Genomic DNA, 225,059 nt, shown 5'->3' on the forward strand with positions numbered 1-225,059 from the left:
ACCTTCGCCCTGCAGCGGCAGATCAACGAATACGACGGCGAGCCGCTGCTGGCCATCCTCCCCGGCGTGGCCCTGCAGGAGCTGTGGGGGCTGATGGGCACGGCGGAGAAGGCGCTGTTCGTGGTCTCGCTGTTCGTAGTGCTGACCGGCCTGATCGGCATGCTCACCGCCATCCTCACCAGCCTCAACGAACGCCGCCGCGAGATGGCCATCCTGCGCTCGGTGGGCGCGCGGCCCTGGCACGTGTTCAGCCTGCTGCTGGCCGAGGCCTTCGCCCTGGCGCTGGCCGGCGTCACCCTCGGCCTGGGCCTGCTGTACGCCGGCATCGCCGCCGCCCAGGGCTACGTGCAGGCCAACTACGGCATCTTCCTGCCGCTGGCGGCGCCGAGCGCCTATGAGTGGTCGCTGCTCGGCGGCATACTGCTGGCCGCCCTACTGATCGGCTGCGTGCCGGCCTGGCGCGCCTATCGTCAGTCGCTGGCCGACGGCCTGTCGATCCGCATCTGAGTAGCCCCATGAAAACAACCGCCTCCGCCTTCCTCGCCCTGTGCCTGCTCGCTACCAGCGCGGCCTGGGCCGCCACGCCGCAGACGCTGACCTGGCCGCAGCTGATCCCCGAGGGCGCGCCGCCGCCCCCGCCGCCGGTGCCGCTGCACGACATTTCCCAGCTCAGCGACGCGCTCAACGCCGAGAGCGGCCCGGCGGCCAAGCAGCAGTCGCCGGCCGCCCCGGTGGTGCAGGCGCTGGACGGCCAGCAGGTGAAGCTGCCCGGCTACATAGTGCCGCTGGACGTCGGCCAGGACGGCGAGGTCAACGAGTTCCTCCTGGTGCCCTACTACGGCGCCTGCATCCACGTGCCGCCGCCGCCGTCCAACCAGATCGTCTACGTGCACCAGGCCCACGGGGTGAAGATGGACGAGCTGTACCAGCCCTACTGGGTGGTCGGGCGCATGCAGGTGAAGCACATCGACAGCGACCTGGCCCAGGCCGGCTACCAGCTCAAGGCCGACGAGGTCACGCCCTACGAATACGAGGGCGAATGACCTGCGACCATCTGCCACAGGCATTACCCCTACGAGGTAGGGGGGCTTTATTGAGCTGAATCAAGAAGAATCGCTTAGCGCTGTCTACCATGATGCTTACCAACGCTTATTCCAAAATCATGGAGCATCACCATCATGCGCAAGTCCTGGCTCACCGCCTCCCTGCTCGCCGCCGCCGTATCCACGCCGTTCGCCGCCCAGGCTGCGGACATCCAGGGCCACAAGGCCGGTGACTTCATCGTCCGTGGCGGCTTCGCCACCGTCGACCCCAACGACGACAGCGGCAACCTCAAGCTCGACGGCGGCAAGGTCGGCGGCACCAAGGCCACCGTGGACAGCGATACCCAGCTGGGCCTGACCTTCAGCTACCTGATCACCGACAAGATCGGTGTCGAGCTGGTCGCCGCCACCCCGTTCAACCACCAGGTCGACGTCAAGGGCCTCGGCCCAGGCCTGGACGGCAAGCTGGCCGACATCAAGCAGCTGCCGCCGACCGTGCTGCTGCAGTACTACCCCATGGGCGGCACCAACTCCGCCTTCCAGCCCTACGGCGGCCTGGGCGTGAACTACACCACCTTCTTCGACGAAGACCTGGCCGGCTTCCGCAAGGACCAGGGCTTCAGCAACCTGAAGCTGCAGGACTCCTGGGGCCTGGCCGGCGAACTGGGCTTCGACTACATGCTCAACGAGCACGCCCTGTTCAACGTTGCCGTGTGGTACATGGACATCGACACCAAGGCCAGCGTCAACGGCCCGGGCGCCCTGGGCATCCAGAAGACCAAGGTCGACGTGGACGTCGATCCGTGGGTGTACATGATCGGCTTCGGTTACAAGTTCTAAGCGCCTGACCACGATCTGTTGCGAGTCGGCATAACCGCGGTAGCTAAAAAGCCCTCGGCAAATGCCGGTAGTGCTGTCCACTCAAGAAAGAATGCCGTTTCTCTGTCTGGGAGAAACGGCATTTTTTCATTTGGGATGGGGCTTGGCTCTTGGCCCTGCGCTCCGATCTCGAACCCGTCATTCCCGCGAACGCGGGCCCAGAGACTTCTTGTTTGGGTGTGACGCGCCGCTTCGGCGTGCTCGGATATTTTTTGTTTCGCCCCCTCGGGCGAGTCACTTTTGTCAGTCGCCACAAAAGTAACCAAAAAGGCTTGCCCCAACATACGGGCCCGATAAAGCCGGGCTACCCTCACGAATTCCCCCGCCACGGAGGCCCGCCCCGAGGGTACGTCCCTGTAGCCCATCGGGGCTCTCGCGACATCCATGTCGCATGACCTCCTGAGCGCCGGTTTCGCTCGGCCTGCTGAAGGGGCGTTCCGGTGCGCGCGGATGTTTCTCTGGAAATCCAAAAGCCAGAGCAAGAGCGGACGCGCTTTTGCTTTTCGTAGGAGCAAGTTTGCTCGCGAACCCGCCAGTCACTGGGTTATTCCCCTTCGGGCCAGCGCAAGCGCTGTTCGCGATGGAGCCGCGTCCCGCGTTCGCGGGAATGACGTGGGGGGAGATAGGCATTTCAGGATGACTCAGGATTCGCCCCCCGCTCAGGACAGCCCCCTCTCCCGCTTGCGGGAGAGGGCTGGGGAGAGGGCGCTCTTAAACCCACCTGCATAGGACCCCGGTGTCCCCGCCAACGGTTATACGCCCTACATTCCAGGCAACTTGTTTTACTTCCTGCTTTTCAATAAGTAACCCACTTATATCCGTTGCCTACCTCATTCATAGGAATACACCTACGACTCATCAGAAGTTTCCTAATATTCGAAATTTCAGGAAGCAGGGAGAATTCACCTACCGAAAAACCTGCAAGGAAAAACTCCATGAAAAGTCTCACTCTCCCCGCAGCCGTACTCCTCGCCCTGGCGGCCGGTGGCGCCCAGGCAGCGACCGGTGGCCAGATCAGCTTCACCGGCCACGTTATGGAAGACACCTGCGAAGTCAGCGTGAACGGTGGCGGCGCCGATGCCTCCATCAACCTGCCGTCGATCTCCACCAGCGACTTCGACACCGTGGGCTCCACCGCCGGCGAGCAGCGCTTCACCATCGCCCTGAACGGCTGCACCGTCGGCCAGACCTACAAGGTCGACTTCGCCTCGGCCAACGTCAACCCGACCACCGGCAACCTCGCCTTCAACGGCGAAGCCATGAGCATGTCCGGCATCGAGCTGCAGATCGCCAACGAAGAACTGGAAGCCATCGACCTGCGCACCAACGCCAACAACGTCAGTAAGCCCATGGACGAAGCCGGCCCGCTGGAATTCGCCTACTACGCCCGTTACGTACAGACCTCGGAACTGGTATCGCCCGGTACCGCCGACACCGCCCTGCTGTATTCCATCCGTTACGACTGACAGCGGCCCCGGATGCATCCCCCTCCCCATCGGGGGATGCACTCGGAATATTCATCACGCGCATGAACACATCGACGAAAGTTCATACACAGGCTGAATGAGTAAACGCACTTACAAGTTCTCCGGAAAACTTCACCGCCCGGGAACTTGCCAGTATGCCGGCCCCGCCTAGACTCCACCCAAAGTCCTTCTTTACAGAGAAGGAGGTTGCCCGATGCGTCCCGCTACCCACTTGTTCTTCCTGCTCGGTCTTTGCCTGCTGGCGTTCCAGGCCAACGCCAGCATCGTCATCACCGGCACCCGCGTGGTCTACCCGGCCGCCGAGCGGGACATCACCGTCAACATCCGCAACACCGGCAAGACGCCGTCGCTGATCAAGGCCTGGGTGGACAACGGCAAGGGCACGCCCGGCGCCGACAAGCAGGGGCGCTCGCCCTTCATCGTCACGCCGCCGGTCTCGCGGGTCGACCCGGACAAGGGCCTGCTGCTGCGTATCGCCAACATCGACCGCTCGCTGCCCCAGGACCGCGAATCGGTGTTCTGGCTGAACGTCCTGGAGGTGCCCTCGAGCAGCCCGGACAAGGCCGACGCGGCCGCCAGCAACAACAGCGCGGGCAAGCTGCAGGTGGCCTTCCGTTCGCAGCTCAAGCTGTTCTACCGCCCGGCCAAGCTCAAGGGCGTGGCCGCCGACGCGGCGCAGCAGCTGAAGTGGCGCATCGTTTCCGAGGGCGGCAAGAGCACGCTGCGCGCGGTCAACGACCTGCCCTACTCGGTGTCCCTGGCCCGCCTGCAACTGCGCTCGGGCGCCAGGCAATACGACAACGACGACCTGGACATGGTCCCGGCCAAGGGCAGCTACGGCATCGCCCTGCCCCGCGACGCGGCGGCCTGGGCCAGGCCCGGCGCACGGGTCCGCTACACCTGGATCAACGATTTCGGCGGCCTGATCGAAACCGAAGCCACCGTCGAGTAACCCTCCCTCGCGAGGTCCATCGTGTCCCCTTCGATACTGTCCCGCCTCCTGCGTCTGGGGTGCCTGGGAGGGCTCTTCTGCGCCCTGCTCCCGGCCCCGGCAGTGGCCGCCGAAGGCACCGGCGAGGTGCACTTCGACCGCGGCCTGCTGGAGACGCTGGGCATGAGCACGGACGTTTCCGGGTTCGAGAAGAATCCCTCGGCGCTGCCGCCGGGCACCTACTCCCTCGACCTGACCCTGAACAAGGTGTATTTCGGCCAGCAGGAAGTACGCGTGGTGCATACCGCCGAGCAACGCCAGGTCTACTGCTTCACCCAGGAACAACTGGAACAGTGGGGCGTGCTGCTGCCCGAGCCCGCCGCCGACGCCAAGCCCGCCAGCGGCGACTGCGTCGACCTGCCCGAACGCGTGCCGCAGAGCCGCGTGGAACTGGACGGCGCCAGCGGGGCCATCCTCCTCACCCTGCCCCAGGCCTACGTCAAACAGCGCCCGCGCAACTATGCGCCGCCGCAGAGCTGGGATTCGGGGATCAACGCCGGCTTCGTCAGCTACACCAGCAACTTCGACCGCTCCAGCAACAGCCAGGACACCCGCAACGACCTGTTCCTCGGCCTCAACGGCGGCCTCAACCTGATGGACTGGCGCCTGCGCCACAACGCCACCTTCAGCCACGGCGACACCACCCGCCAGGGCAGCCACTATCGCACCCTGAACAACTACGCCCAGCGCGACATCACCGCGCTGTCCTCGCAACTGACCCTCGGCCAGCACTTCACCGCCGGCGACCTGTTCGACAGCATCCCCTTCAGCGGTGTGCAGCTGGAGAGCGACGAGCGCATGCTGCCCGAGAGCGAGCGCGGCTTCGCGCCGGTGGTGCGCGGCATCGCCGACAGCAATGCGACCGTGAAGATCCACCAGGGCCAGCAACTGATCCACCAGGTCAGCGTGCCGCCCGGCCCCTTCGTCATCGACGACCTGTACAACACCGGCTACACCGAGGACCTGCTGGTCACGGTGATCGAGGCCGACGGCCGCGAGAAGAGCTTCAGCGTGCCCTATTCCTATGCCGCCGAACTGCTCAGGCCCGGCGCCTCGCGCTACCAGGTGGCCTCCGGCAGCTACCGCGGCGAGGACGTCGACAACCCGCTGAAGTTCGTCCAGGGCGGCTACCGCCGGGGCCTGAGCAACAACCTCAGCGCCTATTCCGGCGCGGTGATCGCCGACAGCTACATGGCCTCGCTGATCGGCGCCGCGCTGAACACGCCCTATGGCGCCTTCTCCCTGGACGCCACCCTGTCGCGCTTCGACGCCCTGCCCGCCGACGCAGCGGGCCAGGACATGCCCGACAACGGCGAAAGCTACCGCCTGGCCTACAACAAGTCGTTCGGCGGCACCAACCTGCAGCTGTCCTACCGCCGCTCGGACAAGGGCTACCTGGGGCTGGCCGCCGCGGCCGACGCCCTGGACACCGACAACGCCAGCCTGTTCCGCGAGCGCGACCGCGTCCAGCTCAGCCTCAGCCAGGCGCTGGCCGGCGGCAGCCTGTACATTTCCGGCGTGGGGCAGAGCTACTGGACCGGCGAGCGGCGCAGCCTGACCTTCAGCAGCGGCTTCAGCCGCACCTTCAACTGGGGCAGCCTGGGCCTGTCGGCGACGCGCTTCCAGAGCGTCGACGGCTACGACAACCAGTACCTGCTGAGCATCAGCATCCCGCTGGGCCGCGATGCCGGCGCGCCGCGCCTGAGCAGCACCCTGTCGCTGCAGGACGCGCACAACCGCTCGCTGCAGACCAGCCTCAGCGGCATCGCCGGCGAGCGCGGCCAGTGGAACTACAACCTGTACGGCAACCACAGCCAGGCCGACAGCGCCAGCACCCAGTCCTACGGCGGCAACCTCAACCTGCGCACCTCCGCCAGCGCCCTGGGCGCCAGCCTGGCGCGCGGCGACGGCTTCAGCCGCGAGTCGCTGTCGGCGCGCGGCAGCCTGGTGGCCTATTCCGGCGGCATCGCGCTGTCGCCGAGCCAGGGCGAGACCATGGCGATAGTCGAGGCCGAAGGCGCGGCGGGCGCCCTGCTGCCCCGCGGCCGCGTGCGCCTCGACGACGACGGCAAGGCCCTGCTCACGGGGCTGACGCCCTACCGCCACAACGAGATAGTGCTGGACGCCAAGAGCGCCAGCGCCGACGTCGAGATCAAGGAGAACATCCAGAAGACCGCGCCGCGCTATGGCGCCATCGTGCGGGTGCCCTACCGCACCCGCAGCGGCATCTCGGTGCTGCTCGAACTGCGCCGCCCCGGTGGCCAGGAGGTGCCCTTCGGCGCCGAGGTCGGCGGCGCCGGCGAAGTCCTCGCCTACGTCGGCCAGGACAACCTGGTCTACCTGTACCTGGAAAAGGGCCGCGACAGCTACCGGGTATCCTGGGGCGAGGCGGACGAGCAGCAATGCAGCTTCACTTACGCCATGCCGGCGAAGAAGGACAAGCAGGACAGCTACCGGGCCATCCCGGTCGACTGCCAGGCCGCCGCCGGCGGCCCGCCAAGCGAGGAAAGATTATGATCCACCCGCGCCGCCGCCCCCTGTTCCACTGCCTGGCCCTGGCCGCCTGCCTGCTGCAGGCGCTGCCGGCCGCCGCCGACGAGTGCCCGGTCGAGCCGAACCAGTGCTACTTCACCAACCAGCAGTTCACCTACGACGGCGAGACCTACATCAGCGCCGGCCTGCCGGTGGGCAGCGTGCTGGGCACCCTGAACCTGTCCCTGGACTACGCCTGCCGCCTGCAGGAATACCTGGCCGGGGACGCCGGGCGCTACATCGTGCTGGGCGTGGCCAGCGAGGCCAGCCACATGCAGGGCAACGACTTCGCCACCAACCTCAACGGCCTGGTCTACCGGGTGATTCCCTCGGGCAAGGACGGCGTCGGCGTCAAGCAGGTGGGCGGGGTGGCCGAGCGCATCCAGCTGGGCATCGTCGGCGACCGCAGCCTGGGCCCCAGCGAATGCGTCAGCGGCTCGCTGTCCAACAGCTTCATCGAGGTGCTGAAGAACGGCCCGATCGACACCCCGGGGGTGTACTCGATCAACTTCCGCGAGCCGGCGCTGTTCGTCGGCTCGCGCTGGAACAACACGCCGCCGGCCTACCCCATCGACCCCTTCCCGGGCGTCGCCCTGACCTTCCTGCCCACCACCTGCGAGATGACCGATGCGCCGACGCGGGTCGATTTCGGCAGTTTCAGCAAGAACCAGTTGCCCCTGCAGCGGCGTTTCGACTTTCATTGGCAGTGCGACGGCGGCGCGGTCATCCACACCACGCTGTCACCGGCCAACGGCCAGCTCCTCGACGGCAACACCGCGCTGCTCCACGAATCCGCCGGTTTGCTGCTGAAGATCAAGGACCTGCAGAACGAGCGGTACGTAGTCTTCAACCAGCCCGTCGAGCACGTGGTCCGCACGCCGCGCTCGCTGAGCTTCGACACCGCCTTCGAGGCCGAGCTGCTGGCGGGCGCCGAGGTCCGGCCGGGGCCCTTCGAGTTCGTCGTGCTCTACACCACCGAATACAAGTGAGCGCCCCATGTACCTCTGGTTGAAGCACCTGCACATCACCCTGGCAGTCCTCAGCAGCCTGCTCTTCCTCTGGCGCCTGGGGCTGAGCTGGCGAGGCCGGCGCCTGGCCGGCTGGCAGCGCTGGGCGCCGCACCTGGTGGACAGCCTGCTGCTGCTCAGCGCCCTGGGCCTGGTGCACCTGGCCATGCCCTGGCCGCTGCCGCTGTGGCTGCAGGCCAAGCTGGGGCTGCTGGTGGGCTACATCGTGCTCGCCGCCTTCGCCATGCGCAGCGCGGCGCGCGGGCCCAAGGCGCTGCTCAGCGCCCTGGCCCTGGCCTGCCTGGGCGGCATCTTCTACCTGGCGCTGAACAAGCCCTGGTGGTGATCAGCGCCCGAGCAGGCGCGCCAGGCCCTCGCCGATCGGCGTCGGCCGTTCCAGGCGGTAGTGCGCCAGCAGGCGGCCGTTGTCGGCGCGGGAATGGCGGATGTCGCCAGGGCGTGCCTCGGCGTGGGCTACCTGCGGCAGGCCGCCGACCAGCGCGCCGATCTCGCCCAGCAGCTGGTTCAGGCTGGTCACCTGGTTCAGCCCGACGTTGACCGCCCCTTCCGGCACCTGTGGTGCCTCCAGCGCCTGCACCAGCAACTGCACCAGGTCGGCGACGTAGATGAAGTCGCGGGTCTGCTCGCCGTCGCCGAACACCGTGATCGGCTGCCCGGAGAGGGCGCGCTGGGTGAAGATGCTGATCACCCCGGAATAGGGCGAGGACGGGTCCTGGCGCGGGCCGTAGACGTTGAAGAAGCGGAACACCGCCGGCTCCAGGCCATGCTGGCGACGGTAGAAGTCGAAGTAGTACTCGCCGGCCAGCTTGTCCGCCGCGTAGGGCGTCAGCGGCGCCTTGGGCAGGTCCTCGGCTATCGCCGTGCCCTGACCGTTGTGGCCGTAGACGGCGGCGCTGGAGGCATACAGCACACGCTTCACCCCGGCTTCGCGCAGGGCTTCGCAGAGGTTCAGGGTGCCGATGAAGTTGCTCTGGTGGGTGGCCACCGGGTCGTCCACCGAGGCCTGCACCGAGGCCACCGCGGCCAGGTGCGCCACCGCCTGGCAGCCCTGCAGGGCGCGGCGGACCACGGCCGCGTCGGCGACGTCGCCGACCAGCAGTTCCACCTCCGCGGCGAGGTTCTCGCGCTTGCCGGTGGACAGGTTGTCCAGCACGCGGACCTTGAAGCCGCGCGCCAGCAGCGCGTCGGCCAGGTGCGAGCCGATGAAACCGGCGCCGCCGGTGATGAGGATGGGGGCGGCGGATGCCGGGGAGATGTCAGCCATGACGGTAGTAACGGTCCAGCAGGGTCGGCAGCGCTGCACGCCAGGCGCGCGGCTTGATGCCGAAGGTGTGGAGGATTTTCTTACAGGCGAGCACCGCGTGCTGCGGTTCCTCGCTGGCATCCGGGCGCGCCGCGTGGGCCTGGGCGACGGGGTCGCGCAGGGCCTGGCCGGTGAGGGTGCGGGCCTCGGCGATGATCACCTGGCCCAGGGCCAGGGTGGTGGTGGCCTCCAGGCCGCCATAGTGGTAGGTGCCCCACAGCGGCGCCTGGCAGTCCAGCTGCTTGAGCACCGAGAGGATCACCCGCGCGGCGTCGTCCACCGGGGTGGGGTTGCCGCGGCGGTCGTCCGCCAGGTACAGCTCGTCCTCGCCCAGGGCGCGGCTGAGGAAGCGGTCCAGGCTGCCGCCCGGGCTGTCGTCCAGCAGCCAGCCGAAGCGCAGCAGCACGTGGCGCGGGCAGGTGGCGCGCACCCACTGTTCCATGCGCCACAGCGCCTGGCCGCGGCGGCCCAGGGGCAGCGGCTCGTCCTTCTCGCTGTAGGCGGTGGCGCGGGCGCCGTCGAACACGCGGTAGCTGGAAGGCTGCAGCAGGAGGATCTCGTAATGCTGGCAGAGTTCGGCCAGGCGCTCCACGGCGCGTTCCTGGCCGGCCAGGCGGGCGTCGTCGACCTGCTCGGCCTGGAACCAGTCGTGGTAGTAGGCGAGGTTGATCACCGCGTCGGGGCGGGTCTCGTCCAGCAGCAGGGTCAGGCTGGAGGCATCCCAGCCCTGCTCGGGCGGGCGCGGGGCGAGGAAGCCGATGTCTTCCTCGGCTCCCAGGCGGATCAGCGCCTGTCCCAGGGCATTACCGCCACCCAACAGCATCAGGCGCATACGCATCTTCAGGGGGTCACTCGAATCGTGGGCCACGGCCGGCGGCGTTTCGCCGACGCTTTGCCGGCATTTTTCCTGCGCACCGGAACAGCGTCAAGCGCGGCGCCACGCGCGGCGCGGCGCGGGTCCCTGAAAGCGGGCGGTTTTCAGCGCCGGCGGAACAGCGGCCGCGGCTCGATCGCCGAGCGCCCGTAGAGCACGCTGAGCCCGGCCAGGCCCTTGAGCGCGTCCTCCACGGACTTGTCCGCGCGCACCGCGAAGGCGTCGAAACCGCACTGGCGCAGGTACGCCAGCTGATCGCGCAGCACCTCGCCCACCGCGCGCAGCTCGCCGCGCCAGCCCAGGCGCCGGCGCAGCAGGTAGGCCAGGCTGTAGCCGCGGCCGTCGCGGAAGCTGGGAAAGTCGATGGCGATGAGCGGCAGCTTGTCCAGCCGGCCAACCAGCCTCTGCGGATCGTCATCCGGCCCCAGCCACACGCCATGCCGTTTGAGCAGCGAGCTGGCGCGCAGGCCGCTCAGCTGAGGCGCGCCCGGCGAGTCCGCTTCGCGGGCGAACTCGTTTCGGCAGCCGAGCCAGAGCTCCAGCGGCAGGATGAGGTCGCCTTCGGGCAGCGTCCCGGGCACCTCACGCAGCAGCGTCCAGGCGTCGTCGCGGTCGTGCCAGGCGCCCTCGCCGCCCAGGCGGATCAGGTTGTTCATACCGGCACCTCCGGTTGCGCGTAGACCCGCGCCTTGAACGGCTCCAGGCCGATGCGCCCGACGGTCTCGACGAAGCTCTCGCCAGCCCCGCGCCGCTCCACGTAGGTGTGGACGATGCGCTCGATCACCGCCGGCACCTCGGCGGCGCTGAACGACGGGCCTATCACCCGGCCCAGCGCGGCGCGCTTGCCCTGGGCGCCGCCGAGGGTGACCTGGTACCACTCGCTGCCGTTCTTGTCGACGCCGAGGATGCCGATGTTGCCGATGTGGTGGTGGCCGCAGGCGTTCATGCAGCCGGAGATGTTCAGGCTCAGCTCGCCCAGGTCGTGCAGGTAGTCCAGGTCCTCGAAGCGCTGCTGGATGCCCTGGGCGATGGGGATCGACTTGGCGTTGGCCAGCGCACAGTAGTCGCCGCCGGGGCAGGCGATGACGTCGCTCAGCAGGCCCTGGTTGGGCGTGCCCAGCCCGGCTGCGCAGGCCTCGCGCCAGAGCGCGTGCAGTTCGGCCTTGCGCACGTCCGGCAGCACCAGGTTCTGCTCGTGGGCCACGCGGATTTCGCCGAACCCGTAGCGTTCGGCCCAGTCGGCGACGCGCTCCATCTGCTCGGCGCTGACGTCCCCGGGCGGCGCGGCGGCGCCCGGCTTGGTCGAGAGCACCACGCTGGCGTAGCCCGGCACCTTGTGCGGGCGCACGTTGCGCGAGGCCCAGCGGGCGAAGGCGGCATCGGCGGCCAGGGCGCTGCCGTAGGCCAGCTCGTCGGCGGCGGCCTGCGCGTAGCGCGGCGGCTCGAAGGCGGCGGCGACGCGCTGGTATTCCTCCGCGGTCAGCTGCGCCTCGCCGTCGCGGATGTGCAGCCACTCCTCCTCCACCTCGAGGGCGAAGGCCTCGATGCCCAGCGCCTTGACCAGGATCTTGATGCGCGCCTTGTACTTGTTGTCGCGGCGGCCGTAGCGGTTGTACACCCGCAGGATGGCCTCGACGTAGGACAGCAGGTGCTGCCAGGGCAGCTCCTCGCGGATCGGCTGGGAGAGGATCGGCGTGCGCCCCAGGCCGCCGCCCACCATCACCCGCAGGCGCAGCTCGCCGGCGGCGTCACGGTAAAGGTAGAGGCCGATGTCGTGCATCATCACCGCCGCGCGGTCTTCCTCGGCGGCGCACAGGGCGATCTTGAACTTGCGCGGCAGGAACAGGAATTCCGGGTTCACCGTCGACCACTGGCGGAGGATCTCGGCCAGCGGCCGCGGGTCCAGCAGCTCGTCGGCGGCGACGCCGGCGAAGGCCTCGGTGGTGATGTTACGCACGCAGTTGCCGGAAGTCTGGATGGCGTGCATCTCGACTTCGGCGAGCTGTTCGAGGATGTCCGGCACCTGCTCCAGTTCGATCCAGTTGAACTGGATGTTCTGCCGCGTGGTGAAGTGGCCGTAGCCGCGGTCGTGGTCGCGGGCGATGCGCGCCAGGGTGCGCAGCTGGCCGCTGGCCAGGGTGCCGTAGGGAATGGCCACGCGCAGCATGTAGGCGTGCTTCTGCAGGTACAGGCCATTCTGCAGGCGCAGCGGCAGGAACTCCTCCTCGCTCAACTGGCCGCCAAGCCGCCGCGCCACCTGGTCGCGGAACTGCGCCACGCGCTCGCGCACCAGGGCATGGTCGTAATCGTCGTATCGGTACATCGCCGGGGGCACCTCACAAGGCTGCTGCGGCGGCCTGCGTCGGGCCGCCGCTGGTGATGGCGCCACTATGGCCGGCGGCCGCGCCGCGAAACAGCGGCAGATCCGCCGCAAAAAAGCGGATCAGACGCCTTGCCCGAGCGGGCTGGACCGCCCTGCGACCGCGTGCCGCGCGCCGCCTCCACAGCGCAGGCCATGCCTGGCGCGGCGCATCTGATCCGGTTTTTTGCGGGAGACCTGAATCTGTTTCGTGCCCAGGGCGCTTCCTATAGTCGCGGCGCATCCCAAGCCTGATGGGCCACGACAATGAGCCAGAGAATCCCCGCGAAGATCGTCGAGATCGCCGCCCCGCAACGTTTCACCCCGCCGCCCAAGCCGCTCTCGGCGGTCACCCCGGCGGTCTACACCAAGCGCTTCAGCGGCCGCTTCCGCGACCTGCGGCGGCTCGGCGGGGCGCTGCTGTTCCTGCTGTTCTTCGGCACCCTGTGGCTGCAGTGGGACGGCCGCCAGGCGGTGCTCTGGGACCTGCCCGAGCGCAAGTTCTACATCTTCGGCGCGACCTTCTGGCCGCAGGACCTGATCCTGCTCTCGGCGCTATTGATCATCGCCGCCTTCGGCCTGTTCTTCATCACCGTGCTGGCCGGCCGCGTGTGGTGCGGCTACACCTGCCCGCAGAGCGTGTGGACCTGGATCTTCATGTGGGCCGAGCAGGTCACCGAGGGCGACCGCAACCAGCGCATGAAGCTGGACAAGGCCCCGCCCAGCGCCGCCAAGTACCTGCGCAAGGGCGCCAAGCACGGGCTCTGGCTGCTGGTCAGCCTGGCCACGGCGCTGACCTTCGTCGGCTACTTCACCCCGGTGCGCCCGCTGGTGGCGGACCTCTTCACCCTGAAGCTGGACCTGGAAAGCGCCTTCTGGGTGGCCTTCTTCGCCGCCGCCACCTACGCCAACGCCGGCTGGCTGCGCGAGCAGGTGTGCATCCACATGTGCCCCTACTCGCGCTTCCAGAGCGTGATGTTCGACAAGGACACGCTGATCATTTCCTATGATGCCGCCCGCGGCGAATCCCGTGGCGCGCGCCGGAAAGACGCCGAGCCCAGGGCCCTCGGCCTGGGCGACTGCATCGACTGCCAGCAGTGCGTGCAGGTCTGCCCCACCGGCATCGACATCCGCGACGGCCTGCAGATCGCCTGCATCGGCTGCGCCGCCTGCGTCGACGCCTGCGACTCGGTGATGGACCGCATGGGCTACGCCCGCGGCCTGGTGCGCTACACCTCCGAACGCGCCCTGGAAGGCGGCCGCACCCACCTGCTGCGGCCGCGCCTGGTCGGCTACGCGGCGGTGCTGCTGGCCATGTTCGGCGCCTTCGCCTGGGCCCTGCAGGCGCGCCCGCTGATCGCCCTGGATGTGGCCCGCGACCGCGGCCTGTTCCGCGAGAACGCGGCCGGCGAGATCGAGAACGTCTACAACCTCAAGCTGATCAACAAGACCCAGCAGGCGCAGCGCTACCGCCTGGGCCTGGCCGAGGACAGCGGCTACCGCCTGCAGGGCGCCCTCGACCAGCGCCTGGAGCCGGGCGAGATCCGCGACTTCGCCGTCTCGGTGGCGCGCCTGGAACTGAGCGGCAGCGGCGGGCCTGTGCCCCTGCACTTCCGCGTGAGCGCGCAGGACGGCGAACAGGTCGAGGCGGCCAGCACCTTCGTCGCGCCGAGGCGCTGAGCGATGGCCCCGCGGCATGGCGGCGGCGCCGCGCAACGCCTAGAGTGGGAGCTCCCCAACGGCCCCCGGGACAAGATGAAGCGCTACGAGAAATTCGCCGACGAGATCGCCGAGCTGATCCGCAACGGGGTGCTCGCCCCCGGGCAGAAGGTGCCCTCGGTGCGGCACGCCAGCCGCACCTACGGGGTCAGCGCTTCCACCGTGTTCCAGGCCTACTACCTGCTGGAGGACCGCGGCCTGATCGTGGCCCGCGCGCGCTCCGGCTACTTCGTCCGCGAGCACGTGCGCCGCGCCCTGGCCGAACCGGAGATCGCCCGCCACGAGGCGCAGACCACCGAGGTGGACGTCAGCGAGCTGGTGTTCTCGGTGCTCAGCTCGATCAAGGACCCGGACACCGTGCCCTTCGGCTCGGCCTTCCCCGCTCCGGAGCTGTTCCCCCTGCCGCGCCTGGCGCGCTCCATGGCCCATGCCGTGCGCGACATGGAGCCACGCGCCGCGGTGGCCGACATGACCCCGGGCAGCCACGCCCTGCGCCGGCAGATCGCCCTGCGCTACATGGTCAACGGCACGCCGCTGCCGGTGGAGGAACTGGTCGTGACCAACGGCGCGCTGGAGGCGCTGAACCTGTGCCTGCAGGTGGTCACCCAGCCCGGCGACCTGGTGGCCATCGAGGCGCCGGCCTTCTACGCCACCCTGCAGGTGCTGGAGCGGCTCAAGCTCAAGGCCGTGGAAATCCCCGTGCACCCGCGCGAGGGCATCGACCTGCAGGTGCTGGCCGACAGCCTGGAGCGCCTGCCGATCAAGGCCTGCTGGTTCATGAGCAACTTCCAGAACCCGCTGGGCGCGAGCATGGGCGAGGACCGTAAGCGCGCCCTCGCCGGCCTGCTGGGCAAGCACCAGGTGCCGCTGATCGAGGACGACGTCTACGCCGAGCTGTACTTCGCCCAGCAGGCGCCCAAGCCGGTGAAGGCCTACGACGCTGAGGGCCTGGTGATGCACTGCGGCAGTTTCTCCAAGAGCCTGGCGCCGGGCTACCGCGTCGGCTGGGTGGCTGGCGGGCGCTTCCACGAGCAGATCGAGCGCCTGAAGCTGATGACCAGCCTGTCGGCCTCGGTGCCGGCCCAGGCGGCCATCGCCGACTACCTGCAGCACGGCGGCTACGACCGCCACCTGCGCAAGCTGCGCCACGCCCTGGAAAGCCAGCAGCACGCCATGCTCGCCGCGGTGGCCCGGCACTTCCCCGAAGCGACGCGGGTGACCCGCCCCAGCGGCGGCTACTTCCTCTGGCTGGAGCTGCCCGAACGGGTCGATGCGCTGAAACTGTTCCAGCTGGCCCACGCCCAGGGCATCAGCATCGCCCCCGGGCCGATCTTCTCCGCCACCCGCGCCTTCCGCCACTGCCTGCGGCTGAACTACGGCCACCCCTGGACGCCGCGCAGCGAAAAGGCCATGGAGACCCTCGGGCGGATCATCCAGTCGCTGTAGCGCTGCTCCGTACATTCGGACAGGATCTGTATCTGTGCGACAGATTGCCGCAGGCATAGGCTGTCAGACCAGACCCCGGACGAAGGACAGCGACCATGGACGCGGAAACCCTGACGATCCTGCTGACAGTGGGCACCGCCCTGGGCCTGCACCTGGGCGTGCGCTGGTACATCCGCCACGGCCTGCCCGGGCGTGGGCCGGATGATTGGATGGCGTAGGGCAAGCCCCGGCGGCGCCAAGGTTAGCCCGGGCGTCGTCCGCCCTGCCGGCGGAGTCGCGGATGAATCCGCTCCTACCATATCGGTGGGCACGGCTTCTCGTAGGATGGGTTGAGCGAAGCGATACCCATCGCCACGGCGGGGAGCTGTGAGGGCTGGGTTTGAGAACGCCCTCTCCCTAACCCTCTCCCTGAAGGGAGAGGGGACCGTTGGGCAGAGTTGGATGTGCTGCAGTTAGCCGGCTGTCTCGGCGGTTTCCGGCTGAAACCACTCCTCCTCTCGGCACGGACAAGCCCCCTCTCCCTTCAGGGCGGGGCGCGCAGCCGAGGGCTGGGGAGAGGGAAAGGCGCCACACCCAGCACCAGAGCATCCGGTTGGCACCATTCGCGAGCAAGCTCGCTCCTACAAACAAGCCCCAGCCATCTGCCATCAATCCGGCCGATACAGATGTGCATGCCCCGCGCTATACAACGACGACTCGCCGCCCCCCTCCGCCGCCAGCACCCGCCCGACCAGAATCAGCGCAGTCCGCTTGAAGCCCTTGGCCCGGGCCTTGGGCAGTATGTCGCCAAGAGTGCCGCTGACCTGGTCCTGATCCGGCCAACTGGCGCGGTGGATCACTGCGATCGGGCAGTCCGCGCCGTAGTGCGGCAACAGCTCCGCGACGATCTTCTCCAACTGGCCCACGCCCAGGTGGATGGCCATGCTCGCCCGATGCCGCGCCAGGTCGCCCAGGGATTCCCCCTCGGGCATCTTCGTGCGGCTGGCGTAGCGGGTGAGGATCAGCGTCTGCGACACCTCCGGCAGCGTCAGCTCGCAGCCCAGCAGCGCGGCGCAGGCGGCGGTGGCGGTGACGCCGGGGACGATCTCGTAGGGAATGCCTAGCCGGCGCAGGTGCTGGATCTGCTCGCCGATAGCGCCGTACAGCGAAGGGTCGCCGGAATGCACGCGGGCCACGTCCTGGCCTTTCGCGTGGGCCTCGGCGAGCAGCGCGACTATCTGCTCCAGATGCAGCTCGGCGGTGTTCACCACCACCTCGGCGCCGTGCCCTTCGAGCACCGCCTCGGGCACCAGCGAGCCGGCGTAGAGGATCACCGGGCAGCTGCGCAGCAGGCGCTGGCCCTTGACCGTGATGAGCTCGGGATCGCCGGGGCCGGCGCCGATGAAATAGACCGTCATGGGCGTTTCGCTTCGGATCGGGAAAGGCGCAGTCTACCCCAGCCCGCTATCCCATCAGAGCCGGCGCCATGGCCAGCGCGCAGGTGGCATTGGCGCTACGCCGCTTGGGCACCACCAGCCGCGCCGGGCCCTCGGCCAGCGCTTCGGCCAATGCCAGGGCAGCAGCCTCAGCCACGCCAGCGCTGCCGGTGACCTGGCGGGCCCGCTCGGAAGTGGAAGTCAGGCGTTGCTCGTAAGGCGCCAGGCGCTGCGCATCCAGCAGTTCCAGGGGCAGGCGCAGTTGCCGCGACAGGTCGCGCAGACCGCCCTCCAGGGCCTTGGCCTCGCTGCTGGCCAGGGCATTCAGCGCCGCCTCGTCGAGGCCGGCCTCGCGCAGGCAGGCGCGCAGCAGGGCGAGCAGTTCGTCGGCGCCGCAGCCACGGCGGCACCCCAGTCCGGCAACCAGTATCACGCGAGCGATCCTTCCACGGGCAGTCGCCGGGCAGCACAGCACGGCCCCGCTGGGGCGTCAACCGGCCCGGCGGCGATTGACCGTCCGCCGGGCACTGCGTAGCCTTTGTCGCTTCGAGGTTCTCCGGCCCGGCGCCGGAGCTAAGAGGGAACGTGGTCAAGGCCACGGCTGCCCCCGCAACTGTGAACGATCCCAACCCCTTCGAATGCCACTGCCCACGGGCGGGAAGGCGAAGGCCAGGCGCAAGCCGGATCGTGAGCCAGGAGACCTGCCTCGAACCAGCATTACCACAACCGGGCGGGGTGATCCGGTGGCGGCTTCCGACGCGCGGAACCTCCGTGCGCGCGCCTCTGCCTCCCGCCATCGCAGCGCAGAGGCGACCATGCAAACCCTGGCCAAGCTCCCCGTCACCATCGTCACCGGCTTCCTCGGCGCCGGGAAGACCACCCTGCTCCGGCACATGCTCGACAACGCCGAAGGTCGCCGCATCGCGGTGATCGTCAACGAGTTCGGCGAACTGGGCATCGACGGCGAAATCCTCAAGCAATGCTCCATCGGCTGCAGCGAAGAAGAAGCCGTGGGCCGCGTCTTCGAACTGGCCAACGGCTGCCTGTGCTGCACCGTGCAGGAAGAATTCTTCCCGGTGATGCGCGAACTGGTGGCGCGCCGCGGCGAACTGGACCAGATCCTCATCGAGACCAGCGGCCTGGCCCTGCCCAAGCCCCTGGTGCAGGCCTTCCAGTGGCCGGAAATCCGCAACGCCTGCACGGTGGATGCGGTGATCACCGTGGTCGACAGCCCGGCAGTGGCCGCCGGCACCTTCGCCGCGCATCCCGAGCAGGTGGACGAGCAGCGCAGGCAGGACCCGAACCTGGACCACGAATCGCCACTGCACGAGCTGTTCGAAGACCAGCTGGCCAGCGCCGACCTGGTGGTGCTGAACAAGGCCGACCTGCTCGACGCCGACACCCTCGCACAAGTGCGCGCGCACGTATCCGAAGAACTGCCGCCGGCGGTGAAGATCGTCGAAGCCAGCGCCGGCCAGCTGCCGCTGTCGGTGCTGCTGGGGCTCAACGCCGAGGCCGAGCTGCACATCGACAGCCGCCCCACCCACCACGACCACGAAGGCCATGAGGACCACGACCACGACGAGTTCGATTCCTTCCACGTCGACCTCCCGGAAGTGCATGAGCAAGCCCTGCTCGCCGCCCTCGGCCAACTGGTGGAGCGCCACGCGGTGCTGCGCGTCAAGGGCTTCGCGGCCATCCCCGGCAAGCCCATGCGCCTGCTGGTGCAAGGCGTGGGCAAGCGCTTCGACAAGCACTTCGACCGCAAGTGGCTGAGCGACGAAACCCGCGCCACCCGCCTGGTGGTGATCGGCCAGGAGCTGGACCAGACCGTCATCGCCAACGAGTTGCGCACCGCGCTGGCGTGAATACCCTCACCCCCAACCCCTCTCCCGGAGGGAGAGGGGGGCTGATCCGGCGCTTCGCCGATATGCCAGCGCACGAGCACGGGCCATGCCCATCGGTAAGCACAATGTCCGCGCGCACACCGAACCGGCCCCCTCTCCCTTCAGGGAGAGGGCTGGGGAGAGGGCGCTCCTGACCGAGCGAAAGAGGTCCCCCGCATGCACCTGCTGCGCACCCAACCCGGCGGCTTCGTCCCCGACGACGGCATCGCCCACCTGGCCCAGACGCCCGCCGAGCTGGTCATCCTCTGCAGCGGCGACTCGCACCTGGCGCTGCTCGCCGAGGCCGCCCGCGCACTGCCCGACGACTACCCGAGCCTGCGCCTGGCCAACCCCATGCAGTTGCAGAACCACGCCTCGGTGGACCTCTACGTCGACGAGGTGCTGCGGCACGCCAAGGTCATCCTGATCTCGGTGCACGGCGGCGTCGGCTACTGGCGCTACGGCATCGAGCAACTGGTGGCCCTGGCCGGGCGCGGCGCCACGCTGATCCTGGTGCCCGGCGACGACAAGCCCGACCCCGAACTCAGCGCGCTGTGCAACGTCGCCCCCGAGGAAGCCGAGCGCCTCTGGCAGTACCTGCGCCAGGGCGGCCTGGACAACGCCCGGCAGTTCTTCGCCAACCTGGCCAGCCAGTACCTGGACCGCGCCTATCCCTGGAACGAACCCCGCACCCTGCCCCGCGTCGCCCTGCACCATCCCGGCCACGCTAAAGCCACCCTCACCCACTGGCAGGCCGAGTGGAACCCCGGCTGGCCGGTGGCGGCGCTGCTGTTCTACCGCACCCACCTGCAAGCGGCGAACACCGGCTTCATCGACACCTTCTGCGCCAGCCTGCGCGCGCAGCAGCTCAACCCGCTGCCGATCGCCGTGGCCAGCCTCAAGGAAGCGGCCTGCCTGGAGCAGGTCGAGGCGCTGCTGGACGAGGCCTGCGCCGAGCTGATCATCAACACCACCGGCTTCGCCCAGTCCAACCCGGACGCGCCCCAGGCCCGCCCGTTCCGCCGCGACGTGCCGGTGCTGCAGGCCATCTGCTCGCTGGACAACCTCGACCTCTGGCGCGCCAACGCCCAGGGCCTGGGCCCGCGCGACCTGGCCATGCACGTGGCGCTGCCGGAGCTGGACGGCCGCCTGATCACCCGCCCCATCAGCTTCAAGGGCCTGGCCTGGCGCAGCGAGCGCAGCCAGAGCGATGTGGTCTGCTACCTGGCGCACCGCCCGGGCATGGACTTCGTCGCCGAGCTGGCGCGGCGCTGGGTGCTGCTGGCGCGCAAGGCCAACGCCGACAAGCGCGTGGCGCTGATCCTGGCCAACTACCCGACCCGCGACGGGCGCATCGGCAACGGCGTCGGCCTGGACACGCCCGCGGCGGCGCTGAACATCCTGCGGGCGATGGAGGCCTCGGGCTACCCGGTGGCTGGCCTGCCGGAGACTGGCGATGCGCTTATCCACAGCCTGCTCGGCGGCGTGAGCAACGACCTCGACAACCTCGACCTGCGCCCCTGCGCCCAGAGCCTGGCGCTGGCCGACTACCTGGCCTGTTTCGCGCGCCTGCCCGAGGCCAACCAGCGCGCCGTGCGCGAACGCTGGGGCGAGCCCGAGCAGGACCCGATGTGCCGCAACGGGCGCATGATGGTCGCCGGCCTGCGCCTGGGCCTGGCCTTCGTCGGCATCCAGCCGGCGCGCGGCTACCAGCTCGACCCGGCAGCCATCTACCACGATCCGGCGCTGGTCCCGCCGCACGGCTACCTGGCCTTCTACTTCTGGCTGCGCGAAGCCTTCGGCGCCGATGCGGTGATCCACGTCGGCAAGCACGGCAACCTCGAATGGCTGCCGGGCAAGGGCGTGGGCCTGTCCGAGGAATGCTGGCCGGACGCGATCCTCGGCCCGCTGCCGAACCTCTACCCGTTCATCGTCAACGACCCCGGCGAGGGCGCCCAGGCCAAGCGCCGCAGCCAGGCGCTGATCATCGACCACCTGATGCCGCCGCTGACCCGCGCCGAGAACTACGGCCCGCTGCGCGACCTGGAGCGTCTGGCCGACGAGTACTACGACGCCTCGCTGCTGGACCCGCGCCGCGCCGTGCAGCTGCGCGGGGAAATCCTCGACGCGGTGCGCGCCGCCGCCCTGGACCGCGAGCTGGGCCTGCAACTCAACGACGACGAAGACAGCTGGCTGCCACAGCTGGACGCCTACCTCTGCGACCTCAAGGAATCGCAGATCCGCGACGGCCTGCACGTGTTCGGCGAATCGCCGATGGGCCAGCTGCGCCGCGACACCCTGCTGTCGCTGGTGCGCATCCCGCGGGGCGACGGCAAGGGCGGCAACGCCAGCCTGCTGCGCGCCCTGGCGGCGGACCTGCAACTGGGCCGCGACCCGCTGGACAGCAACTTCGCCGAACCCTGGGACGGCCCGCGCCCCGAGGTGCTGCAGCAAGTCAGCGACGAACCCTGGCGCAGCAACGGCGACACCCGCGAGCGCCTGGAACTGCTGGCCCTGCAGTTGATCGAGCAGGACCTCGACGGCCCCGGCGAAGCCAGCACGTTGGTCCTCCGGCAACTGCGGGAAAACGTGGCGCCCTTGCTGGATGCCTGCGGCGCCAACGAGATCGGCCAGCTGCTCGCCGGGCTGAACGGCCGCTTCGTCCCCGCCGGCCCCAGCGGCGCGCCCAGCCGCGGGCGCCTGGACGTGCTGCCGACCGGGCGCAATTTCTTCACCGTGGACGTGCGCAACCTGCCCACGCCCACCGCCTACCGACTCGGCTTCCAGTCCGCCAGCCGCCTGCTGGAGCGCCACCTGCAGGACCACGGCGACCACCTGCGCCAGCTCGGCCTTTCGGTGTGGGGCACGGCGACCATGCGCAGCGGCGGCGACGACATCGCCCAGGCCCTGGCGCTGATCGGCGTGCGCCCGGTGTGGCAGGCCGGCAGCCAGCGCGTGGAAGACTTCGAGATCCTGCCGCTGAGCCTGCTCGACCGCCCGCGGGTGGACGTGACCCTGCGCGTCTCCGGCTTCTTCCGCGACGCCTTCGCCAACCTCATCCGCCTGTTCGACGCCGCGGTGCAGGCGGTGGCCGCGCTGGACGAGCCGGAAGACATGAACCCCCTGGCCGCCCGCGTGCGCGCCGAAAGCACGCAACTGCAAGCCAGCGGCGTGACCGAGGAAGAAGCCCGGCGCCAGGCCGGCTGGCGCATCTTCGGCGCCCAGCCCGGCGCCTACGGTGCCGGCGTGCAAGGAGTGATCGAAGAGCGCAGCTGGGAAAACCGCGCCGACCTCGCCGCGGCCTACCTCAACTGGGGCGGCTACGCCTACGGCGCCGGCGACGACGGCACCCCCGCGCGCGAGCGCTTCGCCCAGCGCCTGGATGGCCTGCAGGCGGTGCTGCACAACCAGGACAACCGCGAGCACGACATCCTCGATTCCAACGACTACTACCAGTTCCAGGGCGGCATGCTCGCCGCCGCCGAAGTCATCCAGGACTGCCGTGTCGCCAGCTACCACGGCGACCACAGCCAGCCGGACAACCCGCGCATCCGCACGCTGAAGGAAGAACTCGGCCGCGTGCTGCGCGCCCGCGCGGTGAACCCAAAATGGATCGCCGGGATGAAGCGCCACGGCTACAAGGGCGCCTTCGAAATGGCCGCCACGGTGGACTACCTGTTCGCCTTCGACGCCACCAGCGAACTGGTGGAAGACCACCAGTACCAGCTACTGGCCGACGCCTACCTGCTGGACGAAGACACCCGCGAGTTCATCCAGCGCCACAACCCCGAGGCCCTGCGCGACATGGTCGAGCGCCTGCTGGAGGCGCAGCAGCGCGGGCTTTGGCAGGAGCCTGGGGAGTATCGCGAGGCGCTGGAGAACATCCTGGTGGATAGCGAGGAGTCCTGAGGAGGCGCGTGCTGGCTCTTCGTAGGAGCGAGCTTGCTCGCGAACAGGGGCTCGCCGGCGACTCCAGTGTTTTCGGCTGAGTCCGCCCCCTCTCCCCAGCCCTCTCCCTGAAGGGAGAGGGGGCTAGTCCGTGCCGAGAGAAGGAGTGGTTTCAGCCGGAAACCTTCGGCGCTGCCGGCTAACTCCGAAATACCCGAGCACACCGAACGGTCCCCTCTCCCTTCAGGGCGGGGCGCGCAGCCGAGGGTTAGGGAGAGGGCGCTCTCATACCTGGCACCGACACGACCGGGAGACTCCCTTCGCGAGCAAGCTCGCTCCTACAGGCATCCAGTAACGTAGGGCGTATAACCGTTCGCGGTTATACGCCCTACGCCGAGCCCATTACCCCCGCCGCAACCGCCCCGCCGCATCCAGCAACAATGCCTCGGTCCCGCTCCAGCCCAGGCACCCATCGGTAATGGAAACCCCATAACGCAGCTCGCCCTTCAGCGGCTGGCAGCCGTCGAACAGGTGGCTCTCCAGCATCACCCCGCGCAGCGAGGCGTCGCCGCCCAGGCGCTGGTCGAGCACGCTGGCCAGCACCGCCGGCTGGCGCAGTGGGTCCTTGGCGCTGTTGGCGTGGCTGCAATCGACCATGATCCGCGCCGGGATGCCCTGCTTCTCCAGCCCCTCGCGGGCCGCGCGCACGCTGGCCACGTCGTAGTTCGGCCCGCCGTGGCCGCCGCGCAGCACCAGGTGGGTGTCCGGGTTGCCGAGGGTCTGCACCAGCACCGGGCGGCCCAGGCCGTCGATGCCGAAGTGCTGGTGCGGGTGCGCCGCCGAGCGCATGGCGTCGCAGGCGATGCCGAGGCTGCCGTCGGTGCCGTTCTTGAAGCCCACCGGCAGGTCCAGGCCGCTGACCAACTCGCGGTGCACCTGGGATTCGCTGGTGCGCGCGCCGATGGCCGCCCAGCCCAGCAGGTCGTCGAGATAGCCGGCCACCAGCGGCTGCAGCAGCTCGGTGGCCACCGGCAGGCCGCGTTCGAGCATGTCCAGCATCAGCCGGCGCGACAGCGCCAGGCCCTCGGCCATGTCGCCGCTGCCGTCCAGGCGCGGGTCGTACACCAGGCCCTTCCAGCCGACGGTGGTGCGCGGCTTCTCGACGTAGGCGCGCATCACCAGCAGCAACTGGTCGCTCACTTCGGGGGCCAGGGCGGCGAGGCGTTCGGCGTAGTCGAGGGCGGAATCGGCGTCGTGCAGGGAACAGGGGCCGACCACCACCAGCAGGCGCGGGTCGCGGCCGTCGAGGATGGCGCGGATGGCCTGGCGGTCATGCTGTACGCGTTCGGCCAGGGCGGCGGAAAGCGGCAGGCGCTGGCGCAGTTCGGCGGGGCCCGGCAGCGGCTGTTCGCGGCGGCGGGCAGAGGGGCGCGGCAGTTCGAGGACTTCGGCGGACTGCGGCAGGTCGTTGCGGATCAGGGCGGAAACGGAGGAATTCATGGACTGGCATCCTTGGCCGGCGCGGTCATGGCCGCGCGCGGCGCTATCTGAGTGTTCGACTGAGTAGTTCGGGTGTGGCAGCGGTACGGCTGCTAAATCGCCAGTCGGAGGTGCGGTAATAGCGGTAGGTGGTGTAGGCGGTCATGTTTCGATCCTCTGTTGGAATTGCGTTGGCCTTGTGGGCCGGAAAAACAAAAACCCCGGTCGGGTTGCCGACCGGGGTTTGCTGAAACTGTCTGGTTGGCGACCCTGCTTGCTAGGGCGCCTGTGGGGTATCAGGCGCGCCTGTGGCTAAACCAATACCCATAGAAGAAATAACCGGCGGCAGCGGCCAGCACCTGTGCGCGAACGACCGCGGAGCCGAGGGCACCGGGGCGGGCGAGGGACTGGATGGACAGGCTGGACGGCATGGTTATCTCCACAAGATGCCGGCCAAGCTACCGCATCGGCGCGGGGCTTTCAATCATCCTTTCCTATCGCCTTCATCGACGGCGCCTCGCCCGGCCGCGCCGGCTTCGCTACCATTCGCCTTCCATGCACGCCCAAGCTCGCCGCAGGTAACGCCCATGCAACCGCACTTCCCCCTCGCCGCCGTGGTCGCCGCCGACGACCTGAAACTGGCGCTGTGCCTGGCCGCCATCGACCCGGCCATCGGCGGGGTGCTGATCGAGGGCCCGCGCGGCATGGCCAAGTCGACCCTGGCCCGCGGCGTGGCCGACCTGCTCGACGGCGGGCGCTTCGTCACCCTGCCGCTGGGCGCCAGCGAGGAACGCATCGTCGGCACCCTGGACCTCGACGCCGCCCTGGGCGAGGGTCGCGTGCGCTTCTCCCCGGGCATCCTGGCCAACGCCGACGGCGGCGTGCTCTACGTCGACGAAGTGAACCTGCTGCCCGACCATCTGGTGGACCTGCTGCTGGACGTGGCCGCCAGCGGCGTCAACCACGTCGAGCGCGACGGCCTGTCCCACAGCCACCCGGCGCGCTTCGTGCTGATCGGCACCATGAACCCCGAGGAAGGCGAACTGCGCCCGCAGCTGCTGGACCGCTTCGGCCTCAAGGTCGAGCTGGGCGGCACGCCGCCGCCGGCCGAGCGCGCCGAGATCGTCCGCCGCCGCCTGGCCTTCGACGCCGACCCACAGGCCTTCCTCGGCCACTGGCAGGCCGAGCAGGACGCCCTGCGCCAACGCTGCGCCCAGGCCCGCCAGCGTCTTCCCGGCATCCCCCTGGACGATGCCGCGCTGCAGGCCATCGCCGAGCGCTGCTACGCCGCCGGGGTGGACGGCCTGCGCGCCGACCTGGTCTGGCTGCGCGGCGCCCGCGCCCATGCCGCCTGGCGCGGCGCCGAGCGCATCGAGAAGGAAGATATCGACGCCCTGGAGCCCTTCGCCCTCGCCCACCGCCGCCGTCATGCGCCGCCAGCACCGGCGCAGCCGCAGGCACCCCAGGCCCCGGCCGCCAACCAGCCCGAACAAGGCGCGCAAAACGAAGGCCAGTGGGGCGAACTGCCGCCCCGCGCCGTGCCCGCCGGCGCCGCCCGCGAACTGCCGCGCTGGCCAAAAAAGCCCTGAGCATCCGCCCGCGCCCGGCCCCAGGCGCGGATGCCAGCCCCACACCCGGCCAACTCGCCGGCGGCCGCAGCGGCGCCCGCCGGCACGGCGCGCAGTCGCGCGTCGATTGGCCAGCCAGCTTCCTGCGCGGGCGCCCGAAGAGACGTGACGACCTGGTGCTGCGCGCCCGCAGCGCCAAGCCCCGCGAACTCTGGCTGGTGATCGTCGACGCCTCGGCCAGCACCCGCCGGCACGGCGCCCTGGGCCAGGCCAAGGGCCTGCTGGCGGAAGTCTTCGAGCAGGCCTACCGGCAACGCGCGCGCCTGGCCGTGCTGCACGCCGCGGGGCGGCAGCCGCGCTGGTTGTGGCAGGGGCAGAAGGCTTCGGCGCAGCTGCGCGACTGGCTGCATGAACTGGGCGCCGGCGGCGGCACGCCGCTGCCCGAGGCGCTGGCCCAGGCCGCCGACTGGCTGCAGCAGCGCCAGCGCCACAAGCCCGGCGAACGCCAACGCCTGCTGATCGTCACCGACGGCCGCCTGAGCGACTGCCCGCCCCTGGCGCCGCTGCCCTGCGCCAGCCTGCTGGTGGATATCGAGAGCGGCCCCGTGCGCCTCGGCCGCGCCCGCCAACTGGCCGCGAACCTCGGCGCCGAGTACCGCGCCATCGGCGACCTGCCCCTGCGCTGAAGCAGGCTCAGGGCAGGCCGTTGCAACCGTGCTCGCAGAACCCCGGACGCTGGCCCAGCCGCTGGTAATAGGCGGCCACGGCAGGCAGTTCGGGGCGCTGCATCGGCGTCATGAACCAGCGCTGCACCGACAGGCCGATGGCGACGTCGGCCAGACTGAAACGCTCGCCGGCGACATGGGCGCCGGTGCGCTCCAGCTGGCGGTCGAGCAGCGCCATCAGCCGGCCCCATTCCCGCTCGCTCGCCGCGATGGCAGCGGCATCGGCATGGGCCGGGCTGTTGCGCACCCGCGCCATGAACACGTAGCGCCAGGCGTTGTTCAGCTCGGTGGCCTGCCAGCCCATCCACTGCTCCACCAACGCCCGTTCGCGAGGCGCGGACGGCAGCAGCTCGTCGCGCGGGTACTGGCTGGCGAGGTAACTGCAAATGGCATTGCTCTCCCAGAGCACGAAATCGCCGTCCACCAGCACCGGCACCAGCGCATTGGGATTGAGCGCGAGGAATTCCTCCGAGTCGGTGGCGCGGAAACCGCTGCCCCAGTCTTCCCTACCGTAGGGAAGCTGCAGCTCGGCGCAGGTCCACAGCACCTTGCGCACATTGATCGATGAGGCCTTGCCGAGGATTCGCAACATTCCGCCACTCCCTGTTCGCGTCGTGCGTATGACCGTTCGCGGTTATACGCCGGCGCCCCCCGCCGCGTCGATCGCGCCGGCTGACGCCGGACAACCCGCCCACGCCGAACGGCCCCCTCTCCCGCTTGCGGGAGAGGGTTGGGGAGAGGGGCTCTCATGCGAGTGGGCACAGCGCTGTCGATCCACCTCGGGCAGCTCCAACTTCGGCAGTGTGTCGGCGAACCCAGCCCTACAGAAGCGGCTCCAGCGCTGCCCATAGCACCTCGACGCTATCGAACTGCCGATCCACCTCAGGCAATTCCGGCCGCGCCAGGATCAGCACCGGCACGCCCCGCTCGCGCGCCACCTGCAGCTTCGGCTCGGTGGCCTGGCTGCCGCTGTTCTTGCTCACCAGCACGTCGGTGCCCAGGCGCGCGAACAGCTCGCGCTCGCCCTCCAGGCTGAAGGGCCCGCGCGCGCCCAGCACTTCGGCGCGCGCATTGCCCGGCAGGCTCTGCAAACAGCGCACGGTCCAGAACTGATGTTCGGGAATCTCGCCGAGGTGCTCCAGCGGCTCGCGCCCCAGGGTGAACAGCGGCCGGCGGAACGGCGCCAGGGCGGCGATCAACTGCGCCCAGCCTGCCACCTCGCGCCAGTCGTCACCGGGCCCGGGCTGCCAGCCGGGGCGACGCAGGGCCCAGCAGGGCACGCCGGCCAGCTGCGCGGCGCGGGCGGCGTTGCGGCTGATCTGCGCGGCGTAGGGATGGGTGGCGTCGAGCAGCAGGTCGTAGCCCTGCCCGGCGATGAAATCCGCCAGGCCCTCTGCCCCACCATAGCCGCCGACACGCACCTGGCATGCCAGGTCGTCCGGCACCTTGCCCAGGCCGGCCAGGCTGTACAGGTGACCGGGACCGAGGCGGCGGGCGATGGCCAGGGCCTCGCCGATGCCGCCCAGCAGCAGGATGCGTTTGCCGCTCACGGCTTGCGCACCGCCAGCAGGGTGATCGGCAGGGCCGCGCGCCAAGTGTCGAAGCCGCCCAGGGGCTGCGCCTGGGCCACCTGCAGGCGCACCAGCTCGCCGCCGTGGCGTTCGCGCCAGCCGACCAGGGCCGCCTCGCTCTGCAGGGTCACCGCGTTGGCCAGCAGCCGGCCGCCGGGCTTGAGGCAATCCCAGCAATACTCCAGCACGCCCGGCACGGTGACGCCGCCGCCGATGAAGATGGCGTCCGGCGCCTCCAGGCCCTCCAGGGCTTCCGGCGCGCGCCCGGCCACCAGTTGCAGGCCGGGCACGCCGAGGGCGTCGCGGTTGTGGGCGATGTGCCCGAGGCGGCTTTCCTCGGCCTCGATGGCGAAGGCCCGGCAACTGGGGTGGGCGCGCATCCACTCGATGCCGATGGAGCCGCAGCCGGCGCCGACGTCCCAGAGCAGTTCGCCCGGCTCCGGGGCCAGGCGCGCGAGGGTCACCGCGCGCACGTCGCGCTTGGTCAGCTGGCCGTCGTGGCGGTAGGCGTCGTCGGGCAGGCCGGGGGTCAGCGCCAGGCGCCGGGCATCGGCGCCGGCCACGCAGTCGATGGCCAGTACGTTGAGCGCGGCGGCCTCGTCCAGCGACCAGTCGGCGGCCAGGCCGTCGATGCGCCGCTCGCGCTCGCCGCCCAGGTGTTCCAGCACGCTCAGCCGGCTCGGCGCGAAGCCGCGTTCGCGCAACAGCACGGCCACCGCTGCCGGGCTGCGGCCATCGGCGCACAGCACCAGCAGGCGGCGCCCCGGATGCAGGCGCGCGTTCAGCGCCGCCAACGGGCGGCCCACCAGCGACAGCAGCTCCACGTCCTGCAGCGCCCAACCCAGCCGCGCCGCCGCCAGGCTCACCGAGGACGGCGCCGGCAGCACGCGCATTTCCGCCGCCGGCAGTTGCCGCGCCAGGCTCGCGCCCACGCCGAAGAACAGCGGGTCGCCGCTGGCCAGCACGCAGGTGGGGGTACCGCGCCGCGCCAGCAGCGGCGCCATGTCGAAGGGGCTCGGCCAGCGCCTGCGCTGCGCGCCGATGCACGGCGGCAGCAGGGCCAGCTGGCGCTCGCCGCCGAACACGTCGCTGGCCGCCAGCAGGGCGCGGCGGGCGGTCTTGCCGAGGCCGGCATAGCCGTCCTCGCCGATGCCGACGATGGTCAGCCAGGGCGTCATGGGGGTTCCTCTGCGTTGCGACACTGCGCCGCCGGCGTTCCGACGGGCAGGGTTTTCAAGGGGTCGGGCAAAGCGGGCATAATACAACCTTCGTCGGTGCCCATCAGGGCCGAAGAGGGAACGCGCAGGAGCCATCCAAGCGCGGCTGCCCCCGCAACTGTAAGCAGCGAGTCCACGCGTCATTGGCCACTGGGAAACCGGGAAGGCCGCGTCGGGCAAAGACCTGCCAGCCAGGAGACCTGCCGACGGGACCAGTCGCGTGTGCAAGCATCGAGCGGGGTGTATCGATGTTGTAGATCCTCCCAATCAGGGGCGATCCGCAAGGTCACCGCGACCCAGCCATGGTGACCCTGTGCCGAATCTGCCGCCCGTTCCCCCCGTCGAAATCCGCCCGTCGCCCTGCCCGGGGCTGCTGCGCGTGGTCGCTTCCGGCGATGGCGGCATCTGCCGCATCAAGCTGCCCGGCGGGCGCCTCGACGCCGCCGGCGCCAGGGCCATCGCCCGCGCCGCCGAACGCCATGCCGACGGAGTGCTGGAGGCGACCAACCGCGCCAACCTACAAATCCGCGGCGTACACGAAGGCGCCGGCGCGGCGCTGTCCGCCGAGCTGCTGCAGGCCGGGCTGGGCCCGCGCATCGCCGCCGCCGACGACGTGCGCAACCTGCTGCTCAGCCCCGCCGCCGGCCTCGACCCGGCCCAGGCCCTGGACGTCGCGCCGCTGGCCACCACACTGCTCGACCTGCTGCAGGACGAGCCGCGCTTCCACGGCCTGTCGCCCAAGTTCGCCCTGCAACTGGATGGCGGCGAATCCCTGGCGATGCTCGAACACCCCCACGACATCTGGCTGTCGGCCATGGACGCCGGGCGCTTCGCCTTCGGCCTGGCCGGCTGCCCGCCGCTGCGCGCGCAGGACAGCCCCGCGCTCGCCGCCGTCGCCAGCGAACAGCTGCCGGCCCTGGTCGAGGCGCTGTTGAACCTGTTCCTCGACCTGGCCGGCGAAGGCGTCTCGCGCATGCGCCAGTTGCTGGCGAAGGTGCCCGCGCAAGACCTGCTGGCGCGCCTCGACCTGCCGCTGCAACAGGACGTGGCCGACTGGCGCCACGCCGCCGTCGAGCCCTTCGCCCACCTGGGCATCCGCCCGCAGCGCCAGGGCGGCCTGTGCAGCGTCGGCGCCGGCTTCGTCCTCGGCCGCCTGCACAGCGGGCTGCTGCGCGAACTGGCCGATCTCGCCGAACGCGAAGGCGACGGCAGCCTGCGCCTGACGCCCTGGCAGGGCCTGCTGCTGCCCAACGTGCCGGCCGCGCGCGCCAGCGCCGTGCTCGCCGCGCTCGACAGCCTGGGCCTGATCATCTCGGCCGCACAGCCGCTGTCCCGGCTCGTGGCCTGCAGCGGCTCGGCCGGCTGCGCCCGCGGCCTGGCCGACACCAAGGCCGACGCCCTGCGCCTGGCCGAACGCCTGCGCGCGCCACTGCCCGCCGGCGTGCACCTGTGCGGCTGCCCGCGCTCCTGCGCCGCCGCCCACGTGGCGCCGCTGACCCTGCTGGCCGTCGCCGACGGCCGCTACGACCTCTACCGCCGCGCCCCCGGCCACGCCGGCTTCGGCCAGCCGCTGGCGCGCGACCTGACCCTCGACGCCGCGGCCGACCGGCTGCGCGATCCCGGAGCCCTACCCGATGCTTGACTACATCCGCGACGGCCAGGCGATCTACCGCCAATCCTTCGCCACCATCCGCGCCGAGGCCGACCTCTCGGCCATTCCCGCCGACCTGGAAAAGCTCGCCGTGCGGGTGATCCACGCCTGCGGCATGGTCGACGTGGTGCAGGACCTGCGCTTCTCTCCCGGCGCCGGCGCCATCGGCCGCGCGGCCCTGGCGGCGGGCGCGCCGATCCTCTGCGACGCGCGCATGGTCGCCGAGGGCATCACCCGCGCGCGCCTGCCGGCGGCCAACGAGGTGATCTGCACGCTCAACGAAGCGGACGTCCCGGCCCTGGCCCGCGAGCTGGGCAACACCCGCTCGGCGGTGGCCCTGGAGCACTGGCGCGAACACCTGGAAGGCAGCGTGGTGGTGATCGGCAACGCCCCCACCGCGCTGTTCTACCTGCTGGAAATGCTCGACGCCGGCGCGCCGAAACCGGCGCTGATCCTCGGCTTCCCGGTGGGCTTCGTCGGCGCCGCCGAATCCAAGGACCTGCTCGCCGCCGACAGCCGCGGCGTGCCCTACGTCATCGTCCGCGGCCGCCGAGGCGGCAGCGCCATGGCCGCCGCCGCGGTGAACGCCCTGGCCACGGAGGTGGAATGATGACTGGCCGCCTGCTCGGCCTGGGCGTCGGCCCCGGCGACCCCGAGCTGATCACCCTCAAGGCCCTGCGCCTGCTGCAAGCCGCGCCCGTGGTCGCCTACTTCGTGGCCAAGGCCAAGCACCACGCCGGCCACGGCGGCAACGCCTTCGGCATCATCGAGCAGCACCTGGGAGCGAGCCAGCAACGCCTGCCCCTGGTGTACCCGGTGACCACCGAGAAACTGGAGCCGCCGCTGACCTACGAGGGCGTCATCAGCGACTTCTACGACACCGCCGCCGAACAGGTCGCCAGCCACCTGGAAGCCGGCCGCGACGTCGCGGTGATCTGCGAGGGCGATCCGTTCTTCTACGGCTCCTACATGTACCTGCACGACCGCCTGGCCGAGCGCTACCCGGCCGAAGTGGTGCCCGGCGTGTGCTCCATGCTGGGCAGCGCGGCGGTGCTCGGCGTGCCGCTGGTGTACCGCAACCAGAGCCTCTCGGTGCTCTCCGGCGTGCTGCCGGAGGACGAGCTGAAGCAGCGCCTGGCGGCCGCCGACGCGGCGGTGGTGATGAAGCTCGGGCGCAACTTCGACAAGGTCCGCCGCGTGCTGCGCGAACTGGGCCGCGACGGCGGCGCGCACTACGTGGAGCGGGCGACCATGCGCGAGCAGCGCATCGTGCCGCTGGACGAGGTGGACCCGATGGCCTCGCCCTACTTCTCCATGGTGGTGATCCCCGGGCAGAGGTGGCGCGGCTGATGAACGCCTCCCCCGCCATCGTCATCCTCGGCGCCAGCGCCCTGGCCACCGCGCGACGCGTGCAGGCGCTTTATCCACAGGCGCGCATCCACGGCCTGCTGGGCCGCGTCGAGGGCGCCGAGGAAAGCTACCAGGACTTCGGCGACAGCCTGCGCGCGCTCTACCGCAGCGGTACGCCGATCATCGCCCTGTGCGCCGCCGGCATCGTCATCCGCAGCCTGGCCCCGGCGCTGCAGGAAAAGGGCGCGGAACCGCCGGTGCTGGCCGTGGCCGAGGACGGCAGCGCGGTGGTGCCGCTGCTCGGCGGCCTGGCCGGGGTCAACCGCCTGGCCCGGGAGATCGCCGCCGCGCTGGAAGTGGCGCCGGCCATCACCACCAGCGGCGAGCTACGCTTTGGCACCTGCCTGCTGGAACCGCCGCCAGGCTATGCCCTGGCCGACATCGAGCAGGGCAAGCGCTTCGTCGCCGACCTGCTGGGCGGCGAAAGCCTGCGCATCGACGGCGACGCGCCCTGGCTGGCCGCAGCGCGCCTGCCGCTGGCCGAGGACGCCCGGCACAGCGTGCGGGTGACCTGCGAGGCCCGCCCGGCGCAACGCGACGAACTGCTGATCCACCCGCGCCAGGTGCTGGCGGAAGTCGCCGCGCCTGTGGACAACCTCGCCGAGCGGGTCCGCCAGGCCTTGCACGCGTCCGGGCTGGCGGAGGCAGCCCTGGCCGCCCTGCTCGCCCCGCGCCGGCACATGGCCGATGCGGGCCTGGCCGAGGCCGCAAAAGCGCTCGACGTGCCGCTGCGCTTCATCGATGAGCAAGCCTTGCCGGCGACGCGGGATGGCATCCACCTGAGCCTCGCCGACTCCCTCGAACAGGCCGCCGGCATCGGTCGCCCACGCGGGCGCCTGAGCGTGATCGGCCTCGGCCCCGGCGCCGCCGAGCACATGACGCCAGCGGTGCGCCGCGCCCTGGACGAAGCCCAGGACCTGCTCGGCTACGAGACCTACGTGAAGATGGCCGAGCCGCTGCGCGCGGACCAGGTGCGCCACTGCAGCGACAACCGCGAAGAGATGCAGCGCGCCCGCCACGCCTTCGAACTGGCCGCCAGCGGCCGGCGGGTGGTAGTGGTGTCGTCCGGCGACCCGGGCGTGTTCGCCATGGCCGCGGCGGTGGTCGAGGCGCTGCATGAAAGCAGCGACGCCGACTGGCACAACGTCGAACTGGAAGTACTGCCCGGCGTCTCCGCCGCTCTGGCTGCCGCGGCCAAGGCCGGCGCGCCGCTGGGCCACGACTTCTGCCTGATCTCGCTGTCGGACAACCTCAAGCCCTGGGACCTGATCGAAAAGCGCCTGGACCACGCCGGCGCCGCCGACCTGGCCATGGCCTTCTACAACCCCATCTCCAAGGCCCGCCCCTGGCAACTGGGCCGCGCGCTGGAGATCGTCCGCCAACACCGCGCGCCGCAGACGCTGGTGGTGCTCGGCCGCGACATCGGCCGCCCGGCCGAAGCGCTGCGCACGCTCACCCTCGGCGAGCTGCAGCCGGAGATGGTGGACATGCGCACCCTGGTGATCATCGGCTCGTCGCTGACCCGCCGCTTCCCCCGCGCCGGCGGTGGTGACTGGGTGTATACGCCGCGGTGGTATCGCTGAGGCAGGCCAGGCGGCGGATAACCGCGAACGGTTATTCGCCCTACGTCCCTGGAAGTTCGGCGCCCGCTTGCAAATGGCCAGTGCGTTGATGAAAATGCGACGAATTATCATTCTTCATCTTTCCCGGCGCCCATGGCCTCCTCCACCCTCGACATCGACCAGCTGTACAGCGACCACCACGGCTGGCTGCACGGTTGGCTGCGCAGCCGCCTGGGCAACGCCGCGGATGCCGCCGACCTGGCCCAGGACACCTTCCTGCGCGTGCTGCTCAAGCAGGAGCTGCTGGAGCTGCGCACCCCGCGCGCCTTCCTACGCACCATCGCCCGCGGCCTGGTGATCGACCACTGGCGCCGCGAGGAACTGGAGCGCGCCTACCTGGAGTCCATCGCCCACCTGCCGGAGGCGGAAACGCCCTCGGCGGAAACCCGCGAAATGCTCCTGGAGCTGCTGGAAGGCATCGCCCGCCTGCTCGACGGCCTGAAGCCCAAGGTGCGCAGCGCCTTCCTCCTGGCCCAGTGCGAGGGCCTGCCCCACGCGCAGGTGGCCGAACGGCTCGGGGTTTCCGTGCGCTCGGTGGAACGCTACGTGGCCGAGGCGCTGTTCCACTGCTACCAGGCGCGCTACGCCGAATGAACGCCAGCGCCGAACTGCAACCCGACGCCCGGGTGGTCAAGCAGGCCATCCAGTGGATGCTGCGCCTGTCCGGCGGCGCCGACCCGGCCGCGCAGGAAGCCTGCGCCCGCTGGCGCGCCCAGCGCGCCGAGCACGAACTGGCCTGGCAACGCGTACAGTCGCTGAACCAGGAGTTGCGCAGCGGCCTGCAGAGCGTGCCGGGCAGCCGCGTGGCCCTGGAAACCCTGGAGAAAGGCAGCCAGCGCCTGCAACGGCGCCAGGCCCTGAAGCTGCTCTCGGTGGTCGCCCTGGGCGGCTCCGCGCTGTGGCTGAGCCGCGACCTCGGCCCCTGGCAGCGCTGGAGCGCCGACTACGCCAGCGGCATCGGCGAACGCAAGCGCTTCGTCCTGGCCGACGGCAGCAAACTGCAACTGAACACCGACACCGCCGTCGACGTCTTCTTCGCTCCGCAGCAGCGCCTGCTGGTCCTGCAGCGCGGCGAAATCCTCGTCAGCACCGCCAGGGACCCCGCCCGGCCGCTGCGCGTGCGCAACCGCGACGGCCTGTTCGAAGCCCTGGGCACCCGCTTCGTGCTGCGCCAGAACGCGAGCGACACCCTGCTCAGCGTGCAGCAGGGCGCCGTGGCCATCGCCCCGCGCCGCCTCGGCCAGACCAGCACGGTGGCCGAGGCCGGCCAGCGCTATCTGGTCGACGCCAACGGCACCACTCCGCTGGCCGCCAGCGGCATGGACAGCAGCGCCTGGGCCGAAGGCCTGATCGTCAGCCGCGACATGCGCCTGGCCGACTTCCTCGCCGAGGTCGCCCGCTACCGCCACGGCCACCTCGGCTGCGACCCGATGGTGGCCGACCTGCGCCTGTCCGGCGTGTTCCGCCTGGACGACACCGACAAACTGCTCGACCTGCTGCCGCGCACCCTGCCGGTACGCGTCATGCGTCGCAGCGATTGGTGGGTGACCGTCGAGGCCCGCGCCTGAACCGGACTCCCCTGTACCTGTAGGAGCGAGCTTGCTCGCGAATGGAGTTTCCCGGTCATGCCGGTGCCAGGCATGAGAGCGCCCTCTCCCTAACCCTCTCCCTGAAGGGAGAGGGGACCGTTGGGCAGGGCTGGGTGTTCTGGCGTTAGCCGGCAGCACCGAAGGTTTCCGGCTGAAACCATTCCTCCTCTCGGCACGGACTAGCCCCCTCTCCCTTCAGGGAGAGGGCTGGGGAGAGGGGACGGAGTCAAACCAAAACATCTAAGCCACCTGGAAACTCCATTCGCGAGCAAGCTCGCGCCTACGAAGAGCCGCCTGGGTACCATTTTTTCGCGGATGAGAATTATTTTTGTCGGGTTTTCCCCACTGGCCCGGCATGGAGATAAACCCTCCCATTTCCCGCCCTGACGGATACCTCTCCATGCGTGCAGTCCCGGCCCGATCACCCGCCCCGAACTCCCCCGCCAGCCGCCTCTCCATCGCCGTGCGCGGCGCCCTGCTGTGCGCCGCCCTGGGCAGCGCCCTGCCCCTGACGGCCTGGGCCGCCGACGCCGCCAACATCACCCGCAGCCGCGCCTACGCCATCCCCGCCGGGCCCCTGGGAGAGGTGCTCAACAGCTTCGCCCGCGAGGCCGGCATCACCCTCTCGGCCACCCCGCAGCAGACCGCCGGGCTGCAGTCCGAAGGGCTCAACGGCACCTACTCGGTAGACCAGGGCCTGGCCCGCCTGCTCGCCGACACCCCGCTGCAGGCCGAAGACCAGGGCGACGGCAGCTACGTGCTGCGCAGCGTCGCGCCCCAGGACGCCCTGGCCATGCCGGCCACCAGCGTGTTTGCCCTGGGCAACGCGCTGGGCAGCGAGGACGGCTACCTGGCCACCCACAGCCAGATCGCCACCAAGACCTCCAAGGCCCTGCTGGAAACCAGCCAGAGCGTCTCGGTGGTGACCCGCGAGCAGATCCAGGACCAGGGCTCGAAGACCGTGCAGCAGGCGATCCGCTACACCCCCGGCATCTTCACCGGCCAGGTCGGCGCCTCCAACCGCTACGACTACATCGTCATGCGCGGCTTCGCCGACAACAGCGTGGACAACATCTACCTGGACGGCCTCAAGGCCATGGGCGACAGCGGCACCTTCAGCTCGATGCAGGTCGACCCGTACTTCCTCGAACGCATCGACGTGCTCAAGGGCCCGTCCTCGGTGCTCTACGGCCGCAGCCTGCCCGGCGGCCTGGTGGCGCTGACCAGCAAGAAGCCGCTGTACGAGGACTACCACCAGGTCACCGCCAGCGTCGGCAACATGCAGCAGCGCGAGCTGGGCTTCGACTTCAGCGGCCCGCTGGACGAGGAGAAACGCATCGCCTACCGCGTGGTCGGCCTGGGCAAGGGCGCCGACACCCAGTTCGACCACACCAAGGAAGAGCGCTACGCCATCGCCCCGAGCCTGGCCATCGACTTCAGCGACGACACCACCCTGACCCTCCAGGGCTACCTGCAGCACGACCCCAACGGCGGCTACCACAGCGGCGTGCCGGCCGACGGCGCGCTGTACCACCACAACGGCCGCAAGATCGACCGCGACTTCTTCGACGGCGAACCGAGCATCGACGACTTCGACCGCACCCAGCGCATGTTCGGCTACCAGCTGGAGCACCGCATCGACGACGTCTGGTCGGCGCGGCAGAACTTCCGCTACCTGGAGTCCGACGTGAGCCTGGCGCAGGTCTACGGCTACGGCTGGACCGCCCCGGACAGCAACGAGCTGACGCGCTACTTCTCCGGCGCCCGCGAGCGCCTGGAGGCCTACATCATCGACAACATGGCCCAGGCCGAATTCGCCACCGGCGCGGCGCAGCACACCCTGCTGATGGGCCTGGACTACCAGCGCCGGCACACCTCGGTGGACTGGTCCTCCGGCTCGGTGGCGCCCATCGACGCCTTCGACCCGGTCTACGGCAACGCCGCCATCAGCTACTACCCCGATGACAACCACACCCGCCGCCTGGAACAGACCGGCGTCTACGCCCAGGACCTGATCGACCTGGACAACTGGCGCTTCTCCCTGGGCATGCGCCAGGACTGGGTGACGGTGGAAGACAAGAACCGCAGCAGCGGCAGCAAGGCCGACGACGACTGGAAGAAATTCACCGGCCGCGCCGGCGTGCTCTACCTGTTCGACAACGGCATAGCGCCCTACGTCAGCTACTCCGAGTCGTTCAACCCCAACGCCTACTCCGACCAGAACGGCACCCCGCTGGAACCCACCGAAGGCAAGCAGTGGGAGCTTGGCCTGAAGTACCAGCCGCCGGGCAGCGCCAGCCTGTACACCGCCTCGCTGTTCCACATCACCCAGGAAAACGTGGCCACCAAGGAGCCGCAGGACAACTTCTACACCTCAGTCGGCGAGATCCGCTCCCAGGGCCTGGAACTGGAAGCGCACATCCAGGCGACCAAGAACCTCAAGCTGCTGGGCAGCTACACCTACACCGATATCACCTACAGCAAGGCGCTGGACGGCAACCAGGGCCACACCCCGAACCAGGCGCCCAAGCACATGGCCTCGGTGTGGGCCGACTACGCCTTCGACGCAGGCCCCCTGGACGGCCTGAGCATCGGCGGCGGCGCCCGCTACGTCGGCGAAACCTGGGCGGACAAGGAAAACACCCTGCGCGTGCCCGACTACACCCTGGTCGACGCGCGCATCGGCTACGACCTTGGCAAGCTCGGCATGAAGGGCCTGGACGTCAGCCTCAACGCCAACAACCTGCTGGACAAGGACTACGTGGCCTCCTGCTACAACCTCGACTACTGCTACTTCGGCGAGAAACGCAACATCACCGCCACGCTCAACTACCAGTTCTGAACCCACGCCGCCCGCACAGCGGGCGGCCCTTCACCCCAGCTCTCTTCCGCACCCACCGCATTCCCTCCCCTGGACCGGACGCGCGGGAAAGGGCTGGGGTGAGGGCGCCATTCCCTCGTAGGAGCGAGCTTGCTCGCGAACCGCCTCCGCAGCGGGGCCCGTTCGCGAGCAAGCTCGCTCCTACAAAGTCCCCCTCTCCTTCCCGCCGCGCGCCCTTGGTGGCGCACTGATAGGCAGCAGCATCAACCGCCCGGCGCGCTGGCTGTTCGACACCTTCCGCCTGGACGTGCAGGGCCGCTACCGGCAGTTCAACCTCGACGCCGGCTACTGGTTCCAGGACCGCAACAAGCGCGCGGTGGACCGGGCCTACCTCGGCTACCGCTTCGACGAGCGTTCCGACCTGCAGGTGGGCGCGCCAGCCAGGCCCTTCGGCCTGCTGCCCTATCCGCAGTTCGGCTGGAGCTACCACATCCCGTTCTTCCTCGGCTTCGGCGTGAATACCGGCACCGGCCTGAAGTACGGCTACAAGGACAGCGACTGGGACTTCCAGGCCGCCTCGCGGCTGTACAACGCCACCACCGACGACAACGGCAGCTTCTGGGCGGCCGGCGCCCACGGGGTGTTCAAGAACGGCCCCTGGACGATCTCGAGCCAGGCGATCCGCTACGAATACGACCCGAAGAACCCCGGCGGCGTCAGCGACGATTCCGTGCTCATGGGCGGCAACGGCCTGACTCCGGTCTTCCTGGTGGCGGCCAAGGGCAGCATCGGCGGGCTCAACGTCGGCTACGACGTCGCCACGCCCTGGCTGGGGCCGGTGAAGAAGGTGAAGCTGTACAACGACTACAGCCGGCTGTGGAAGGAAAAGAGCGGCTGGGACGACTCGCAGATGTACACCGCCGGCATCCAGTTCTTCGCCCTGCCGGTGATGGCCTGGCTGGACTTCACCTGGGCGCGCAACGCCAACCCCTGGGGCGGCGCGGAGAACGGCACGGGCTGGACCTCGACCACCTCCTCGGGCAGCAACGACTGGTACTTCCGCACCAACCTGAACATCGGCTACTACTTCTGAGCCGGGCGGCGGGGCCAGGCCCGCGCCTGGCCCCGCGGGCCGCTCAGAACCGCTCCGCGTCCTGCGCGTGGCGCTGCACCTCTTCCCGCTCCAGGCTCTCGCGGTAGGCGTGGGCCTCCTGCTCGCTGTAGAACACGCCGACCAGCAGGCCCTGCTGGTGCACGTCCCAGCAGCGCCGGCCGAGGGCACGGAATTCGCGGGATTTATGGTCTTCGTCGCGCTCAGTGACAACTACGCTCATGGGTTCTTCTCCGTTGTTTGACTTGCATCAAGGCGGAGTCAGAATCACTTAATTAGCCAGCTAACGAAATAGCCGAGTCAGCAAAGGTTTTTTGCGAAAAACGTGGGGAACGCGAGGCAATTGCCGTGCCCACCGCGCCGGGGCGCTTTTCGTAGGATGGGTTGAGCCTGCGAAACCCATGCGGCGATGGCGATGGGTATCGCTTCGCTCAACGCCATCCTACGAGGTGTCGATAGCCGGACGATCCGGCGCGGATCGCGGATGAGATCCGCTACGCCGCCCCACCCGTGCCATTCCCATGTAGGAGCGCGCCCTGCGCGCGAAATCGCGGGCAGGGCCCGCTCCTACAATTTGCTGTGAGGTATGGAGTTTCCTCGTAGGAGCGGACCTTGTCCGCGATAGCCGGACGTCCCGGCGCGATTCGCGGATAAGATCCGCTCCTACGCTGCCCCACCCATGCCATTCCATGTAGGAGCGCGCCCTGCGCGCGAAATCGCGGGCAGGGCCCGCTCCTACAGGTTGCCGGCAGGCACGGTATGCCTCCCCGTAGGAGCGGACCTTGTCCGCGATAGCCGGACGCCCCGGCGCGGATCGCGGGCCGGGCCGGGCCGGCAAGACAGCCGAGGCTCTGCAGGCATGAAAAAACCCGGCATCCCCAAAGGGAATGCCGGGCTTTTTCGGACCTGTCCGACGCTTAGAACGGAATGTCGTCGTCGAAGCTGTCGTAGTCGGCGGCCGGTTGCGGGGCCGGGGCGGCCTGTTGTTGCGGCGCCGGGCGCGGGGCCTGTTGCGGGCGCTGCTGGGGTTCGCGCGGCGCGCGCGGGGCGTCGTCGCCACCGGCGCCCGGACGGCCGCCGAGCAGTTGCATGTTGCCGTTGATGTCTACCACGATCTCGGTGGTGTAGCGGTCCTGACCGTCCTGGCCCTGCCACTTGCGGGTGCGCAGGCTGCCTTCGACGTAGATCTGCGAGCCCTTGCGCACGTACTCGGCGACGATTTCCGCCAGGCGGCCGAAGAACACCACGCGGTGCCATTCGGTACGTTCCTGCTGCTGGCCGGTCTGCTTGTCCTTCCAGCTCTCGCTGGTGGCCAGGGTGACGTTGGTCACCGCGTTGCCGTTGGGCAGGTAGCGGGTTTCCGGATCGCCACCGACGTTACCAACCAGAATGACTTTGTTAACCCCACGGGCCATGACGCTCTCCTAAAGGCTTCAGCACGTCGCCGGCTCGACGCCTGCCAGGCGTTCGAGGGACGTGCGATCCACTTGTTGGGAATCTACTTTGACATAAGCGGCGGCCTCTTCGGCGACCACCATCACATCGCTCACACCGGGCAATGCCTTGAAACGCTCGGCCAACGAGGCATCGCCCAGCACCTCGTCGGACAGGGGCAGGCGGATGCTCGTTACATACGGCGGTTCGCGCATGGTAACAGCAATCGCCAGCCATATGGCAGCCAGCACGGCGCAGCCGATGAACACCCCGTCCAACCCGCCGTGCTGGAACATCCAGCCGCCGAGGATGCCGCCCACGGCGGCGCCGAGGAACTGGCTGGTGGAGTACACGCCCATCGCCGTGCCCTTGCCGCCGGCCGGCGAGACCTTGCTCACCAGCGACGGCAGCGAGGCTTCCAGCAGGTTGAACGCGGTGAAGTAGACGACGATGCCGAACAGCAGTTCCTTCAGGCTGTATCCGAATTCCCAGAAGAACAGCTCGCAGAGCATCAGGGTGGCCACCGCGCCGGCCAGCACGCGCTTCATCTGGCGCTTCTTCTCGGCGTAGATGATGAACGGCACCATGCCGAAGAAGCCCACCAGCAGCGCGGTCAGGTAGACCCACCAGTGTTCTTCCTTGGGCAGCCCGGCGCGCTCCACCAGGGCCAGCGGCAAGGCCACGAAGCTGGCCATGAGGATCGCGTGCAGCACCAGGATGCCGGCGTCCAGGCGCAGCAGCTCGGCGTTCTTCAGGGTCGGCAGCAGCGCCTGGCCGGCGACGCTGGACTCGCGGTGCTGCAGGCGGTGGTCCGGGGTCGGCACGAAGAACAGGATCATCAGCAGGCCGACCAGGGCCATGCCGGCGGTGAACCAGAACAGCCCGTGCAGGCCGAACAGGTGCGTCAGCACGGGGCCGGCGACCATGGCCACGGCGAAGGACACGCCGATGCTCATGCCGATGGTGGCCATGGCCTTGGTGCGGTGCTGCTCGCGGGTCAGGTCCGAGAGCATCGCCATCACCGCCGCGGAGATCGCCCCGGCGCCCTGGATCACCCGCCCGGCGATCACGCCCCAGATGCTGTCGGCGTTGGCCGCCACGGCCGCGCCGAGGGCGAACACCAGCAGGCCGACGACGATGATCGGCCGGCGGCCGATGCGGTCGGACAGGGTGCCCAGGGGAATCTGCAGGATGGCCTGGGTCAGGCCGTAGGCGCCGATGGCCAGGCCGATCAGCGCCGGGGTTGCGCCGGCCAGGTCCTGGCCATAGGTGGCCAGCACCGGCAGGACCATGAACATGCCGAGCATGCGGAACGCGAAGACCAGGGAAAGGCCGACGGCCGCGCGGGTTTCGGTGCCACTCATGCGCTCAGTGTGGGTGTCGTGCATAAGTCCCTCAGGGGAATGACTGGAGCGGGCTGTGCTTCTTGCCCCCGCAATGGCGTGCCCATCCGTTCCCGGATGGCCGGCTGCCGCCGACGCCGAAAAATAGCCGGGCATTCTAGCAGCCCAGCCGCCCGGAGGCACAGACGCGCCACTTTGCCGCGTACTGCCAGGGAAACGTATACTCAGCGGTTTTCGCCCGCCATGCGAGGCCGCTGTGGACAAGATCCTCATCCGTGGGGCACGTACCCACAACCTGAAGAACATCGACCTGACCCTGCCACGCGACAAGCTGATCGTGATCACCGGCCTGTCCGGCTCCGGCAAGTCGTCCCTGGCCTTCGACACGCTCTACGCCGAAGGCCAGCGCCGCTACGTGGAATCCCTGTCGGCCTATGCCCGGCAGTTCCTCTCGATGATGGAAAAACCCGACGTCGACACCATCGAGGGCCTGTCGCCGGCGATTTCCATCGAGCAGAAGTCCACCTCGCACAACCCGCGCTCCACCGTGGGCACCATCACCGAGATCTACGACTACCTGCGCCTGCTCTACGCCCGCGTCGGCATCCCGCGCTGCCCGGACCACGACATCCCGCTGGAGGCGCAGACCGTCAGCCAGATGGTCGACCAGGTGCTGGCGCTGCCCGAGGGCCGCCGGCTGATGCTGCTGGCCCCGGTGATCCGCGAGCGCAAGGGCGAGCACCTGGCGGTGTTCGACGAGATGCGTGCCCAGGGCTTCGTCCGCGCGCGGGTCGACGGCAAGCTCTACGAGCTGGACGAACTGCCCAAGCTGGACAAGAAGCAGAAGCACTCCATCGACGTGGTGGTGGACCGCTTCAAGGTCCGCGGCGACCTGCAGCAGCGCCTGGCGGAATCCTTCGAGACGGCCATCAACCTGGCCGACGGCATCGCCCTGGTAGCACCCCTTCCCGACGAAGACGACAAAAAGCAGGGCGAAGAAGGCGAGGAGATGATCTTCTCCGCGCGCTTCGCCTGCCCGGTGTGCGGCCACTCCATCAGCGAGCTGGAACCCAAGCTGTTCTCCTTCAACAACCCCGCCGGCGCCTGCCCCACCTGCGACGGCCTGGGCGTGAAGCAGTTCTTCGACGCGCGCCGGGTGGTCAACGGCGAGCTGACCCTGGCCGAGGGCGCCATCCGCGGCTGGGACAGGCGCAACGTCTATTACTTCCAGATGCTCGGCTCGCTGGCCGCGCATTTCGGCTTCAGCCTGGAGGTGCCCTTCCAGGAACTCTCGCCCGAGCACCAGAAGTTCATCCTCGGCGGCTCGGGGCGCGAGAACGTCGAGTTCCGCTACCTCAACGACCGCGGCGACATCGTCAAGCGCGCGCACCCCTTCGAGGGCATCCTGCCGAACCTGGAGCGCCGCTACCGCGAGACCGAGTCCATGACCGTGCGCGAGGAGCTGGCCAAGTTCCTCAGCACCCAGCCCTGCCCGGACTGCCACGGCACCCGCCTGCGCCGCGAGGCGCGCCACGTGTGGGTGGGCGACAAGACGCTGCCGGCGGTCACCGCGATGCCGGTGGGCGAGGCCAGCGAATACGCCGCCGGCCTGACCCTGACCGGCCGCCGCGGCGAGATCGCGGCGAAGATCCTCAAGGAAATCCGCGAGCGCCTGCAGTTCCTGGTCAACGTCGGCCTCGACTACCTGACCCTCGACCGCAGCGCCGACACCCTGTCCGGCGGCGAGGCCCAGCGCATCCGCCTGGCCAGCCAGATCGGCGCGGGCCTGGTGGGGGTGATGTACATCCTCGACGAGCCCTCCATCGGCCTGCACCAGCGCGACAACGAACGCCTGCTGGCCACCCTCACCCACCTGCGCAACCTGGGCAACACGGTGATAGTGGTGGAGCACGACGAGGACGCCATCCGCCTCGCCGACTACGTGGTCGACATCGGCCCCGGCGCCGGCGTGCATGGCGGGCAGATCGTCGCCGAAGGCACGCCCGAGCAGGTCATGAGCCATCCGGACTCGGTGACCGGCAAGTACCTCTCCGGCCGCCAGAAGATCGTGGTGCCGGCGCAGCGCACGCCGCGCAACAAGAAGCAGTTGCTCAAGCTCAAGGGCGCGCGCGGCAACAACCTGCGCAACGTCAACCTGGAACTCCCGGTCGGCCTGTTCACCTGCGTCACCGGCGTGTCCGGCTCGGGCAAGTCGACGCTGATCAACAACACCCTGTTCCCGATCACCGCCACCGCGCTGAACGGCGCCACCAGCCTGGAGGTCGCGCCCTACGACTCCTTCGACGGCCTGCAGCACCTGGACAAGGTGGTGGACATCGACCAGAGCCCGATCGGCCGCACGCCGCGCTCCAACCCGGCGACCTACACCGGCCTGTTCACCCCGATCCGCGAACTGTTCGCCGGCGTGCCGGAAGCCCGCTCGCGCGGCTACGGCCCGGGGCGCTTCTCGTTCAACGTCAAGGGCGGCCGCTGCGAGGCCTGCCAGGGCGACGGCGTGATCAAGGTAGAGATGCACTTCCTGCCGGATATCTACGTGCCCTGCGACGTCTGCAAGGGCAAGCGCTACAACCGCGAGACGCTGGAGATCCGCTACAAGGGCAAGAGCATCACCGAGGTGCTGGACATGACCATCGAGGACGCCCGCGCGTTCTTCGACGCCGTGCCGGCCATCGCCCGCAAGCTGCAGACGCTGATCGACGTGGGCCTGTCGTACATCAAGCTGGGGCAGAGCGCGACCACCCTGTCCGGCGGCGAGGCGCAGCGGGTGAAGCTGTCCCGCGAGCTATCCAAGCGCGACACCGGCAAGACCCTGTACATCCTCGACGAACCGACCACCGGCCTGCACTTCGCGGACATCCAGCAACTGCTCGACGTGCTGCACCGCCTGCGCGACCACGGCAACACGGTGGTGGTGATCGAGCACAACCTGGACGTGATCAAGACCGCCGACTGGCTGGTCGACCTCGGCCCCGAGGGCGGCTCCAAGGGCGGCCAGATCATCGCCAGCGGCACGCCGGAGCAGGTGGCGGAGATGGAAGCGTCGCACACCGGGCGCTTCCTCAAGCCACTGCTGGAGCGCGATCGGGCCTGACTGCTGAAAGGGGCTGTCCGTGCCCCCGGGCGTCCGGGGGGCCAGTGAGTCCACATGGCAATGTCATAGCCTGGGCGGCGTAGGAGCGAGCGTAGCTTTTCGTAGGATGGCGTTGAGCGAAGCGATACCCATCACCGATGGCCGCATGGGTTTCGCAAGCTCAACCCATCCTACGAAAAGCACCTCGAAGCAGCCGGCAACCCACATGAAAATGCCGCTTCCCCGTAAAAGGGAAACGGCATTTTCTTTCAAGTGGCCACTGCTACCGCCAAAGCGGCGCCTTTTCTTCCCAGCCCAAGAACATCAGGCCAGATCGAAGCGGTCCAGGTTCATCACCTTGGTCCAGGCGGCGACGAAGTCCTTCACGAACTTCTCCTTGGCATCGCTGCTGGCGTAGACCTCGGCCAGCGCACGCAGCACCGAGTGCGAACCAAAGATCAGGTCGGCACGGGTAGCGGTCCACTTCAGCTCGCCGCCCTTGCGGGCCCGGCCCTCGAAGACCTCCGCGGAGCCGTCCACCGGCGCCCAGACGGTCCCCATGTCCAGCAGGTTGACGAAGAAGTCGTTGCTGAGCACGCCGGGCCGGTCGGTGAACACGCCATGGGCGCTACCGTCGTAGTTGGCCCCCAGCATGCGCAGGCCGCCGACGAGCACGGTCATTTCCGGAGCGGTCAGGGTCAGCAACTGGGCCTTGTCGACCAGCAGTGCCTCGGTGGACGCGCCGGGATTGGCGCTCTTGTAGTTGCGGAAGCCATCGGCGATGGGTTCGAGCACCTCGAAGGACTCGACGTCGGTCTGGTCCTGGCGGGCATCCGCGCGGCCCGGAGCGAAGGGCACCTCGATGTTCACGCCGGCAGCCTTGGCGGCCTGCTCGACACCCACGTTACCGGCCAGCACGATCACGTCGGCCAGCGAGGCCTTGCCGGAGAACCGCTGGATCTCGTCGAGCTTGGCCAATACCTTGGCGAGCTGCTGCGGATTGTTGACCTCCCAATCCTTCTGCGGCGCCAGGCGAATGCGCGCGCCATTGGCACCGCCGCGCTTGTCGCCACCGCGGAAGGTGGAGGCCGAGGCCCAGGCGGTGGACACCAGCTCGGCGATCGACAGGCCGGACTCGGCGATCTTCGCCTTCAGGTCGGCGATGTCCGCGGCGCTCGGGTTGTGCGTGGCCGGCGGCAGCGGGTCCTGCCAGATCAGGTCTTCCTTCGGCACTTCCGGGCCGAGGTAGCGGGCCTTCGGCCCCATGTCGCGGTGGGTCAGCTTGAACCAGGCGCGGGCGAACGCATCGGCGAAGGCCTGCGGGTCATCGAGGAAGCGCTTGGAGATTTTCCCGAATTCCGGATCGAAGCGCAGCGTCAGGTCGGTGGTGAGCATGGTGGGCTTGCGCTTCTTCGACGGATCGAAGGGATCAGGAATGATCTCCGGCGCATCCTTGGCGACCCACTGGATGGCCCCGGCGGGCGAGCGGGTCTGTTCCCATTCGTACTTGAACAGGTTCTCGAAGAAGAAGTTGCTCCACTGGGTGGGCGTTTGCGTCCATACCACCTCGATGCCGGAGGTGATGGCGTCGGCGCCGACGCCGGAGCCATAGCTGCTGGCCCAGCCCAGGCCCTGCTGCTCGAGGGGAGCGTCTTCCGGGGGAGCGCCGACGTGGTCCGCCGAGCCGGCACCGTGGGTCTTGCCGAGGGTGTGGCCACCGGCGATCAGGGCGACGATCTCTTCGTCGTTCATCGCCATATTGCCGAAGGTCGCACGGATGGCGGGCGCGGCCGACAACGGGTCGCCGCTGGCATTGGGGCCTTCGGGGTTCACATAGATCAGGCCCATCTCGGTGGCCGCCAGGGGGTTCTTGGCCAGGGCCTCGGGGTCGCGGTGGACGAGCCAGGTCTTCTCGTCGCCCCAGTTGACGTCGTTGTCCGGCTCCCATACGTCTTCGCGGCCGGCGCCGAAGCCGAAGGTACGGAACCCCATGCTTTCCAGGGCCACGTTGCCGGCGAGCACCATCAGGTCGCCCCAGGAGATCTTCTGGCCGTATTTCTGCTTGATCGGCCACAGCAGGCGCCGCGCCTTGTCCAGGCTGACGTTGTCCGGCCAGGAGTTCAGCGGGGCGAAGCGCTGTTGGGCGCGGCCCACGCCGCCGCGGCCATCGGCGATACGGTAGGTACCGGCGGCGTGCCAGGCCATGCGGATCATCAGGCCGCCATAGTGGCCCCAGTCGGCCGGCCACCATTCCTGGGAGTCGGTCATCATGTGCTTCAGGTCGGCCTTCAGGGCCGAGTAGTCGAGTTTCTTGAACTCGTCGCGGTAGTTGAACTTCTCACCCAACGGGTTGGATCTTTCCGAATGCTGGTTCAGTAGGTCCAACTTCAGTTGATTCGGCCACCAGTCCTCGTTGGTAGTACCGCCACCAGCAACATAATGGAACGGGCATTTCGATTCATTCGACATTGCTTTCTCCTTTGTCCTCATCGGGTCGGTCTGGTCGACAGCTGCCGACGGTGGATTAAGACTAGTACCGCTCCGCTGGGGGGACCAATTTATGAAAAGCAACGGCACGATAGTTTTTGTCTCTTAGCAGAACCGTGCGCGATAGCCTCCCGAACAACGGAAATACAGCACCGGAATCCTCCCCCTGGCGCGCCTGGTGGAAACAAAAAAGCCCCTGCGACCGATAGGCGCGAGGGGCTTCTTTCATTGCAGACGAAACCTCATATCTGCGACTGCAGGTAGTTCTCCAGGCCCATCTTGGCGATCAGCCCGAGTTGCTGCTCCAGCCAGTAGGCGTGGTCTTCCTCGGTGTCGGCCAACTGGACCTTGAGCATGTCGCGGCTGACGAAGTCCTTGTGCTGTTCGCACAGCGCGATGCCCTTGGCCAGGGCAGCACGCACCTGGCGCTCCAGCTTGAGGTCGGCTTCGAGCATTTCCGGCACGGTACGGCCCGGGTGGATATCGTCGGGACGCATGCGCGGCGTGCCCTCCAGCAACAGGATGCGGCGGATCAGGGCGTCGGCGTGCTGGGTTTCCTCTTCCATCTCGTGGTTGAGGCGCTCGTAGAGCTTGGCGAAGCCCCAGTCCTCGTACATGCGCGAGTGGATGAAGTACTGGTCGCGCGCGGCCAGCTCGCCGGTCAGCAGGGTATTGAGGTAGTCGATTACTTCAGCATGGCCTTGCATCAGTCAGCTCCATGAGTCCGGTGAATAATTGAAGAGAATTTGGTCCTCGACGACCATGACCCGCATCAATTCGAGGATAGTCCCGCCGGCGCGAGAGTGCCTTGCAAGACGCGCGGATCCTGGGCCGAAGGGAACGAGATACATTTCCAGCGGGCAATAAAAAACCGGGCCTGAGCCCGGTTTTTCATGAGTGGCGTTCGCCTTACTCAGCAGCTTCGACCGCTTCGCCGCCGACAGCACGATCAACCAGCTCGACGTACGCCATGGGGGCGTTGTCGCCAGCGCGGAAACCGCACTTGAGGATGCGCAGGTAGCCGCCCGGACGGTTGGCGTAGCGCTTGCCCAGCTCGTTGAACAGCTTGCCTACGGCAGCCTTCGAACGGGTACGGTCGAAAGCCAGACGACGGTTGGCGACGCTGTCTTCCTTGGCCAGGGTGATCAGCGGCTCGGCAACGCGACGCAGTTCCTTGGCCTTGGGCAGGGTGGTTTTGATCAGTTCGTGTTCGAACAGCGACACAGCCATGTTCTGGAACATAGCCTTGCGGTGCGCGCTGGTGCGGCTCAGGTGACGACCACTTTTACGATGGCGCATGGTTCAATTCCTTTCCAAACTTTACGTTCGGTAGCTACGACGATCAGGCAGTAGCCTTGTCGTCTTTCTTAAGACTTGCCGGCGGCCAGTTGTCGAGGCGCATACCGAGGGACAGACCGCGAGAGGCCAGAACGTCCTTGATTTCGGTCAGGGACTTCTTGCCCAGGTTCGGAGTTTTCAGCAGCTCTACTTCGGTGCGCTGGATCAGGTCACCGATGTAGTAGATGTTCTCCGCCTTCAGGCAGTTGGCCGAACGAACGGTCAGCTCCAGGTCATCGACCGGACGCAGCAGGATCGGATCGATCTCGTCTTCCTGCTCTTCAACGACGGGTTCGCTGTCGCCCTTGAGGTCCACGAACGCTGCCAGCTGCTGTTGCAGGATGGTAGCGGCGCGACGGATAGCCTCTTCAGGGTCCAGGGTGCCGTTGGTTTCCAGATCGAGGACCAGCTTGTCCAGGTTGGTACGCTGTTCGACACGGGCGTTCTCGACCACGTAGGCAACACGACGTACGGGGCTGAACGAGGCGTCGAGCTGCAGACGGCCGATGCTGCGGCTTTCGTCTTCATCGCTCGAGCGGGCATCAGCCGGCTCGTAGCCACGACCACGAGCGACTTTCAGCTTCATGTTCAGCGCGCCGTTATCGGCCAGGTGGGCGATAACATGGTCACCGTTGACGATCTCGACATCATGATCCAGCTGAATATCGGCAGCGGTCACCACACCCGAGCCCTTTTTCGCCAGGGTCAGCGTCACTTCGTCACGGCCGTGCAGCTTGATGGCCAGACCTTTCAGGTTGAGCAGGATTTCGATGACGTCTTCCTGAACACCTTCGATCGCCGAGTACTCGTGGAGTACGCCGTCGATCTCGGCCTCGACCACTGCACAGCCAGGCATGGAGGACAACAGGATGCGACGCAGCGCGTTGCCCAGGGTATGGCCGAAGCCACGCTCGAGAGGCTCGAGCGTGATCTTGGCGCGGGTTTGGCTGACCACCTGCACATCGATGTGGCGGGGGGTCAGGAACTCATTTACCGAACTCTGCATGGATGCACCTATTTTCTAGCCCTTACTTGGAGTAGAGCTCGACAATCAGGTTTTCGTTGATGTCGGCGGACAGGTCGGCACGAGCCGGAACGCTCTTGAAGGTACCGGCCTTCTTGTCGGTGTCCACTTCGACCCACTCAACGCGACCGCGCTGGGCGCACAGTTCGAGGGCTTGAGCGATACGCAGCTGGTTCTTCGATTTCTCGCGAACAGCAACGACGTCGCCGGCCTTCACCTGATAGGACGGGATGTTGACGGTCTGACCGTTCACGCTGATGGTCTTGTGGGACACCAGCTGACGGGATTCCGAACGGGTGGAACCGAAGCCCATACGATAGACGACGTTGTCCAGACGGCATTCCAGCAGTTGCAGCAGGTTCTCACCAGTGGAGCCCTTGCGGCGGGAAGCCTCTTGGTAGTAGCCACGGAACTGACGCTCCAGCACGCCGTAGATGCGGCGGACTTTCTGCTTCTCACGCAGCTGCAGACCGTAGTCGGACAGACGGCCACGGCGAGCGCCGTGCTGGCCAGGAACCTGTTCGGCCTTGCACTTGGAGTCGAGCGCGCGAGCGCCGCTCTTCAGGAACAGGTCGGTGCCTTCACGGCGAGACAGTTTGCATTTGGGACCAATGTAACGAGCCATTTCTCACTGTCTCCTATTACACGCGACGCTTTTTCGGCGGGCGGCAGCCGTTGTGCGGGATCGGGGTTACGTCGGTGATGCTGGCGATCTTGTAACCGCAGGCATTCAGCGCACGAACAGCCGATTCGCGACCCGGGCCCGGGCCTTTGACGTTGACGTCAAGGTTCTTCAGACCGTATTCCAGAGCAGCCTGGCCGGCACGCTCGGCCGCTACCTGGGCAGCGAACGGGGTGCTCTTACGCGAGCCGCGGAAGCCCGAACCACCGGAAGTGGCCCAGGACAGGGCGTTGCCCTGACGGTCGGTGATGGTAACGATGGTGTTGTTGAAGGACGCGTGGATATGCGCGATCCCGTCGACCACCGTCTTTTTGACTTTCTTGCGAGGACGAGCAGCAGGTTTTGCCATGACTATATTCCTAAGCGATTACTTGCGGATCGGCTTACGCGGGCCCTTGCGGGTGCGCGCGTTGGTCTTGGTACGCTGACCGCGAACCGGCAGACCGCGACGATGACGCAGACCGCGGTAGCAACCGAGGTCCATCAGACGCTTGATGTTCATGTTGATTTCGCGGCGCAGGTCACCTTCGGTGGTCAGCTTGGCCACCTCGTTGCGCAGCGAATCGATCTGCTCTTCGCTCAGGTCCTTGATCTTCACTACCGGGCTGATGCCCGTGGCAGCGCAGATGCTCTGTGCGGTGGTGCGACCTACACCATAGATGTAGGTCAGCGAGATAACAGTGTGCTTGTTATCCGGAATGTTTACGCCTGCAATACGGGCCATTCAGAAAAACTCCAATTGACAGCTACCCGGCGCCCAGGAAGCCAAGAAAGGGCGCGGATATTAGCGCTGTAATAACAAATAATCAACCCGGCAGCGCACTAGCTGCCGGGCTATAACGCGTGGATCACACTCAGCCTTGGCGCTGCTTGTGACGCGGCTCCGCGCTGCAGATCACGCGAACGACGCCTTCGCGACGGATGATCTTGCAGTTGCGGCACAGCTTCTTAACCGATGCACGAACTTTCATCAGTGACTCCTACTAACCTTACGGGCCGGTCAGCGCAGCATGCTGCTGCCGCCATAACCCTTCAGGTTGGCTTTCTTCATGAGGGATTCGTACTGGTGAGAAACGAGGTGCGATTGTACTTGGGCCATAAAGTCCATCACAACCACGACCACGATCAGCAACGAGGTCCCGCCGAGGTAGAACGGAACGTGGGCAGCCACCACCAGGAACTGGGGCAACAGGCACACCGCCGTCATGTACAGGGCACCGAACATGGTCAAACGGGTCAGCACGCCATCGATGTAGCGAGCGGACTGTTCGCCCGGACGAATACCCGGAATAAATGCACCGGACTTCTTGAGGTTTTCCGCCACGTCCTTGGGATTGAACATCAGCGCTGTATAGAAGAAGCAGAAGAAGATGATCCCTGCACTAAACAGCAGAATGTTCAGCGGCTGCCCCGGAGCGATCGCTTGCGCGACGTCCTGCAGCCAACCCAGGCCCTCCGACTGACCGAACCAGGCGCCCAGGGACGCCGGGAACAGCAGGATGCTGCTGGCGAAGATGGCCGGGATCACGCCCGCCATGTTCACTTTCAGCGGCAGATGGCTGGTCTGCGCGGCAAACACCTTGCGACCTTGCTGGCGCTTGGCGTAATGCACGGCGATGCGGCGCTGACCGCGCTCGATGAACACCACGAACGCGATGATCGCGACGGCCAGCAGGCCTACGGCGATCAGGGCGAAGATGTTGATGTCACCTTGACGGGCGGACTCGAAGGACTGCCCGATGGCGCGCGGCAGGCCGGCGACGATCCCGGAGAAGATCAGCATGGAGATACCATTGCCGACGCCCCGCTCGGTGATCTGCTCGCCCAGCCACATCATGAACAGCGCACCCGCCACGAAGGTGGTGACTGCCACGAAGTAGAAGCCGAAGTCATTGGAGAAGGCCACGCCCTGACTGCCCAGACCAACGGCCATGCCGATGGCCTGGACGAGCGCCAGGACGAGCGTTGCGTAGCGGGTGTACTGGCTGATCTTGCGACGCCCAGACTCACCCTCTTTCTTCAACTGCTCCAGCTGCGGGCTGATAGCGGTCATGAGCTGCATGATGATCGACGCCGAGATGTACGGCATGATCCCCAGTGCAAAGATACTCATGCGCTCCAGCGCGCCGCCGGAAAACATGTTGAAGAGGCTAAGAATGGTCCCCTCGTTCTGCCGGAACAGTGCCGCCAAGCGATCGGGGTTGATGCCCGGAACCGGGATGTGCGCACCTATCCGATAGACGATGATCGCCAGGAACAGGAAACGCAGACGTGCCCAGAGCTCGGACAGACCGCCACCGTTGCTCAGCGCAGAGAGAGCACCTTGCTTAGCCATTTAGTCCTCGATTTTGCCGCCAGCTGCTTCGATAGCCGCACGAGCGCCCTTGGTGGCGCCGATGCCTTTCAGGGTGACCGCGCGGGCAACTTCACCGGACAGCACGACTTTGACGCGCTGTACGTTGCGGTTGATCACGTTGGCATCCTTCAGGGCCTGCACGGTGACGACTTCGCCTTCGACCTTGGCCAGCTCGGAGGTACGAACCTCGGCGCGATCCAGGGCTTTCAGGGACTTGAAGCCGAACTTCGGCAGACGACGGTGCAGCGGCTGCTGGCCACCCTCGAAGCCCGGAGCGATGGTGCCGCCGGAGCGAGAGGTCTGACCTTTGTGACCACGGCCACCGGTCTTGCCCAGACCGCTACCGATGCCACGGCCCGGACGCAGCTTCTCGCGACGGGCACCCGGCGCGGAACGCAGATCGTTCAGTTGCATGGATTAACCCTCCACACGCAGCAGGTAGTAGGCCTTGTTGATCATGCCGCGGTTCTCAGGAGTGTCCTGAACTTCGACGGTATGATTGATGCGACGCAGGCCCAGGCCTTTGACGCAGGCCTTGTGATTGGCCAGACGGCCGTTCAGGCTTTTGATCAGGGTAACTTTGACAGTTGCCATGGTTAGAGAATCTCCTCGACGCTCTTGCCACGCTTGGCCGCTACCGACTCAGGGGACTGCATGTTCTTCAGGCCCTTGAAGGTGGCGTATACCACGTTGACCGGGTTGGTCGAACCGTAGCACTTGGCCAGAACGTTCTGCACACCGGCCACTTCCAGGACGGCACGCATGGCGCCGCCGGCGATGATGCCGGTACCTTCGGAAGCCGGCTGCATGTACACCTTGGAGGCGCCATGGGCGGACTTGGTCGGGTACTGCAGGGTGGTGCCGTTCAGATCCACCTGGATCATGTTGCGGCGAGCAGCTTCCATGGCCTTCTGGATGGCGGCCGGCACTTCACGCGCCTTGCCACGACCGAAGCCAACACGGCCCTTGCCATCGCCAACCACGGTCAGCGCGGTGAAGGCGAAGATACGGCCACCTTTTACGGTTTTGGCGACGCGGTTAACTTGAACCAGCTTCTCGATGTAGCCTTCGTCGCGCTTTTGATCGTTGTTTGCCATAACTTAGAACTCCAGACCGCCTTCGCGAGCGGCATCAGCCAGGGCCTTGATGCGGCCGTGGTACTTGAAGCCAGAACGGTCGAACGCCACCTGAGTGACGCCGGCAGCCTTGGCGCGTTCGGCGACCAGTTGACCAACTTTCTTGGCTGCGTCGACGTTGCCGGTGGCACCTTCGCGCAGTTCCTTGTCCAGGGTCGAGGCGCTGGCCAGGACCTTGCCGCCGTCGGCCGCGATGACCTGGGCGTAAATGTGCTGGGAGGAGCGGTACACGCAAAGGCGTACGGCTTCCAGCTCGCGCATCTTCAGGCGTGCCTTGCGAGCGCGACGCAGACGGGTTTCTTTCTTGACGCTCATTTGCTATGCCCTACTTCTTCTTGGCTTCTTTACGAAGTACGACTTCGTCCGAATACCGCACGCCCTTGCCTTTGTACGGCTCCGGCGGACGGAAATCGCGGATCTCCGCGGCAACCTGGCCGACCAGCTGCTTGTCGATGCCCTTGATCAGGATATCGGTCTGGCTGGGGGTTTCGGCGACGATGCCGGCGGGCAGTTCGTAATCGACCGGGTGGGAGAAGCCGAGGGCCAGGGACAGCACTTGGCCTTTGGCCTGCGCCTTGTAACCAACGCCGACCAGCTGGAGCTTGCGCTCGAAGCCCTGGCTGACGCCGATCACCATGTTGTTGACCAGGGCGCGGGTGGTACCGGCCATGGCACGGGTCTGCTGGTCGCCGTTACGGGCGGCGAAACGCAGCTCACCGTTGTCCTGGATGACTTCTACGGACGGGTGGACTTTCAGCTCGAGGGAGCCTTTGGAGCCCTTGACCGAGAGTTCCTGACCAGCCAGCTTGATTTCGACGCCGGCGGGCAGCTTGACGGGGTTCTTAGCAACGCGAGACATGCTGATTCCCCTTAGAACACAGTGCAGAGCACTTCGCCACCAACGCCAGCGGCACGGGCTGCGCGGTCGGTCATCACACCTTTGTTGGTGGAGACGATCGACACACCCAGACCACCGCGAACTTTCGGCAGCTGATCTACGGACTTGTACTGGCGCAGGCCAGGACGGCTGATTCGCTTCACTTCTTCGATGACGGGTTTGCCTTCGAAGTACTTCAGCTCGATGGACAGCTGAGGCTTGGCCTCGGCGCTGACCTGATAGTCCGCAATGTAACCTTCGTCCTTGAGGACTTTGGCTACTGCCGCCTTCAGCTTGGAAGACGGCATGCTCACGACGGTCTTCTCAGCCATCTGGGCATTACGGATGCGAGTTAGCATGTCTGCTAACGGGTCCTGCATACTCATGGGCTTAATGCTCCTGATACAAAAGATAAGCCTTCAACGATACTCACCCTCAAAACGCAGGGTGAGAAAAACCCAGGCTCAGGGGAGCCGGGTATTCTAGAGACCGCTCAAAAACGAATCAAGCCCCACGAGGGGGCTTGCTTCGCAAAGCGATCAACGGAGCCATTGCCGGCCCCGTCTCGACCGACTTACCAGCTGGCTTTCACCAGGCCCGGTACGTCGCCGCGCATGGCGGCTTCACGCAGCTTGTTACGGCTCAGGCCGAACTTGCGGTAGAAGCCGTGCGGACGACCGGTCAGGCGGCAACGGTTACGCAGGCGGCTGGCGCTCGCGTCACGCGGTTGCTTCTGCAGGGCGACCTGCGCATTCCAACGCTCTTCCTGGGAGGAGTTCGGATTAGCGATGATCGCTTTCAGCTCGGCACGCTTCTGGGCGTACTTGGCGACCGTGCGCTGACGCTTCAGCTCACGGTTTTTCATGCTCTCTTTGGCCATGTTCCTACTCCAATCAGTTGCGGAACGGGAAGTTGAAGGCGCGCAGCAGAGCGCGACCTTCATCGTCCGTACGGGCGGTGGTGGTCAGAGTGATGTCCATGCCGCGCAGAGCATCGATCTTGTCGTAATCGATTTCCGGGAAGATGATCTGCTCTTTCACGCCCATGCTGTAGTTGCCGCGGCCATCGAAGGACTTGGCATTCAGGCCGCGGAAGTCACGCACGCGCGGCAGGGAGATGGAGAGCAGGCGGTCCAGGAATTCGTACATGCGGTCGCCACGCAGGGTGACCTTCACGCCGATCGGCCAGCCTTCACGGATCTTGAAGCCGGCGATGGACTTACGAGCGTAAGTCACGACCGGCTTCTGGCCTGCGATCTTTTCCAGATCGGCCACGGCGCTCTCGATGACTTTCTTGTCACCGACAGCTTCGCCAAGACCCATGTTCAGGGTGATTTTGGTAACGCGCGGAACTTCCATCACGTTCGCCAGCTGAAGCTCTTGCTTCAGCTTGGGCGCGATTTCCTTCCGGTACAGTTCTTTCAATCGTGCCATGGTATCTACCTACTCCCTCAAGCCTGGACCGGTTTCTGGGTCGACTTGAAGACACGAACCTTCTTACCGTCTTCTACCTTGAAGCCAACGCGGTCAGCCTTGCTGGTTTCCGGGTTGAAGATGGCGACGTTGGAGACGTGCAGAGGCGCCTCCTTCTCGACGATCCCGCCTTGCTGGTTGAGCATGGGGTTGGGCTTGGTGTGGCGCTTGATCAGGTTCACACCGCCGACGACCAGACGGTCGTCAGCGAGAACTTTCAGCACCTTGCCACGCTTGCCCTTGTCCTTGCCGGCAATGACGATGACTTCGTCGTCACGACGAATTTTTTGCATGACGGCTACTCCTTACAGCACTTCAGGGGCGAGCGAGACGATCTTCATGAACTTCTCGGTACGAAGTTCACGAGTCACGGGCCCGAAGATACGGGTGCCGATCGGCTCCTGCTTGTTGTTCAGCAGGACGGCGGCGTTACCGTCGAAGCGGATGATGGAGCCGTCGGTGCGACGAACGCCGTGCTTGGTGCGAACGACCACGGCAGTCATGACCTGGCCTTTCTTCACCTTGCCGCGCGGAATCGCTTCCTTGACGGTGACTTTGATGATGTCGCCAATGCCGGCGTAGCGACGGTGGGAACCGCCGAGCACCTTGATGCACATTACGCGACGCGCGCCGCTGTTATCAGCGACATCGAGCATGGATTGAGTCTGAATCATTATCTATCTCCGACCCTTAGACTTCCACTGCGCGCTCGACGATATCAACCAGGGTCCAGGCCTTGGTCTTGGCCAGCGGACGGGTTTCGCGAATGGTGACCAGGTCACCAATGCGGCACTGATTGGTTTCGTCGTGGGCGTGCAGCTTGGTCGAACGCTTCACGTATTTGCCGTAGATCGGGTGCTTGACGCGACGCTCGATCAGAACGGTGACGGTCTTGTCCATCTTGTCGCTGACGACGCGGCCGGTCAGCGTACGGACGGTTTTCTGAGCTTCAGCCATGTTCACTTACCTGCTTGCTGATTGAGCACAGTTTTGACGCGAGCGATGTCGCGCTTCACCTGCGAGAGCAGGTGGGACTGCGCCAACTGGCCAGTTGCTTTCTGCATACGCAGATTGAACTGGTCGCGCAGCAGGCCGAGCAGTTGCTCGTTCAGCTGCTCCACGGATTTCTCACGAAGTTCATTCGCTTTCATCACATCACCGTCCGCTTAACAAAGGAGGTGGCGAGCGGCAGCTTTGCAGCAGCCAGGGCGAATGCCTCACGCGCCAGCTCTTCGGATACACCCTCGATCTCGTACAGGACCTTGCCCGGTTGAATCTGGGCTACCCAGTACTCGACGCCGCCCTTACCTTTACCCATACGAACTTCGAGGGGCTTCTTGGTAACCGGCTTGTCGGGGAATACGCGGATCCAGATCTTGCCGCCACGTTTTACGTGACGGGTCAGCGCACGACGTGCGGACTCGATCTGACGCGCGGTGAGACGGCCACGGCTGGTCGCCTTGAGGGCGAACTCGCCGAAGCTGACTTTGCTACCGCGATGAGCCAGGCCACGGTTGTGACCGGTCATTTGCTTGCGGAACTTCGTACGCTTAGGTTGCAGCATTTGCGTACTCCTTACTTAGCAGCTTTTTTACGAGGAGCGGGCGCTACCGGCTTGAGCTCTTCCTGGCGGCCACCGATGACCTCGCCTTTGAAGATCCAAACCTTGACACCGATCACACCGTAGGTGGTGTGCGCTTCGTAGGTGGCATAGTCGATATCGGCGCGCAGGGTGTGCAGGGGCACACGACCTTCGCGATACCATTCGGTACGAGCAATTTCAGCGCCGCCCAAACGACCACTCACCTGGATCTTGATGCCCTTGGCACCAATACGCATGGCGTTCTGCACGGCGCGCTTCATGGCGCGACGGAACATGACGCGGCGTTCCAGCTGCTGAGCTACGCTCTGCGCAACCAGCATGCTATCGAGTTCCGGCTTGCGGATTTCCTCGATGTTGATGTGCACGGGCACACCCATTTGCTTGGTCAGGTCCTGACGCAGCTTCTCAACATCTTCACCTTTCTTGCCGATCACGATACCGGGACGGGCGGTGTGGATGGTGATGCGTGCGGTTTGAGCCGGGCGATGGATATCGATACGGCTTACGGACGCGCTTTTTAGTTTGTCTTGGAGGTACTCACGGACCTTCAGGTCGGCGAACAGATAATCGGCGTAAGTGCGCTTATCTGCGTACCAAACGGAGGTGTGCTCCTTGACGATACCCAGGCGGATGCCATTGGGATGTACTTTCTGACCCATCTGATCGACTCCGTTACTTGTCCGCAACCTTGACAGTGATATGGCAAGACCGCTTGACGATGCGATCAGCACGGCCTTTGGCGCGCGGCATGATGCGCTTGAGCGAACGACCTTCGTTGACGAAGACGGTGGAGACCTTCAGGTCGTCCACATCGGCGCCTTCGTTGTGCTCAGCGTTGGCAACAGCCGACTCCAGCACTTTCTTCATGATCTCGGCGGCTTTCTTACTGCTGAAAGCCAGGAGGTTGAGCGCTTCGCCCACCTTCTTCCCGCGGATCTGGTCGGCGACCAAGCGGGCTTTCTGGGCGGAGATACGAGCGCCCGACAGCTTAGCGGCTACTTCCATCTTCCTTACCCCTTAACGCTTGGCTTTCTTGTCCGCAGCATGCCCACGATAAGTGCGGGTAGCAGCGAACTCGCCGAGTTTGTGACCGACCATGTCTTCGTTGACCAGGACCGGCACGTGTTGACGGCCGTTGTGGACAGCGATGGTCAGACCAACCATATGCGGCAGAATCATCGAACGACGCGACCAGGTCTTGATCGGCTTGCGGTCGTTCTTTTCCACCGCCACTTCGACCTTCTTCAGCAGGTGAAGATCGATAAAAGGACCTTTTTTCAGAGAACGCGGCACTGTCGTATCCCTCTATTTACTTGCGGCGACGGACGATCATGTTATCGGTACGCTTGTTCGCGCGAGTCTTCTTACCCTTGGTCTGAAGACCCCACGGCGATACCGGATGACGACCAGCAGAGGTACGACCTTCACCACCACCATGCGGGTGGTCGACCGGGTTCATGGCGACGCCACGAACGGTCGGGCGAATGCCGCGCCAGCGTTTGGCACCAGCTTTACCCAGCGAACGCAGGCTGTGCTCGGAGTTCGAGACTTCGCCCAGGGTCGCACGGCAGTCAGCCAGGACTTTACGCATTTCACCGGAACGCAGACGCACGGTTACGTAAGCGCCTTCACGGGCTACCAGCTGGGCCGAGGCGCCAGCGGAGCGAACCAGCTGGGCGCCTTTGCCCGGCTTCAGCTCGATACCGTGGATGGTGCTACCCACCGGGATGTTGCGCAGCGGCATGTTGTTGCCGGGCTTGATCGGAGCGCCGATACCGGAGATCAGTTGATCGCCAGCCACCACGCCTTTGGGGGCGATGATGTAACGACGCTCACCGTCCGCGTACTTCAGCAGAGCGATGTGCGCAGTGCGGTTCGGGTCATATTCCACGCGCTCGACGATGGCAGGGATGCCATCCTTGTTGCGGCGGAAGTCGACCAGACGGTAGTGCTGCTTGTGACCACCGCCGATGTGACGGGTGGTGATACGACCGTTGTTGTTACGGCCGCCCGACTTGGACTTCTTCTCGACCAGGCCAGCGAACGGAGCACCCTTGTGCAGGTTCTGGTTCACGACCTTGACGACGAAGCGACGACCAGCGGAAGTCGGTTTGCATTTAACGATTGCCATGATGCACCCCTTTACTCAGCGCCAGCTGCGAAATCGAGATCTTGGCCGGGCTGAAGGGCGATGTACGCCTTCTTCCAGTCGTTACGCTTGCCCAGGCCGCGAACGGTACGCTTGGTCTTGCCCTGAACGTTCAGGGTGGTGACGCGACGTACTTTCACGCCGAACAGGCTTTCGACGGCCTTCTTGATTTCCAGCTTGGTTGCATCAGTGGCAACCTTGAAAACGAATTGGCTCTTGCCGTCCGCCAGCCCCGTGGCTTTCTCGGAGACATGCGGGCCCAGCAGCACTTTGAATACGCGTTCCTGGTTCATGCCAGCAGCTCCTCGAACTTCTTCACGGCGGACACGGTGACGAGCACCTTGTCGTAGGCGATCAGGCTGACCGGGTCGGAACCCTGGACGTCGCGTACATCGACGTGCGCCAGGTTGCGCGCAGCCAGGTACAGGTTTTCATCAACGCCATCAGTGACGATCAGCACGTCTTTCAGGCCCAGGCCGTCCAGCTTGCTGACCAGACCTTTGGTTTTCGGTGCATCGACGGCGAAGTCGGCAACGACAACCAGGCGGTCCAGACGGACCAGCTCGGAGAGGATGGAGCGCAGGGCTGCGCGGTACATCTTCTTGTTGAGCTTCTGGGAGTGATCCTGCGGTTTGGCGGCGAAAGTGGTGCCGCCCCCACGCCAGATGGGGCTGCGGATGGTGCCAGCGCGAGCACGACCGGTGCCCTTCTGACGCCACGGCTTCTTGCCGCCACCGGAGACTTCGGAACGAGTCTTCTGAGCACGGGTGCCCTGACGGCCGCCAGCCATGTAGGCGACGACTGCCTGGTGAACCAGAGTCTCGTTGAATTCGCTGCCAAAGGTACGCTCGGAGACTTCGATAGCCTGAGCGCCGTTCACATTAAGTTGCATCTCAGCTTCCCCTCTTAACCGCGAGCCTTGGCTGCCGGACGCACGAGCACGTCACCGCCGGTAGCGCCAGGAACGGCACCCTTGACCAGCAGCAGATTACGCTCGGCATCGACACGCACGACCTCAAGGGATTGAACGGTTACACGCTCAGCACCCATGTGACCGGACATTTTCTTGCCCTTGAACACTCGACCAGGAGTCTGGCACTGGCCGATCGAACCCGGGACGCGGTGGGAAACGGAGTTACCGTGGGTATTGTCCTGACCACGGAAGTTCCAGCGCTTGATGGTACCGGCGTAGCCTTTACCCTTGGACTCGCCGGTAACGTCTACCAGCTGGCCTGCCTGGAACAGATCGACGGAGATGGAATCGCCTGCCTTGAACTCCTCTTCGCCCAGACGGAATTCCCACACGCCGCGACCGGCGGCGACATTCGCCTTGGCAAAGTGACCGGCCTGAGCCTTGGTCACGCGAGAAGCACGACGCTCGCCGGCAGTTACCTGCACAGCGCGATAGCCATCGGTCTCTTCGTTCTTGAACTGGGTGACGCGATTCGGCTCGACCTCAATGACCGTGACCGGAATGGAGACACCATCTTCGGTGAAAATGCGGGTCATGCCGCACTTACGACCGACAACACCAATTGTCATCTTAAGAACCTCTTTAGTGTACGGGGCTTTCACCCGCTATGGCCGCCCATTTCAGAGCGTTACACGACCAATGCCGAAGGCATTAGCCGAGGCTGATCTGTACTTCGACGCCAGCAGCAAGGTCGAGCTTCATCAGCGCGTCGACGGTCTTGTCGGTCGGCTGAACGATGTCGAGCACACGCTTGTGGGTACGAATTTCGTACTGGTCACGAGCGTCCTTGTTGACGTGCGGGGAAATCAGCACGGTGTAACGTTCCTTGCGGGTCGGCAGAGGAATCGGACCACGCACCTGAGCCCCAGTACGTTTCGCGGTTTCCACGATTTCCTGGGTAGACTGGTCGATCAGGCGATGGTCAAAAGCCTTCAACCGAATACGGATTTGTTGATTTTGCATTTGACCTCAGACTCCAAGTTGCCATTCCCAACGGGCGGACTCCGCCCGTTAAAAGGAGGCGCAATTGTACGGATGCCCCTGGAGGGTGTCAATATTTAACCAATCCAACGAAAAAGGGGCCCCGAAGGGCCCCTTTTCCTCATGCGCTAGATCGGTCGATTACTCGATGATCTTGGCAACCACGCCGGCGCCAACGGTACGGCCGCCTTCGCGGATAGCGAAGCGCAGGCCGTCTTCCATGGCGATCGGAGCGATCAGGGTGACGGTCATCTTGACGTTGTCACCCGGCATTACCATCTCGACGCCTTCCGGCAGCTCGCAGTTGCCGGTCACGTCGGTGGTACGGAAGTAGAACTGCGGACGGTAGCCCTTGAAGAACGGGGTGTGACGACCACCTTCTTCCTTGGACAGCACGTACACTTCGCACTCGAACTTGGTGTGCGGCTTGATGGTGCCCGGCTTGGCCAGAACCTGGCCACGCTCTACGTCTTCACGCTTGGTGCCGCGCAGCAGGACGCCGACGTTCTCGCCAGCACGACCTTCGTCGAGCAGCTTGCGGAACATTTCAACGCCGGTGCAGGTGGTCTTGGTGGTCGGACGGATGCCGACGATTTCCACTTCTTCCTGGACCTTGACGATACCGCGCTCGACACGACCGGTTACCACGGTGCCGCGGCCGGAGATCGAGAACACGTCTTCGATCGGCATCAGGAACGGCTGGTCGATGGCACGAACCGGCTCGGGGATGTAGGAGTCCAGGGTTTCCACCAGCTTGCGCACGGCGGAAACGCCCATCTCGTTGTCATCCTGGCCGTTCAGGGCCATCAGCGCGGAACCGATCACGATCGGAGTGTCGTCGCCCGGGAAGTCGTAGGTGTTCAGCAGGTCGCGAACTTCCATCTCGACCAGTTCCAGCAGCTCGGCGTCGTCAACCATGTCGGCCTTGTTCAGGAACACGACGATGTAGGGAACGCCTACCTGACGGGACAGCAGGATGTGCTCGCGAGTCTGCGGCATGGGGCCGTCGGCAGCCGAGCAAACCAGGATCGCGCCGTCCATCTGGGCAGCACCGGTGATCATGTTCTTCACGTAGTCGGCGTGGCCCGGGCAGTCTACGTGAGCGTAGTGGCGTACCGGCGAGTCGTATTCGACGTGCGAAGTGTTGATGGTGATACCACGGGCCTTCTCTTCCGGCGCGTTGTCGATCTGGTCGAAGGCGCGAGCGGAACCACCCCAGGTCTCGGAGCAGACCTTGGTCAGAGCAGCGGTCAGAGTGGTCTTACCGTGGTCGACGTGGCCGATGGTGCCAACGTTGACGTGCGGTTTGTTACGTTCAAATTTTTCCTTAGCCACGACAGTAACCTCTTAACTTAAAGGGCTGAATCAAGCTTGTTTTTTAACCAGCGCTTCGACGATGTTCGACGGAGCTTCGGCGTATTTGGAGAATTCCATGGAGTAGCTCGCGCGACCCTGGGACATGGAACGTACGTCGGTCGCATAACCGAACATCTCGCCCAGCGGAACCTCGGCACGGATAACCTTACCGGAAACCGAGTCTTCCATCCCCTGAATCAGACCGCGACGACGGTTCAGGTCGCCCATCACGTCGCCCATGTAGTCCTCAGGAGTCACCACTTCCACTTTCATGATCGGCTCGAGCACCTTGCCGCCGCCCTTCTGGGCCAGCTGCTTGGTCGCCATGGAAGCAGCGATCTTGAACGCCATCTCGTTGGAGTCGACGTCGTGGTAGGAACCATCGAACACGGTGGCCTTCAGGCCGATGAGCGGATAGCCGGCGACGACGCCGTTCTTCATCTGCTCTTCGATGCCCTTCTGGATCGCCGGGATGTATTCCTTCGGAACCACACCACCTACGACTTCGCTGGTGAACACCAGGCCTTCGGTGATGTTGCCCTTCTCGTCCACATCCGGAGTCGAGAAGCGGATCCAGCAGTGACCGAACTGACCGCGACCACCGGACTGACGAACGAACTTGCCTTCGATCTCGACGTTGTCCTTGGAGATGGTTTCGCGGTAGGAAACCTGCGGCTTGCCGATGTTGGCCTCGACGCCGAACTCGCGCTTCATGCGGTCGACGAGGATGTCCAGGTGCAGCTCACCCATACCGGAGATGATGGTCTGGCCGGTTTCTTCGTCGGTCTTGACGCGGAACGACGGGTCTTCCTGGGCCAGCTTGCCGAGGGCGATGCCCATCTTCTCCTGGTCAGCCTTGGTCTTCGGCTCGACAGCGACCGAGATGACCGGCTCCGGGAAGTCCATGCGCTCGAGGATGATCGGCTTCTCGATGTCGCACAGGGTGTCACCGGTGGTGACGTCCTTCATGCCGATCAGAGCCGCGATGTCGCCAGCGCGCACTTCCTTGATCTCGTCACGCTGGTTGGCGTGCATCTGCACCATACGACCAACGCGCTCTTTCTTGCCCTTCACGGAGTTGATGACCGACTGGCCGGACTCCAGAACGCCCGAGTAGACGCGGACGAAGGTCAGGGTACCGACGAACGGGTCGGTAGCGATCTTGAACGCCAGAGCGGAGAACGGAGCGTTGTCGTCAGCCGGACGCTCGTCGTGGATCTCGTTGTCATCGGTGCTGTCCGGGTGGACGCCCTGGATGGCCGGGATCTCGGTCGGAGCAGGCAGGAAGTCGATGACGGCGTCCAGAACCAGGGGCACGCCCTTGTTCTTGAAGGACGAACCGCAGACCGCCGGAACGATTTCGCAGGCGATGGTACGCTGGCGCAGGCCGGCCTTGATCTCTTCGATCGACAGCTCGCCGCCTTCCAGGTACTTGTTCATCAGCTCTTCGTTGGCCTCGGCAGCAGCCTCGACCATGTTGTTGCGCCATTCGTTGGCCAGGTCCAGCAGCTCGGCGGGAATCTCTTCCTCGCGATAGCTGGTGCCCTTGTCGTCTTCGTTCCAGTAGATGGCCTTCATCTTCATCAGGTCGATCTGACCCTGGAAGTCATCTTCTGCACCGATGGCCAGCTGAACCGGGACCGGGGTGTGGCCCAGGCGGTTCTTGATCTGACCGACGACGCGCAGGAAGTTGGCGCCGGCGCGGTCCATCTTGTTCACGTAGACGATACGCGGAACGCCGTACTTGTTGGCCTGACGCCATACGGTTTCGGACTGCGGCTCAACGCCGGAGGTGCCGCAGAACACCACGACAGCGCCGTCCAGTACGCGCAGGGAGCGCTCGACTTCAATGGTGAAGTCTACGTGACCGGGGGTGTCGATGACGTTTACGCGGTACTTGTCGTACTGGCCGCGCGAACCTTCCCAGAAGGTCGTGATCGCAGCGGAGGTGATGGTGATACCACGCTCCTGCTCCTGCACCATCCAGTCGGTGGTAGCAGCGCCGTCGTGTACCTCACCCATCTTGTGGCTGAGACCTGTGTAGAACAGGATCCGCTCGGTAGTGGTGGTCTTGCCCGCGTCGACGTGGGCGCAGATACCAATGTTCCGGTAGCGGTTAATTGCTGTAGTACGAGCCATAAAGCCCTCGCAAAAGAATGGAAGCCGCGATTAGAAGCGGTAGTGGGAGAAGGCCTTGTTGGCTTCAGCCATACGGTGCACGTCTTCACGCTTCTTGACGGCGGCGCCTTTGCCTTCGGCGGCATCCAGCAGTTCGCCGGCGAGGCGCAGGGCCATGGACTTCTCGCCACGCTTGCGGGCGTAGTCCACCAGCCAGCGCATGGCCAGGGCATTACGACGGGACGGACGTACTTCGACCGGAACCTGGTAGGTAGCACCGCCGACACGGCGGGACTTCACTTCGACCAGCGGAGCGATGGCGTCGAGAGCTTTCTCGAAGAGTTCCAGGGGGTCACCTTTACTGCGCTCTTTGACCTTGTCCAGAGCACCGTAAACGATACGCTCGGCAACGGCTTTCTTGCCGCTTTCCATCACGTGGTTCATGAACTTGGCCAGAATCTGGCTTCCGTATTTCGGATCGGCCAGGATCTCACGTTTGGCCGCTACACGACGTCTTGGCATTGATAAGCCCTCAAACGGTCTTCAGGTTAGCCCGGGACTGCAACACTTTAGTTACGCGCCCGACCTTACTCTTATCGACTCAGCAAATAGGAAAAAACGATTACTTCGGACGCTTGGCGCCGTACTTGGAACGACCCTGCTTACGGTCTTTGACACCCGAGGTGTCCAGCGAACCGCGCACGGTGTGGTAACGCACACCCGGAAGGTCCTTTACACGACCGCCACGGATCAGCACTACGCTGTGCTCTTGCAGGTTGTGACCTTCACCACCGATGTACGAAGTGACTTCGTAGCCGTTGGTCAGGCGAACACGGCATACCTTACGCAGTGCCGAGTTCGGCTTTTTCGGCGTGGTGGTGTATACGCGGGTGCATACGCCACGACGTTGCGGGCAGTTCTGCAGCGCCGGCACGTCGCTCTTGTCGACCATGCGCTTGCGCGGCTTACGCACCAGCTGGTTGATAGTTGCCATCTATAGCTCCACTGATTGTCTTACGACACTTAAACGAAATGGCAGAGCATGCGCCCTGCCAATTTTCGGGGTACAAAATACTAAAGAGCTTCCAGCACCCCGTCAAGACAAAGCCCCGGCTGTCAGGACAGCCGGGGCTTCGCTCAAGGCTTAATTGCCACTCAGGTTGAGCGCTTCGGCCAGTGCTGCTTCGGCTTCGCTGGCGCTCACGCGCTGCGGTTTGCCGAGCTCGCGCTGACGCTTGCGCTCGCTGTGATAGGCAAGGCCGGTACCCGCCGGGATCAGACGACCGACCACCACGTTTTCCTTCAGGCCGCGCAGGAAGTCGCGCTTGCCGGTGACCGCCGCCTCGGTGAGGACGCGGGTGGTCTCCTGGAAGGAAGCCGCGGAGATGAACGACTCGGTCGACAGCGAGGCCTTGGTGATACCCAGCAGGACGCGCTCGTACTTGGCCGGGAACTTGTCCACGGTGGCCAGTACTTCGTTCTCTTCCAGCACCTGGACCAGTTCGACCTGGTCGCCCTTGATGAAGGAGGAGTCGCCCGACTCGGCCACTTCGACCTTGCGCAGCATCTGCCGCAGGATGGTCTCGATGTGCTTGTCGTTGATCTTCACGCCCTGCAGGCGGTACACGTCCTGGATCTCGTTGACGATGTACTTGGCCAGCGAGCTGACGCCCAGCAGACGGAGGATGTCGTGCGGGTTGCTCGGGCCGTCGGAGATGACTTCGCCGCGGTTCACCTGTTCGCCTTCGAACACGTTCAGGTGACGCCACTTCGGAATCAGCTCCTCGTACGGATCGCTACCGTCGTTCGGCGTGATGACCAGGCGGCGCTTGCCCTTGGTTTCCTTGCCGAAGGAGATGGTGCCGCTGATTTCCGCCAGGATCGAAGGCTCTTTCGGACGACGAGCCTCGAACAGGTCGGCAACGCGCGGCAGACCACCGGTGATGTCGCGGGTCTTCGAGGTTTCCTGCGGGATACGTGCAACCACGTCACCCACGCGCACCTTGGCGCCGTCGGTCAGGTTGACCAGGGCGTTGGCGGGCAGGAAGTACTGTGCCGGCACGTCGGTGCCCGGCAGCAGCAGGTCCTTGCCTGCGGCGTCGATCAGCTTCACCGCCGGACGGATGTCCTTGCCGGAAGCCGGACGGTCTTTCGGATCCATCACCTCGATGTTGGTCAGACCGGTGAGTTCGTCGGTCTGGCGCTTGACGGTGATGTTCTCTTCCATGCCGGCGAAGGCAACGGTACCGTCCACTTCGGTGACGATCGGGTGGGTGTGCGGGTCCCACTTGGCGACGATGGCGCCCGGGTCGACCTTGTCACCTTCCTTCACGGAGATCACGGCTCCGTACGGCAGCTTGTAGCGCTCGCGCTCGCGACCGAAGTCGTCGGCCACGGCCAGCTCGCCGGAACGGGAAACCGCCACCAGCGCGCCGTCGGCACGCTCGACGTGCTTCAGGTTGTGCAGGCGGATGGTACCGCCGTTCTTCACCTGGACGTTGTCCACGGCGGAGGTCCGGCTGGCCGCACCACCGATGTGGAAGGTACGCATGGTCAGCTGGGTACCCGGCTCACCGATCGACTGCGCGGCGATGACGCCGACCGCTTCACCGATGTTCACCTGGTGACCACGGGCCAGATCGCGGCCGTAGCACTTGGAGCAGATGCCGTGACGGGTTTCGCAGGTGATCGGCGAACGGACCAGGACTTCGTCGACGCTCATCTGCTCGAGGAAATCGACCCACTTCTCGTCGATCAGGGTACCGGCAGGCACGATGACGTCGTCGCCACCGGGCTTGAACACGTCGCGCGCGACCACACGGCCGAGCACGCGCTCGCCCAGCGGTTCCACCACGTCGCCGCCTTCGATGTGCGGCGACATCAGCAGGCCGTGCTCGGTGCCGCAGTCGATCTCGGTCACTACCAGGTCCTGGGCCACGTCGACCAGGCGACGGGTCAGGTAACCGGAGTTCGCGGTCTTCAGTGCGGTATCCGCCAGGCCTTTACGAGCACCGTGGGTGGAGATGAAGTACTGGAGTACGTTCAGGCCTTCACGGAAGTTCGCGGTGATGGGGGTCTCGATGATCGAGCCGTCCGGCTTGGCCATCAGGCCACGCATACCGGCCAGCTGACGGATCTGGGCCGCGGAACCCCGCGCACCGGAGTCCGCCATCATGTACATGGAGTTGAAGGACTCCTGGTCGACTTCCTTGCCCTCGCGGTCGATGACCTTCTCTTTCGAGAGGTTGGCCATCATCGCCTTGGACACTTCGTCGTTGGCCTTGGACCAGAGGTCGATCACCTTGTTGTACTTCTCGCCCTGGGTTACCAGGCCGGAGGCGTACTGGGTCTCGATCTCCTTCACTTCCTCGGTGGCGGCATTGATGATGCGCGCCTTCTCGTCCGGGATGACGAAGTCGTTCACGCCGATCGAGACGCCGGAGATGGTCGAGTAGGCGAAGCCGGTGTACATCAGTTGGTCGGCGAAGATGACGGTGTCCTTCAGCCCCACCACGCGGTAGCAGTGGTTGATCAGCTTGGAGATCGCCTTCTTCTTCATCGGCTGGTTGACCACGTCGTACGGCAGGCCTGCCGGCACGACCTGGAACAGCAGCGCGCGGCCGACGGTGGAGTCGACGATGCGGGTGTTGGCGGTCAGGCTGCCGTCTTCGTTCTTGATCTTCTCGTTGATCCGTACTTTCACGCGGGCGTGCAGGGACACCTGGCCGCTGCGGTACGCGCGGTCGACTTCCTGCAGGTCGGCGAAGGCCATGCCCTCGCCCTTGGCGTTGATGGCTTCACGGGTCATGTAGTACAGACCCATCACCACGTCCTGCGACGGCACGATGATCGGCTCGCCGTTGGCGGGCGAGAGGATGTTGTTGGTCGACATCATCAGCGCGCGCGCTTCCAGCTGGGCCTCGAGGGTCAGCGGAACGTGGACGGCCATCTGGTCACCGTCGAAGTCGGCGTTGTACGCCGCGCAAACCAGCGGGTGCAGCTGGATGGCCTTGCCTTCGATGAGCACCGGCTCGAACGCCTGGATACCCAGACGGTGCAGGGTCGGCGCACGGTTCAGCAGCACGGGGTGTTCGCGGATGACTTCGGCGAGAACGTCCCAGACCTCGGGCAGTTCGCGCTCGACCATCTTCTTCGCGGCCTTGATGGTGGTGGCCATGCCACGGGCTTCGAGCTTGCCGAAGATGAACGGCTTGAACAGCTCGAGGGCCATCTTCTTCGGCAGGCCGCACTGGTGCAGGCGCAGGGTCGGACCGACGGTGATTACCGAACGACCGGAGTAGTCCACGCGCTTGCCGAGCAGGTTCTGACGGAAGCGACCTTGCTTGCCCTTGATCATGTCGGCCAGGGACTTCAGCGGGCGCTTGTTCGAGCCGGTGATGGCGCGACCGCGGCGGCCGTTGTCCAGCAGGGCGTCGACGGCTTCCTGCAGCATGCGCTTTTCGTTGCGCACGATGATGTCCGGAGCGGCCAGGTCGAGCAGGCGCTTCAGACGGTTGTTACGGTTGATCACCCGGCGGTACAGATCGTTCAGATCCGAAGTCGCGAAGCGGCCGCCATCCAGCGGAACCAGCGGACGCAGGTCCGGCGGCAGCACCGGCAGGACGGTCAGCACCATCCACTCCGGATGGTTGCCGGAGCCCTGGAAGGCCTCCATCAGCTTCAGGCGCTTGGACAGCTTCTTGATCTTGGTTTCCGAGTTGGTCTGCGGAATCTCTTCGCGCAGGCGGCCGATCTCGTGCTCCAGGTCGATCTGGTTGAGCAGCTCGCGAACGGCCTCGGCGCCCATGCGCGCGTCGAAGTCGTCACCGAACTCTTCGAGGGCTTCGAAGTACTGCTCGTCGTTCAGCAGCTGGCCCTTCTCCAGGGTGGTCATGCCCGGGTCGATCACCACGTAGCTCTCGAAATAGAGCACGCGCTCGATGTCACGCAGGGTCATGTCCAGCAGCAGGCCGATACGGGACGGCAGGGACTTCAGGAACCAGATGTGGGCGACCGGCGAGGCCAGCTCGATGTGGCCCATGCGCTCGCGGCGCACCTTGGCCAGGGCGACTTCGACGCCGCACTTCTCGCAGATCACACCGCGGTGCTTCAGGCGCTTGTACTTACCGCACAGGCACTCGTAGTCCTTCACCGGGCCGAAGATCTTGGCGCAGAACAGGCCATCGCGCTCCGGCTTGAAGGTACGGTAGTTGATGGTCTCCGGCTTCTTAACTTCGCCGAACGACCAGGAACGAATCATCTCGGGCGAGGCCAGACCAATACGGATGGCATCGAACTCCTCGATTTGACCCTGGTTTTTCAACAGATTGAGCAAGTCTTTCAAGGCCTTTCCTCCTCACGGACCCGGTGCGGCGGCTAGCCGCCGCACCGTTTATCGTCACGTGTTATTCGGTTTCCAGTTCGATATCGATGCCGAGCGAGCGGATCTCTTTGATCAGCACGTTGAAGGACTCGGGCATGCCGGCCTCCATGCGGTGATCCCCGTCCACGATGTTCTTGTACATCTTGGTACGGCCGTTCACGTCGTCCGACTTCACGGTCAGCATTTCCTGCAGGGTGTAGGCGGCGCCGTAGGCTTCCAGCGCCCAGACCTCCATCTCCCCGAAACGCTGGCCACCGAACTGCGCCTTACCACCCAGCGGCTGCTGGGTGACCAGGCTGTAGGAGCCGGTGGAACGTGCGTGCATCTTGTCATCGACCAGGTGGTTCAGTTTGAGCATGTACATGTAGCCGACGGTGGTCGGACGCTCGAACTGATTGCCGGTGCGGCCGTCGAACAGGCGCATCTGGCCGCTCTCCGGCAGGTCGGCCAGCTTCAGCATGGCCTTGATCTCGCGCTCCTTGGCACCGTCGAACACCGGGGTAGCCATGGGCACGCCGCCCTTGAGGTTGTTGGCCAGAGCGACGATCTCGTTATCGGACAGCTCTTCCAGGTTCTCCTGGCGGCCACCGATCTCGTTGTAGATCTCGTTCAGGAACTGGCGCAGCTCGGCGATCTTGCGCTGCTCTTCGAGCATGCGGTTGATCTTCTCGCCCAGGCCCTTGGCCGCGAGGCCCAGGTGGGTTTCGAGGATCTGACCGACGTTCATCCGCGAGGGTACGCCCAGCGGGTTCAGAACGATGTCCACCGGCGTGCCGTTGGCGTCGTGCGGCATGTCTTCGACCGGCATGATCACCGAGACCACGCCCTTGTTACCGTGGCGGCCGGCCATCTTGTCGCCCGGCTGGATGCGGCGCTTGATGGCGAGGTAGACCTTGACGATCTTCAGCACGCCCGGAGCCAGGTCGTCGCCCTGCTGCAGCTTGCGCTTCTTGTCCTCGAACTTGTCGTCGAGCATCTGACGGCGGTCGCTGAGGTAGGCCTGGGCCTTCTCCAGCTGCTCGTTCAGGGCGTCTTCGGCCATGCGCAGCTTGAACCACTGGCCGCGCTCGAGGCCGTCGAGGTACTCGTCGGTGATCTCGGTGCCTTTCTTCAGCGCCGGGCCGCCATCGGCGACGGCGCCGACCAGGGCGGAGCGCAGACGCTCGAAGGTGGCGCCTTCGACGATGCGGAACTCCTCGTTGAGGTCCTTGCGGATCTCGTCGAGCTGCATCTTCTCGATGGACAGGGCGCGGCTGTCGCGCTCCACGCCGTCGCGGGTGAAGACCTGGACGTCGATCACGGTGCCCTTGGTGCCGGTCGGCACGCGCAGGGAGGTGTCCTTAACGTCGGACGCCTTCTCACCGAAGATCGCGCGCAACAGCTTCTCTTCCGGAGTCAGCTGGGTCTCGCCTTTCGGGGTGACCTTGCCGACCAGGATGTCGCCGGCCTGCACTTCGGCGCCGACGTAGACGATGCCAGCTTCGTCCAGCTTGTTCAGCGCGGCCTCACCCACGTTCGGGATGTCCGCGGTGATTTCTTCTGGGCCGAGCTTGGTGTCACGGGCGACGCAGGTCAGTTCCTGGATGTGGATCGTGGTGAAACGATCTTCCTGGACCACGCGCTCGGACAGGCAGATGGAGTCTTCGAAGTTGAAGCCGTTCCAGGGCATGAACGCGACGCGCATGTTCTGGCCCAGGGCCAGCTCACCCATGTCGGTGGACGGACCGTCGGCGAGGATGTCGCCGCGGGCGATCACGTCACCCTTGCTGACCAGCGGACGCTGGTTGATGCAGGTGTTCTGGTTGGAACGGGTGTACTTGGTCAGGTTGTAGATGTCGACGCCGGCTTCACCGGTCTCGACCTCGTCATCCGCCACGCGCACCACGATACGGCTGGCGTCGACCGAGTCGATCACACCGCCGCGGCGAGCCACGACGCAGACGCCGGAGTCACGGGCGACGTTGCGCTCCATGCCGGTGCCCACCAGCGGCTTGTCGGCGCGCAGGGTCGGAACGGCCTGACGCTGCATGTTCGAACCCATGAGCGCACGGTTGGCGTCGTCGTGCTCGAGGAACGGAATCAGCGAGGCAGCGACGGAAACGACCTGCTTCGGCGATACGTCCATGAGGGTGACGTCTTCCGGCGCCTTCACGGTGAATTCGTTCAGGTGACGTACGGCGACCAGCTCGTCGATCAGGCGGCCCTTGGCGTCCAGGGTCGCGGAGGCCTGGGCGATCACGTGGTCGGCCTCTTCGATGGCGGAGAGGAACACGATCTCGTCGCTGACCAGACCTTCCTTCACCACGCGGTACGGGCTTTCCAGGAAGCCGTACTTGTTGGTGCGGGCATAGGTCGCCAGGGAGTTGATCAGGCCGATGTTCGGACCTTCGGGGGTTTCGATCGGGCACACGCGGCCGTAGTGGGTCGGGTGTACGTCACGAACCTCGAAGCCCGCGCGCTCACGGGTCAGACCGCCCGGGCCGAGTGCGGAGACGCGGCGCTTGTGGGTGATCTCGGAGAGCGGGTTGTTCTGGTCCATGAACTGCGACAGCTGGCTGGAACCGAAGAACTCCTTGATCGCGGCGGCCACCGGCTTGGCGTTGATCAGGTCCTGCGGCATCAGGCCTTCGCTTTCGGCCATGGACAGGCGTTCCTTGACCGCGCGCTCGACGCGCACCAGGCCAACGCGGAACTGGTTCTCGGCCATCTCGCCGACGCAGCGGACGCGACGGTTGCCCAGGTGGTCGATGTCGTCGACGATGCCCTTGCCGTTACGGATGTCGACCAGGGTGCGCAGTACGTCGACGATGTCTTCCTTGCTCAGCACGCCCGGACCTTCGATCTCGCTGCGGCCGATGCGGCGGTTGAACTTCATCCGGCCAACGGCGGACAGGTCGTAGCGCTCGGCGCTGAAGAACAGGTTGCCGAACAGGGTCTCTGCGGCTTCCTTGGTCGGCGGCTCGCCGGGACGCATCATGCGGTAGATCTCGACCAGGGCTTCCAGCTGGTTGCCGGTGGAGTCGATCTTCAGCGTGTCGGAGATGAACGGACCGCAGTCGATGTCGTTGGTGTACAGGGTTTCCAGGCGCACGACCTGGGCCTTGGCGATCTTCGCCAGGACGTCGACGGTCAGCTCGGTGTTGCACTCGGCGATGATCTCGCCGGTAGCCGGGTGCACGACAGCCTTGGCCACGGTACGGCCAATGAGGTAGTCGAAGGGCACTTCCAGCTCGGTGATGCCAGCCTTTTCCAGCTGGTTGATGTGGCGCGCGGTGATACGGCGGCCCGCTTCGACGATGACCTTGCCGGCGGCATCCTTGATGTCGAAGCTGGCGATCTCGCCGCGCAGACGGTGCGGCACCAGCTCCAGACGCAGACCTTCGCCCTTGATGTGGTAGACGTTGGTCGCGTAGAAGGCATCGAGGATCTCCTCGGTGCTATAGCCCAGCGCGCGCAGCAGGACGGACGCCGGCAGCTTGCGGCGACGGTCGATACGGACGAACACGCAGTCCTTCGGATCGAATTCGAAGTCCAGCCAGGAACCGCGGTAAGGAATGATGCGCGCGGAGTACAGCAGCTTGCCGGAGCTGTGGGTCTTGCCACGGTCGTGGTCGAAGAACACACCCGGGGAACGGTGCAGCTGGGAAACGATGACGCGCTCGGTACCGTTGATGATGAAGGTACCGTTCTCGGTCATCAGGGGGATTTCCCCCATGTAGACTTCCTGTTCCTTGATGTCCTTGATCGCTTTGCTCGACGACTCTTTGTCGAAGATGATCAGGCGCACTTTCACCCGCAGCGGGACGGCGAAGGTCACGCCGCGCAGCACGCACTCCTTGACGTCGAAGGCCGGCTCACCCAGGCGATAACCGACGTATTCCAGGGCAGCGTTGCCGGAATAGCTGATAATCGGGAAAACGGACTTGAAGGCCGCATGCAGACCGATGTCGCGGATCTGATCCTTGCTTGCACCTGCCTGCAGGAATTCGCGATAGGAATCCAGCTGGATGGCCAGCAAATACGGCACATCCATGACGTCCGGCAACTTGCTAAAGTCCTTGCGGATACGTTTTTTCTCAGTGTATGAGTAAGCCATCAGCGTTCCCCAGCTTGGTCACCTGCTTGTTTGGCCTCTCCCACGGGAGCAGCCGAAAAATCGTGCAAACCTGGCGTTTGCGCCACCCCTGAGGGTGGGAGTTTTCCGTTATGGGAAGGGGCCTGTGGCACCCCACCCAGAACGGAAAAAGGCCGGTGGCAAAAGCCACCAGCCATCAGCCTGTCGCTTGACGCTCGGGCTGTAGACGCAAGGGGCGAGCTTACTTGAGCTCGACCTTGGCGCCAGCTTCTTCCAGGGCTTTCTTGGCAGCTTCGGCCTCTTCTTTCGAAGCGCCTTCCTTGACCACGCCCGGGGCGCCGTCAACGACAGCCTTGGCTTCTTTCAGGCCCAGGCCGGTCAGTTCACGAACGACCTTGATCACGTTCACTTTCTTGTCGCCGGCTTCGGCCAGGACGATGGTGAACTCGGTCTGCTCTTCGGCAGCGGCAGCGGCAACAGCCGGGCCAGCGGCAACAGCGGCAGCAGCGGTAACGCCGAACTTCTCTTCCATCGCCTTGATCAGTTCAACGATCTGCATGACGGACATTTCGGATACGGCGTTGATGATGTCTTCGTTGGTCAGAGCCATGACTCTAATTCCTGTATTGGGTGACGGCGCTCGCGCCATCGATTAAACAAAAAAGGTTTGAAAGCGTACCGGTTGCCTTAGGCAGCGGCGGCTTCTTTCTGGTCGCGAATAGCCGCCAGAGTACGAGCCAGCTTGCTGGTGGCGCCTTGGATCACGCTCATCAGCTGTGCAACGGCTTCGTTGTAGGTCGGCAGGGTCGCCAGAACGTCGATCTGATTGGCTGCGAGGAATTGCCCCTCGAACGCGGCCGCCTTGATCTCGAACTTGTCCTGACCCTTGGCGAACTCCTTGAAGATACGGGCGGCAGCGCCCGGATGTTCGTTGGAGAAAGCAATCAGGGTCGGGCCCTTGAACGTGTCGTTGAGCACTTCGAACTGAGTGCCTTCAACGGCGCGCTTGAGCAGGGTGTTACGTACGACTTTCACGTACACACCAGCTGCGCGGGCCTCTTTACGGAGTCCGGTCATTGCGCCGACGGTCACGCCACGGGCATCAGCCACGACAGCGGACAGACCGGCTTTGGCAGCCTCGTTGACTTCAGCGACGATGGCCTTCTTGTCTTCGAGTTTAATTGCCACGGGTTTACTCCTGGATGTTACCGTTTCGTCCAGCCGGAGCCGGACGGCGTTTTGGTGTCTGATCCGGTTAACGAATCGGGAGCACCATCTGCGTAGGCTTGTGGTTTAAGGCTTGCGCCGCCTACGGTCTTGGACAGCCCCCGCCAGGCAGGGACCCCAATACCTGCGGGTGATGGGCCAGGCCCACCACCCGACTTTGTCCTATCAGCCTTCCAGGGAAGCCTGATCGATCTGCAGACCCGGGCCCATGGTGGTGCTCAGGGTCACGCGCTGAACGTACACGCCCTTCGAGGAGGCGGGCTTCAGGCGCTTCAGGTCAGCCAGCAGAGCTTCGACGTTCTGCTTCAGCTTGACCGGCTCGAAATCGATCTTGCCAACGGAGGCGTGGATGATGCCGTTCTTGTCGGTACGGAAGCGAACCTGACCAGCCTTGGCGTTCTTCACGGCAGTGGCTACGTCCGGGGTCACGGTACCGACTTTCGGGTTCGGCATCAGGCCGCGCGGGCCGAGAACCTGACCCAGCTGACCGACAACGCGCATCGCGTCCGGGGAGGCGATGACCACGTCGTAGTTCAGGTCGCCGGCCTTCATCTCGGCAGCCAGCTCGTCCATACCGACCTTGTCGGCGCCTGCAGCCAGAGCGGCTTCGGCAGCCGGGCCCTGGGTGAAGACGGCAACGCGGACGCTCTTGCCGGTGCCGTTCGGCAGAACGGTGGCACCACGAACGACCTGGTCGGATTTACGCGGATCGACGCCCAGGTTGATGGCGATGTCCACGGACTCCTTGAACTTGATGGTCGACAGCTCGGCCAGCAGTTTGGCGGCGTCTTCGAAGCCGTATTGCTTGCCGGCTTCGATTTTCTCGGCGATAGCCTTTTGGCGCTTGGTCAGCTTAGCCATTACACACCCTCCACGTTGAGGCCCATGCTACGCGCGGAGCCGGCGATGGTACGCACGGCCGCATCCATGTCAGCTGCGGTCAGATCGGCCTGCTTGGTCTTGGCGATCTCTTCCAGCTGAGCACGGGTAACGGTGCCCACTTTCTGGCTGTTCGGACGGCTGGAGCCGCTGCTAATGCCAGCAGCTTTCTTCAGCAGTACCGAAGCCGGGGTGCTCTTGGTTTCGAAGGTGAAGCTGCGGTCGCTGTAAACGGTGATGATCACCGGAGTCGGCAGACCGGGCTCCATGCCCTGGGTCTTGGCGTTGAACGCCTTGCAGAACTCCATGATGTTCACGCCGTGCTGGCCCAGAGCGGGACCGACCGGCGGCGACGGGTTGGCTTGACCAGCCTTTACCTGCAGCTTGATGTAAGCCTGAATTTTCTTAGCCATGTGCTACTCCAGTTACGGGTTCTAGCGCCACAAGGGCTCCCCGGTTGCTTTCGCGTTTATCCCAAGGACGACAAAACCCCGCAGCCTATGGCTGCGGGGTGTGGGATGCATTGTGCAAGTCAGACTTTCTCGACTTGGCTGAACTCCAGCTCTACCGGGGTAGAGCGACCGAAAATGAGCACTGCGACCTGGATCCGGCTCTTTTCGTAGTTGACCTCTTCAACCACGCCATTGAAGTCCGCGAAGGGACCGTCGATGACGCGAACGGTTTCACCCGGCTCGAAGAGCGTCTTCGGCTTGGGCTTGTCGCCGCTGTCGGCGACACGACGCAGGATGGCCTCGGCCTCCTTGTCGGTGATCGGAGCCGGCTTGTCGGCGGTACCGCCGATGAAGCCCATGACGCGAGGAGTGTCCTTGACCAAGTGCCAGGTACCCTCGTTCATTTCCATCTGGACCAGCACATAGCCGGGGAAGAACTTGCGCTCGCTCTTGCGCTTCTGGCCGTTACGCATTTCCACGACTTCTTCCGTGGGAACCAGAATCTCGCCGAACTCGTCTTCCATGCCGGCCAGCTTGACCCGCTCGATCAGCGAGCGCATGACATGCTTCTCGTAACCCGAGTAGGCATGCACTACGTACCAACGCTTAGCCACGGAACACCCTTAACCTACGATCATGGAAACCAACCAACCCAGCAGGGAGTCGAGCCCCCACAGCAGCAGCGCCATAACCAGCACTACAGCGACCACGATCATGGTGGTCTGAGTCGTTTCTTGGCGAGTCGGCCATACGACCTTGCGAATCTCGGCACGCGCCTCTTTCGCCAGGGTGAAGAAGGCACGACCCTTGACGGTCTGCAGGGCCACGAAGCCAGCTACAGCCGCAAGAACCAGGATACCGAGCACGCGATAGAGGAGCGGTTGAGCGGAGTAATACTGGTTGGCGACGACGCCGACCACGACAACCACTGCGACCAAGAGCCACTTCAAGATGTCAAAACGCGACTCGTTGGCTTCTGCCTTCGCATTCATCTGCTGGGAATCCCGTTGAAGAAATGCCAAATTCCGTCGAGAAATTTGGCAGGCCAGGAGGGAATCGAACCCCCAACCTGCGGTTTTGGAGACCGCCGCTCTGCCAATTGAGCTACTGGCCTAGAACAAAGTCAGGCCGACCATTATGCCAGCCTGAGAGGGAAAGATCAATCGATTATTCGATGATCTTGGCAACCACGCCGGCACCAACGGTACGACCGCCTTCGCGGATAGCGAAGCGCAGGCCGTCTTCCATGGCGATCGGAGCGATCAGGGTGACGGTCATCTTGACGTTGTCACCCGGCATTACCATCTCGACGCCTTCCGGCAGCTCGCAGTTGCCGGTCACGTCGGTGGTACGGAAGTAGAACTGCGGACGGTAGCCCTTGAAGAACGGGGTGTGACGACCGCCTTCTTCCTTGGACAGCACGTACACTTCGCACTCGAACTTGGTGTGCGGCTTGATGGTGCCCGGCTTGGCCAGAACCTGGCCACGCTCTACGTCTTCACGCTTGGTGCCGCGCAGCAGGACGCCGACGTTCTCGCCAGCACGACCTTCGTCGAGCAGCTTGCGGAACATTTCAACGCCGGTGCAGGTGGTCTTGGTGGTCGGACGGATGCCGACGATTTCCACTTCTTCCTGGACCTTGACGATACCGCGCTCGACACGACCGGTTACCACGGTGCCGCGGCCGGAGATCGAGAACACGTCTTCGATCGGCATCAGGAACGGCTGGTCGATGGCACGAACCGGCTCGGGGATGTAGGAGTCCAGGGTTTCTACCAGCTTGCGCACGGCGGAAACGCCCATCTCGTTGTCGTCCTGGCCGTTCAGAGCCATCAGAGCGGAACCGATCACGATCGGAGTGTCGTCGCCCGGGAAGTCGTAGGTGTTCAGCAGGTCGCGAACTTCCATCTCGACCAGTTCCAGCAGCTCGGCGTCGTCAACCATGTCGGCCTTGTTCAGGAACACGACGATGTAGGGAACGCCTACCTGACGGGACAGCAGGATGTGCTCGCGGGTCTGCGGCATGGGGCCGTCGGCAGCCGAGCAAACCAGGATCGCGCCGTCCATCTGGGCAGCACCGGTGATCATGTTCTTCACGTAGTCGGCGTGGCCCGGGCAGTCTACGTGAGCGTAGTGGCGTACCGGCGAGTCGTATTCGACGTGCGAAGTGTTGATGGTGATACCACGGGCTTTCTCTTCCGGCGCGTTGTCGATCTGGTCGAAGGCGCGAGCGGAGCCACCCCAGGTCTCGGAGCAGACCTTGGTCAGAGCAGCGGTCAGAGTGGTCTTACCGTGGTCGACGTGGCCGATGGTGCCAACGTTGACGTGCGGTTTGTTACGTTCAAACTTCTCTTTAGCCATTTTGACCGTCTCCCACTAGGAATTGAGAAAGCCGTATCACCGATAAAACAAAGGCAGATACTTTCATATCTGCCTTTGTTAAGTGGAGCTCATGAGCGGATTTGAACCGCTGACCTCACCCTTACCAAGGGTGTGCTCTACCAGCTGAGCTACATGAGCAAACATAAGCAGCAAGTCTGGAGCGGGTAGCGGGAATCGAACCCGCATCATCAGCTTGGAAGGCTGAGGTTCTACCACTGAACTATACCCGCGGAGCCTGACGCTCACGCTTGAAACTGGTGGAGGGGGAAGGATTCGAACCTTCGAAGTCTGAGACGTCAGATTTACAGTCTGATCCCTTTGGCCGCTCGGGAACCCCTCCGAGTGAGGCGGCATTCTACAGTCTGCCACCGCGTTGTCAACAGTTTTTTCTTTAAAAACTTGAGCTTAGCTCTTCGACAACGACTTCGTGAAATTCCCCTTTCAGGTCCCCCCTACGAAGCGGGCGCCATTCTATGCAAACTATTCGGCGGTTGCAACGCTTTTGCATGGCATTGTTTGCCTTTGCAATTCCGGGAAGTCCACGAGCAGTTGGCGCAGCAGGCTATCGTCCGCCAGGCGCCGGCTCTCGGGAGCGATCTGCACCCAGAAATCATGACGATTGCGCCCCAGCTCCCGCACCAGGGCATCGTACCCGGCGGTCTTCAGGCGCTCGACGACCGCGTTGGCCGAATCCTCGTTCTGGAAGATCCCCAGGGAAATGCCATCGGCGAGGTCGCCCTCGGTGATGATGTAGCTGTCGATCTTGCGCGCCTGCAGCTCACGCAGTTGCCAGAGCGAAGCCTGGCGCGAGGCCAACGGCGGCAGGTAGACCCAGTAGTCGGTTCCGGCGGCGGCGTCGATCTTCTGCCGGCTCACATGCACGTCGAGACTGGTGAGGCGCTGCTCGAGCGCCTTGGCCCGGTTCTCGTCGGAGAAGGGACCGAAATAGAGGCATGCGCTCTCCTGCGTCGGCGGCGCCCCGGCCATCTCCGACTGACGCCGCTGCGCGGACTCCGGCGACTCGCTGAGCAGGCGAATGTTCTTCTGCTCGCCGCGGTACAGGCTCAGAGGCGCGATTTCTTTCGCCCGCAAGGGCGTCTGCTGCTGATGCCAGATGAAGTAGAAGGCGTTCAGCACCAGGAGGAACAGAAAGAACCAACGCATGAGGGGTATTACTCCAGCGGGCAGGCGATGGCCAGGCCGGTAAAGACCAGGTCGGGAAGGATTCGCGCCTGGGGCAGCTCATCCCTGACCAGCTCGGCATCTCCGCCGGTGAGGAACACGGCGCAGTCGCCGCCGAGCAGCTCGCAGGCCAACTGATATTGCTCGCGCACGAAACCGCGCAGCATCAACAGGCAGCCCCGCTCCACCGCTTCCGCGGTCTCGCGCCCCGGCGAGAGCCCCTGCAAGGCTTCGCGAGCCGCCGCGTCGTCGTAACGGATACGCCGGGTATGGGTGCGCAGTTGGCTGCGCATCAACGGCATGCCCGGGCAGATATAGCCCCCCAGGTGCTGCCCGGCGGCGTCCACCAGGTCGGAGGTCACCGCGGTGCCCAGGTCGAGCACCAGGCACGCACCACCCGCCAGCTTGTAGCCAGCCACCAGAGCCACCCAGCGATCCAGGCCGAGGCGCTGGTAGTCGCGATAGCCATTGCGGACACCGGCCAGGACCTCGGCCGGCTGCGCGATGCTCGCGCCTATGCCGAAAGCCTCGCTCAACGCCTGCACGAGCGACGCCGTTTCCTGTTCGCTGCGCACGCTGACCAGACGGCAATGACGAAGCGCGAGCCCCTCGCAGCCGCGCAGCCGCTCGAGCAGCGCAGCATCGGAATCCGCGACGCCGGAGGCAACGGTCGCCAACCCGGCGGAGCGGATCACCCGCCATTTGATCAGGCTATTGCCACAGTCCAGTTCAAGAATCATCAGACAACCTCAGACTCAACTCGCCCCCGCTGAAGCGGCTTTCCACGCCATCGACCTCGAGGCGCAACGCCCCCTGCTCGTCGATCCCCAAGGCGCGGCCGACGATGTGCTTGGCAGCGGTCGAAAGCACGACTTCGCGCCCCTGCCACAGGTGGAAGGACTCCCACTCCCGCTGGCTGGCCGCAAAGCCCTGCTCGCGATGACGGGCCAGGTGCCACTCCAATTCCCGGCTCAGCACGGCGAGCAGTTCGTTGCGATCCACCGGGCGCCCCGCGGCTTCGCGCAAGGACGTCCAGGGCTGGTCGATGCCTTCCGCGGCACGCATGTTCACATTGATGCCTATGCCGATGGCCACGCTGCACAGGTCTGCAGGGTCGCCGGTCAACTCCAGGAGAATGCCGGCCAGCTTCTTGCCATCGAGCAGAATGTCGTTCGGCCACTTCAGGCCGACACCGGCGATGCCGAGCGACTGGATGGCGCGCACCACGGCAAGGCCGACGACCAGGCTCAGCCCTTCCAGCTCCTTGGGCCCTCCCCTCACGGAGATGCCCAGGGTGCAATAAAGGTTGGCGCCGAACGGACTCACCCAGGCGCGCCCACGCCGCCCCCTTCCCGCCGTCTGCCGCTCGGCCACCGCGGCGAAGGGCGTGGCGGCGCCGGCATCCAGGCGGCGCATGACTTCGGCATTGGTCGAATCGACCGAGAACAGCACGTCCAGAGGCCAGGGCGCCCGGACCTGTTGCGGATCGATGGCCACCAGCGGCTCGGCCAGGCGATAGCCACGGCCGCGCACGGATTGCACCTCCAGCCCGAACTCGCTCTCCAGGCCCTGCAGGCGTTTCCAGACGGCACTACGGCTGACACCCAGCGCCGCCCCCAGCTCCTCGCCGGAATGGAATCGTCCATCGCCCAGTAGTTTCAGCAATGTCTGCATATCGCGTCCCGCCACAATAAGGCACGCATGATATAGAGGCGCTTTCCGCTTGCCTATGCACTAGCGGAGGGCGGAATGACAGGAGATGCCTTTGTAGCCCGCGATTCGCGCGCAGGGCGCGCTCCTACAGGGGGAATGGCGCAGGTGGTGCGGCGTAGCGGATCTCATCCGCGAATCGCGCCGGGACCGCCGGCAATCGAGGACAAGGTCCGCTCCTACGGGTGCAGGACGTACCCTCGTAGGATGGCGTTGAGCGAAGCGATACCCATCGCCATGGCGATGCCCCACCTGTAGGAGCGCGCCCTGCGCGCGAATCGCGGGCAGGGCCCGCTCCTACAGGGAGATGTTCCGGCTTTTCCGCGCGCAAAAGCAAAACCCCCGACCAGCCAGGCTGATCAGGGGTTTTGGGATAGGTGCTTGACGATGACCTACTCTCACATGGGGAAACCCCACACTACCATCGGCGATGCGTCGTTTCACTGCTGAGTTCGGGATGGGATCAGGTGGTTCCAACGCTCTATGGTCGTCAAGCAATTCTTTCGGATGCTCGTGGCTTACGCTCACGCTCATCCCGATTCGGGTATGTGACAGGTCTTCTTTGCGGTTCACACGAACTTTCGGTTCGTCGACTTCACCGTCTAACACACAAATTGTTTGGGTGTTATATGGTCAAGCCTCACGGGCAATTAGTATCGGTTAGCTCAACGCCTCACAGCGCTTACACACCCGACCTATCAACGTCGTAGTCTTCGACGGCCCTTCAGGGGAATCAAGTTCCCAGTGAGATCTCATCTTGAGGCTAGTTTCCCGCTTAGATGCTTTCAGCGGTTATCTATTCCGAACATAGCTACCCGGCAGTGCCACTGGCGTGACAACCGGAACACCAGAGGTTCGTCCACTCCGGTCCTCTCGTACTAGGAGCAGCCCCTCTCAAATCTCAAACGTCCACGGCAGATAGGGACCGAACTGTCTCACGACGTTCTAAACCCAGCTCGCGTACCACTTTAAATGGCGAACAGCCATACCCTTGGGACCGGCTTCAGCCCCAGGATGTGATGAGCCGACATCGAGGTGCCAAACACCGCCGTCGATATGAACTCTTGGGCGGTATCAGCCTGTTATCCCCGGAGTACCTTTTATCCGTTGAGCGATGGCCCTTCCATACAGAACCACCGGATCACTAAGACCTACTTTCGTACCTGCTCGACGTGTCTGTCTCGCAGTCAAGCGCGCTTTTGCCTTTATACTCTGCGACCGATTTCCGACCGGTCTGAGCGCACCTTCGTACTCCTCCGTTACTCTTTAGGAGGAGACCGCCCCAGTCAAACTGCCCACCATACACTGTCCTCGATCCGGATCACGGACCAGAGTTAGAACCTCAAGCATGCCAGGGTGGTATTTCAAGGTTGGCTCCACGCGAACTGGCGTCCACGCTTCAAAGCCTCCCACCTATCCTACACAAGCAGGCTCAAAGTCCAGTGCAAAGCTACAGTAAAGGTTCACGGGGTCTTTCCGTCTAGCCGCGGATACACTGCATCTTCACAGCGATTTCAATTTCACTGAGTCTCGGGTGGAGACAGCGCCGCCATCGTTACGCCATTCGTGCAGGTCGGAACTTACCCGACAAGGAATTTCGCTACCTTAGGACCGTTATAGTTACGGCCGCCGTTTACCGGGGCTTCGATCAAGAGCTTCGCTTTCGCTAACCCCATCAATTAACCTTCCGGCACCGGGCAGGCGTCACACCCTATACGTCCACTTTCGTGTTTGCAGAGTGCTGTGTTTTTAATAAACAGTCGCAGCGGCCTGGTATCTTCGACCGGCGTGGGCTTACGCAGTAAATACTTCACCCTCACCGGCGCACCTTCTCCCGAAGTTACGGTGCCATTTTGCCTAGTTCCTTCACCCGAGTTCTCTCAAGCGCCTTGGTATTCTCTACCCGACCACCTGTGTCGGTTTCGGGTACGGTTCCTAGTTACCTGAAGCTTAGAAGCTTTTCCTGGAAGCATGGCATCAACCACTTCGCTCTCTAAAAGAAAGCTCGTCATCAGCTCTCGGCCTTGAACACCCGGATTTGCCTAAGTGCCCAGCCTACAACCTTAAACTTGGACAACCAACGCCAAGCTGGCCTAGCCTTCTCCGTCCCTCCATCGCAGTAACTAGAAGTACAGGAATATTAACCTGTTTCCCATCGACTACGCATTTCTGCCTCGCCTTAGGGGCCGACTAACCCTGCGTCGATTAACGTTGCGCAGGAACCCTTGGTCTTTCGGCGTGGGAGTTTTTCACTCCCATTGTCGTTACTCATGTCAGCATTCGCACTTCTGATACCTCCAGCAAGCTTCTCAACTCACCTTCACAGGCTTACAGAACGCTCCTCTACCGCGCATCTTGCGATGCACCCGTAGCTTCGGTGTGTGGTTTGAGCCCCGTTACATCTTCCGCGCAGGCCGACTCGACTAGTGAGCTATTACGCTTTCTTTAAAGGGTGGCTGCTTCTAAGCCAACCTCCTAGCTGTCTAAGCCTTCCCACATCGTTTACCACTTAACCACAACTTTGGGACCTTAGCTGACGGTCTGGGTTGTTTCCCTTTTCACGACGGACGTTAGCACCCGCCGTGTGTCTCCCACGCTGACACTTCCAGGTATTCGGAGTTTGCATCGGTTTGGTAAGTCGGGATGACCCCCTAGCCGAAACAGTGCTCTACCCCCTGGAGTGATACGTGAGGCGCTACCTAAATAGCTTTCGAGGAGAACCAGCTATCTCCGAGCTTGATTAGCCTTTCACTCCGATCCACAAGTCATCCCCTACCTTTTCAACGGGAGTGGGTTCGGTCCTCCAGTCAGTGTTACCTAACCTTCAACCTGCTCATGGATAGATCGCCCGGTTTCGGGTCTATACCCAGCGACTAAACGCCCTATTAAGACTCGCTTTCGCTACGCCTCCCCTATTCGGTTAAGCTCGCCACTGAATATAAGTCGCTGACCCATTATACAAAAGGTACGCAGTCACCCAACAAGTGGGCTCCCACTGCTTGTACGCATACGGTTTCAGGTTCTATTTCACTCCCCTCTCCGGGGTTCTTTTCGCCTTTCCCTCACGGTACTGGTTCACTATCGGTCAGTCAGTAGTATTTAGCCTTGGAGGATGGTCCCCCCATGTTCAGACAACGTTTCACGTGCGCCGTCCTACTCGATTTCACTTCCTAGAACCTTTCACATACGGGGCTATCACCCACTATGGCCGCACTTTCCAGAGCGTTCTGTTAGATTCTAAGAAGCTTAAGGGCTAGTCCCCGTTCGCTCGCCACTACTAAGGGAATCTCGGTTGATTTCTGTTCCTCAGGGTACTTAGATGTTTCAGTTCCCCTGGTTCGCCTCACACACCTATGGATTCAGTGTGTGATAACCAGCTTATGCTGGCTGGGTTTCCCCATTCAGAGATCTCCGGATCAAAGTCTGTTTGCCGACTCCCCGAAGCTTATCGCAGGCTACCACGTCTTTCATCGCCTCTGACTGCCAAGGCATCCACCGTATGCGCTTCTTCACTTGACCATATAACCCCAAGCAATCTGGTCATACGTCTCGAACGTGAAGACGACATTCGCCGAAAATTCGCGCTTGAACTCGCAAATTTTACCTTGACTTGAACAATCCCCAGTGAAAGAGATCATTCAGTCTACTTCTATCACATACCCAAATTTTTAAAGAACGGTTCCGGTACAAAGACCAGACAGCAAGGTTCGTTCTATCGAACATTCCTGTCTGAGCTTTACGACGATTTGGAGATGGTGGAGCCAAGGAGGATCGAACTCCTGACCTCCTGCGTGCAAAGCAGGCGCTCTCCCAGCTGAGCTATGGCCCCCTAATTTCCAACGATTGGTGGGTCTGGGCAGATTCGAACTGCCGACCTCACCCTTATCAGGGGTGCGCTCTAACCGACTGAGCTACAGACCCATATAGGGTTGCCTAACCGTCGCTTACCAGTGAATCAAGCAATTCGTGTGGGAGCTTATGAGAAAGCCGGGATCTTCGATTAAGGAGGTGATCCAGCCGCAGGTTCCCCTACGGCTACCTTGTTACGACTTCACCCCAGTCATGAATCACTCCGTGGTAACCGTCCCCCTTGCGGTTAGACTAGCTACTTCTGGAGCAACCCACTCCCATGGTGTGACGGGCGGTGTGTACAAGGCCCGGGAACGTATTCACCGTGACATTCTGATTCACGATTACTAGCGATTCCGACTTCACGCAGTCGAGTTGCAGACTGCGATCCGGACTACGATCGGTTTTCTGGGATTAGCTCCACCTCGCGGCTTGGCAACCCTCTGTACCGACCATTGTAGCACGTGTGTAGCCCTGGCCGTAAGGGCCATGATGACTTGACGTCATCCCCACCTTCCTCCGGTTTGTCACCGGCAGTCTCCTTAGAGTGCCCACCTTAACGTGCTGGTAACTAAGGACAAGGGTTGCGCTCGTTACGGGACTTAACCCAACATCTCACGACACGAGCTGACGACAGCCATGCAGCACCTGTGTTCCGATTCCCGAAGGCACTCCCGCATCTCTGCAGGATTCCGGACATGTCAAGGCCAGGTAAGGTTCTTCGCGTTGCTTCGAATTAAACCACATGCTCCACCGCTTGTGCGGGCCCCCGTCAATTCATTTGAGTTTTAACCTTGCGGCCGTACTCCCCAGGCGGTCGACTTATCGCGTTAGCTGCGCCACTAAGATCTCAAGGATCCCAACGGCTAGTCGACATCGTTTACGGCGTGGACTACCAGGGTATCTAATCCTGTTTGCTCCCCACGCTTTCGCACCTCAGTGTCAGTATCAGTCCAGGTGGTCGCCTTCGCCACTGGTGTTCCTTCCTATATCTACGCATTTCACCGCTACACAGGAAATTCCACCACCCTCTACCGTACTCTAGTCAGGCAGTTATGGATGCAGTTCCCAGGTTGAGCCCGGGGATTTCACATCCATCTTACCAAACCACCTACGCGCGCTTTACGCCCAGTAATTCCGATTAACGCTTGCACCCTTCGTATTACCGCGGCTGCTGGCACGAAGTTAGCCGGTGCTTATTCTGTTGGTAACGTCAAAACAGCAAGGTATTAACTTACTGCCCTTCCTCCCAACTTAAAGTGCTTTACAATCCGAAGACCTTCTTCACACACGCGGCATGGCTGGATCAGGCTTTCGCCCATTGTCCAATATTCCCCACTGCTGCCTCCCGTAGGAGTCTGGACCGTGTCTCAGTTCCAGTGTGACTGATCATCCTCTCAGACCAGTTACGGATCGTCGCCTAGGTGAGCCATTACCCCACCTACTAGCTAATCCGACCTAGGCTCATCTGATAGCGTGAGGTCCGAAGATCCCCCACTTTCTCCCGTAGGACGTATGCGGTATTAGCGCTCCTTTCGGAACGTTGTCCCCCACTACCAGGCAGATTCCTAGGCATTACTCACCCGTCCGCCGCTGAATCCGGGAGCAAGCTCCCTTCATCCGCTCGACTTGCATGTGTTAGGCCTGCCGCCAGCGTTCAATCTGAGCCATGATCAAACTCTTCAGTTCAATACTGATCGGGTTTTGAGAAAACCCTAAACTTGGCTCAGCAATCGCAAAAAACTCTCGAATTCACGAGTGTTACTTGTGATGCTGATAATCTTGCGATCACCAGTCTTAACCCACAAGCACCCACACGAATTGCTTGATTCAACTTGTTAAAGAGCAGTTGGTTAAGGCTTTCGTCTCAACCGAGGTCGCGCATTTTACGCCAACCTCTTATTTCGTCAAGCGTTATTTTCAGAATTTTTCGTTCCTACTCAACCGCTTGCGCTGTCGATCGGCCGGAGCTTCTCGTCAGCGGGAGGCGCATTCTACAGCGATCAGAATCACTGTCAAGCACCTCGGCGATCTTCCTTTTGGCTCGCTGCCGGAGCAGCCGTCGAACCCAAAGGCGACAAGTGAATCACCTGCCCGATCACCACTCTCAACTTCGAACCTGCTTAAGTGCTTGATTTTCAAGCTCTTTCAGCGCTTCGTCGCTGGGAGTGGTGCGCATTATAGGGAGTTAAAACCCCCCGTCAATACTTTTCTGAAAGTTTTCACTCGGCCAGCAAAGTGACCTTCGCGAACGCCTTCTTGCCGGCCTGCACTACATGAGTAGCACCGACCTTGAAGACGAAGCTGCGATCCACGGCATGACCGTCGACGCGCACGCCGCCAGCACCCAGCAGGTCGCGAGCCACGGCGGAGTTCTTCACCAGGCCGGCGCGGTTCAGCACGGCGCCGATGGGCAGGTCCTCGGTGGCGGCCACTTCCACTTCCGGAATGTCTTCCGGCAGCTCGCCTTCCTTCAGGCGATTGCCTGCGGACTTGTGGGCATTGGCAGCGGCTTCTTCGCCATGGAAGCGGGCGACGATCTCTTCCGCCAGTTTGATCTTGACGTCGCGAGGGTTGGCACCGGCCTCGACATCCTTGCGCAGGGCATCGATCTCATCCATCGAGCGGAAGCTGAGCAGCTCGAAGTAACGCCACATCAGAGTGTCCGGAATGGAAACGAGCTTGCTGTACATGACGCCCGGCGCTTCCTGGATACCAATGTAGTTGCCCAGGGACTTGGACATCTTCTTCACGCCGTCCAGACCTTCCAGCAGCGGCATGGTCAGGATGCACTGCGGCTCCTGGTCGTAGGCGCGCTGCAGCTCGCGCCCCATGAGCAGGTTGAACTTCTGGTCGGTGCCGCCCAGCTCCACGTCGGCGCGCAGCGCCACCGAGTCGTAGCCCTGCACCAGCGGATAGAGGAACTCGTGGATGGCGATGGACTGGTTGCTGGCATAGCGTTTGCTGAAGTCATCGCGCTCGAGCATGCGGGCGACGGTGTACTGGGAGGCGAGACGAATGAAATCGGCCGGAGTCAGCTTGTCCATCCAGGTGGAGTTGAATGCCACCTCGGTCTTGGCCGGGTCGAGGATCTTGAAGACCTGGGACTTGTACGTCTCGGCGTTCTCCAGCACCTGCTCGCGGGTCAGCGGCGGACGGGTGGCGCTCTTGCCGCTGGGGTCGCCGATCATCCCGGTGAAGTCTCCGATGAGGAAGATCACCTGATGGCCGAGGTCCTGGAACTGGCGCAGCTTATTAATGAGGACGGTATGCCCGAGGTGCAGGTCCGGCGCGGTCGGGTCGAAGCCCGCCTTGATCCGCAGTGGCTGGCCACGCTTGAGCTTTTCGACCAGCTCGGCTTCCACCAGGAGTTCATCCGCACCACGCTTGATCAGCGCCAGCTGCTCTTCGACCGACTTCATCACAGTTCCCGTTCCGTTTTTCCGGCAATCAAAAGGGAACCAACCATACAAGATCGGACACTAAAAACAAGTTTTGCCCGGCGTACGGGGAAATGGCGTCAAACCCTGGGCGATAGACTTGCTTCGAGGGGAATTTGGTTATATTTTAGGCAGTTATTTCACATTCCAAAAACACCACTCATGCCATGACGCAATCGAATCAGAAAGCGCCCTACTATCCGAAGAGCCATCTGCTGGCCGCAAGCGGTGTAGCAGCGCTCCTCAGCCTGGCTCTGCTGGTGTTCCCCTCGAGTGAAGTCGAGGCGAAGAAGACCACGCTCAATCTGGAGCTGGACGGCGGTTCCGACCGCATCATTCAGGAAAAGGACGACCTGCGAAGCCCGCAGGTCACCGAGAACAGCGATTCTCCCTTCGCACGGATCGAAGGGCAGAACGACGACAACCGCGCCGGAAAAGACGCGGAAGAAGAAAAGAAAGCACTCAAGGCCTCCAACGATACCCAGCCCGCCACGCCCGCCGAACCGGCCTGGAAGCGCGTGACCGTGGGCAAGGGCGACACCCTTTCCACCGTCTTCGCCAAGGCTGGCCTGCCGGCCGGCCTGGTGCACGACGTGCTGGCCAGCAGCAAGGACGCCAAGCAGTTCACCCGCCTGGACGTCGGCCACGAAGTCGAGTTCCTGATCAGCCCGCAAGGCGAGCTGCAGAGCCTGCGCATCAAGCAGAGCGACCTGGAGACCATCAGCCTGAACAAGTCCGCCAAGGGCTATGCGTTCAAGCGCGACCTGGTCAAGCCGGACGTGCACACCGCCTACGCCCATGGCCGCATCGACAGCTCGCTGTTCACCGCGGGCAAGGAAGCCGGCCTGTCCCATGACCTGATCATGGCCCTGGCGAACATCTTCGGCTACGACATCGACTTCGCCCTCGACCTGCGCGAAGGCGACCAGTTCGACGTGATCTACGAGAAGAAGGTGGTCAACGGCCGCCAGGTGGACACCGGCAACATCCTCGCCGCCCGCTTCATCAACCGCGGCAAGGAATACACCGCGGTGCGCTTCACCAACAAGGCCGGCAACACCAGCTACTACCGCGCCGACGGCACCAGCATGCGCAAGGCGTTCATCCGCACCCCGGTGGACTTCGCCCGCATCAGCTCGCGCTTCTCCATGGGCCGCCTGCACCCGATCCTGAACAAGATCCGCGCGCACAAGGGCGTCGACTACGCCGCGCCCATCGGCACGCCGATCAAGGCCACCGGCGACGGCAAGGTGATCGAGGCCGGGCGCAAGGGCGGCTACGGCAACGCGGTGGTCATCCAGCACGGCTCGACCTACCAGACCGTCTACGGCCACATGAGCCGCTTCGCCAAGGGCATCCGCAGCGGCGTCGCGGTCAAGCAGGGGCAGATCATCGGCTACGTCGGCATGACCGGCCTGGCCACCGGCCCGCACCTGCACTACGAGTTCCATATCAACGGCAAGTACGTCGACCCGCTGAGCGCCAAGCTGCCGATGGCCGACCCGCTGGCCGGCCCGGACCGCAAGCGCTTCCTGGCCCAGACCCAGCCGCTGATGGCGCGCATGGACCAGGAGAAGCCCACCTCCCTGGCCATGAACAAGCAGCAAGAGCAGCAGCGCTGAACCATGGCGCTCTACCTGGGGGTGATGTCCGGCACCAGCCTCGATGGCCTGGACATCGCCCTGGTCGAGCAGGGTGAAGACTCCACCACCCTGCTCGCCTCCCACTACCTGCCCATGCCCGCGGACCTGCGCGCCGAACTCCTGGCCCTGTGCGCCAGCGGCCCCGACGAGATCGCCCGCGGCGCCTGCGCCGAGAATGCCTGGGTGCGGCTCGCCGCCCAGGGCATCCTGGAACTGCTGCAGCGCCAGCAACTGCCGCCGCAAGCCATACGTGCCATCGGCAGCCACGGCCAGACCGTGCGCCACGAGCCGCAGCGCGGCTTCACCGTGCAGATCGACAATCCCGCCCTGCTCGCCGAGCTGACCGGCATCGACGTGGTGGCCGACTTCCGCCGCCGCGACCTGGCTGCCGGCGGCCAGGGCGCGCCGCTGGTCCCGGCCTTCCACCAGGCGCTGTTCGGCAACGAGAAGCAGCGGGCCGTCCTCAACGTCGGCGGCTTCAGCAACGTCTCGCTGCTCGCGCCTGGAGAGCCGGTACGCGGCTTCGACTGTGGCCCGGGCAACGTGCTGCTGGACAGCTGGATCCACGACCAGCGCGGCGAATCCTATGACCGCGACGGCGCCTGGGCGGCCAGCGGCCAGGTGAACGACGCACTGCTGCAGCGCTTCCTCGCCGATGACTTCTTCGCCACCCGTGGGCCGAAGAGCACCGGGCGCGAGCGTTTCAACCTGCCCTGGCTGAAGGCGCAGCTGGCCGAAGGCCCCGCCCTGCCCGCCGAGGATGTGCAGGCCACCCTGCTGGAGCTCAGCGCCCGCAGCATCGCCGAATCCCTGCTGCATGCGCAGCCGGGTTGCGAAGAGGTGCTGGTATGTGGCGGCGGCGCCTTCAACGGCGCATTCATGGCGCGCCTGGCGGCGCACCTGCCCAGGGCAAAGGTGGCCAGTACCGCGGAATACGGCGTGGCGCCGGAATGGATGGAGGCCATGGCCTTCGCCTGGCTGGCGCACCGCTTCCTCCAGCGCCTGCCCGGCAACCGCCCGGAAGTCACAGGCGCGGCCGGGCCGCGGATACTCGGCGCCCTCTACCCCGCCTGATACAAACGAAAACGCCGCGCAGATGCGCGGCGTTTCGTCATTACGGCCGACTCAGATCGAGAACGACTGTCCGCACCCGCAGGTGGTGGCGGCATTCGGGTTCTTGATCACGAAGCGCGAACCTTCCAGGCCTTCCTGGTAGTCCACCTCGGCGCCGGCGAGGTACTGGAAGCTCATCGGGTCGACCACCAGGCTGACGCCATCGCGTTCCACCACGGTGTCGTCGTCCGCGGTGTCCTCGTCGAAGGTGAAGCCGTACTGGAAGCCCGAGCAGCCGCCGCCGGTGACGAAGACGCGCAGTTTCAGACGCGGATTGCCTTCTTCGTCGATCAGCGTCTTCACCTTGTGCGCGGCCCCGTTGGAGAAGATCAGCGGGGTGGGGGTGAAGGTCTCGATGGTCATGTCAGATGTCTCCCGGCCGAAGCCGTACGTTACAACATTGCGGGCTATTATCCGCTTACCCGAGAAAAATGGTCAACTAAGCCAGGTCAATCCTTCGTCGAACATCCTTCGGGACGGGCTCCCGCAGTGGGAGCCCGGGGCCCGCCTCAGGGCAGCAGGGCCACGTTGGACAGGCCGAGGCGCTCGTCCAGGCCGAAGAGGATGTTCATGTTCTGGATCGCCTGGCCGGAAGCGCCCTTGACCAGGTTGTCGATCACCGACAGCACCACCACCAGGTCGCCGCCCTGCGGACGGTGCACGGCAATGCGGCAGACGTTGGCGCCGCGCACGCTGCGGGTCTCCGGGTGGCTGCCGGCGGGCATCACGTCGACGAAGGGTTCATTGGCGTAGCGCTCCTCGAACAGCTTCTGCAGGTCCACGCCGCGATCGGCCACCTGGGCGTAGAGGGTGGCGTGGATGCCGCGGATCATCGGCGTCAGGTGCGGGACGAAGGTCAGGCCGACATCGCCCTTGGCGGCGCGGCGCAGGCCCTGGCTGATTTCCGGCAGGTGGCGGTGGCCCTTGACCGAGTAGGCCATCATGCTCTCGCCGGCCTCGCAGAACAGCGAACCGACCTTGGCGCCGCGACCGGCGCCGCTGACGCCGGATTTGCAGTCGGCGATCAGCCGCGAGGTGTCGGCCAGGCCGGCTTCCAGCAGCGGGATGAAGCCCAGTTGGGTGGCGGTCGGGTAGCAGCCGGGCACGGCGATCAGGCGTGCCGACTTGATCGCCTCACGGTTCACTTCCGGCAGGCCGTAGACGGCCTCAGGCAGCAGCTGCGGCGCGCCGTGGGGCTGGCCGTACCACTTGGCCCACTCATCGGCATCCTGCAGGCGGAAGTCGGCGGACAGATCGATGACGCGGGTGCCGGTGGCCAGCAGTTCGCCGGCCAGGGCATGGGCCACGCCGTGCGGGGTGGCGAAGAACACCACGTCGCAGGCACCCAGGCGCTGCACGTCCGGCACGCTGAAGGACAGGTAGTCGTAGTGGCCTCGCAGGTTCGGGTACATGTCGGCGACCTTCACGCCCTCCTCGGAGCGCGAGGTGATCACCTCGACGCGCGCCTCCGGATGCTGGGCCAGCAGGCGCAGCAGCTCCACACCCGTGTAACCCGTACCACCTACGATACCGACCTTGATCATCTGTCCGTCACTCCGCCAATAAGGGGCTCACTCAGAACCGCCAATGATAAGAGCGCGGGCCCCGCATGAACAGGCCGAAGCGCCGCGGGCGACGAGTCGCCGGCAGGGGCGTGCGGCTTCGCGGGGATGACGCTGGCACGGGGCTGCCACTACTATCAGCGCAACCGTGACCCGAGGAGCTATCGATGCTGTATCTGTGGATAAAGGCCCTGCACATAGTCGCAGTGGTCTGCTGGTTCGCCGGCCTGTTCTACCTGCCGCGCCTGTTCGTCTACCACGCCATGAGCGAGGACGCCGCCAGCCGCGAGCGCTTCCAGGTGATGGAGCGCAAGCTCTACCGCGGCATCATGGGCCCGTCGATGATCCTCACCATCCTGCTCGGCGCCTGGATGCTCTACCTGACCCCGGGCTGGCTGAGCCAGGGCTGGCTGCACGCCAAGCTGACCCTGGTGGTCCTGCTGATCGGCTACCACCACGCCTGCGGCGCCATGCTCAAGCGCTTCGCCCGTGGCGAGAACCGCCGCAGCCACGTGTTCTTCCGCTGGTTCAACGAAGTCCCTGTGCTTTTCCTGCTGGCCATCGTCATTCTGGTCGTGGTCAAACCTTTCTGAATCCTGCCCGGAGCCTCCCATGTCCCTGCCCGCCCTGCTCGACCGCCGTCTGCGCCTGCCCCTGGTGGCGGCGCCCATGTTCCTGGTGTCCAACCCGCAACTGGTGCTGGCCTGCTGCCACAGCGGCATCGTCGGCAGCTTCCCGGCGCTGAACCAGCGCGAGAGCAGCGGCTTCAAGGCCTGGCTGGAAGAGATCGAGGCCGGCCTGGCCAACGCCCCGCAAGCAGCGCCCTATGCGGTGAACCTCATCGTCCACCACAGCAACCCGCGCCTGCAGGCGGACCTTGCGCTGTGCGTGGAGCACCGCGTGCCCATCGTCATCACCAGCCTGGGGGCGGTGCGCGAAGTGGTCGATGCGGTGCACAGCTATGGCGGCCTGGTGTTCCACGATGTGACCACCCGCCGCCATGCGGAGAAGGCCGCCGAAGCCGGGGTCGACGGGCTCATCGCGGTGGCCGCAGGCGCCGGCGGCCATGCCGGCACCTGGAGCCCCTTCGCGCTGGTCGCGGAGATCCGCCAGTTCTTCGACAAGACGCTGCTGCTGGCGGGCTGCATCAACCGCGGGCACGAAATCCTGGCGGCGCAGATCCTCGGCGCCGACCTCGCCTACCTCGGCACGCGCTTCATCGCCACCCGCGAGAGCAACGCCTCCACCGCCTACAAGAAGATGCTGCTGGAAGCCCGCGCCGCCGACATCATCCACACCCCCGCGGTCTCCGGCGTGCCGGCCAGCTTCATGCGCCAGAGCCTGGAGGCCGCCGGCTTCGACATGGCGCGCCTGAACGAGAAGGGCGAGCTGAACTACGGCGAGAAACTCAAGCCAGTCAACGACGAGGCCAAGGCCTGGAAGACCGTCTGGTCCGCAGGCCAGGGCGTGGGCAACATCAGCGACCTGCCGTCGGTGGACGAGTTGGTGGCGCGCCTGGACCGGGAGTACCGCGATGCCCTCCAGCGCGGCGGCGCCCTGCCCGGCCTGCTGCGTCCCTGAACGGGGCTCGCAAATCCGCGCATGCTGGCTTGTTGCCCTCTGGGCCTGCGATTAGGCTGTAGCCAGAAGCTACAGCCCAATCAACCGACAAGGATGCCCCTCGATGGATGAACCACGCTACAAGATCGTGTTCGACGGCACGCTGATGCCGCAGACGCCGCAGGAAACCGCCAAGGAGAACCTCGCCCGCCTGTTCAAGAGCGACCTGGCGCGCATCGAGGCACTGTTCAGCGGGCAACTGGTCGTGCTCAAGCGCGACCTTTCCGAGGGCGAGGCCGACAAGTACCTGCAGGCCCTGCACAACGCCGGCGCCCAGGCGCGCAAGGAATCCGACCTGGTATCCAGCCTGTCGCTGGTGGAGACCGAGGATCACCCCGGCGCCCAGACCCAAGCCGCGGAACAGGCGGCCAGCGCCGAGCGGATGACCTGCCCGAAGTGCGGGCACGAGCAGGCCAAGGCCAGCGAGTGCAGCGCCTGCGGCATCATCATCGACAAGTACCTGGCGCGCCAGGCCGAGCTGTCCGCGAGCCAGCCCATCGCCGCGGCGCCGGCCACCACTGCCGGTTCCAGTTCCGGCAACGCTGCCCAATCGCCCTACGCCACCCCGCAGGCACCGGTCGGCGAGGCGCTGCCGGAATACGGCGAGCTGCAGTACTTCACAGTCCAGGGGCGCATCGGCCGCGTCCGCTACCTGGGCTGGAGCATGGGCATGATCCTCGCCATGATCCCGCTGTTCATCCTCTTCGCCGCCCTCACTGCGGCCTCCCAGACGCTGGGCGCCTTGGTGCTGATCGCCGCCTGCGTCGGCATGGTCGTGGTCAGCATCTTCTTCGGCGTCCAGCGCCTGCACGACATCGGCTGGTCCGGCTGGCTGTGGCTGCTCAACTTCGTGCCCGTGGTGGGCAGCGTCATGGCCCTGCTGATGCTGCTAGTGCCGGGCAGCGTCGGCGCCAACCGCTACGGCCCGCCGCCGCCGCCGAACAGCCGCGGCGTGACAGGCCTGGCCTGGGCGTCGATCCTGGTGCCCGTCGTCGGCATCCTCGCCGCGATCGCCATCCCGGCCTACCAGGGTTACCTCACCCGCGCCCAGGAGGCGGCCTACAGCCAGGACCAGAGCTACGACCCGGCCGCGACCGCCGAGCCCCAGACCTACGACGACGAGGACGCGGCCGCCGTCGAAACCGACGAGCCCTCGGAGCAATAGCCCACGGCAATGGGGCGCGCTAGAATCCGCGCCCCATTCCGGAGACCCATCGATGCCTCGCTATGCCCTGATCACCGGCGCCTCCAGCGGTATCGGCCTCGCCCTGGCCGAGGCCCTGGCGCGCCGCGGCCAGGCCCTGATCCTGGTGGCGCGCCAGCGCGATGCCCTGGAAAGCATCGCTTATGAGCTAGCCCAGCGTTTCGGCGTGGATGTGCTGTTCCGTATCTGCGACCTGTCCGAGCCGCTGCAGCTCTCCGGACTACTGCATGAGCTGGAGCAGTCCGGCCGGCAGATCGAGCTGCTGGTGAACAACGCCGGTTTCGGCAGCGGCGGCGCCTTCGTCGAGCAGGACTGGTCCCGCGAGCAGGAGATGATCGAGCTCAACGTCCTCGCCCTGGCGCGCCTGTGCCACGCCATCGGCGGGCAGATGGCGCGCAGCGGCGGCGGGCAGATCCTCAACGTGGCGTCGGTGGTCGGCTTCATGCCCGGCCCCTGGATGAGCAACTACTACGCCAGCAAGGCCTACGTCCTGCACCTGTCCGAGGCCCTGCGCAGCGAACTCAAGCGCCATGGCGTCAAGGTCTCGGTGCTGTGCCCGGGGCCGACGCGCACGGCCTTTTTCCGCAATGCCAGCGTGGAGGCCGCCCGCCTGGACGGCAGCAAGCTGATGATGAGCCCCGAGGAAGTGGCGCTGATCACGGTGAAGGCCCTGCGGCGCAACAAGGCCATCATCATCCCCGGCTGGCGCAACCGCCTGATGGCCTGGAGCCCGCGCCTGGCGCCGCGCTGGCTGGTGCGCTGGATCGCCGGGCGGGCCAACCGCTCGGTGCTGCCCAACCCATAGCCTCGGCGCGCCAGGCTGTGTTCCCCGGCCGCGGCCGGCTAAACTGCGGTCCATCGCCCCCTACCGGAGGACATCCCATGGACTGCCTGTTCTGCAAGATCGCCGCGGGGGAAATCCCGGCGCGCAAGCTCTACGAAGACGACCAGGTCATCGCCTTCCACGATATCGGCCCGCAGGCGCCGGTGCATTTCCTGGTGGTGCCGAAACGGCACATCGCCACCCTCAACGACCTGGAGGAGGCCGACAAGCCGCTGGCCGGGCACATCCTCCTCACCGCCCAGCGCCTGGCCGCCGAGCAGGGCTGCGCGGAAGGCTTCCGGGTGGTGATGAACTGCAACGACCTGGGCGGCCAGACCGTGCACCACATCCACATGCACGTCCTCGGCCAGCGCCAGATGCACTGGCCGCCGGGCTGAGCCGCCAGGCGCAGGGCGGCCACGCAGCCGCCCCGCCGCAAGACCTGTCATCGGCAATCCGTTAAACTGGCCGCTGTTTTCCCTTTCGGAGGTGCGCCATGTCCGCCGACCGTCACTATTCCCCCGCCGACCGTTTCCTGCTGCAGGCCGATGCCGCGCTGCGCACCCTGCTGCCCTTCAGCGGTCACCCGGCACGTCCGTCGCCGGCCATCGTGCAGCCCGACGCCGAGCTCGACGAGGCCGACAGCCGCCACATCGCCGGGCTGATGCGCATCAACCACACCGGCGAGGTCTGCGCCCAGGCGCTGTACCAGGGCCAGGCGCTGACGGCCAAGCTGCCGCAGGTGCGAAAGGCAATGGAAGAAGCCGCCGACGAGGAGGTCGACCACCTGGCCTGGTGCGAACAGCGCATCCGCGAACTGGGCAGCCGCCCGAGCCTGCTCAACCCGCTGTTCTATGGCCTGTCCTTCGGCGTCGGCGCGGCGGCGGGGCTGATCAGCGACCGCATGAGCCTGGGCTTCGTCGCGGCCACCGAGGACCAGGTGTGCAAGCACCTCGACGAACACCTGGAACAACTGCCGGCCGAAGACCAGAAGAGCCGCGCCATCCTCGAACAGATGCGCATCGACGAGGAGCAGCACGCCAGCAACGCCATCGAGGCTGGCGGCCTGCGCTTCCCGGCGCCGGTCAAGTTCGGCATGACGCTGCTGTCCAAGGTGATGACCAAGACCACCTACCGTATCTAGGCTTCAGGCTTCAGGCTTCAGGCTTCAGGCTTCAGGCTTCAGGCTTCAGGCTTCAGGCTTCAGGCTTCAGGCTTCAGGCTTCAGGCTTCAGGCTTCAGGCTTCAGGCTTCAGGCTTCAGGCTTCAGGCGAACAGCATGACGCGCTCTTCGCTCTTGCCTACAGCCTACCGCCTAAAACCTGCAGCCATCTCAGTGCGGCATGTTGCGACCGTAGAAGATCTCCAGCATCTCGTGGCGGACGCGTTCTTCCACCTGCTTGCGCTGCTCCGGCGAGAGGTTGCTCGTGGCGTCGCCGAACAGGTAGTTGTCCAGGTCGAACTGCTTGAGCAGCATCTTGGTGTGGAACAGGTTCTCCTGGTACACGTTCACGTCGGTCATCTGGTAGGCCTCGTACGTGTCGTCGGAGAGGTAGTTCTGGATCGAGTTGATCTCGTGGTCGATGAAGTGCTTCTTGCCCTCCACGTCGCGGGTGAAGCCGCGCACGCGGTAGTCCACGGTGACGATGTCCGAGTCGAACTGGTGGATCAGGTAGTTGAGCGCCTTCAGCGGCGAGATCACCCCGCAGGTGGAAACGTCGATGTCCACCCGGAAGGTCGCGATGCCTTCCACCGGATGGATCTCCGGGTAGGTGTGCACGGTGATATGGCTCTTGTCCAGGTGCGCCAGGATGGTTTCCGGTAGCGGCCCGGGGGATTCCTCGATCTGGCTGTCGGTCGGGGTGACCGGCTGCTCGGAGATCAGGATGGTAACGCTGGCGCCTTGGGGGTCGTAGTCCTGACGGGCGATGTTCAGGATATTGGCGCCGATGATGTCGACAACATCGGTGAGGATCTGCGTCAGGCGCTCGGCATCGTACTCTTCGTCGATGTACTGCACGTACGCCTGCTGGTCTTCCGGCGTCTCGGCGTAGCAGATGTCATAGATGTTGAAGCTCAAGGTCTTCGTCAGGTTGTTGAACCCGTGGAGCTTGAGTTTGCTTTTCACCGTGGGGGAACTCTCTTCAATGCGGCTCTGCCGCGTGGTTGAGCATGCCCGTCAGATGCTTACGGCGCACCTGCGTAGGACGGTTTACACCTCTTCGCGTTGGCGATTGTGGTTGCTTGGTTTGGGGCCTGGCCCCGAAAAAAGGTGGCGCATTATGCAGAGGTCGGGCGACCTCTGCCAGCCTTTACGCCACCGCCATGACGATCCCGTGACGAGAGGATGTCAGCCGAGCTCGACGATCTCGTAGTCGTGGGTGATCTCCACGCCCGCGCGGCCGAGCATGATCGAGGCCGAGCAGTACTTCTCCGCCGACAGCTCGACGGCGCGCTTGACCTGGGCTTCCTTCAGGCCGCGGCCCTTGACCACGAAGTGCACGTGGATCCTGGTGAACACCTTCGGGTCCTCGCCGGCGCGATCGGCCTCGAGGAAGGCCTCGCAGCTCTCCACCGGCTGGCGGCCCTTCTTGAGGATGCTGACCACGTCGAAGTTGGTGCAGCCGCCCAGGCCGAGCAGCAGCATCTCCATCGGGCGCACGCCCAGGTTGCGGCCACCGGCATCGGGCGGACCGTCCATCACCACCACATGACCGCTGCCGGATTCACCGAGGAACATGGCCTCGCCGGCCCACTGGATTCTCGCTTTCATGCAAAGGCTTCCGCCGGAAAAAAGGGGGCGACAGCTTATCACAAGGCCTGGAATGCCCGGCGATGTTGACCAGGTCTCAATTCGAGCCCTGACACCTTAACGTTCTATTATGCTGGCGTCATTTTACTGGCACACTCACGAGGTTAAATTGACAGCCCGACCAGCTTTTGATTGTCGGCGCCAGAACGTCTGTTTAAGCTCTTGCCATCAAAAAAGACCGCCAGCCATCGAGCTGCGGCACCGATGCTCGGGGGAGAGCGTCGTAACGTCACGGTAAGCCAGCCAGGGACGACACATAACAACTCGACAAAAGCGCCTGTCGTGCACAGGGCCATTCTTATAATTTCGGGACTCGGGCATGGTAGCTATTACCCTTACACCCAAACACAAAAACCTCGACAAGTTGCTCGCACACTGTCACCGCCGCCGCTACACCCCAAAGAGCACCATCATCTACGCCGGGGATCGTTGCGAAAGCCTGTTCTTCATCATCAAGGGCTCGGTCACCGTCCTGATCGAGGACGACGATGGCCGGGAAATGATCATCGGCTACCTCAACAGCGGTGATTTCTTCGGCGAGATGGGGCTGTTCGATAAGGACGGCAGCGCCGCCCAAGAACGCAGCGCCTGGGTTCGCGCCAAGGGTGAATGCGAGGTCGCCGAGATCAGCTACACCAAGTTCCGCGAACTCTGCCTGCAGGACCCGGAGATCCTCATCACCCTCGGCAGCCAGATGGCCGAGCGCCTGCGCAAGACCACGCGCAAGGTCGGCGACCTGGCCTTCCTTGACGTCACCGGACGCGTCGCCCGCACCCTGCTGGACCTGTGCCAGCAGCCGGACGCCATGACCCACCCCGACGGCATGCAGATCAAGATCACCCGCCAGGAGATCGGCCGTATCGTTGGCTGCTCCCGGGAAATGGTCGGCCGCGTGCTGAAGAGCCTGGAGGAGCAGGGTCTGGTGCATGTGAAGGGCAAGACCATGGTGGTGTTCGGCACCCGCTGAACTTCGGCAGCAAGAGCGCCGCTTGCCTCCATGGGGGAACGGCGCTCTTCCAGCTATTCCCGTGGCGCGGCTTCGCCTGCGGAGTGGGGCGCAGAACGTAGGGAGGCTCGGGCGTAGGAGCAACTGTCTGCGCCGAGGCGTTTTTCGTAGGATGGGTTGAGCTTGCGAAACCCATGCGGTTGCGCTGATGGGTATCGCTTCGCTCAACGCCATCCTACGAAAAGCCATGCTCGCTCATGCGGTAGGAGCGGACTTTGTCCGCGATTGGACTCCTCGGCCACGCCGGACGGAACGCCCCATCTCCCGTCAGGACGGGGCGCACATGGAGAGGGATCGGAGGCAAAGGCGAACACCTTTGCTGACCCCTCTACAACAATGCCAGCCTTCCTGATTGCGCCTCCCTACAAACTCAATCCGGATCGGCGCCCAGCACAGCACTACGGCGCTCGGGGAAGAACAGCCGCTTGAGCTCGACACCCGGATCATCGGCACGCATGAACGCCTCGCCGACCAGGAACGCATACACCTCGTTGACCTCCATCAGCTCGATGTCGGCACGGTTGAGGATGCCGCTCTCGGTCACCACCAGGCGATCGCGCGGAATCTCCGGCAGCAGGTCGAGGGTGGTATCCAGGCTCACCTCGAAGGTATGCAGGTTGCGGTTGTTGATGCCGATCAGCGGGGTGTCCAGGGTCTTCAGCGCACGCTCCAGCTCGTCGCCGTCGTGCACCTCGACCAGTACGTCGAGCTGCTGCTCCTTGGCCACCGCGGCCAGTTCGGCCATGCGCGCGTCATCCAGCGCGGAGACGATCAGCAGGATGCAGTCGGCGCCGATGGCGCGGGCCTCGACCACCTGGTAGGGGTCGATCATGAAATCCTTGCGGATCACCGGCAGCGCGCAGGCGGCGCGGGCTTCCTGCAGGTAGGCGTCGGCGCCCATGAAGTAGTCGATGTCGGTCAGCACCGAGAGGCAGGTGGCCCCGCCTTCCTGGTAGCTGCGGGCGATGTCCGCGGGCGAGAAGTTCTCGCGCAGGATGCCCTTGCTCGGCGAGGCCTTCTTCACCTCGGCGATCACCGCCGGCTGCTTGCGCTGGGCCTGCGCCAGCAGCGCCGCGGCGAAGCCGCGCGGGGCGTCGGCGGCGCGGGCGCGCTGCTCCAACTCGGCGAAGGAAACGTGCGCGCGGCGCTCGGCGACTTCCTCGGCCTTGCGGGCCAGAATCTTCTGCAGAACCGTGGGCACAGTCACTGTGCATTCTCCTCTCGGTAAACGGCGGTAAAGGCAGCCAATTCGTCCATTTTTTCCCGGGCCAGGCCGGTGTGCAGGGCATCGTGGGCCAGGTGCATGCCCTCGTGCAGCGTGCTGGCGAGGTCAGCGGCGTAGAGCGCGGCGCCGGCGTTGAGCACGATCAGCTCGGCGGCCTTCTGCCCGGCCTCGGTCCTGCGCCGGCCGAGGGCGTCGCGGATCAGCTCCAGGGACTGCTGCGGGCTGTCGACGGTGAGGCCGATCAGCGTCTGGCTGCGGATGCCGAAGTCTTCCGGCTTCACTTCGTACTCGCGCACCTCGCCGTCCTTGAGTTCTGCGACGTGGGTGGCGGCGGCCAGACTGAACTCGTCCAGGCCATCGCGCGAATGCACCACCAGCACGTGCTCGCTGCCCAGGCGCTTGAGCACCTCGGCCAGCGGCCGGCACAGCGCCTGGTTGAACACGCCGACCACCTGGTGGCGCACGCCCGCCGGGTTGGTCAGCGGGCCGAGCATGTTGAACAGGGTGCGCAGGCCCAGCTCACGCCGCGGGCCCGCGGCGTAGCGCATGGCCTTGTGGTGGACCTGGGCGAACATGAAACCCACGCCGACGCTCTCGATGCAGCGGGCCACCTGCTCGGACTTCAGGTCCAGGTAGATGCCGGCGGCTTCCAGCAGGTCGGCGCTGCCGCTCTTGCCGGACACGGCGCGGTTGCCGTGCTTGGCCACCTTGCCCCCGGCGGCGGCGACCACGAAGGCCGAGGCCGAGGACACGTTGAAGATGTTGGCGCCGTCGCCGCCGGTGCCGACCACGTCGACCACGCGGTCCAGGCTCTGCAGATTCACGCCGTCGGCCAGCTCACGCATCACCGAGACCGCTCCGACGATCTCGTCGATGGTCTCGCTCTTCATGCGCATGCCCATGAGGAAGGCGCCGATCTGCGCGTCGGTGCACTGGCCGGTCATGATCTCGCGCATGACCGCCTGCATTTCCTCGGTGGAAAGGTCGAGCTGGTTGACCACGCGGTCGAGGGCTTCCCTGATGTTCATGCGCGCACTCCGCCCTGCTGCTTGAGGAAGTTGGCCAGCATTTCGTGGCCCTGCTCGGAAAGTATGGACTCGGGGTGGAACTGCACGCCCTCGACGTTCAGCGTCTTGTGGCGCAGGCCCATGATCTCGTCCACGGAGCCGTCGTCGTGGGCGGTCCAGGCGGTGATCTCCAGGCACTCGGGCAGGGTTTCGCGCTTGACCACCAGGGAGTGGTAGCGCGTCTGCGTCAACGGGTTGTTCAGGCCGGCGAACACGCCCTGGTCGGTGTGGAACACCGGGCTGGTCTTGCCGTGCATGACCTGGCGCGCGCGCACCACGTCGCCGCCGAAGGCCTGGCCGATGGACTGGTGCCCCAGGCAAACGCCCAGCAGCGGCAGCTTGCCGGAGAAACGCCGGATCACCTCCAGCGACACACCCGCCTCGTTGGGGGTGCAGGGCCCGGGGGAGAGCACGATGCGCTCGGGGTTCAGCGCGGCGATCTCGTCGACGCTCAGCTCGTCGTTGCGAATGACGTGGATGTCGGCCTTCAACTCGGCGAAGTACTGCACCAGGTTGTAGGTGAAGGAGTCGTAGTTATCGATCATCAGCAGCATGTCTGCTCGGACCTCAATGATTGCACTGCTTTCGGTTCGCGTCGCCGGCGCACCCGGGGCGGCCTGGGCAGGACCTGGCCATTATGCCAGCGGATGGGGGGACGAACGCGGGGAAGGGACCGGCGCGAGGGCCGGGAAAGAAGGAATCAGGCGCGCCAGCGCCAGCGGGCGAATGCCTTGAGGAGGGAGATGAGGATGCTGTTGCGGTGAATCACGGTAGCGATCTCGCCAGATGATTGCCGAACAGTAGCCGATGGCCGCCCGGCAACGCAAGCCGCACGGGCCCGCGCGGCGCCGGGAGCCGGCGGGCGGCTAGCGGCAGGCGTCCAGCGCGGCGCGCAGGCGGGCCTCGTAGCCCAGGTGCTGCTGGCGCTCGGCGAGCAGTGCGCGGACCTTGGTCTGCAGCGAGTCGGAAGGATGCAGGAGGGAAGTGGCGAACACCGGCATGGGGACGGCCGGCGCCCGGCAGGGAATGGCGACCGGCACCCGCACTTCAAGCGCGGCCGGTTGGGTTGGCGCCGCGGCGGTGCAGGCCGCCAGCAGCGGCAGGCCCACGAGGAGAAGAACTTTCATGGCGCCAGCTCCTGGTCGATGAGCTGGCGCGCAGCGGCGCAGTCCTCGCCGTCGCTGTGCCCCGCCAGCAGGCGCTGGGCGGCCGCCTCGTGGGCATCCGCCTGCACCTGGGCCGCCCGCAGCGCCTGCGCGGCGTCGATCTCGCGCTTCCGCGCGGCGAGCGCCAGTTCATCCAGGCGGCGGTTCTGCTCGGTCAATTGGGCGTGCAACGTGCTGCGGCCCTGGGCACAGAGCGCGCTCTCGACGCGGGCGGCGTCCAGTTGCGGACGCAGGTGCCGGGCCGCGAGCCAGGCGCCCACGGCAACGCCGAGGCCGATCAGGAGCAGGACGACGGCGAGCTTCCGGTACAGGCTCATCCCAGCACCTCCTGCGCCCGTCGCCACAGTTTCTGGCGCTCGGCCAGGCCATTGAGGCCACCGTTGATGCGCCGGGTGATGTCCTCGAAACGGCCGGCGTCGGCCAGTTCGTTCAGGCCCTCGGCCGCCCACCACCAGGCCGCCGACTCGCAGGCCCAGCGCGGTTCGGCGAGCGACTCCGGGTGGGCCTCGAAGGCCTGGCCGAGCGCCATGCCGACGCGCCGATAGTTGGCCCGGCCGGTGATCTGCAGCAGGCCACGGCCACGGTAGCGCCAGCCATCGCCGGAGGCCTCGTCGCCATTGCCGTTGCGCCCGGCGTAGGCGCAGTTGGCGATGGCCTGGGGCTGGTAGGCCAGTCGGCAAGCCAGCGCGGTGGGCTTGCCGGCGGCGTTGCGGAAGCGCCGCGGCCAAGTGTCCGCCAGGCCCTGGGCGCTGTAGGCGAGGTTTTCCACCAGGCGCGTCAGCCCGGCGCTCTCGTGGCCGACCTGGGCGAGGAAAGCGGCGGCGCGCGGCGCTCGGTCAACCCCGTGGGCACGCATCGCCGGCACCAGCCAGGGCAGGACCTGGCCGGCCCGGGGAAACAGCTGCAGCAGTTGTTGGTCGGTGATCTCCATGCGGCCCTCCTTCAGCTGCGCCCCTTGCCACCCGCGGCATCGGCCTTGCCCTGGGCGCCGCCGTTGCAGGTGATGGTGGTGCTCCAGCCGCCGGCATCCAGGCGCTGTTCCACCGAGTCGGTGAGGAACTCGCCGTCCAGGCCGTCCTTGAAGCCGCTCAGCCGCACGCTGCGCTCGGCGAACAGGTCGCTGCGCCCGGGCATCTGCAGACGCACGAAGGCGCTGCCGCGGTTGAAGTCGGCCAGCCGCGCCCTGGCCGCCTGCTCGGCGGCGCCGCGGTCCGGGTAGGGATGGCGGTCGACGAACTCGGCGCCGACGTCCTCCGGCGCCTTCGGGTTTTCCAGCGCCACCTGGCGCATGGCGCCGCTGGCCGGGTCCTGGTAGCAGGTCTTCACCCGGCGGTAGACGGTGCGGTCGTCGAGGCGCAGGTCGAAGGAACCGACATCGCCCGGCATCAACTCCAGCGGCGCGATGGTGCGCCCGGAAGCGCTCTCCCCGGCCTGGCGCGGCAGCACCAGCAACAGGCCGTCGGCCAGCTTGGCGGTGCAGTCGTGCTGGCGGGCCAGGCGGGTGATGAAATTGAAGTCCGATTCGTTCAACTGCTCCGCGCGGGCGACGTTCACCTGCACCGGGCAGCGCGCGCTCCAGTGGTTGCGCGCGGCCAGGTCGAAGACGATCCGCGCCAGGCTGGCGTTCTCCCAGGCGGCGCAGCGGGTGCTTTTGCCCTCGCCGTGCATGTCGCCGGCGCGGCCGCTCAGGGTCAGCCGGCGGGGCGGCCCGTCGAAGCGGAGCGCATCCACCCGGTAGCGGCCCATGGGCGCCAGTTCCTCCCCGGCGTAGCCGAGGAACAGGTCCAGCCAGGCGCCGCGCGCGGGTAGCGCAATGGCGCCGTCGCGGTCGTCGAGGACCAGCTCGAAGGTGTCGGACTCCAGGCCCGGCTTGTCGGTCAGGACCAGGCTGAGCAGACGGTCGCTGAGCAGGTGGGTGATGTCGCTGCCGTTGGCGAGCAGACGGAAGGTCGGGCGCACTTCGGGCCTCCGGAAATGAAAGACCCCGCCGGAGCGGGGTCGGGGGTCAGTCCCACAGGCGTACCCGGGGATCGCTGGGGGGCGGCAACTCGGGCAGGCGGATCAGCAGCCCGGCGCGCAGCGGCTGGGGCTCGTCGGCCAGGCCGGGGTTGGCTTCGAGGACGGCTTCCACGCTGCCCAGCAGGTGCCCGTAGTGGTACTGGCAGAGGCTGTCCAGGCAGTCGCCGTCCGCGGTTCTACAGATCGTCGCCATAGCGGGTGAACTCCAGGGTGAAGGCCTGGCTGCGCGGCACGCCGTCGCTCAGCAGGCTGGATTGGTTCTCGCCGATGCGGGTGATGCACCAGTTGCCCAGCAGCTGGCCGGACCAGCTGCTCAGGCTCAGCGGCTCGCGGCGCGCGGCGATGTCGCGCAGCTTCTGCAACTGGCCGACGCCGGCGCCCAGCAGGGTGGCGATGGTGCCGCTGAGGCTCAGCGTCTCCGCGCCCTGCCCCGGCGACTGCAGGGCCGGGCGCCGGTCCAGACGCGCCTGGGGCACCCAGCTGTACTGGGTGTCGCGCACCAGCTTGTCGAAGGCCGCGGTGGACAGGTTGAAGTAGAAAGGCGTGGCGTTCGGCGCCAGCGGCCGCATCACCAGCAGGTGGGGCTGCGGCTTGACCGCTTCCGCCGCCGGCGTGGTCAGCGGCGCCAGCAGCTCGCTGGGGATGATGTTGGCCAGCTTCGGGCTGATCGCCCCGGCGATGCGGTTGATCGCCTGACCGGCCCGCGCCGCCTGCCGGCCCAGCGCGTCGAGGCGCTCGTCCACCCGCTGCACGGCGCGCTCGGCCTTCGAATAGACGGCCACCACCTTGTCCAGCCGCGCATTGGCCTGGTCGATGCCGCGCATCACGCGCTGCAGTTGCGCCGACACGCCGGACGGCAGGCCCAGCAGTTTCTCCAGCTGGCCGCTGGCGTCCTGCAGCTCGCCGATGGCCTGGTCCAGTGGATCGACCGTGCCCTTCAGCTCGCGGCGGCCGGCCTCTATGGCCTGGCCGATGGACCGCAGGCCGGCCTGTAGTTGCTCCATGTAAGCCATGCTGGCTCCTCATTCGTCATGTCGCCGTTCAGAGCCTCGGCAGGTCGAACAGGCTGTCGTTGCGCTGGCGGCTATTGAATTCGTCGAGCAGCCGGCGCAGCTGTGGCAGCAGTTGCTCGGCCAGCAGGCGCGGCTCGAACAGGCCGCCGCCGACGTTCAGGGTGATCTGCGGGGAGAAGTGCCAGTTCTGCACCGGGGGTATCGCTGGTGGGGCGGGAGGCAGCTTCGCTTCGGGCGCACTGGCGGCCTCGGCCTTCGCCGCTGCACTCTCCTTGCCCAGCCAGGCGCCGAGCCTGCCACCGCCCCAGCCGCCCAGCTTCTCGCCCAGCTTCTCGCCCAGCAAGCCGCCGAGCGCACCGCCGATGGCCGTGCCCACCACCGGGACTATCGAGCCCACGGCAGCGCCCAGCGCGGTTCCCACCAGGGCGCCGGCGGCACCGCCATAGCCTTCGCCCTTCTGCTGCGCTGAGCCGTCGCTGGCATAGGTCTGCACGGCACCCAGCACAGCCAGCCCAGCACTCAGCGGTACGGCACCGCGCAGCAGCAGGCGACCGCCGCGGGCCAGTTGCGCGCCGCCCTTGCCGGCCGCGTCGAGCACGGCGGGCACTCCACTCACCGTGTTGCCTGTGCGCAGCGCGATCTCCGGCAGCTTCCCGGCTCTCGCACCGAGCAGGCCGCCCCGCGCCAGGTTCACGGCGCCGCGCCCCGCATCGAACAGCGCCCGGCCCCCCTTGTAGGCACCGAACAGCCCCACAGCCGAAGCCACCACGCCGGGGTTCTCGTTGACCAGCTGCGTCCCACGGCGGAAAGCCTCGGAGCCCACCTCCAGCGCAGGGTCCACGTAAGGCACGAGCGCATCGCCGACGGTTCCCAACAGCGTCTCGCTGGATGCCCGCGCCGCACCGATGCGGGCCGAGGTCGTGTCATTGCGCTGGAGAAGAAGGCTGTCGACCACTCCGCTGGCCTTCAAGGCTTGCGCTTGCAGGTGCTGCAACTCCTTCCCGCCGCCCGAGGCCGGCAGCAGGCCCTTGAGCCCTTTGCTCACCCTTTCGGCTGCCTCTTCGGGCGAACCGCTCTTGCGCATCTGCAGTTCCAGCATGGCCCCCAGGCGGACGACGGCCTCGCTGCCCTGCCCCTTTCGCGGGCGCGCCCTGGACAACAGTTCCGGCAGGTGGCGCGCCAGGTCCGCCGTCTCGAACTCGCCCTGCTGGCCGAGGAAGGCCAGGGAGTCCAGCGTCTTCGCCAGCTCGACGGGAGTATCGAGCCCGGCCTTCACCTGCAGGCTGCGCGGCAGCGCCGCGGTGTCGGCGAGCCCGGCGCCCTGGCTGCGGGCGAATTTCGCCGCCAACGGCAGGAGCGCCTGGGCATCCTGCTGCCGCATGCCGCTGTCCATCAGCGCAGCGAGCAGGCTCGCGCTGTCGTCCCGGCTCATCCCGCTGCCTTGCGCGCTTTCCTGCACCCGTTGCGACAGTTGCCGTTCCTGCGCGGTGTCGGCGATACCGCCACGGATCGCCAGGGCGCGGATGCGTTCCTGGTAATCCGCGGCGATACCGATGGGCACGCCCATGGCGCTGCCGAACCTGCCCAGCTCGCCGAAGCGGCGGCCGGCGCTCTCCAGTTGCTCCCAGCCCCGGGCCCTGAGTTCGCTGCCACGCACACTGCGGCCCAGGCGCTCATACAGCTTCGACAGGTTGCCCACCTCCAGGCCGTGCCGCTTGAGCAGCGCCAGGTTGCCTTCCAGTGCCCGCAGGGTCGTGCCCGCCTGGGCGTCGCCGATGCGCTGCAGGCGCAGGTATTCCGCCTGCAGGTCGCGGGTTTCACCCACCAGGCCCTGGAGGTCGAAGGCACGCTCGCTGCCACGCCGGAGCGCTTCCACACGCGCCTTGGCGTCCGCCACGACCGCCCCGAAACTGGCGTCGAGCACCCCGCCGAGCACGATGCTGATCTTCTGTTTCTCGCTCATCGCTCATTCCATCCATCAAAGGCGGGAGCGGCGCATGCACGCCGCTCCCGCGCCCTCAGGCAGCGTCCTCGCCCAGCCACCAGAGCAGTTCGCCCTGGCTCATGCCGTCGAGGTCGGCGGCGCCGAAACCCAGTTCGCGGGCCAGGCGCCGCGCCAGCTCACGCATCCGCGCCGGGCTCGTCGCCGTCTTCGCGCACCAGGCGAAAGTAGGCGTTCTGCAGCCGCTGGTAGTCGCTGAGCTTGAGCCCCTCCAGGTCCTGGGCGCTGACCTGGGCGAGGGAGGCGAACAGTTGCAGCTCGCGCTCCTCCGCATCGCCGCCGACGCGGGTGGCCAGGCGGATGTCGCGCACCGTGGGCGCGCGCAGGGTCAGGCTGTCGACGCTGACGCCGTTGCATTGCGCCGGGCGCGACAGGCGCACGGTGGCGGCGTCGGCGCCCAGGCTGAGCCAGGCCGGTTGTGCTTGGGTCATGGCGCGCACCTCACAGGCCGAGGTGGCCGCGCAGCGCGGCCAGTTGGTCGACGCCATTGATGCGGCGCACCGAGTTCAGCGGGTCGATCTCGAAGACCTCGCGGCCGTCGACCTCCAGCTTGTAGTAGCTGACCACCACGTTGAACTTGAACTCGGCCAGCTCGCCGACCTTCCAGTCGCCCGGGTCGACTTCCTGGAGCATGCCGCGGACGGTGGCGATCACCGGCACGGCGTCGCCCTTCTGGCCCTTGAAGGAGCCGCGGAACACGCCGTTGAAGCCGCTCTGGTCGGCCAGGCCGAAGAAGTTCAGCGCCTCGCGCCGGGCGCCGTTGGTGGAGAACTTCGCTTCCATCTTCTCCAGGCCCATGTCCAGGGCGATGGGCGCATCCATGCCGCCGGCCTGGTAGTCCTGGGTCTTGATGCTCAGCTTGGGCAGGGTCAGCGACGGCACGTCACCGGCGAAGCTGACGCCGTCGACGAACAGGTTGGTGTTGCTCAGGGTTTGCGGAATCATGGGTGTTGCTCCTTAGGCGTCGAGGACTTCGGTGAGCCACTGGTCGGTGACTTCCACACGGAAGTTGGGGTTTTCGGCGGGCGGCACGTCGGTGAAGCGGATGTTCCAGTACACCTTGCCCTGGGCCAGTTGGCTGGCGGTGTTGAGTTCCGCGTCGGCGTAGACCTCGAAGTCGATCACCGCGCCCTGGTTCTTCAGGTCGCGCATGAAGGCGCGCAGGCCCTCGGTGACGTCCTTGACGTAGGTCTTGGTGATGCCGCGGTCGACCGCCCACTTGTGCCCGGCGAGGATGGCGTCCATCACCATGTCGAGGGTGCGCACGCGGGTCACGAAGGCCCACTTCGGGTCGCTGGACAGGGTTCGGTTGCCCCACAGGCGGTAGCCGTCGTCGCGGATGATGGTGGTGACGTTGGCGTTGTTCAGCAGGTTGGCGCGGCAGGTCGCGTCGCCGTCGAGGAACTCCACCGGGCGGGTGGTGCCGGTGATGCCGGTGAACACCTTGTTCGACGGCGAGGACCAGAAGCCGTACTCGGCGTCGGTCCAGGCGAACAGCCCGGCGGCGTAGGCCGAGGCCGGGGCGTCGGCGGTGGCGCTGGCCTCGGTGTCCCAGTACTGCACGCCGGGGTCGACCAGGTACACGCGCTTGCTGCCGAACTCGCCGGCATAGGCGATGGCCGCCTCGTCGGTGCTGTTCGGCCCGTCGACGATGGCGATGGCGCGCAGCTTGCCGGCCAGGGCGTCCATGGCGGTGGCCACGGCCTCGGTGGCGGAATGCTGCGGCGCCACCAGCAGGCGCGGCTGGGCGTTGAAGCGCGACTTGCCGTCGAGCAGCGCCTGCAGGCCGGTGCGCTGGCCGGACTCGGTGACGCTGCCGATTATCGCCGAGGTCAGCTGCGCCGGGTCCTCGACCTCGGCCACACCGACCGCGACGACCACGGCGGAGGCCTGGGTGAAGATGGCGGTGCAGGCCTTGTAGATTGCCGAGCCCACGCCGAAGGCGGCGGCCGCCTCGCGCAGGCTGGTCAGCAGCACCGGCACGTCGGGCTCGGCGCTGGCCGGAGCGCCCGGGGTGAAAGTATCCACCAGGCCGATGATCGAGGACGACGGCCGTGCGATGGTGCGCGCGCCGACGTCGACGTTGGTCACGGTAACGCCGTGAAAGAAGCTCATAGGGTTTTCTCCAGACATAAAAAAAACCGCCGGTAGGCGGTTGCTTGGTTGGCCCGGGCCGCGGGTGCGGTGGGCTGGATTGCGGTAGGCGTTGGCTCAGGCGGGCCAGCCCTGGTCGAGCATGGATTCCTCGAAGGTGCCAGCTTCCAGATGGGCCAGGAGCTCGGCTTCGCGGTCGAAGCAGGCTTGGACGTGGGCACGCATGGCGCTGGCCATCGCAATGAGTGCTTGGGCATCTAGGGTGACGAAGCCCTCGGTAGTTTTCCAGCGACAGGTGTAGTTCGGATCGAGCACGGCCGCCAACATGGCGGCGGTGACCAGGGCTTGGCTGTCGCGGGCCGTCGGCACATCGGTGCCGTTGACGGTGATACCAGCGGTTTCGGCTTGGTAGCGGCGCGCAGCGATTACGGCCAAATAGTCGGTTGATGTGCCCAGGACCAGGGGGCGTCCATCCGGGCCCGCGACAATAGTCTTGCCGGAAGCCTGGTCATCCAGCAGCGCGGCATGCTCTTCCTGTGTGATCTCGATGGCATCGCCAGGGATAGCGTCACCATGGATGTCGGCGATATAGAAACCGCCAGTTGAGGGGGAATAAAACATACTTGGCGATCCTCAATAACCGAAGACGATATAGCTGAAGGCAACAGCGCCAGCGCCAGTATTAGCGCTGGAGCGCACTGTCATCTGACTGCGGGAGTTTGGGGTGCCGTCCATGTGCATAGATGGAGCCAGGTTATTGCTGGATGCAGCCAACCCTGCAAATGCGCCATTAGGAAAAGCTAGAGGGAAGGTAACTGTCGCGCTGTTCGCACCACCGCCGGCGATTGATCCACGCCCCCACTGGATGATCAGACCGCTTGGGAACTTCTGGTAGCCGCTGGAGGAAAGGCTTGCACCGAATACTGCTTGATACTTCAGCAGCGCCGAGCCTTCGATACAACGCCAGGCTCCGGAGCCCGACGACTCCAACACCATCACGTCGCCGTTACCCAATACGGGTAGGCCCAAAACAGAATCGGTGCCCGCGTTGTAGCCGATGACGTCCGATCCTTGTTTTTTAATGGTGACAAGGCCGATGCCGACGTTACGAATCCAGATCAGCGTCCCGTCAGGGCAAGCAGAGCTAAGGGGCAGAGTGATATCAGTGCTTGATACTGAGTCAACTTGCACCAGCCTACCCATATGGGCGGCGGTCAGAGTGGTACTGCCGCTGATAATTGTAGTGCCCGACAGGTTTCCCAATGCGTTTTGAACAAATGCTGTCGTTGCCAACGATGCGTCATTGGCGAACTGCGCCGAGGTCGGCGCCGTAGGGTTACCAGTGAATGCCGGCGACTGCAGGCGCGCCAGGCCATCGGTGATATCGCGGAACGTCAGCGCGGTGGTGCCCACGACGATAGGAGCATCGGTGACGAGCTGCCAGATCGTGTCGGCCAGCAAGGTGCCGGACTCAATCACCACGACCATCCCCGGCGTGACCTCGGCGTTGTTGTCGGCATCGACAGCGCGGGCCCAGGCGCCCGCCGCAGCGACGTACAGGCCGTTCTGGCTGGCGGTGGCCTGGTGCTTCACCAGCACCCGGTCCCCGGCGGTGAGCGCGGCCGGCCAGTCGCCGCCGGCCTGGGTGGCCAGGCCACTCAAGTTGATGTTGCCGGTCGTGGCGTAACGTGCGGACTGCTTGTAGTCGAGCTTGCCCAACTCGGCTGCAACCCTGTCATCGACATATTGCCGGGTGGCAAGCACCACGCTCGGATCGATCTTCAGCTCCACCGAAGCGGTGTTGCTGACGATCAGCACCATGCGCACGGTCTGGGTGCGGCCGCTGCCTTCGGCCAGTTGCGGCTTGTAGGACGGCGCGCAGTTGGCGTAGGCGATCAGTGCGCCGGCCTCGTCGTACAGGCCCATCTCGCGGATCCACCAGCCGCCGACGTCCTCGGGGATGACCTGCTCGGCGATAATCTGCGCGGCGTTGGCCGGGTCGACGCTCAGTTGGTTCAGCGGCGCGCGGCGGACTTCGTTGACCAGCGCGGTGCGGCTGGCGTCCGGGGTCGGGACGCTGCCGCCGCCGTCGCCGACGGCCAGCTGGGTGATTTTCAGGGTGGTGCCCAGCGCGGTGGCATTCGCCAGCTTGCCGGCACCGACGGTGGTCAGGAGTGCGTAGTAGGTCACGGCCATGGGTAGACGCTCAGTTGGTCGATGGTGTGTTCCCGGCCGGGCAGGCCGTAGCCGCCGCGGGTCTCGATGACGTCCGGGAGATAGGGGTAGACGGTGGTGATGTCGCCGTCGTATTGGCCGGAGCCGATGTAGACCGGCCCCTGGGTTTCCAGGCTGATGTCCAGCCCGATGAGGTGGCGGGTCAGCGGCTTCGCGTCGTCGATCAGGCGCTCCACCTCCTGGTACATGGCTTCGCTGATGCCGCTGTCGAGCACGCCGATGCGCAGGCGAAAGGTGCCCGGCGCGCCCATGGGCGTGCCCTGCCACCACTCGATCACTTCGATCAGGTAGCCCAGCGGCTCGATCACCCGGCGCAACGCGGCGATGGTGCCCTTGTGCTGGTGGATGCGGAACGCCGCGGCAATAGCCTTGCGCTTCACCGGCTCGGCCCAGTCCGGGTCCCAGCGGTCCACCGACCAGGCCCAGGCCAGGTAGGGCAGCAGCGCCAGCGGGCAGCGCTGTGGGTCCATCAGCTCGCGCAGCGGGATCGGCAGATCGCTCACCTGCACGTCGGCCAGCGCCCGTTCCAGCGGCGTGGCGTTGCTGGGCAGCAGCCGGCTACTCATCGGAGCCTCCCACGCTGATGGCGTAGCCGGTGCAATAGGCGGCCCGGGTGGCGTCCAGCACCACGTCGGCGGCCGGTTGCGCCAGCTCCACGCGCTGTACGCCCTCCACGTGCAGCGCGGCGAACAGCGCCGAGCGGCGGATGTCGCGGCCGAGCCGGCGCTGGGTGGCGATGTAGCCTTGCAGCGAGGCTTCCGCCGCCTGGCGGATCAGCTCGGCCTCGGGCCCCGGGTAGATGTAGAGCACCCCCTCCACCCGGTAGTCGACGATGCTCGCCGACTGCACGGTGACGCGGTCGCCCACCGGCCGTACGTCCTCGTCGGACAGCGCCAGGCGCACCGCTTCGAGGATGTCCTCGGCAGCACTGCCATCGCCTTCGCGGGACAGCACGCTGATCAGCGCCTCGCAGGGCGCGGGGCTGATCGCCGAGACATCGGCGATGCGCCCGTCGGCGCCCAGCGCGAAGGCCACGTAGGCATTCCGCGGCCCGGCCACCGAGAGTTGGTCGAAGGCCAGCTGGGTGCGGTTGCGCAGCGAGTCGTCGCTCTCCAGCACAGCCTCCAGCGGCGGCACCGCCGACGGATCGGCGGGCTGGATCACCAGGCGCGCCACGTTGTAGCCGGCGGCCAGTTGCTCGAGGTCGCTGCCCGTGGCGTAGGCGAGCATCACTGCCCGCGCGGCGTCGTTGATGCGGGCGCGCAGCAGCAGCTCGCGGTAGGCCGCCAGCTCCAGCAGCTTGACCACCGGGTCGGACTCCAGCGCGGCGTCCCAGCCTTCGCCCATGGCCGCGCGGAAGGCTTCCAGCAGCTCCTGGTAGAGGCTCTCGAAGTCCAGGCTTTCCACCACATCCGGTGGCGGCAGCTGCGACAGGTCGATGATGCTCATGCCTGCACCTCCAGGTGGAAACCGTCACCCTGGTAGAGCCCGCTCAACAGCAGGCTGACGCGGCCATCGAGCACCACGCTGACCTTCACCGACTGCAGGCGGATGCGCGGCTCCCAGCGCCCGAGGGAACGGGCGACCTCGGCCTGCACCGCGCTTTTCCAGCCTTCGCTGAGCGGCAGGTCGACCATGCGCCGCAGCTGGCTGCCGTATTCCGGGCGCATGCGCCGGCTGCCCAGGGGCGTGCCGAGGATGTCCTCGATGGATTGTTTCAGGTGCGCCAGGCCGCCCAGGGGCTGGCCGTTGCGCCTGTCCATGCCGATCATGGCCGCGCCCTCCCCTGTGGCGGGCGGTTGTGCTTGCCCATGCTGTTCTCCAGAAACGAAGAGGCCCGCACGTGGCGGGCCTGTGGATGAAAGTGGCGGTTCAGTGGGTGTGGTGGTTGCTGTTGCCGGTGGTGTCCATGATCGAGCCGCTGCTGGTGACGTTGCCCTGCACCGCCAGGTTGCCCTGGATGGCCACCTCGCCCTGCAGGCTGATCTGCCCGGCCTTGACGCTGACCGCAGCGTCGCTGACCAGTACCTGCGCCCCACCCACCTTCACCGTGACGCTGCCGCTGGGCAGCTCGATGCTGTAGCTGTGCGCCGCCCAGTCGTAGCTCAGGCTGCCGCCGTCGGCGAAGCGCCAGGTCTCGACGTGGTCGCGGCTGTCCGCCGGGGCGCCGGCGTCGCCGTACAGGCCGGGCACGAAGGTGCCCATGGCCAGCACCCCGGACGGGCTGAGCAATACGCCCTGCTCGCCGATGCCCGGCGCCCGCCAGTGCCGCGCCGGGCCTGCGCCCTGGGCGTGCCAGCGGACCCAGGCACTGGTCCAGTCGCCATTGCGCACCCGCACCTTGGCGGCGGCCAGGTCCACGGCCACCACCACGCAGGGCACGATCAGCGAGGCGAGCATGCGGTCGTGCTCGGCGCTCACGTAGGTCGGGTTCATGCCAGGTCCTCCGGGGCGAAGTAGTCGGCCTCGTGGCCGGGGCCGGTCTGCGGCTCGATGCCCAGCAGCAGCGAGCCCGGCGGCTGGTCCTCCCAGGGCCATTCCGGCGTGCCCAGCAGCAGCGGCTGGTCCCACTCCAGCAGCCAGACGCGGTAGGCCTCGTTGGCCTCGGGCCGGGCCTGGACGAAGCCGGCCGGCTCCAGCGGCAGGTCCCAGGTCTGCGCGCGCAGCAGGACGGCGATCAGCGAGACCAGCTGCAGCGCCAGCACTTCCGCCTCGGCGTCGTCGCGCTGCAGCAGCAGGCGTGCCTGCAGGCGGCACAGCAGCGCCGTCTCGCCGGTGCCGGGGTCGCGGCCCGGCGCCAGCGCGGCGTATTCCAGCAGCAGCGCGGGTAGCTGCGGGGTGGCCGTGCCCAGTGGGCCGCGCAGTATCTGCACGGCCCCCGGCAGTACCGCGCGCAGCCGCTGTTCGACGGCGGCCAGCAGGCTTTCGAGGGTCAACTCCTGGTCAGGCATGGCGCCTCCCTGTTTCCGATGGATTCGTTCAGCGACGCTCGTGGTCGCTGTCGCTCAATTGGCAGACACCCAGGCGGCGGGCCGCCCAGCGTTCGTAGAGGCCGACGGCGATCTCGGCGCCGGCCGCCGCGGTCAGGCTGCCGACGGCGGCGCTGAGCAGCAGCGAGGCGCCGCAGGCCAGGGCCAGGAACATCACCGCCACGCCGCAGACGATCGAGGCGCCGGAGCGCAACGCCAGGCGCCGCAGCAGCCCCCAGCCGCCCAGGCCGGCCTTGTCGGCCCGCCACATCTCGCCGCTGACGCCGCCCACGGCGGCCAGCAGGATCGATACCCACAGCGGCATCTCGGGTTCATTGCCCATGGGTTCACCTTGAAGACAAACGCCCGCGCCGGCGGGCGGAACCGGCGGCTATCAGCCAGCCGGGGATTACGGCCGCAGGCCGCGGAAGCGGGCGGCGGAAACGAAAAAGCCCGGCGCTGGGGCCGGGCTCGACGAGGTTTTCAGCGGTGCTCCCTGGGGACGCACCTTTGCAAGATTGATGACTTTGTACCCCCCGATTCCCGGCCGGACAAGGCATTTCCGCCCTGGCACCGCAATAGGTGGGCAATGCACCGGCAACGCACCGGCGATGCACCGCGATTCAGCCCAGGGGCTTGCTCAGCAGCACCGTGGTGAAGCCGCTGTGCCATTCCTCATCGGAGTAGAAGTCGATTTCCGCGTAGCCGTGCCTGGCGTAGAAGGCGCGGCTCTGAGTGTTGAAGGTGTCGGTCTCCAGGCGCGCCTGCGCATGGCCGGCCGCGGCCATCCGCCGTTCGGCGAAGCGCAGCAGGGCGCTGCCGGCGCCGGCGCGTTGGGCGCGGGGCGAGACGTGCAGGGCATCGATGAAGTCGTCGCGCCAGTCGACCAGGCCGATAACCTCGCCGCCCAGGCAGGCCAGGTGGAAATGCCCGAGGCGCGCCTGGACGTAGGCGCGGGTGCGCCCTGCCGCTTCGAAGCGCGCTCGCGCCTCGGCGGTCAGTTGGGGTTTCCAGGTGGTTTCGTAGGTTTCGCCGAGTATCCGCAGGATCGCCTCGGCATCGGCCGGGCTCGCGGGGCGCAGGGTGAGGGAGGTGCTGTCCATGGCCGCGAGCATAGCGCAGCGGCGCATGGGTGGAGCAAGCCCGGCGCGGGGGCCGGGCTTGGCGGGGTCAGGCCACGCGGCGCAGCAGGCGGGCCTGGATGCTCTGATGCGCCACGTGCAGGCGCAGGTAGAAGGTGTTGCGGCTGCAGCGGCAGTGGCGGTACTTCTGCTCGGGTTCGCTGTCGCGGTTCAGGTAGTGTTCGCTGACCACCTGCTTCTGCTGCTCGGGCAGGCCGTTGACGATCAGGTCCAGCTCGGCGACGCGGTCGAGCAGTACCCGGCTGCCGCGGGTGCCGCGGATCATCTCGCCCTTGTTGGCGATCATCAGCGCCAGCAGGTTGCCGCCGGCATAGCCGCCACCGGCCACGCCCGGGCTGTGCATTTCCTCGGCCCAGAGCCTGAGCATTTCATCGATCGGCTTGATCACGTTTGCCTCCCGCGCCTTCAGCGGCGTCGTTCCAGTTCGTCCAGGGCCTGGCAGTCCAGGCAGCGGTTGCAGCCGGGCACCGCCAGGCGGCGGGCCTCGGGGATGGGCTCGCCGCAGACCTGGCAGTCGGCGGCGGCGGGCTCCGGCTCGCTGCCGCGCCGTGCCGCCAGCAGGGCGTCGAGGCGTTCCAGGGCCAGGTCGTTGGCGTAGTCGGCGAGATCAGCCATGGGCGACCTCCCCGTGGTGTTGCGCTGGTGCGTTCATGCTTTTCTCCGGGCGACGACCTGCCCTGCGCGTGCCGTCCTGCGGCCGCGTTGCCAGGTCATTCGCGTGCTGTTTGTCGATGCGTGGCGCCCAGGTGGACACCACTCGCCGTGCGGAAGCGGTGCGCTCCTCGCCCGCTTCCGCCGTCAGCCTGCCCCGTGACGCACGGGCCACAGGCAACCCACGGCCTCCCTGCCGCGGAAGACGGAAGCGCCGGCACCCTCGTGTCGGATCGCGTCCGCCGCCGGCTCGGAAACAACCTTCAGAAGGCCGGCGAAGGAAAAACTACAACCAAAGCTATTTATCGTCAACACCAAAGCTATTTACACTTCCCCGGAGCGGGCGGTAGAGTGCCGCCATGAACAGCACAGCCCGCCCCTCTACGCTCGCCGAGCGCCTCAAGCAGGCCATGGCCACGCGCAACCTCAAGCAGGAGAGCCTCGCCGAAGCGGCCGGGGTCTCGCAGAACACCATCCACAAGCTGACCGCCGGCAAGGCGCAGAGCACCCGCAAGCTGATCGAGATCGCCGCGGCCCTGGGCGTCTCGCCGGTCTGGCTGGGCACCGGCGAAGGCTCGCCGCAGGCCGCCACGCCACCGGCTGACGGCAGCCCGCTGCGCCTGGAGCCGCTGCACCCCTGGGATAGCAGCACGCCGCTGGACGAAGACGAGGTGGAACTGCCCTTGTACAAGGAAGTGGAAATGTCCGCCGGCGCCGGGCGCACCGCGGTGCGCCAGATCGAGGGACGCAAGCTGCGCTTCTCCTACGCCACCCTGCGCGCCGCCGGGGTCGACCCGGACGCGGCCATCTGCGCCCAGCTCACCGGCAACAGCATGGAGCCGCTGATCATGGATGGCTCCACCATCGGCATCGATACGGCGACGACGCACATCACCGACGGCGAGATCTACGCCCTGGAGCACGAGGGCATGCTGCGGGTGAAGTTCCTCTACCGCCTGCCGGGCGGCGGCATCCGCCTGCGCAGCTTCAACCGCGACGAGTACGGCGACGAGGAATACGACGCCCAGGCCATCCAGGCCAGCCAGCTGAGCATCATCGGCTGGGTGTTCTGGTGGTCGACGGTGCGCCATCGCCGAGCGCCCACGCTGGTTCGCTGAGCCTTCCCCAACCCCGCCGCGGCGGGGTTTCTTCTGCGCGAAGGAAAGCCGGGCGAACGGCGATTGCCAGGAAAAACAACAAAAGCTATATTTCCTCCATCGAACGACAACCGCAAGCAGGAGGAAGCCATGCTGCCGTCGAACTCCGACACCCAACCGGCGCCACGTCAGGAAACCGTGGCGCTGGTCTACCAGATCTTCGGCGACGTGCTGGTGCCCCTGGAGCAGGTGCGCGAGCGCTGGTTCCGCAACCTCAACCGGGAGAACTTCGGCAAGGCCCTGGCCTGCGGACGCATCGCCCTGCCGGTGACCACCCTGGACGACAGCCACAAGGCCATGCAGTACGTGGCGGTGGATCACCTGGCGGCCTACGTCGAGCAGCGCGCCAGCCTGGCGGATGCCGCCCTGGCCCGGCGCCGGGCGGGGCAGCAGGGGTGATGGGGTGAGCGAAATGCCGCGCTCGCATCGTAGGAGCAACAGTCTTGCGCCGAGGTGCCCTCCGTAGGATGGGTTGAGCTTGCGATACCCATGCTGTCGCGGTGATGGGTATCGCTTCGCTCAACGCCATCCTACGAAAAGCCGTGCTTCCTGAGCGGATTTATCCGCGATTGCCCGGCACGGGCTCAACCATCGCGGACAAGGTCCGCTCCTACGGGAAAACTGCGGGCACCAACGAAAACGCCGTTTCCCCTCCCGGGGAAACGGCGTTCTGCATTACGGCAGCAGCGCTCAGTCTTCGAGGCGCGCGGTGTGTTCGGCCAGGGCCACCGCGCGGAACATGGCGCGGCGCTTGTTGATGGTTTCTTCCCACTCCAGCGCCGGCACCGAGTCGGCGACGATGCCGCCGCCGGCCTGCACGTGCAGTTCGCCGTTCTTGATCACCGCGGTGCGGATGGCGATGGCGGTGTCCATGTTGCCGTTCCACGCCAGGTAGCCCACGGCGCCGCCGTAGACGCCGCGCTTGACCGGCTCCAGCTCGTCGATGATTTCCATGGCGCGGATCTTCGGCGCGCCGGACAGGGTGCCGGCTGGCAGGATCGCGCGCAGGGCGTCCATGGCGCTGAGCTCGGGCTTGAGCTGGCCGTTGACGTTGGAAACGATGTGCATGACGTTGGAGTAGCGCTCGATGACCATCTGCTCGGTGACCTTCACCGAGCCGGTCTGCGACACGCGGCCGACGTCGTTGCGGCCCAGGTCGATGAGCATCAGGTGCTCGGCGATTTCCTTGGCGTCGGACAGCAGGTCCTGCTCCAGGGCGCGGTCGGCTTCCTCGGTGGCGCCGCGCGGGCGGGTGCCGGCGATCGGGCGCACCGTGACCTCGCCGTCCTCCACCCGCACCAGCACTTCCGGCGAGCTGCCCACCACGTGGAAGTCGCCGAAGTTGAAGAAGTACATGTAGGGCGTCGGGTTGAAGCAGCGCAGCGCTCGGTACAGGTCGATGGGCGCGGCCTTGAAGTCGATGGACATGCGCTGCGAGGGCACCACCTGCATGCAGTCGCCGGCCAGGATGTATTCCTTGACGGTGTCCACCGCGCGCTCGTAGTCCTCGCGGGTGAAGCTGGCGCGGAACTGCGGCTCGGGCGCGTTGACCGCGGCGAAGTCCAGGCCCCGGCGCGGGGTGATCGGCTGGCGCAGGCGCTGCAGCAGTTCCTCCAGGCGCGCCTGGCCCTTGTCGTAGGCGTCCGCCTCGGCCGGGTCGGCGAGGACGATGGCGTGCAGCTTGCCGGCCAGGTTGTCGAAGACGACCACGGCGTCGGAGACCATCAGCAGGATGTCCGGGTTGCCCAGCGGGTCCGGGTTCGGGCACTGCGCCAGGCGCGGCTCGACGTAGCGCACGCAGTCGTAGCCGAAGTAGCCGACCAGGCCGCCGTTGAAGCGCGGCAGGCCCGGCAGGGTCGGCACGCGGTAGCGCTCCTTGAACTGCTCGACGAAGGCCAGCGGGTCCTCGCAGTCGAAGCGCTCGCTTTCCACGCCGTCGACGCTGACGCTCACGCTGTGGCCGTACACCCGCAGCACGGTGCGGCACGGCAGGCCGATGATGGAGTAGCGGCCCCACTTCTCGCCGCCCTGCACCGATTCCAGCAGGTAGCTGTTGGCGCCGTCGGCGAGCTTCAGGTAGATCGACAGCGGGGTGTCGAAGTCGGCGAGGGTTTCGCAGGTCAGGGGGATGCGGTTGTAGCCTTCGGCGGCCAGCCGCTGGAATGCGTCGCGGTTCATGAGCGGTCTCGTGCGAGGAGGTGGAACGGGCAGTGGCAAACGGGCGCCGGGAGGTCCGGCCGGAGGAATATCAGGCGCGCCAGCGCCAGCGGGCCAGGGCCTTGATGACTTTCATCCAGAGTTTGCGGGGAGCCGTGTCCAGCACGTTGGAGTCTCGATGGGCGGGGTTGGAACCGTCGTCCGGCAACACTATCGCTTTGCCCGGGTCGAAGCAAGGCAGCAGTTGGCGCAGGTCGTCCAGCACCAGGCTCGGCTGCTCCTCGGCGATCGGCCGGCCGTGGTTGTAGCCGTAGGTCAGGCCGACGCTGCGCACCCCGGCGGCCTTGGCGGCCAGCACGTCGTTGCGCGAGTCGCCGACGAACAGCGCCTCGCCGGGCGCAACGCCGGCAGCCTTCATCACGAACAGCAGCGCGGCCGGGTCGGGCTTCTGCTGCGGCAGGGTGTCGCCGCCGACGATCCAGCGGAAGAACTTGCCCAGGCCCATCTCGTCCAGCAGCGGGGCGACGAAGCGCTCGGGCTTGTTGGTGATCAGCGCCAGCTCCACGCCCTGTTTCTTCAGCCATTTCAGGGTGTCCACCACGCCGGGGTAGACCTCGGTGAGCGCGTGGCTGTCGGCGTAGGCGTCCATGAACAGCGCCAGGGCGCGCTCGGTGTCCTCCTCGCTGACGCCTTCATGCTCGATGCCGCCGGCCAGGGCGCGGCGCACCAGCACCCGGGCGCCGTTGCCGACCCAGTGGCGCACCTGCTCCAGCCCGGCGGGCGCGCGGCCCATGCCGAGCAGGGCCTTGTCCACCGCGGCGGCCAGGTCCGGCACCGAGTCCACCAGGGTGCCGTCCAGGTCGAACATCACCAGGCGCGGCAGGCGCCCGGCGAACAGCGCTTGGGCAGCGCTCATCACTTGCCGGCCTGCGCCAGTTCGGCGTGCATGGCGCGGATGACCTCGGCGTAGTCGGGGGCGTTGAAGATGGCCGAGCCGGCGACGAAGGTATCGGCGCCCGCCGCGGCGATCTCGCGGATGTTCTTCACGTTCACCCCGCCGTCGATCTCCAGGCGGATGTCGCGGCCGGAGGCGTCGATCAGCGCGCGGGCCTCGCGCAGCTTGTCGAGGGTGCCGGGGATGAACTTCTGCCCGCCGAAGCCGGGGTTCACGCTCATCAGGAGGACCATGTCGATCTTGTCCATCACGTACTTGAGCGCGTCCAGCGAGGTGGCCGGGTTGAACACCAGGCCGGCCTTGCAGCCGCCGTCCCTGATCAGTTGCAGGGAGCGGTCGATGTGCTGGCTGGCTTCGGGGTGGAAGGTGATGTAGGTGGCGCCGGCCTCGATGAAGTCGCCGATGATGCGGTCCACCGGGGAAACCATCAGGTGCACGTCGATGGGCGCGGTGACGCCGTACTTGCGCAGCGCCGAGCAGACCATCGGGCCGATGGTCAGGTTCGGCACGTAGTGGTTGTCCATCACGTCGAAGTGGACGATGTCGGCGCCGGCGGCGAGCACCTTGTCCACGTCCTCGCCCAGGCGGGCGAAGTCGGCGGAGAGAATCGACGGGGCGATGGCGTAGGGTTGCATGGCGCACCTCTGTGGGCGGAATCACGGATGGCGCGCATTGTAGCCGCTCGGAGCGAGCGAGGGGGATCGAGGCGATGGTTGTAGGAGCAACTGTCTTGCAGGCTGCGCCGAGGCGCTTTTCGTAGGATGGGTTGAGCTTGCGAAACCCATGCGGTTGCAGTGATGGGTATCGCTTCGCTCAACGCCATCCTACGAGAAGCAACATCGGCGTAGGGCGTATAACCGTTCGCGGTTATCCGCCGCTGACCGGGGCACCGGGGAGCCGGCGTGGCGGGTGAATCCAATCGCGGACGGAGTCCGCTCCTACGCCCGTGCTTCCCTGTAACCGTAGGAGCTGCGGTCTTGCAGGCCGCGCCGAGGCGCTTTTCGTAGGATGGGTTGAGCTTGCGAAACCCATGCGGTTGCGCTGATGGGTATCGCTTCGCTCAACGCCATCCTACGAAAAGCCGTCCCCGCCTGCGGCGCAGGAGCGGCGGATCAGGTGGTGGGCGCGGTACGCAGTTTCTCGCTGCGGCCGCGCAGCCATTCCAGGGTCAGCAGCAGCAGGACCGAGAAGCCGATCAGCAGGGTCGCCGCGGCGGCGATGGTCGGGCTGAGGTTCTCCCGGATGCCGCTGAACATCTGCCGTGGCAGGGTGGCCTGCTCGGGGCCGGCGAGGAACAGCGTCACCACCACTTCGTCGAACGAGGTGGCGAAGGCGAACAGCGCGCCGGAGATCACCCCGGGGGCGATCAGCGGCAGGGTCACCTTGAAGAACGTCAGCAGCGGCGGCGCGCCCAGGCTTGCGGCAGCGCGCACCAGGTTCTGGTTGAAGCCCTGCAGGGTCGCCGACACCGTGATGATGACGAAGGGCACGCCCAGCACCGCGTGCACGATGATCAGCGAGATGTAGCTGTTGCCCAGGCCTAGCGGGGCGAAGAACAGGTAGGCGGCCACACCGATGATCACCACCGGGACCACCATCGGCGAGATCACCAGGCTCATCACCAGGGCCTTGCCGCGGAACTCGCCGCGGGTCAGGCCGATCGACGCCAGGGTGCCGAAGACCATCGCCAGGAAGGTGGCCGCCGGGGCCACGATCATGCTGTTGGTCAGCGAGCGCATCCATTCGGCGCTGTGGAAGAAGTCGGCGTACCAGCGCAGCGAGAAGCCCTGCAGCGGGTAGACCAGGAAGGTGCCGGAGTTGAACGACAGCGGCACTATCACCAGCACCGGCAGCACCAGGAACAGCAGCACCAGGCCGCAGAGGATGCGCAGGGTGTAGAACCACACGCGCTCGACCGGGGACATGTAGGGACTCAGCATCGTCTTTCTCTCCTCAGCTCAGGCGCAGGCGGCTCGCGCCCACCAGCCAGCCGTAGATCACGTACAGCACCAGGGTGGCGAACAGCAGCAGGCCGCCCAGGGCCGTGGCCATACCCCAGTTGATGGTGGTGTTGGTGTAGAAGGCGACGAAGTAGCTGACCATCTGGTCGTTCGGGCTGCCCAGCAGGGCCGGGGTGATGTAGTAGCCGATCGACAGGATGAACACCAGCAGGCAACCGGCCCCGACGCCGGCCACGGTCTGCGGGAAGTAGACCTTCCAGAAGGCGCCGAACGGGTGGCTGCCCAGGGAGATGGCCGCGCGCATGTAGCTGGGCGAGATGCTCTTCATCACGCTGAAGATCGGCAGGATCATGAACGGCAGCATGATGTGCACCATGGCGATGTACACGCCGGTGCGGTTGAACACCAGTTGCAGCGGCTGGTCGATCAGGCCCAGCTTGAGCAGCGCGCCGTTGATCAGCCCGCCGGACTGCAGCAGCACGATCCAGGCCGCGACGCGCACCAGGATGGAGGTCCAGAACGGCAGCAGCACCAGGATCATCAGCAGGTTGCTCTTGCGCGTCGGCAGGTTGGCCAGCAGGTAGGCCAGCGGGTAGGCCAGCAGCAGGCAGATGACGGTGATCACCGCGCCCATCCAGAAGGTGCGGGCGAAGATGTCCAGGTAGATGGACTGGTCCGGGGTGGCCGGGGCCAGCTCGCCGAGGTCGTCGATGCGGTGGTCGAGGGCCGCGAGCAGGTAATAGGGGGTGATGCTGCTGGCGTTGCGGCGGATCACCTGCCAGTAGGCCGGATCGCCCCAGCGCTCGTCGATGGTCTCCATGGCGTCCTTGTAGGAAGCCGGTTGCTCCTTGAACGGCAGGGCGCGGGCGGTCTTGGCCATCAGGCTGCGGTAGCCGGCCAGTTCCATGTTCAGGCGCTTGGAGAGGTCACCGATGGTCTGGTTCTTGCGCGCAGCGTAGAGGTCTTCGCTCAGGGCCTGGTAGACCGCGTCCGGCGGCAGCGACTTGCCGTCCCAGGTGGTGATGGCGTTGACCGTCTTGGGCAGCGAGCCGACCACTTCGGGGTTGTACACGCTCTTGTAGAGCAGCGCGGCGATCGGCACCAGGAAGGTCAGCAGAAGGAACAGCAGCAGCGGCAGGACCAGCGCCTGGGATTTCAGGCGGTTCATCCGCTCCGCACGCGCCAGGCGCTGCTTCAGGGTGGGGCCGGCGACCTCGTTCAAGGACACAGCGGTGGCCATAGCGAACTCCGGTAAAACGGGCCGCCCGCGAGGGCGGCCAAGGTGTGGTGTATCGGGTGTGTCACGGCGAGCGCCGCCGCACCGGGAGCTTTTCCCGGCGGGAACGGCCCGCAGGGCCTGCGGGCCGTGGCATCGCTGCCGCGGTTGCCGCCCGGGCGGGCGGCGGGGCCTGCCTTACTTGGCGGCCCAGGCGTTGAAGCGCTGTTCCAGCTGCTCGCCGTAGTCGGCCCAGAAGGTCACGTCCATGCCCACCTGGTTGGCGATGTTTTCCGGGGTGGTCGGCATGTTGGCCTGCACGCCCTTGTCCAGCAGGTTCACGGTGTTCTTGTTCACCGGGCCGTAGGCGATGTTCTCGGCGTAGATCTTCTGCTGCTCGGGCTTGACCGAGAAGGCGATGAACTTCAGGGCCTCTTCCTTCTTCTTGTCGCCTTTCGGGATGGCCCAGGCGTCGAAGTCGTAGATGCCGCCGTTCCACACGACCTTCAGGTTGCTTTCCTTCTGCACCGAGGCGATGCGGCCGTTGTAGGCCGAGCTCATCACCACGTCACCGGAGGCGAGGTACTGCGGCGGCTGGGCGCCGGCTTCCCACCACTGGATGCTCGGCTTGATCTCGTCGAGCTTCTTGAAGGCGCGGTCCTGGCCTTCCTTGGTGGCCAGCACCTTGTACACGTCCTTGGGCGCGACGCCGTCGGCCATCAGGGCGAATTCCAGGGTGTACTTGGCGCCCTTGCGCAGGCCGCGCTTGCCCGGGTACTTCTTCAGGTCCCAGAAGTCGGCCCAGCCGGTGGGGGCGGTCTTGAGCTTGTCGGCGTTGTAGGCCAGCACGGTGGACCACACGAAGAAGCCGACGCCGCAGCTGCTCACGGCGCCGGGGACGTAGTCCTCGGCCTTGCCGAGGATGGCCGGGTCGATTTCCTCGAACATGCCTTCGTCACAGCCGCGGGCCAGCTCCGGCGATTCCACCTCGACCAGGTCCCAGGTCACGCTGTTGGTGTCGACCATGGCCTTCACCTTCGCCATCTCGCCGTTGTACTCGCCGGCGACGATCTTGTTGCCGGTGGCCTTCTCGAAGGGCTGGTAGAAGGCCTTGGTCTGGGCATCCTTGTTGGCGCCGCCGAAGGAGATCACGGTCAGATCGGTGGCCGCCATGGACTGCGCGGCGCAAGCCAGGCCGAGGGTCAGCGCGGCGAGCTTGAGGCCGGCCTTCGACGGGTGGAACGGGGACTTCGACATTATTCTTCTCTCCACAGTGTGCTGGTTTGTTTTTCTTCGAATCAGGCCGCCGACAGCGGGTCGAGGGCACGCACGTGCTCCACGGCCCAGCCCAGCGGTACCACATCACCCACGCTCAGCGCAGGGTCGAGCTCGGCGATCGGCTGCTTGACGAAGAAATCGGTGCGGCCGCAAACCTCCAGGCGGATGCGCACATGGTCGCCAAGATAGATGAACTCGGCCACACGGCCGGAGAAGCGGTTCACGCAGCTTTCGCTGTGCCCGTTCAGGCGCACCCGCTCGGGGCGGATCGACAGGCTGACGGGGTCGCCGGGCTGGCCGACGTTCACCGCCAGCGCCTCGACCTTCTCGCCACGCGCCAGGGTCACCACGCAGCGCTCGCCCTCGTGGCTGGCCAGTTGCCCGGCGATGCGGTTGTTCTCGCCGATGAAGTTGGCCACGAAGGAGTTGCGCGGGTGTTCGTAGAGTTCGTGGGGCGGGGCGATCTGCTGGATCTCGCCCTGGTGGAACACCGCCACGCGGTCGGACATGGTCAGCGCCTCGCCCTGGTCGTGGGTCACGTAGACCACGGTCACGCCCAGGCGCTGGTGGATGTGCTTGATCTCCATCTGCATGTGCTCGCGCAGCTGCTTGTCGAGCGCACCCAGGGGTTCGTCCATCAGCACCAGCTGCGGCTCGAAGACCAGCGCCCGGGCCAGGGCCACGCGCTGCTGCTGACCGCCGGAGAGCTGCGCCGGGTAGCGCCCGCCGAAGGCGTCGAGCTGGACCATGGACAGCGCGCGCTTGACGCGCTCGGCCACGTCGGTCTTGCTCATGCCGCGCACGGAAAGCGGGAAGGCCAGGTTCTCCGCCACGGTCATGTGCGGGAACAGGGCATAGTTCTGGAACACCATGCCGATGTCGCGCTTGTGCGGGGGGACGTTGTTGATGGAGCGGCCGGCCAGCTGGATCTCGCCGGAGGTGGGGGTTTCGAAACCGGCCAGCATCATCAGGCTGGTGGTCTTGCCGGAACCGGACGGCCCCAGCAGGGTGAGGAATTCGCCTTTGCGAATATCCAGGTTGAGGTCTTTGACGATGAGCGTCTCGCCGTCGTAGCTCTTCTGGACGCCACGGAAGCTCACCAGCACATCGTTCGCCTGAGTCTCGGCCATAACCGCACCTTTTGTATTTGTAAGAAGTTGCCGTGAAGCAAGACTAGAGAAGCCTGCAGCGCGCGCAAATCGGGCGGGAAGAGAACTTGCTATAAGGGTAGAAGAGGATCGTCTGTAGGGCGATCCCTACACGAAAAGTGTGGCTATCAGTCGCAGGAAGCCGGCGTCGCATTGACTGCGACACCGGCATATCCGAAAGCGACCTGGAGCCTGTCTACGATCTCGCGAGCTAGAGCAGGACAAGGCGGGAACAGGCGAGTGAGCGGAGTTTAGGCCGCTAAATGAGCATCGCTCGCCTGTTCTCAACGCAGTCATGCCGACGCGCAGCAGATCGTAGGCAGGTTCTCAGCGTTTGGCCCAGTCCTGAAAGCGCTTCTCCAGAGCATCGCCATGCTCGGCCCAGAAGGCCACGTTCATGCCCAGCGCGTCGGCCATGTTGCGCGGCGCGGTGGGCAGGTTGGCGGCCACCTGCGGGTCGAGCTGCTCCACCGCCTTGCGGTTGGTCGGGCCGTAGGCGATGTTCTGCGCATAGACCTTCTGCTGCTCGGGCTGGCTGGCGAAGGCGATGAATTTCTCCGCCAGCTCCTTCTTCCACGCCCCGGACGGCAACGCCCAGAAGTCGAAGTCGTAGATGCCGCCGGCCCAGGCCATGCGCAGGCCCTTCTGCTCGGGCTGGGCCGCGGCGATGCGGCCGTTGTAGGCCGAGCTCATGACCACGGTGCCGTCGGACAGGTCGCGCACCGGGTCCTGGCCGGACTTCCACCAGTGGATGCTCGGCTTGATCTCGTCGAGCTTGCGGAAGGCGCGGTCGACGCCGCCGGGGGTGCCGAGCACCTGGTAGACGTCCTTGGGCGCCACGCCGTCGGCCATTAGGGCGAACTCCAGGCTGTACTTGGCGCCCCAGCGCAGGCCGCGCTTGCCGGGGAATTTCTTCAGGTCCCAGAAATCGGCCCAGCCCTGGGGCTTGCCCTGCAGCTTGTCCTGGTTGTAGGCCAGCAGGGTGGTCCAGACGAAGATGCCGACGCCGCAGGGCTGCACCGCGCCGGGCACGTAGTCGGCGGGGTCGCCGATCAGGCGCTGGTCGAGCTTCTGGAACAGGCCCTCCTGGCAGCCGCGCGCCAGCTCCGGCGCCTCCACCTCGACCACGTCCCAGGACACATGGCTGATCTCCACCATCTGCCTGAGCTTGTCCAGGTCGCCATTGTAGGAACCATGCACCACCGCCGTGCCGGTGGCCGCCTTGAAGGGTTCGTAGAAGGCCTTCTCCTGGGCCGCCTTGTTGGCCCCACCGAAGGAAATCACCGTCACGTAGTCCGCCAGCGCCGGCGTGGCGACAGTCCCCAGCAGGCCGGCCAGCAGCCCGCCCCGTACCGCTCGCAACAACATCCTTCTTCTCCTTGTTCTGATGAAGTACCCCACTGAGCGGGCAATGATTCCCTTTCGCCAGCCGGCGAGGTAGCCGGGCGTTGCAAAAACCGGAAGGGACTCACATAAGCATCGGCGAATCGCCCCGCCGCGCACCGGCTCAGACCAGCTTGTGCTCCACGGCATACTTGACCAGGTCGGCCACCGAATGCGCGCCGAGCTTCTGCATCAGCCGCGCCTTGTGGGTGCTGATGGTCTTGCTGCTGACCGCCAGGTGCTGGGCGATCTCGTTGACGCCCTCGCCCTTGACCAGGCGTTCGAACACCGAGAACTCGCGCTCGGAGAGCAGCGCGTGGGGTGGCCGCGAGTCGGTCAGGCCGACCTCGAAGACCATGCGGTCGGCCAGTTCCGGGTCGATGTAGCGGCCGCCGCTGGCGACCTTGCGGATGGCGGTGAGCAGCAGCGCCGGGTCGCTGTCCTTGGTGGCGTAGCCGGCGGCGCCGATCTTCAGCGCGCGGGCGGCCATCTGCACCTCGTCGTGCATGGACAGCATGAGGATCGCCGGCGGATCGTTCAGCGCGCGGATCCGCGGGATGGCCTCCAGGCCGTTGACGCCGGGCATGGAGATGTCCAGCAGGACCACCTCGCAGGGCACATGGCGCAGGGTTTCGAGCAACTGCTCGCCGTTGGTGGCCTCGCCCACCACCTGCAGGTCCTTGGCCATGCCGATCAGTTGCTTGATGCCCTCACGGACGATGGTGTGGTCTTCGGCCACCAGTACTCGAATCACGCTGCCCTCCCCGAACAGACAAAACCGCGCCGGCCCCGTTACGGCCCCGGCTCCGGCAATTCCCCCGCATCCAGCGGCACGCGCACCCGCAGGCTGCTGCCCTCCCCCGGCTGGCTGTCGATCTCCAGCTCGCCGCCGAGCATCAGCACGCGCTCGCGCATGCCGACCAGGCCGAAGGAGCTGCCGCCCCAGGCCGCCGCGGTGTCGAAGCCGCGGCCATCGTCGCTGATGCTCAGGCAGAGTTCGTCGCCCTCCACCCGCAGGGCCAGTTCCACAGTATGCGCCTGCGCGTGGCGCATGACATTGGTCAGCGCCTCCTGGAGGATGCGGAACAGCCCGATGGCCTTGGCGTCGCCCAGGCGCGGCGGGTTCTCCGGCACCTCCACCAGGCAGGGGATGCCGGTGCGCGTCTCGAAGCGCCGCGCCTGCCACTCCAGCGCCGAGCCGATACCGGCGTCGAGGATCGGCGGGCGCAGGGCCGAGGCCACGTCGCGCACCAGCTGGAACAGCTGGGCGATGAGCTTCTTCATGTTGCCCAGGCGCTCGCTCAGGCCGGGGTCCAGTTCGCCGTAGCCCAGCTCGCACATGGAAGTCTCCAGCTTGAGCACGGTCAGCACCTGGCCCAGCTCGTCGTGCACTTCCCGGGCGATGCGCGCCTTCTCTTCCTCGCGCACGCTCTCCAGGTGCGCCGACAGCTCGCGCAGCTGCGCCCGCGATTGCGCCAGCTCCAGCTCGATCTGCTTGTTCTCGCTGATGTCCCAGACCACGCCGTCCCAGGCCAGGCGGCCGTCGTCCAGGCGCCGCGCGGTGGCCTTGATGTCCACCCAGCGCGGCTCGCCGGAACGGGTCAGGATGCGCCCCTGCCAGTGCCAGTTCTTGCCGCCGGCCACCGCTTCCAGTTGTCTCGCGAGGTAGCCGTCGCGGTCGCCCGGGTGCACCAGGCCGAGGATGCCCAGGCCGCTTTCGCGCAGGTAGCCGGGGGAATAGCCCAGCGAGGCCTCGCTGCCGCCGCTGATGAAGCTGAGGTGGGCGAAGTCGGAGCCGCCCGGGGCGCTGGGCTCCAGGCGGAACACCAGGCCGGGGACGTTGGCGGCGATGCCCTGCAGGCGCGCCTCGCTCTCTTCCAGGGCGGCGCGGGCGCGGCGCCGCTCGGTGGCGTCGTTGAGGAACACCAGCAGGTATTCCGAGCCGCCGAAGCGCAGGAAGCTCAGCGACACTTCCGCCGGCAGCCACTGGCCGTCGGCGCGGCGCAGGTGGCTTTCGAAGCTCAGCGGGCCTTCTTCGCTGTTGCGCGCGCGGCGCCAGAGGTCGAGCCAGGCGTCCATGTCCAGGCCGGGCTCGAAGTCCGCCAGGGGCCGCTCGATCACCTCGCCGGGGGCGTAGCCGAGCATGTCCTCGGCGGCGCGGTTGGCGTAGCGCACGTGGCTGTCCCAGTTGACCCAGAGGATGCCCACGGTGCTGCTGTCGATGGCGAACTGCGTCAGGCGCAGGGCTTCCTCGGCCGCCTGGCGCAGCTCCATGTCGCGGCGCGCGGCGAGCAGGCGCTGCTCCAGCACGTTGCGCTGGCGGCGCAGCCACAGCGCGGTGGCCAGGGCCAGCGCCAGCAGCAGGCCGAGGAGGATGCAGAGGTTCTGCCAGAAGCCGGGGGACTGCCCCAGGCGCGGGTACTGCGGCTGCAGCCAGCGCTCGTGCAGCTGGTCCAGCTGCTTGGCCGGCAGGGCGCGCAGGCTGGCGTCGAGGATGCCGGCCAGCTCCGGCAGGTCGCGGCGGGTGGCCAGGCGCAGCAGCTGCGGATAACCGATATCGGCCAGCACGCGGAAGCCGGAGAACTCGACCTCGCGGCTGAGGCGGGCCAGGTGCGCCTCGTCGACCACCGCGTAGCTGGCCTCCTGGCCGAGCACCCGGCGCAGGGCTTCGCGGTCGCTGTCGGTGAGCTGCAGTTCCAGGCCCGGGTAGGTGCCGCGCAGGTAGTCGGATACCGCGCCCGGGCCGCGCAGCGCCACGGGTTCGAGCACGCCCAGGCGCTCCAGCTCCACGGAGCCGGGACCGTCGCGGAAGCCGATGAGCAGGCGCGGCACCCGCAGGTAGGGGTCGGAGAACAGCCAATCGCGCAGGCTGGAAGGGGTCTGGCCGAGCCCCGGCGCCAGGTCGATTTCGCCGGCGCGGGCGGCACGCTCCAGTTCATCCTGGTCGGCATAGACGCGCCACTGCAGGCTCACCTGCAACGCGCCGGCGATCCAGTCGAGCAGTTCGACATGGGCGCCGGAGAGCTGCTGCAGGCGCCGGTCCTGCTGGGCGTAGGGCGCATCCAGGACCACCCCGACGCGCAGCTGCGGGTGCGCTTGCAGCCAGGCGCGCTGGGCGGCGTCCAGGGGCACACCGGGCGGCGCGTCCTGCGCGGCGCCCCACAATGGAATGCACAACAGGAACGCCGCCACGGCGTTCCAGCACAGTCGTCCCATGCCCGCTCCCCGAGAAAAAAGCGCGCCTACATTACCCCATGGCGGGGGGAACCCGGAAAGGCCGGTGCCTGACAAAGCAGAAACAAGGGATTAGTCTGGCCGTTTTGCCAGGCCAGCCCGAGCCACGCAAGGAACCCGCCCCATGTCCCGTCCCGCACAGCCTACCCGCCTCGCCCTCTGCCTGGCCCTGAGCCTGGCGCCCCTGGTGCCGGGCTGGGCCGAAGACACACCGGCCAGCCCGCCCGGCCCGGCGGTGGCGCCGGCAGCGCCCGCGCGCCCGGCCCTGGAGGAACGCAGCCAGGACGAAGCCAGCGCCCTGCAGCAGCGCCTGCCGCAGAAGCAGCAACAGACGCTGCAGGCCGGCGAGGAAAGCTTCCTCGCCCTGTGGCTGCCGGCCAACGCGCCGCAGGCCGAGGGCGTGGTGATCATAGTCCCCGGCGATGGCGAGAACCCCGACTGGCCGGTGGCGGTGGGCCCGCTGCGGCGCAAGCTGCCCGACGCCGGCTGGCAGACCCTCGCCCTCGGCCTGCCCGACCCGCAGGACAGCCAGCCGGTGCCGCGCAAGGAAAGCCCGGACAAGGCCGCCGCCGACAGCGACGCCGGCGCCAGCAGCAAGGACGTCCAGGGCGAATCCGGCGCCGCCACGCCCACGCCGGAAAGCACCGCCGAAGCCGGCAGCGGCGAGCCGGCCCAGGCCAGCAGCGAGGCGCCGCCGGCGCCGGATGCGGCCATCGAGCGGCGCAAGGCCTATGCCGAGCGGGTCATGGCGCGCATCCAGGCCGGCCTCGACTTCGCCCTGCAAGGCAAGCCCAGGAGCATCGTCCTCCTCGGCCACGGCACCGGCGCCTACTGGGCGGCACGCTACCTGGCCGAGCGCGAACCCGGCGAAATCCACAACCTGCTGATCGTCGACGCCGAAGTGCCGCGGGACTTCCGCCCGGCGCTGGAAGACATGGTGCCGCGCCTGCAGTTGGCCACCGGCGACTTCTATTACAAGGACAGGCGCGTGGACCGCGAAGCCGCCAAGGCCCGCTTGCAGGCAAGCCGGCGCGAGACCGGCAAGACCTACGTGCAGATCGGCATGAACGCCCTGCCGGCCGACCGCGCCACCGAGCAGGACCAGCTCTACCGGCGCATCCGCGGCTGGCTGTCGCTGCACATCAAGCAGGCGCCCGCCGAGTAAACCGGCCCCGAGCCCTAGCGGAAGCCGCGGCGCTCGCGGACCAGGGCATAGGCCTGCTGGATCTCGCGGGTCTTCTCGGTAGCGGCGGCGATGCGCGCCTCGCCGGCGCCGGCCAGCTTGTCCGGGTGGTGCTGGCTGATCAGCCGGCGGTAGGCGCGCTTGATCTCCTCCACCGGGCTGTCGTCCTCCACGCCCAATAAACGCAGCGCCTGGCGATAGCTTTCCGCCCGGCTCGGCGGCGCGCGCAGGGCCTCGGCGCCGGCGGCCAGGGACAGCACGGTGGCGCGCGGCAGGCCGAAGCTCTCGCCCCAGCGCAGGATCAGCGCCTTCTCCGCCGCGCTCGGCGCGCCAGCCGCCCAGGCCATGCGCCAGCAAGCCTGCAGCAGGCCGTCGACGCTGGGCCGCAGGCCCCGACACTGCTGCACGCCCTCCTCCAGGCGCGGCCCGCCGTGCTTGCCGCGGTTGAAGGCATCGATGGCGCGCAGACGGCCGGCTTCGTCCAGGCCCAGGCGCAACATTTCCGCCCGAGCCTGCTGGATATGCGCGTCCTGCACGCGGCCGCGGCTCTTGGCCACGCGGCCGAGCAGGAGGAACAGCAGCTCCTCCTCCGGCACCCGCGCGCCGCCGCGCAGCTCATCGAGGAGTTCGCGCCAGCTGCGCCGGCGCAGGCGACGGTCCAGCACCTGGCCGAGCAGGCCGCCGAGCATGGCCCCGGGGATGCTCGCCAGCGCCCAGCCGGCGACTATGCCTATCAGGGTGCCCGGCCAGAACATTCAGCCGGCCGCCAGCAGACGTTCGACTTCGGCCAGGCGCTCGTGGGTGCCGACGTCCACCCAGCGCCCGCAGTGCAGCTCGCCGCTGACGCGGCCGGCGGCCATGGCCTCGCGCAGCAGCGGCGCCAGCCTGAAGGCGCCGCCCGTGCAGGCGGCGAACAGCGCCGGGTGCAGTACGGCGATGCCGCTGTAGGTGTAGCTGGGCTCGCCTTCGCGATAGTCGCCGACGCGTTCACCCTCCAGGCGGAAGTCGCCGCGGGTATTGTGCCCAGGGTTGTCCACCAGCACCAGGTGCGCCAGGTCGCCCTCGGCCAGCGCGCCCTGCAGGCGCGCGTAGTCGAAGTCGGTCCAGATGTCGCCGTTGACCAGGGCGAAGGGCGCCTCGCCGAGCAGCGGCAGGGCGCGGAAGATGCCGCCGCCGGTCTCCAGCGGCTCGCCTTCGGCGGAATAGCGAATGGCGACGCCGAAGCGCGAGCCATCGCCGAGGTAGTCCTCGATCTGCTGGCCCAGCCAGGCGTGGTTGATCACCAGGTCGTGGAAACCGGCGCGGCGCAGGGCCAGCAGCTGGTGCTCGATCAGCGGCCGGCCGCCGGCCGGCACCAGCGGCTTGGGCGTGTGCAGGGTCAGCGGGCGCATGCGCTCGCCCTTGCCGGCGGCGAGGAGCATCGCCTTCATGGCGCCACCGGTTGCGGCAGCTCGGCGAGCAGCGCGCCCAGGTCGGCCAGCTCGGGTCGGCGGGCGACGACGCTGTCGAGGTAGCGGAAGAAGCGCGGCACGTCGCCCAGGTAGCGCGGCTTGCCGTCGCGGTGGCAGATGCGCGCGAAGATGCCGATCACCTTCAGGTGGCGCTGCACGCCCATCAGGTCGCTGGCGCGGAAGAACTCCTCGAAGGTCGGCGGCAACGGAATGCCGGCGGCCTGGGCCTTGCGCCAGTAGCGGCTGAGGCCGTCGTGCACGCGCGGCTCGGGCCAGCTGAGGAAGGCGTCCTTATAAAGGCAGGTGACGTCGTAGGTCACCGGGCCGTACACCGCATCCTGAAAATCGAGGATGCCGGGGTTCGGCTCGCTGAGCATCAGGTTGCGCGGCATGTAGTCGCGATGCACCAGCACCCGCGGCTGCTCCAGCGCGCTGCTCACCAGGCGGTCGCAGGTGCGCTGCCAGCGCGCCAGTTGCTCGCCTTGCAGCTCGATGTTCAGGTGACGGCCCAGGTACCACTCGGGGAACAGGCCCAGCTCGCGGCGCAGCAGCGCCTCGTCGTAGGCCGGCAGGCGGCCTTCGGCCGGCACCTGCTGGAAGGCCACCAGGGCATCCAGGGCATCCTCGAAGAGCGCCTCGGCGTTCTGCGGGTTGAGCACGTCCAGGTAGGTCTGGCGGCCCAGGTCGTCGAGCAGCAGCAGGCCCTGCTCCAGGTCCTGGGCAAGAATCCGCGGCACGTGCACGCCGGCCTCGGCGAGCATGCCGGCCACCTTGACGAAGGGGCGGCAGTCCTCCTGGGGCGGCGGCGCGTCCATGACGATCAGCGTGCGGCCCTCGCCCTGCCAGCGGAAATAGCGGCGGAAGCTGGCGTCGCTGCTGGCCGGGGTGAACTCGGCGGGCGGCACCGGCCCCCATCCCTCGGCACTGAACACTACGGGTAAACAAGAGTCCAACCAGCGATTCAGGAGCTGGTAACGGGCATCCTCAGACATCTTTGGGGGTTCTCCACGGCCCTAGCCGTTGCGCGGGTCATGCTTTATTATCCAGCATCTTGTGCGACACGCGTAGCGTGTCTCCGACTCCAAGCTGTAGGGCCAGCTTGGAGGATTTCCGAGAGGAAATCGCACGCTTGGGTATCCATCCCCAGGAACCAAAACCCGCCCAGAAGTCCATTGCCTTCAAGGACTTGCCGCAGCGGCGGTGGCAACCCCAAGGTCGCCTAGCACTCGGAAGCGCGACTGCGAACCGGCTCTTTTCGGTTCTGGAGTGCATGCCCAATGGAGGGTGTTATGAATGAGATGAGCCAAGATACCTTCGGCATAATCATGCTCACCGGCTTGCTTCTCGTCTGTTTAGGGATGGCAGCCTGGGCGGATTGGCCGAGGATCAAAAGCTACCTCAAACGACCGCCCTCCAAGCACTAACCCCGGCCCTTGTGGCCTAACCCTTGCGGGAGAGAATCCCCGCTGGGGTTCCTCCTGCCTCAAAACAGGAGGAAACCTTCCCCGAGAGCACGCTGCGCCCGCAGTACCTGCTCACATCAAACTGGAGACATGGGCGGAAGCTCTGTCTGTCATTGTCCAACCACGCCCATCAGGGTGCGGTAGCGGACTCGTTGTGCGACCAACGGTAGCCTACGACGACGTGCATCGCTGGTAACGGCGTTGTGCGAAGCTCGTCCGACAACGTAGCCCCCTATCCAGGGTGCAGTCCTTCCGCGAGGCAGACTGCAGATACTCGGAGCAGTACCGGGTTGAGGCGCCAGGCTGGCTGGTATGGGCAACACATGTGAATCGCTGATAAACACCGTAAGGATAGCCATGCCAAAACTGCTGTCAGGCATGAACCAAAAGGTATGTGGTCGGTTATCTCCGTGGGATGTGGGGATACGTCGCCTTCAAGACCACCGGTGAAAAGGCGAGTCCTAACCCAGTCGTGTGACAGATAGGGAACGTGGTAAGCCCGTATCGCCGCCCTCTGGGCAGGGGAGCCGCAAGGCGAACTGTTGGTGGTGCGGGTATGGGATCGCAGAGAAAGCGAATGCCGGGCTGTAATGGTCTGGATAGGGGTTGAGACATCACCCCACGGGAAACCGGGCAGACTTCTGCGTGGTCTTCCGTCGCAACAGCTCTGACAGAGACCGTCTCAATCAACCCAGGGCCAGCTTCCACCGGCCCTTAACAAACCTACCCTGGCGGGTGCCCCACCCCGTCAGGGGCGGCGTGCACCTTCCGCTCGGGTAGTTCACTTGAGAGGAAAGCAGCATGAAAGAGCTCAGCCAACAGGCCGGGCCTGCGCTTTCCGGCGCTCCACAGCAATGGCACGACGTCGATTGGAGTCGTGTCCAGCGGAACGTCCGGGGAATGCAGGTGCGGATTGCGAAGGCTTGCCGGGAAGGCAAATGGCGCAGGGTGAAAGCCTTGCAACGGATGCTGACCCGCTCGAAGTCGGCCAGATACTTGGCCGTACGGAGAGTCACGGAAAATCAGGGGAGCCGCACGACGGGAGTCGATAAGCAACTCTGGGATACACCCAACGCGAAATGGGAAGCGGTTGGTCAGTTGAAGACGCGGGGATACAAGGCGCGGCCTCTACGGCGCGTCTTTATCCCGAAGTCGGATGGCCGGGAACGCCCTTTGGGTATCCCGACCATGACGGATAGAGCCATGCAGGCGCTATATCTGCTGGCGCTGTCTCCTGTCGCAGAAACCCGGGGCGATCCGAATAGCTACGGCTTCAGGATCGAACGCTCCACGGCGGACGCGATGGCGCAGTTGTTCGTATGCCTATCCAAGCGAGCTTCCGCTCAATGGGTGCTGGACGCGGACATCGAAGGGTTCTTCGACAACATCAACCATGATTGGCTGATAAGGAATGTCCCCACGGATACACGAGTACTCCGGCAATGGTTAAAGGCCGGTGTTGTACACCGAGGGCAGTTGCACGCAACGGATGCAGGTACGCCACAAGGGGGGATCATCTCCCCAACCTTGGCAAATCTGGCGCTGGATGGGCTGGAATCACTCCTCAAGCAACATTTGGGGGTGACGAGGGCGAAGAGGCTGAAGATCAACGTGGTGCGTTACGCGGATGATTTCGTGATCACTGGCGCCTCCCCGGAGGTACTGGAAAACGAGGTCAAACCCTGGGTGGAGCAGTTCCTGGCGGTACGCGGGCTGCGGCTTTCTCCCAAGAAAACCCGCATCGTCCACATCGACGAAGGCTTCGACTTCCTTGGATGGAACTTCCGAAAGTACGACGGAACGTTGTTGATCAAGCCGAGCAAGAAGAACGTCAAGGCGTTCTACGGCAAGGTCAGAGAGGTGATCGACACCCACAAGACGAGTAAGCAGGAGGACTTGATCCGACTGCTAAATCCAATCCTGCGGGGGTGGGCGCTTTACCATCAGCCAGTAGTGGCCAAACAGGCGTATAGCCGGATGGATAACAGGGCGTTTGTTAAGCTCTGGCGCTGGGCCAAAAGGCGGCATCCAAACAAGTCCCTGGACTGGATACGGAAGAAGTATTTCCGTCCACAAGGGGAACGCGGATGGGTGTTCGCCACCACGGTTCTGGAAGCGAACGGAACAAAACGGGAAGTCGAGTTGTACCAGCTTGCAGGGACACCGATCGAGCGGCACAAAAAGGTGAGTGGGGAATACAACCCCTACGACCCGACCATGGAGGCGGCAGGCGAAAAACTGCGCATGGAACGGATGCTGAACAAGCTGAAGTACCGGAAGCAAATCGCCAGTCTATTCACCAGCCAAAGTGGGTTATGCGCGCTATGCAAACAGCCGATATCCAGGGAAACCGGGTGGCACGATCACCACATTATCTACCGCTCACAAGGCGGTGGAGACTCCCTGGAGAACCGGGTACTATTGCACCCCATTTGTCACCAACAGCTCCACGCACGTGGTCTGCATGTGAGCAAACCGGCCCCCTTGGGGGTTTTGGATAGGCCTGAGCCGTAAGCGCTGAAAGGTGCACGTACGGTTCTTAGGGGGGGATCAGCCAGTAATGGCTGGTTCCCACCCGACTTTGAGCCCATCGAGTGGCTATGGCCGAATCTGGCCGATGGCTCGCAGGAAGCCCGGATTAACAAGATGGCAGTGATTCTCCCCGTGTTCCGTAGAAAGTTCCCCTTACTGGTGACCGGTGGCCTGCTGGCTATGCAGCCGCTCGCTTCCTCGACCGCCACGGCGGCCGAACAGTTCAACTGCACCCCCTCCGGCGGCAGCTGGGACTGCTCCTCGCAGCAGCCGGCCAGCGCCCTGCCGCCGCGTCCGGAGCATACCGAAAGCTCGGTCAGCACCCCCGCCAGCGGCGGCGCTGAAGGCGCAGCCGTCGCAGGTGCGGCTGCCGGCGCCGAAGAGCCCAGGCAGAAGCTGGTCACCGAGAGCGGCGGCAAAGGCCTCAAGTCGCGCAGCGCCGACTACAGCCACCTCGACTGGGTCCCGCGGGAGAAGCTCACCGCCGCCCAGCTGGCGGAAGTCGGCCCGTACTGCAGCGGCGCCTACATCGAGCCGACCCGCCCGGGCATGAACGACAAGACCCCGCGCGACGAGGCCCCGACCTACGTCTCGGCGAAGGTCTCGCGCTACGAGCAGGAGTCGCAGGTCGCGACCCTGGCCGGCAACGTGGTCCTGCGCCAGGGCAGCATGCAGGTGGAGGCCGACGAGGCCAACCTGCACCAGGCGGAGAACCGCGGCGAGCTGGCCGGCAACGTGCGCCTGCGCGACAACGGCGCGCTGATCGTCGGCGACCACGCCGACCTGCAACTGGACAACGGCGAGGCGAAGATCGACAACGCCGAGTACGTCATGCACCAGGCCCAGGTCCGCGGCAGCGCGCTCTACGCCAAGCGCCAGGAAGACGCGATCATCCAGCTCAAGGACGGCACCTATACCCGTTGCGAGCCGGGCAGCAATTCCTGGTACGTCAAGGGCAACAACATCAAGCTGAACCCGGCCACCGGCTTCGGCACCGCGACCAACGCGACCCTGCGGGTGAAGGACATTCCGGTGTTCTACACCCCCTACATCTATTTCCCGATCGACGATCGCCGCCAGTCCGGCTTCCTGCCGCCCACCCTGGGCAGCACCAGTGACACCGGCATGTTCGTGGTCACCCCGTACTACTTCAACCTGGCGCCGAACTACGACGCCACGCTGTTCCCGCGCTACATGGCCAAGCGCGGCCTGATGATGGAAGGCGAGTTCCGCTACCTGACCCACAGCAGCGAGGGGCAGGTCACCGCCGCCTACCTGAACGACAAGGACGACGACCGCGAAGGCCAGCCGCACTTCACCGACCAGCGCTGGATGTACGGCTGGAAGAATACCAGCGGCCTGGATTCGCGCTGGCTGGCGCAGGTGGACTACACCAAGATCAGCGACCCGTACTACTTCCAGGACCTGGACACCTCCCTGGGCCTGGGCTCGCCGACCTACGTGAACCAGCAGGGCGCCCTGACCTACCGCGGCGACGACTTCACCGCGCGCCTCAACGCCCAGGCCTACCAGTTGGCCACCGTGACCGACGTGACGCCCTACGACCGCCTGCCGCAGCTGACCCTCGACGGTCGCCTGCCCTACCACCCGGGCGGCCTGGAGTTCACCTATGGCAGCGAACTGGTGCGCTTCGACCGCGACCTGGACGAGGACGTCTACTTCGATACCGACGGCAACGTGCTCGGTCAGCGCCCGGACGTGAACATCTCCGGCCTGGCCCGCGCCACCGGCGACCGTGCGCACTTCGAGCCGGGCGTCAGCCTGCCGCTGGCCAGCAGCTGGGGCTTCCTGACGCCGACGCTGAAGGCGATGTACACCAAGTACGACCTGGACCTGGACGGCACCGGCAAGGCCCAGCTGAACAGCTCGACCAACTACGGCGAAGTCAGCTACGACAGCAGCCCCGACCGCTCGCTGCCGCTGGCCAAGCTCGACGGCGGCCTGTATTTCGACCGCGACACCACGTTCGGCGGCACCAAGTTCCGCCAGACCCTGGAGCCGCGCGCCATGTACCTGTACGTGCCGTACCGCAACCAGGACAACCTGCCGAGCTTCGACACCGGCGAGTTCAACTTCAGCTACGACTCGCTGTGGCGCGAGAACCGCTTCACCGGCAAGGACCGCATCGGCGACGCCAACCAGTTGTCCCTGGGCGCCACCTCGCGCTTCATCGAGGACAACGGCTTCGAGCGCGCCTCGGTCAGCGCCGGCCAGATCTACTATTTCTCCGACCGCCGCGTGCAACTGCCGGGCCTGACCGAGAAGTACATCCGCAACTACAACCTGGCGAACCCGAACAACCCGATCGACAACCCCGACGCGGACACCTGGCGCTCGCCCTACGCCCTGCAGGGCGTCTATCGCTTCAACCACGACTGGCGCCTGAGCTCGGACTACAACTGGAACCCCAACACGCACCACACCGACAGCGGCAGCGTGATGTTCCACTACCAGCCCGAAGCCGAGCCGCAGAAGGTGTTCAACGCCGGCTACCGCTACCGCGCGGACAGCAAGTCGTTCGACCCGAACCTCGGCCGCTTCAGCTACAACAGCGACGAGTACAAGATCGAGCAGCACGACTTCTCGGTCATCTGGCCGATCGTCCCGCAGTGGAGCGCGATCGCCCGCTGGCAGTACGACTACAACCAGAACCGCACCCTCGAGGCCCTCGGCGGCTTCGAATACGACAGCTGCTGCTGGAAACTGCGACTGGTCAACCGCTACTGGCTGAAGTACGACGACGACAACTTCTACACGTCCGACTCCAAGGCCGACCGCGGCATCTTCCTGCAAATCATCCTCAAGGGCCTTGGCGGCGTTGTAGGCAACCAAGTCGAAGGCTTCCTCGACCAAGGCATCCAAGGTTATCGTCAACGTGAAGACAGCTCTATGTAATGCCCTGCGCCCGCTGATGCTGGGCGCCCTGCTGGTCTGTTCCGCAGCCCATGCCGAAGTCACCCCGCTGGACCGTGTCGTGGCCATCGTCGACAACGACGTGGTCATGCAGAGCCAGCTCGACCAACGCCTGCGCGAAGTCCGCCAGACCATCGAGAAGCGCGGCGCGCCGCTGCCCCCCGAGCACGTGCTGACGCAGCAGGTGCTCGAGCGCCTGATCATCGAGGACATCCAGCTGCAGATCGGCGAGCGCTCCGGCATCCGCATCACCGACGAAGAGCTGAACCAGGCCATGGGCACCATCGCCCAGCGCAACAACCTGAGCCTGGACCAGTTCCGCGCCGCCCTCGCCCGCGACGGCCTGTCCTACGACGACGCCCGCGAGCAGGTGCGCCGCGAGATGATCATCAGCCGCGTGCGCCAGCGCCGCGTGGCCGAGCGCATCCAGGTCAGCGACCAGGAAGTGCAGAACTTCCTGGCCTCCGACCTGGGCAAGATCCAGCTCTCCGAAGAGTACCGCCTGGCCAACATCCTCATCCCGGTGCCGGACGGCGCTTCGCCGGAAACCCTCCAGGCCGCCGGCAGGCAGGCCCAGGAGGTCTACCAGCAGCTCAAGCAGGGCGCCGACTTCAACCAGCTGGCGATTTCCCGCTCGGCCGGCGACAACGCCCTGGAAGGCGGCGAGATCGGCTGGCGCAAGGCCGCCCAGCTGCCCTCGCCGTTCGACGGCATGATCGGCAGCCTGGCCGTGGGCGACGTCACCGAGCCGGTGCGCACCCCCGGCGGCTTCATCATCCTCAAGCTGGAAGAGAAGCGCGGCGGCAGCAAGATGGTGCGTGACGAGGTGCATGTCCGCCACATCCTGCTCAAGCCCAGCGAAATCCGCAGCGACGAGGAAACCCAGAAGCTGGCGCAGAAGCTCTACGAGCGCATCCAGAGCGGCGAGGACTTCGGCAAGCTGGCCAAGCAGTTCTCCGAAGACCCGGGCTCGGCGCTGCACGGCGGCGACCTCAACTGGGTCGATCCGGAATCCCTGGTGCCGGAATTCCGCGACGTGATGAACAGCATCCCGCAGAACCAGCTGTCCAAGCCGTTCCGCTCGCCGTTCGGCTGGCACATCCTGGAAGTCCTCGGCCGCCGCGCCACCGACAGCAGCGACAAGTTCCGCGAGCAGCAGGCAGCCCAGGTCCTGCGCAACCGCAAGTACGACGAGGAACTGCAGGCCTGGCTGCGGCAGATCCGCGACGAAGCCTACGTCGAGATCAAGCTATAAGCGCCCCGCGCGACACAGGAACCCGGCCCCGCGGCCGGGTTTCTTTTTATCCGCGCCCCACTTGGGCGTAGAGTGGGCCCATCCCGAACAACCCCGGCCGCCGGCGCGGCCGATGCTTAGAGACACCCGCCATGCAAGCCTCCAAGCCATTCGCCCTCACCCCCGGAGAGCCGGCCGGCATCGGCCCGGACCTGTGCCTGCTGCTGTCCCGCCAGGCCCAGCCCCAGCCGCTGGTGGCCATCGCCAGCCGGCAGATGCTGGCCGAGCGCGCCGCCCTGCTGGGCCTGGACATCCAGTTGCTGGAAACCGGCCCAGGCCAGTGGCCGCAGGCGCCCGCCCCGGCAGGCTCGCTCTACGTCTGGGACACCCCGCTGGGCGCGCCGGTAAAAGCCGGCCAGCTCGACCCGGCCAATGCCGGCTACGTGCTGCAGACACTGACCCGCGCCGGCCAGGGCTGCCTGGACGGCAGCTTCGCCGGGATGATCACCGCGCCGGTGCACAAGGGCGTGATCAACGAAGGCGGCGTGGCCTTCTCCGGGCACACCGAGTTCCTCGCCGAGCTGACCCACACCCCGCAGGTGGTGATGATGCTCGCCACCCGCGGCCTGCGCGTGGCGCTGGTGACCACCCATCTGCCGCTGCGCGAGGTGGCCGACGCCATCACGCCCGAGCGCCTGGCGCGCGTCACCCGCATCCTGCATGCCGACCTGCGCGACAAGTTCGGCCTGGCCACCCCGCGCATCCTGGTCTGCGGCCTCAACCCCCACGCCGGCGAAGGCGGCCACCTGGGCCACGAGGAAATCGACGTCATCGAGCCCACCCTGGAGCACCTGCGCGGCGAAGGCATGCAGCTGATCGGCCCGCTGCCGGCCGACACCCTGTTCACCCCCAAGCACCTGGAGCACTGCGACGCGGTGCTGGCCATGTACCACGACCAGGGCCTGCCGGTGCTCAAGTACAAGGGCTTCGGCGCGGCGGTGAACGTCACCCTGGGCCTGCCGATCATCCGCACCTCGGTGGACCACGGCACCGCCCTGGACCTGGCCGGCACCGGCCGCATCGACGGCGGCAGCCTGCAGGTGGCGCTGGAGACGGCTTACCAGATGGCGGCTAGTCGGATTGATAGTTGAAAGCTGGAAGCTGGAGGCTGGAGGCTGGAGGCTGGAGGCTGGAGGCTGGAGGCCAGGACGAAAGCGCATTTTTCGTACCAGCGCCAGGCTGGTAACATCGGCGTACGCGTCTTTCTCTTCCAGCTTCTAGCTTCAAGCTTCTAGCTGCTCCCTGGAACTCCCTATGTCTTCCGAGCTTTTCCAACATCGCGCGCGCAAGCGCTTCGGCCAGAACTTCCTGCACGACGCCGGGGTGATCCACCGCATCCTGCGCGCCATCGCCCCCAAGGAAGGCCAGCACCTGCTGGAGATCGGCCCGGGCCAGGGCGCCCTCACCGAAGGCCTGGTGGACAGCGGCGCGCAGCTGGACGTGATCGAGCTCGACCTCGACCTGATCCCGCAACTGAAGTGGCGCTTCGGCCTGAAGCCGAACTTCCGCCTGCACCAGGGTGACGCCCTGAAGTTCGACTTCGCCACCCTGCCCCAGGCCGGCGAGAAGCTGCGGGTGGTCGGCAACCTGCCCTACAACATCTCCACGCCGCTGATCTTCCACCTGCTGGAGCACGCCGGGATCATCCAGGACATGCACTTCATGCTGCAGAAGGAAGTGGTCGAGCGCCTGGCCGCCGAGCCCGGCGGCGGCGACTGGGGCCGGCTGTCGATCATGGTCCAGTACTTCTGCAAGGTGGACTACCTATTCACCGTCGGCCCAGGCGCCTTCAACCCGCCGCCCAAAGTGGAGTCGGCCATCGTCCGCCTGGCGCCCTACGCCGAGCCGCCGCACCCGGCCAAGGACCACCGCCTGCTCGAACGCATCGTCCGCGAAGCCTTCAACCAGCGCCGCAAGACCCTGCGCAACACCCTGCGCGGCCTGATGTCCATCGAAGACATCGAGGCCGCCGGCGTCGACCCCAGCCTGCGCCCGGAACAGCTGGACGTGGCCGACTTCGTGCGCCTGGCCAACCGCCTGGCGGAACTGGCCCCCGAGCAGTGAAACCCTCGACGAGACGCCCGAGCCGAGCATGAGCGATCCCCGATACCAGATTTCCGTCAGCGTCACCACCCGCCACCTGCCCGAGCAATCGCAGCCGGAGCAGCAGCGCTACGTCTTCGCCTACACGGTGACCATCCACAACCAGGGCGAGCAGGCGGCCAAGCTGCTCAGCCGCCACTGGATCATCACCGACGGCGACGGCCACGTGCAGGAAGTGCGCGGCGCCGGCGTGGTGGGCGAGAAGCCGCTGATCGAGCCGGGCACCAGCCATACCTACACCAGCGGCACCGTGCTGGCTACCAAGGTCGGCAGCATGTCCGGCAGTTACCAGATGGTCGCCGCCGATGGCCACCATTTCGACGCCGAAATCCCGGTATTCCGCCTCGCCGTGCCAGGGGCGCTGCACTGATGGCCACCTACGCCGTGGGCGACCTGCAGGGTTGCCTGGAGCCACTGAAACAACTGCTGCAGCGGGTTGCCTTCGACCCCGCCCGCGACAAGCTGTGGCTGGTCGGCGACCTGGTCAACCGCGGCCCGCAGTCGCTGGAAACCCTGCGCTTCCTCTACGCCATGCGCGATTCGGTGGTCTGCGTGCTGGGCAACCACGACCTGCACCTGCTGGCCGTGGCCTACAACGCCGAGCGCCTGAAGAAGGCCGACACCCTGCGCGAAATCCTCGAGGCGCCGGAGCGCGACGACCTGCTCGACTGGCTGCGCAACATGCCCCTGGTGCACCACGACGCCGAACGCGACGTCACCCTGGTGCACGCCGGCATCCCGCCGCAGTGGAGCATCGAGAAATCCCTGCAGCGCGCCGCCGAAGTGGAAGAGGCCCTGCGCGACGACCAGCGCCTGCCGCTATTCCTCGAAGGCATGTACGGCAACGAGCCGGCCAAGTGGGACAAGAAGCTGCACGGCATCGACCGCCTGCGGGTGATCACCAACTACTTCACCCGCATGCGCTTCTGTACCCCCGACGGCAAGCTCGACCTCAAGAGCAAGGAAGGCCTGGATACCGCGCCGGCCGGCTACGCCCCCTGGTTCAGCTACCCCGAGCGCAAGGCCGCCGGGCGCAAGATCATCTTCGGCCACTGGGCGGCGCTGGAAGGCCAGTGCGACGTGCCCGGCCTCTACGCACTGGACACCGGCTGCGTGTGGGGCGGTAGCATGACCCTGCTGAACGTCGACAACGGCGAACGCATCGCCTGCAGCTGCGCCGGCAACGCCGGCTGAGCCCACCCACAGAGCAGAGAACATGAGCGAATTCAAGCGCATCGCCCCCGAACAGGCCCACCAGCTGCGCCAGGCCGGCGCCCAGGTGGTGGACATCCGCGACCCGCAGAGCTACGCGATGGGCCACGTCACCGGTTCCCGCCACATCGACAACTACTCGGTGGCCGATTTCATCCGCCAGGCCGACCTCGATGCGCCGCTGCTGGTGTTCTGCTACCACGGCAACTCCAGCCAGAGCGCGGCCACCTACTTCGTCCAGCAGGGCTTCACCGACGTGTACAGCGTCGACGGCGGCTTCGAACTGTGGCGCAGCGTCTATCCCGCGGATACCAGCAGCGGCCAGGCGGACTGAGGGGCCCGGCCGAGGTTCCACAAATAAATCTGTAACTTCTCACCCGATTCCCCTTTACAGGCCGGATAACGAACTATCCTTTTCCTCAGGCCATCCAAAAGGGGAGAGCCGGCCCACCGGCTTCCGGGAATCGGCAGTGACCATTTGGGGCGGTTCAGGGCGCAAGCCAGGTACCGTTGGAGTTCTGGGGGAAATTCGCCGGCCACGCTGGCAGCCCGCCCGCACCCACTCACACCGATCCCGTGCCGGCTCCATGCATCGAGCGAGGAGACGTCATGAGTATTTTCAGTCACTTCCAGGAACGCTTCGAAGCGACCCGCCAGGAGGAATACTCCCTGCAGGAGTACCTGGATATCTGCAAGCAGGACAAGACCGCCTATGCCACCGCGGCCGAGCGCATGCTGATGGCCATCGGCGAGCCGGAACTGCTGGATACCTCCACCGACCCACGGCTGTCGCGAATCTTTTCCAACAAGGTGATCCGCCGCTACCCGGCGTTCGCCGACTTCCACGGCATGGAAGAATGCATCGACCAGATCGTCGCCTTCTTCCGCCACGCGGCCCAGGGCCTGGAAGAAAAGAAACAGATCATCTACCTGCTCGGCCCGGTGGGCGGCGGCAAGTCGTCCCTGGCGGAAAAGCTCAAGCAACTGATGGAGAAGGTGCCCTTCTACGCCATCAAGGGCTCGCCGGTGTTCGAATCGCCCCTGGGGCTGTTCAACCCGGATGAGGACGGCGCCATCCTCGAGGAAGACTACGGCATCCCACGGCGCTACCTGCGCTCGATCATGTCGCCGTGGGCGACCAAGCGGCTCAACGAGTTCGGCGGCGACATCAGCCAGTTCCGCGTGGTCAAGCTGCACCCCTCGATCCTCAACCAGATCGCCATCGCCAAGACCGAACCGGGGGACGAGAACAACCAGGACATCTCCGCCCTGGTGGGCAAGGTGGACATCCGCAAGCTCGAGGAGTACCCGCAGAACGACGCCGACGCCTACAGCTACTCGGGCGCGCTGTGCCGGGCCAACCAGGGCCTGATGGAATTCGTCGAGATGTTCAAGGCGCCGATCAAGGTCCTGCACCCGCTGCTGACCGCCACCCAGGAGGGCAACTACAACAGTACCGAGGGCCTGGGCGGGCTGCCCTACAGCGGCATCATCCTCGCCCACTCCAACGAATCGGAGTGGCACAGCTTCCGCAACAACAAGAACAACGAGGCCTTCATCGACCGTATCTACATCGTCAAGGTCCCGTACTGCCTGCGCGTCACCGACGAGATCAAGATCTACGACAAGCTTTTGATCAACAGCTCGCTGGCCCACGCGCACTGCGCCCCGGACACCCTGAAGATGCTCTCGCAGTTCTCCGTGCTGTCGCGCCTGAAAGAGCCGGACAACTCCAACATCTACTCGAAGATGCGCGTCTACGACGGCGAGAACCTCAAGGACACCGATCCCAAGGCCAAGTCGATCCAGGAATACCGCGATGCCGCCGGGGTCGACGAGGGTATGGCCGGGCTTTCCACCCGCTTCGCCTTCAAGATCCTCTCCAAGGTGTTCAACTTCGACCCGCACGAAGTGGCGGCCAACCCGGTGCACCTGCTCTACGTGCTGGAGCAGCAGATCGAGCAGGAGCAGTTCCCGCCGGAAACCCGCGAGCGCTACCTGCGCTTCATCAAGGAATACCTGGCGCCGCGCTACGTGGAATTCATCGGCAAGGAAATCCAGACCGCCTACCTTGAGTCCTACAGCGAATACGGCCAGAACATCTTCGACCGCTACGTGCTCTACGCCGACTTCTGGATCCAGGATCAGGAATACCGCGACCCGGAAACCGGCGAAATCCTCAACCGCGCCGCCCTCAACGAGGAGCTGGAGAAGATCGAGAAACCGGCCGGCATCAGCAACCCGAAGGATTTCCGCAACGAAATCGTCAACTTCGTGCTGCGCGCCCGCGCCGGCAACAACGGCAAGAACCCCAGCTGGCTGTCCTACGAGAAGCTGCGCGTGGTGATCGAGAAGAAAATGTTCTCCAACACCGAGGACCTGCTGCCGGTCATCAGCTTCAACGCCAAGGCCAGCAAGGAGGACCAGCAGAAACACAACGACTTCGTCCGGCGCATGGTCGAGCGCGGCTACACCGAGAAACAGGTACGCCTGCTGTCGGAATGGTATCTGCGCGTACGTAAGTCGCAGTAAAAAGCAGTTGAAAGCCGGATGCTGGAAGCCGGAAGCCAGAGGCATACCGTAACCCCCGGTTGCGGCCTGCTTCCAGCTTACCGCTTCCAGCTTCCAGCTCAGCCCGGAGGGCCTGTATGAGCTACGTCATCGACCGGCGTCTGAACGGCAAGAACAAGAGCACGGTGAACCGTCAGCGCTTCCTGCGGCGTTACCGTGAGCACATCAAGAAGGCGGTCGAGGAGGCCGTCAGCCGGCGCTCGATCACCGACATGGAGCACGGCGAGCAGATCAGCATCCCCGGCCGCGACATCGACGAACCCATCCTTCACCACGGCCGCGGCGGGCGGCAGACCATCGTCCACCCGGGCAACAAGGAATTCACCACCGGCGAGCACATCGCCCGGCCCCAGGGCGGCGGCGGTGGCCGCGGCGGCGGCAAGGCCAGCAACCAGGGCGAGGGGATGGACGACTTCGTCTTCCAGATCACCCAGGAGGAATTCCTCGACTTCATGTTCGAGGACCTGGAACTGCCCAACCTGGTCAAGCGCCACATCACCGGCAGCGACACCTTCAAGACCGTGCGCGCCGGCATCAGCAACGACGGCAACCCCTCGCGCATCAACATCGTCCGCACCCTGCGCTCGGCCCACGCCCGGCGCATCGCCCTGACCGGCTCCACCCGCGGCAAGCTGCGCGCCGCCGTGGCCGAACTGGAACGGCTCAAGCGCGAGGAACCGGACAACCTCGGCGACATCCAGGCGCTGGAGCAGGAAATCGACCGCATGCGCGCGCGCATCGACCGCGTGCCCTTCCTGGACACCTTCGACCTCAAGTACAACCTGCTGATCAAGCAGCCCAACCCCACCTCCCAGGCGGTGATGTTCTGCCTGATGGACGTCTCCGGCTCCATGACCCAGGCGACCAAGGACATCGCCAAGCGCTTCTTCATCCTCCTGTACCTGTTCCTCAAGCGGAACTACGAGAAGATCGAAGTGGTGTTCATCCGCCACCACACCAGCGCCCGCGAGGTGGACGAGGAGGAATTCTTCTATTCCCGGGAGACCGGCGGCACCATCGTCTCCAGCGCGCTGAAGATGATGCAGGAGATCATGGCCGAGCGTTATCCCACCCACGAGTGGAACATCTACGCGGCCCAGGCCTCCGACGGCGACAACTGGAATGACGATTCGCCGGTGTGCCGCGATATCCTGATGAAACAGATCATGCCGTTCGTGCAGTACTACACCTACGTCGAGATCACCCCGCGCGAGCACCAGGCGCTGTGGTTCGAGTACGAACGGGTGCGCGAAGCCTTCGAAGACAGCTTCGCCCAGCAGCAGATCGTCTCCGCCGCGGACATCTACCCGGTGTTCCGCGAACTGTTCCAGAGGAGGCTAGTCGCATGAGCAAGCGCCAGCCCATCGCCACCGGCTCGGAATGGACCTTCGACCTGATCCGCCAGTACGACCGGGAGATCAGCCGTATCGCCGAGCGCTACGCGCTGGACACCTACCCGAACCAGATCGAGGTCATCACCGCCGAGCAGATGATGGACGCCTACGCCTCGGTCGGCATGCCCATCGGTTATAACCACTGGTCCTACGGCAAGCATTTCCTCAGCACGGAAAAGAACTACAAGCGCGGGCAGATGGGCCTGGCCTACGAGATCGTCATCAACTCCGACCCCTGCATCGCCTACCTGATGGAGGAAAACACCCAGTGCATGCAGGCGCTGGTGATCGCCCACGCCTGCTACGGGCACAACAGCTTCTTCAAGGGCAACTACCTGTTCCGCACCTGGACCGACGCCAGCTCGATCATCGACTACCTGGTGTTCGCCAAGCAGTACATCATGCAGTGCGAGGAGCGCTACGGCATCGACGCGGTGGAAGACCTGCTGGACTCCTGCCACGCCCTGATGAACTACGGCGTCGACCGCTACAAGCGGCCCTACCCCATCTCCGCCGAGGAAGAGCGGCAGCGCCAGAAGGAACGCGAGGAACTCATCCAGCGCCAGGTCAACGATCTGTGGCGGACCATCCCGCGCGCCGCCGGCAAGGACAAGGAACAGGAACTGGCGCGCTACCCCAGCGAGCCGCAGGAGAACATCCTCTACTTCATCGAGAAGAACGCCCCGCTGCTGGAGCCCTGGCAGCGCGAGGTGGTGCGCATCGTGCGCAAGGTGGCGCAGTACTTCTACCCGCAGCGCCAGACCCAGGTGATGAACGAAGGCTGGGCGACCTTCTGGCACTACACCCTGATCAACGACCTCTACGACGAGGGCCTGGTCACCGACGGCTTCATGATGGAGTTCCTCCAGTACCACACCAGCGTGGTCTACCAGCCCGGCTTCGACAGCCCCTACTACAGCGGCATCAACCCCTACGCCCTGGGCTTCGCCATGTACCGCGACATCCGCCGCATCTGCGAGGAGCCCACCGAGGAAGACCGCCGCTGGTTCCCGGACATCGCCGGCAGCGACTGGCTGGCCACCCTCAAGTTCGCCATGAAGAGCTTCAAGGACGAGAGCTTCGTGCTGCAGTTCCTCTCGCCCAAGGTGATCCGCGAGTTCAAGCTGTTCAGCATCCTCGACGACGACCAGAAGGACGACCTGCTGGTCGACGCCATCCACGACGACGACGGCTACCGCAAGATCCGCGAGACCCTCGCCGCGCAGTACAACCTGGGCAACCGCGAGCCCAACGTGCAGATCTGGAACGTCGACCGCCGTGGCGACCGCTCCCTGACCCTGCGCCACCAGCAGCACGACCGCCAGCCGCTGGGCGAATCCACCGAGGACGTGATGAAGCACCTGCACCGCCTGTGGGGCTTCGACATCCACCTGGAAACCCTCAACGGCGAGCAGGTCGTGCAGACCCACCACATGCCCCCAAAGGGTGAACGCGAGAACGAGGACGGCTACCCGCGGCTGGACCTGATCATCCCGCCCATTTGATCGGTTGACCCTCCCCGGGGCAGGACCGAGCATGGTGCCAAGCCCAGCCGAGGTCGCCATGCGTCTTTTCGCCATCCTCCTGCTCTGTCTCGCTCTCGCGACCTGCACCACGCAGGTCCCCCAGGCCCGCGTGACCCAGGCGGCGGACAGCCGCCTGGCCGGCCTGCAAGCCTTCCAGCTGATGCCCCCGGAAAACGCCGTCGACGCCCTGCCCTACGCCAGCCGCTACCCGCTGATCAACGCCTGGCTGCGCCAGGGCCTGGAAAGGCGCGGCTACCGCGAAGCCGGCGCCGCGCAACTGCGCGTCTACTACTGGCTGGCCCTGCGCGATGCGCCGCTGGAATTCAAGGTCGACGTGCCGCCGCCGCAGGCGCTCGGCCCCTACCTGGCCATCCACCGCCTGCGCGACGAAACCGGCACCCTGCGCGTGCGCCTGACCGACCTGCAGGACCGGGTGCTCTGGGAAGGCACCGTCAGCACCGGCTTGAGCCCGGCCCACGCCAGCAGCGAGCTGCTGCGCCACGCAGTCGAAGCACTGGTAAGCCAGATTCCCCAGGCCACCCCGTAGGATGGTGTTGAGCGAAGCGATACCCATCACCGCAACCGCATGGGTTTCGCAAGCTCAACCCATCCTACGGTGCGTGTTTGCCGTAGGCGGACCTTGCACGCGATAGCCGGAGGTTCCGGTGCGATTCGCGGATGAGATCCTACACTGCCCCACCCGTACCATTCCCCTGTAGGAGCGCGCCCTGCGCGCGATTTCGCGGGCAGGGCCCGCTCCTACAATTTGCTGTGAGGTATGGAGTTTCCTCGTAGGAGCGGACCTTGTCCGCGATAGCCGGAGGTTCCGGCGCGATTCGCGGATGAGATCCGCTCCACGCCATTCCCCTGTAGGAGCGGGCCCTGCCCGCGATTCGCGCGCAGGGCCCGCGCCTACAGGCTTGCCCCCCGCTCTCCGAAGCCCGAAGCTATCCCCCTGACAGGAGAAAGCTTCATGCAGATCTACAAGGTAGGCGGCGCCGTTCGCGACCGTCTGCTCGGCCAAGCGGTCAGCGATACCGACTGGGTGGTGGTCGGCGCCAGCGCCGAAGACATGCTCGAGAAGGGCTATCGCCCGGTGGGCGCGGACTTTCCGGTATTCCTCCATCCCAAGACTGGCGAGGAATACGCCCTGGCCCGCACCGAACGCAAGAGCGGCCGCGGCTACGGCGGCTTCACCTTCTATGCCAGCCCCGACGTGAGCCTGGAAGAAGACCTGGTGCGCCGCGACCTCACCATCAACGCCATGGCCGAGGACGACAACGGCCGGCTGATCGACCCCTACGGCGGCCAGCGCGACCTCGAAGCCCGCCTGCTGCGCCACGTCTCCCCGGCCTTCGTCGAAGACCCGCTGCGCGTGCTGCGCGTGGCCCGCTTCGCCGCGCGCTTCGCGCCGCTGGGCTTCAAGGTCGCCGACGAAACCCTGGCGCTGATGCGCGAGCTGTCCGAATCCGGCGAGCTGGAAGCCCTGACGCCCGAGCGCAGCTGGAAGGAAATCGCCCGCGCCCTGATGGAAGCCCGCCCCGACGTGTTCGTCCAGGTGCTGCGCGACTGCGGCGCCCTGGCCGTACTGATGCTCGAGGTCGACGCCCTGTTCGGCGTGCCGCAACCAGCCCAGCACCACCCGGAAATCGACACCGGCGAACACCTGCTGGCCGTGCTGCGCCAGTGCGCCGAGCACCGCCAGCCGCTGACCGTACGCTGGGCCTGCCTGCTCCACGACCTGGGCAAGGCGCGCACCCGCCGCGAGGACTGGCCCCGGCACATCGCCCACGAACACCTGGGACTGCCGTTGATCGACGCGGTCAACGCCCGCTTCAAGGCGCCGCGCGACTGCCAGGAACTGGCGCGCCTGGTCGGCGAGTACCACACCCATGCCCACCGCGCCCTGGAACTGCGGCCCAACACCCTGCTGGAGCTGTTGCAGGCCTTCGACGTCTACCGCCGGCCGCAGCGCTTCGAGGAGTTCATCGCCGCCAGCGAAATGGACGCCCGCGGCCGCCACGGCCTGGAAAACCGCGCTTATCCACAGGCCGACTACCTGCGCGGCGCCGCCAGGGCGGCCCGCGAAGTGGCGGTGCAACCGCTGCTGGAGAAAGGATTCAAGGGCGCGGAACTGGGCGAAGCGCTCAAGCGCGAACGCCTGAAGGCACTCAAAGCCTACAAGGAAGCCCACCCGTAGGGCGTATAACCGTTCGCGGTTATACGCCGCCCCCCCCAGACCACCGCCAACTCCAAGGCTGAACCCGGAGTGGCCTGGGCCCCAAGTCAAACGGCGGATAACGTCGAACGTTATCCGCCCTACGCCCCGCCCTCCTGTAGGAGCGAGCTTGCTCGCGAACAGCCCCGGCACCGAGCAAGGCCAGGGTTCGCGAGCAAGCTCGCTCCTACGAAAGGCAGACGGAATCAGGCCGCCGGGTGCGCCGCGATCAATTCCGCCGGCGTCAGCTCGGCGCCGCGCCACTGGAAGGGCACCGGCCACAGGCGCTGGTCGATGTCCGCCTCGGCCCAGAGGCTGGCGAAGTCACGCCCGACGCCCGGATGACGCACATCGGGCGCCAGCAGCGCCAGCGGCCAGAGCACGAAGGCGTTCTTCAGCACCTCTGCGCGCGGCAGCACCAGGCCGTCGAACTCGCCATGCAGGTCGCCATAGAGCAGCACGTCGATGTCCAGCGGCAGGCCCTTGCGCTCCGGCGCGTAGCGGCCGTTGTCGGCCTCGATGTGCTTCAGGCGCAGGCTCAGCTCGGCCAGCGGCAGCTCGGTCTCGCCGGTCACCACCAGATTGATGAAGGGGCCGCTGCGGATGCCCACCGGTTCGCTTTCGAACACCGGCGAGCAGCGCAGGTTGCGGACGAAGCCGGTAAGCGCCTCGAGCCCGGCGTGCAGATGGCGCTCGCGCTCGATGTTGCTCCCCAGGCCGAGGAAAACGGTGGTCAGCGGCATCCGCGTTCGATCTCCACGCCAACGCCGGCGGCAGCGGCGACCGCCCCCGGCTTGGTCACCCGCAGGCGCAGCCAGCGGATGCCGAATTCGCCCATCAGCAGCGCGGCCAGGCGCTCGGCGAAGGTTTCCACCAGTTGGAAATGCGCGTCACGGGCGAACTCGCCGATGCGCTCGGAGAGCACCGCGTAGTCCAGCGCCTTGGCGATGTCGTCGTCGGCCGCCGCCGGGCGGATGTCCCAGCCCAGGTCCAGGTCCAGACGCAGGCACTGGCGTATCCCCCGTTCCCAGTCGTAGACGCCGATCACGGTGTCCACTTCCAGGCCCTCGATAAAAACTCTGTCCACTTACTGCTGCTCCAAGGCCAGTGCACGACAAGCGTACGCCACCCCGCTAGAATCGGGGACAGTCTCGTCCCCGGTGGAAACCATGGTCTGGCTCTTGGCGATCCTCGCCTACCTGCTCGGCTCGCTGTCCTTCGCGGTACTCCTCAGTCGCCTCTTCGGCACCGCCGACCCGCGCGCCGGCGGCTCCGGCAACCCCGGCGCCACCAACATGCTGCGCCTGGCCGGGAAGAAGGCCGCCATCCTCACCCTCGTCGGCGACCTGGCCAAGGGCCTGGTGCCGGTGCTCGTCGCCCGCCTGTTCGGCCTGGGCGCGATGCAGGAGGCCTGGGTCGGCGTGGCGGCGGTGATCGGCCACCTCTACCCGCTGTACTTCAACTTCCGCGGCGGCAAGGGCGTGGCCACCGCCGCCGGCATGCTCCTGGCGCTCTACCCGCCGGCCGCGCTGCTCGCCGCGGTGGCCTGGCTGCTCACCTTCAAACTGTCACGCACCAGCTCGCTCGCCTCGCTGGTCGCCACTCCGCTCACCCTGCCGCTGCTGGCCTGGCAACTGCCGGCGGCGCTGCTGCCGATGACGGTGCTGACCGGGCTCATCGTCTGGCGCCACCGCGGCAACCTGCGCGACCTCGTAGCCGGGCGCGAGCGACATTTCTAGGACAGGGAGCTTCAAGCCACCAGCGACAAGCTGCAAGCGAAAAGTGGCGGCACGCCGCTGGCAGCTTGCCGCCTGTCGCTTGCAGCCATCTTTTTATACCGCCGGCAGCGACTCCATCGGCCAGCGCGCGCGCACGTCGATCGCCGGGCCGTCGTGCTGGCCGGCCAGCAGGCGCTGGCAGCCGGCGTAGGCGATCATCGCGCCGTTGTCGGTGCAGAACCGCGGGCGGGCATAGAACACCTGGCCGCGGAGTTCGCCGAGCATCTTCTGCAGGTGCTCGCGCAGGGCGCGGTTGGCGCTCACCCCGCCGGCGATCACCAGGTTCTTCAGGCCGGTCTGCTTGAGGGCGCGGCGGCACTTGATGGTCAGCGTCTCGACCACCGCCTGCTGGAACGCCAGGGCGATATCGCAGCGCGTCTGCTCGCCGTCGTCGCCCGCCTCCCGGCAACGCTGCCAGGTGTTCAGGGCGAAGGTCTTCAGGCCGCTGAAGCTGAAGTCCAGGCCCGGACGGTCGGTCATCGGCCGCGGGAAGACGAAGCGCCCCGGCGTGCCTTGTTCCGCCAGGCGGGCGATCTCCGGGCCACCGGGGTAGCCCAGGCCGAGCAGCTTGGCGGTCTTGTCGAAGGCCTCGCCGGCGGCGTCGTCCAGGGACTCGCCGAGCAGCTGGTAGCGGCCGATGCCATCCACCCGCACCAGCTGGGTGTGGCCGCCGGAGACCAGCAAGGCGACGAACGGGAACTGCGGCGGCTGCTCTTCCAGCATGGGCGCCAGCAGGTGGCCTTCCATGTGGTGCACGCCGACCGCCGGTATGCCCCAGGCGAACGCCAGGGCCTGGGCGCAGGAGGCGCCGACGAGCAGCGCGCCCACCAGGCCGGGGCCGGCGGTGTAGGCGATGGCGTCGATCTGCTCCGGCTGGCAGCCGGCCTCGTCGAGCACCTGGCGGATCAGCGGCAGCATGCGCTTGACGTGGTCGCGCGAGGCCAGCTCGGGCACGACCCCGCCGTAGACGCGATGCAGGTCTATCTGACTGAACAGCGCGTCGGCCAGCAGGCCGTGTTCGCTGTCGTAGAGGGCGACGCCGGTTTCGTCGCAGGAGGTTTCCAACCCCAGCACACGCATGGGTTCGAGCCTTCAACTCTGGGCAAATGGGAAGCGGCGCATGATAATCGCCCGCTGCGGGTACCGACCAGCGTTTTTCGATCGGAGGCTTTGCATTCCTGAGCCCGAACCGTTAATATCCGCAACCCTTGAAAACCGCCGTCTCCAGTGCCTACTGCCAGGAGCGCGATAAATCCCCGGTAATCATTGAAGGTACGACCTGGATGCCCGCCGTCAAAGTTAAAGAGAACGAACCCTTCGACGTAGCCCTGCGTCGTTTCAAGCGCTCCTGCGAAAAAGCCGGTGTACTGGCTGAAGTCCGTAGCCGCGAGTTCTACGAGAAGCCCACCGCCGAGCGCAAGCGCAAGGCCGCTGCTGCCGTCAAGCGTCACGCCAAGAAAGTGCAGCGCGAACAGCGCCGCCGCGAGCGTCTGTACTGAGTTCGACTCAGCCGCACGCTCTGCACATCGCCCGGCCCACTCGCCGGGCGAGTGCCTGAAAAGCTACACCGCACTCCGATTCGCACCTGGCGAAGCTCGGAGTTTTTTGCTTTTCACGCCCCATGAAATGCCATACTCCAAGCCAGCCTTGGGTGTATGCCTGGGTCCATCCTGCGTCCCGACGAGTCTATGGCCGGCCTGATTCCGCAATCCTTCATCGATGACCTGCTCAACCGCACCGACATCCTCGATGTGGTGAGTTCGCGCATCCAGCTGAAGAAGACCGGCAAGAACTACAGCGCCTGCTGCCCGTTCCACAAGGAGAAGACGCCCTCCTTCACCGTCAGCCCCGACAAGCAGTTCTACTACTGCTTCGGCTGCGGCGCCGGCGGCAACGCGCTGGGCTTCATCATGGACCACGACAACCTGGACTTCGTCCAGGCCGTGGAGGACCTGGCCAAGCGCGCCGGCATGGACATCCCCCGCGAGGAAGGCCGGCGCGGCAAGCCGCGGCAGCCGACCGACTCGCCGCTGTACCCGCTGCTGAACGCCGCCGCCGACTACTACCGCCAGGCACTGAAAAGCCACCCGGCGCGCAAGGCCGCGGTGGAGTACCTCAAGGGCCGCGGCCTGACCGGCGAGATCGCCCGCGACTTCGGCCTGGGCTTCGCCCCGCCGGGCTGGGACAACCTGCTCAAGCACCTGGGCGGTGACAACCTGCAGCTCAAGGCCATGCTCGACGCCGGCCTGCTGGTGGAGAACCCCGACAGCGGCAAGCGCTACGACCGCTTCCGCGACCGGGTGATCTTCCCCATCCGCGACAGCCGCGGGCGGGTGATCGCCTTCGGCGGCCGGGTGCTGGGCGACGACAAGCCCAAGTACCTGAACTCCCCGGAAACCCCGGTATTCCACAAGGGCCAGGAACTCTACGGGCTGTTCGAGGCGCGCAAGAACAACCGCGACCTCGACGAAATCATGGTGGTGGAAGGCTACATGGACGTGATCGCCCTGGCGCAACAGGGCATCCGCAACGCCGTGGCCACCCTCGGCACCGCCACCAGCGAGGAACACATCAAGCGCCTGTTCCGCCTGGTGCCGAACATCCTGTTCTGCTTCGACGGCGACCAGGCCGGGCGCAAGGCCGCCTGGCGCGCCCTGGAATCGGCCCTGCCGAACCTGCAGGACGGCCGCAAGATCCGCTTCCTGTTCCTCCCCGAGGGCGAGGACCCGGACAGCCTGGTCCGCGCCGAAGGCCCCGACGCCTTCCGTGCGCGCCTGGTGCAGCAGGCCCAGCCGCTGGCCGACTACTTCTTCCAGCAACTGATGCAGGAAGCCGACCCCAGCACCCTGGAAGGCAAGGCGCACCTGGCGACCCTGGCCGGCCCGCTGCTGGAGAAGATCCCCGGCAACACCCTGCGCCTGCTGATGCGCCAGCGCCTGGGCCAGCTCACCGGACTGAGCGGCGAGGCGCTCAACCACCTGAACGCGCCACGCTCAAGCAGTAGTGGCCAAGGGCACGGCCAAGCCACGCCAAGCGTCGCCCCGGACAGCCACGCGCATGAATACAGCGACTACGATGTAGGCCACTTCGCCGATCACGGCGAGCCCAGCTACCAGGACAGCGCCAGCTATTTCGAGGCGCCGTCGGATTTCGCTGGCGGCAAAGCGGGCAAGAAGCCCTGGAAGGGCGAGCGCAAATGGGACGGCAAAGGTGGCAAGGGCGGCAAGCGCGGCGACTTCGCCCCGCGCCAGCCGCGCACCGAGATCAGCGTCGAATCGCCCACCCTGACTGCGCTGCGCACCCTGCTGCACCACCCGCAGCTGGCGCAGAAGGTCGAGGACGCCAGCCATTTCGCCAACGAAGGGCAGACCTACTCGCAGCTGCTGGCAGCGCTCGTCGAAGCGCTGCAGAAGAACCCGAAGCAGCGCTCGATGCAACTGATCGCGCGCTGGCACGGCACCCCACAAGGACGCCTGCTGCAGGCCCTGGCGGAAAAGGAATGGCTGATCGACCAGGGCAATCTTGAAAAGCAGTTCTGCGACACCATTACTACACTTGCACACAGTCAACTGCACAACAGCCGCGAGGCGCGGCTGCGCAGCGTGATGCAGAAGAGCCCCAGTGAACTGACTGACGAAGAGAAAGCTCTATTGAGGGAACACTTCAGCAATGCCTCTTCACCAGGCCCCCAGAGCTGAACTGGCGCCTGAAGCCTCGAAGCTGGTATAATCCTCGGCTTATTTCAGCCCGCCAAGACCTTCAGTGGATAGGGTGTTATGTCCGGAAAAGCGCAACAGCAATCTCGTCTCAAAGAGTTGATCAGCCGTGGTCGTGAGCAGGGCTACCTGACTTACGCGGAGGTCAACGACCACCTGCCGGAGGATATTTCCGATCCGGAACAGGTGGAAGACATCATCCGCATGATCAACGACATGGGGATCAACGTATTCGAGACAGCCCCGGATGCGGATGCCCTGTTGCTGGCCGAAACCGATACTGACGAAGCCGCAGCCGAAGAGGCCGCCGCTGCCCTGGCCGCGGTGGAGAGCGACGTCGGCCGCACCACTGACCCGGTGCGCATGTACATGCGCGAAATGGGCACCGTGGAACTGCTGACCCGCGAAGGCGAGATCGAAATCGCCAAACGCATCGAGGAAGGCATCCGCGAAGTCATGAGCGCCATCGCCCAGTTCCCTGGCGCGGTGGACGGCATCCTCGACGAATACCAGCGGGTGGTCAGCGAAGGCGGCCGCCTGTCCGACATCCTCAGCGGCTACATCGACCCGGACGACGGCTCGGTTCCCGCCGAGGAAGTCGAACTCGACCTCAAGGACAAGGGCGGCGACGCCAAGGCCAAGGATGACGAGGAAGAGGACGAGGAGTCCGACGACGACAGCGAAGACGAAGGCGACGGCGGTCCGGACCCGGAAGAGGCCGCGCGCCGCTTCGGCCTGGTCGCCGACCAGCTGGACAAGACCAAGAAGGCGCTGAAGAAGCACGGCCGCGGCAGCAAGCAGGCCGATGCGGAAATGCTCGCCCTGGCCGAACTGTTCATGCCGATCAAGCTGGTGCCCAAGCAGTTCGACGCCCTGGTCACCCGCGTGCGCGACGCCCTGGACCAGGTGCGCCGCCAGGAACGCGCCATCATGCAACTGTGCGTGCGTGACGCCCGCATGCCGCGCGCCGATTTCCTGCGCCTGTTCCCCGGCCGGGAAACCGACGAAGCCTGGGTCGACAGCGTGCTCAAGGCCAAGCCGAAGTACGCCGAAGCCCTGGAGCGCGTGAAGGACGACGTCATCCGCAACCAGCAGAAGCTGTCCGCGCTGGAAAGCAACGTCGACCTCAAGGTCTCCGAGATCAAGGACGTCAACCGCGCCATGTCCATCGGCGAGGCCAAGGCCCGCCGCGCCAAGAAGGAAATGGTCGAGGCGAACCTGCGTCTGGTGATCTCCATCGCCAAGAAGTACACCAACCGCGGCCTGCAGTTCCTCGACCTGATCCAGGAAGGCAACATCGGCCTGATGAAGGCGGTGGACAAGTTCGAATACCGCCGCGGCTACAAGTTCTCGACCTACGCCACCTGGTGGATCCGCCAGGCGATCACCCGTTCGATCGCCGACCAGGCGCGCACCATCCGTATCCCGGTGCACATGATCGAGACCATCAACAAGCTCAACCGCATTTCCCGCCAGATGCTGCAGGAAATGGGCCGCGAACCGACCCCGGAAGAGCTGGGCGAACGCATGGACATGCCGGAAGACAAGATCCGCAAGGTCCTGAAGATCGCCAAGGAACCGATCTCCATGGAAACCCCGATCGGTGACGACGAAGACTCGCACCTGGGCGACTTCATCGAGGACTCCACCATGCAGTCGCCCATCGAAGTGGCGACCAGCGAGAGCCTCAAGGAAGCCACCCGCGAAGTCCTCGCCGGCCTCACCGCGCGGGAAGCCAAGGTGCTGCGCATGCGCTTCGGCATCGACATGAACACCGACCACACCCTCGAGGAAGTCGGCAAGCAGTTCGATGTGACCCGCGAGCGTATCCGCCAGATCGAAGCCAAGGCGCTGCGCAAGCTGCGCCACCCGTCGCGAAGCGAACACCTGCGCTCCTTCCTCGACGAGTGATCGAAGACCCCCCGGCACAGCCCGGGGGTTTTTCTTTCAGGGATACTGGCAGGGGGCTACTGGAGCGGCCGGGGCCCGACTACACTTCGGCATATCCACTCCCCGGGTCCGAGGCTCCCATGCCGCGTCTGCAGGCTCTTCTGTTGTGCTTGGCATGCTGGGTCCTCCAGGCGCAGGCGCTCACCCTCACACCGGAAGAGCAGGCCTGGCTGCGCCAGCATCCGCAGCTGCGCCTGGGCGTGGACGCCTCCTGGCCGCCCTTCGAATTCCGTGACGACCAGGGCCGCTACCAGGGGCTCGCCGCCAGCTACGTGCAACTGATCAGCGACCGCCTGCAGGTCGGCATGCAGCCCAGCGAACCGAGCAGTTGGAACGAAGTCCTGCAGCAGGCGCGCAACGGCCAGGTCGACCTGCTACCGGGCATCATGGCCACGCCCGAACGCAGCGAATACCTGACCTTCACCCGCCCCTACCTGGACTTCCCCATCGTCATCCTTGCCCGCAAGGATGGCCCCAACCCGGAAAACCTGCGGGCGCTGTACGGCCTGAAGGTCGGCGTGGTCGACCACTACGCGCCCCATGAACTGCTGATCGCCAAGCACCCGGACCTCAACCTGCTGCCCCTGCCGAGCGTCGCGGCGGCCCTGCAGGCCCTGGCTACCGGGCAGGTCGACGCCTTCGTCGGCGACTTCGCCTCCAGCGTCTGGAGCCTGCGCCAGCTCAAGCTCGAAGGCATCCAGATCAGCGGCGAGACGCCCTATCGCTACCAGTTGGCCATGGCCGTGCCGCGCAACGATGCAATGCTCGCCGGCATCCTCGACAAACTCTTCGCCGAACTCAGCAGCGACGAGGTCGAAGCCCTGCAGACACCCTGGGTCGGCGGCCTGCTGGACAACCGCCCGGCCTGGTCGCACCACCTGCTAAGCATCGGCCTGCCGGCCCTGCTGGTGAGCCTGGCGATAGTCGCCATCCTGGTAGCGATGAACCGCCGCCTGCGCGGCGAAGTGGCGCGGCGGGTGAGGCTCGAACAGGCCCTGCGCGACAGCGAGCAGCATTTCCGCGGCCTGGTCGAGAGCATGGCCGCCATCGCCTGGGAAATGCGCCTGTCGGAAAACCGCTTCACCTACGTCTCGCCCCACGCCCAGGAACTGCTGGGCTACCCGCAGCACGAATGGCTGCAGCCGGGCTTCTGGCAGCGCACCCTGCACCCGGCCGACGCCGAACAGGCGGTGAGCTTCTGCTTCTCGGAAAGCCGCGCCGGGCGCAACCACAGCCTGGACTACCGGATGCTCGCCGCCGATGGCCGCGTGGTGTGGATCCGCGACATCGTCACCCTCATCCGCCACGGCGACGAACTCATCCTGCGCGGCCTGATGATCGACATCACCGAGGCCAAGCGCACCGAGCAGGCGCTGCGCCTGTCCGAGCAGAAGTTCGCCTCGGTGTTCCACCACTGCCCGGACATCATCGTCCTCGCCCGGCGCATCGACGGGCGCCTGCTGGCGGTGAACAGCACCTTCGAACAGCAGGTCGGCATTCCCGCCAGCGAAGCCCTGGGCAAGACCGCCACCGAGCTGAACATCTGGAGCGAACCGGGCATGGGCCCGCGCATGCTCGAACGCCTGCAGGGCGAGAACCTCAACAACATCGAGATCAGCCTGCACCGCCGCGACGGCACCCGCTTCACCGCCCTGCTCTCGGCCCAGCGCGTGGCGCTGGACGACACGCCCGCCCTGGTGGTGGTGGCGCGCAACATCTCCCAGCTCAAGCAGACCCAGGAGCAACTGCGCGCCTCCGAGGAAAAATTCGCCAAGGCCTTCCACGCCTCCCCCGACGGCATGCTCATCACCCGCATCCGCGACGGCCTGCTGCTGGAGGCCAACGAAGGCTTCACCCGCATCACCGGCTACGGCCGCGAGAGCGCCAGCGAGCGCTCGACCCTGGAACTGGGCCTGTGGGCCGACCCGCAGGACCGCGAGCGCCTGCTGCAGATGATTCGCGAACGCTCGACGGTGCAGGACTTCACCGCCTTCATACGCACCCGCGAAGGCGCTGCCCGGCTCTGCGAACTCTCGGCGCACCACATCGTCATCAGCGGCGAAGACTGCCTGCTGACCATCGCCCGCGACATCACCGAACGCCAGCAGATGCAGGAAAAGCTCACCCTGGCCGCCACCGTGTTCGAAAGCACCGCCGAAGGCGTGATGATCACCGACGCCAGCCAGCGCATGATCGCGGTCAACCGCGCCTTCAGCGAAATCACCGGCTACGGCGAGGACGAAGTGCTGGGCCAGTCGCCGCGCCTGCTGGCCTCGGGGCAGCACGACAGCAGCTTCTACGTCGCCATGTGGCACCACCTCAACGCCGAAGGCCACTGGCAGGGCGAGATCTGGAACCGGCGCAAGAGCGGCGAACTCTACCCGGAGTGGCTGACCATCAGCGCCGTGCGGGGCAACAACGGCGAAACCAGCCACTTCGTCGGCGTCTTCGCCGACATCTCCACGCTCAAGTACGCCCAGGCCCGTCTCGACTACCAGGCCCACCACGACCCGCTCACCGGCCTGCCCAACCGCCTGCTGTTCGAATCGCGCCTGACCTCCGCCCTGAAGGAAAGCCAGGAAGAACAGCAGCTGGGCGCCGTGCTGTTCCTCGACCTGGACCGCTTCAAGCACATCAACGACAGCCTCGGCCACCCGGTCGGCGACCAGCTGCTGAAATCCATCGCCCGGCGCCTGCGCGAACAGCTGCGCGACATCGACACCGTAGCCCGCCAGGGCGGCGACGAATTCATCATCCTGCTGCCCGGCCTGCACCAGAGCGCCGACGCCGAGCACGTGGCGAAAAAACTGCTGAACTGCTTCAGCCACGCCTTCGTCGCCGATGACAAGGAATTCTTCGTCAGCGCCAGCATCGGCATCAGCCTGTTCCCGGTGGACGGCAAGGACGTCGCCACCCTGGTGAAGAACGCCGACGCGGCCATGTACCGGGCCAAGGCCCAAGGCCGCAACCGCGTCGAGTTCTACACCCGCGAGCTGACCTTCCAGGCCAACGAACGCGTGGCCCTGGAACACGAACTGCGCCGCGCCCTGGAAACCCACCAGCTACAGCTCTACTACCAGCCCAAGCAGGCCCTGGACACCGGCGCGCTGGTCGGCGCCGAGGCGCTGATCCGCTGGAGCCATCCCAAGTACGGCGCCATCCCGCCAGACCGCTTCATCCCCCTGGCCGAGGAAACCGGGCTGATCCTGCCCCTGGGCACCTGGGTGCTGGAAGAAGCCTGCCGGCAGATGAGCCGCTGGCAACAGAGCCACGCAGCCTTCGGCCCACTGTCGGTGAACCTCGCCGGCGCCCAGCTCTATCAGCACGACGTGGTAGACCAGGTGCGCGAACTGCTGCAGCGCTACAACCTGCACGCCCCCAGGCTGCAACTGGAGATCACCGAGAACTTCCTGATGCACCAGACCGACGAGGCCCTGACCACCCTGCACGCCCTGAAACGCCTGGGCGTGCAACTGGCCATCGACGACTTCGGCACCGGCTACTCCTCGCTCAGCTACCTCAAGCAACTGCCGCTGGACATCCTCAAGATCGACCAGTCCTTCGTCCACGGCCTGCCGGACGACCCGCACGACGCCGCCATCGCCCGCGCCATCATCGCCCTGGGCCGCAGCATGAACCTGACCATCATCGCCGAAGGCGTGGAACGCGAAGAACAGGAACGCTTCCTCGCCGAAGAAGGCTGCGACCAGGTCCAGGGCTACGCCCTCAGCCCGCCCCTGCCTGCGGAACAGTTCGCAGCCCGCTTCCTCACCCCACTGCATCCGATTGGCACCGCGCAAGGGACGCCGGTATAATCCGCCGGCCTTCTGGGGGCCTATAGCTCAGTCGGTTAGAGCAGAGGACTCATAATCCTTTGGTCCACGGTTCGAGTCCGTGTGGGCCCACCACCTTCAAAGCCGCGCATTGCGCGGCTTTGTGCTTTCTACAGCCGTAGTATCTGGATCAGCGCTTTGGTCCCAAGGTACGAAAACGGTACAGCGCCGTTACGCCAGCGTTCCCGTGAAGTCCTTCGTGCTTAGTTTCGGTAAGATCCGCACAATCAAAGGATCGCCGAAGGTCAAGAAATGGACTTCACCCCCATCATCGCTCAGGTCTGGGGCACTGCCGCCTGGTTTATCCCGCTGATACTGCTGATCGGCCTGCTCAAGTCGCCTTGGGCCAAGGGCCACATCGGCGAACTCCTGGTGCGGCTGTTTGCCCACTGGCAGTTGGACAAGCAGACCTACCGCCGCCTGCACAATGTCACCCTGAGCACGCCAGACGGCACCACCCAGATCGACCACGTATTCCTCTCGCCCTACGGCATCTTCGTGCTGGAAACGAAGAACATGAGCGGATGGATCTTCGGCAACGAGAAGCAGGCGCAGTGGACGCAGAAGATCTACAAACGCACCTTCAAATTCCAGAGCCCGCTGCGGCAGAACTACAAGCACCTCAAGGCCCTGGAAGCCACCCTTGGCGTCAACCCCGAGCACCTGCATTCGGTCATCACCTTCGTCGGCGGCAGTACCTTCAAAACCGATGTGCCGGCCAACGTCACCCAGGGAATCGGCTTTATCCGCTACATCAAGTCGTTCCGGCAACCAGTGTTCAGTACGACCGAAGTCGAAACCATGCTGAATGCCCTCCAAACCGGGCGACGCACGCCGACATACGCCACCCACCGCGAGCACGTGCAGAACCTCAAACGCCGTAGCGATCCGACAGCAGAGCGGCAATGCCCGAAATGCGGCAGCACACTACTAATCCGCACCGTGAAATCAGGGCCGAAAACAGGGCAGCAATTCTTGGGCTGCTCGGCGTTTCCCAAGTGCCGGACGATGCAAAGACTCTAGAACACAGCCCCTGAACTACGACAGATATAGAGTCGCGTAGATCTGCATAGCGACTTTGACACATCCAAAATATAAGGACTCAAAATGCATCGCTTGAGCCACCTCGTAATCAAGAACTTTCGTGCTTGCCGTGATGTTTCTCTCCCCCTTGAAAGCTACACACCTCTGGTAGGCCAAAATAACGCTGGCAAGTCCACCATTCTTCAAGCTATTGGTTGGGTACTCAAACCCGGAGCACTTGCTACCGCTGATTTTTTCGACGCAGAGCAGCCAGTAGAAATCGCGGCATGTATCGAAGGTATCAACGAAGAGGTGCTAGCTCGTATTCCTGAAGAAAAGCACCGTCAGGCAATAGAACCGTATTGCCGCGAGGGCCGCTTATGGATTCGTGTTGTGGCCACCGGGCCAAGCACCAAAGCAATCACCAAGGAAGTCTGGGATATAGCTCAATGTCTCGATACCGGCTTACCCTCACACTGGCGCGCCTACCCTACAGGCCTGCCGCAAGCAGTTTCGGTTCTGCTACCTGAGCCGCTGGTGATCCAGGCCATGCATGACATTGGCGAAGACTTAGGCAAAGCGAAAGCAGGCACCACCATCAAAGCCTTGCTCGATGAGATAATGGTTCCAGTGCTCGAAGCACATGCAGACCTGAGTCACGCACTCGATACAATTAGGCAAATTCTTACTGCAGGCGGCAACAATCGCTCTGCTCATTTACAACAGTTTGATAACGATGCAACTGCATCGCTGGCACACTTTTTCCCTGGGCTGTCGCTAGATCTCGACCTACAGGTGATCGATTTAAAAGAGTTCTTCAAGGCAGGTGATTTACACGTCACCGACAACATGATAGGTGATCGACGTCGTTTTGACCAAATGGGCACAGGTGCCCAACGTGCCATTCAAATGGCATTGATCCGCCACTTGGCGGGAACGCGTGCGGGAGATGTCCGTCGCCCTTCACGTCGTCTCTTGCTCATTGATGAACCCGAACTGTACTTACACCCTCAGGGTGTAAGACGTTTACGCCAAGCACTCGCCAGCTTGGCTGAAGCTGGCTTTCAGGTCGTCTTCGCCACACATTCACCCCTGATGCTGAGCCGTGAGAACACTGCCGACATAGTAATCGTGGGGAAAAAACCAGATCGCGGCGTAACCACTCAAAAACCACTCCGCCAGGCAGTTGATGAAGCGCTGAATAATGCTGAAAGCCAATCGCGTGCATTGTTTGAGTTGGGCAATCTAGCGGACATCTACTTCGCTGAGCGAGTGGTACTGTGCGAGGGTAAAACTGACCGCCGTTTGCTACCACTGGCGTACGAGCGGCTTTACGGAACCCCTCCGGAACTGGATCATGTCGCCTTTGTATCGCTGGGCTCCTGTGCCGACATACCCAAAGCGCTTCCAGTGCTAGCGGCCATGGGGATTAAAGCTTGCGCAGTAGTAGATCTGGATTTTTGCTATACCCATGCCCGGTCTGGTGGCCTGTTGGGGAAAGATGCCGAAGACTTGAGTGACGCCAAAGCTCGCCTAGCCCGTATGCAACCGGATCATGGTTTCACCCTAAGCGGTAATGGACTACCTCAGAATGACAAGCAAAAAGGCTGGATGGCAGCCGACGTTTGGGCTCAGTTCGCCGCAGATGACGAAGGGCGCACCATTGCTGAACGCTCTCACGAAGCGTTGAAGGCCAACGGGGTGTGGGCCTGGACACAGGGTTGCATCGAACAGGTAACGAATACCGTCGACAAGGGCGAGGAAGCCATCATTGAACAAGAGCAGCTGCTACGCGCCATGGCAGCTGCTGATATAGAACAACAAGTGCCCGCTTTCAAAGCGTGCTTTGACTGGATCAGGAGTTTGTAATGCCAACGTTGGAATTTAAGGGTAAGCAGTTTGTTTATTCTCACCACCTCGGGGTGCCGTTCCGCGAGTTACAGGTCGTACCTGAAAAGTCGCAACCCACTGAAGGTAAACAGCCGTCGCTAGATGACAATCTGATTATTCATGGTGACAACTTGGAAGCGCTAAAAGCGCTGTTGCCCACTCATGCAGGCAAGGTGGATTGCATTTTTATCGACCCTCCCTATAACACCGGCAAGGAGGGCTGGAGTTACAACGACAATGTCCGCTCACCACTAATGAAGGAATGGCTGAAAAAATCAGCCAACCCAGTGGATAAAGAGGACATGGAAAGGCATGACAAGTGGCTGTGCATGATGTGGCCAAGGCTGAACCTTCTGAAGGATCTTCTAAGCCCTACTGGTGTAATCTTTGTAGCCATTGATGATCATGAAGGTCATCGACTAAGAGATCTTCTCGACGAAATATTTGGAGAAGAGCAGCATGTAGCCACTCTAGTTTGGCAAAAAAGATATTCGAGGGAGAACCGAGAGGCCATTGGAGACGTTCATGACTATATCCACGTATATGCGATGAATAAAGAGCATTTCAAGGCCACTCGTAACAAGCTATACCCTACTGAGGATCAGCTTAAGGTTTATAGCAACTTTGATCCCGAAAAAAATGATAGCTGGCGTCCGATACCAATGACTGCCCAAGGGCATAGAAAGAATCAGATGTACGAGATTGTGGCTCCTGGCGGCAAGGTCCATACACCACCTCCAGGCCGGTGTTGGAGCATGGTGGAAAGCGAGTTCGAAAAATTTCGAAAAGCAGGTAGAGTTTATTTCGGACAGGACGAAAACTCGCAGCCAAATATTATCAGGTACACGTCAGAAATCGAGGGGTTTGTGCCGTGGACATGGTGGCCCAGCGATGAAGCAGGACATACTGACGAGGCTAAAAAAGAACTCACGGAAGTTATGGGAGGGCCCGTTAAAGACTTTGACACGATCAAGCCAGTTCGACTGCTTTCAAGAATTTTGGAGATTGCCACCCACAAAGACTCTCTTATTTTAGACTCTTTCGCAGGGTCTGCAACTACTGCACATGCTGTTCTTGGAGCGAACAAGAAGGATGGCGGCAACCGGCGATTTATTCTTATTGAGTGCGAAGACTACGCCGACACCCTTACTGCCGAACGTGTTCGTCGCGTAATTAAGGGTTACCCCTACACAGGTATTAAACGTGAAGAGCTATACCGGGAAAATATCACTTGGAGCTCTTTCGGGAATGAGAAAAGACATAAGAAGGTGATGGACCACATTGCTTCCATCGAGAACCTTCACGGTCATGAGTACGACAGTATTAAGAAAGAGATCAAGAATGGCGTACTGACTGTAACCGGTCAGCGCACGGTGAAAGAAACCGCGCTGGGTCTTGGTGGCAGCTTCACCTACTGCACCCTAGGTGAGCCCATTGACATTGAAAGTCTACTGACCGGAGAGGGAATGCCCGGTTTTGAAGCTCTGTCCCGTTATGTGTTCTACACCGCCACTGGGCAGTCGCTGGATAAGGTGAGTAAGCCAGCTACGGATGGCCTGATCGGGGAAACCGACCTATTCCGTATCCACCTGTTCTATCAGCCCGACAAGGTGTGGCTGCGGTCGAATGACGCTGCACTGAATGCCGAGCGAATGGCCGCGATTGAAGCCGGTAACCAGAATGGCAAGCGGGCCATCGTGTTCGCAGTGGCCAAGTTCATGAGCCAGAAGGAGCTGACGGCGCGGCGCATCGAATTCTGCCAACTGCCTTATGCCGTCCACCGGATCCTGGGGGATTGAGCATGGAGCTCAAAGAATACCAACAAGGGGTACTCGATCGGCTGGACCGCTACCTAACTGTGCTGGCAGAGAAGCGTGAAGAAGCCGAAGACTTTGTCGAGTTTCAGAAGAGCAAGGGCAAGGCGGCGAGCCTAGGCGATTATTGCCGAGAAGCTTGGGATCAGCTCAATACGGAACGCTTGTTGCCCTATCTCTATCACGACGGCAAGCCGGTGGTGGCCTCGTACCTGTCGCGTCATGATGGCTTGGGTGGCTCGATTCCGAGTACCTGTCTGAAGGTACCAACCGGCGGCGGCAAAACACTGTTGGCAACCGCCTCCCTTGAGCGAGTACAGACGGATTACTTCAAGCGTCAAACCGGCATGGTGCTATGGGTCGTGCCCTCGGATGCGATTTACCGGCAAACATGGAAGCAATTGGCCAACAGGGAGCACCCTTACCGGCAGATGCTGGAACGGGCGTCTGGTGGCCGCGTGAAGCTACTTGAGAAGGGAGATACCTTCACTCGCAAGGATGTAGAAGAGCAGTTGTGCGTCCTGCTGCTGATGCTGCCTTCTGCGGCGCGCCAGTCCAAGGAAACACTGCGAATGTTCCGAGACAGCGGCCGCTTTACTTCCTTCTTCCCCTTGGAGGACGACAACGAAGCCAATATGCAGCTCTGCTGGGGCAAGTGCCCAACCTTGACCAGAATGACTTGGCCGACCTCGGGTATGCCGATGGCGTTGTGCCTGGTTCGGTATCGATCAAACAAAGTCTGGGTAATGTGCTCCGGCTAGTGCGCCCGGTGGTCGTGATTGATGAGGGCCATAAAGCCTATTCCGATACGGCCCGCGACACTCTGGCTGGCTTCAATCCGCGCTTCATCCTAGAGCTGTCAGCAACACCCAATACTAACGGCAGGCATCAGTCGAACGTGCTGGTCAACGTTCCAGGGACAGACCTCAAAGATGAGGAAATGATTAAACTGCCGATCAATGTCATCAACGAAGACAAGGGCGGCTGGAAGCACACACTATCGCTGGCTCATGCCAAGCAACAGGAATTGGAAGAGGCTGCGCTGGCGTTCCAGAATACGTCTGGCCGTTATATTCGTCCTATCGTACTGGTGCGAGTGGAACGTACAGGCAAAGAGCAGCGCGATGCAGGGTTTGTGCATGCCGAGGACGCCCGTGAATACCTGCGCGACCAGCTAGGGGTGAAGGAAGAGCATATTCGCCTCAAGACCTCCAGTGATGATGAACTGGCAGACGAAGACCTGTTGTCACCTACCTCTGCGGTACGCTTCATAATCACTAAGGATGCCCTGCGTGAGGGCTGGGACTGCCCTTTTGCCTACGTGCTAGCTGTTCTTTCGCGCACGACGGCCACAACAGCCCTGACCCAAATGATAGGGCGCGTACTGCGGCAACCTCATGCCAGGACAACAGGCGCGGAAGCGCTGGATGAGTGTTACGTCTTCACCTTCGATCAGGATGTAACGGACGCAATAAATGGAGTGCGCAAGGGGCTGGAAGACGAAGGCATGGCAGACCTGGCCTCTAGCGTCAAAGCAGTAGATCCAGGCAACGGGCAGGCCCGTAATATGCGCAGGGAAACAGTAGGGCGAAATCAGAAATTTGCCGGACTACCGCCCATCTTTCTGCCCCGCGTTTTACATCGGGATAGCAGCGCCTCGGATGGCTACCGTGCGCTGGACTACGAGCGTGATGTGCTGGGCGCATTGGATTGGGATGCTTTGCAGTTTCTGTCTGCTGACAAGGCCGCTATGGATGACGACAAGCTGCAACGGACAGTGGCACGTGTGACGGTCTTGGATAAAAAGTCCAAAGAGTCTGGGCAACAGGATTTCCAGCTTGACCATCAGGAGATTGAGGCCCTGCCGAAAGAGGGGCTAGATGCCCCCTATCTGGTGCGTCAGCTATTGGACGTTGTGCCCAACCCATGGCAGGGCATGCGTCTTCTTGAAGAGACTCTTGGTGCGCTGCGCGCCAGCGGGGTCAGTGAGGAACAGATTTATATCAACCGGCTCGACTTAGTACACACCATGAAGATGGATCTTCGTGGACAGGTGAGTACCATGGCAGAGTCGCTGTTCCGCGCCAAGCTGGCGAGCGGTGATATCGCCTTGCGGTTGGTGTCGCCCAATGATCCGGCGTTGAACTGGAAAATAGCCGAGACGCTGGAAATAGACGTGGCTGATATTGATCCGCTGCTGCACCGGAAAAATGGCGAGCCTTTGGAGAAAAGCCTGTTCGAGAAGGTCTATCAGAAAGAGTTCAATGATCTGGAAAAGAACACGGCCTGGTATCTGGATGAGCATAAGTGCGTGTACTGGTGGCACCGTATCGCTGTAAATCAGCGCTCATACGGCCTGCAAGGCTGGCAACGCCACCGCGTGTACCCCGACCTTCTGGCCTGCGTGCATGGCACGGAGAATGGCAAATTCCGCTTCTCGGTACTGGAAACCAAGGGCGACCACCTCAAAGGCAATGATGACACCGAGTACAAGCGTAAGCTGTTCGATCTGTTGACCCAGTATGCCGATGAGGCTACCACGATAGGTCAGCTTGACCTGGCATTCCAAGGTGAGCAGATTCAGTTTCAGCTTTTGATGGAAAACGATTGGAAGCAGGCCGTCTCAGCGACACTTGGATAACCCAAGCCCAGTTTGACCTTCTATTGCTTTTGTACGGCAAAGAACCGCCAGCTGCCGCTCACATGCGGCAGCTGGGCAGTACAAAAAACAGTACACTGACGGTACAGTGCCCAGCTTTTACAGATTTCGCCAAATTACGCTTAATCCCCTCTACGACGCTACTTTCAGCTAATTGTACCTGCGCGAAGCTACGCACGATTTCACTGGGTTTGCAGCGTTTCTAGGCAACTCATAATCCTTTGGTCCACGGTTCGAGTCCGTGTGGGCCCACCACCTTCAAAGCCGCGCATTGCGCGGCTTTGGCATTTCTGGGAGAGGCTTTCAGGCCCTTCCGGCCCCTTCAGAGCCCGCCGAAGTGCCCACAAGACGTCCACATTCACTCCACGGGTAGCTGGACGCTGAGCCGAATAGCTCGCACAATCGGCTCACTCAATGAGCCGAATAGTCCATTTATTCGGCTCACCCCCCTTGGAAGACATGCCATGAACGAGCCCCTCTGGATCTGGCAGCAGCCTGACTGGCCGGATTTCCGCTGGCAGGCCGAGCGTCTTGCCCCGCTGCTGCGCAGTTGTGCCCAGGCCCAGGGGCGTCTGCTGGGCATGGCTGGGACGATCGATGCCGGCAGTGATGCGGAGAATGCGCTGGATGCGTTGCTGCAGAATATCGTCACCAGTTCCGCCATCGAGGGCGAGCAGTTGAATGTCGAGTCGGTGCGCTCCTCCCTGGCGCGGCGGCTGGGCCTGGAGAGTGGCGGGCGCGGTACGCCGCGCTCCGAGGGCTTGGCCGAGCTGATGCTGGATGCCACGCGCGGCCATGCGCAGCCACTGACGCTGGAGCGCCTGCTGCATTGGCACCGCCTGCTTTTTCCAATGGGCGACACGTCTCCACACGCTCGAATCCACGTCGGCGATCTGCGGGGCGACGAGCCAATGCAGGTGGTCTCTGGCCGGCTCGACCGGCCCACGGTGCATTTCGAGGCACCGCCACGCGCGGGGCTGGAAGTGCAGCTTCTGGCCTTTCTCGACTGGTTCGCCAGCAGCCGTGCCGATGTTGCTTTGGACCCACTACTGCGAGCCGGCATCGCGCACTTCTGGTTCGTGACCCTGCATCCCTTCGATGATGGTAACGGGCGGCTGACTCGCGCCATCACCGACCTGGCCCTGGCTCAGGGCGAGCAGCAGGCCATCCGCTTCTATGCCATGCCCGCCAGCATTCTCGAGGATCGGCGCGGCTACTACCGGATACTGGAAAGCCGCCAGAAGGCTTCGCTCGATATCACCGCCTGGCTGGAGTGGTTCCTGGCCACCCTGCTGAAAAGCCTGGAGCAGGCGCTGGCACGTATCGACCGGGTTCTGGGCAAGGCGCGCTTCTGGCAGGCGCACCACGGAGCAGGTGCTTTCAGCCGAACAGCTGAAGGTGCTCAACCGCCTGCTCGATGGCGATCTGCTGGGCGAACGCGGCGGGTTCGAGCAAGGCATCAGCGCGGCCCAGTACCAGGCCGTGGCGAAGGTTTCCAAGGCAACCGCAACCCGCCATCTGGGCGACTTGCTCGACAAGGGCTGCCTGGTCCGCCTGCCAGGCGGCGGGCGCAGCACTCGCTACCAGATCAATTGGCCTGCCTCGACCTTGCCAGCAGCCAAGCGACAGGACGACCGCGAAGAGCGCTGAATCGTGTAGAAAACAAGCCTCTATTGCACCGCCTCCCACGGATTGAGGATGAACACTCCTGTCGCTTCGAAATCAGCCACATTGCGAGTGACTACCGTCATGCCATGAACGAGGGCCGTCGCGGCAATGAGCGCGTCACGCTCGCCTCGCTTGTCGGGTACGTGCAACCGGGCGCAGCGTTGCGCCACCGCTGTATCGATTGGCAATGTTCGTCCAGAGAACTCCGGCAACAATGTTGCTCCAGCCACGCACGCAGCAAGGCCCCTTGGGTGGCGTCTTTTCGCTCAATCGGCAGAACACCGAGCTTCAGTTCCATGATGGCGATGGCAGACATGAAAAGCTCGGCGGCATCGACGCTTTCACTCCATGCCGCAACGTTCGGGTCAGCTTTGCCGGCCCGAACCTTTCGCAGTTCGGACACCACGTTGGTGTCGAGAACGAACATCATGAGAAGTCAGCCGGCTGGGTGCCGATGATCACACGTGATGCTTCAAACTCGATGTCCGCAACGTCCGGCATAGCCAGAGAATCGGCAATGTTGCGACGCTGCTTCGTAAGCCGCTGGTATTCCTCGATGCTCAACAACACATGAGCGGGCTTGCCACGATTCGTGATGAACACCGGCCCTTGCTTGGCCGCCTTCTTTGCGCGGGTAACATCCTGGTCAAGTTCTCGACTGGATAGAGTCGTGATGGTCATGGCGGTACCTCCAGCATCTCTGGATAGCTCGCACAATCGATTCATGAAATGAGCCGAATAATCTGTTTATTCGGCTCACCCTCCCAAAAGGGCTTGCCATGCACTCTTCGCGCCCCGCGAAAAGCCGCCTGATTGCGCAGCGTCTGGCTCAGTTCGAAGACAACTCACGCAGCGCGGCGGTAGCCAGGAAGCCGGAGCGAGAGGCGTAGCGATGGTCGCGCTTCACGCGTTCGTCGATGCGTTGCAGGAGGTTTTCCGGGAGGCTGGCGTTGAAGCGCACGGCCTTGCCCAGGTAGGGGGTGACGTCGAAGTCGACCACCGCCCAGACGCCGCCGGCGTAGTCGGGGTTGCCCATGTGGGTGTCCACTTCCTGGGCTTGCGGGAGCGTCTCGCCGTCGGCCACCAGGCCTTCGAAGTGCAGGGCCAGGGCTTCCTGGACGTTTTCCAGCGCCTGGCTGACGGTGCCGCCGGCGGAGAAGCAGCCAGGCACGTCAGGGATGGTCACGCCGTAATCCGAGTCGGCGTCCTTGTGCAGAACCACGGGGAATTTCATGTTGATGCCCTCCTCCTGGGCTGACGGCCGACTCATCGCAGGCCGGCCTGGCGCAGAATGCTGTTCACGGTCCCGATCGGCAGGTTGCTCCTGGGGTGGGGAACCGTCACCCGCCCCTTCTTGGTGAAATGCCGGAACTGATGATGACTGCCTTTCACCTCCACCAGGAACCAGCCATCCGCCCGGATCAACTCCATGATTTCTCGACTGCGCATCGTCCCTCCGCCCAGCCTTGGTGTGTATGCTACACACCAAGGCTGTGATTATCTACACACACTACACACCCGAATTTCAATCTTGCCGTCAGGCGCTCCGCCGCAATTGAAGAGTGCCGAGGCTTTGGGCGATGCAATGGGATTGGCAGCAACTGAAAACAGGGAAGTTTCCTGCGAGGCATTGGCGTTGCCGTCTTACAAGACGGCTGCGTAGCGTTCCACCTGCCACGGATCAGACGTGGCCAGGTGTGGAAACCTGATTAACGAGCGGTCCACTCTTTCAGGGCGAAGTAGGCACGACGTGCCGGTAGTGCCCTGTACGCTTTTGGCGGACCGTGCGAGGCGGGCGCTTGCCCGGCCGGCTTACTCGTTATCCGGTTTTCCACCCTTGCACGGTCCGCCTCCCTTCTCCGGATTGCCTGGGTGGCGGCTTCTTCGATGCAGCAAGGAGCGACAGCATGAGCCTTTCTTCTACTTCCGATTCCGTCCTCGTCCCTTCCGTGTTCCTACGCCATCGCCGGCCCCTGCGGGCGGTGCTGATCGAGAACCAGGCGTGGTTCGTCGGGCGCGACCTGGCGCGGCTGACCAACAGCCATGTGTCCACGCGGGTTATCCACAAACTGGATGCCGATCAGCAGCGGTTCGAGTGTCTGCAGGTGGCTGGCGGCGAGGTGACGCGTGAGTGGCTGGTCAGCGAGAGCGGCGTGTATGCGTTGCTGATGGTGCATTTCTATCACCCGGAGAACCGGGGCTTGCGGCAGTGGTTGAGCAATGAGGTGGTGCCGGCGTTGCGGGATGCGCGGCAGAGTGATCCGGATTTGCCGCGGCGAAGGGTGAAGCGGGTGCAGGGGCAGCAGTTGAGCGTGCTGGATTGGCAGGGGAAGTTGTGGGTGCGGTTTGGGGATGCGGTGGGGTTGATGGAGCGGGAGGTTCGGCGGGAGTCGTAGGGTGGGTGGTATTCATGGTGATGGGTATCGCTGCGCTCAACGCCATCCTACGGGGCGCCAGGGTTGGCTCTGGTGTGGTCTTTGACTTGGGCTCCCTCTCCCCAGCCCTCTCCCTGAAGGGAGAGGGGGCTTGTTCGTGCCGAGAGGGGGACCGGCTTCAGTCGGTAACTTTCGGTGTTGCCGGCTGACTCCAGAATGACAGCGTCTGCCCAACGGTCCCCTCTCCCTTCAGGGAGAGGGTTAGGGAGAGGGCCGCCGAACGCCACCCCGGCGACGACACCCCCGGCCATGCAGCAGCCTTCACCGCTTCGCAATGATGTAAACCGCATGCACGATACCGGGGATGTACCCCAGCAACGTCAGCAGGATGTTCAACCAGAACGCCCCGCCGAAGCCCACCTGGAGGAACACGCCCAGGGGCGGGAGGATGATGGCGATGAGGATGCGGATCAGGTCCATGGCGGGTGCCCCTTGTAACTGTGGCTACTGACACCAGCATCGACCACGGCCGCTTCGCTGGCGTTCAATCCTTTTGCGGGCCATGGTTACGGGCAGAGTCAGGCCTCTGCGTACCGAAAAGGTGCAACCCCGCTCCCGCCCCAGCGCGCAGATGCCCGCTCTCCTAAAATGCAAGGCAAGGTCCGCTTCTTGCAGCGATCGCCGGGCATCCGCTGCATCCGCCGGCAGGGTCACCTTTCTACACAGTCCGTCGAGTTCGACCAATGGCTGGTTGCACCTGGTTGCACCTTTGTCGTCCGGCGTTTAAATTCTCGCCACATTTCCGCCGTGCCCACTTTCAATAACAGGTACAACCATGGCCACCACCACCCTTGGCGTGAAGCTGGACGACGCCACCCGTGAACGTCTGAAGCAAGCCGCCCAAGCCATCGAGCGCACGCCGCACTGGATCATCAAGCAGGCGATCTTCAACTATCTGGAGCAGATCGAGGGTGGTCTCTCCCCCGCCGCGCAGTCCGGCCTGGCCGCCGCGGCCGGCGAGGAATCGCTGGAGGCGCTGAACGAGCAGGGCCTGCAGGTGTTCCTGGACTTCGCCGAAAGCATCCTGCCGCAGTCCGTGCTGCGCGCCGCCATCACCTCCGCCTACCGCCGCCCGGAAACCGAAGCGCTGCCGATGCTGCTGGAGCAGGCCCGCCTGCCACAGGACAAGGCCGAGGCCGCCAACAAGATGGCCCTGGGCATCGCCGAGAAGCTGCGCAACCAGAAGAGCGCCGGCGGCCGCCAGGGCCTGGTGCAGGGCCTGCTGCAGGAGTTCTCGCTGTCGTCCCAGGAGGGCGTGGCGCTGATGTGCCTGGCCGAGGCGCTGCTGCGCATTCCGGACAAGGCCACCCGCGACGCGCTGATCCGCGACAAGATCAGCAACGGCAACTGGAGCCAGCACCTGGGCCAGAGCCCGTCGATGTTCGTCAACGCCGCGTCCTGGGGCCTGCTGATCACCGGCAAGCTGGTGTCCACCCACACCGAGGCGGGCATGACTTCCTCGCTCAACCGCATCATCGGCAAGAGTGGCGAGCCGCTGATCCGCAAGGGCGTGGACATGGCCATGCGCCTGATGGGCGAGCAGTTCGTCACCGGCGAGACCATCGGCGAGGCCCTGGCCAACGCCGCGAACATGGAAAGCCGCGGCTTCCGCTATTCCTACGACATGCTCGGCGAAGCCGCGCTGACCGACGAGGACGCCAAGCGTTACCTGGCCTCCTATGAGCAGGCCATCCACGCCATCGGCAAGGCCTCTCATGGCCGCGGCATCTACGAAGGCCCGGGCATCTCGATCAAGCTCTCGGCGCTGCACCCGCGCTACAGCCGCGCGCAGTACGACCGGGTGATGGACGAGCTGTACCCGACCCTGCTGGGCCTGACGCAGATGGCCAAGCAGTACGACATCGGCATCAACATCGACGCCGAGGAAGCCGACCGCCTGGAAATCTCCCTCGACCTGCTGGAGCGCCTGTGCTTCGAGCCGTCGCTGAGCGGCTGGAACGGCATCGGCTTCGTCATCCAGGCCTACCAGAAGCGCTGCCCTTACGTGATCGACTACGTGATCGACCTGGCCAAGCGCAGCCGCCACCGCCTGATGATCCGCCTGGTGAAGGGCGCCTACTGGGACAGCGAGATCAAGCTGGCCCAGGTCAACGGCCTGGAGGGCTACCCGGTCTACACCCGCAAGCCCTATACCGACGTTTCCTACATCGCCTGCGCGCGCAAGCTGCTGGCGGTGCCGGAGGCCATCTACCCGCAGTTCGCCACCCACAACGCCCATTCGCTGTCGGCCATCTACCAGATCGCCGGGCAGAACTACTACCCCGGCCAGTACGAGTTCCAGTGCCTGCACGGCATGGGCGAGCCGCTGTACGAGCAGGTGGTGGGCAAGGTCGCCGACGGCAAGTTCAACCGCCCGTGCCGCATCTACGCCCCGGTGGGCAGCCACGAGACGCTGCTGGCCTACCTGGTGCGCCGCCTGCTGGAAAACGGCGCCAACACCAGCTTCGTCAACCGTATCGCCGATCACAGCATCTCGCTGCAGGACCTGGTGACCGACCCGGTGCAGCAAGTCGAGCAGATGGCCGCCCAGGAAGGCACCCTCGGCCTGCCGCACCCGCGCATCCCGCTGCCGCGTGATCTGTATGGCGAAGGCCGGGCCAACTCCGCCGGCCTGGACCTGGCCAACGAACACCGCCTGGGCTCGCTCTCCTCGGCGCTGCTGACCAGCACCAACCAGGCCTACGTCGCCCAGCCGGTGCTCGGCGGCGAAGCCCCGGCGCTCGCCGCGGCCGAGCCGGTGAAGAACCCGGCCGATCACCGCGACATCGTCGGCCAGGTACACGAGGCCAGCGAGGCGGACGTCAACAACGCCCTGCTCAGCGCCCAGGCCAGCGGGCCGATCTGGCAGTCCACCCTGCCGGAAGAGCGCGCCGCCGTGCTGGAGCGCGCCGCCGACCAGATGGAAGGCGAGATGCAGCAGCTGATGGGCCTGCTGGTGCGCGAATCCGGCAAGACCTTCGCCAACGCCATCGCCGAGGTGCGCGAGGCGGTGGACTTCCTGCGCTACTACGCGGCCCAGGCCCGCAGCTTCTCCAACGACAGCCACCGCCCGCTGGGCCCGGTGGTGTGCATCAGCCCGTGGAACTTCCCGCTGGCGATCTTCAGCGGCCAGGTGGCCGCCGCCCTGGCCGCCGGCAACACCGTGCTGGCCAAGCCGGCCGAGCAGACCCCGCTGATCGCCGCCCAGGCCGTGCGCATCCTGCTCGAAGCCGGCGTGCCGGCCGGCGTGCTGCAGCTGCTGCCGGGCCGCGGCGAAACCGTTGGCGCCCGCCTGGTCGGCGACGAACGCGTGCGCGGCGTGATGTTCACCGGCTCCACCGAGGTGGCCGGCATCCTCCAGCGCAACATCGCCGGCCGCCTGGATGCCCAGGGCCGCGCCATTCCGCTGATCGCCGAGACCGGCGGGATGAACGCGATGATCGTCGACTCCTCGGCGCTGGCCGAGCAGGTGGTGGTGGACGTGATCAACTCCGCCTTCGACAGCGCCGGCCAACGCTGCTCGGCCCTGCGCGTGCTGTGCGTGCAGGCCGACGTGGCCGACCGCGTGGTGCAGATGCTCAAAGGCGCCATGGCCGAATACACCATTGGCTCGCCGGAGCACCTGAACGTGGACATCGGCCCAGTGATCGACGCCGAGGCCAAGGGCAACATCGACCGCCACATCCAGGCCATGCGCGACAAGGGCCGCAAGGTCTTCCAGGCCGCGCGGGTCAACGGCGACACGCTCAAGCGCGGCACCTTCGTGGTGCCGACGCTGATCGAGCTGGACAGCTTCGACGAGCTCAAGCGCGAAATCTTCGGCCCGGTGCTGCACCTGGTGCGCTACGAGCGCTCCGACCTGGACCAGCTGCTGGCGCAGATCAACGCCTCCGGCTACGGCCTGACTCTCGGCGTGCACACCCGCATCGACGAGACCATCAGCCAGGTGGTGGGCAACGCCCACGTCGGCAACCTGTACGTGAACCGCAACATCGTCGGCGCCGTGGTCGGCGTGCAGCCCTTCGGCGGCGAAGGCCTGTCCGGCACCGGGCCGAAGGCCGGCGGCCCGCTGTACCTGTTCCGTCTGCTGTCGACCCGCCCGCGCGATGCGGTGGCCAGGCAGCTGGCCGGCGACAACGTCCAGGCCCTGCCGCGCCCGGCCGAGCGCGAGAAGGCCCTGCAAGCCCTGCGCGACTGGGCAGCCAAGCAGGAGCCGGAACTGGCGAAGGTGGCGGACGAGTTCGCCAGCCTGGCGCAGAGCTACGCCTGCCACGTGCTGACCGGCCCGACCGGCGAGCGCAACACCTACACCCTGCTGCCGCGCGAGCGCGTGCTGAACATTGCCGAGGAGCGTGCCGACCTGCTGGTGCAACTGGCCGCCACCCTGGCGGTGGGCAGCCTGGCGGTATGGCCGGCAAGCCAGCGCGAGCTGCGCGACAGCCTGCCGAAGGAAGTGCAGAAGCGAATCGAGCTGGTCAACGACTGGACCGCCGCCGAAGCCGCCTTCGACGCCATCCTGCACCACGGCGATTCCGACCAGCTGCGCGAGGTGTGCGAACAGGCCGCCAAGCGCAAGGGCGCGATCGTCGGCGTGCACGGCCTGGGCAAGGGTGAAACCGACGTACCGCTGGAACGCCTGCTGGTGGAGCACGCCCTGAGCGTGAACACTGCGGCCGCCGGCGGCAACGCCAGCCTGATGACCATCGGCTGATGCGACGGCGGCGGCCCTACCCGGCCGCCGCCAGCGACACCCGCGCCCTTGCGGCGCGAACCGCGCTACCGCCCTCGTCGAGGGGGCTACCCGCCCGGCAACGCGGCTTTCCCTCCAGGCATTCCATGCCTTGCGTCCACCCAAACGGCGGACGCCGCGGCGGGGCTACCCTCCCCGCCGCTTCCTTGAATACCGGAACCGGCCCAGGGTCCGGCGAGCTAGAGCAGAACAAGGCGGAAACAGGCGAAAGCGCGGAGTTTACGCGCGGTAAATGAGCAAGCTCTCGCCTGTTTCCAACACAGTTATGCCGACGCGCAGCCGACCATGGGCCGGTTCCTACAGGAACCAGCGGTATTCGCGAGCGCTGACCTCGTCCATGAATTCCAGATGGTCGTGGCGCTTGTTCTCGCAGTAGACGAAGACGAACTCGCTGCCGAGCCCTTCCTTGACCACCGGGTGGTTCTCCATGGCCGCCACCGCGCCGAGCATGTCGCGGGGGAAGTCGATGCCGCTGTCGCGGTCTTCGTTCAGCGGCGCGATGGGCTCCTTGCCCGCTTCCAGGCCGTATTCCATGCCGGTGAGAATGGCCGCCAGCACCAGGTAAGGGTTGGCATCTGCGCCAGCCAGGCGGTGCTCAATGCGCAGGTTCCGGCCGTCGGACTCGGGGATGCGGATGCACGCGTCGCGGTCTTCGAAGCCCCAACTGGCCTTGCTCGCCGCGTTCACCCGCGAGCCATAGCGGCGGTAGGCGTTGTGGTTGGCGGCGAAGATCGGCATGCAATGCGGTAGCAGCTCCAGGCAGCCGGCCACGGCGTGGCGCAGCGGGCGCTGGTTGTCGCCGTCGAGCAGGTTGCGGCCGTCGCGGTCGTACAGGCTGACGTGGACGTGCATGCCGCTGCCCGGCGCGTGCAGGTAGGGCTTGCTCATGAAGCTGGCGCGGTACCCGTGCTTGAGCGCCACGCCACGGGTGGCGCGGGTGAACAGCGCGGCCTGGTCGGCGGCGTGCAGGCCGTCCTCGCAGTGGGCGAAGTTGATCTCGAACTGGCCCGGGCCGATCTCGGCGGTGATGACGTTGGCGTCCACGCCCTGCTCGCGCGAGGCCTCGACGATTTCATGCAGCACGTCGGAGAAGCGCGACAGGCGCTCGATGTGCATGTTCGGCTGGTCGTCCTCGTCGTCGCACAGCGGGTCGCGCGGGTACTGCGGCAGGCCGTCCTTGAGCTTCCTGTCGAACAGGTAGAACTCCAGCTCGAAGGCCACCACCGGGCGGATGCCCTTGCCTTCCAGGCGCTTGAGCACGCGCGCCAGCACTTCCCGCGGTTCGAACTCGATGGGCGCCTCGGTGCCGTCGGAGCTGATGATCATCTGCCCCAGCGGCTGGTTCGCCCAGCGCACCGGCTTGAGCGTGCCGGGGATCAGCCGGCGCGGCGCGTCCGGGTCGCCGTCGTTGAAGCAGTAGTCGCCGATCGGGTGCAGGCCGCCCTGCACGCCCAGCAGCACGCAGTTCTGCGGCAGTTTCAGGGGCGAGCCGGCGGCGACTTTCTCCAGCATGTCCACCGGGTAGCGCTTGCCGTAGAAGTGCCCGGGGATGTCCAGGCAGATCAGGTCGACGTAGCGCACGTCCGGGTTCTGGGCGCGGAAGGCGCGTACTTCGCTGAGCAGGTCGGGGAAGGTTTGGCGGTTCATCTTCTTGGTGCCTGTGTCGGGCGCAGCCGGATGCCTTCAGGTGAAGATCCAGAGCACCCTCGTTGGTTTGTCTGTCAGGTTGCCGTAGCGGAATTTCGCGTGCGGCGGCAGCTGGAAGCTGTCGTTGGGGTAAAGGGTGACGGTCTCGTCCTGGTACCAGAGGGTCAATTCGCCCTCCAGCACGAAGCCGCCCTGTTCGGAGCTGTCGTTGAGGTGGTCGTCGCCGCTGGTGGCGCCGGGGGCGAGGATGCTGTCGAGCATCGAGAAGCCGCCGGACATGTTCGGCGAGGCGAGGATGTCGGTGATGCCGCCGGCGTAGTACAGCGTGCGGCGGTCGGCCGGGCGCGTCACCCAGGCCAGCTCGCGCGCCGGCCCTTCGGCGTAGAAGTAGGTGGTCGGCACGCCGAGGGCTTCGCTGATGGCGGTGAGGTCCGCCACGGTGGGGCGCGACAGGCCGCGCTCGACCTGGGAGAGGAAGCCCACCGAACGGCCGATGCGCTCGGCCAGGGCGCCGAGGGTCAGGTTCTTGTGCTTGCGCAGGTCGCGGATGAGGGTCGCGAGGTGTTCGTTCTGGTGTTCTTGCATAGGCGCTGTCCGGCTCGGTTCAGAAGAAGTCCCGCAAGCGATACCAGGCTTTGCCGACGGCTTCCAGTGGCGCGGCGAAGCGCTGGCCGCCGGGGAAGCCGGGATTGCTCAGGCGCTGGTACAGGTCGAGCTCCTCGCTGCGCCCCAGCATCGCCTGGCTGACCGCGTGGGCAGCGGCCAGGCTGGGCAGCACGCCGTGCCCGGAATAGCCCTGCAGCCAGTAGAGGTCGCCGCGGCGGCCGATGTCCGGGGTGCGCCGCATGCTGCAGTCGATGTGCCCGCCCCAGGCGTATTCCAGCTCCACCCCGCGCAGTTGCGGGAACACCCGCTCGACGTAGGGCCGGGTGGCGGCGCGGATGTCCGAGGGCATTCCGCCCAGGTAGGTGCAGCCGCCGCCGAACAGCAGGCGGTGGTCGGGGGTGAGGCGGAAGTAGTCGAGGACGAACTGGTTGTCGGTGACGCAGCAGTTCTTCGGCAGCAGCGAGTGCGCCAGCTCCGCGCCCAGCGGTGCGGTGGCGACCTGGTAGGTGCCCACCGGCAGGATGCGCGCGGAGACTTCCTTGTCCAGGCCGTCGATGTAGGCGTTGCAGGCCAGCACCAGGGCGGCGCAGCGGATGCTGCCGTGCTCGGTCTCGACGAGGTAACCGTTGCCCTGCTCGCTGTAGCGCAGCGCGCGGGTCTGCTCGAAGATGCGCCCGCCGGCCTTCTCCAGCGCGCCGGCGAGGCCGTAGGCCAGTTTCAGCGGGTTGAGGTGCGCGGAATTCGGGTCGTACAGGCCGGCCAGGTAGCGTTCGCTGGCGATCCACTGCGGCAGCTCGGCGCGGGAAACCATCTGCAGGCCTTCGTAGCCCCAGCGGCGCGCAGCCTCGCCCTGCCACTCTTCGAGCATGCCGACGCGGCGCGGCAACACGGCGGTCCACAGGTGGCCGACGCGGTAGTCGCAGTCGAAGCCGTGGCGCTGCGGCAGGTCGCGCATTTCCCGCGCGGCCCAGAGCATGCCCTGCCACAGGCGCAGGGCGCCTTCATGGCCGAGGTCGGCCTCGATCGGCCCGAGGTCGCTGGACCAGCCCGGCAGCGCCTGGCCGCCGTTGCGCCCGGAAGCCGCCCAGGCGATGCGGCTGGCCTCGATGACGCAGACCTGGCGGCCGCCTTCGGCCAGTTGCAGCGCGGTGTGCAGGCCGCTGAAGCCGGCGCCGATCACCAGCACCTCGACCTCCAGCGCATCCGTCAGCTGCGCGCGGGGCTGCAGCAATTCCGGGTTGGCGGCGGCGTAGTAGGTGCCGACGGGCTGGCTGGATTGCAGGAACATGGCGACCTCGTGAAATTGTCATGCTTGTTTTTCATGAAAACTAACACAACTAATTTCACGAAGCCAGTCCGGCACAAATCCACAGCGACCCGCGGCAGCCCAGCCAGGGGAAAGCCGGACCGTGCGCGCGGGATGACAGACGCCCATCTATTGCTATGTTCTTAGGAGATAAAAAGGCCGCCGGACGCGGTTCGGTCGGGCGTACAGGGGATAACCGGATGAATCGGATGCTGAAGCCGCAGCCTTATTGCAAGAATTGCCGACTGGCACCGCCCACCCTCAGCGACGACAAGCTCCAGGAGCTGGAAGCCCTCATCAAGCCCGGCCACCTGCTGCACAAGGGCGACCACCTGTTCCGCCAGGGCGATGCCTTCCACAACGTCTACCTGGTGCGTTCCGGCTCGCTGAAGACGGTGACCACCAACGAGCAGGGTCTGGAGAAGATCACCGGCTTCTATTACGCCAACGAGATATTCGGCTTCTCCGGCATGGACGAGGGCCGCTACCCGGTGTCGGCCATCGCCCTGGAAAGCACCCTGTGCAGCGAGATTCCCTTCGACCAGCTGGAGCTGCTGTCGCAGCAGATTCCCGGGCTGTCGCACCAGTTGCTGCTGATGATGAGCCGCAAGATCCGCGAGGACCAGCAGATGAAGCTGCTGCTCTCGCGGCTCAACGCCGATTCGCGGATCGCCGCCTTCCTGCTGAACATTTCCGCGCACTTCCGCGAGCGCGGCTTCTCGGCCCTGCGCTTCCGCCTGAGCATGTCGCGCCACGAGATCGGCGACTACCTGGGGCTGGCGGTGGAGACCGTGTCGCGCAGCTTCACCCGCCTGCAGAAGAACGGCCTGTTGCGGGTCAACGGGCGGGAGACGGAGATCGTCGACTTCACCGAGCTGTGCGCGCTGGCGGGCGGCGAGATCGAACTCTGAAGCCCTGCCTTTCCCTCGTAGGATGGGTTGAGCCTGCGAAACCCATGCGGTCATTGGCGATGGGTATCGTTACGCTCAACCCATCCTACGGTGTTTGCCTGAGGGGTAGGAGCGGGCCCTGCCCGCGATTCGCGCGCAGGGCGCGCTCCTACATGGGATACGTCATGGCGCCGCGATGCGGCCGGCAGGTCGCCGCCGGTCCCGGGGCAGAACGCCCCGGCCGGGAATAAAAGCCGCCCCGATGGACCAAAACGACGTCCGGGGGCGGGCGCGAGGCAGGTTGTGGGCAGCAGCCGCGTCAGGCGGGGCCGCTGCCCAGGCATTCAGGGCCCTGCAGGCGGGCCGTCCAGTCTTCCACCACGCCACTGGCCAGGCGTTGCGCGGCGGTCTTGCGCCAGCGCAGCGAGAGCGCGTCGCACGCCATCATCTGACGCAGGCCGCAACGCTCCAGCGGTTCGCCGAAGTACCAGCGCAGCAGACTGGCGACGCTCAGCTGCGGGTAGTGCCGCTGCACCAGCTCCAGCGGCGCGGCGGCGCTGACCATGCCGGCACGGCGCACCCGGTAGAACCAGCCGCAGCGGCCCTGCTGCTGCAATTCCAGCGGCAGTTCCGGGAGGTTCCAGCGGCGCCCCAGGCGGTAGCACGGCGAGCGCGGCTGGCTGACTTCGATCAGCGCATCGCCCCAGCGGAACAGGTCGCCGATGCACACATCCGCCTCGCTGACACCGAAGGTCGAGAGGTTCTCGCCGAAGGCCGGTTGCTGCCAGCGCTGTTGCGGGTGCTGCTTGCGCCAGTGGCGGTAGTGCTCGGCCGGGTAGTGGTGCAGCGCGCGGTCGAGGCCGCCGTGGTGGCGCAGATCGGCCTGTTCGTCGCCGGGCAGGCCTTCGCTGCCCAGCCAGACTTCCTCGCGGGTTTCCAGCTTGTCGATGGCGCTGACCAGGCCGCCCCAGCACTCTTCGACTTTGCCTATGAAAACACCCTGGATGACGATGCCTTCCACCTTTGTCTACCCGTCTGTAGCAGCGGACAGGCAGTAGACTAGAGCCTCGGATAGGCGCCTATCCATTTCGATTTTCCAGTTTCGTTGATAAGCCAAGCTTATGGATTTCCGCCAGCTCCGCTATTTCGTCGCGCTCTACGAGGAAGGCCACGTCGGCCGTGCCGCCGAGCGCCTGGCCCTGTCGCAGCCGGCGCTGTCGCAGCAGATCCGCCAGCTGGAGCGGAGCCTCGACGTGGCCCTGTTCCAGCGCGTCGGCAAGCGCCTGGTGCCGACGGTGGCGGCGCACACGCTGTACAACCATGCCGTGCCCCTGCTCGAAGGCCTGGAGCGCGCCCACGAAGCCCTGCGTGGCTTCCGCGGCCAGGCCGCGCGCAGCCTGGCCATCGGCGTGCTGCAAACGGTCAACGCCAGCCTGGTGCCCTACCTGGTGGAACGCCTGCACGCCGCGCAGCCGCATTTGCAGGTGCGCATCTACGAGCTGTCCGGGGTGGAGATCGAGCGGCGGCTACTGGCCGGGCAGCTGGACATCGGCATTGGCTTCCTGCCGCCACGCCAGCCCGCGCTGCACGGCGTGGAGCTGTACCCGGACGAGCTGCAACTGGTGATCCCCGCCGACCACCCGTTGCGCGAATTCAAGAAGGTGTCCCTGGCCCAGGCCGCGGAGCTGCCGATGCTGCTGCTCGGCGAGGAATTCCGCGCCCGGCAGATCTGGCAGGAACAGCTGGCCGCCATCGGCCGCCGGCCGCGGGTGCAGGCCGAGCTGAACCACATGAGCGGCATCCTCGACAGCCTGCCCCACAGCCGCTTCGCCACGGTGCTGCCGGGCCGCGCGCGGCAACTGCACAGCAACCGCGACCTGCTGTGGAAGCCGTTGAGCGAGCCGCGCATTGCGCTGAGCGTGGGGCTGGTGTACCGCGATGCGCAGCGCCAGCACAGCACCGTGGAGTTGCTGCGCTCGCTGCTGGAAGGCGTGGTGCAGAGCTTTTCGTAGGCGCACCGGTCTTGCAGGCCGCGCCAGAGTGCTCTTCGTAGGATGGGTTGAGCCTTGGCGAAACCCATGCGGTCGTGGCGATGGGTATCGCTTCGCTCAACACCATCCTACGGGTCGTTGTGTTTGCCGGAGGGCGTAGGAGCGGACCTTGTCCGCGATAGCCGGATGTCCCGGCGCGGATCGCGGATGAGATCCGCTCCTACGCGCGCCATTCCCCTTGTAGGAGCACGCCCTGCGTGCGAATCGCGGGCAGGGCCCGCTCCTACAGGTTGCCGGGAGGCACGGTATTCCTCCCCCGTAGGAGCGGACCTTGTCCGCGATAGCCGGCGGTATCGGCGCGATTCGCGGATGAGATCCGCTCCTACGCCGCCCCACCCGCACCGCCCCCCTGTAGGAGCGCGCCCTGCGCGCGAATCGCGGGCAGGGCCCGCTACAGTTGGCCGGGCAGGAAAAATCGCAGGCAAAAGAAAACCCCGCCTTGCGAGCGGGGTTTTGCAGACCGATATCCTGACGTCCGTGCTGGCCACCGTCCGTGGTGGAATCCCTTTCTTTCCGTTTTGTCGTCGGCGCTTCCTGCGCAATGTCCTGACTAAGAAGAAGATTACCCCTCGCGCCGACGAGCCGATAGACGCCAAATGACACCACGACGTGTAAGCCTAGGCTTACAAAACCGTTGCACCCCTGAAACGACAAGGCCCCGCCGAAGCGGGGCCTTGTCAGGTTGCGCCGATCAGAACTGCGCGGCGTCGAGCAGGTACAGCGACTCGCTGCCGGCTTTCACCGAGGCGGTCAGGGAGTGGATGCGCGGCAGCAGGCGGGCGAAGTAGAAGCGCGCAGTGCCCAGCTTGCTGGCGTAGAAGTCGTCCTGGCCTTCCTTGCCCAGCGCCGCCCGGGCCATCAGCGCCCACATGTAGGCGTAGGCGGTGTAGCCGAACACGTGCAGGTATTCGACCGAAGCCGCGCCGATCTCGTTGGGGTTGGCCTTGGCGCGGTCCAGCACCCAGGCGGTCAGTTCTTCCAGGTTCTGCACGGCGGCGTTCAGCGGGCCGGTGAACTCGGCCAGCTCGGCGCCGGCCGAGGCGGTGAAGGCGCGGATTTCGTCGCTGAACAGCTTGGCGAAGGCGCCACCGCTGCCGACGATCTTGCGGCCCACCAGGTCCAGCGCCTGGATGCCGTTGGTGCCTTCGTAGATCTGGGTGATGCGGCAGTCGCGCACCAGTTGCTCCTGGCCCCACTCGCGGATGAAGCCGTGGCCGCCGAAGATCTGCTGGCCGTGCACGGTGGTTTCCAGGCCCATGTCGGTGAGGAAGGCCTTGGCCACCGGGGTCAGCAGCGCCACCAGGCTCTCGGCGCGCTGGCGCACGGCGGTGTCTTCGCTGTACTTGGCGGTGTCCAGCTGCATGGCGACGTAGCTGGAGAAGGCGCGGCCGCCCTCGTTCAGCGCCTTCATGGTCAGCAGCATGCGGCGCACGTCCGGGTGGACGATGATCGGGTCGGCGGCCTTGTCCTTGGCTACCGGGCCGGTCGGCGCGCGGCTCTGGATGCGCTCGCGGGCGTATTCCACGGCGCTCTGGTAGGAACGCTCGCCGGTGGCCAGGCCCTGGATGCCGACGCCCAGGCGCTCGTAGTTCATCATGGTGAACATGGCCGCCAGGCCCTTGTTCGGCGCGTCGACGATCCAGCCGGTGGCGCCGTCGAAGTTCATCACGCAGGTGGCCGAGGCCTTGATGCCCATCTTGTGTTCGATGGAGCCGCAGGACACGGCGTTGCGCTCGCCCAGGGAGCCGTCCTCGTTGACCAGCACCTTGGGCACCAGGAACAGCGAGATGCCCTTGGAGCCGGCCGGCGCGTCGGGCAGCTTGGCCAGCACCAGGTGGACGATGTTCTCGGTCAGGTCGTGTTCGCCGCCGGTGATGAAGATCTTGGTTCCACTGATCTTGTAGCTGCCGTCGGCCTGGGGCTCGGCCTTGGTGCGGATGATGCCCAGGTCGGTGCCGGCGTGGGGCTCGGTCAGGCACATGGAACCGGCCCAGGTGCCGGCGTACATGTTCGGCAGGTACTTGGCCTTGAGCTCTTCGCTGGCGTGGTTGAGCAGCGACAGGCAGGCGCCGGCGGTGAGCATCGGGTACAGGCCGAAGGACAGGTTGGCCGAGTTGACCATTTCCTCGACCTGCGCGCCTATCACCTTGGGCATGCCCATGCCGCCGAACTCCGGCGAGCCGCCCACGCCCACCCAGCCGCCTTCGGCGTAGGTGCGGTAGGCCTTGGGGAAGCCGGCCGGGGTCTTCACGCCCTCGGCGCTCCAGCTGCAGCCTTCCTCGTCGCCGCTGCGGTTGAGCGGGGCGATCACGCCCGCGGTGACCTTGCCGGCTTCCTCGAGAATGGCGCCGGCGGTATCGACGTCGACGATCTCGGCCAGGCCGGGCAGTTCGGCCCAGAGCTTACTGACCTCGAAGACTTCGTTGAGGACGAATTGCATGTCGCGCAGGGGTGCTTTGTAGTCAGCCATGTTGGGAATCCTCGAGCGAAACAACGGCTGAACAAGCAGCCAGCGGTATTCAGGATAGAAGGTACGCAAGGGTACGCCGGCGGAGCTTACTCCGCAAACACTTCAGAGACATAGCGTCATGTTGTGAACGAATAATTAATTATTGGTCACAATATTTATCCACCGGACAGCCAGCGGCCCCGGCCACCCTGGGGCAACCGGGGCCGCTGGCGCCGCGATCAGAGGGCGAACTGCTCGGCGGACAGGCGCATCAGCGTCTCGCCGCCGGCTTCCACCGCCGCCAGGTGCGCCGCGGCGCGCGGCAGCAGGCGGGCGAAGTAGAAGCCCGCGGTGGCCAGCTTGGCCTGGTAGAAGTCCGCCTCGGCGGCGCCCTCCTCCAGCTTCTGCCGGGCCACCAGGGCCATGCGCAGCCAGAAGTAGCCGAGGGTGACGTAGCCGGAGAACATCAGGTAGTCCACCGCCGCCGCGCCGACTTCGTCGGGGTTCTTCATGGCCGCCATGCCGACCTTCTGGGTCAGCTCGCCCCACTGCTTGTTCAGCGCCGCCAGCTGCGCCACCTGGACCTTGAGCTGTGGATGCTCGGCGTTGGCCTGGCACAGCTGGTGGACCAGCTTGGTGAAGCCCAGCAGCAGCTTGCCCTGGCTGCCCAGCACCTTGCGGCCGAGCAGGTCCAGCGCCTGGATGCCGTTGGTGCCTTCGTAGATCGGGGCGATGCGGCAGTCGCGCACCAGTTGCTCCATGCCCCACTCGCGGATAAAGCCGTGGCCGCCGAACACCTGCATGCCATGGTTGGTCACCTCCAGCCCGGTGTCGGTCATGAAGGCCTTGCAGATCGGGGTGACGAAGGCCAGCAGGTTGGCGGCCTGCTCGCGCTCCTCGGCGCTGTCGGACAGGTGCTCGATGTCCAGCAGTTGCGCGGTGAAGTAGGCCAGGGCGCGGTTGCCCTCGTTGAAGGCCTTCATGGTCAGCAGCATGCGCCGCACGTCGGGGTGGACGATGATCGGGTCGGCCGGCTTGTCCGGCGCCTTGGGTCCGGTCAGGGCGCGCATCTGCAGGCGTTCCTGGGCGTACTTCACGGCGCCCTGGTAGCTCACTTCGCCGAGGCACAGGCCCTGCATGCCGGTGCCCAGGCGCGCGTGGTTCATCATGGTGAACATGCAGGCCAGGCCCTTGTTGGCCTCGCCGATCAGGTAGCCGGTGGCGCCGTCGAAGTTCATCACGCAGGTGGCCGAGGCCTTGATGCCCATCTTGTGCTCGATGGAGCCGCAGGCCACGGCGTTGCGCGCCCCGGCCTCGCCGCTGGCGTCGAGCAGGAACTTGGGCACGATGAACAGCGAGATGCCCTTGGTGCCGGCCGGCGCGTCGGGCAGCTTGGCCAGCACCAGGTGGATGATGTTCTCGCTCAGGTCGTGCTCGCCGGCGGAGATGAAGATCTTGGTGCCGCTGATGGCGTAGCTGCCGTCGGCGTTGGGCACGGCGCGGGTCTTGATGATGCCCAGGTCGGTGCCGCAGTGCGGTTCGGTCAGGCACATGGTGCCGGTCCAGGTGCCGGCGGTCATGCGCGGCAGGTAGGCCTGCTTCTGCTCGGCGCTGCCGTGGGCGTGGATGGCGGCCATGGCGCCCTTGGTCAGGCCGGGGTACATGGCCCAGGAGCAGTTGGCCGCGCCGATCATCTCGCTGACCAGCAGGCCGAGGGAATGCGGCAGGCCCTGGCCGCCGTAGGCCGGGTCGGAGGACACACCGTTCCAGCCGCCCTCGACGTATTGCGCGAAGGCCTCCTTGAAGCCCTTGGGCGTGGTCACCACGCCGTTGTCGAAGTGGCAGCCTTCCTCGTCGCCGGAGCGGTTCAGCGGGGCCAGCACCTGCTCGCAGAACTTGGCGCCCTCCTCGAGGATGGCGGAAACCATGTCCGGGCTGGCATCGGTCGCCCCCAGGGCCTGGTAGCGGCCGGCAAAGTCGAAGACTTCGTCGATCAGGAAGCGCATGTCGCGCAGGGGTGCCTTGTACTCGGGCATGGCGGTTCTCCAGTCGGTTCGGCGCCAAAGCGGCGCGGATCAACCCCGAACCTACTGTGCGCCGGAAAGCCCCGGCAATCACTCTGCGCGCGATGAATGCGCGGCCATAACCGGCGCCGTCCCAGGGGCTGCGCAGCGTGCTGGGATAGTCCGCCGAGCGCCTGCAACAGCACAAAAAGGCCTGTCATATGGCGCAATGTTGTTTATTCAAGCGATGCGTTGGATTAGCGGAGGTGCCCAGGCCTGGCTCCGCTCCCTCACCCCAGCCCTCTCCCGGAGGGAGAGGGGGCCGTTCGGAGTGGGTGGGGAGTTTGGAGTCATCCTGGAACGCCTAACCCCACCTCGTCATTCCCGCGAACGCGGGACGCGGCTCCATCGCGAACAGCGCTTGCGCTGGCCCGAAGGGGAATAACCCAGTGACTACGGGGTTCGCGAGCAAGCTCGCTCCTACGAAAAGCAAAAGCGCATTTGCTCTGGGACTTCCAGAGAAATAGCCGCGCGCACCGAAACGCCCCTTCAGAAGGCCGAGCGAAACCGGCGCTCAGGAGGTCATGCGACATGGATGTCGCGAGAGCCCCGCGGGCTACAGGGACGTACCCTCGGGGCGGGCCTCCGTGGCGGGGGAATTCGTGAGGGTAGCCCGGCTCCATCGGGCCCGTATGTCGGGGCAAGCCTTTTTGGTTCCTTTTGTGGCGTTTGACAAAAGGGACTCGCCCGAGGGGGCGAAACAAGAAACATCCGAACACTCGGAGCGGCGCGGTACACCGAGCCCAACCCAAAAGTCTCTGGGTTCCCGCGTTCGCGCACTACTGTCCGGAATATTTTCGAGGGGGCGTCTGGAGGGCTTGCGGGGGCTGAAGGCACGGGTTAAACCGTTGAGCGCCAACTCAACCTCACAGCCCCCGCAAGATGTTCAGGATAAGCCGTTTTCACGATGTACTAAAAGCGCTGCCTCGCGGCGTCTTCGATCGACTGGTCGCCGAACACGGCGCCGACAAGCACAGCAAGCGCTTTGGCAGTTGGGATCACCTGGTCGCCATGGTGTATGCCCAACTGGCCGGCGTGAGCAGCCTGCGGGCGCTTGAAACCAGCTTCAACAGCCATCCCCATCAGCACTATCACCTGGGTACGGGCCCGATCCGGCGTTCCACCCTGGCCGACGCCAACGAACGCCGTAATACCGAGGTCTTCGCCCAGGTTGCGCACTACCTGATGGCGGGCGTCTGCCGGCAGTTACGCCGTGACGGGAAGGAACTGCTGTACCTGCTGGACTCCACCACGATCACCCTCAAGGGCCCTGGCTTCGACGAATGGACGCTGTCCAATCGAACCCGCTCCCAGGGGCTGAAAGTCCATGTGCTGTATGCCGAGCAGGCGGCGGCGCCGGTGCATTGCAGCTTCAGCGCAGCCAACGTCAACGACATCGACGAAGGCCGGACGCTGGGTATCGAGCCACAGGCCACCTACGTATTCGACAAGGGCTATTACGACTTCAACTGGTGGGCGAGCCTGGATGCCCAGAAGGCCCGCTTCGTCACACGATTCAAGTCCAATGTGCGGCTCAAGGTCCTGGCCCTGCGCGAGGTTCCCCAGCAAGACCGGGAAACGATCCTGCGAGACGAAGAGGTGAGCTTCTCCAACCGCAACCCAGGTGGCCGACGGCGTAATCACTACACCCAGCCCCTGCGGCGGATCCTGGTGAACCGCCCAGGCGATGAGCCGCCTCTGAGCCTGGCGACCAACGACCTGAGCAGCCCGGCGGCAGAAATCGCCGAGCGCTATCGGGATCGCTGGCGGATCGAGCTGTTTTTCAAATGGATCAAGCAACACCTGAAGGTCAGGCGTTTCCTGGGCCGTAGCGAGAATGCCGTGCGCCTCCAGATTCTCTGTGCGCTGATCAGCTACTTGCTGCTGAACCTTTACCAACGCAGGACGGGAACGCGGCAAAGCCTATGGATGCTGATGGTGGAGGTACAGGCGACGCTGTTTCAGCGTCCTGGCCTGGAGGCCGAACGTTACCGACGACGGCAGGAGCGAATACGCGAGATCAACCTGCGTCAGGGGCAGCTGTTAATAGCATGAAGTGTGCCGGACAGTAGTGCGCGTTCGCGGGAATGACGGGGGTAGGAATCGGAGCGAGGGGGCAGAATTTGCAAACGAAGCCACAGCCCCTCCCACATGAAAAATGCCGTTTCCCCCAGACAGAGAAACGGCATTCTTTCTTAACTGAACAGCATTACGCCGGAAGGCGGAGCGGCCGCCGGAAGCGGCCGCTGGCCATCAGTAACCGAGGGAGAAATCTTCCTCGGCCATGTCCATCAGGTTGCCGGCGCCGGACAGCATGGCGGCGACGTGGGCGCGGGTACGCGGCAGGATGCGCTGGAAGTAGAAGCGCGCAGTCTGCAGCTTGGCCTTGTAGAAGCCCTCCTCGCTGGTGCCGGCCGCCAGTTTCTCGGCAGCCAGGCGCGCCATGTCGGCCCAGAAGTAGGCCAGGCAGGCGTAGCCGGAGAACATCAGGTAGTCCACCGACGCGGCGCCGACTTCCTCGCGGTCCTTCATGGCGGCCATGCCGACCTTCATGGTCAGCTCGCCCCACTCCTTGTTCAGCGCGGCCAGCGGGGCGACGAATTCCTTGACGGCTTCGTTGGCTTCGTTGGCCTGGCAGAACTTGTGCACGATCTTGGTGAAGCCCTTGAGCGCCTCGCCCTGGGTCATCAGCACCTTGCGGCCCAGCAGGTCCAGCGCCTGAACGCCGGTGGTGCCTTCGTACAGCATGGAGATGCGGCTGTCGCGGACGTTCTGCTCCATGCCGTGCTCGGCGATGAAGCCGTGGCCGCCGTAGATCTGCACACCGTGGTTGGCCGCTTCGAAGCCGACTTCGGTCATGAACGCCTTGGCGATCGGAGTCAGGAAGGCCAGCATCGCGTCAGCGGCTTTCTTCTGCTCTTCGTCCTGGCTGCGCTGGACGATGTCGACCTGCTTGGCGGCGAAGTACAGCATGGCGCGGTTGCCTTCGGCGAAAGCCTTGGCGGTCAGCAGCATGCGGCGTACGTCCGGGTGCACGATGATCGGGTCGGCGGCCTTTTCCGGGGCTTTCGGGCCGGTCAGCGAACGCATCTGCAGACGCTCGCGGGCGTAGGCGATGCCCCCCTGGAAACCGATCTCGGCGTGGGCCAGGCCTTGCAGCGCGGTGCCCAGGCGAGCGGTGTTCATGAAGGTGAACATGCAGTTCAGGCCCTTGTTCGGCGGGCCGATCAGGAAGCCGGTGGCGGCGTCGAAGTTCATCACGCAGGTGGCGTTGCCGTGGATGCCCATCTTGTGCTCGATGGAGCCGCAGGAAACGGCGTTGCGCTCGCCTACGCCGCCTTCTGCGTTGGGCAGGAACTTCGGCACGATGAACAGCGAGATGCCCTTGGTGCCCTGCGGGGCGTCGGGCAGGCGGGCCAGCACGATGTGGACGATGTTGTCGGCCATGTCGTGTTCGCCGGCGGAGATGAAGATCTTGGTGCCGGTGACCTTGTAGGTGCCGTCGGCCTGGGGCTCGGCCTTGGTGCGCAGCATGCCCAGGTCGGTGCCGCAGTGCGGCTCGGTCAGGCACATGGTGCCGGTCCACTCGCCGGACACCAGCTTGGTCAGGTAAGTGGCCTGCTGCTCCGGGGTGCCGTGGGCGTGCAGGGTGTTCATGGCGCCGTGGGACAGGCCCGGGTACATGCCCCAGGACCAGTTGGCCTGGCCGATCATTTCGCTGATGGCCATGCCCAGGGATTCCGGCAGGCCCTGGCCGCCGTGCTCGACGTCATGGGCCAGGCTCGGCCAGCCGCCTTCGACGAATTGCTGGTAGGCCTCTTTGAAGCCGCTGGGGGTCTTCACGCCCTCGGGGCTCCAGGTGCAACCTTCCTGGTCGCCGACGCGGTTCAGCGGGGCGATCACCTGTTCGCAGAACTTGGCACCCTCTTCGAGAATGGCATTGACCATGTCCGGCGTGGCGTCCTGGGCGCCCGGCAGGTTCTGGTAGTGCGCTTCGTAGCCCAGCAGCTCGTCGCGAACGAAACGGATATCACGCAAGGGGGCCTTGTAATCAGGCATAGCGGTAAACCTCTACGAAGGGTTCTGGTTAATGGGCGACCGGTGCTTGCGGTCGCTGTACGGGAGCGTTCCCGGCCGCCCAGCCGATGCGCCGCGCGCCTCGACTCTCAAACAGGCGTTTGAAACATACGTTTACGCCCTACCCTTGTCAAGCGCGCAAACCGACCGCCCGGTCACGCGCAAGGGCACGGGCCAGAGCGCTGCATTCGCGGGTATCGATAGGGATAAGTAAAGCCCAGCCGCAGGCCGTCGACAGACGACTACCCGAAGCTGCTGAGAGGAAATTCTGAAGGGAGGAAAAGCGTCAGACGCTGATGTCGATCAGCGTCCCGAGGGTTTCGTCGGCGGTCTGCAGGACGCGGCTGGACGCCAGGGCGGCGTACTTGCTCATTTCCATGTCCACCACGGGCCGGGCGATGTCGTCCTTGGCCACGGGCTGCGCGGCCACCTGCGCGGCGGCACGGTCGACCTGCTGCAGGCCGCGCTGCAGCCCCTGCAGACCGGTACTGAATGCGTTACCGGAGATTTCCATGGTCGATCTTCCTCGCTGGAACCTGCCGCCTATTCAAACAGGATCGCCGATGACATTCAAAGGCCATCAGTCCGGAAGATCGAGAATGCCCAGGTCCAGGTGCGCGGCCACTGCCATGGGCGTCGGCGCGGCCAGGTGCGGCACGCGGCCGATGCAGGGCGCCGGCAGACGTTCGGCGAGGGTCGCCAGGTTCTCTTCCAGGCGCGAGGTCCTGGGGTCGACGATGTTCGCCACCCAGCCGGCCAGCGGCAGGCCGTCGCGCAGGATGGCCTCGGCGCTGAGCACCGCATGGTTGATGCAGCCCAGGCGCACGCCCACCACCAGGATCACCGGCAGGTCGAGGCGGATGGCCAGGTCCGACAGGCTCTCTTCGCCGGCCAGGGGCACGCGCCAGCCGCCGGCGCCTTCCACCAGGGTGAAGTCGGCGCCACGCGCCAGCACGTGGCGCACCGGCCCGGCCAGGGTGTCCACGTTCAGCGCCACGCCGACTTCGCGGGCCGCCAGGTGCGGGGCGATGGCCGGTTCGAAGGCGAAGGGGTTCACCTCCTCGTAGGCCAGCGGCAGGCTGCACTCGCCCAGCAGGGCCAGGGCGTCGCCGTTGCGCAGGCCCTCGGGACGGCGCTCACAGCCGGAGGCCACCGGCTTGGCAGCGGCGGTGGACATCCCGGCCATGCGCGCGGCGTGCAGCAGGCCGGCGGCGATGGTGGTCTTGCCGATTTCGGTGTCGGTGCCGGTGATGAAAAACGCGTGTGGCATGGGGTTCCTCAAGGGCTATACGTGTAGGTGCCGGCTGCGCCGAGGGGCTTTCGTAGGATGGGTTGAGCTTGCGAAACCCATCCTACGGGCGTTGTGTTTGCCGGAGTCCCCTCCTACGAAGAGATGGGTTTGCGCAGGATGGCGTGGACCACCCTATAGGTCGCCGGCAGCCCCTCGGGCTGGCGGAAGCGTTCGTAGGCCTCGATCAGCGCCCGCACCCTCGCCCGCCCGGTGAGCCCGCCGGGGCGGCCGGGGTTGAGGTTGTGGGCGCCCAGGGCCTTGAGTTCGTGGGTCAGGCTGCGCAGGTCGGGGAAGTGCAGCACGCGGTCTTCGGTGGATAGCTGCAGCACTTCCAGCCCGCTGGCCGCGCATTGCGCCTGGTAGTCGGCGAAGGCGCGGAAGCGGTTGACGTGGACGAAGCCGTCCACCGCCTGCCAGCTGGCGCGCAGTTCGCCCAGGGTGCCGATGCACAGGCTGCTGAAGGCGAACACGCCGCCCTCGCGCAGCACCCGGCGCGCCTCGCTCAGCACCGCCGGCAGGTCGGCGCACCACTGGATGGCCAGGCTGGAGAACAGCAGGTCGCAGCATTCGCCGCGCAGCGGCAGGCGCTCGGCGTCGCCGCCGATGAAGTGCTGCGCGCCGCCATGCTCGCGGGCATGGCGCAGCATGCCTTCGGCGATGTCCACCGCCAGGCCTTCGGCTTCGGCAAAGCGCTGGGCCAAGGCACGGCTGAAGTGGCCGGTGCCGCAACCCAGGTCGAGCCAGCGACGCACCGCCAGGTCGACCGGCAGACGCGCCAGCAGGCTGTCGCCGACGCCGCGCTGCAGTTCGGCCACCGCATCGTAGGTGGCGGCCGCACGGGAGAAGGAAGCGGCGACCTGGCGCTTGTCCGGCAGCGCGCCGCCCAGGGGATCAGACATCGTCGCCCTCGTGGATGAAAGCCAGGATGGCCGCGGCCACCTCGTCCGGGCGCTCCAGCGGCAGGCCGTGGCTGGCGCCGGCGATGGTGCTCACTTCCACGTCCGGCAACCAGCCCAGCAGCGCCTCGGCGGCGCCGGCCGGGACCAGCGCGTCGTTGCCGGCGAACAGGTGCAGTTGCGGGCCGTCGTAGCGCTCCAGCGCCGCGCGGGTGTCCAGGCGCCCCAGCAGTTGCAGGCCGGCGCTCAGCGCCCCGGTCTCCAGCGCCGGCAGCGCCACCTGCAGCTGCCGCGCCAGGGTGCGGGCGTCGCGGGCGCCCTGGCTGACCAGCAGGGTGAAGCGCTTGCGCGTCAGCTCCGGCTCCAGCAGGAAGGCTTCGAAGAAGTCCTCGAAGACGCTGTTGGGCATGGCCTGCGGCCAGTCGTCGAGTTGGCGGAAGCTGGCGTTGGCGGCCAGGGTGATCAGCCCGCGGCAGGCCTCGCCGCGGCGCGCGGCCAGCTCGGCGGCGAGCATGCCGCCCAGGGACCAGCCGGCCAGCCAGCTGCCTTCGGGCAGCTCGTCGTCCAGTTCGTCCAGCCATAGCGCCGGGTCGGCCTCCCGCGGCAGCGGCTCGATGTGCACGTGCAGGTGCGGCGCCTGCTCCAGCAGCGCGTCGCGCAGCGGCTCCAGGGGCGCGCTGCCCAGGCCCCAGCCGGGCAGCAGTATCAGTTGGTCACGCATCCTCGCCCTCCTCGGCATCGAGTTCCGCCAGCAGGCTGGTGGAGACCTGGCGCCAGCTCTGTTCCAGGGCTTCGAGCAGGCGGTCGACCTGCTCCTCGCTGTGGCTGGCGCTGAAGGTCACGCGCAGCCGCGCGCTGCCGGCCGGCACGGTGGGCGGGCGGATGGCGCCGACCAGGATGCCGTGGTCGCGCAGCGCGGCCGACAGCGCCATGGCCTGGCGGCTGCCGCCGATGAGGATCGGCTGGATCGGCGTGAAGCTGTCCATCAGCGTCAGGCTGATGGCCTCGGCGCCACGGCGGAAGCGCGCGATCAGCCTGCCCAGGTGCTCGCGGCGCCAGCTCTCGGCGCGCAGCAGTTCCAGGCTCTTCAGCGTGGCGCAGGCCAGCGCCGGCGGCTGGCTGGTGGTGTAGATGTACGGGCGGGCGAACTGGATCAGCGTCTCCACCAGTTCCTCGCTGCCGGCGACGAAGGCGCCGGCGGTGCCGAAGGCCTTGCCCAGGGTGCCGACCAGCACCGGCACGTCGTCCAGGCCCAGGTCGAAGTGCTCAACGATGCCGCCGCCGTTGGCGCCCAGCGGACCGAAGCCGTGGGCGTCGTCGACCATCACCCAGGCGCCGTGGCGCTTGGCCTCGGCGCACAGCGCAGGCAGCTCGGCGAGGTCGCCGTCCATGCTGAACACGCCGTCGGTGACCACCAGGGTGTTGCCCTCGGCCTTGCCCAGGCGCTGCGCCAGGCTGGCCGCGTCATTGTGCAGGTAGCGCGAGAAGCGCGCGCCGCTGAGCAGCCCGGCGTCCAGCAGCGAGGCATGGTTGAGGCGGTCTTCCAGCACGGTGTCGCCCTTGCCCAGCAGCGCGGTCACCGCGCCCAGGTTGGCCATGTAGCCGGTGGAGAACAGCAGCGCGCGCGGCCGCCCGGTGAATTCGGCCAGCGCCAGCTCCAGCTCGTGGTGCGGCCCGCAATGGCCGTTGACCAGGTGCGAGGCGCCACCGCCCACGCCCCAGCGCTCGGCGCCGGTACGCAAGGCGGCGATCACCTCGGGATGGTTGGCCAGGCCCAGGTAGTCATTGGAACAGAAGGCCAGCATCGGCCGGCCGTCCACCCGCACCAGCGGGCCCTGCGGCGACTCCAGCAATGGCCGCTGGCGGTAGAGATCGTCCGCCTGGCGCTGGGCGAGGCGGGGGGAGAGATCGAAGGACATGAGCGCCTCGATAAAAGCGGCTGGAGGCTGAAGGCTGGACGAAAGAGCACTCTTGTCCAACCTTCACGGTGGCGTTGGTGCTGCTCGACCAACACCAACTCAAAGCGTAGAGACTTGAGGCAGAACGGCAACGCTCTTTCGTCCAGCCTTCAGCCTCCAGCCTTCAGCGGCTTTTAAAGCGCCGCGTTGTAGAACAACTGCGAATCGCGCTGCTCGACCAGGGCCTGCTCGATGGCGGCCTGGTGCACCTCGTCGGCGTGCTCCTCGCGCTCCTCGGGCTTGATGCCCAGGCGGGCGAACAGTTGCATGTCCTTGTCGGCCTGCGGGTTGCGGGTGGTCAGCAGCTTCTCGCCGTAGAAGATCGAGTTGGCGCCGGCCATGAAGGCCAGGGCCTGCATCTGCTCGTTCATCTGCTCGCGGCCGGCGGACAGGCGCACGTGGGACTTCGGCATCATGATCCGGGCCACGGCCAGGGTGCGGATGAAGTCGAAGGGATCGACGTCCTTCTCCTCGGCCAGCGGGGTGCCCTTGACCTTGACCAGCATGTTGATCGGCACCGACTCCGGGTGTTCCGGCAGGTTGGCCAGTTGGATCAGCAGGCCGGCGCGGTCGGCCACCGACTCGCCCATGCCGAGGATGCCGCCGGAGCAGATCTTCATCCCCGCCTCGCGCACGTAGGCCAGGGTCTGCAGGCGCTCGCCGTAGGTGCGGGTGGTGATGATGTTGCCGTAGAACTCCGGCGAGGTGTCGAGGTTGTGGTTGTAGTAGTCCAGCCCGGCCTCGGCCAGGGCCTGGGTCTGCTCCTGGGTCAGCTTGCCGAGGGTCATGCAGGTTTCCAGGCCGAGCTTCTTCACGCCCTTCACCATTTCCAGCACGTAGGGCATGTCCTTGGCCGAGGGGTGCTTCCAGGCGGCGCCCATGCAGAAGCGGGTGGAGCCGATGGCCTTGGCCTCGGCGGCCGCTTCCAGCACCTTCTGCACTTCCATCAGCTTCTGCTTGTCCAGGCCGGTGTTGTAGTGGCCGGACTGCGGGCAGTACTTGCAGTCTTCCGGGCAGGCGCCGGTCTTGATCGACAGCAGGGTCGAGACCTGCACGCGGTTCGGGTCGAAGTGCGCGCGGTGCACCGTCTGCGCCTGGAACAGGAGGTCGTTGAAGGGCTGCTCGAAGAGCGCCGTCACTTCGGCGAGGGTCCAGTCGTGGCGGGTGGCGATGGATGCGGTTGCACTCATGGGGAGTTCCTTCGGACGCGGGCTGACGCCTCGTTGTTCTCGGCCGCCACGGCAGGGCGCGACGGTTCAGGCTTTGGAGGCATGATATGTAAGCCTTGGTCGCTGTCAACCAAGTTGAAGTCACAAGTCGACAAGTGACTATTATTTGAACAATCATTCATGCGCCGTGAACCTGGGGGCAGAACGCCACTCCAACAGCACAGGTACTCGAAGGAATCCCGCGAGCTCATGGAAACAGAAGGCACTTTCGACTGGCTCGGCCAGACCCTCGGCAAGGCGATACGCTTCGTCGTCGACCTCCTTTCCGGCCTGCTGGGCGCCATCTGGGCGGCCATGGACCAGTTCCTCCACGGCCTGGCCCGGGCCATCGGAATGGACGTGTCGATCTTCAGCTTCGTCCTACTCTTCCTCGGCCTGTTGCTGCTCTACAGTGGCATCCGCGCCTTCGTCCGGCGCTCCTTCTTCGGCGGCATCCTGCTCACCGTGCTCGGCCTGATCGTGATGAGCTGGCTGATCCACTGAGCATCCGCCGGGGCCTCACCCGGAGGACGCCACCCTGCTCACCTTCGCCCGCCTGCGCGAGCTTTTCGTCCTGCGGCCGGACTGCCTGTTCTGCGGCGGCCCGGCCGACACCGGCCTGGCGCTGTGCGCCGGCTGCGACGCCGACCTGCCCTGGCTGGGCAGCCACTGCAACACCTGCGCCCTGCCGCTGCCGGAACACGGCCTGACCTGCGGCGAATGCCTGCGCCGGCCGCCGCCCTTCGAGCAGGTGCTGGCGCCCTGGCGCTACGCCTTCCCGCTGGACGGCGCCATCACCCGCTTCAAGCACCAGGCCGACCGGCCCCTGGGCCGGCTGCTCGGCCAGTTGCTGGGGCGCCACCTGCGCCATGCCTTCGCCGAGGGGTTGCCGGTGCCCGACCTGCTCCTGCCGGTGCCCCTGGCCCCGCGCCGGCAGCGCCAGCGCGGCTTCAACCAGGCCGAGCTGCTGGCCCGGCGCCTGGCCGCGGACCTCGGCCTGCCCTGGCGCCAGCCGCTGCGCCGGGTGCGCGACACCCCGGCGCAACAGGGCCTGGACAAGGCCGAGCGAAAGCGCAACCTGCGCCAGGCCTTCGCCCTGGACGACGGCGCGGCCCTGCGCGGCCTGCACCTGGCGCTGGTGGACGACGTACTGACCACTGGCGCCACCGCCGCGGCCCTGGCGCAGCTGCTGCGACGTGCCGGCGCCGCGCGGGTGGACGTCTATTGCCTGGCCCGCACGCCGAAGCCGGGCTGAGCCCGGCGCCGGCAGCCGACGGATTCCACTTGCCTTTTGCCGGCGCAGCTACCAGCCTCGCCCTATCGCGAACACAACAACGAAAACGATGACCAGCCTCAGCCTTCTCACCCAGCACGTCACCCGCCGCCCGCAACGCATCGCCCTGCTCGCGCAGATCGCCGCGCTGGGCTCCATCACCCAGGCCGCCAAGGCCGCCGGCATGAGCTACAAGACCGCCTGGGATGCGGTGGACGAGCTGAACAACCTCGCCGAGCGCCCGCTGGTGGAACGCAGCGTCGGCGGCAAGGGCGGCGGCGGCGCGCGCCTGACGCCGGCCGGCGAACGCCTGCTGGCGCTGTACCAGCGCCTGGAGGAACTGCGCGAGCGCATGCTCGAAAGCATCGAGGAAGACGGCGAGGACCTGGAGCTGATCGGCCGCCTGATGCTGCGCACCAGCGCGCGCAACCAATTGCACGGGCGCGTCTGCAGCATCGAGCCGGCGGGCCTGAACGACCTGATCGGCGTCGACCTGCCCGGCGGCGCGCGCATCCACGCGCGTATCACCCGCGAAAGCACCGAGAAGCTGGAGCTGCGCGAGGGCCTGCCGGTGATCGCGCTGATGAAGGCCGGCTGGCTCTACGTCGACCTGCCGCAGATCGAATGCCCGGCCGGGCTCAATGCCCTGGAGGGGCGCATCGAGGACATCCGCGAGGCCGGCGACGGCCCCAGCGAAGTGCGCATCCAGTTGCCCGGCGGGCAGATGCTCTGCGCCCTGGTGGACCAGGAACGCATCGACATCCTGCGCCTGGCCCCCGGCAGCCGGGTGCGCACCCAGTTCTCCCCGGCCCAGGTGATCCTCGGCACGCCGGTCTGAACGAAGCCTGCCTTGAGTCAAGGGCCGGCGCCGGCCGTGGGGTTCCAATAGGCCATCCCACTGCCGGAGCTTCCACCCATGCGCCGCTTCCTGATTCCCCTGCTGCTGGCGTGCAGCGCCCTGCTGCCGTCGCTCGGCCAGGCGACCCCCGACGTGCTGCGCGTGGCCAGCGGCCATCAGCCGATGGCGGCGCTGGAGGCGCTGGCCGACCAGTACCAGCTGCAGACCGGCAACAAGGTCCTGCTGATCGAGGGCGACAGCGCCGAGCTGGCCCGCGACATCGGCCAGGGCATGGCCTTCGACCTGTTCTTCGCCGACGACGGCGCCCACAGCGTGCAGACCCTGCACACCCAGGGCCGCGGCGAAGCGCCGCTGCCCTACGCCTGCGCCCCGCAGCCGCAGTACTACCAAGTGCTAGTGGAAGGCCCGCGGCGCGAGCTGGCGGAGCGTTTCTTCAACTACCTGAAAGCGAATCCCGAGGCGCTGGCAAAGGCCGGCTTCCACCTCAGCGCCTGCGGCAACTGACGCCGGCCCCGCAGGAGAACCCCAACGTAGGATGGCGTTGAGCGAAGCGATACCCATCGCCATGACCCCATGGGTTTCGCCAGAGCCTCCCCCAGGCGTAATGGCGCAGGGGCCAGCAATCCCGTGGCGGTGTGCGTAGACTAGGGGCCTGTTCACTGCCCTGGATCGCAGCCATGTCCCATCCCTTCTCCGCCCTTACGCCCGACCTGGTCCTCGACGCGGTGGAAAGCCTGGGCTACCTCAGCGACGCCCGGGTGCTGGCGCTCAACAGCTACGAGAACCGCGTCTACCAGGTGGGCATCGAGGACAGCGAGCCGCTGGTGGCCAAGTTCTACCGCCCCGGACGCTGGAGCGACGCGGCCATCCGCGAGGAACACGCCTTCTCCGCCGAGCTGGCCGAATGCGAGGTGCCGGTGGTGGCGCCGCTGGTACGCGACGGCGAAAGCCTGTTCGAGTTCGCCGGCTTCCGCTTCGCCCTGTTCCCGCGCCGCGGCGGCCGCGCGCCGGAACCGGGCAACCTGGATCAGTTGTATCGCCTCGGCCAGCTGCTCGGCCGCCTGCACGCGGTGGGCGCCGTCCGCCCCTTCCAGCACCGCGAGCAGCTGACTGTGGATAACTTCGGCCATGAGTCCCTGGCCACCCTGCTGGAAGGCAACTTCGTGCCCAAGAGCCTGTTGCCGGCCTACGAATCGGTGGCCCGCGACCTGCTCAAGCGCCTGGACGCCCTGTTCGCCGACAACCGCTACACCTCCATCCGCCTGCACGGCGACCTGCACCCGGGCAACCTGCTGTGCCGCGACGAGGTCTACCACATGGTCGACCTCGACGACTGCCGCATGGGCCCGGCGGTACAGGACCTGTGGATGATGCTGGCCGGCGAGCGCCAGGAGCGCCTGCTGCAGCTCTCCGAGCTTATCGACGGCTACCAGGAGTTCCACGACTTCGACCCGCGCGAACTGCCGCTGATCGAGGGCCTGCGCGCCCTGCGCCTGATGCACTACAGCGCCTGGCTGGCGCGGCGCTGGGACGACCCGGCATTCCCGCCGAGCTTCCCCTGGTTCGGCAGCGAGCGCTACTGGGGCGAGCAGGTGCTGGTGCTGCGCGAGCAACTGGCGGCGCTGGACGAGGAGCCGCTGCGGTTGTTCTGAGCCATCCCATCGCGCGCCCTGCGCGCGATTCGCGGGCCCGTTTGTGCGGGGGAAACGCCGTGCCTCACGGAGCGCATAGGGGCACGGAATCGAGCGAGCAGGCCTGCGGCCCCCTCACCCTAACCCTCTCCCGGAGGGAGAGGGGACCGTTCGGAATACATGGGTATTTCGGCGTTAGCCGGCTGGCACAGGGATCGCCGGCTGAAACCAGGCCTCCTCCCGGCACGGACTGGCTCCCTCTCCCTCCGGGAGAGGGGTCCGTTCGGAGTACATGGGTGTTTCGGCGTTAGCCGGCTGGCACAGGGATCGCCGGCTGAAACCAGGCCTCCTCCCGGCACGGACTGGCCCCCTCTCGGCACGGACTAGCTCCCTCTCCCTCCGGGAGAGGGAACCGTTCGGAGTACATGGGTGTTTCGGCGTTAGCCGGCTGGCACAGGGATCGCCGGCTGAAACCAGGCCTCCTCCCGGCACGGACTGGCTCCCTCTCCCTCCGGGAGAGGGACCGTTCGGAGTACACGGGTGTTTCGGCGTCAGCCGGCTGGCACAGGGACCGCCGGCTGAAACCAGGCCTCCTCCCGGCACGGACTGGCTCCCTCTCCCTCCGGGAGAGGGCTGGGGTGAGGGGAAAGCCCGAGCGCCGATGCCATTCCCCTGTAGGAGCGCGCCCTGCGCGCGAAATCGCGGGCAGGGCCCGCTTACGTTGTTTTCTAGGTTCCCGCGGTTTGGCCGTGGCGTAACGTCCACCGTTACGCCCGGCGGAAACTGAACGCACAGACAACATCGGCCGCGCCCCCTAGAATGGCGCGGCCACTCTTTTCTTCTGCCGCAAGGACGTCCGATGGCCACCGCCAATCCCCGCCGGGGCTATGCCCTGGGCCTGACCGCCTATGTCATCTGGGGACTCTTCCCGGTCTACTTCAAACTGCTGGAAAGCATTCCCGCCCTGGAAATCATCACCCACCGGGCCATCTGGTCGGCGCTGTTCGGCGCCGCCCTGCTGCTGGTGTGGAAGCACCCCGGCTGGTGGCGCGAGCTGCTGGACAACCCGCGGCGCCTGGCCGTTCTCGGCGCCAGCGGGGTGCTGATCGCCAGCAACTGGCTGGTCTACGTCTGGGCGGTGAACAACGGGCACATGCTCGAAGCCAGCCTGGGCTACTACATCAACCCGCTGATCAACGTGCTGCTCGGCCTGGTGGTGCTGCGCGAGCGCCTGCGCCCGCTGCAATGGGTGGCCGTGGGCCTGGCGGCGCTGGGCGTGGCCCAGCAGGTCTGGCAGCTGGGCAGCCTGCCCTGGGTGTCGCTGGTGCTGGCGCTGACCTTCGGCTTCTACGGGCTGATCCGCAAGCAGGCGCCGGTGGACGCCCTGCCCGGCCTGGTGGTGGAAACCTGGATGCTGCTGCCGCTGGCCCTGGGCTGGCTGCTGCTGTTCGCCGACGGCCCCAGCGCCCACCTGGCCTTCTGGACCACCCCGCAGGCGCTCTGGCTGGCCGCCGCCGGCCCCATCACCCTGGTGCCGCTGGTGTGCTTCAACGCCGCGGCGCGCCACCTGCCCTACGCGACACTGGGCTTCCTGCAGTACATCGCGCCGACCCTGGTGCTGCTGCAGGCCGTCCTGCTGTTCGGCGAACACCTGGACTCCACCCGCCTGGTGGCCTTCGGCTGCATCTGGCTGGCGCTGGTGGTGTACAGCGTGGACATCTGGTACCGCCTGCGGCGCGCCTGATCATTTCCTGAGCGACAAGCTGCAGGCCCCGCCTGGCGGGGCCTGCAGCAAGGCATCCGGAACTTTTCCACAGCTTCATCCAGCGCTGCCGGGGATAACCCCATAGCGCCGCCACACAATCGGAACACCCTGACGGCGGCGAGAATGGCTGTTCAGAACTCGTACAAATTCCCGCAAGGCTCGTCGATAAAGGCCCCTGGCGATCTACCCAGGGGTTTTCCACAGGGCTTTCCCGGGTTTCTGTGCAGGGCTTCGACGGCCCTGGCGCATTTTTGATCACTTCCTCCAAGCCCGGATTCCACGCGGCCTGTAGCCAGGCATACAACAGTTGCCCACAGCGCGACCCACGGTTTCTGTGCAAAGACGTGGATAAGCCGCCCCCGCCAGCGAGTGCCCCGGGCACGGATCATTTTCTGAGCGATCCGCCACAGGCCACGTTTGGCCTGATGTGTAGCCATCCATCCACAGCCAACCAACAGGACAACCCACGGCGATTGTGGGCAACCCCTGGCGTTCTGTTCACAACGATCGGCTGCGCTTGAAGCCCCACTCTGCGGGGCATTCAGCGCTTGACACACATTTCCTCAACAGACTTATGCACAGGACGGAGGCCTTTCACCTGTCCATCAGTCCTCCTTGTGGAAATTCAGATCCACCATGAGGTCGTCGGCCAGGGCCTCCAGGTGCTGCTGCAACTGCTCCAGCGGCAACGTCAGCGGCACCGCCAATACCGCGTCGGCGTGGAACAGCGGCTCACCGCTCATGGGCGCCGGCAGCACCTCGGTGGTCAGCCGCTCCAGGTTGACGCCGTGCTCGGCCAGCAGGCGGGTGATGTCGCGGACGATGCCCGGGCGGTCGTTGCCCACCAGGTCGAGGTGGATCGGCTTCCAGTTGCAGGAAGGCTCGATGCCGCTGTCGGCCAGCAGCACGCGGATGCCGTGCTCGCCCAGTTCCTGCAGACCTTCCACCAGTTCGTCGTAGCCTTCGGCCGGCACCGCCACCCGCAGGATCCCGGCGAACTGCCCGGCCATGCGCGACATGCGGCTCTCCAGCCAGTTGCCGCCGTGGCCGGCGATGCATTGGGCGATGCGTTCCACCAGCCCCGGCTGATCCTGGGCGATGATGGTGAGCACGAGATGATTCATGGCAGCCTCCTGCGTCGATGCGTCAGCCCCGGGCCTGGCCCAGGTCCAGCCAGTAGGTGTAGAAACGTTCGTCACGCTGGTAGCCCAGGCGCTCGTACAGGCCCTGGGCGTTGCGGTTGTCCTTCGCCGTTTCCAGCTGCAGGCCGCAGGCGCCGCTGGCCTCGGCGTGGGCGCGGGCGGCGTTCATCAGCGCCTCGCCATAGCCGTCGCGGCGCGCCGCGGGGATCACGTAGAGGTCGCTGAGCAGCCAGGCCGGGCGTAGTGCCAGGGAGGCGAAGAAGGGGTACAACTGGACGAAGCCCAGGCCCACGCCGTCGATGCTGCGCGCCAGGTAGACCACCGACTCGTGGCGCTCCAGGCGCTGGCCGAGGAAGTCGCGGATGTCCGCCGGGGGCGCCGGCACTTCGTAGAAGTCCAGGTAGCCGGCGAACAGCGGAACCAGGTCGTCGAGGTCGGCAAGGGTGGCGCGGGCGATGGGCATGGTGATCCTCCGAGGGTGAAGCCTGAGTATAGGCCGCGGCACGGAGCCAGCTGCGACGGGGCGTCGCAGGTTCCTCGCCGAATAAATCGTGTACTGTTTTCAGATTTATCTGGAACAATCCACCAGTTTTTTGCGAACATTATTGCTGCTACGTGACTGAGATGCGTTCTTTGGTCTAACCGCGACGCAAGCCCACTGATTTTTCCCACGGCATCATGTAGTATTCCGCGGCTCGGACTACAAGGCGTCTTGCCTGGGTTCCGAGCTGGTCCTGAGCAGAGTGAGGCAAGCAATGACTGAACGCGTTCAAGTCGGTGGCCTGCAGGTCGCCAAAGTCCTGTTCGACTTCGTCAACGACGAAGCCATCCCCGGTACCGGCATAGACGCCGGCAAGTTCTGGGCAGGCGTGGAGGCCGTGGTCAACGACCTGGCCCCGAAGAACAAGGCCCTGCTCGCCAAGCGCGACGAGCTGCAGGCCAAGATCGATGGCTGGCACCAGGCCCGCGCCGGCCAGGCCCATGACGCCGCGGCCTACAAGGCCTTCCTGCAGGAGATCGGCTACCTGCTGCCCGAAGCCGAAGACTTCCAGGCCAGCACCCAGAACGTCGACGAGGAAATCGCCCACATGGCCGGCCCGCAGCTGGTGGTGCCGGTGATGAACGCGCGCTTCGCCCTGAACGCCTCCAACGCCCGCTGGGGCTCGCTGTACGACGCGCTGTACGGCACCGACGCCATCAGCGAAGAGAACGGTGCCGAGAAGGGCAAGGGCTACAACAAGGTCCGCGGCGACAAGGTCATCGCCTTCGCCCGCGCCTTCCTCGACGAAGCCGCGCCGCTGGAATCCGGCAGCCACGTCGACGCCACCGCCTACAGCGTGAACAACGGCGCGCTGGTCGTCGCCCTGAAGAACGGCAGCCGGAGCGGCCTGAAGAACGCCGCCCAGTTCATCGCCTTCCAGGGCGAGGCGGCCAAGCCGCAAGCCGTGCTGCTCAAGCACAACGGCCTGCACTTCGAGATCCAGATCGACCCCGCCAGCCCCATCGGCCAGACCGACGCCGCCGGCGTGAAGGACGTGCTGATGGAGGCCGCACTGACCACCATCATGGACTGCGAAGACTCGGTCGCCGCGGTCGACGCCGACGACAAGGTGGTCATCTACCGCAACTGGCTGGGCCTGATGAAGGGCGACCTTGCCGAAGAAGTCAGCAAGGGCGGCACCACCTTCACCCGCACCATGAACCCGGACCGCGTCTACACCAAGGCCGACGGCTCCGAGCTAACCCTGCACGGCCGCTCCCTGCTGTTCGTGCGCAACGTCGGCCACCTGATGACCAACGACGCCATTCTCGACAAGAACGGCAACGAGGTGCCCGAGGGCATCCAGGACGGCCTGTTCACCAGCCTGATCGCGGTGCACAACCTCAACGGCAACACCACCCGCAAGAACACCCGCACCGGCAGCGTGTACATCGTCAAGCCGAAGATGCACGGCCCGGAAGAAGTCGCCTTCACCAACGAGCTGTTCGGCCGCGTCGAAGACGTGCTGGGCCTGCCGCGCAACACCCTGAAGGTCGGCATCATGGACGAGGAACGCCGCACCACCATCAACCTCAAGGCCTGCATCAAGGAAGCCCGCGAGCGCGTGGTGTTCATCAACACCGGCTTCCTCGACCGCACCGGCGACGAAATCCACACCTCCATGGAAGCCGGCGCCGTGGTGCGCAAGGGCGCCATGAAGACCGAGAAGTGGATCGGCGCCTACGAGAACAACAACGTCGACGTCGGCCTGGCCACCGGCCTGCAGGGCAAGGCGCAGATCGGCAAGGGCATGTGGGCCATGCCCGACCTGATGGCCGCCATGCTCGAGCAGAAGATCGCCCATCCGCTGGCCGGCGCCAACACCGCCTGGGTGCCCTCGCCCACCGCCGCCACCCTGCACGCCCTGCACTACCACAAGGTCGACGTGTTCGCCCGCCAGGCCGAACTGGCCAAGCGCGCGCCGGCCTCGGTCGACGACATCCTGAGCATTCCGCTGGCGCCCAACACCAACTGGAGCGCGGAAGAGATCAAGAACGAGATCGACAACAACGCCCAGGGCATCCTCGGCTACGTGGTGCGCTGGATCGACCAGGGCGTCGGCTGCTCCAAGGTGCCGGATATCAACGACGTCGGCCTGATGGAAGACCGCGCCACCCTGCGCATCTCCAGCCAGCTGCTGGCCAACTGGCTGCGCCACGGCGTGATCACCGAGGAGCAGGTGGTCGAGAGCCTCAAGCGCATGGCCGCGGTGGTCGACCGGCAGAACGCCAACGACCCGCTGTACCGCCCGATGGCGCCGAACTTCGACGACAACGTGGCCTTCCAGGCTGCGCTGGAACTGGTGGTCGAAGGCACCAAACAGCCCAACGGCTACACCGAGCCGGTGCTGCACCGCCGTCGTCGCGAATTCAAGGCGAAAAACGGCCTCTGATTCGCGCCTGCGTAAGCTGAAAAACCGCCCTTCGGGGCGGTTTTTTCGTTTCCGGCCCGCCTTTTTCCCGAAAACCGACAGGCGCCGATTGCGCAGGCTGCTTGCACTTTGCGATCATTTGCGAATAGTTATCGTTTTGTCGTTCATTCCGAATCGGGGTGGGGGAGCAAAGGTGTCGGCAGTCCAGACTGGCAATGGCGAATTCGTAGGCGCGCTCTACCGCGACCACCGCGACTGGCTGCTCGCCTGGCTCAATCGCAGCGTCGGCTGCCCGCAGCGCGCCGAGGACCTCGGCCAGGACACCTTCGTGCGCATCCTCGGCCGCCGCGAGCTGCCCAGCCTGCGCGAGCCGCGGGCCTTCCTGGTGACCGTGGCCAAGGGCCTGCTGGTCGACCACTGGCGCCGCCAGGCGCTGGAGCAGGCCTACCTCGACGAGCTGCTGCAGCTGCCCGAGGCCGAGCAGCCCTCGGTGGAAACCCAGTTCCTCATCCTCGCCGACCTGCGCGAGATCGACCGCCTGCTGGGCAAGCTGTCCAGCCGCGCGCGCAGCGCCTTCCTGCTCAACCGCCTGGACGGCCTGGGCCACGCCGAGATCGCCGAGCGCCTGGGCGTGTCGGTGCCGCGGGTACGCCAGTACATCGCCCAGGGCCTGCGCCAGTGCTACATCGCCCTGTACGGCGAGCCGACATGAAGGGCCCGGTCTCGGTCCGCATCCTCGACGAAGCCATCGCCTGGCAGTTGCGCCTGGGTTCGGGCGAGGCCCATGCCGAAGACGAAGCCGCCTTCGCCCACTGGCACGCCGCCCACAGCGAACACGCCCGCGCCTGGCGCCAGCTGGGCATGCTCGACCGCAACCTGAGCGCGGCCGCCGCCCCCGCGGCGCGCAGCGCCTTGCTGCGCGCGCCGGGCGAATCGCGGCGCAAGCTGCGCCGGCTGGCCGGCACCGGTTTGTCGCTGCTGCTGGCCGGGGTGCTGGCGCTGGGCGTGGGCAACCGCTACCTGCCGCTGCGCTACGCCCTGGCCGACGTGGTCACCGGCACCGGCGAGCTACGCGAACTGCGCCTGCCCGACGACACCCTGGTGCAACTGGACAGCCGCACCGCCCTGGACATCCGTTTCGACGCCAGCGAGCGGCGCATCGTCCTGCTCAGCGGCGAAATCATGGTGCAGACCGCCCATGGCGACAGCCGCCCGTTCATCGTCGAAACCCGCGACGGCCGCCTGCGCGCCCTGGGCACCCGCTTCCTGGTGGAACGCCAGGCCGACGGCACCCTGCTCAGCGTGCTGCAGTCGGCGGTGGCGGCCAGGCCCGAGCGGGGCCGCGACGAAACCGTCGTGCCCCAGGGCCGCCACGTGCTGCTGCGCGCCGACGGCCTGGGCCCGCTGGAGGCCAACAGCGCCACCGCCGACGCCTGGACCCACGGCATGCTGGTGGCCGACAACATGCGGCTGGCCGACCTGCTGGAGAAACTCGGCCAGTACCGCAGCGGCTACCTGGGCCTGGACCCGGCGCTGGCCGACCTGCGCATCAGCGGCAGCTTCTCCCTGCGCGACACCGACCTGGCCCTGGACTCGCTGCCGCCGAGCCTGCCGGTGCGCATCGAGCGGCACGGCGGTTGGTGGACGAAGGTGGTACCGCGGGGCTGAGCCCCTTGCCGGCCGCGCGAAACGCTCTTCGTAGGATGGGTTGAGCCTTGGCGAAACCCATGCGGCCATGGCGATGGGTATCGCTTCGCTCCACCCATCCTACGTTCGTGTTTCTCCTGCCATGCCGCTACAAGGCATGGCGCCGGCCTGGTAGCCGGATCGCGGATGGAATCCGCCCCTACGCGCGGCCGGGCGGTCCGGAAACAGGCCCCGCGAAATTTTTTTCCGCACAGCCCTATCACTTTCCGATTGTCGTCCGGCAATGAGGCGAACGAGACATATTCGCACCCAGGAGTGAATCCCCGATGCCGTCCCCCACCATGGCCTTCCGCCCGCACCTGCTGGCCGCCGCCATCCTTCTCGCCAGCCCGCTGGCTTGCGTCGCAGCCGATGCCATGCGCGACTACCAGTTGCCCGCCGCCCCGCTGGCCAGCACCCTCAACCGCATTGCCGCGCAAGCCGGCATCAGCCTGAGCATCGACCCGGCCCTGGCCAACGGCCGCAGCGCCCATGCCGTGCAGGGCCGCTTCGACGGCCTCGGCGCGCTGCGCCAGGCGCTGGAAGGCACCGGCCTGGAGCTGGTGGAGAACGCGTCCGGCAGCTACAGCGTGCGCCCGCTGCCCAAGGACACCCTGGCCATGGGCGCCACCACCGTGAGCGCTTCCCAGGAAGACCCCGAAGGGCCGACCGTCGGCTACGTCGCCACTCGCACCATGACCGGCACCAAGACCGATAGCTCGATCCTCGAAACGCCCAAGTCGATTTCCGTGGCCACCCGCGAGCAGATGCAGGACCGCGCAGCGCTGAACCTCGACGATGCCGTGCGCTACATGCCTGGCACGGTGGCCGGCAGCTATGGCAGCGACACCCGTTCCGACTGGCTGCGCGTGCGCGGCTTCAAGCCCACCCAGTTCCTCGACGGCCTGCCCATGGCCACCGGCGTCTACGCCAACCCGAAGCTCGATACCTGGGACCTGGAGCGCGTCGCCGTGCTGCGTGGCCCGGCCTCTTCCGTGTACGGCCAGACGCCGCCCGGCGGTCTGCTGGACATGGTCAGCCTGCGCCCGCAGGCCGAGCAGGCCAATGCCGTGCAGCTGCAGGTGGGCAACTACAACCACAAGCAGATCAACTTCGACAGCACCGGCCCGCTGGATGACCAGGGCAAGCTGCTGTACCGCGTCAGCGGCGTGGTGCGCGACAGCAACACCCAGGTCGACCACATCCCGGACAAGCGCTACAACATCGCCCCCAGCCTTACCTGGAACATCGACGACGACACCAAGCTGACCTTCCTCAGCCAGTTCACCCGAGACGATACCGGCATCACCACCCAGTTCCTGCCGCTCAAGGGCACCAAGTACGACGCCCCCTTCGGCGACATCTCCCATCACAAGAACCTGGGCGATCCGGACTGGGAACACTACGACCGCACCACCTACTGGCTGGGCTACAGCTTCGAGCACCGCCTGAACGACGTCTGGCAGTTCCGCCAGAACCTGCGCTACATGAAGAACGACCTGTCGTTCGACGCCATCACCCCGACCACCCTCTATGCCGGCAGCCCGCCGGTAGTGACCGACGATGGCACCATCAGCCGCATGAGCACCTCGACCGAAGAGGACGTCACCCAGTTCGTGGTGGACAACAACTTCCAGGCCGACTTCGCCACCGGCGATCTCAAGCACACTCTGCTGCTGGGCCTGGACCACAACCGCAGCAACACCAACTACCTGTCGATCTTCGGTTTCGGCGTGCCGCCGAGCAACGTGATCAACCCGGTCTACGGCCAGCCGATCGTCCGCCCGCCGCGCTCCTCGGCCTTCTACGACTATGACCAGAAGACCTTCCAGACCGGCGCCTACATCCAGGACCAGATCGCCCTCGACCATTGGCGCCTGACCCTCGGCGGCCGCCAGGACTGGGTACACACCGGCACCAAGTTCCACAACGCCGGCAACGCCACCAACTCCGAGTCGGACCAGAAGTTCAGCGGCAACGCCGCCATCAGCTACGTGTTCGACTCGGGCGTGGCGCCCTACCTGTCGTATGCGGAGTCGTTCCAGCCCTCCAGCGGCGCCGACGTCACCAGCACCTCCTCCTTCAAGCCCACCGAGGGCAAGCAGTGGGAGCTGGGCGTTAAGTACCAGCCCCCCGGCAGCGACACCCTGCTGACCGCCGCCGTGTACGACCTGCGGCAGAAGAACGTGAGCGTCTCCGACAACGTCGGCGGCGTCTCGGTGACCAGCCAGACCGGCGAGGTCAAGGTCACCGGCCTGGAACTGGAAGCCAACTCCAACCTCACCGAGAACCTCAAGCTGATCGGCAGCTACAGCTACACCGACACCGAGGTGCGCAAGGGCCAGTACGATGGCAACCGCCTGCAACTGATCCCGCGCAACCAGGCCTCGCTGTGGGCCGACTACACCTGGCACGCCGGCGCGCTGGATGGCTTCGGCGTCGGCTACGGCATCCGCTACGTGGGCGACACCTACGGCGACCAGGCCAACACCTTCGACGGCTACGCAGGCTCCTACACACTGTCCGACGCCGCCGTGCACTACGACCTGGGCAAGCTGGACAACTCGCTCAAGGGTGCCTCGGTCGCGGTCAACGCCAGCAACCTGTTCAACAAGGACTACATCTCCACCTGCGATGGCTACTACTGCTACTACGGCGACCAGCGCAAGGTGGTGGCTAGCCTGACCTACAAGTGGTGACGGCCAGCTGAAGTCCCTCCCCCGGCGCGTTCCCCGCGCGCCGTTCGCCTCCCGGCGCGTGGCGCGCTACAGTGCGCCTTCCAACGGCCACGCCCGGGAGCCTCCCCAATGCCGCAAAGCCCGCGATTCCTGCCCGCCCTGCTCGGCCTTCTGCTGAGTTGCGCCGCCCACGCCGCCGACCCGCAGTACTACCCCCTGACCAAGGGCGCCACGCCCCAGGCCGTGGCCATGCTCGACGATGGCCGGTTGTGGTATGTCGCCGAGGGCAACGGCTCGCTGGGCCGCTTCGACCCGCAAAGCGGGCAGGACGAGCAGGTCAGCCTGGGCAAGGGCTCGGCGCCGCGCGCCGTGCTGGCCGGCCCGGATGGCGAAGCCTGGATCGCCGACAGCGGCCTCAACGCCCTGGTCCGCGTCGACCCGGACCGCCTCGGCAGCGAAGTCGTGCCGCTGCCCAAGGAGGCCGCCGATGCCGGCCTGGACAGCCTGGTGTTCGATGACGACCACGACATCTGGTTCACCGGCGCGAAGGGCTTCTACGGCCGCATCGACCCCGCCACGCGCAAGCTCGAAGTCTGGGCCACGCCCGGCGGCAAGGGCGCCCAGGGCCTGGCGGTAACGCCCGACGGCCAGGTCTGGTACGCCTCCGCCGACGACGACAGCATCAACCGCATCGACCCCCTCGGCCAGGCCGTCACCCGCTTCCCGCTGCCCGAACAGGGTGGCCGGCCGCAGCAACTGGGCGCCGACTCCATCGGCCGGCTGTGGGTGAGCGAGGCCGGCAGCGGACGGCTCGGCCGCTTCGACCCCAGCGACGGCAAGTGGAAGAGCTGGCGCCTGCCGGGCGACCACCCGCAGCCCGGCGCGCTCTACGTCGATGCCATGGACCGCGTGTGGCTCAGCGACCTGGGCGGCGACGCCGTGCTGCGCTTCGACCCGCAGAGCGAGAAATTCACCGCCTACCCCAGCGACCAGGCCGAGGCCCGCGTCAGCCAGCTCAGCGGCCGCCCCGGCGAGGTCTGGGGTGCCGACGCCGGCAGCGACCGCCTGCTGGTCATCCGCGAGTAACCAGGAGATGCCATGAGCCCCACCCTCACCCTGTTCCACGCCCCCGCCTCGCCCTTCGTGCGCAAGGTCATGGTGCTGCTGCACGAGACCGGCCAGCTCGACAAGGTGCGCCTGCAGGCCGCCAACCTCAGCCCGGTGAGCCCGGACAGCGGCGTCAACGCCTGCAACCCGGCGGGCAAGATCCCCTGCCTGCGCCTGGCCGACGGCCAGGCCCTGTACGACAGCCGGGTGATAGTCGAATACCTCGACCAGCAGCACGCCGGCGCACCGCTGATCCCCCGCGAAGGCCCGCAGCGCTGGCAGCGCCTGACCCTCGCCGCGCTGGCCGACGCCATCATGGACGCCGCCGTGATCAGCCGCTACGAAACCTTCGTGCGCCCCGAGGAGAAGCGCTGGGATGGCTGGCTGCAAGGCCAGCAGCAGAAGATCGAACGCGCCCTGGCGCACTTCGAGGGCGAGGCCTTCGCGGCGCTGAACGAGCGCTTCGACATAGTCGCCATCGGCCTGGCCTGCGCCCTGGGCTACCTCGACTTCCGCCGCCCGGACTGGGCCTGGCGCGAGCAGTACCCGAAGCTCGCGGCCTGGTACGCCGAGGCCGCCAAACGCCCATCGCTGCAGGCCACGCAGCCGGTCTGATGGAGCGGCGCGGCGTCGACGGCGGATAACGCTGGCGCGTTATTCGCCCTACGAAAAGCCTACGGCAGCCCCTCGTAGGATGGCGTTGAGCGAAGCGATACCCATCACCAGACCGCATGGGTTTCGCAAGCTCAACCCATCCTACGAAGAGCGGGTCCAGCCTTGCTCGCGAACCCACCCCTGCGCGCCCGCAGCACCAGCACCGCGATCTGCCGCGCCAAGCGCCGGCCGGCCTGGCGCTCCTCGCGCAACCCGCGCCAGGCGCTCATCGCCGCGCGCCCCAGTAGTACAGCGGCAGCGCCAGCAGCAGGCCGAGCTGGGCGAAGCCCGCGCACAGTTCCAGGAAGGAGCGCACGTGGGGGTTGTTCGCCGCGTCCCGGGCGCCGGTGAGGCCATCCCAGAAATCCGCCGGCGGCAGGTGCAGCGCCAACCAGGCCAGCGGCTTGCCGCTGGCGGCGAGCCAGGCGATCAGCTCGAAGTGGCCGACGAACATCAGCAGCGGCAGGGCCATCACGCTCAGCAGCAGGCCGCCGGCCAGGCACAGGGTGAAACGCGTCAGCAGGTGCATGGCGGCCTCCTTCAGCCTTCGTGGCTCACTTCGTCCAGGGAGAAGCTCGGCTCGTCCGCACTCCGGCCGACGCCGTACCAGTCCAGCCGGCGAGTCAGCGCCATCACCCCGGCGAGCAGCGCGAACAGCAGCAGCGAGCCCATCAGCAGCGCATAGTCCTCGGCCCGCAACAGGCCGTAGAACATGGCGTAGAGCAGTGCCAGGCCGGCGCCGAAGGCACAGCCGCGCACCACGCTGCGCAGCACCGTGCACAGGTAGAAGCCGATCAGCGCCACGCAGGCGCCGGCGGAGGCCAGGTAGGCGCGCTCGAAGCCGATGTGCTCGGCCAGCGACAGCAGCAACAGGTAGAACAGTGCCAGGGCCAGGCCGACCAGGGCGTATTGCACCGGGTGCAGGGCCAGGCCCTTGAGCACCTCGAAGAGGAAGAAGCCGGCGAAGGTCAGGCCGATGAACAGCAGCGCGTACTTCAGCGCGCGGTCGGCCTTGAGGTACTGGTCCACCGGGTCCACCAGGCTGACGCCGAAACCGCGCGAGTCGAAGGTGTCGCAGCCCTTGCCGGCGAAGCAGTTCTGCAGCACCTCTTCCATGCTGCTGGCGAAGAAGCTGGTGCGCCAGCGCGCGCTGAAGCCGTCGGCGCCGATGCTGCGCTCCACCGGCAGGAACTCGCCGCCGAAGCTGGGGTGCGGCCAGTCGGCCTTGAGGCTGACCTGGCTGTCGCGGCCCACCGGGGTGATGTCCAGCCGCGAGCTGCCCAGCAGGGCCAGCTCGAAGGCGTAGTCGAAGCGCTGCTCGGCGGCGCTGGCCTCCAGCGGCAGCGGCGCATGCACGCCCTCGCCCAGGCGCTGCGAGCGGCTGCCGGGGGCGAAGTCCAGGGTGCGGCCGTCGAGGCTCAGCTTGAGGGCGTTCTGGATGCCGCGCACGTCGCTGATGCCCACCGCCAGGAACGGCTGCTCGAAGCGGTAGCTGGCCAGGTCGTCGCCCACGCCGTAGTGCGCCGGTACCACGAAGCTGCCGCTGACGCGGCTTTCCAGGTGGAACAGGCGCGCCTCGTAGATGCCGCGGTGGCGCAGCTCGGTGGTCATCTGGCCATCGACCAGGAAGGTCTCCGGCAGGAAGTACAGGCGCCCGCGCTTCTCCCGCTGCACCTGCACGCGGGTGCCGCTGCGTTCGTCGCGCTCCCACTCCAGCACCTGACGCACGTAGGGCACCACCAGCAGCGGCCCGCGCAGGCGCTGGGCGTAAGCGGAGCTGCGGGCGATGTCCTGCAGCACGCCGTCGCGGTAGGCCTGCCGCTCGCCGACCAGGCCGTCGATCATCAGCAGGGGGACCAGTAGCAGGAGCATGAGCACGGCGATGGCGCCGAGCTTGAAGAGCAGGGGTCGGTTCATGGGGACTCTCCGGGGGGATTGGGGTGGTGGAGAGTCTGGGTCGGTACTGTGGGGGCTTCGTGGTGGGGGGATGGGGAATTTGTGGGGATTGTGTGGGGGCTTGCTTTGGTGTGGTCGGTGGGCGCCTTTCCCTCTCCCTAACCCTCTCCCTGAAGGGAGAGGGGACCGTTCGGAGTGCTTGGATGCTCTGGAGTTCGCCGGATGCTGTGACGCCCGGCTGAAGTCTTGCTTTCAGCCGGCACGGACAAGCCCCCTCTCCCTTCAGGGAGAGGGCTGGGGAGAGGGGCTCTCAGGCTCTTCCCTTGTCAGCCCCCGGCAACTCCAGCCAAGCCTCCACCCCACCCTCGACATTCCCCACGCCCAACCTTCCACCATGCAACCCCGCCACCTCGGCAACGAAGTTCAACCCCAGCCCCGTGCTCTTGCGCCCCGTCCCCGGCCGCGGCAAGGAGTAGAACCGCTCCGTCAGCCGGTCCAGCGCATAGCCCGGAATCACCGGTCCCTCGTTGAACACCCCCAGCCGCCAGCGCCCATCCTCGCGCAGCGCACCGAAGCGAATCACCCCACCAACCGGCGTGAAATCCAGCGCATTGTCCAACAGGTTGCCCAACGCCTGGCGCAACAGGAAACGCTCCCCCGTCACCACCGCCTCCGCCGGCACCGCGTTCTCCACCCGCAAACCTTCCAGCCGCGCCAGGTTGGCCTGCAATAGCTCCGCCACCAGCTCACGCAGCGGCACCGGCTCGCTGTCCTCCAGCCCCTGCCGCTGCTCCACCTGGGCCAGGTTCAGCAGGCGCTCCACCAGTTGCTGCAAACGCTGGCTCTCGCCGGCGATGTTGTCGACGAAGCGCCTGCGCTGCTCCGCCGGCATCTCACCTTCCAACAGTTCGGCGGCGCCACGAATGGCCGCCAGCGGGCTTTTCAGCTCGTGGGTCAGGGTATGCACGTAGCGCTCGACGTAGGCCTTGCCCTCCAGTTGTACGCGCATGCGCTCCACCGCCTCGGCCAGTTGCGCCATTTCACCACCGCGGTAGCGCGGCAGTTCGGCGCGGCGGCCCTCGCTGACCGCCTGGGCGTAGCGGGTAAGCTTGCGCAGGGCGCCGCTCAGCCACCAGGAGAGCAGCCCGCCAACCAGCAGGCCGAGCACGATCAGGCCGCCGCCGAGCCAGGCCAGGCGCCGTTGCGAACGCTCGATGTAGGGCTGCAGGGTGCGGTTGGGCTTGGAAACGGAGACCACGCCGATGATCTTCTCGCCATCCTTGATCGGCGCCGCCACGTACATCACCGAGGAGTCCGGGTCGTCCGCCGATTCGCGGCTGGAGCGCGCGCCGTACTTGCCCTGCAAGGTCAGGTAGACGTCGTTCCAGCGCGAGTAGTCCTGGCCCACCGCCTCGCCCGCCGAGTCCAGCAGGACGATGCCGCGGGCGTCGGTGACGTAGATGCGGTGGTTCACCGCGTTCTTGCGCACGCCCCAGATGTCCGCCTGCGGGCTGCGCGCGCCATAGGCCTTGAGCAGTTCCGGCAACTGGCTGTGGACCAGGGTGCCGTTCTTCAGGTCGTCGCGCAGGATCTCGGCCAGCAGGTTCGCGGTGTCCACCAGGGTTTCCTCGGTGGACTGGCGCACCCCGGGACGGATCTCGTCCATCACCGTGCTCAGCACGAAGTAGCCGGTCAGCCCGACGAACAGGAAGTACGCCAGGAAGATCCGCACGCCCAGCGGCATCAGGCCTTCTCCGCCGCGTAGCTGTAGCCCAGGCCGCGGTGCGTCTGGATCGGCTCGGCGTCCGCGGCCACCTGGCGCAGCTTGGCGCGCAGGCTCTTGATGTGGCTGTCGATGTTGCGCTCGTAGCCGGCCTGGGCCGCCACGCCCAGGGCCTGCAGCAGCAGCTCGCGGCTGAACACCCGGCCCGGGCGCGCCAGCAGCGCCTGGAGCAGGCGGAATTCGTGGAGGGTGAGGTTCAGCGCCTGGCCGCGGTAGTGGATCAGGAAGCGCTCCTCGTCCACCCGGAAGAGCCCGGCCGGGGCCGCCTCGGCGCTGGCGCGGGGCGGGCCGCGACGGAGGATGGCCTTGACCCGCGCGGCCAGCTCGCGCGGGCTGAAGGGCTTGACCACGTAGTCGTCGGCGCCGATCTCCAGGCCCACCACGCGGTCGATCTCGGCGTCGCGGGCGGTGAGGAAGATCACCGGCACCTCGGAGAAGCGGCGCAGTTGGCGGCAGGCCTCGAAGCCGCTGATGTCGGGCAGGCCGACGTCGAGGACGACCAGGTCGAAGGCCTCCTCGCGCAGGCGCTGCAGGGCCTCGCCGGCCAGGCTCAGCCAGGTGGTGGCGAAGCCTTCGGCCTGCAGGGCATAGAGCAGGGTATCGGCGATGGCGGCTTCGTCTTCGACGATGAGGATGTGCGGCATGGCTTCCGTGCGCGGTGTGGCGGGCCTTCCATCAAGCCGCAAGGCCCGCGCCCCGTCAATCGGCTTCGCGGCTGCCCGAGCAGTTGGGCTTGCCGGCGGCGAAGTGCTCGCTGGCGTCAATTGCCACGTGGAACTTGCGCAGGCCCTTGGCGCCCATCAGGAAGGGGTAGTTGAAGTGGCTGCGGTCGACGAGGTTGACCTCGATCACCTGCTGGTCGCCGCCCAGGCACACCGGCAGCAGGATCACCGGGCGCTCGCTGAGGGCCACCGGGTTCTCCTCCTCGTCGTCTTCCTCGCGGCCGTCGGCGCGATTCTTGATCTTGGAGATGCGCGCCAGCTTGTGCTCGTACTGCGAGTCGCCGCCGTCCTTGGTGGCCAGGCGGAAGCGCACCCACTGGTCGCCGTCGCGCTGGAACAGCTGGATGTCCTTGGCCGACAGCGACGAGGTGTAGGCGCCGGTGTCCATCTTGGCCTGCAGCGTCTGATCCAGCTCGGGCAGGCCGACCCATTCGTAGCGCCCGTAGAGCTTGGGCTCGGCGGCGAGGGCCAGGCCGGGCAGGACGAGCAGCGAAAGCAGGGCGAGAACGGGTTTCACGGGAATCTCCAGGGTAGTTCGGGATGCATGGCGCATAGGACTACCACGCCGGCCCGGGGTTCGCCAGCGGCCGCTGTCAGGCGTCGAACAGCGAGCCGCGGCGGCGGTCCAGGCCGCTCCACAGCGT

The 225,059-nt window shown here is 65.8% G+C and carries 205 protein-coding genes, 7 tRNA genes, 3 rRNA genes, 3 pseudogenes and 2 riboswitches (2 of these 220 running past the window's edge); of the genes and pseudogenes, 78 read left to right on the forward strand and 140 right to left on the reverse strand.

What is annotated here, in order from left to right; genetic code table 11:
* From PM1_RS26635 to PM1_RS26670, 8 genes are all read left to right on the forward strand, one after another.
* Nucleotides 1-507 carry the end of an ABC transporter permease gene (locus tag PM1_RS26635; RefSeq protein WP_009617248.1) on the forward strand. It extends 759 nt beyond the left edge of the window, so 507 of the gene's 1,266 nt are visible here — the last part of the coding sequence; the start codon falls outside the window, past its left edge; the stop codon is at nucleotides 505-507.
* A gap of 8 nt (nucleotides 508-515) precedes the next feature.
* On the forward strand, nucleotides 516-1,043 hold the full coding sequence (locus PM1_RS26640) for a DUF3299 domain-containing protein (protein ID WP_009617246.1): 528 nt from the start codon (nucleotides 516-518) through the stop codon (nucleotides 1,041-1,043).
* 135 nt (nucleotides 1,044-1,178) lie between these two features.
* Nucleotides 1,179-1,883 carry an OmpW/AlkL family protein gene (locus PM1_RS26645; RefSeq protein ID WP_009617244.1) on the forward strand — a complete coding sequence of 235 codons (705 nt, stop codon included), beginning with the start codon at nucleotides 1,179-1,181 and terminating at the stop codon, nucleotides 1,881-1,883.
* 974 nt (nucleotides 1,884-2,857) lie between these two features.
* A complete protein-coding gene (locus PM1_RS26650; RefSeq protein ID WP_009617242.1) occupies nucleotides 2,858-3,388 on the forward strand; it encodes a fimbrial protein in 531 nt (176 codons plus the stop codon).
* 214 nt (nucleotides 3,389-3,602) lie between these two features.
* Nucleotides 3,603-4,361 carry a fimbrial biogenesis chaperone gene (locus PM1_RS26655; protein ID WP_009617240.1) on the forward strand — a complete coding sequence of 253 codons (759 nt, stop codon included), beginning with the start codon at nucleotides 3,603-3,605 and terminating at the stop codon, nucleotides 4,359-4,361.
* Between the two features lie 21 nt (nucleotides 4,362-4,382).
* Nucleotides 4,383-6,917: a fimbria/pilus outer membrane usher protein gene (locus PM1_RS26660; protein ID WP_009617238.1), complete on the forward strand. Its 2,535-nt coding sequence runs from the start codon at nucleotides 4,383-4,385 to the stop codon at nucleotides 6,915-6,917.
* The gene (locus tag PM1_RS26665; protein ID WP_009617235.1) at nucleotides 6,914-7,921 is read left to right on the forward strand and encodes a hypothetical protein; all 1,008 of its coding nucleotides are present in this window, start codon (nucleotides 6,914-6,916) and stop codon (nucleotides 7,919-7,921) included. The genes PM1_RS26660 and PM1_RS26665 overlap by 4 nt, the downstream gene beginning before the upstream one ends.
* 7 nt (nucleotides 7,922-7,928) lie before the next feature.
* Entirely contained in the window at nucleotides 7,929-8,285 is a 357-nt protein-coding gene (locus PM1_RS26670) for a SirB2 family protein (protein ID WP_009617233.1), read from the forward strand.
* On the opposite strand, the gene PM1_RS26675 is transcribed toward PM1_RS26670, so the two are convergent.
* From PM1_RS26675 to PM1_RS26690, 4 genes are all read right to left on the reverse strand, one after another.
* Complete coding sequence (locus tag PM1_RS26675; protein ID WP_009617231.1) at nucleotides 8,286-9,224, reverse strand: NAD-dependent epimerase/dehydratase family protein; 939 nt, start codon at nucleotides 9,222-9,224, stop codon at nucleotides 8,286-8,288. It lies immediately after the preceding gene.
* The gene (locus PM1_RS26680) at nucleotides 9,217-10,101 is read right to left on the reverse strand and encodes a sugar nucleotide-binding protein (RefSeq protein WP_009617230.1); all 885 of its coding nucleotides are present in this window, start codon (nucleotides 10,099-10,101) and stop codon (nucleotides 9,217-9,219) included. The genes PM1_RS26675 and PM1_RS26680 overlap by 8 nt, the downstream gene beginning before the upstream one ends.
* Nucleotides 10,102-10,241: 140 nt before the next feature.
* Nucleotides 10,242-10,793, reverse strand: a complete 552-nt coding sequence (locus PM1_RS26685) for a DUF934 domain-containing protein (RefSeq protein ID WP_009617229.1) — start codon at nucleotides 10,791-10,793, stop codon at nucleotides 10,242-10,244.
* Entirely contained in the window at nucleotides 10,790-12,460 is a 1,671-nt protein-coding gene (locus PM1_RS26690; RefSeq protein ID WP_009617228.1) for a nitrite/sulfite reductase, read from the reverse strand. Before PM1_RS26690 ends, PM1_RS26685 begins: the two co-directional genes overlap by 4 nt.
* A 303-nt stretch (nucleotides 12,461-12,763) precedes the next feature.
* Between PM1_RS26690 and ccoG the strand changes: the two genes are divergently transcribed.
* The 3 genes from ccoG to PM1_RS31185 all read left to right on the forward strand — a co-directional run bounded on the left by ccoG (nucleotide 12,764) and on the right by PM1_RS31185 (nucleotide 15,879).
* Entirely contained in the window at nucleotides 12,764-14,176 is a 1,413-nt protein-coding gene (gene ccoG / locus PM1_RS26695; RefSeq protein WP_009617227.1) for a cytochrome c oxidase accessory protein CcoG, read from the forward strand.
* A gap of 75 nt (nucleotides 14,177-14,251) precedes the next feature.
* Nucleotides 14,252-15,661, forward strand: coding sequence for a GntR family transcriptional regulator MpaR (gene mapR, locus PM1_RS26700; protein WP_024128039.1), 1,410 nt, complete (start codon nucleotides 14,252-14,254; stop codon nucleotides 15,659-15,661).
* 95 nt (nucleotides 15,662-15,756) lie between these two features.
* On the forward strand, nucleotides 15,757-15,879 hold the full coding sequence (locus PM1_RS31185) for a hypothetical protein (protein ID WP_009617223.1): 123 nt from the start codon (nucleotides 15,757-15,759) through the stop codon (nucleotides 15,877-15,879).
* 429 nt (nucleotides 15,880-16,308) lie between these two features.
* Here PM1_RS31185 and cobM read toward each other — a convergent pair whose 3' ends face one another.
* Both cobM and PM1_RS26710 read right to left on the reverse strand, forming a co-directional pair.
* Entirely contained in the window at nucleotides 16,309-17,058 is a 750-nt protein-coding gene (cobM, locus tag PM1_RS26705; protein WP_009617221.1) for a precorrin-4 C(11)-methyltransferase, read from the reverse strand.
* A gap of 46 nt (nucleotides 17,059-17,104) precedes the next feature.
* Nucleotides 17,105-17,509 carry a cobalamin biosynthesis protein gene (locus PM1_RS26710; RefSeq protein WP_009617220.1) on the reverse strand — a complete coding sequence of 135 codons (405 nt, stop codon included), beginning with the start codon at nucleotides 17,507-17,509 and terminating at the stop codon, nucleotides 17,105-17,107.
* A 99-nt stretch (nucleotides 17,510-17,608) separates the two neighbouring features.
* Nucleotides 17,609-17,799, forward strand: a riboswitch (cobalamin riboswitch).
* Between the two features lie 92 nt (nucleotides 17,800-17,891).
* Here PM1_RS26710 and cobW point away from each other — a divergent pair.
* Nucleotides 17,892-18,944, forward strand: a complete 1,053-nt coding sequence (gene cobW / locus PM1_RS26715) for a cobalamin biosynthesis protein CobW (RefSeq protein ID WP_009617218.1) — start codon at nucleotides 17,892-17,894, stop codon at nucleotides 18,942-18,944.
* Between the two features lie 195 nt (nucleotides 18,945-19,139).
* Entirely contained in the window at nucleotides 19,140-22,871 is a 3,732-nt protein-coding gene (gene cobN / locus PM1_RS26720) for a cobaltochelatase subunit CobN (RefSeq protein ID WP_009617216.1), read from the forward strand.
* 381 nt (nucleotides 22,872-23,252) lie between these two features.
* On the opposite strand, the gene PM1_RS26725 is transcribed toward cobN, so the two are convergent.
* Together PM1_RS26725 and PM1_RS31190 are read right to left on the reverse strand one after the other, a co-directional pair.
* Nucleotides 23,253-24,350 (reverse strand): 3-deoxy-7-phosphoheptulonate synthase, encoded by a 1,098-nt coding sequence (locus PM1_RS26725; RefSeq protein WP_009617214.1) that lies wholly within the window; start codon nucleotides 24,348-24,350, stop codon nucleotides 23,253-23,255.
* A gap of 275 nt (nucleotides 24,351-24,625) precedes the next feature.
* Complete coding sequence (locus PM1_RS31190) at nucleotides 24,626-24,760, reverse strand: hypothetical protein (RefSeq protein WP_009617212.1); 135 nt, start codon at nucleotides 24,758-24,760, stop codon at nucleotides 24,626-24,628.
* A gap of 156 nt (nucleotides 24,761-24,916) precedes the next feature.
* Here PM1_RS31190 and PM1_RS26730 point away from each other — a divergent pair, with 156 nt between their 5' ends.
* Both PM1_RS26730 and PM1_RS26735 read left to right on the forward strand, forming a co-directional pair.
* Nucleotides 24,917-25,918: an ATP-binding protein gene (locus tag PM1_RS26730; RefSeq protein WP_009617211.1), complete on the forward strand. Its 1,002-nt coding sequence runs from the start codon at nucleotides 24,917-24,919 to the stop codon at nucleotides 25,916-25,918.
* The gene (locus PM1_RS26735; protein ID WP_178132427.1) at nucleotides 25,900-26,583 is read left to right on the forward strand and encodes a vWA domain-containing protein; all 684 of its coding nucleotides are present in this window, start codon (nucleotides 25,900-25,902) and stop codon (nucleotides 26,581-26,583) included. The genes PM1_RS26730 and PM1_RS26735 overlap by 19 nt, the downstream gene beginning before the upstream one ends.
* Nucleotides 26,584-26,590: 7 nt before the next feature.
* On the opposite strand, the gene PM1_RS26740 is transcribed toward PM1_RS26735, so the two are convergent.
* From PM1_RS26740 to PM1_RS26750, 3 genes are all read right to left on the reverse strand, one after another.
* Complete coding sequence (locus PM1_RS26740) at nucleotides 26,591-27,214, reverse strand: glutathione S-transferase family protein (protein WP_009617208.1); 624 nt, start codon at nucleotides 27,212-27,214, stop codon at nucleotides 26,591-26,593.
* Between the two features lie 229 nt (nucleotides 27,215-27,443).
* On the reverse strand, nucleotides 27,444-28,172 hold the full coding sequence (locus PM1_RS26745) for a cobalt-precorrin-6A reductase (protein ID WP_009617206.1): 729 nt from the start codon (nucleotides 28,170-28,172) through the stop codon (nucleotides 27,444-27,446).
* Nucleotides 28,169-29,371: a bifunctional cobalt-precorrin-7 (C(5))-methyltransferase/cobalt-precorrin-6B (C(15))-methyltransferase gene (locus PM1_RS26750; RefSeq protein WP_009617204.1), complete on the reverse strand. Its 1,203-nt coding sequence runs from the start codon at nucleotides 29,369-29,371 to the stop codon at nucleotides 28,169-28,171. Before PM1_RS26750 ends, PM1_RS26745 begins: the two co-directional genes overlap by 4 nt.
* A 77-nt stretch (nucleotides 29,372-29,448) precedes the next feature.
* Nucleotides 29,449-29,632: riboswitch (cobalamin riboswitch) on the forward strand.
* 91 nt (nucleotides 29,633-29,723) lie between these two features.
* Here PM1_RS26750 and cobG point away from each other — a divergent pair.
* From cobG to PM1_RS26790, 8 genes and pseudogenes are all read left to right on the forward strand, one after another.
* On the forward strand, nucleotides 29,724-31,052 hold the full coding sequence (gene cobG, locus PM1_RS26755; protein WP_009617202.1) for a precorrin-3B synthase: 1,329 nt from the start codon (nucleotides 29,724-29,726) through the stop codon (nucleotides 31,050-31,052).
* Entirely contained in the window at nucleotides 31,045-31,671 is a 627-nt protein-coding gene (locus tag PM1_RS26760; protein ID WP_009617200.1) for a precorrin-8X methylmutase, read from the forward strand. Before cobG ends, PM1_RS26760 begins: the two co-directional genes overlap by 8 nt.
* Nucleotides 31,668-32,411: a precorrin-2 C(20)-methyltransferase gene (locus PM1_RS26765; RefSeq protein ID WP_009617197.1), complete on the forward strand. Its 744-nt coding sequence runs from the start codon at nucleotides 31,668-31,670 to the stop codon at nucleotides 32,409-32,411. The genes PM1_RS26760 and PM1_RS26765 overlap by 4 nt, the downstream gene beginning before the upstream one ends.
* On the forward strand, nucleotides 32,411-34,054 hold the full coding sequence (cobJ, locus tag PM1_RS26770) for a precorrin-3B C(17)-methyltransferase (protein WP_009617196.1): 1,644 nt from the start codon (nucleotides 32,411-32,413) through the stop codon (nucleotides 34,052-34,054). The genes PM1_RS26765 and cobJ overlap by 1 nt, the downstream gene beginning before the upstream one ends.
* A 132-nt stretch (nucleotides 34,055-34,186) precedes the next feature.
* Nucleotides 34,187-34,687 (forward strand): sigma-70 family RNA polymerase sigma factor, encoded by a 501-nt coding sequence (locus PM1_RS26775; protein WP_009617195.1) that lies wholly within the window; start codon nucleotides 34,187-34,189, stop codon nucleotides 34,685-34,687.
* Complete coding sequence (locus PM1_RS26780) at nucleotides 34,684-35,661, forward strand: FecR domain-containing protein (protein ID WP_009617194.1); 978 nt, start codon at nucleotides 34,684-34,686, stop codon at nucleotides 35,659-35,661. Before PM1_RS26775 ends, PM1_RS26780 begins: the two co-directional genes overlap by 4 nt.
* A gap of 421 nt (nucleotides 35,662-36,082) precedes the next feature.
* A complete protein-coding gene (locus PM1_RS26785; RefSeq protein ID WP_009617193.1) occupies nucleotides 36,083-38,524 on the forward strand; it encodes a TonB-dependent siderophore receptor in 2,442 nt (813 codons plus the stop codon).
* A gap of 256 nt (nucleotides 38,525-38,780) precedes the next feature.
* Nucleotides 38,781-39,596 (forward strand): annotated as a pseudogene (locus PM1_RS26790) (hypothetical protein); the annotation flags it as partial.
* 43 nt (nucleotides 39,597-39,639) lie between these two features.
* Here PM1_RS26790 and PM1_RS26795 read toward each other — a convergent pair.
* From PM1_RS26795 to PM1_RS26805, 3 genes are all read right to left on the reverse strand, one after another.
* Nucleotides 39,640-39,837, reverse strand: coding sequence for a hypothetical protein (locus PM1_RS26795; RefSeq protein ID WP_009617189.1), 198 nt, complete (start codon nucleotides 39,835-39,837; stop codon nucleotides 39,640-39,642).
* A 694-nt stretch (nucleotides 39,838-40,531) separates the two neighbouring features.
* Nucleotides 40,532-41,029 carry a single-stranded DNA-binding protein gene (gene ssb / locus PM1_RS26800; RefSeq protein ID WP_009617188.1) on the reverse strand — a complete coding sequence of 166 codons (498 nt, stop codon included), beginning with the start codon at nucleotides 41,027-41,029 and terminating at the stop codon, nucleotides 40,532-40,534.
* Between the two features lie 18 nt (nucleotides 41,030-41,047).
* A complete protein-coding gene (locus tag PM1_RS26805; RefSeq protein ID WP_009617187.1) occupies nucleotides 41,048-42,436 on the reverse strand; it encodes an MFS transporter in 1,389 nt (462 codons plus the stop codon).
* 211 nt (nucleotides 42,437-42,647) lie between these two features.
* On the opposite strand from PM1_RS26805, the gene uvrA reads away from it, so the two are divergent.
* Complete coding sequence (gene uvrA / locus PM1_RS26810; protein ID WP_009617186.1) at nucleotides 42,648-45,503, forward strand: excinuclease ABC subunit UvrA; 2,856 nt, start codon at nucleotides 42,648-42,650, stop codon at nucleotides 45,501-45,503.
* 303 nt (nucleotides 45,504-45,806) lie between these two features.
* Here the strand turns inward: uvrA and katG are convergent, their stop codons facing one another.
* The 56 genes from katG to tyrS form a co-directional block, all read right to left on the reverse strand.
* Nucleotides 45,807-47,951: a catalase/peroxidase HPI gene (katG, locus tag PM1_RS26815; protein WP_009617185.1), complete on the reverse strand. Its 2,145-nt coding sequence runs from the start codon at nucleotides 47,949-47,951 to the stop codon at nucleotides 45,807-45,809.
* 260 nt (nucleotides 47,952-48,211) lie between these two features.
* Nucleotides 48,212-48,676, reverse strand: coding sequence for a bacterioferritin (gene bfr / locus PM1_RS26820; protein ID WP_009617184.1), 465 nt, complete (start codon nucleotides 48,674-48,676; stop codon nucleotides 48,212-48,214).
* A 202-nt stretch (nucleotides 48,677-48,878) separates the two neighbouring features.
* On the reverse strand, nucleotides 48,879-49,268 hold the full coding sequence (gene rplQ / locus PM1_RS26825; protein ID WP_009617183.1) for a 50S ribosomal protein L17: 390 nt from the start codon (nucleotides 49,266-49,268) through the stop codon (nucleotides 48,879-48,881).
* A 43-nt stretch (nucleotides 49,269-49,311) separates the two neighbouring features.
* Nucleotides 49,312-50,313: a DNA-directed RNA polymerase subunit alpha gene (locus PM1_RS26830; RefSeq protein WP_009617182.1), complete on the reverse strand. Its 1,002-nt coding sequence runs from the start codon at nucleotides 50,311-50,313 to the stop codon at nucleotides 49,312-49,314.
* Nucleotides 50,314-50,335: 22 nt separating this feature from the next.
* Nucleotides 50,336-50,956, reverse strand: coding sequence for a 30S ribosomal protein S4 (gene rpsD, locus PM1_RS26835; RefSeq protein WP_009617181.1), 621 nt, complete (start codon nucleotides 50,954-50,956; stop codon nucleotides 50,336-50,338).
* A 16-nt stretch (nucleotides 50,957-50,972) separates the two neighbouring features.
* Nucleotides 50,973-51,362: a 30S ribosomal protein S11 gene (gene rpsK / locus PM1_RS26840; protein ID WP_003093689.1), complete on the reverse strand. Its 390-nt coding sequence runs from the start codon at nucleotides 51,360-51,362 to the stop codon at nucleotides 50,973-50,975.
* 18 nt (nucleotides 51,363-51,380) lie between these two features.
* Entirely contained in the window at nucleotides 51,381-51,737 is a 357-nt protein-coding gene (rpsM, locus tag PM1_RS26845; RefSeq protein ID WP_009617178.1) for a 30S ribosomal protein S13, read from the reverse strand.
* 130 nt (nucleotides 51,738-51,867) lie between these two features.
* Entirely contained in the window at nucleotides 51,868-51,984 is a 117-nt protein-coding gene (gene rpmJ / locus PM1_RS26850) for a 50S ribosomal protein L36 (RefSeq protein ID WP_002555468.1), read from the reverse strand.
* Nucleotides 51,985-52,013: 29 nt separating this feature from the next.
* Nucleotides 52,014-53,348, reverse strand: a complete 1,335-nt coding sequence (gene secY / locus PM1_RS26855) for a preprotein translocase subunit SecY (protein ID WP_009617177.1) — start codon at nucleotides 53,346-53,348, stop codon at nucleotides 52,014-52,016.
* Nucleotides 53,349-53,783 carry a 50S ribosomal protein L15 gene (gene rplO / locus PM1_RS26860; RefSeq protein WP_009617175.1) on the reverse strand — a complete coding sequence of 145 codons (435 nt, stop codon included), beginning with the start codon at nucleotides 53,781-53,783 and terminating at the stop codon, nucleotides 53,349-53,351.
* Between the two features lie 3 nt (nucleotides 53,784-53,786).
* Complete coding sequence (rpmD, locus tag PM1_RS26865; RefSeq protein WP_009617174.1) at nucleotides 53,787-53,963, reverse strand: 50S ribosomal protein L30; 177 nt, start codon at nucleotides 53,961-53,963, stop codon at nucleotides 53,787-53,789.
* A 2-nt stretch (nucleotides 53,964-53,965) separates the two neighbouring features.
* Nucleotides 53,966-54,466 carry a 30S ribosomal protein S5 gene (gene rpsE / locus PM1_RS26870; RefSeq protein ID WP_009617173.1) on the reverse strand — a complete coding sequence of 167 codons (501 nt, stop codon included), beginning with the start codon at nucleotides 54,464-54,466 and terminating at the stop codon, nucleotides 53,966-53,968.
* Nucleotides 54,467-54,469: 3 nt separating this feature from the next.
* On the reverse strand, nucleotides 54,470-54,820 hold the full coding sequence (gene rplR / locus PM1_RS26875; RefSeq protein WP_009617172.1) for a 50S ribosomal protein L18: 351 nt from the start codon (nucleotides 54,818-54,820) through the stop codon (nucleotides 54,470-54,472).
* Between the two features lie 10 nt (nucleotides 54,821-54,830).
* Entirely contained in the window at nucleotides 54,831-55,364 is a 534-nt protein-coding gene (gene rplF / locus PM1_RS26880; protein ID WP_009617171.1) for a 50S ribosomal protein L6, read from the reverse strand.
* 11 nt (nucleotides 55,365-55,375) lie between these two features.
* A complete protein-coding gene (rpsH, locus tag PM1_RS26885; RefSeq protein ID WP_009617170.1) occupies nucleotides 55,376-55,768 on the reverse strand; it encodes a 30S ribosomal protein S8 in 393 nt (130 codons plus the stop codon).
* Nucleotides 55,769-55,956: 188 nt separating this feature from the next.
* Nucleotides 55,957-56,262, reverse strand: a complete 306-nt coding sequence (rpsN, locus tag PM1_RS26890) for a 30S ribosomal protein S14 (protein WP_009617169.1) — start codon at nucleotides 56,260-56,262, stop codon at nucleotides 55,957-55,959.
* Between the two features lie 13 nt (nucleotides 56,263-56,275).
* Nucleotides 56,276-56,815 (reverse strand): 50S ribosomal protein L5, encoded by a 540-nt coding sequence (gene rplE / locus PM1_RS26895; protein ID WP_009617168.1) that lies wholly within the window; start codon nucleotides 56,813-56,815, stop codon nucleotides 56,276-56,278.
* A gap of 17 nt (nucleotides 56,816-56,832) precedes the next feature.
* Nucleotides 56,833-57,147, reverse strand: coding sequence for a 50S ribosomal protein L24 (gene rplX, locus PM1_RS26900; RefSeq protein ID WP_009617167.1), 315 nt, complete (start codon nucleotides 57,145-57,147; stop codon nucleotides 56,833-56,835).
* A 12-nt stretch (nucleotides 57,148-57,159) separates the two neighbouring features.
* A complete protein-coding gene (gene rplN, locus PM1_RS26905; protein ID WP_003093714.1) occupies nucleotides 57,160-57,528 on the reverse strand; it encodes a 50S ribosomal protein L14 in 369 nt (122 codons plus the stop codon).
* A gap of 16 nt (nucleotides 57,529-57,544) precedes the next feature.
* Complete coding sequence (gene rpsQ / locus PM1_RS26910; RefSeq protein WP_009617165.1) at nucleotides 57,545-57,811, reverse strand: 30S ribosomal protein S17; 267 nt, start codon at nucleotides 57,809-57,811, stop codon at nucleotides 57,545-57,547.
* Nucleotides 57,812-57,813: 2 nt separating this feature from the next.
* The gene (rpmC, locus tag PM1_RS26915; protein WP_009617164.1) at nucleotides 57,814-58,005 is read right to left on the reverse strand and encodes a 50S ribosomal protein L29; all 192 of its coding nucleotides are present in this window, start codon (nucleotides 58,003-58,005) and stop codon (nucleotides 57,814-57,816) included.
* Nucleotides 58,005-58,418, reverse strand: coding sequence for a 50S ribosomal protein L16 (gene rplP, locus PM1_RS26920; protein WP_009617163.1), 414 nt, complete (start codon nucleotides 58,416-58,418; stop codon nucleotides 58,005-58,007). Before rplP ends, rpmC begins: the two co-directional genes overlap by 1 nt.
* An 11-nt stretch (nucleotides 58,419-58,429) precedes the next feature.
* Complete coding sequence (gene rpsC / locus PM1_RS26925; RefSeq protein ID WP_009617162.1) at nucleotides 58,430-59,116, reverse strand: 30S ribosomal protein S3; 687 nt, start codon at nucleotides 59,114-59,116, stop codon at nucleotides 58,430-58,432.
* Between the two features lie 13 nt (nucleotides 59,117-59,129).
* A complete protein-coding gene (gene rplV, locus PM1_RS26930; protein WP_003103908.1) occupies nucleotides 59,130-59,462 on the reverse strand; it encodes a 50S ribosomal protein L22 in 333 nt (110 codons plus the stop codon).
* A 12-nt stretch (nucleotides 59,463-59,474) separates the two neighbouring features.
* On the reverse strand, nucleotides 59,475-59,750 hold the full coding sequence (gene rpsS, locus PM1_RS26935; RefSeq protein WP_003093734.1) for a 30S ribosomal protein S19: 276 nt from the start codon (nucleotides 59,748-59,750) through the stop codon (nucleotides 59,475-59,477).
* Nucleotides 59,751-59,766: 16 nt separating this feature from the next.
* Nucleotides 59,767-60,588 (reverse strand): 50S ribosomal protein L2, encoded by an 822-nt coding sequence (gene rplB / locus PM1_RS26940; protein ID WP_009617152.1) that lies wholly within the window; start codon nucleotides 60,586-60,588, stop codon nucleotides 59,767-59,769.
* Nucleotides 60,589-60,599: 11 nt separating this feature from the next.
* Nucleotides 60,600-60,899 carry a 50S ribosomal protein L23 gene (rplW, locus tag PM1_RS26945; RefSeq protein WP_009617150.1) on the reverse strand — a complete coding sequence of 100 codons (300 nt, stop codon included), beginning with the start codon at nucleotides 60,897-60,899 and terminating at the stop codon, nucleotides 60,600-60,602.
* Nucleotides 60,896-61,498 carry a 50S ribosomal protein L4 gene (gene rplD / locus PM1_RS26950; protein WP_009617148.1) on the reverse strand — a complete coding sequence of 201 codons (603 nt, stop codon included), beginning with the start codon at nucleotides 61,496-61,498 and terminating at the stop codon, nucleotides 60,896-60,898. Before rplD ends, rplW begins: the two co-directional genes overlap by 4 nt.
* Before the next feature lie 14 nt (nucleotides 61,499-61,512).
* The gene (rplC, locus tag PM1_RS26955; RefSeq protein ID WP_009617147.1) at nucleotides 61,513-62,148 is read right to left on the reverse strand and encodes a 50S ribosomal protein L3; all 636 of its coding nucleotides are present in this window, start codon (nucleotides 62,146-62,148) and stop codon (nucleotides 61,513-61,515) included.
* A gap of 82 nt (nucleotides 62,149-62,230) precedes the next feature.
* Nucleotides 62,231-62,542: a 30S ribosomal protein S10 gene (gene rpsJ / locus PM1_RS26960; RefSeq protein ID WP_003243886.1), complete on the reverse strand. Its 312-nt coding sequence runs from the start codon at nucleotides 62,540-62,542 to the stop codon at nucleotides 62,231-62,233.
* 159 nt (nucleotides 62,543-62,701) lie between these two features.
* Nucleotides 62,702-63,895: an elongation factor Tu gene (gene tuf / locus PM1_RS26965; protein WP_009617114.1), complete on the reverse strand. Its 1,194-nt coding sequence runs from the start codon at nucleotides 63,893-63,895 to the stop codon at nucleotides 62,702-62,704.
* A 30-nt stretch (nucleotides 63,896-63,925) separates the two neighbouring features.
* Entirely contained in the window at nucleotides 63,926-66,055 is a 2,130-nt protein-coding gene (gene fusA / locus PM1_RS26970) for an elongation factor G (RefSeq protein ID WP_009617134.1), read from the reverse strand.
* A 30-nt stretch (nucleotides 66,056-66,085) separates the two neighbouring features.
* Nucleotides 66,086-66,556: a 30S ribosomal protein S7 gene (gene rpsG, locus PM1_RS26975; protein WP_009617132.1), complete on the reverse strand. Its 471-nt coding sequence runs from the start codon at nucleotides 66,554-66,556 to the stop codon at nucleotides 66,086-66,088.
* Between the two features lie 100 nt (nucleotides 66,557-66,656).
* Nucleotides 66,657-67,028, reverse strand: coding sequence for a 30S ribosomal protein S12 (gene rpsL / locus PM1_RS26980; protein ID WP_009617130.1), 372 nt, complete (start codon nucleotides 67,026-67,028; stop codon nucleotides 66,657-66,659).
* A 150-nt stretch (nucleotides 67,029-67,178) separates the two neighbouring features.
* Nucleotides 67,179-71,378, reverse strand: a complete 4,200-nt coding sequence (gene rpoC / locus PM1_RS26985) for a DNA-directed RNA polymerase subunit beta' (protein ID WP_009617128.1) — start codon at nucleotides 71,376-71,378, stop codon at nucleotides 67,179-67,181.
* 61 nt (nucleotides 71,379-71,439) lie between these two features.
* Entirely contained in the window at nucleotides 71,440-75,513 is a 4,074-nt protein-coding gene (gene rpoB / locus PM1_RS26990; protein WP_009617126.1) for a DNA-directed RNA polymerase subunit beta, read from the reverse strand.
* A 220-nt stretch (nucleotides 75,514-75,733) separates the two neighbouring features.
* Nucleotides 75,734-76,102 (reverse strand): 50S ribosomal protein L7/L12, encoded by a 369-nt coding sequence (gene rplL, locus PM1_RS26995; RefSeq protein ID WP_009617125.1) that lies wholly within the window; start codon nucleotides 76,100-76,102, stop codon nucleotides 75,734-75,736.
* 77 nt (nucleotides 76,103-76,179) lie between these two features.
* Nucleotides 76,180-76,680, reverse strand: coding sequence for a 50S ribosomal protein L10 (rplJ, locus tag PM1_RS27000; protein WP_009617123.1), 501 nt, complete (start codon nucleotides 76,678-76,680; stop codon nucleotides 76,180-76,182).
* A 204-nt stretch (nucleotides 76,681-76,884) separates the two neighbouring features.
* Entirely contained in the window at nucleotides 76,885-77,580 is a 696-nt protein-coding gene (gene rplA / locus PM1_RS27005) for a 50S ribosomal protein L1 (protein ID WP_009617121.1), read from the reverse strand.
* On the reverse strand, nucleotides 77,580-78,011 hold the full coding sequence (gene rplK / locus PM1_RS27010; protein WP_009617119.1) for a 50S ribosomal protein L11: 432 nt from the start codon (nucleotides 78,009-78,011) through the stop codon (nucleotides 77,580-77,582). The genes rplA and rplK overlap by 1 nt, the downstream gene beginning before the upstream one ends.
* A gap of 119 nt (nucleotides 78,012-78,130) precedes the next feature.
* Nucleotides 78,131-78,664 carry a transcription termination/antitermination protein NusG gene (nusG, locus tag PM1_RS27015; RefSeq protein ID WP_009617117.1) on the reverse strand — a complete coding sequence of 178 codons (534 nt, stop codon included), beginning with the start codon at nucleotides 78,662-78,664 and terminating at the stop codon, nucleotides 78,131-78,133.
* 9 nt (nucleotides 78,665-78,673) lie between these two features.
* Nucleotides 78,674-79,042 (reverse strand): preprotein translocase subunit SecE, encoded by a 369-nt coding sequence (gene secE, locus PM1_RS27020; RefSeq protein ID WP_009617115.1) that lies wholly within the window; start codon nucleotides 79,040-79,042, stop codon nucleotides 78,674-78,676.
* Between the two features lie 46 nt (nucleotides 79,043-79,088).
* Nucleotides 79,089-79,164 (reverse strand) — tRNA-Trp (locus tag PM1_RS27025).
* Between the two features lie 53 nt (nucleotides 79,165-79,217).
* On the reverse strand, nucleotides 79,218-80,411 hold the full coding sequence (gene tuf / locus PM1_RS27030; RefSeq protein ID WP_009617114.1) for an elongation factor Tu: 1,194 nt from the start codon (nucleotides 80,409-80,411) through the stop codon (nucleotides 79,218-79,220).
* An 83-nt stretch (nucleotides 80,412-80,494) separates the two neighbouring features.
* Nucleotides 80,495-80,570 (reverse strand) — tRNA-Thr (locus tag PM1_RS27035).
* A gap of 18 nt (nucleotides 80,571-80,588) precedes the next feature.
* Nucleotides 80,589-80,662: transfer RNA gene (locus PM1_RS27040), tRNA-Gly, on the reverse strand.
* Between the two features lie 25 nt (nucleotides 80,663-80,687).
* Nucleotides 80,688-80,772, reverse strand: a tRNA-Tyr gene (locus PM1_RS27045).
* Nucleotides 80,773-80,912: 140 nt separating this feature from the next.
* The gene (locus PM1_RS27050) at nucleotides 80,913-81,596 is read right to left on the reverse strand and encodes an SPOR domain-containing protein (protein ID WP_009617111.1); all 684 of its coding nucleotides are present in this window, start codon (nucleotides 81,594-81,596) and stop codon (nucleotides 80,913-80,915) included.
* A gap of 8 nt (nucleotides 81,597-81,604) precedes the next feature.
* Nucleotides 81,605-82,354: a pantothenate kinase gene (locus PM1_RS27055; RefSeq protein ID WP_009617109.1), complete on the reverse strand. Its 750-nt coding sequence runs from the start codon at nucleotides 82,352-82,354 to the stop codon at nucleotides 81,605-81,607.
* Nucleotides 82,344-83,288 carry a bifunctional biotin--[acetyl-CoA-carboxylase] ligase/biotin operon repressor BirA gene (birA, locus tag PM1_RS27060; RefSeq protein ID WP_009617108.1) on the reverse strand — a complete coding sequence of 315 codons (945 nt, stop codon included), beginning with the start codon at nucleotides 83,286-83,288 and terminating at the stop codon, nucleotides 82,344-82,346. The genes PM1_RS27055 and birA overlap by 11 nt, the downstream gene beginning before the upstream one ends.
* Nucleotides 83,289-83,703: 415 nt before the next feature.
* A 5S ribosomal RNA gene (rrf, locus tag PM1_RS27065) occupies nucleotides 83,704-83,819 on the reverse strand.
* Nucleotides 83,820-83,953: 134 nt separating this feature from the next.
* Nucleotides 83,954-86,843, reverse strand: a 23S ribosomal RNA gene (locus PM1_RS27070).
* A gap of 234 nt (nucleotides 86,844-87,077) precedes the next feature.
* Nucleotides 87,078-87,153: transfer RNA gene (locus PM1_RS27075), tRNA-Ala, on the reverse strand.
* 15 nt (nucleotides 87,154-87,168) lie between these two features.
* Nucleotides 87,169-87,245 (reverse strand) — tRNA-Ile (locus PM1_RS27080).
* 80 nt (nucleotides 87,246-87,325) lie between these two features.
* A 16S ribosomal RNA gene (locus PM1_RS27085) occupies nucleotides 87,326-88,862 on the reverse strand.
* The 16S, 23S and 5S rRNA genes sit together here with 2 tRNA genes alongside, the layout of an rRNA operon.
* A 533-nt stretch (nucleotides 88,863-89,395) precedes the next feature.
* Nucleotides 89,396-90,595 carry a tyrosine--tRNA ligase gene (gene tyrS / locus PM1_RS27090; protein ID WP_009615676.1) on the reverse strand — a complete coding sequence of 400 codons (1,200 nt, stop codon included), beginning with the start codon at nucleotides 90,593-90,595 and terminating at the stop codon, nucleotides 89,396-89,398.
* Nucleotides 90,596-90,780: 185 nt separating this feature from the next.
* Here tyrS and PM1_RS27095 point away from each other — a divergent pair, with 185 nt between their 5' ends.
* Together PM1_RS27095 and PM1_RS27100 are read left to right on the forward strand one after the other, a co-directional pair.
* Nucleotides 90,781-92,235, forward strand: a complete 1,455-nt coding sequence (locus PM1_RS27095; RefSeq protein WP_009615675.1) for a peptidoglycan DD-metalloendopeptidase family protein — start codon at nucleotides 90,781-90,783, stop codon at nucleotides 92,233-92,235.
* A gap of 3 nt (nucleotides 92,236-92,238) precedes the next feature.
* Nucleotides 92,239-93,330 carry an anhydro-N-acetylmuramic acid kinase gene (locus PM1_RS27100; protein ID WP_009615674.1) on the forward strand — a complete coding sequence of 364 codons (1,092 nt, stop codon included), beginning with the start codon at nucleotides 92,239-92,241 and terminating at the stop codon, nucleotides 93,328-93,330.
* A gap of 51 nt (nucleotides 93,331-93,381) precedes the next feature.
* On the opposite strand, the gene erpA is transcribed toward PM1_RS27100, so the two are convergent.
* Nucleotides 93,382-93,732: an iron-sulfur cluster insertion protein ErpA gene (erpA, locus tag PM1_RS27105; RefSeq protein ID WP_009615673.1), complete on the reverse strand. Its 351-nt coding sequence runs from the start codon at nucleotides 93,730-93,732 to the stop codon at nucleotides 93,382-93,384.
* Between the two features lie 146 nt (nucleotides 93,733-93,878).
* Nucleotides 93,879-94,913 carry an N-acetyl-gamma-glutamyl-phosphate reductase gene (argC, locus tag PM1_RS27110; RefSeq protein ID WP_009615672.1) on the reverse strand — a complete coding sequence of 345 codons (1,035 nt, stop codon included), beginning with the start codon at nucleotides 94,911-94,913 and terminating at the stop codon, nucleotides 93,879-93,881.
* A 188-nt stretch (nucleotides 94,914-95,101) separates the two neighbouring features.
* Here argC and hemJ point away from each other — a divergent pair, with 188 nt between their 5' ends.
* From hemJ to coq7, 6 genes are all read left to right on the forward strand, one after another.
* A complete protein-coding gene (gene hemJ, locus PM1_RS27115) occupies nucleotides 95,102-95,524 on the forward strand; it encodes a protoporphyrinogen oxidase HemJ (RefSeq protein WP_173427880.1) in 423 nt (140 codons plus the stop codon).
* Between the two features lie 19 nt (nucleotides 95,525-95,543).
* Nucleotides 95,544-96,512 carry an NAD(P)H-dependent flavin oxidoreductase gene (locus PM1_RS27120; RefSeq protein ID WP_009615670.1) on the forward strand — a complete coding sequence of 323 codons (969 nt, stop codon included), beginning with the start codon at nucleotides 95,544-95,546 and terminating at the stop codon, nucleotides 96,510-96,512.
* A 103-nt stretch (nucleotides 96,513-96,615) separates the two neighbouring features.
* On the forward strand, nucleotides 96,616-97,716 hold the full coding sequence (locus PM1_RS27125) for a DUF805 domain-containing protein (RefSeq protein ID WP_009615669.1): 1,101 nt from the start codon (nucleotides 96,616-96,618) through the stop codon (nucleotides 97,714-97,716).
* 52 nt (nucleotides 97,717-97,768) lie between these two features.
* Nucleotides 97,769-98,560, forward strand: coding sequence for an SDR family NAD(P)-dependent oxidoreductase (locus PM1_RS27130; RefSeq protein ID WP_009615668.1), 792 nt, complete (start codon nucleotides 97,769-97,771; stop codon nucleotides 98,558-98,560).
* Nucleotides 98,561-98,637: 77 nt separating this feature from the next.
* Nucleotides 98,638-98,976 (forward strand): histidine triad nucleotide-binding protein, encoded by a 339-nt coding sequence (locus tag PM1_RS27135; RefSeq protein ID WP_009615667.1) that lies wholly within the window; start codon nucleotides 98,638-98,640, stop codon nucleotides 98,974-98,976.
* A 98-nt stretch (nucleotides 98,977-99,074) separates the two neighbouring features.
* Nucleotides 99,075-99,722 carry a 2-polyprenyl-3-methyl-6-methoxy-1,4-benzoquinone monooxygenase gene (gene coq7 / locus PM1_RS27140; protein WP_009615666.1) on the forward strand — a complete coding sequence of 216 codons (648 nt, stop codon included), beginning with the start codon at nucleotides 99,075-99,077 and terminating at the stop codon, nucleotides 99,720-99,722.
* Between the two features lie 189 nt (nucleotides 99,723-99,911).
* Here the strand turns inward: coq7 and speD are convergent, their stop codons facing one another.
* Nucleotides 99,912-100,706 carry an adenosylmethionine decarboxylase gene (gene speD / locus PM1_RS27145; protein ID WP_009615665.1) on the reverse strand — a complete coding sequence of 265 codons (795 nt, stop codon included), beginning with the start codon at nucleotides 100,704-100,706 and terminating at the stop codon, nucleotides 99,912-99,914.
* Between the two features lie 222 nt (nucleotides 100,707-100,928).
* A complete protein-coding gene (locus PM1_RS27150) occupies nucleotides 100,929-101,351 on the reverse strand; it encodes an OsmC family protein (protein WP_009615662.1) in 423 nt (140 codons plus the stop codon).
* A 358-nt stretch (nucleotides 101,352-101,709) separates the two neighbouring features.
* Between PM1_RS27150 and crp the strand changes: the two genes are divergently transcribed.
* Nucleotides 101,710-102,357, forward strand: coding sequence for a cAMP-activated global transcriptional regulator CRP (crp, locus tag PM1_RS27155; protein WP_009615660.1), 648 nt, complete (start codon nucleotides 101,710-101,712; stop codon nucleotides 102,355-102,357).
* A 409-nt stretch (nucleotides 102,358-102,766) separates the two neighbouring features.
* Here crp and trpC read toward each other — a convergent pair whose 3' ends face one another.
* The 24 genes from trpC to PM1_RS27275 all read right to left on the reverse strand — a co-directional run bounded on the left by trpC (nucleotide 102,767) and on the right by PM1_RS27275 (nucleotide 119,943).
* The gene (gene trpC / locus PM1_RS27160; RefSeq protein ID WP_009615658.1) at nucleotides 102,767-103,603 is read right to left on the reverse strand and encodes an indole-3-glycerol phosphate synthase TrpC; all 837 of its coding nucleotides are present in this window, start codon (nucleotides 103,601-103,603) and stop codon (nucleotides 102,767-102,769) included.
* Nucleotides 103,600-104,649, reverse strand: coding sequence for an anthranilate phosphoribosyltransferase (trpD, locus tag PM1_RS27165; protein WP_009615656.1), 1,050 nt, complete (start codon nucleotides 104,647-104,649; stop codon nucleotides 103,600-103,602). Before trpD ends, trpC begins: the two co-directional genes overlap by 4 nt.
* Nucleotides 104,646-105,242 (reverse strand): aminodeoxychorismate/anthranilate synthase component II, encoded by a 597-nt coding sequence (locus tag PM1_RS27170; protein WP_009615655.1) that lies wholly within the window; start codon nucleotides 105,240-105,242, stop codon nucleotides 104,646-104,648. The genes trpD and PM1_RS27170 overlap by 4 nt, the downstream gene beginning before the upstream one ends.
* Before the next feature lie 312 nt (nucleotides 105,243-105,554).
* The gene (locus PM1_RS27175) at nucleotides 105,555-105,815 is read right to left on the reverse strand and encodes a hypothetical protein (protein ID WP_009615653.1); all 261 of its coding nucleotides are present in this window, start codon (nucleotides 105,813-105,815) and stop codon (nucleotides 105,555-105,557) included.
* Nucleotides 105,812-106,171 (reverse strand): hypothetical protein, encoded by a 360-nt coding sequence (locus PM1_RS27180; RefSeq protein WP_009615650.1) that lies wholly within the window; start codon nucleotides 106,169-106,171, stop codon nucleotides 105,812-105,814. Before PM1_RS27180 ends, PM1_RS27175 begins: the two co-directional genes overlap by 4 nt.
* The gene (locus tag PM1_RS27185; RefSeq protein WP_009615649.1) at nucleotides 106,168-106,785 is read right to left on the reverse strand and encodes a glycoside hydrolase family 19 protein; all 618 of its coding nucleotides are present in this window, start codon (nucleotides 106,783-106,785) and stop codon (nucleotides 106,168-106,170) included. The genes PM1_RS27180 and PM1_RS27185 overlap by 4 nt, the downstream gene beginning before the upstream one ends.
* An 11-nt stretch (nucleotides 106,786-106,796) precedes the next feature.
* Nucleotides 106,797-107,813 carry a phage late control D family protein gene (locus PM1_RS27190; RefSeq protein ID WP_009615648.1) on the reverse strand — a complete coding sequence of 339 codons (1,017 nt, stop codon included), beginning with the start codon at nucleotides 107,811-107,813 and terminating at the stop codon, nucleotides 106,797-106,799.
* A gap of 46 nt (nucleotides 107,814-107,859) precedes the next feature.
* Entirely contained in the window at nucleotides 107,860-108,066 is a 207-nt protein-coding gene (locus tag PM1_RS27195; RefSeq protein WP_009615647.1) for a tail protein X, read from the reverse strand.
* Complete coding sequence (locus tag PM1_RS27200; RefSeq protein ID WP_009615646.1) at nucleotides 108,050-108,886, reverse strand: phage tail protein; 837 nt, start codon at nucleotides 108,884-108,886, stop codon at nucleotides 108,050-108,052. The genes PM1_RS27195 and PM1_RS27200 overlap by 17 nt, the downstream gene beginning before the upstream one ends.
* Nucleotides 108,887-108,914: 28 nt before the next feature.
* Nucleotides 108,915-110,849 carry a tail length determinator protein gene (locus PM1_RS27205; RefSeq protein ID WP_009615643.1) on the reverse strand — a complete coding sequence of 645 codons (1,935 nt, stop codon included), beginning with the start codon at nucleotides 110,847-110,849 and terminating at the stop codon, nucleotides 108,915-108,917.
* Between the two features lie 158 nt (nucleotides 110,850-111,007).
* Complete coding sequence (locus PM1_RS27210) at nucleotides 111,008-111,319, reverse strand: phage tail assembly protein (protein WP_009615639.1); 312 nt, start codon at nucleotides 111,317-111,319, stop codon at nucleotides 111,008-111,010.
* A 10-nt stretch (nucleotides 111,320-111,329) separates the two neighbouring features.
* Nucleotides 111,330-111,833 (reverse strand): phage major tail tube protein, encoded by a 504-nt coding sequence (locus tag PM1_RS27215; protein WP_009615632.1) that lies wholly within the window; start codon nucleotides 111,831-111,833, stop codon nucleotides 111,330-111,332.
* Nucleotides 111,834-111,845: 12 nt separating this feature from the next.
* Nucleotides 111,846-113,003, reverse strand: a complete 1,158-nt coding sequence (locus PM1_RS27220; RefSeq protein WP_009615630.1) for a phage tail sheath subtilisin-like domain-containing protein — start codon at nucleotides 113,001-113,003, stop codon at nucleotides 111,846-111,848.
* A gap of 96 nt (nucleotides 113,004-113,099) precedes the next feature.
* Entirely contained in the window at nucleotides 113,100-113,603 is a 504-nt protein-coding gene (locus PM1_RS27225; RefSeq protein WP_009615620.1) for a DUF4376 domain-containing protein, read from the reverse strand.
* A 12-nt stretch (nucleotides 113,604-113,615) separates the two neighbouring features.
* Nucleotides 113,616-115,178 carry a phage tail protein gene (locus PM1_RS27230; protein WP_009615619.1) on the reverse strand — a complete coding sequence of 521 codons (1,563 nt, stop codon included), beginning with the start codon at nucleotides 115,176-115,178 and terminating at the stop codon, nucleotides 113,616-113,618.
* Nucleotides 115,169-115,783, reverse strand: coding sequence for a phage tail protein I (locus PM1_RS27235; protein ID WP_009615618.1), 615 nt, complete (start codon nucleotides 115,781-115,783; stop codon nucleotides 115,169-115,171). Before PM1_RS27235 ends, PM1_RS27230 begins: the two co-directional genes overlap by 10 nt.
* On the reverse strand, nucleotides 115,776-116,666 hold the full coding sequence (locus tag PM1_RS27240) for a baseplate assembly protein (protein WP_009615617.1): 891 nt from the start codon (nucleotides 116,664-116,666) through the stop codon (nucleotides 115,776-115,778). Before PM1_RS27240 ends, PM1_RS27235 begins: the two co-directional genes overlap by 8 nt.
* Nucleotides 116,663-116,989: a GPW/gp25 family protein gene (locus PM1_RS27245; protein ID WP_009615616.1), complete on the reverse strand. Its 327-nt coding sequence runs from the start codon at nucleotides 116,987-116,989 to the stop codon at nucleotides 116,663-116,665. Before PM1_RS27245 ends, PM1_RS27240 begins: the two co-directional genes overlap by 4 nt.
* Before the next feature lie 100 nt (nucleotides 116,990-117,089).
* Nucleotides 117,090-117,653: a phage baseplate assembly protein V gene (locus PM1_RS27250; RefSeq protein ID WP_009615615.1), complete on the reverse strand. Its 564-nt coding sequence runs from the start codon at nucleotides 117,651-117,653 to the stop codon at nucleotides 117,090-117,092.
* Entirely contained in the window at nucleotides 117,650-118,168 is a 519-nt protein-coding gene (locus PM1_RS27255) for a hypothetical protein (RefSeq protein WP_009615614.1), read from the reverse strand. The genes PM1_RS27250 and PM1_RS27255 overlap by 4 nt, the downstream gene beginning before the upstream one ends.
* Nucleotides 118,169-118,196: 28 nt before the next feature.
* Nucleotides 118,197-118,529: a phage holin family protein gene (locus PM1_RS27260; protein WP_009615613.1), complete on the reverse strand. Its 333-nt coding sequence runs from the start codon at nucleotides 118,527-118,529 to the stop codon at nucleotides 118,197-118,199.
* 280 nt (nucleotides 118,530-118,809) lie between these two features.
* Nucleotides 118,810-119,316, reverse strand: a complete 507-nt coding sequence (locus PM1_RS27265) for a GNAT family N-acetyltransferase (protein WP_238603208.1) — start codon at nucleotides 119,314-119,316, stop codon at nucleotides 118,810-118,812.
* Nucleotides 119,317-119,356: 40 nt separating this feature from the next.
* Nucleotides 119,357-119,716 carry a PA0613 family protein gene (locus PM1_RS27270; protein ID WP_009615611.1) on the reverse strand — a complete coding sequence of 120 codons (360 nt, stop codon included), beginning with the start codon at nucleotides 119,714-119,716 and terminating at the stop codon, nucleotides 119,357-119,359.
* Nucleotides 119,717-119,733: 17 nt separating this feature from the next.
* On the reverse strand, nucleotides 119,734-119,943 hold the full coding sequence (locus PM1_RS27275) for a TraR/DksA C4-type zinc finger protein (RefSeq protein ID WP_009615610.1): 210 nt from the start codon (nucleotides 119,941-119,943) through the stop codon (nucleotides 119,734-119,736).
* Between the two features lie 395 nt (nucleotides 119,944-120,338).
* On the opposite strand from PM1_RS27275, the gene PM1_RS27280 reads away from it, so the two are divergent.
* Entirely contained in the window at nucleotides 120,339-121,097 is a 759-nt protein-coding gene (locus tag PM1_RS27280) for an XRE family transcriptional regulator (RefSeq protein ID WP_009615609.1), read from the forward strand.
* Between the two features lie 129 nt (nucleotides 121,098-121,226).
* The gene (locus tag PM1_RS27285; RefSeq protein ID WP_009615608.1) at nucleotides 121,227-121,535 is read left to right on the forward strand and encodes a pyocin activator PrtN family protein; all 309 of its coding nucleotides are present in this window, start codon (nucleotides 121,227-121,229) and stop codon (nucleotides 121,533-121,535) included.
* 291 nt (nucleotides 121,536-121,826) lie between these two features.
* On the opposite strand, the gene trpE is transcribed toward PM1_RS27285, so the two are convergent.
* From trpE to PM1_RS27335, 10 genes are all read right to left on the reverse strand, one after another.
* Nucleotides 121,827-123,314, reverse strand: coding sequence for an anthranilate synthase component I (trpE, locus tag PM1_RS27290; protein ID WP_009615607.1), 1,488 nt, complete (start codon nucleotides 123,312-123,314; stop codon nucleotides 121,827-121,829).
* A gap of 70 nt (nucleotides 123,315-123,384) precedes the next feature.
* Nucleotides 123,385-124,209: a phosphoglycolate phosphatase gene (locus PM1_RS27295; RefSeq protein ID WP_009615605.1), complete on the reverse strand. Its 825-nt coding sequence runs from the start codon at nucleotides 124,207-124,209 to the stop codon at nucleotides 123,385-123,387.
* A complete protein-coding gene (rpe, locus tag PM1_RS27300) occupies nucleotides 124,209-124,883 on the reverse strand; it encodes a ribulose-phosphate 3-epimerase (protein ID WP_009615603.1) in 675 nt (224 codons plus the stop codon). The genes PM1_RS27295 and rpe overlap by 1 nt, the downstream gene beginning before the upstream one ends.
* Nucleotides 124,884-125,360: 477 nt before the next feature.
* Nucleotides 125,361-126,188: an ABC transporter permease gene (locus PM1_RS27305; RefSeq protein WP_009615601.1), complete on the reverse strand. Its 828-nt coding sequence runs from the start codon at nucleotides 126,186-126,188 to the stop codon at nucleotides 125,361-125,363.
* Between the two features lie 13 nt (nucleotides 126,189-126,201).
* Nucleotides 126,202-127,449, reverse strand: a complete 1,248-nt coding sequence (locus PM1_RS27310) for an ABC transporter permease (RefSeq protein ID WP_009615600.1) — start codon at nucleotides 127,447-127,449, stop codon at nucleotides 126,202-126,204.
* Between the two features lie 174 nt (nucleotides 127,450-127,623).
* The gene (locus tag PM1_RS27315; protein WP_009615599.1) at nucleotides 127,624-128,682 is read right to left on the reverse strand and encodes an ABC transporter substrate-binding protein; all 1,059 of its coding nucleotides are present in this window, start codon (nucleotides 128,680-128,682) and stop codon (nucleotides 127,624-127,626) included.
* Nucleotides 128,683-128,723: 41 nt separating this feature from the next.
* Nucleotides 128,724-129,833, reverse strand: a complete 1,110-nt coding sequence (locus tag PM1_RS27320) for an ABC transporter ATP-binding protein (RefSeq protein WP_009615598.1) — start codon at nucleotides 129,831-129,833, stop codon at nucleotides 128,724-128,726.
* A 345-nt stretch (nucleotides 129,834-130,178) separates the two neighbouring features.
* Nucleotides 130,179-131,216, reverse strand: coding sequence for an ABC transporter substrate-binding protein (locus PM1_RS27325; protein ID WP_024128032.1), 1,038 nt, complete (start codon nucleotides 131,214-131,216; stop codon nucleotides 130,179-130,181).
* A 142-nt stretch (nucleotides 131,217-131,358) separates the two neighbouring features.
* A complete protein-coding gene (locus PM1_RS27330) occupies nucleotides 131,359-131,988 on the reverse strand; it encodes a response regulator (RefSeq protein WP_009615596.1) in 630 nt (209 codons plus the stop codon).
* Between the two features lie 38 nt (nucleotides 131,989-132,026).
* A complete protein-coding gene (locus PM1_RS27335) occupies nucleotides 132,027-134,450 on the reverse strand; it encodes a PAS domain-containing sensor histidine kinase (RefSeq protein WP_009615595.1) in 2,424 nt (807 codons plus the stop codon).
* 142 nt (nucleotides 134,451-134,592) lie between these two features.
* On the opposite strand from PM1_RS27335, the gene PM1_RS27340 reads away from it, so the two are divergent.
* Entirely contained in the window at nucleotides 134,593-135,633 is a 1,041-nt protein-coding gene (locus PM1_RS27340; protein WP_009615594.1) for an alpha/beta hydrolase family protein, read from the forward strand.
* 14 nt (nucleotides 135,634-135,647) lie between these two features.
* Here PM1_RS27340 and PM1_RS27345 read toward each other — a convergent pair whose 3' ends face one another.
* The 3 genes from PM1_RS27345 to PM1_RS27355 are packed head-to-tail and all read right to left on the reverse strand — an operon-like array spanning nucleotide 135,648 to nucleotide 138,094.
* Complete coding sequence (locus PM1_RS27345) at nucleotides 135,648-136,406, reverse strand: DnaJ domain-containing protein (protein WP_009615593.1); 759 nt, start codon at nucleotides 136,404-136,406, stop codon at nucleotides 135,648-135,650.
* Entirely contained in the window at nucleotides 136,407-137,081 is a 675-nt protein-coding gene (gene murU / locus PM1_RS27350; protein ID WP_009615592.1) for an N-acetylmuramate alpha-1-phosphate uridylyltransferase MurU, read from the reverse strand.
* Entirely contained in the window at nucleotides 137,078-138,094 is a 1,017-nt protein-coding gene (locus PM1_RS27355) for an aminoglycoside phosphotransferase family protein (RefSeq protein WP_009615591.1), read from the reverse strand. Before PM1_RS27355 ends, murU begins: the two co-directional genes overlap by 4 nt.
* Before the next feature lie 1,272 nt (nucleotides 138,095-139,366).
* Here PM1_RS27355 and ltrA point away from each other — a divergent pair.
* The 13 genes from ltrA (at nucleotide 139,367) to PM1_RS27420 (ending at nucleotide 156,331) form a co-directional block, all read left to right on the forward strand.
* Complete coding sequence (gene ltrA / locus PM1_RS27360) at nucleotides 139,367-141,079, forward strand: group II intron reverse transcriptase/maturase (protein ID WP_024128031.1); 1,713 nt, start codon at nucleotides 139,367-139,369, stop codon at nucleotides 141,077-141,079.
* Nucleotides 141,080-141,211: 132 nt separating this feature from the next.
* Nucleotides 141,212-144,013, forward strand: coding sequence for an LPS-assembly protein LptD (locus PM1_RS27365; RefSeq protein WP_009615588.1), 2,802 nt, complete (start codon nucleotides 141,212-141,214; stop codon nucleotides 144,011-144,013).
* A complete protein-coding gene (gene surA, locus PM1_RS27370) occupies nucleotides 143,994-145,286 on the forward strand; it encodes a peptidylprolyl isomerase SurA (protein WP_009615587.1) in 1,293 nt (430 codons plus the stop codon). The genes PM1_RS27365 and surA overlap by 20 nt, the downstream gene beginning before the upstream one ends.
* 131 nt (nucleotides 145,287-145,417) lie before the next feature.
* Complete coding sequence (gene pdxA, locus PM1_RS27375) at nucleotides 145,418-146,416, forward strand: 4-hydroxythreonine-4-phosphate dehydrogenase PdxA (protein WP_009615585.1); 999 nt, start codon at nucleotides 145,418-145,420, stop codon at nucleotides 146,414-146,416.
* Between the two features lie 163 nt (nucleotides 146,417-146,579).
* Nucleotides 146,580-147,389 carry a 16S rRNA (adenine(1518)-N(6)/adenine(1519)-N(6))-dimethyltransferase RsmA gene (gene rsmA, locus PM1_RS27380; protein ID WP_009615583.1) on the forward strand — a complete coding sequence of 270 codons (810 nt, stop codon included), beginning with the start codon at nucleotides 146,580-146,582 and terminating at the stop codon, nucleotides 147,387-147,389.
* 28 nt (nucleotides 147,390-147,417) lie between these two features.
* Complete coding sequence (apaG, locus tag PM1_RS27385; protein WP_009615581.1) at nucleotides 147,418-147,798, forward strand: Co2+/Mg2+ efflux protein ApaG; 381 nt, start codon at nucleotides 147,418-147,420, stop codon at nucleotides 147,796-147,798.
* The gene (locus PM1_RS27390; protein ID WP_009615579.1) at nucleotides 147,798-148,622 is read left to right on the forward strand and encodes a symmetrical bis(5'-nucleosyl)-tetraphosphatase; all 825 of its coding nucleotides are present in this window, start codon (nucleotides 147,798-147,800) and stop codon (nucleotides 148,620-148,622) included. Before apaG ends, PM1_RS27390 begins: the two co-directional genes overlap by 1 nt.
* A 22-nt stretch (nucleotides 148,623-148,644) precedes the next feature.
* The gene (gene glpE / locus PM1_RS27395) at nucleotides 148,645-148,974 is read left to right on the forward strand and encodes a thiosulfate sulfurtransferase GlpE (RefSeq protein ID WP_009615578.1); all 330 of its coding nucleotides are present in this window, start codon (nucleotides 148,645-148,647) and stop codon (nucleotides 148,972-148,974) included.
* Between the two features lie 275 nt (nucleotides 148,975-149,249).
* Nucleotides 149,250-151,172 (forward strand): PrkA family serine protein kinase, encoded by a 1,923-nt coding sequence (locus PM1_RS27400; protein WP_009615576.1) that lies wholly within the window; start codon nucleotides 149,250-149,252, stop codon nucleotides 151,170-151,172.
* A gap of 116 nt (nucleotides 151,173-151,288) precedes the next feature.
* Nucleotides 151,289-152,560 (forward strand): YeaH/YhbH family protein, encoded by a 1,272-nt coding sequence (locus tag PM1_RS27405; RefSeq protein WP_009615574.1) that lies wholly within the window; start codon nucleotides 151,289-151,291, stop codon nucleotides 152,558-152,560.
* The gene (locus tag PM1_RS27410) at nucleotides 152,557-154,110 is read left to right on the forward strand and encodes a SpoVR family protein (protein WP_009615572.1); all 1,554 of its coding nucleotides are present in this window, start codon (nucleotides 152,557-152,559) and stop codon (nucleotides 154,108-154,110) included. The genes PM1_RS27405 and PM1_RS27410 overlap by 4 nt, the downstream gene beginning before the upstream one ends.
* A gap of 58 nt (nucleotides 154,111-154,168) precedes the next feature.
* Entirely contained in the window at nucleotides 154,169-154,678 is a 510-nt protein-coding gene (locus PM1_RS27415) for a DUF4136 domain-containing protein (protein ID WP_009615570.1), read from the forward strand.
* 426 nt (nucleotides 154,679-155,104) lie between these two features.
* Complete coding sequence (locus tag PM1_RS27420) at nucleotides 155,105-156,331, forward strand: multifunctional CCA addition/repair protein (RefSeq protein ID WP_009615568.1); 1,227 nt, start codon at nucleotides 155,105-155,107, stop codon at nucleotides 156,329-156,331.
* 224 nt (nucleotides 156,332-156,555) lie between these two features.
* On the opposite strand, the gene folK is transcribed toward PM1_RS27420, so the two are convergent.
* The gene (gene folK, locus PM1_RS27425) at nucleotides 156,556-157,092 is read right to left on the reverse strand and encodes a 2-amino-4-hydroxy-6-hydroxymethyldihydropteridine diphosphokinase (protein WP_009615566.1); all 537 of its coding nucleotides are present in this window, start codon (nucleotides 157,090-157,092) and stop codon (nucleotides 156,556-156,558) included.
* On the reverse strand, nucleotides 157,083-157,436 hold the full coding sequence (gene folB, locus PM1_RS27430) for a dihydroneopterin aldolase (protein ID WP_009615564.1): 354 nt from the start codon (nucleotides 157,434-157,436) through the stop codon (nucleotides 157,083-157,085). The genes folK and folB overlap by 10 nt, the downstream gene beginning before the upstream one ends.
* A gap of 82 nt (nucleotides 157,437-157,518) precedes the next feature.
* Between folB and plsY the strand changes: the two genes are divergently transcribed.
* Nucleotides 157,519-158,088 (forward strand): glycerol-3-phosphate 1-O-acyltransferase PlsY, encoded by a 570-nt coding sequence (gene plsY, locus PM1_RS27435; RefSeq protein ID WP_009615562.1) that lies wholly within the window; start codon nucleotides 157,519-157,521, stop codon nucleotides 158,086-158,088.
* Between the two features lie 93 nt (nucleotides 158,089-158,181).
* On the opposite strand, the gene tsaD is transcribed toward plsY, so the two are convergent.
* Complete coding sequence (gene tsaD / locus PM1_RS27440; RefSeq protein WP_009615560.1) at nucleotides 158,182-159,207, reverse strand: tRNA (adenosine(37)-N6)-threonylcarbamoyltransferase complex transferase subunit TsaD; 1,026 nt, start codon at nucleotides 159,205-159,207, stop codon at nucleotides 158,182-158,184.
* 203 nt (nucleotides 159,208-159,410) lie between these two features.
* Here tsaD and rpsU point away from each other — a divergent pair, with 203 nt between their 5' ends.
* The 11 genes and pseudogenes from rpsU to PM1_RS27495 all read left to right on the forward strand — a co-directional run bounded on the left by rpsU (nucleotide 159,411) and on the right by PM1_RS27495 (nucleotide 176,662).
* Nucleotides 159,411-159,626 (forward strand): 30S ribosomal protein S21, encoded by a 216-nt coding sequence (gene rpsU, locus PM1_RS27445; protein WP_003085057.1) that lies wholly within the window; start codon nucleotides 159,411-159,413, stop codon nucleotides 159,624-159,626.
* Between the two features lie 189 nt (nucleotides 159,627-159,815).
* Nucleotides 159,816-161,825 carry a DNA primase gene (gene dnaG, locus PM1_RS27450; protein ID WP_043299887.1) on the forward strand — a complete coding sequence of 670 codons (2,010 nt, stop codon included), beginning with the start codon at nucleotides 159,816-159,818 and terminating at the stop codon, nucleotides 161,823-161,825.
* 78 nt (nucleotides 161,826-161,903) lie between these two features.
* Nucleotides 161,904-163,754, forward strand: a complete 1,851-nt coding sequence (gene rpoD / locus PM1_RS27455; RefSeq protein WP_009615539.1) for an RNA polymerase sigma factor RpoD — start codon at nucleotides 161,904-161,906, stop codon at nucleotides 163,752-163,754.
* Between the two features lie 119 nt (nucleotides 163,755-163,873).
* A complete protein-coding gene (locus PM1_RS27460) occupies nucleotides 163,874-167,608 on the forward strand; it encodes a bifunctional diguanylate cyclase/phosphodiesterase (RefSeq protein ID WP_009615538.1) in 3,735 nt (1,244 codons plus the stop codon).
* Nucleotides 167,609-167,624: 16 nt separating this feature from the next.
* Nucleotides 167,625-167,701 (forward strand) — tRNA-Ile (locus PM1_RS27465).
* Nucleotides 167,702-167,878: 177 nt separating this feature from the next.
* The gene (locus tag PM1_RS27470) at nucleotides 167,879-168,649 is read left to right on the forward strand and encodes a nuclease-related domain-containing protein (RefSeq protein WP_009615537.1); all 771 of its coding nucleotides are present in this window, start codon (nucleotides 167,879-167,881) and stop codon (nucleotides 168,647-168,649) included.
* A gap of 84 nt (nucleotides 168,650-168,733) precedes the next feature.
* Nucleotides 168,734-170,518 (forward strand): ATP-dependent nuclease, encoded by a 1,785-nt coding sequence (locus tag PM1_RS27475; protein WP_009615535.1) that lies wholly within the window; start codon nucleotides 168,734-168,736, stop codon nucleotides 170,516-170,518.
* A complete protein-coding gene (locus tag PM1_RS27480) occupies nucleotides 170,518-172,338 on the forward strand; it encodes a site-specific DNA-methyltransferase (protein ID WP_043299885.1) in 1,821 nt (606 codons plus the stop codon). The genes PM1_RS27475 and PM1_RS27480 overlap by 1 nt, the downstream gene beginning before the upstream one ends.
* A gap of 2 nt (nucleotides 172,339-172,340) precedes the next feature.
* A complete protein-coding gene (locus PM1_RS27485) occupies nucleotides 172,341-173,114 on the forward strand; it encodes a DEAD/DEAH box helicase family protein (RefSeq protein WP_009615531.1) in 774 nt (257 codons plus the stop codon).
* Entirely contained in the window at nucleotides 173,033-174,994 is a 1,962-nt protein-coding gene (locus PM1_RS27490; protein ID WP_202964458.1) for a DEAD/DEAH box helicase, read from the forward strand. The genes PM1_RS27485 and PM1_RS27490 overlap by 82 nt, the downstream gene beginning before the upstream one ends.
* Before the next feature lie 482 nt (nucleotides 174,995-175,476).
* Nucleotides 175,477-176,662, forward strand: a pseudogene (locus PM1_RS27495) (Fic family protein).
* Nucleotides 176,663-176,682: 20 nt separating this feature from the next.
* On the opposite strand, the pseudogene PM1_RS27500 reads toward PM1_RS27495, so the two are convergent.
* The 4 genes and pseudogenes from PM1_RS27500 to PM1_RS27515 all read right to left on the reverse strand — a co-directional run bounded on the left by PM1_RS27500 (nucleotide 176,683) and on the right by PM1_RS27515 (nucleotide 178,129).
* Nucleotides 176,683-177,107 (reverse strand): annotated as a pseudogene (locus PM1_RS27500) (PIN domain-containing protein).
* On the reverse strand, nucleotides 177,107-177,361 hold the full coding sequence (locus PM1_RS27505; protein WP_009615526.1) for a type II toxin-antitoxin system Phd/YefM family antitoxin: 255 nt from the start codon (nucleotides 177,359-177,361) through the stop codon (nucleotides 177,107-177,109). The pseudogene PM1_RS27500 and the gene PM1_RS27505 overlap by 1 nt, the downstream one beginning before the upstream one ends.
* A 148-nt stretch (nucleotides 177,362-177,509) precedes the next feature.
* A complete protein-coding gene (locus PM1_RS27510; protein ID WP_009615524.1) occupies nucleotides 177,510-177,914 on the reverse strand; it encodes a type II toxin-antitoxin system HicB family antitoxin in 405 nt (134 codons plus the stop codon).
* 32 nt (nucleotides 177,915-177,946) lie between these two features.
* Nucleotides 177,947-178,129, reverse strand: a complete 183-nt coding sequence (locus PM1_RS27515; protein ID WP_009615522.1) for a type II toxin-antitoxin system HicA family toxin — start codon at nucleotides 178,127-178,129, stop codon at nucleotides 177,947-177,949.
* A gap of 458 nt (nucleotides 178,130-178,587) precedes the next feature.
* On the opposite strand from PM1_RS27515, the gene PM1_RS27520 reads away from it, so the two are divergent.
* Nucleotides 178,588-179,076, forward strand: a complete 489-nt coding sequence (locus tag PM1_RS27520; protein WP_009615520.1) for a BRO-N domain-containing protein — start codon at nucleotides 178,588-178,590, stop codon at nucleotides 179,074-179,076.
* Between the two features lie 300 nt (nucleotides 179,077-179,376).
* On the opposite strand, the gene PM1_RS27525 is transcribed toward PM1_RS27520, so the two are convergent.
* Nucleotides 179,377-179,535, reverse strand: a complete 159-nt coding sequence (locus PM1_RS27525; protein ID WP_009615518.1) for a YqaE/Pmp3 family membrane protein — start codon at nucleotides 179,533-179,535, stop codon at nucleotides 179,377-179,379.
* Nucleotides 179,536-179,890: 355 nt separating this feature from the next.
* Between PM1_RS27525 and putA the strand changes: the two genes are divergently transcribed.
* The gene (putA, locus tag PM1_RS27530; protein WP_009615516.1) at nucleotides 179,891-183,826 is read left to right on the forward strand and encodes a trifunctional transcriptional regulator/proline dehydrogenase/L-glutamate gamma-semialdehyde dehydrogenase; all 3,936 of its coding nucleotides are present in this window, start codon (nucleotides 179,891-179,893) and stop codon (nucleotides 183,824-183,826) included.
* A gap of 336 nt (nucleotides 183,827-184,162) precedes the next feature.
* Here putA and PM1_RS27535 read toward each other — a convergent pair whose 3' ends face one another.
* From PM1_RS27535 to PM1_RS27545, 3 genes are read right to left on the reverse strand one after another with little or no spacing between them, the layout of a single operon-like run.
* The gene (locus tag PM1_RS27535) at nucleotides 184,163-185,512 is read right to left on the reverse strand and encodes a glutamine synthetase family protein (RefSeq protein ID WP_009615514.1); all 1,350 of its coding nucleotides are present in this window, start codon (nucleotides 185,510-185,512) and stop codon (nucleotides 184,163-184,165) included.
* A gap of 36 nt (nucleotides 185,513-185,548) precedes the next feature.
* Complete coding sequence (locus PM1_RS27540) at nucleotides 185,549-186,097, reverse strand: helix-turn-helix domain-containing protein (RefSeq protein ID WP_009615512.1); 549 nt, start codon at nucleotides 186,095-186,097, stop codon at nucleotides 185,549-185,551.
* 19 nt (nucleotides 186,098-186,116) lie between these two features.
* Nucleotides 186,117-187,406 carry an NAD(P)/FAD-dependent oxidoreductase gene (locus tag PM1_RS27545; RefSeq protein WP_009615510.1) on the reverse strand — a complete coding sequence of 430 codons (1,290 nt, stop codon included), beginning with the start codon at nucleotides 187,404-187,406 and terminating at the stop codon, nucleotides 186,117-186,119.
* A gap of 227 nt (nucleotides 187,407-187,633) precedes the next feature.
* On the opposite strand from PM1_RS27545, the gene PM1_RS27550 reads away from it, so the two are divergent.
* Nucleotides 187,634-188,335: a transcriptional regulator FNR gene (locus PM1_RS27550; protein ID WP_009615508.1), complete on the forward strand. Its 702-nt coding sequence runs from the start codon at nucleotides 187,634-187,636 to the stop codon at nucleotides 188,333-188,335.
* 298 nt (nucleotides 188,336-188,633) lie between these two features.
* Here the strand turns inward: PM1_RS27550 and PM1_RS27555 are convergent, their stop codons facing one another.
* Nucleotides 188,634-189,335, reverse strand: coding sequence for an MOSC domain-containing protein (locus PM1_RS27555; RefSeq protein ID WP_009615506.1), 702 nt, complete (start codon nucleotides 189,333-189,335; stop codon nucleotides 188,634-188,636).
* Between the two features lie 100 nt (nucleotides 189,336-189,435).
* On the opposite strand from PM1_RS27555, the gene PM1_RS27560 reads away from it, so the two are divergent.
* Nucleotides 189,436-190,326 (forward strand): LysR family transcriptional regulator, encoded by an 891-nt coding sequence (locus tag PM1_RS27560; RefSeq protein WP_009615504.1) that lies wholly within the window; start codon nucleotides 189,436-189,438, stop codon nucleotides 190,324-190,326.
* A 730-nt stretch (nucleotides 190,327-191,056) separates the two neighbouring features.
* Here PM1_RS27560 and PM1_RS27565 read toward each other — a convergent pair.
* Nucleotides 191,057-192,835: an acyl-CoA dehydrogenase C-terminal domain-containing protein gene (locus PM1_RS27565; RefSeq protein ID WP_009615502.1), complete on the reverse strand. Its 1,779-nt coding sequence runs from the start codon at nucleotides 192,833-192,835 to the stop codon at nucleotides 191,057-191,059.
* A 218-nt stretch (nucleotides 192,836-193,053) separates the two neighbouring features.
* Nucleotides 193,054-194,850: an acyl-CoA dehydrogenase C-terminal domain-containing protein gene (locus tag PM1_RS27570; RefSeq protein ID WP_009615500.1), complete on the reverse strand. Its 1,797-nt coding sequence runs from the start codon at nucleotides 194,848-194,850 to the stop codon at nucleotides 193,054-193,056.
* A gap of 909 nt (nucleotides 194,851-195,759) precedes the next feature.
* Between PM1_RS27570 and PM1_RS27575 the strand changes: the two genes are divergently transcribed.
* Entirely contained in the window at nucleotides 195,760-196,932 is a 1,173-nt protein-coding gene (locus tag PM1_RS27575) for an IS4 family transposase (protein ID WP_009618636.1), read from the forward strand.
* 198 nt (nucleotides 196,933-197,130) lie between these two features.
* Here the strand turns inward: PM1_RS27575 and PM1_RS27580 are convergent, their stop codons facing one another.
* From PM1_RS27580 to bioB, 7 genes are all read right to left on the reverse strand, one after another.
* Nucleotides 197,131-198,936: a phenylacyl-CoA dehydrogenase gene (locus PM1_RS27580; RefSeq protein ID WP_009615497.1), complete on the reverse strand. Its 1,806-nt coding sequence runs from the start codon at nucleotides 198,934-198,936 to the stop codon at nucleotides 197,131-197,133.
* Nucleotides 198,937-199,240: 304 nt separating this feature from the next.
* A complete protein-coding gene (locus PM1_RS27585; RefSeq protein WP_009615495.1) occupies nucleotides 199,241-199,468 on the reverse strand; it encodes a hypothetical protein in 228 nt (75 codons plus the stop codon).
* A 66-nt stretch (nucleotides 199,469-199,534) separates the two neighbouring features.
* Complete coding sequence (gene bioD / locus PM1_RS27590) at nucleotides 199,535-200,224, reverse strand: dethiobiotin synthase (RefSeq protein WP_009615494.1); 690 nt, start codon at nucleotides 200,222-200,224, stop codon at nucleotides 199,535-199,537.
* A 113-nt stretch (nucleotides 200,225-200,337) separates the two neighbouring features.
* Entirely contained in the window at nucleotides 200,338-201,144 is an 807-nt protein-coding gene (gene bioC / locus PM1_RS27595; RefSeq protein ID WP_009615493.1) for a malonyl-ACP O-methyltransferase BioC, read from the reverse strand.
* Nucleotides 201,137-201,862, reverse strand: coding sequence for an alpha/beta fold hydrolase (locus tag PM1_RS27600; RefSeq protein ID WP_009615492.1), 726 nt, complete (start codon nucleotides 201,860-201,862; stop codon nucleotides 201,137-201,139). The genes bioC and PM1_RS27600 overlap by 8 nt, the downstream gene beginning before the upstream one ends.
* Nucleotides 201,855-203,060 carry an 8-amino-7-oxononanoate synthase gene (gene bioF, locus PM1_RS27605; protein WP_009615491.1) on the reverse strand — a complete coding sequence of 402 codons (1,206 nt, stop codon included), beginning with the start codon at nucleotides 203,058-203,060 and terminating at the stop codon, nucleotides 201,855-201,857. Before bioF ends, PM1_RS27600 begins: the two co-directional genes overlap by 8 nt.
* Before the next feature lie 173 nt (nucleotides 203,061-203,233).
* Complete coding sequence (bioB, locus tag PM1_RS27610) at nucleotides 203,234-204,289, reverse strand: biotin synthase BioB (RefSeq protein WP_009615490.1); 1,056 nt, start codon at nucleotides 204,287-204,289, stop codon at nucleotides 203,234-203,236.
* Between the two features lie 228 nt (nucleotides 204,290-204,517).
* Here bioB and PM1_RS27615 point away from each other — a divergent pair, with 228 nt between their 5' ends.
* The 6 genes from PM1_RS27615 (at nucleotide 204,518) to rarD (ending at nucleotide 209,814) form a co-directional block, all read left to right on the forward strand.
* Nucleotides 204,518-204,811, forward strand: a complete 294-nt coding sequence (locus tag PM1_RS27615) for a hypothetical protein (RefSeq protein WP_009615487.1) — start codon at nucleotides 204,518-204,520, stop codon at nucleotides 204,809-204,811.
* 52 nt (nucleotides 204,812-204,863) lie between these two features.
* Nucleotides 204,864-205,562: a ComF family protein gene (locus PM1_RS27620; protein ID WP_043319180.1), complete on the forward strand. Its 699-nt coding sequence runs from the start codon at nucleotides 204,864-204,866 to the stop codon at nucleotides 205,560-205,562.
* A gap of 88 nt (nucleotides 205,563-205,650) precedes the next feature.
* Entirely contained in the window at nucleotides 205,651-206,418 is a 768-nt protein-coding gene (locus PM1_RS27625) for a TOBE domain-containing protein (protein ID WP_009615483.1), read from the forward strand.
* A 78-nt stretch (nucleotides 206,419-206,496) separates the two neighbouring features.
* Nucleotides 206,497-206,943, forward strand: a complete 447-nt coding sequence (locus PM1_RS27630; RefSeq protein ID WP_009615481.1) for a substrate-binding domain-containing protein — start codon at nucleotides 206,497-206,499, stop codon at nucleotides 206,941-206,943.
* Between the two features lie 173 nt (nucleotides 206,944-207,116).
* Nucleotides 207,117-208,091 (forward strand): serine/threonine protein kinase, encoded by a 975-nt coding sequence (locus PM1_RS27635; RefSeq protein ID WP_009615480.1) that lies wholly within the window; start codon nucleotides 207,117-207,119, stop codon nucleotides 208,089-208,091.
* Between the two features lie 838 nt (nucleotides 208,092-208,929).
* Nucleotides 208,930-209,814, forward strand: coding sequence for an EamA family transporter RarD (rarD, locus tag PM1_RS27640; RefSeq protein ID WP_009615478.1), 885 nt, complete (start codon nucleotides 208,930-208,932; stop codon nucleotides 209,812-209,814).
* A 626-nt stretch (nucleotides 209,815-210,440) separates the two neighbouring features.
* On the opposite strand, the gene PM1_RS27645 is transcribed toward rarD, so the two are convergent.
* Together PM1_RS27645 and PM1_RS27650 are read right to left on the reverse strand one after the other, a co-directional pair.
* A complete protein-coding gene (locus PM1_RS27645; RefSeq protein ID WP_009615475.1) occupies nucleotides 210,441-210,959 on the reverse strand; it encodes a glycine cleavage system protein R in 519 nt (172 codons plus the stop codon).
* 22 nt (nucleotides 210,960-210,981) lie between these two features.
* Nucleotides 210,982-211,440, reverse strand: coding sequence for a GNAT family N-acetyltransferase (locus PM1_RS27650; protein WP_009615473.1), 459 nt, complete (start codon nucleotides 211,438-211,440; stop codon nucleotides 210,982-210,984).
* Between the two features lie 292 nt (nucleotides 211,441-211,732).
* On the opposite strand from PM1_RS27650, the gene PM1_RS27655 reads away from it, so the two are divergent.
* From PM1_RS27655 to PM1_RS27680, 6 genes are all read left to right on the forward strand, one after another.
* Nucleotides 211,733-213,910: a malate synthase G gene (locus tag PM1_RS27655; RefSeq protein WP_009615471.1), complete on the forward strand. Its 2,178-nt coding sequence runs from the start codon at nucleotides 211,733-211,735 to the stop codon at nucleotides 213,908-213,910.
* A 172-nt stretch (nucleotides 213,911-214,082) separates the two neighbouring features.
* Nucleotides 214,083-214,601, forward strand: coding sequence for an RNA polymerase sigma factor (locus PM1_RS27660; RefSeq protein ID WP_009615470.1), 519 nt, complete (start codon nucleotides 214,083-214,085; stop codon nucleotides 214,599-214,601).
* Nucleotides 214,598-215,557 (forward strand): FecR family protein, encoded by a 960-nt coding sequence (locus PM1_RS27665; protein WP_009615469.1) that lies wholly within the window; start codon nucleotides 214,598-214,600, stop codon nucleotides 215,555-215,557. The genes PM1_RS27660 and PM1_RS27665 overlap by 4 nt, the downstream gene beginning before the upstream one ends.
* Before the next feature lie 305 nt (nucleotides 215,558-215,862).
* On the forward strand, nucleotides 215,863-218,274 hold the full coding sequence (locus tag PM1_RS27670; protein WP_009615468.1) for a TonB-dependent siderophore receptor: 2,412 nt from the start codon (nucleotides 215,863-215,865) through the stop codon (nucleotides 218,272-218,274).
* Nucleotides 218,275-218,382: 108 nt separating this feature from the next.
* Nucleotides 218,383-219,339 carry a Vgb family protein gene (locus tag PM1_RS27675; protein WP_009615465.1) on the forward strand — a complete coding sequence of 319 codons (957 nt, stop codon included), beginning with the start codon at nucleotides 218,383-218,385 and terminating at the stop codon, nucleotides 219,337-219,339.
* Nucleotides 219,340-219,351: 12 nt separating this feature from the next.
* Nucleotides 219,352-219,975, forward strand: a complete 624-nt coding sequence (locus PM1_RS27680) for a glutathione S-transferase (RefSeq protein WP_009615463.1) — start codon at nucleotides 219,352-219,354, stop codon at nucleotides 219,973-219,975.
* 265 nt (nucleotides 219,976-220,240) lie between these two features.
* Here the strand turns inward: PM1_RS27680 and PM1_RS27685 are convergent, their stop codons facing one another.
* From PM1_RS27685 to PM1_RS27710, 6 genes are all read right to left on the reverse strand, one after another.
* Nucleotides 220,241-220,543: a hypothetical protein gene (locus tag PM1_RS27685; protein WP_009615462.1), complete on the reverse strand. Its 303-nt coding sequence runs from the start codon at nucleotides 220,541-220,543 to the stop codon at nucleotides 220,241-220,243.
* An 11-nt stretch (nucleotides 220,544-220,554) separates the two neighbouring features.
* Nucleotides 220,555-221,931, reverse strand: a complete 1,377-nt coding sequence (gene creD, locus PM1_RS27690; RefSeq protein ID WP_009615461.1) for a cell envelope integrity protein CreD — start codon at nucleotides 221,929-221,931, stop codon at nucleotides 220,555-220,557.
* A gap of 289 nt (nucleotides 221,932-222,220) precedes the next feature.
* Entirely contained in the window at nucleotides 222,221-223,654 is a 1,434-nt protein-coding gene (gene creC, locus PM1_RS27695) for a two-component system sensor histidine kinase CreC (RefSeq protein ID WP_009615460.1), read from the reverse strand.
* On the reverse strand, nucleotides 223,654-224,337 hold the full coding sequence (gene creB, locus PM1_RS27700; protein WP_009615459.1) for a two-component system response regulator CreB: 684 nt from the start codon (nucleotides 224,335-224,337) through the stop codon (nucleotides 223,654-223,656). The genes creC and creB overlap by 1 nt, the downstream gene beginning before the upstream one ends.
* 55 nt (nucleotides 224,338-224,392) lie before the next feature.
* Complete coding sequence (gene rloA2, locus PM1_RS27705; protein ID WP_009615458.1) at nucleotides 224,393-224,932, reverse strand: retropepsin-like aspartic peptidase RloA2; 540 nt, start codon at nucleotides 224,930-224,932, stop codon at nucleotides 224,393-224,395.
* Nucleotides 224,933-225,008: 76 nt separating this feature from the next.
* Nucleotides 225,009-225,059, reverse strand: the 3' portion of a protein-coding gene (locus PM1_RS27710) for an HD-GYP domain-containing protein (RefSeq protein WP_009615457.1). It continues 1,194 nt past the right edge of the window; only the last 51 of its 1,245 coding nucleotides appear in the window; its start codon lies off the right edge, out of view — the gene reads right to left on this strand; it ends in the stop codon at nucleotides 225,009-225,011.

This window comes from Pseudomonas sp. M1 (assembly GCF_022760135.1).
Lineage (GTDB): Bacteria > Pseudomonadota > Gammaproteobacteria > Pseudomonadales > Pseudomonadaceae > Pseudomonas > Pseudomonas citronellolis.

What these genes read in the sequence shown, in the direction of transcription:
- PM1_RS26640 (WP_009617246.1), top strand. Translation starts at nt 516, where the DNA reads ATGAAAACAACCGCCTCCGCCTTCCTCGCCCTGTGCCTGCTCGCTACC.
- PM1_RS26645 (WP_009617244.1), top strand. Translation starts at nt 1,179, where the DNA reads ATGCGCAAGTCCTGGCTCACCGCCTCCCTGCTCGCCGCCGCCGTATCC.
- PM1_RS26650 (WP_009617242.1), top strand. Translation starts at nt 2,858, where the DNA reads ATGAAAAGTCTCACTCTCCCCGCAGCCGTACTCCTCGCCCTGGCGGCC.
- PM1_RS26655 (WP_009617240.1), top strand. Translation starts at nt 3,603, where the DNA reads ATGCGTCCCGCTACCCACTTGTTCTTCCTGCTCGGTCTTTGCCTGCTG.
- PM1_RS26665 (WP_009617235.1), top strand. Translation starts at nt 6,914, where the DNA reads ATGATCCACCCGCGCCGCCGCCCCCTGTTCCACTGCCTGGCCCTGGCC.
- PM1_RS26670 (WP_009617233.1), top strand. Translation starts at nt 7,929, where the DNA reads ATGTACCTCTGGTTGAAGCACCTGCACATCACCCTGGCAGTCCTCAGC.
- PM1_RS26675 (WP_009617231.1), bottom strand. Translation starts at nt 9,224, where the DNA reads ATGGCTGACATCTCCCCGGCATCCGCCGCCCCCATCCTCATCACCGGC.
- PM1_RS26680 (WP_009617230.1), bottom strand. Translation starts at nt 10,101, where the DNA reads ATGCGTATGCGCCTGATGCTGTTGGGTGGCGGTAATGCCCTGGGACAG.
- PM1_RS26685 (WP_009617229.1), bottom strand. Translation starts at nt 10,793, where the DNA reads ATGAACAACCTGATCCGCCTGGGCGGCGAGGGCGCCTGGCACGACCGC.
- PM1_RS26690 (WP_009617228.1), bottom strand. Translation starts at nt 12,460, where the DNA reads ATGTACCGATACGACGATTACGACCATGCCCTGGTGCGCGAGCGCGTG.
- ccoG (WP_009617227.1), top strand. Translation starts at nt 12,764, where the DNA reads ATGAGCCAGAGAATCCCCGCGAAGATCGTCGAGATCGCCGCCCCGCAA.
- mapR (WP_024128039.1), top strand. Translation starts at nt 14,252, where the DNA reads ATGAAGCGCTACGAGAAATTCGCCGACGAGATCGCCGAGCTGATCCGC.
- PM1_RS31185 (WP_009617223.1), top strand. Translation starts at nt 15,757, where the DNA reads ATGGACGCGGAAACCCTGACGATCCTGCTGACAGTGGGCACCGCCCTG.
- cobM (WP_009617221.1), bottom strand. Translation starts at nt 17,058, where the DNA reads ATGACGGTCTATTTCATCGGCGCCGGCCCCGGCGATCCCGAGCTCATC.
- cobW (WP_009617218.1), top strand. Translation starts at nt 17,892, where the DNA reads ATGCAAACCCTGGCCAAGCTCCCCGTCACCATCGTCACCGGCTTCCTC.
- cobN (WP_009617216.1), top strand. Translation starts at nt 19,140, where the DNA reads ATGCACCTGCTGCGCACCCAACCCGGCGGCTTCGTCCCCGACGACGGC.
- PM1_RS26725 (WP_009617214.1), bottom strand. Translation starts at nt 24,350, where the DNA reads ATGAATTCCTCCGTTTCCGCCCTGATCCGCAACGACCTGCCGCAGTCC.
- PM1_RS31190 (WP_009617212.1), bottom strand. Translation starts at nt 24,760, where the DNA reads ATGCCGTCCAGCCTGTCCATCCAGTCCCTCGCCCGCCCCGGTGCCCTC.
- PM1_RS26730 (WP_009617211.1), top strand. Translation starts at nt 24,917, where the DNA reads ATGCAACCGCACTTCCCCCTCGCCGCCGTGGTCGCCGCCGACGACCTG.
- PM1_RS26740 (WP_009617208.1), bottom strand. Translation starts at nt 27,214, where the DNA reads ATGTTGCGAATCCTCGGCAAGGCCTCATCGATCAATGTGCGCAAGGTG.
- PM1_RS26750 (WP_009617204.1), bottom strand. Translation starts at nt 29,371, where the DNA reads ATGACGCCCTGGCTGACCATCGTCGGCATCGGCGAGGACGGCTATGCC.
- PM1_RS26760 (WP_009617200.1), top strand. Translation starts at nt 31,045, where the DNA reads ATGCTTGACTACATCCGCGACGGCCAGGCGATCTACCGCCAATCCTTC.
- PM1_RS26765 (WP_009617197.1), top strand. Translation starts at nt 31,668, where the DNA reads ATGATGACTGGCCGCCTGCTCGGCCTGGGCGTCGGCCCCGGCGACCCC.
- cobJ (WP_009617196.1), top strand. Translation starts at nt 32,411, where the DNA reads ATGAACGCCTCCCCCGCCATCGTCATCCTCGGCGCCAGCGCCCTGGCC.
- PM1_RS26775 (WP_009617195.1), top strand. Translation starts at nt 34,187, where the DNA reads ATGGCCTCCTCCACCCTCGACATCGACCAGCTGTACAGCGACCACCAC.
- PM1_RS26780 (WP_009617194.1), top strand. Translation starts at nt 34,684, where the DNA reads ATGAACGCCAGCGCCGAACTGCAACCCGACGCCCGGGTGGTCAAGCAG.
- PM1_RS26785 (WP_009617193.1), top strand. Translation starts at nt 36,083, where the DNA reads ATGCGTGCAGTCCCGGCCCGATCACCCGCCCCGAACTCCCCCGCCAGC.
- PM1_RS26795 (WP_009617189.1), bottom strand. Translation starts at nt 39,837, where the DNA reads ATGAGCGTAGTTGTCACTGAGCGCGACGAAGACCATAAATCCCGCGAA.
- ssb (WP_009617188.1), bottom strand. Translation starts at nt 41,029, where the DNA reads ATGGCCCGTGGGGTTAACAAAGTCATTCTGGTTGGTAACGTCGGTGGC.
- PM1_RS26805 (WP_009617187.1), bottom strand. Translation starts at nt 42,436, where the DNA reads ATGCACGACACCCACACTGAGCGCATGAGTGGCACCGAAACCCGCGCG.
- katG (WP_009617185.1), bottom strand. Translation starts at nt 47,951, where the DNA reads ATGTCGAATGAATCGAAATGCCCGTTCCATTATGTTGCTGGTGGCGGT.
- bfr (WP_009617184.1), bottom strand. Translation starts at nt 48,676, where the DNA reads ATGCAAGGCCATGCTGAAGTAATCGACTACCTCAATACCCTGCTGACC.
- rplQ (WP_009617183.1), bottom strand. Translation starts at nt 49,268, where the DNA reads ATGCGCCATCGTAAAAGTGGTCGTCACCTGAGCCGCACCAGCGCGCAC.
- PM1_RS26830 (WP_009617182.1), bottom strand. Translation starts at nt 50,313, where the DNA reads ATGCAGAGTTCGGTAAATGAGTTCCTGACCCCCCGCCACATCGATGTG.
- rpsD (WP_009617181.1), bottom strand. Translation starts at nt 50,956, where the DNA reads ATGGCTCGTTACATTGGTCCCAAATGCAAACTGTCTCGCCGTGAAGGC.
- rpsK (WP_003093689.1), bottom strand. Translation starts at nt 51,362, where the DNA reads ATGGCAAAACCTGCTGCTCGTCCTCGCAAGAAAGTCAAAAAGACGGTG.
- rpsM (WP_009617178.1), bottom strand. Translation starts at nt 51,737, where the DNA reads ATGGCCCGTATTGCAGGCGTAAACATTCCGGATAACAAGCACACTGTT.
- rpmJ (WP_002555468.1), bottom strand. Translation starts at nt 51,984, where the DNA reads ATGAAAGTTCGTGCATCGGTTAAGAAGCTGTGCCGCAACTGCAAGATC.
- secY (WP_009617177.1), bottom strand. Translation starts at nt 53,348, where the DNA reads ATGGCTAAGCAAGGTGCTCTCTCTGCGCTGAGCAACGGTGGCGGTCTG.
- rplO (WP_009617175.1), bottom strand. Translation starts at nt 53,783, where the DNA reads ATGCAACTGAACGATCTGCGTTCCGCGCCGGGTGCCCGTCGCGAGAAG.
- rpmD (WP_009617174.1), bottom strand. Translation starts at nt 53,963, where the DNA reads ATGGCAACTGTCAAAGTTACCCTGATCAAAAGCCTGAACGGCCGTCTG.
- rpsE (WP_009617173.1), bottom strand. Translation starts at nt 54,466, where the DNA reads ATGGCAAACAACGATCAAAAGCGCGACGAAGGCTACATCGAGAAGCTG.
- rplR (WP_009617172.1), bottom strand. Translation starts at nt 54,820, where the DNA reads ATGAGCGTCAAGAAAGAAACCCGTCTGCGTCGCGCTCGCAAGGCACGC.
- rplF (WP_009617171.1), bottom strand. Translation starts at nt 55,364, where the DNA reads ATGTCTCGCGTTGCTAAGAACCCCGTCAAGCTGCCCGCCGGCGTCGAA.
- rpsH (WP_009617170.1), bottom strand. Translation starts at nt 55,768, where the DNA reads ATGAGTATGCAGGACCCGTTAGCAGACATGCTAACTCGCATCCGTAAT.
- rpsN (WP_009617169.1), bottom strand. Translation starts at nt 56,262, where the DNA reads ATGGCCAAAGAGAGCATGAAAAACCGTGAGCTGAAGCGTCAGCGCACG.
- rplE (WP_009617168.1), bottom strand. Translation starts at nt 56,815, where the DNA reads ATGGCACGATTGAAAGAACTGTACCGGAAGGAAATCGCGCCCAAGCTG.
- rplX (WP_009617167.1), bottom strand. Translation starts at nt 57,147, where the DNA reads ATGCAAAAAATTCGTCGTGACGACGAAGTCATCGTCATTGCCGGCAAG.
- rplN (WP_003093714.1), bottom strand. Translation starts at nt 57,528, where the DNA reads ATGATTCAGACTCAATCCATGCTCGATGTCGCTGATAACAGCGGCGCG.
- rpsQ (WP_009617165.1), bottom strand. Translation starts at nt 57,811, where the DNA reads ATGGCTGAAGCTCAGAAAACCGTCCGTACGCTGACCGGCCGCGTCGTC.
- rpmC (WP_009617164.1), bottom strand. Translation starts at nt 58,005, where the DNA reads ATGAAAGCGAATGAACTTCGTGAGAAATCCGTGGAGCAGCTGAACGAG.
- rplP (WP_009617163.1), bottom strand. Translation starts at nt 58,418, where the DNA reads ATGCTGCAACCTAAGCGTACGAAGTTCCGCAAGCAAATGACCGGTCAC.
- rpsC (WP_009617162.1), bottom strand. Translation starts at nt 59,116, where the DNA reads ATGGGTCAGAAAGTACATCCCAATGGCATCCGCCTGGGTATCGTCAAG.
- rplV (WP_003103908.1), bottom strand. Translation starts at nt 59,462, where the DNA reads ATGGAAGTAGCCGCTAAGCTGTCGGGCGCTCGTATCTCCGCCCAGAAA.
- rplB (WP_009617152.1), bottom strand. Translation starts at nt 60,588, where the DNA reads ATGGCAATCGTTAAATGCAAACCGACTTCCGCTGGTCGTCGCTTCGTC.
- rplW (WP_009617150.1), bottom strand. Translation starts at nt 60,899, where the DNA reads ATGAACCAGGAACGCGTATTCAAAGTGCTGCTGGGCCCGCATGTCTCC.
- rplD (WP_009617148.1), bottom strand. Translation starts at nt 61,498, where the DNA reads ATGCAACTTAATGTGAACGGCGCTCAGGCTATCGAAGTCTCCGAGCGT.
- rplC (WP_009617147.1), bottom strand. Translation starts at nt 62,148, where the DNA reads ATGACAATTGGTGTTGTCGGTCGTAAGTGCGGCATGACCCGCATTTTC.
- rpsJ (WP_003243886.1), bottom strand. Translation starts at nt 62,542, where the DNA reads ATGCAAAATCAACAAATCCGTATTCGGTTGAAGGCTTTTGACCATCGC.
- fusA (WP_009617134.1), bottom strand. Translation starts at nt 66,055, where the DNA reads ATGGCTCGTACTACAGCAATTAACCGCTACCGGAACATTGGTATCTGC.
- rpsG (WP_009617132.1), bottom strand. Translation starts at nt 66,556, where the DNA reads ATGCCAAGACGTCGTGTAGCGGCCAAACGTGAGATCCTGGCCGATCCG.
- rpsL (WP_009617130.1), bottom strand. Translation starts at nt 67,028, where the DNA reads ATGGCAACTATCAACCAGCTGGTGCGTAAGCCGCGCAAGCGCATGGTC.
- rpoB (WP_009617126.1), bottom strand. Translation starts at nt 75,513, where the DNA reads ATGGCTTACTCATACACTGAGAAAAAACGTATCCGCAAGGACTTTAGC.
- rplL (WP_009617125.1), bottom strand. Translation starts at nt 76,102, where the DNA reads ATGGCTCTGACCAACGAAGACATCATCAACGCCGTATCCGAAATGTCC.
- rplA (WP_009617121.1), bottom strand. Translation starts at nt 77,580, where the DNA reads ATGGCTAAGCTGACCAAGCGCCAAAAGGCTATCGCCGAGAAAATCGAA.
- rplK (WP_009617119.1), bottom strand. Translation starts at nt 78,011, where the DNA reads ATGGCTAAGAAAATTCAGGCTTACATCAAGCTGCAGGTAAAGGCTGGT.
- secE (WP_009617115.1), bottom strand. Translation starts at nt 79,042, where the DNA reads ATGAATGCGAAGGCAGAAGCCAACGAGTCGCGTTTTGACATCTTGAAG.
- tuf (WP_009617114.1), bottom strand. Translation starts at nt 80,411, where the DNA reads ATGGCTAAAGAGAAGTTTGAACGTAACAAACCGCACGTCAACGTTGGC.
- PM1_RS27050 (WP_009617111.1), bottom strand. Translation starts at nt 81,596, where the DNA reads ATGCGTTGGTTCTTTCTGTTCCTCCTGGTGCTGAACGCCTTCTACTTC.
- PM1_RS27055 (WP_009617109.1), bottom strand. Translation starts at nt 82,354, where the DNA reads ATGATTCTTGAACTGGACTGTGGCAATAGCCTGATCAAATGGCGGGTG.
- birA (WP_009617108.1), bottom strand. Translation starts at nt 83,288, where the DNA reads ATGCAGACATTGCTGAAACTACTGGGCGATGGACGATTCCATTCCGGC.
- tyrS (WP_009615676.1), bottom strand. Translation starts at nt 90,595, where the DNA reads ATGAAGTCGGTCGAAGAGCAGCTGGCGCTGATCAAGCGTGGTGCGGAT.
- PM1_RS27095 (WP_009615675.1), top strand. Translation starts at nt 90,781, where the DNA reads ATGACGCAATCGAATCAGAAAGCGCCCTACTATCCGAAGAGCCATCTG.
- PM1_RS27100 (WP_009615674.1), top strand. Translation starts at nt 92,239, where the DNA reads ATGGCGCTCTACCTGGGGGTGATGTCCGGCACCAGCCTCGATGGCCTG.
- erpA (WP_009615673.1), bottom strand. Translation starts at nt 93,732, where the DNA reads ATGACCATCGAGACCTTCACCCCCACCCCGCTGATCTTCTCCAACGGG.
- argC (WP_009615672.1), bottom strand. Translation starts at nt 94,913, where the DNA reads ATGATCAAGGTCGGTATCGTAGGTGGTACGGGTTACACGGGTGTGGAG.
- PM1_RS27120 (WP_009615670.1), top strand. Translation starts at nt 95,544, where the DNA reads ATGTCCCTGCCCGCCCTGCTCGACCGCCGTCTGCGCCTGCCCCTGGTG.
- PM1_RS27125 (WP_009615669.1), top strand. Translation starts at nt 96,616, where the DNA reads ATGGATGAACCACGCTACAAGATCGTGTTCGACGGCACGCTGATGCCG.
- PM1_RS27130 (WP_009615668.1), top strand. Translation starts at nt 97,769, where the DNA reads ATGCCTCGCTATGCCCTGATCACCGGCGCCTCCAGCGGTATCGGCCTC.
- PM1_RS27135 (WP_009615667.1), top strand. Translation starts at nt 98,638, where the DNA reads ATGGACTGCCTGTTCTGCAAGATCGCCGCGGGGGAAATCCCGGCGCGC.
- coq7 (WP_009615666.1), top strand. Translation starts at nt 99,075, where the DNA reads ATGTCCGCCGACCGTCACTATTCCCCCGCCGACCGTTTCCTGCTGCAG.
- PM1_RS27150 (WP_009615662.1), bottom strand. Translation starts at nt 101,351, where the DNA reads ATGAAAGCGAGAATCCAGTGGGCCGGCGAGGCCATGTTCCTCGGTGAA.
- crp (WP_009615660.1), top strand. Translation starts at nt 101,710, where the DNA reads ATGGTAGCTATTACCCTTACACCCAAACACAAAAACCTCGACAAGTTG.
- trpD (WP_009615656.1), bottom strand. Translation starts at nt 104,649, where the DNA reads ATGAACATCAGGGAAGCCCTCGACCGCGTGGTCAACCAGCTCGACCTT.
- PM1_RS27170 (WP_009615655.1), bottom strand. Translation starts at nt 105,242, where the DNA reads ATGCTGCTGATGATCGATAACTACGACTCCTTCACCTACAACCTGGTG.
- PM1_RS27175 (WP_009615653.1), bottom strand. Translation starts at nt 105,815, where the DNA reads ATGAAAGTTCTTCTCCTCGTGGGCCTGCCGCTGCTGGCGGCCTGCACC.
- PM1_RS27180 (WP_009615650.1), bottom strand. Translation starts at nt 106,171, where the DNA reads ATGAGCCTGTACCGGAAGCTCGCCGTCGTCCTGCTCCTGATCGGCCTC.
- PM1_RS27185 (WP_009615649.1), bottom strand. Translation starts at nt 106,785, where the DNA reads ATGGAGATCACCGACCAACAACTGCTGCAGCTGTTTCCCCGGGCCGGC.
- PM1_RS27195 (WP_009615647.1), bottom strand. Translation starts at nt 108,066, where the DNA reads ATGGCGACGATCTGTAGAACCGCGGACGGCGACTGCCTGGACAGCCTC.
- PM1_RS27200 (WP_009615646.1), bottom strand. Translation starts at nt 108,886, where the DNA reads ATGGCTTACATGGAGCAACTACAGGCCGGCCTGCGGTCCATCGGCCAG.
- PM1_RS27205 (WP_009615643.1), bottom strand. Translation starts at nt 110,849, where the DNA reads ATGAGCGAGAAACAGAAGATCAGCATCGTGCTCGGCGGGGTGCTCGAC.
- PM1_RS27210 (WP_009615639.1), bottom strand. Translation starts at nt 111,319, where the DNA reads ATGACCCAAGCACAACCGGCCTGGCTCAGCCTGGGCGCCGACGCCGCC.
- PM1_RS27215 (WP_009615632.1), bottom strand. Translation starts at nt 111,833, where the DNA reads ATGATTCCGCAAACCCTGAGCAACACCAACCTGTTCGTCGACGGCGTC.
- PM1_RS27220 (WP_009615630.1), bottom strand. Translation starts at nt 113,003, where the DNA reads ATGAGCTTCTTTCACGGCGTTACCGTGACCAACGTCGACGTCGGCGCG.
- PM1_RS27225 (WP_009615620.1), bottom strand. Translation starts at nt 113,603, where the DNA reads ATGTTTTATTCCCCCTCAACTGGCGGTTTCTATATCGCCGACATCCAT.
- PM1_RS27230 (WP_009615619.1), bottom strand. Translation starts at nt 115,178, where the DNA reads ATGGCCGTGACCTACTACGCACTCCTGACCACCGTCGGTGCCGGCAAG.
- PM1_RS27235 (WP_009615618.1), bottom strand. Translation starts at nt 115,783, where the DNA reads ATGAGTAGCCGGCTGCTGCCCAGCAACGCCACGCCGCTGGAACGGGCG.
- PM1_RS27240 (WP_009615617.1), bottom strand. Translation starts at nt 116,666, where the DNA reads ATGAGCATCATCGACCTGTCGCAGCTGCCGCCACCGGATGTGGTGGAA.
- PM1_RS27245 (WP_009615616.1), bottom strand. Translation starts at nt 116,989, where the DNA reads ATGATCGGCATGGACAGGCGCAACGGCCAGCCCCTGGGCGGCCTGGCG.
- PM1_RS27250 (WP_009615615.1), bottom strand. Translation starts at nt 117,653, where the DNA reads ATGAACCCGACCTACGTGAGCGCCGAGCACGACCGCATGCTCGCCTCG.
- PM1_RS27255 (WP_009615614.1), bottom strand. Translation starts at nt 118,168, where the DNA reads ATGCCTGACCAGGAGTTGACCCTCGAAAGCCTGCTGGCCGCCGTCGAA.
- PM1_RS27260 (WP_009615613.1), bottom strand. Translation starts at nt 118,529, where the DNA reads ATGGGCAATGAACCCGAGATGCCGCTGTGGGTATCGATCCTGCTGGCC.
- PM1_RS27265 (WP_238603208.1), bottom strand. Translation starts at nt 119,316, where the DNA reads ATGCGCCGCTGCGCTATGCTCGCGGCCATGGACAGCACCTCCCTCACC.
- PM1_RS27275 (WP_009615610.1), bottom strand. Translation starts at nt 119,943, where the DNA reads ATGGCTGATCTCGCCGACTACGCCAACGACCTGGCCCTGGAACGCCTC.
- PM1_RS27280 (WP_009615609.1), top strand. Translation starts at nt 120,339, where the DNA reads ATGAACAGCACAGCCCGCCCCTCTACGCTCGCCGAGCGCCTCAAGCAG.
- PM1_RS27285 (WP_009615608.1), top strand. Translation starts at nt 121,227, where the DNA reads ATGCTGCCGTCGAACTCCGACACCCAACCGGCGCCACGTCAGGAAACC.
- trpE (WP_009615607.1), bottom strand. Translation starts at nt 123,314, where the DNA reads ATGAACCGCGACGCATTCCAGCGGCTGGCCGCCGAAGGCTACAACCGC.
- PM1_RS27295 (WP_009615605.1), bottom strand. Translation starts at nt 124,209, where the DNA reads ATGAGCGCTGCCCAAGCGCTGTTCGCCGGGCGCCTGCCGCGCCTGGTG.
- rpe (WP_009615603.1), bottom strand. Translation starts at nt 124,883, where the DNA reads ATGCAACCCTACGCCATCGCCCCGTCGATTCTCTCCGCCGACTTCGCC.
- PM1_RS27305 (WP_009615601.1), bottom strand. Translation starts at nt 126,188, where the DNA reads ATGCTGAGTCCCTACATGTCCCCGGTCGAGCGCGTGTGGTTCTACACC.
- PM1_RS27310 (WP_009615600.1), bottom strand. Translation starts at nt 127,449, where the DNA reads ATGGCCACCGCTGTGTCCTTGAACGAGGTCGCCGGCCCCACCCTGAAG.
- PM1_RS27315 (WP_009615599.1), bottom strand. Translation starts at nt 128,682, where the DNA reads ATGTCGAAGTCCCCGTTCCACCCGTCGAAGGCCGGCCTCAAGCTCGCC.
- PM1_RS27320 (WP_009615598.1), bottom strand. Translation starts at nt 129,833, where the DNA reads ATGGCCGAGACTCAGGCGAACGATGTGCTGGTGAGCTTCCGTGGCGTC.
- PM1_RS27335 (WP_009615595.1), bottom strand. Translation starts at nt 134,450, where the DNA reads ATGGGACGACTGTGCTGGAACGCCGTGGCGGCGTTCCTGTTGTGCATT.
- PM1_RS27340 (WP_009615594.1), top strand. Translation starts at nt 134,593, where the DNA reads ATGTCCCGTCCCGCACAGCCTACCCGCCTCGCCCTCTGCCTGGCCCTG.
- PM1_RS27345 (WP_009615593.1), bottom strand. Translation starts at nt 136,406, where the DNA reads ATGTTCTGGCCGGGCACCCTGATAGGCATAGTCGCCGGCTGGGCGCTG.
- murU (WP_009615592.1), bottom strand. Translation starts at nt 137,081, where the DNA reads ATGAAGGCGATGCTCCTCGCCGCCGGCAAGGGCGAGCGCATGCGCCCG.
- PM1_RS27355 (WP_009615591.1), bottom strand. Translation starts at nt 138,094, where the DNA reads ATGTCTGAGGATGCCCGTTACCAGCTCCTGAATCGCTGGTTGGACTCT.
- ltrA (WP_024128031.1), top strand. Translation starts at nt 139,367, where the DNA reads ATGAAAGAGCTCAGCCAACAGGCCGGGCCTGCGCTTTCCGGCGCTCCA.
- PM1_RS27365 (WP_009615588.1), top strand. Translation starts at nt 141,212, where the DNA reads ATGGCAGTGATTCTCCCCGTGTTCCGTAGAAAGTTCCCCTTACTGGTG.
- pdxA (WP_009615585.1), top strand. Translation starts at nt 145,418, where the DNA reads ATGCAAGCCTCCAAGCCATTCGCCCTCACCCCCGGAGAGCCGGCCGGC.
- rsmA (WP_009615583.1), top strand. Translation starts at nt 146,580, where the DNA reads ATGTCTTCCGAGCTTTTCCAACATCGCGCGCGCAAGCGCTTCGGCCAG.
- apaG (WP_009615581.1), top strand. Translation starts at nt 147,418, where the DNA reads ATGAGCGATCCCCGATACCAGATTTCCGTCAGCGTCACCACCCGCCAC.
- PM1_RS27390 (WP_009615579.1), top strand. Translation starts at nt 147,798, where the DNA reads ATGGCCACCTACGCCGTGGGCGACCTGCAGGGTTGCCTGGAGCCACTG.
- glpE (WP_009615578.1), top strand. Translation starts at nt 148,645, where the DNA reads ATGAGCGAATTCAAGCGCATCGCCCCCGAACAGGCCCACCAGCTGCGC.
- PM1_RS27400 (WP_009615576.1), top strand. Translation starts at nt 149,250, where the DNA reads ATGAGTATTTTCAGTCACTTCCAGGAACGCTTCGAAGCGACCCGCCAG.
- PM1_RS27405 (WP_009615574.1), top strand. Translation starts at nt 151,289, where the DNA reads ATGAGCTACGTCATCGACCGGCGTCTGAACGGCAAGAACAAGAGCACG.
- PM1_RS27410 (WP_009615572.1), top strand. Translation starts at nt 152,557, where the DNA reads ATGAGCAAGCGCCAGCCCATCGCCACCGGCTCGGAATGGACCTTCGAC.
- PM1_RS27415 (WP_009615570.1), top strand. Translation starts at nt 154,169, where the DNA reads ATGCGTCTTTTCGCCATCCTCCTGCTCTGTCTCGCTCTCGCGACCTGC.
- PM1_RS27420 (WP_009615568.1), top strand. Translation starts at nt 155,105, where the DNA reads ATGCAGATCTACAAGGTAGGCGGCGCCGTTCGCGACCGTCTGCTCGGC.
- folK (WP_009615566.1), bottom strand. Translation starts at nt 157,092, where the DNA reads ATGCCGCTGACCACCGTTTTCCTCGGCCTGGGGAGCAACATCGAGCGC.
- plsY (WP_009615562.1), top strand. Translation starts at nt 157,519, where the DNA reads ATGGTCTGGCTCTTGGCGATCCTCGCCTACCTGCTCGGCTCGCTGTCC.
- tsaD (WP_009615560.1), bottom strand. Translation starts at nt 159,207, where the DNA reads ATGCGTGTGCTGGGGTTGGAAACCTCCTGCGACGAAACCGGCGTCGCC.
- rpsU (WP_003085057.1), top strand. Translation starts at nt 159,411, where the DNA reads ATGCCCGCCGTCAAAGTTAAAGAGAACGAACCCTTCGACGTAGCCCTG.
- dnaG (WP_043299887.1), top strand. Translation starts at nt 159,816, where the DNA reads ATGGCCGGCCTGATTCCGCAATCCTTCATCGATGACCTGCTCAACCGC.
- rpoD (WP_009615539.1), top strand. Translation starts at nt 161,904, where the DNA reads ATGTCCGGAAAAGCGCAACAGCAATCTCGTCTCAAAGAGTTGATCAGC.
- PM1_RS27460 (WP_009615538.1), top strand. Translation starts at nt 163,874, where the DNA reads ATGCCGCGTCTGCAGGCTCTTCTGTTGTGCTTGGCATGCTGGGTCCTC.
- PM1_RS27470 (WP_009615537.1), top strand. Translation starts at nt 167,879, where the DNA reads ATGGACTTCACCCCCATCATCGCTCAGGTCTGGGGCACTGCCGCCTGG.
- PM1_RS27475 (WP_009615535.1), top strand. Translation starts at nt 168,734, where the DNA reads ATGCATCGCTTGAGCCACCTCGTAATCAAGAACTTTCGTGCTTGCCGT.
- PM1_RS27480 (WP_043299885.1), top strand. Translation starts at nt 170,518, where the DNA reads ATGCCAACGTTGGAATTTAAGGGTAAGCAGTTTGTTTATTCTCACCAC.
- PM1_RS27485 (WP_009615531.1), top strand. Translation starts at nt 172,341, where the DNA reads ATGGAGCTCAAAGAATACCAACAAGGGGTACTCGATCGGCTGGACCGC.
- PM1_RS27505 (WP_009615526.1), bottom strand. Translation starts at nt 177,361, where the DNA reads ATGACCATCACGACTCTATCCAGTCGAGAACTTGACCAGGATGTTACC.
- PM1_RS27510 (WP_009615524.1), bottom strand. Translation starts at nt 177,914, where the DNA reads ATGAAATTCCCCGTGGTTCTGCACAAGGACGCCGACTCGGATTACGGC.
- PM1_RS27515 (WP_009615522.1), bottom strand. Translation starts at nt 178,129, where the DNA reads ATGCGCAGTCGAGAAATCATGGAGTTGATCCGGGCGGATGGCTGGTTC.
- PM1_RS27520 (WP_009615520.1), top strand. Translation starts at nt 178,588, where the DNA reads ATGAGCCTTTCTTCTACTTCCGATTCCGTCCTCGTCCCTTCCGTGTTC.
- PM1_RS27525 (WP_009615518.1), bottom strand. Translation starts at nt 179,535, where the DNA reads ATGGACCTGATCCGCATCCTCATCGCCATCATCCTCCCGCCCCTGGGC.
- putA (WP_009615516.1), top strand. Translation starts at nt 179,891, where the DNA reads ATGGCCACCACCACCCTTGGCGTGAAGCTGGACGACGCCACCCGTGAA.
- PM1_RS27535 (WP_009615514.1), bottom strand. Translation starts at nt 185,512, where the DNA reads ATGAACCGCCAAACCTTCCCCGACCTGCTCAGCGAAGTACGCGCCTTC.
- PM1_RS27540 (WP_009615512.1), bottom strand. Translation starts at nt 186,097, where the DNA reads ATGCAAGAACACCAGAACGAACACCTCGCGACCCTCATCCGCGACCTG.
- PM1_RS27545 (WP_009615510.1), bottom strand. Translation starts at nt 187,406, where the DNA reads ATGTTCCTGCAATCCAGCCAGCCCGTCGGCACCTACTACGCCGCCGCC.
- PM1_RS27550 (WP_009615508.1), top strand. Translation starts at nt 187,634, where the DNA reads ATGCTGAAGCCGCAGCCTTATTGCAAGAATTGCCGACTGGCACCGCCC.
- PM1_RS27560 (WP_009615504.1), top strand. Translation starts at nt 189,436, where the DNA reads ATGGATTTCCGCCAGCTCCGCTATTTCGTCGCGCTCTACGAGGAAGGC.
- PM1_RS27565 (WP_009615502.1), bottom strand. Translation starts at nt 192,835, where the DNA reads ATGGCTGACTACAAAGCACCCCTGCGCGACATGCAATTCGTCCTCAAC.
- PM1_RS27570 (WP_009615500.1), bottom strand. Translation starts at nt 194,850, where the DNA reads ATGCCCGAGTACAAGGCACCCCTGCGCGACATGCGCTTCCTGATCGAC.
- PM1_RS27575 (WP_009618636.1), top strand. Translation starts at nt 195,760, where the DNA reads ATGTTCAGGATAAGCCGTTTTCACGATGTACTAAAAGCGCTGCCTCGC.
- PM1_RS27580 (WP_009615497.1), bottom strand. Translation starts at nt 198,936, where the DNA reads ATGCCTGATTACAAGGCCCCCTTGCGTGATATCCGTTTCGTTCGCGAC.
- PM1_RS27585 (WP_009615495.1), bottom strand. Translation starts at nt 199,468, where the DNA reads ATGGAAATCTCCGGTAACGCATTCAGTACCGGTCTGCAGGGGCTGCAG.
- bioD (WP_009615494.1), bottom strand. Translation starts at nt 200,224, where the DNA reads ATGCCACACGCGTTTTTCATCACCGGCACCGACACCGAAATCGGCAAG.
- bioC (WP_009615493.1), bottom strand. Translation starts at nt 201,144, where the DNA reads ATGTCTGATCCCCTGGGCGGCGCGCTGCCGGACAAGCGCCAGGTCGCC.
- PM1_RS27600 (WP_009615492.1), bottom strand. Translation starts at nt 201,862, where the DNA reads ATGCGTGACCAACTGATACTGCTGCCCGGCTGGGGCCTGGGCAGCGCG.
- bioF (WP_009615491.1), bottom strand. Translation starts at nt 203,060, where the DNA reads ATGTCCTTCGATCTCTCCCCCCGCCTCGCCCAGCGCCAGGCGGACGAT.
- bioB (WP_009615490.1), bottom strand. Translation starts at nt 204,289, where the DNA reads ATGAGTGCAACCGCATCCATCGCCACCCGCCACGACTGGACCCTCGCC.
- PM1_RS27615 (WP_009615487.1), top strand. Translation starts at nt 204,518, where the DNA reads ATGGAAACAGAAGGCACTTTCGACTGGCTCGGCCAGACCCTCGGCAAG.
- PM1_RS27625 (WP_009615483.1), top strand. Translation starts at nt 205,651, where the DNA reads ATGACCAGCCTCAGCCTTCTCACCCAGCACGTCACCCGCCGCCCGCAA.
- PM1_RS27630 (WP_009615481.1), top strand. Translation starts at nt 206,497, where the DNA reads ATGCGCCGCTTCCTGATTCCCCTGCTGCTGGCGTGCAGCGCCCTGCTG.
- PM1_RS27635 (WP_009615480.1), top strand. Translation starts at nt 207,117, where the DNA reads ATGTCCCATCCCTTCTCCGCCCTTACGCCCGACCTGGTCCTCGACGCG.
- rarD (WP_009615478.1), top strand. Translation starts at nt 208,930, where the DNA reads ATGGCCACCGCCAATCCCCGCCGGGGCTATGCCCTGGGCCTGACCGCC.
- PM1_RS27645 (WP_009615475.1), bottom strand. Translation starts at nt 210,959, where the DNA reads ATGAATCATCTCGTGCTCACCATCATCGCCCAGGATCAGCCGGGGCTG.
- PM1_RS27650 (WP_009615473.1), bottom strand. Translation starts at nt 211,440, where the DNA reads ATGCCCATCGCCCGCGCCACCCTTGCCGACCTCGACGACCTGGTTCCG.
- PM1_RS27655 (WP_009615471.1), top strand. Translation starts at nt 211,733, where the DNA reads ATGACTGAACGCGTTCAAGTCGGTGGCCTGCAGGTCGCCAAAGTCCTG.
- PM1_RS27665 (WP_009615469.1), top strand. Translation starts at nt 214,598, where the DNA reads ATGAAGGGCCCGGTCTCGGTCCGCATCCTCGACGAAGCCATCGCCTGG.
- PM1_RS27670 (WP_009615468.1), top strand. Translation starts at nt 215,863, where the DNA reads ATGCCGTCCCCCACCATGGCCTTCCGCCCGCACCTGCTGGCCGCCGCC.
- PM1_RS27675 (WP_009615465.1), top strand. Translation starts at nt 218,383, where the DNA reads ATGCCGCAAAGCCCGCGATTCCTGCCCGCCCTGCTCGGCCTTCTGCTG.
- PM1_RS27680 (WP_009615463.1), top strand. Translation starts at nt 219,352, where the DNA reads ATGAGCCCCACCCTCACCCTGTTCCACGCCCCCGCCTCGCCCTTCGTG.
- PM1_RS27685 (WP_009615462.1), bottom strand. Translation starts at nt 220,543, where the DNA reads ATGCACCTGCTGACGCGTTTCACCCTGTGCCTGGCCGGCGGCCTGCTG.
- creD (WP_009615461.1), bottom strand. Translation starts at nt 221,931, where the DNA reads ATGAACCGACCCCTGCTCTTCAAGCTCGGCGCCATCGCCGTGCTCATG.
- creC (WP_009615460.1), bottom strand. Translation starts at nt 223,654, where the DNA reads ATGCCGCTGGGCGTGCGGATCTTCCTGGCGTACTTCCTGTTCGTCGGG.
- creB (WP_009615459.1), bottom strand. Translation starts at nt 224,337, where the DNA reads ATGCCGCACATCCTCATCGTCGAAGACGAAGCCGCCATCGCCGATACC.